General features: G+C 71.9%; 153 protein-coding genes, 3 tRNA genes and 2 pseudogenes. 56 read left to right on the plus strand and 102 right to left on the minus strand.

Going from position 1 to position 176192, the window contains the following annotated elements; all coding sequences use genetic code 11:
- Positions 1-109: 109 nt before the first annotated feature.
- The gene (locus tag AB0A90_RS20940; protein WP_357250312.1) at positions 110-4078 is read right to left on the minus strand and encodes a CARDB domain-containing protein; all 3969 of its coding nucleotides are present in this window, start codon (positions 4076-4078) and stop codon (positions 110-112) included.
- 447 nt (positions 4079-4525) lie between these two features.
- The gene (locus tag AB0A90_RS20945) at positions 4526-5077 is read right to left on the minus strand and encodes a GNAT family N-acetyltransferase (protein ID WP_357250315.1); all 552 of its coding nucleotides are present in this window, start codon (positions 5075-5077) and stop codon (positions 4526-4528) included.
- 51 nt (positions 5078-5128) lie between these two features.
- On the opposite strand from AB0A90_RS20945, the gene AB0A90_RS20950 reads away from it, so the two are divergent.
- Together AB0A90_RS20950 and AB0A90_RS20955 are read left to right on the plus strand one after the other, a co-directional pair.
- On the plus strand, positions 5129-5971 hold the full coding sequence (locus AB0A90_RS20950; RefSeq protein WP_357250318.1) for a YhjD/YihY/BrkB family envelope integrity protein: 843 nt from the start codon (positions 5129-5131) through the stop codon (positions 5969-5971).
- Positions 5972-6108: 137 nt separating this feature from the next.
- Positions 6109-7704, plus strand: coding sequence for an NAD(P)/FAD-dependent oxidoreductase (locus tag AB0A90_RS20955; RefSeq protein ID WP_357250321.1), 1596 nt, complete (start codon positions 6109-6111; stop codon positions 7702-7704).
- Positions 7705-7833: 129 nt separating this feature from the next.
- Here AB0A90_RS20955 and AB0A90_RS20960 read toward each other — a convergent pair whose 3' ends face one another.
- Entirely contained in the window at positions 7834-9414 is a 1581-nt protein-coding gene (locus AB0A90_RS20960; RefSeq protein ID WP_357250325.1) for a Rieske 2Fe-2S domain-containing protein, read from the minus strand.
- Between the two features lie 190 nt (positions 9415-9604).
- Between AB0A90_RS20960 and AB0A90_RS20965 the strand changes: the two genes are divergently transcribed.
- Positions 9605-9826, plus strand: a complete 222-nt coding sequence (locus AB0A90_RS20965; RefSeq protein WP_130408195.1) for a DUF2631 domain-containing protein — start codon at positions 9605-9607, stop codon at positions 9824-9826.
- A gap of 76 nt (positions 9827-9902) precedes the next feature.
- Here the strand turns inward: AB0A90_RS20965 and AB0A90_RS20970 are convergent, their stop codons facing one another.
- From AB0A90_RS20970 to AB0A90_RS20980, 3 genes are all read right to left on the minus strand, one after another.
- A complete protein-coding gene (locus AB0A90_RS20970; RefSeq protein ID WP_357250329.1) occupies positions 9903-11195 on the minus strand; it encodes a DivIVA domain-containing protein in 1293 nt (430 codons plus the stop codon).
- Positions 11196-11226: 31 nt separating this feature from the next.
- Positions 11227-12384, minus strand: coding sequence for a 23S rRNA (adenine(2503)-C(2))-methyltransferase RlmN (gene rlmN, locus AB0A90_RS20975; RefSeq protein WP_357250332.1), 1158 nt, complete (start codon positions 12382-12384; stop codon positions 11227-11229).
- Between the two features lie 104 nt (positions 12385-12488).
- Positions 12489-13931, minus strand: coding sequence for a phosphatidate cytidylyltransferase (locus tag AB0A90_RS20980; protein ID WP_357250335.1), 1443 nt, complete (start codon positions 13929-13931; stop codon positions 12489-12491).
- A gap of 369 nt (positions 13932-14300) precedes the next feature.
- Here AB0A90_RS20980 and AB0A90_RS20985 point away from each other — a divergent pair, with 369 nt between their 5' ends.
- Positions 14301-14744, plus strand: coding sequence for a hypothetical protein (locus tag AB0A90_RS20985; RefSeq protein ID WP_357250338.1), 444 nt, complete (start codon positions 14301-14303; stop codon positions 14742-14744).
- Between the two features lie 52 nt (positions 14745-14796).
- On the opposite strand, the gene frr is transcribed toward AB0A90_RS20985, so the two are convergent.
- The 5 genes from frr to AB0A90_RS21010 form a co-directional block, all read right to left on the minus strand.
- Positions 14797-15354 (minus strand): ribosome recycling factor, encoded by a 558-nt coding sequence (frr, locus tag AB0A90_RS20990; protein ID WP_357250340.1) that lies wholly within the window; start codon positions 15352-15354, stop codon positions 14797-14799.
- Between the two features lie 83 nt (positions 15355-15437).
- The gene (pyrH, locus tag AB0A90_RS20995) at positions 15438-16205 is read right to left on the minus strand and encodes a UMP kinase (protein ID WP_030487501.1); all 768 of its coding nucleotides are present in this window, start codon (positions 16203-16205) and stop codon (positions 15438-15440) included.
- A 161-nt stretch (positions 16206-16366) separates the two neighbouring features.
- Positions 16367-17194, minus strand: a complete 828-nt coding sequence (gene tsf / locus AB0A90_RS21000) for a translation elongation factor Ts (protein ID WP_357250343.1) — start codon at positions 17192-17194, stop codon at positions 16367-16369.
- A 130-nt stretch (positions 17195-17324) separates the two neighbouring features.
- Positions 17325-18257 (minus strand): 30S ribosomal protein S2, encoded by a 933-nt coding sequence (rpsB, locus tag AB0A90_RS21005; RefSeq protein ID WP_357250346.1) that lies wholly within the window; start codon positions 18255-18257, stop codon positions 17325-17327.
- Positions 18258-18656: 399 nt separating this feature from the next.
- A complete protein-coding gene (locus AB0A90_RS21010) occupies positions 18657-19868 on the minus strand; it encodes a hypothetical protein (RefSeq protein ID WP_357250349.1) in 1212 nt (403 codons plus the stop codon).
- 218 nt (positions 19869-20086) lie between these two features.
- Here AB0A90_RS21010 and AB0A90_RS21015 point away from each other — a divergent pair, with 218 nt between their 5' ends.
- The 3 genes from AB0A90_RS21015 to dprA are packed head-to-tail and all read left to right on the plus strand — an operon-like array spanning position 20087 to position 23193.
- Positions 20087-20446, plus strand: a complete 360-nt coding sequence (locus AB0A90_RS21015) for a YraN family protein (protein ID WP_357250352.1) — start codon at positions 20087-20089, stop codon at positions 20444-20446.
- A 30-nt stretch (positions 20447-20476) separates the two neighbouring features.
- The gene (locus AB0A90_RS21020; RefSeq protein WP_357250355.1) at positions 20477-21997 is read left to right on the plus strand and encodes a YifB family Mg chelatase-like AAA ATPase; all 1521 of its coding nucleotides are present in this window, start codon (positions 20477-20479) and stop codon (positions 21995-21997) included.
- Positions 21994-23193, plus strand: coding sequence for a DNA-processing protein DprA (gene dprA, locus AB0A90_RS21025; protein WP_357250358.1), 1200 nt, complete (start codon positions 21994-21996; stop codon positions 23191-23193). Before AB0A90_RS21020 ends, dprA begins: the two co-directional genes overlap by 4 nt.
- Here the strand turns inward: dprA and AB0A90_RS21030 are convergent.
- Both AB0A90_RS21030 and AB0A90_RS21035 read right to left on the minus strand, forming a co-directional pair.
- Positions 23168-23752: a hypothetical protein gene (locus AB0A90_RS21030; protein ID WP_357250360.1), complete on the minus strand. Its 585-nt coding sequence runs from the start codon at positions 23750-23752 to the stop codon at positions 23168-23170. The genes dprA and AB0A90_RS21030 overlap by 26 nt on opposite strands.
- Entirely contained in the window at positions 23749-23880 is a 132-nt protein-coding gene (locus tag AB0A90_RS21035; RefSeq protein ID WP_357250363.1) for a hypothetical protein, read from the minus strand. Before AB0A90_RS21035 ends, AB0A90_RS21030 begins: the two co-directional genes overlap by 4 nt.
- Before the next feature lie 241 nt (positions 23881-24121).
- Between AB0A90_RS21035 and AB0A90_RS21040 the strand changes: the two genes are divergently transcribed.
- Both AB0A90_RS21040 and AB0A90_RS21045 read left to right on the plus strand, forming a co-directional pair.
- Positions 24122-25159, plus strand: a complete 1038-nt coding sequence (locus AB0A90_RS21040) for a tyrosine recombinase XerC (RefSeq protein ID WP_357250366.1) — start codon at positions 24122-24124, stop codon at positions 25157-25159.
- Between the two features lie 92 nt (positions 25160-25251).
- Positions 25252-26433, plus strand: a complete 1182-nt coding sequence (locus tag AB0A90_RS21045; protein WP_357250369.1) for an aminotransferase class V-fold PLP-dependent enzyme — start codon at positions 25252-25254, stop codon at positions 26431-26433.
- Here AB0A90_RS21045 and AB0A90_RS21050 read toward each other — a convergent pair.
- Positions 26354-27058, minus strand: coding sequence for a M23 family metallopeptidase (locus AB0A90_RS21050; protein WP_357250372.1), 705 nt, complete (start codon positions 27056-27058; stop codon positions 26354-26356). The two genes, AB0A90_RS21045 and AB0A90_RS21050, sit on opposite strands and share 80 nt — an antisense overlap.
- 232 nt (positions 27059-27290) lie before the next feature.
- Here AB0A90_RS21050 and AB0A90_RS21055 point away from each other — a divergent pair, with 232 nt between their 5' ends.
- Positions 27291-28418 (plus strand): sulfite oxidase, encoded by a 1128-nt coding sequence (locus tag AB0A90_RS21055; RefSeq protein WP_357250375.1) that lies wholly within the window; start codon positions 27291-27293, stop codon positions 28416-28418.
- 60 nt (positions 28419-28478) lie between these two features.
- Here the strand turns inward: AB0A90_RS21055 and AB0A90_RS21060 are convergent, their stop codons facing one another.
- From AB0A90_RS21060 to ftsY, 27 genes are all read right to left on the minus strand, one after another.
- Positions 28479-28802, minus strand: a complete 324-nt coding sequence (locus AB0A90_RS21060) for a DUF2469 domain-containing protein (protein ID WP_007075222.1) — start codon at positions 28800-28802, stop codon at positions 28479-28481.
- Entirely contained in the window at positions 28799-29611 is an 813-nt protein-coding gene (locus AB0A90_RS21065) for a ribonuclease HII (RefSeq protein ID WP_357250378.1), read from the minus strand. The genes AB0A90_RS21060 and AB0A90_RS21065 overlap by 4 nt, the downstream gene beginning before the upstream one ends.
- Complete coding sequence (locus AB0A90_RS21070) at positions 29605-30090, minus strand: NUDIX domain-containing protein (protein ID WP_357250381.1); 486 nt, start codon at positions 30088-30090, stop codon at positions 29605-29607. Before AB0A90_RS21070 ends, AB0A90_RS21065 begins: the two co-directional genes overlap by 7 nt.
- Before the next feature lie 47 nt (positions 30091-30137).
- Positions 30138-30773 (minus strand): signal peptidase I, encoded by a 636-nt coding sequence (lepB, locus tag AB0A90_RS21075; RefSeq protein ID WP_357250384.1) that lies wholly within the window; start codon positions 30771-30773, stop codon positions 30138-30140.
- A 10-nt stretch (positions 30774-30783) separates the two neighbouring features.
- Positions 30784-31653 carry a signal peptidase I gene (gene lepB, locus AB0A90_RS21080; RefSeq protein WP_357250387.1) on the minus strand — a complete coding sequence of 290 codons (870 nt, stop codon included), beginning with the start codon at positions 31651-31653 and terminating at the stop codon, positions 30784-30786.
- A 183-nt stretch (positions 31654-31836) separates the two neighbouring features.
- Positions 31837-32193, minus strand: coding sequence for a 50S ribosomal protein L19 (gene rplS / locus AB0A90_RS21085; protein ID WP_030335223.1), 357 nt, complete (start codon positions 32191-32193; stop codon positions 31837-31839).
- A 143-nt stretch (positions 32194-32336) separates the two neighbouring features.
- Complete coding sequence (gene trmD, locus AB0A90_RS21090; RefSeq protein ID WP_357250391.1) at positions 32337-33110, minus strand: tRNA (guanosine(37)-N1)-methyltransferase TrmD; 774 nt, start codon at positions 33108-33110, stop codon at positions 32337-32339.
- A 10-nt stretch (positions 33111-33120) separates the two neighbouring features.
- Positions 33121-33681 (minus strand): ribosome maturation factor RimM, encoded by a 561-nt coding sequence (gene rimM / locus AB0A90_RS21095; protein ID WP_357250394.1) that lies wholly within the window; start codon positions 33679-33681, stop codon positions 33121-33123.
- Positions 33681-33941, minus strand: a complete 261-nt coding sequence (locus AB0A90_RS21100; RefSeq protein WP_172862164.1) for an RNA-binding protein — start codon at positions 33939-33941, stop codon at positions 33681-33683. Before AB0A90_RS21100 ends, rimM begins: the two co-directional genes overlap by 1 nt.
- A complete protein-coding gene (rpsP, locus tag AB0A90_RS21105) occupies positions 33916-34431 on the minus strand; it encodes a 30S ribosomal protein S16 (protein WP_357250397.1) in 516 nt (171 codons plus the stop codon). Before rpsP ends, AB0A90_RS21100 begins: the two co-directional genes overlap by 26 nt.
- A 219-nt stretch (positions 34432-34650) precedes the next feature.
- Positions 34651-36738, minus strand: coding sequence for a geranylgeranyl reductase family protein (locus tag AB0A90_RS21110; protein ID WP_357250400.1), 2088 nt, complete (start codon positions 36736-36738; stop codon positions 34651-34653).
- 1 nt (position 36739) lies between these two features.
- On the minus strand, positions 36740-37723 hold the full coding sequence (locus AB0A90_RS21115; RefSeq protein WP_357250403.1) for a polyprenyl synthetase family protein: 984 nt from the start codon (positions 37721-37723) through the stop codon (positions 36740-36742).
- Between the two features lie 2 nt (positions 37724-37725).
- Entirely contained in the window at positions 37726-39306 is a 1581-nt protein-coding gene (locus AB0A90_RS21120; protein WP_357250406.1) for a hypothetical protein, read from the minus strand.
- A gap of 33 nt (positions 39307-39339) precedes the next feature.
- On the minus strand, positions 39340-39576 hold the full coding sequence (locus AB0A90_RS21125; protein WP_357250408.1) for a hypothetical protein: 237 nt from the start codon (positions 39574-39576) through the stop codon (positions 39340-39342).
- A complete protein-coding gene (locus AB0A90_RS21130) occupies positions 39569-43330 on the minus strand; it encodes a PKD domain-containing protein (RefSeq protein WP_357250411.1) in 3762 nt (1253 codons plus the stop codon). Before AB0A90_RS21130 ends, AB0A90_RS21125 begins: the two co-directional genes overlap by 8 nt.
- 115 nt (positions 43331-43445) lie before the next feature.
- The gene (locus tag AB0A90_RS21135; RefSeq protein ID WP_357250413.1) at positions 43446-44024 is read right to left on the minus strand and encodes a hypothetical protein; all 579 of its coding nucleotides are present in this window, start codon (positions 44022-44024) and stop codon (positions 43446-43448) included.
- Between the two features lie 102 nt (positions 44025-44126).
- Positions 44127-44774 (minus strand): DUF402 domain-containing protein, encoded by a 648-nt coding sequence (locus tag AB0A90_RS21140; protein ID WP_357250416.1) that lies wholly within the window; start codon positions 44772-44774, stop codon positions 44127-44129.
- Between the two features lie 13 nt (positions 44775-44787).
- A complete protein-coding gene (gene proS / locus AB0A90_RS21145) occupies positions 44788-46194 on the minus strand; it encodes a proline--tRNA ligase (RefSeq protein ID WP_357250419.1) in 1407 nt (468 codons plus the stop codon).
- A gap of 410 nt (positions 46195-46604) precedes the next feature.
- Positions 46605-47684, minus strand: a complete 1080-nt coding sequence (locus AB0A90_RS21150) for an amidohydrolase family protein (RefSeq protein ID WP_357250422.1) — start codon at positions 47682-47684, stop codon at positions 46605-46607.
- 77 nt (positions 47685-47761) lie between these two features.
- Entirely contained in the window at positions 47762-49321 is a 1560-nt protein-coding gene (gene ffh / locus AB0A90_RS21155; RefSeq protein ID WP_357250424.1) for a signal recognition particle protein, read from the minus strand.
- Positions 49322-49435: 114 nt separating this feature from the next.
- Positions 49436-50092, minus strand: a complete 657-nt coding sequence (locus AB0A90_RS21160; protein WP_357250427.1) for a response regulator transcription factor — start codon at positions 50090-50092, stop codon at positions 49436-49438.
- Complete coding sequence (locus tag AB0A90_RS21165) at positions 50089-51237, minus strand: sensor histidine kinase (protein ID WP_357250430.1); 1149 nt, start codon at positions 51235-51237, stop codon at positions 50089-50091. The genes AB0A90_RS21160 and AB0A90_RS21165 overlap by 4 nt, the downstream gene beginning before the upstream one ends.
- 359 nt (positions 51238-51596) lie before the next feature.
- The gene (locus tag AB0A90_RS21170; protein ID WP_357250433.1) at positions 51597-53873 is read right to left on the minus strand and encodes a [protein-PII] uridylyltransferase; all 2277 of its coding nucleotides are present in this window, start codon (positions 53871-53873) and stop codon (positions 51597-51599) included.
- Positions 53874-53892: 19 nt separating this feature from the next.
- On the minus strand, positions 53893-54231 hold the full coding sequence (locus AB0A90_RS21175; RefSeq protein ID WP_172862163.1) for a P-II family nitrogen regulator: 339 nt from the start codon (positions 54229-54231) through the stop codon (positions 53893-53895).
- A gap of 25 nt (positions 54232-54256) precedes the next feature.
- Complete coding sequence (locus AB0A90_RS21180) at positions 54257-55669, minus strand: ammonium transporter (RefSeq protein ID WP_357250435.1); 1413 nt, start codon at positions 55667-55669, stop codon at positions 54257-54259.
- A gap of 276 nt (positions 55670-55945) precedes the next feature.
- A complete protein-coding gene (locus tag AB0A90_RS21185) occupies positions 55946-56809 on the minus strand; it encodes an aminoglycoside phosphotransferase family protein (RefSeq protein ID WP_357250439.1) in 864 nt (287 codons plus the stop codon).
- A gap of 6 nt (positions 56810-56815) precedes the next feature.
- Entirely contained in the window at positions 56816-58003 is a 1188-nt protein-coding gene (gene ftsY / locus AB0A90_RS21190; protein ID WP_357250442.1) for a signal recognition particle-docking protein FtsY, read from the minus strand.
- A gap of 150 nt (positions 58004-58153) precedes the next feature.
- Here ftsY and AB0A90_RS21195 point away from each other — a divergent pair, with 150 nt between their 5' ends.
- From AB0A90_RS21195 to AB0A90_RS21215, 5 genes are all read left to right on the plus strand, one after another.
- Complete coding sequence (locus AB0A90_RS21195) at positions 58154-59881, plus strand: alkaline phosphatase D family protein (protein WP_357250445.1); 1728 nt, start codon at positions 58154-58156, stop codon at positions 59879-59881.
- 10 nt (positions 59882-59891) lie between these two features.
- Positions 59892-60332, plus strand: coding sequence for a MarR family transcriptional regulator (locus AB0A90_RS21200; RefSeq protein WP_357250448.1), 441 nt, complete (start codon positions 59892-59894; stop codon positions 60330-60332).
- Positions 60333-60476: 144 nt separating this feature from the next.
- On the plus strand, positions 60477-62096 hold the full coding sequence (locus AB0A90_RS21205; RefSeq protein ID WP_357250451.1) for an MDR family MFS transporter: 1620 nt from the start codon (positions 60477-60479) through the stop codon (positions 62094-62096).
- 9 nt (positions 62097-62105) lie between these two features.
- Positions 62106-62600 (plus strand): universal stress protein, encoded by a 495-nt coding sequence (locus AB0A90_RS21210; RefSeq protein WP_357250454.1) that lies wholly within the window; start codon positions 62106-62108, stop codon positions 62598-62600.
- A gap of 42 nt (positions 62601-62642) precedes the next feature.
- Positions 62643-63173 carry a DinB family protein gene (locus AB0A90_RS21215; protein WP_357250456.1) on the plus strand — a complete coding sequence of 177 codons (531 nt, stop codon included), beginning with the start codon at positions 62643-62645 and terminating at the stop codon, positions 63171-63173.
- 12 nt (positions 63174-63185) lie between these two features.
- Here AB0A90_RS21215 and AB0A90_RS21220 read toward each other — a convergent pair whose 3' ends face one another.
- Positions 63186-64160 (minus strand): winged helix-turn-helix domain-containing protein, encoded by a 975-nt coding sequence (locus AB0A90_RS21220; protein WP_357250459.1) that lies wholly within the window; start codon positions 64158-64160, stop codon positions 63186-63188.
- A gap of 76 nt (positions 64161-64236) precedes the next feature.
- On the opposite strand from AB0A90_RS21220, the gene AB0A90_RS21225 reads away from it, so the two are divergent.
- Positions 64237-65187, plus strand: a complete 951-nt coding sequence (locus tag AB0A90_RS21225) for a superoxide dismutase (RefSeq protein ID WP_357250462.1) — start codon at positions 64237-64239, stop codon at positions 65185-65187.
- A 13-nt stretch (positions 65188-65200) separates the two neighbouring features.
- On the opposite strand, the gene AB0A90_RS21230 is transcribed toward AB0A90_RS21225, so the two are convergent.
- The 3 genes from AB0A90_RS21230 to AB0A90_RS21240 form a co-directional block, all read right to left on the minus strand.
- The gene (locus AB0A90_RS21230) at positions 65201-65821 is read right to left on the minus strand and encodes an HAD-IA family hydrolase (protein WP_357250465.1); all 621 of its coding nucleotides are present in this window, start codon (positions 65819-65821) and stop codon (positions 65201-65203) included.
- Positions 65821-69435 (minus strand): chromosome segregation protein SMC, encoded by a 3615-nt coding sequence (gene smc, locus AB0A90_RS21235; protein ID WP_357250468.1) that lies wholly within the window; start codon positions 69433-69435, stop codon positions 65821-65823. Before smc ends, AB0A90_RS21230 begins: the two co-directional genes overlap by 1 nt.
- A 356-nt stretch (positions 69436-69791) precedes the next feature.
- Positions 69792-69986: a hypothetical protein gene (locus tag AB0A90_RS21240; RefSeq protein WP_030487463.1), complete on the minus strand. Its 195-nt coding sequence runs from the start codon at positions 69984-69986 to the stop codon at positions 69792-69794.
- Positions 69987-70359: 373 nt separating this feature from the next.
- On the opposite strand from AB0A90_RS21240, the gene AB0A90_RS21245 reads away from it, so the two are divergent.
- Positions 70360-71697, plus strand: a complete 1338-nt coding sequence (locus AB0A90_RS21245) for a CAP domain-containing protein (protein WP_357250471.1) — start codon at positions 70360-70362, stop codon at positions 71695-71697.
- A gap of 117 nt (positions 71698-71814) precedes the next feature.
- Positions 71815-72657, plus strand: a complete 843-nt coding sequence (locus AB0A90_RS21250) for an endo alpha-1,4 polygalactosaminidase (protein WP_357250474.1) — start codon at positions 71815-71817, stop codon at positions 72655-72657.
- Positions 72658-72705: 48 nt separating this feature from the next.
- Here AB0A90_RS21250 and AB0A90_RS21255 read toward each other — a convergent pair whose 3' ends face one another.
- The 9 genes from AB0A90_RS21255 to rsmD all read right to left on the minus strand — a co-directional run bounded on the left by AB0A90_RS21255 (position 72706) and on the right by rsmD (position 80729).
- A complete protein-coding gene (locus AB0A90_RS21255; protein WP_357250477.1) occupies positions 72706-74925 on the minus strand; it encodes an MMPL family transporter in 2220 nt (739 codons plus the stop codon).
- A 222-nt stretch (positions 74926-75147) separates the two neighbouring features.
- Entirely contained in the window at positions 75148-76005 is an 858-nt protein-coding gene (mutM, locus tag AB0A90_RS21260) for a bifunctional DNA-formamidopyrimidine glycosylase/DNA-(apurinic or apyrimidinic site) lyase (RefSeq protein WP_357250480.1), read from the minus strand.
- Positions 75998-76930: a ribonuclease III gene (gene rnc, locus AB0A90_RS21265; RefSeq protein ID WP_357250482.1), complete on the minus strand. Its 933-nt coding sequence runs from the start codon at positions 76928-76930 to the stop codon at positions 75998-76000. The genes mutM and rnc overlap by 8 nt, the downstream gene beginning before the upstream one ends.
- Entirely contained in the window at positions 76927-77913 is a 987-nt protein-coding gene (locus AB0A90_RS21270; protein ID WP_357250484.1) for a phosphate acyltransferase PlsX, read from the minus strand. The genes rnc and AB0A90_RS21270 overlap by 4 nt, the downstream gene beginning before the upstream one ends.
- A 114-nt stretch (positions 77914-78027) precedes the next feature.
- Positions 78028-78201, minus strand: coding sequence for a 50S ribosomal protein L32 (gene rpmF / locus AB0A90_RS21275; RefSeq protein WP_252416735.1), 174 nt, complete (start codon positions 78199-78201; stop codon positions 78028-78030).
- 5 nt (positions 78202-78206) lie between these two features.
- Positions 78207-78770, minus strand: a complete 564-nt coding sequence (locus AB0A90_RS21280) for a YceD family protein (RefSeq protein WP_110562455.1) — start codon at positions 78768-78770, stop codon at positions 78207-78209.
- Between the two features lie 110 nt (positions 78771-78880).
- Positions 78881-79378, minus strand: a complete 498-nt coding sequence (locus tag AB0A90_RS21285) for a hypothetical protein (RefSeq protein WP_355391821.1) — start codon at positions 79376-79378, stop codon at positions 78881-78883.
- A 308-nt stretch (positions 79379-79686) separates the two neighbouring features.
- The gene (coaD, locus tag AB0A90_RS21290; RefSeq protein WP_357250488.1) at positions 79687-80169 is read right to left on the minus strand and encodes a pantetheine-phosphate adenylyltransferase; all 483 of its coding nucleotides are present in this window, start codon (positions 80167-80169) and stop codon (positions 79687-79689) included.
- Complete coding sequence (gene rsmD / locus AB0A90_RS21295; protein ID WP_357250491.1) at positions 80166-80729, minus strand: 16S rRNA (guanine(966)-N(2))-methyltransferase RsmD; 564 nt, start codon at positions 80727-80729, stop codon at positions 80166-80168. Before rsmD ends, coaD begins: the two co-directional genes overlap by 4 nt.
- Positions 80730-81183: 454 nt before the next feature.
- On the opposite strand from rsmD, the gene AB0A90_RS21300 reads away from it, so the two are divergent.
- Positions 81184-82221 (plus strand): LPXTG cell wall anchor domain-containing protein, encoded by a 1038-nt coding sequence (locus AB0A90_RS21300; RefSeq protein ID WP_357250494.1) that lies wholly within the window; start codon positions 81184-81186, stop codon positions 82219-82221.
- Between the two features lie 95 nt (positions 82222-82316).
- Here AB0A90_RS21300 and recG read toward each other — a convergent pair whose 3' ends face one another.
- The gene (recG, locus tag AB0A90_RS21305) at positions 82317-84566 is read right to left on the minus strand and encodes an ATP-dependent DNA helicase RecG (protein WP_357250496.1); all 2250 of its coding nucleotides are present in this window, start codon (positions 84564-84566) and stop codon (positions 82317-82319) included.
- Positions 84563-86176: a DAK2 domain-containing protein gene (locus tag AB0A90_RS21310; protein WP_357250499.1), complete on the minus strand. Its 1614-nt coding sequence runs from the start codon at positions 86174-86176 to the stop codon at positions 84563-84565. Before AB0A90_RS21310 ends, recG begins: the two co-directional genes overlap by 4 nt.
- A 301-nt stretch (positions 86177-86477) precedes the next feature.
- On the opposite strand from AB0A90_RS21310, the gene rpmB reads away from it, so the two are divergent.
- The gene (gene rpmB / locus AB0A90_RS21315; RefSeq protein WP_091671657.1) at positions 86478-86669 is read left to right on the plus strand and encodes a 50S ribosomal protein L28; all 192 of its coding nucleotides are present in this window, start codon (positions 86478-86480) and stop codon (positions 86667-86669) included.
- Positions 86670-86757: 88 nt separating this feature from the next.
- Here rpmB and AB0A90_RS21320 read toward each other — a convergent pair whose 3' ends face one another.
- Entirely contained in the window at positions 86758-87219 is a 462-nt protein-coding gene (locus tag AB0A90_RS21320; RefSeq protein WP_357250502.1) for a GNAT family N-acetyltransferase, read from the minus strand.
- A gap of 29 nt (positions 87220-87248) precedes the next feature.
- On the minus strand, positions 87249-88238 hold the full coding sequence (locus tag AB0A90_RS21325) for a thiamine-phosphate kinase (RefSeq protein ID WP_357250505.1): 990 nt from the start codon (positions 88236-88238) through the stop codon (positions 87249-87251).
- A 96-nt stretch (positions 88239-88334) separates the two neighbouring features.
- Between AB0A90_RS21325 and AB0A90_RS21330 the strand changes: the two genes are divergently transcribed.
- Together AB0A90_RS21330 and AB0A90_RS21335 are read left to right on the plus strand one after the other, a co-directional pair.
- Entirely contained in the window at positions 88335-88568 is a 234-nt protein-coding gene (locus AB0A90_RS21330; RefSeq protein ID WP_013284547.1) for an Lrp/AsnC ligand binding domain-containing protein, read from the plus strand.
- A gap of 9 nt (positions 88569-88577) precedes the next feature.
- A complete protein-coding gene (locus AB0A90_RS21335) occupies positions 88578-89261 on the plus strand; it encodes a DUF3515 family protein (RefSeq protein ID WP_357250507.1) in 684 nt (227 codons plus the stop codon).
- Between the two features lie 45 nt (positions 89262-89306).
- On the opposite strand, the gene AB0A90_RS21340 is transcribed toward AB0A90_RS21335, so the two are convergent.
- Complete coding sequence (locus AB0A90_RS21340; protein ID WP_357250510.1) at positions 89307-90407, minus strand: D-alanine--D-alanine ligase family protein; 1101 nt, start codon at positions 90405-90407, stop codon at positions 89307-89309.
- A gap of 195 nt (positions 90408-90602) precedes the next feature.
- Positions 90603-90821, minus strand: a complete 219-nt coding sequence (locus AB0A90_RS21345; protein ID WP_357250513.1) for a hypothetical protein — start codon at positions 90819-90821, stop codon at positions 90603-90605.
- A gap of 278 nt (positions 90822-91099) precedes the next feature.
- Between AB0A90_RS21345 and AB0A90_RS21350 the strand changes: the two genes are divergently transcribed.
- Positions 91100-91945, plus strand: coding sequence for a helix-turn-helix transcriptional regulator (locus AB0A90_RS21350; RefSeq protein ID WP_357250516.1), 846 nt, complete (start codon positions 91100-91102; stop codon positions 91943-91945).
- Between the two features lie 6 nt (positions 91946-91951).
- A complete protein-coding gene (locus AB0A90_RS21355; protein WP_357250519.1) occupies positions 91952-92152 on the plus strand; it encodes a DUF397 domain-containing protein in 201 nt (66 codons plus the stop codon).
- Between the two features lie 101 nt (positions 92153-92253).
- On the opposite strand, the gene AB0A90_RS21360 is transcribed toward AB0A90_RS21355, so the two are convergent.
- The 5 genes from AB0A90_RS21360 to AB0A90_RS21380 all read right to left on the minus strand — a co-directional run bounded on the left by AB0A90_RS21360 (position 92254) and on the right by AB0A90_RS21380 (position 97242).
- Positions 92254-93303 carry an ROK family protein gene (locus AB0A90_RS21360; RefSeq protein WP_357250521.1) on the minus strand — a complete coding sequence of 350 codons (1050 nt, stop codon included), beginning with the start codon at positions 93301-93303 and terminating at the stop codon, positions 92254-92256.
- Positions 93304-93524: 221 nt separating this feature from the next.
- Positions 93525-94304: a putative protein N(5)-glutamine methyltransferase gene (locus AB0A90_RS21365; protein ID WP_357250524.1), complete on the minus strand. Its 780-nt coding sequence runs from the start codon at positions 94302-94304 to the stop codon at positions 93525-93527.
- An 8-nt stretch (positions 94305-94312) separates the two neighbouring features.
- Complete coding sequence (locus AB0A90_RS21370; RefSeq protein ID WP_357250526.1) at positions 94313-95431, minus strand: cystathionine gamma-lyase; 1119 nt, start codon at positions 95429-95431, stop codon at positions 94313-94315.
- 7 nt (positions 95432-95438) lie between these two features.
- Complete coding sequence (locus AB0A90_RS21375; RefSeq protein ID WP_357250529.1) at positions 95439-96446, minus strand: NAD(P)H-dependent glycerol-3-phosphate dehydrogenase; 1008 nt, start codon at positions 96444-96446, stop codon at positions 95439-95441.
- A 58-nt stretch (positions 96447-96504) separates the two neighbouring features.
- Positions 96505-97242 (minus strand): lysophospholipid acyltransferase family protein, encoded by a 738-nt coding sequence (locus AB0A90_RS21380; RefSeq protein ID WP_357250532.1) that lies wholly within the window; start codon positions 97240-97242, stop codon positions 96505-96507.
- A gap of 127 nt (positions 97243-97369) precedes the next feature.
- On the opposite strand from AB0A90_RS21380, the gene cofC reads away from it, so the two are divergent.
- The 5 genes from cofC to AB0A90_RS21405 all read left to right on the plus strand — a co-directional run bounded on the left by cofC (position 97370) and on the right by AB0A90_RS21405 (position 103103).
- Positions 97370-98017 (plus strand): 2-phospho-L-lactate guanylyltransferase, encoded by a 648-nt coding sequence (cofC, locus tag AB0A90_RS21385; protein ID WP_357250535.1) that lies wholly within the window; start codon positions 97370-97372, stop codon positions 98015-98017.
- 62 nt (positions 98018-98079) lie between these two features.
- Positions 98080-98277 carry a cold-shock protein gene (locus AB0A90_RS21390; RefSeq protein ID WP_357250538.1) on the plus strand — a complete coding sequence of 66 codons (198 nt, stop codon included), beginning with the start codon at positions 98080-98082 and terminating at the stop codon, positions 98275-98277.
- Positions 98278-98331: 54 nt separating this feature from the next.
- Complete coding sequence (locus AB0A90_RS21395; protein ID WP_357250541.1) at positions 98332-100692, plus strand: RNA degradosome polyphosphate kinase; 2361 nt, start codon at positions 98332-98334, stop codon at positions 100690-100692.
- A 24-nt stretch (positions 100693-100716) separates the two neighbouring features.
- Complete coding sequence (locus AB0A90_RS21400) at positions 100717-102237, plus strand: CYTH and CHAD domain-containing protein (RefSeq protein WP_357250544.1); 1521 nt, start codon at positions 100717-100719, stop codon at positions 102235-102237.
- Entirely contained in the window at positions 102225-103103 is an 879-nt protein-coding gene (locus AB0A90_RS21405; protein WP_357250547.1) for an NUDIX hydrolase, read from the plus strand. The genes AB0A90_RS21400 and AB0A90_RS21405 overlap by 13 nt, the downstream gene beginning before the upstream one ends.
- Positions 103104-103120: 17 nt before the next feature.
- Here AB0A90_RS21405 and AB0A90_RS21410 read toward each other — a convergent pair whose 3' ends face one another.
- The 4 genes from AB0A90_RS21410 to leuC form a co-directional block, all read right to left on the minus strand.
- A complete protein-coding gene (locus AB0A90_RS21410; RefSeq protein WP_357250551.1) occupies positions 103121-105118 on the minus strand; it encodes an endonuclease/exonuclease/phosphatase family protein in 1998 nt (665 codons plus the stop codon).
- A gap of 141 nt (positions 105119-105259) precedes the next feature.
- Entirely contained in the window at positions 105260-105952 is a 693-nt protein-coding gene (locus AB0A90_RS21415; RefSeq protein WP_357250554.1) for an HU family DNA-binding protein, read from the minus strand.
- A gap of 172 nt (positions 105953-106124) precedes the next feature.
- The gene (leuD, locus tag AB0A90_RS21420) at positions 106125-106712 is read right to left on the minus strand and encodes a 3-isopropylmalate dehydratase small subunit (protein ID WP_357250557.1); all 588 of its coding nucleotides are present in this window, start codon (positions 106710-106712) and stop codon (positions 106125-106127) included.
- A 14-nt stretch (positions 106713-106726) separates the two neighbouring features.
- The gene (leuC, locus tag AB0A90_RS21425) at positions 106727-108172 is read right to left on the minus strand and encodes a 3-isopropylmalate dehydratase large subunit (protein ID WP_357250560.1); all 1446 of its coding nucleotides are present in this window, start codon (positions 108170-108172) and stop codon (positions 106727-106729) included.
- A 49-nt stretch (positions 108173-108221) separates the two neighbouring features.
- On the opposite strand from leuC, the gene AB0A90_RS21430 reads away from it, so the two are divergent.
- A complete protein-coding gene (locus AB0A90_RS21430) occupies positions 108222-108908 on the plus strand; it encodes an IclR family transcriptional regulator (protein ID WP_110562481.1) in 687 nt (228 codons plus the stop codon).
- 165 nt (positions 108909-109073) lie between these two features.
- Here the strand turns inward: AB0A90_RS21430 and AB0A90_RS21435 are convergent.
- From AB0A90_RS21435 to AB0A90_RS21450, 4 genes are all read right to left on the minus strand, one after another.
- Positions 109074-109146: transfer RNA gene (locus tag AB0A90_RS21435), tRNA-Glu, on the minus strand.
- 151 nt (positions 109147-109297) lie between these two features.
- Positions 109298-109370, minus strand: a tRNA-Glu gene (locus AB0A90_RS21440).
- 135 nt (positions 109371-109505) lie between these two features.
- Positions 109506-109577 (minus strand) — tRNA-Gln (locus tag AB0A90_RS21445).
- Positions 109578-109685: 108 nt separating this feature from the next.
- Complete coding sequence (locus AB0A90_RS21450) at positions 109686-110489, minus strand: fumarylacetoacetate hydrolase family protein (RefSeq protein ID WP_357250563.1); 804 nt, start codon at positions 110487-110489, stop codon at positions 109686-109688.
- A 174-nt stretch (positions 110490-110663) separates the two neighbouring features.
- Here AB0A90_RS21450 and AB0A90_RS21455 point away from each other — a divergent pair, with 174 nt between their 5' ends.
- The 4 genes and pseudogenes from AB0A90_RS21455 to AB0A90_RS21470 all read left to right on the plus strand — a co-directional run bounded on the left by AB0A90_RS21455 (position 110664) and on the right by AB0A90_RS21470 (position 114558).
- Positions 110664-112187: a hypothetical protein gene (locus AB0A90_RS21455; RefSeq protein ID WP_357250566.1), complete on the plus strand. Its 1524-nt coding sequence runs from the start codon at positions 110664-110666 to the stop codon at positions 112185-112187.
- Positions 112188-112221: 34 nt separating this feature from the next.
- Positions 112222-112848: pseudogene (locus tag AB0A90_RS21460) on the plus strand (3-methyladenine DNA glycosylase); the annotation flags it as partial.
- A 335-nt stretch (positions 112849-113183) separates the two neighbouring features.
- On the plus strand, positions 113184-113849 hold the full coding sequence (locus AB0A90_RS21465; RefSeq protein ID WP_357250569.1) for a hypothetical protein: 666 nt from the start codon (positions 113184-113186) through the stop codon (positions 113847-113849).
- Between the two features lie 337 nt (positions 113850-114186).
- Positions 114187-114558, plus strand: coding sequence for a hypothetical protein (locus AB0A90_RS21470; RefSeq protein ID WP_357250572.1), 372 nt, complete (start codon positions 114187-114189; stop codon positions 114556-114558).
- A 209-nt stretch (positions 114559-114767) separates the two neighbouring features.
- Here the strand turns inward: AB0A90_RS21470 and AB0A90_RS21475 are convergent, their stop codons facing one another.
- Positions 114768-116162, minus strand: coding sequence for a recombinase family protein (locus AB0A90_RS21475; protein WP_357250575.1), 1395 nt, complete (start codon positions 116160-116162; stop codon positions 114768-114770).
- Positions 116163-116208: 46 nt separating this feature from the next.
- Here AB0A90_RS21475 and AB0A90_RS21480 point away from each other — a divergent pair.
- Positions 116209-116460 (plus strand): annotated as a pseudogene (locus AB0A90_RS21480) (3-methyladenine DNA glycosylase); the annotation flags it as partial.
- A gap of 370 nt (positions 116461-116830) precedes the next feature.
- Positions 116831-117517, plus strand: coding sequence for an RICIN domain-containing protein (locus tag AB0A90_RS21485; RefSeq protein ID WP_357250578.1), 687 nt, complete (start codon positions 116831-116833; stop codon positions 117515-117517).
- A gap of 36 nt (positions 117518-117553) precedes the next feature.
- Here the strand turns inward: AB0A90_RS21485 and arfB are convergent, their stop codons facing one another.
- The 7 genes from arfB to AB0A90_RS21520 form a co-directional block, all read right to left on the minus strand.
- Positions 117554-117979, minus strand: a complete 426-nt coding sequence (gene arfB / locus AB0A90_RS21490; protein WP_357250581.1) for an alternative ribosome rescue aminoacyl-tRNA hydrolase ArfB — start codon at positions 117977-117979, stop codon at positions 117554-117556.
- Between the two features lie 34 nt (positions 117980-118013).
- On the minus strand, positions 118014-118310 hold the full coding sequence (locus tag AB0A90_RS21495) for a hypothetical protein (protein ID WP_357250584.1): 297 nt from the start codon (positions 118308-118310) through the stop codon (positions 118014-118016).
- Between the two features lie 96 nt (positions 118311-118406).
- Positions 118407-119261, minus strand: a complete 855-nt coding sequence (locus tag AB0A90_RS21500) for a trypsin-like peptidase domain-containing protein (RefSeq protein WP_357250587.1) — start codon at positions 119259-119261, stop codon at positions 118407-118409.
- A 38-nt stretch (positions 119262-119299) separates the two neighbouring features.
- Entirely contained in the window at positions 119300-120259 is a 960-nt protein-coding gene (locus tag AB0A90_RS21505; protein ID WP_357250590.1) for a VWA domain-containing protein, read from the minus strand.
- Positions 120256-121257 carry a DUF58 domain-containing protein gene (locus tag AB0A90_RS21510; RefSeq protein ID WP_357250593.1) on the minus strand — a complete coding sequence of 334 codons (1002 nt, stop codon included), beginning with the start codon at positions 121255-121257 and terminating at the stop codon, positions 120256-120258. The genes AB0A90_RS21505 and AB0A90_RS21510 overlap by 4 nt, the downstream gene beginning before the upstream one ends.
- A complete protein-coding gene (locus AB0A90_RS21515) occupies positions 121254-122303 on the minus strand; it encodes a MoxR family ATPase (protein WP_357250596.1) in 1050 nt (349 codons plus the stop codon). The genes AB0A90_RS21510 and AB0A90_RS21515 overlap by 4 nt, the downstream gene beginning before the upstream one ends.
- Positions 122304-122487: 184 nt before the next feature.
- Positions 122488-122997 carry a hypothetical protein gene (locus tag AB0A90_RS21520; protein WP_357250598.1) on the minus strand — a complete coding sequence of 170 codons (510 nt, stop codon included), beginning with the start codon at positions 122995-122997 and terminating at the stop codon, positions 122488-122490.
- Between the two features lie 406 nt (positions 122998-123403).
- Between AB0A90_RS21520 and AB0A90_RS21525 the strand changes: the two genes are divergently transcribed.
- Complete coding sequence (locus AB0A90_RS21525) at positions 123404-124339, plus strand: endonuclease/exonuclease/phosphatase family protein (protein WP_357250916.1); 936 nt, start codon at positions 123404-123406, stop codon at positions 124337-124339.
- 13 nt (positions 124340-124352) lie between these two features.
- Here the strand turns inward: AB0A90_RS21525 and cimA are convergent, their stop codons facing one another.
- Entirely contained in the window at positions 124353-125936 is a 1584-nt protein-coding gene (gene cimA / locus AB0A90_RS21530; protein WP_357250601.1) for a citramalate synthase, read from the minus strand.
- A 315-nt stretch (positions 125937-126251) separates the two neighbouring features.
- On the opposite strand from cimA, the gene AB0A90_RS21535 reads away from it, so the two are divergent.
- Genes AB0A90_RS21535 through AB0A90_RS21550 form a run of 4 tightly spaced genes read left to right on the plus strand, consistent with a single transcriptional unit; the run spans position 126252 to position 128295 of the window.
- Positions 126252-126425 carry a hypothetical protein gene (locus AB0A90_RS21535; RefSeq protein ID WP_357250603.1) on the plus strand — a complete coding sequence of 58 codons (174 nt, stop codon included), beginning with the start codon at positions 126252-126254 and terminating at the stop codon, positions 126423-126425.
- A 2-nt stretch (positions 126426-126427) separates the two neighbouring features.
- The gene (locus tag AB0A90_RS21540) at positions 126428-126997 is read left to right on the plus strand and encodes a carboxymuconolactone decarboxylase family protein (protein WP_357250606.1); all 570 of its coding nucleotides are present in this window, start codon (positions 126428-126430) and stop codon (positions 126995-126997) included.
- Positions 126998-127022: 25 nt separating this feature from the next.
- A complete protein-coding gene (locus AB0A90_RS21545) occupies positions 127023-127481 on the plus strand; it encodes a PRC-barrel domain containing protein (protein WP_357250609.1) in 459 nt (152 codons plus the stop codon).
- 55 nt (positions 127482-127536) lie between these two features.
- Positions 127537-128295, plus strand: a complete 759-nt coding sequence (locus tag AB0A90_RS21550) for a tyrosine-protein phosphatase (RefSeq protein WP_357250612.1) — start codon at positions 127537-127539, stop codon at positions 128293-128295.
- 78 nt (positions 128296-128373) lie between these two features.
- Here the strand turns inward: AB0A90_RS21550 and AB0A90_RS21555 are convergent, their stop codons facing one another.
- Both AB0A90_RS21555 and AB0A90_RS21560 read right to left on the minus strand, forming a co-directional pair.
- Positions 128374-129471 carry a branched-chain amino acid aminotransferase gene (locus AB0A90_RS21555; RefSeq protein ID WP_357250615.1) on the minus strand — a complete coding sequence of 366 codons (1098 nt, stop codon included), beginning with the start codon at positions 129469-129471 and terminating at the stop codon, positions 128374-128376.
- A gap of 163 nt (positions 129472-129634) precedes the next feature.
- Complete coding sequence (locus tag AB0A90_RS21560) at positions 129635-130666, minus strand: 3-isopropylmalate dehydrogenase (RefSeq protein WP_357250618.1); 1032 nt, start codon at positions 130664-130666, stop codon at positions 129635-129637.
- Between the two features lie 226 nt (positions 130667-130892).
- Between AB0A90_RS21560 and AB0A90_RS21565 the strand changes: the two genes are divergently transcribed.
- Positions 130893-131735: an FAD:protein FMN transferase gene (locus tag AB0A90_RS21565; RefSeq protein ID WP_357250621.1), complete on the plus strand. Its 843-nt coding sequence runs from the start codon at positions 130893-130895 to the stop codon at positions 131733-131735.
- Positions 131736-132035: 300 nt separating this feature from the next.
- Positions 132036-132392: a hypothetical protein gene (locus tag AB0A90_RS21570; RefSeq protein WP_357250624.1), complete on the plus strand. Its 357-nt coding sequence runs from the start codon at positions 132036-132038 to the stop codon at positions 132390-132392.
- Positions 132393-132468: 76 nt separating this feature from the next.
- Here AB0A90_RS21570 and serA read toward each other — a convergent pair whose 3' ends face one another.
- Positions 132469-134067 (minus strand): phosphoglycerate dehydrogenase, encoded by a 1599-nt coding sequence (serA, locus tag AB0A90_RS21575; RefSeq protein WP_357250626.1) that lies wholly within the window; start codon positions 134065-134067, stop codon positions 132469-132471.
- Between the two features lie 265 nt (positions 134068-134332).
- Between serA and AB0A90_RS21580 the strand changes: the two genes are divergently transcribed.
- The gene (locus tag AB0A90_RS21580; RefSeq protein ID WP_357250629.1) at positions 134333-135322 is read left to right on the plus strand and encodes a hypothetical protein; all 990 of its coding nucleotides are present in this window, start codon (positions 134333-134335) and stop codon (positions 135320-135322) included.
- 89 nt (positions 135323-135411) lie between these two features.
- Here the strand turns inward: AB0A90_RS21580 and ilvC are convergent, their stop codons facing one another.
- From ilvC to AB0A90_RS21600, 4 genes are all read right to left on the minus strand, one after another.
- On the minus strand, positions 135412-136425 hold the full coding sequence (gene ilvC / locus AB0A90_RS21585) for a ketol-acid reductoisomerase (RefSeq protein ID WP_357250632.1): 1014 nt from the start codon (positions 136423-136425) through the stop codon (positions 135412-135414).
- A 91-nt stretch (positions 136426-136516) separates the two neighbouring features.
- Positions 136517-137032 carry an acetolactate synthase small subunit gene (gene ilvN, locus AB0A90_RS21590; protein WP_196928030.1) on the minus strand — a complete coding sequence of 172 codons (516 nt, stop codon included), beginning with the start codon at positions 137030-137032 and terminating at the stop codon, positions 136517-136519.
- Entirely contained in the window at positions 137032-138924 is a 1893-nt protein-coding gene (locus AB0A90_RS21595; protein WP_357250635.1) for an acetolactate synthase large subunit, read from the minus strand. Before AB0A90_RS21595 ends, ilvN begins: the two co-directional genes overlap by 1 nt.
- Positions 138925-139111: 187 nt before the next feature.
- Positions 139112-141484 carry a bifunctional diguanylate cyclase/phosphodiesterase gene (locus tag AB0A90_RS21600; protein ID WP_357250638.1) on the minus strand — a complete coding sequence of 791 codons (2373 nt, stop codon included), beginning with the start codon at positions 141482-141484 and terminating at the stop codon, positions 139112-139114.
- Positions 141485-141595: 111 nt separating this feature from the next.
- Here AB0A90_RS21600 and ilvD point away from each other — a divergent pair, with 111 nt between their 5' ends.
- The 4 genes from ilvD to AB0A90_RS21620 all read left to right on the plus strand — a co-directional run bounded on the left by ilvD (position 141596) and on the right by AB0A90_RS21620 (position 148286).
- Complete coding sequence (ilvD, locus tag AB0A90_RS21605) at positions 141596-143443, plus strand: dihydroxy-acid dehydratase (protein WP_357250641.1); 1848 nt, start codon at positions 141596-141598, stop codon at positions 143441-143443.
- 278 nt (positions 143444-143721) lie between these two features.
- Positions 143722-146187, plus strand: a complete 2466-nt coding sequence (locus tag AB0A90_RS21610; protein ID WP_357250643.1) for a hypothetical protein — start codon at positions 143722-143724, stop codon at positions 146185-146187.
- Positions 146188-146189: 2 nt separating this feature from the next.
- Complete coding sequence (locus AB0A90_RS21615) at positions 146190-147233, plus strand: phosphotransferase (protein ID WP_357250646.1); 1044 nt, start codon at positions 146190-146192, stop codon at positions 147231-147233.
- Positions 147234-147443: 210 nt separating this feature from the next.
- On the plus strand, positions 147444-148286 hold the full coding sequence (locus tag AB0A90_RS21620) for a hypothetical protein (protein WP_357250648.1): 843 nt from the start codon (positions 147444-147446) through the stop codon (positions 148284-148286).
- An 84-nt stretch (positions 148287-148370) separates the two neighbouring features.
- Here the strand turns inward: AB0A90_RS21620 and AB0A90_RS21625 are convergent, their stop codons facing one another.
- The 3 genes from AB0A90_RS21625 to AB0A90_RS21635 all read right to left on the minus strand — a co-directional run bounded on the left by AB0A90_RS21625 (position 148371) and on the right by AB0A90_RS21635 (position 152040).
- Positions 148371-149189 (minus strand): DUF3152 domain-containing protein, encoded by an 819-nt coding sequence (locus AB0A90_RS21625; RefSeq protein ID WP_357250651.1) that lies wholly within the window; start codon positions 149187-149189, stop codon positions 148371-148373.
- Positions 149190-149318: 129 nt separating this feature from the next.
- Positions 149319-149447, minus strand: a complete 129-nt coding sequence (locus AB0A90_RS21630; RefSeq protein ID WP_357250654.1) for a hypothetical protein — start codon at positions 149445-149447, stop codon at positions 149319-149321.
- A 148-nt stretch (positions 149448-149595) separates the two neighbouring features.
- Positions 149596-152040 (minus strand): glycoside hydrolase family 2 protein, encoded by a 2445-nt coding sequence (locus tag AB0A90_RS21635; protein ID WP_357250656.1) that lies wholly within the window; start codon positions 152038-152040, stop codon positions 149596-149598.
- 112 nt (positions 152041-152152) lie between these two features.
- On the opposite strand from AB0A90_RS21635, the gene AB0A90_RS21640 reads away from it, so the two are divergent.
- Entirely contained in the window at positions 152153-153175 is a 1023-nt protein-coding gene (locus AB0A90_RS21640) for a LacI family DNA-binding transcriptional regulator (protein ID WP_357250659.1), read from the plus strand.
- 6 nt (positions 153176-153181) lie between these two features.
- Here the strand turns inward: AB0A90_RS21640 and AB0A90_RS21645 are convergent, their stop codons facing one another.
- Complete coding sequence (locus AB0A90_RS21645; protein WP_357250662.1) at positions 153182-155563, minus strand: EAL domain-containing protein; 2382 nt, start codon at positions 155561-155563, stop codon at positions 153182-153184.
- 215 nt (positions 155564-155778) lie between these two features.
- On the opposite strand from AB0A90_RS21645, the gene AB0A90_RS21650 reads away from it, so the two are divergent.
- The gene (locus AB0A90_RS21650) at positions 155779-156153 is read left to right on the plus strand and encodes a PH domain-containing protein (RefSeq protein WP_357250664.1); all 375 of its coding nucleotides are present in this window, start codon (positions 155779-155781) and stop codon (positions 156151-156153) included.
- Positions 156154-156162: 9 nt separating this feature from the next.
- On the opposite strand, the gene AB0A90_RS21655 is transcribed toward AB0A90_RS21650, so the two are convergent.
- The gene (locus tag AB0A90_RS21655) at positions 156163-157089 is read right to left on the minus strand and encodes a 2-hydroxyacid dehydrogenase (RefSeq protein WP_357250667.1); all 927 of its coding nucleotides are present in this window, start codon (positions 157087-157089) and stop codon (positions 156163-156165) included.
- A 186-nt stretch (positions 157090-157275) separates the two neighbouring features.
- Between AB0A90_RS21655 and AB0A90_RS21660 the strand changes: the two genes are divergently transcribed.
- The 3 genes from AB0A90_RS21660 to AB0A90_RS21670 all read left to right on the plus strand — a co-directional run bounded on the left by AB0A90_RS21660 (position 157276) and on the right by AB0A90_RS21670 (position 162022).
- A complete protein-coding gene (locus AB0A90_RS21660; protein ID WP_357250670.1) occupies positions 157276-159093 on the plus strand; it encodes a GAF domain-containing SpoIIE family protein phosphatase in 1818 nt (605 codons plus the stop codon).
- A 72-nt stretch (positions 159094-159165) separates the two neighbouring features.
- Positions 159166-160338 carry a PQQ-dependent sugar dehydrogenase gene (locus AB0A90_RS21665; RefSeq protein WP_357250672.1) on the plus strand — a complete coding sequence of 391 codons (1173 nt, stop codon included), beginning with the start codon at positions 159166-159168 and terminating at the stop codon, positions 160336-160338.
- Between the two features lie 61 nt (positions 160339-160399).
- Entirely contained in the window at positions 160400-162022 is a 1623-nt protein-coding gene (locus tag AB0A90_RS21670; RefSeq protein WP_357250675.1) for a metallophosphoesterase, read from the plus strand.
- On the opposite strand, the gene AB0A90_RS21675 is transcribed toward AB0A90_RS21670, so the two are convergent.
- The 3 genes from AB0A90_RS21675 to gatB all read right to left on the minus strand — a co-directional run bounded on the left by AB0A90_RS21675 (position 162006) and on the right by gatB (position 167050).
- Entirely contained in the window at positions 162006-162992 is a 987-nt protein-coding gene (locus AB0A90_RS21675) for an aminoglycoside phosphotransferase (protein WP_357250678.1), read from the minus strand. The genes AB0A90_RS21670 and AB0A90_RS21675 overlap by 17 nt on opposite strands.
- Positions 162993-163068: 76 nt before the next feature.
- A complete protein-coding gene (locus tag AB0A90_RS21680) occupies positions 163069-165426 on the minus strand; it encodes a pyruvate dehydrogenase (protein WP_357250681.1) in 2358 nt (785 codons plus the stop codon).
- Between the two features lie 124 nt (positions 165427-165550).
- Positions 165551-167050: an Asp-tRNA(Asn)/Glu-tRNA(Gln) amidotransferase subunit GatB gene (gene gatB, locus AB0A90_RS21685; protein ID WP_238670992.1), complete on the minus strand. Its 1500-nt coding sequence runs from the start codon at positions 167048-167050 to the stop codon at positions 165551-165553.
- Positions 167051-167190: 140 nt separating this feature from the next.
- On the opposite strand from gatB, the gene AB0A90_RS21690 reads away from it, so the two are divergent.
- Both AB0A90_RS21690 and AB0A90_RS21695 read left to right on the plus strand, forming a co-directional pair.
- Positions 167191-167463, plus strand: a complete 273-nt coding sequence (locus tag AB0A90_RS21690) for a hypothetical protein (RefSeq protein WP_357250685.1) — start codon at positions 167191-167193, stop codon at positions 167461-167463.
- Positions 167460-167975: a hypothetical protein gene (locus tag AB0A90_RS21695; protein ID WP_357250688.1), complete on the plus strand. Its 516-nt coding sequence runs from the start codon at positions 167460-167462 to the stop codon at positions 167973-167975. The genes AB0A90_RS21690 and AB0A90_RS21695 overlap by 4 nt, the downstream gene beginning before the upstream one ends.
- A gap of 61 nt (positions 167976-168036) precedes the next feature.
- Here AB0A90_RS21695 and gatA read toward each other — a convergent pair whose 3' ends face one another.
- The 4 genes from gatA to ligA all read right to left on the minus strand — a co-directional run bounded on the left by gatA (position 168037) and on the right by ligA (position 174893).
- Positions 168037-169512: an Asp-tRNA(Asn)/Glu-tRNA(Gln) amidotransferase subunit GatA gene (gatA, locus tag AB0A90_RS21700; RefSeq protein WP_357250691.1), complete on the minus strand. Its 1476-nt coding sequence runs from the start codon at positions 169510-169512 to the stop codon at positions 168037-168039.
- The gene (gatC, locus tag AB0A90_RS21705; protein WP_007456314.1) at positions 169509-169814 is read right to left on the minus strand and encodes an Asp-tRNA(Asn)/Glu-tRNA(Gln) amidotransferase subunit GatC; all 306 of its coding nucleotides are present in this window, start codon (positions 169812-169814) and stop codon (positions 169509-169511) included. The genes gatA and gatC overlap by 4 nt, the downstream gene beginning before the upstream one ends.
- A 146-nt stretch (positions 169815-169960) precedes the next feature.
- On the minus strand, positions 169961-172600 hold the full coding sequence (locus AB0A90_RS21710; RefSeq protein ID WP_357250694.1) for a bifunctional diguanylate cyclase/phosphodiesterase: 2640 nt from the start codon (positions 172598-172600) through the stop codon (positions 169961-169963).
- 157 nt (positions 172601-172757) lie between these two features.
- On the minus strand, positions 172758-174893 hold the full coding sequence (gene ligA / locus AB0A90_RS21715; protein WP_357250697.1) for an NAD-dependent DNA ligase LigA: 2136 nt from the start codon (positions 174891-174893) through the stop codon (positions 172758-172760).
- A gap of 450 nt (positions 174894-175343) precedes the next feature.
- Between ligA and AB0A90_RS21720 the strand changes: the two genes are divergently transcribed.
- Positions 175344-175886: a type II toxin-antitoxin system PemK/MazF family toxin gene (locus AB0A90_RS21720; RefSeq protein WP_357250700.1), complete on the plus strand. Its 543-nt coding sequence runs from the start codon at positions 175344-175346 to the stop codon at positions 175884-175886.
- A 48-nt stretch (positions 175887-175934) separates the two neighbouring features.
- On the opposite strand, the gene AB0A90_RS21725 is transcribed toward AB0A90_RS21720, so the two are convergent.
- The coding region (locus tag AB0A90_RS21725; protein ID WP_357250703.1) for a hypothetical protein at positions 175935-176192 on the minus strand (258 nt) is incomplete at its 5' end.

The following is a 176192-nucleotide window of genomic DNA, read 5'->3' on the forward strand; positions in this document are numbered from 1 at the left end:
CGGCGCCTGGGCCGGCCCCCCCCCCCCCCCGCGGATTTTCGCCGCGGTACTACACACGCGGGGGGGGCCCCTTCCGGCGCACCCCCCGACTTTATGCAAAACGTGTGGATCAGGGAGTGATGACGAACTGGGAGCCCGGCTGGATGACGATGTTGCCGTCGGCCGAGTTGGTGATCGTCACGTTCGTCAGGTTGGCGTTGCCGCGCGCCCCGCTCATCGCGAGGATGCCGGCACCGTTGTTCGACTTGTCGATCTTCACATTGGTGATGGCGACGTTCGGCATGTTGCCGCCGCCGTTCTTGAACTGGATGCCGTCGAAAGTGGAGTCGATGATGTCGGTGTCCCGGATGGTGACCCCGACGATGTCCCGGGTGGCCGGGAAGAGGGTGATGGCACCGAACTCCTGGTCCTCGTTCCAGAACGCGCCACCGGTGCGGTAGAGCCCGTTGTTGGCGATCAGCGTCGTGCCGGAGAACGGCAGCGGGTCGTGGTCGGTCGCCAGCATGATGCCCGGGTAGTTCGCGGTGTCGTAGATCAGGTTGTTCTCGATCGAGTTGTCGTAGCCGCCGTAGATGGCGATGCCGTTGGCCCGCCAGGGCAGCTGGATGGTGTTGTTGACGAAGTGGTTGTCGTGGGCGATGTCGACGTTGCGGTCCTTGACGTACGGGTTGGCCCAGACGGCGAGCGCGTCGTCACCGGTGGTCCGGAAGGACGAGTTGAACACCCGCGAGTTGCGCGTGCCGTTGCTGAAGTTGATGCCGTCGGCGTACGTGTTGCGGATCCGCATGCCGCTGAAGTCCAGCCCGTCGGCCGGCCCCCACAGGTCGGGGATGTTGTCGTAGTCGCGGCCCACCCAGGCACCCACGTTGGCGTGCTCGATCCACACGTTGCTGATCTTCGTGCCGGTGCCGAAGCGACCGTTCAGACCGACGCCACCCTCGGCGTTGCCGTCACCGCCCCGGATCCGGCCCGAGCCGAAGATGGCGATGTCGGAGATCTGGGTGTTCTTGTCGATGTCGAAGCCGAAGTTGCCCTCGTGCGGGTGGTTGATGCCGCCCACCACGTTCTGCGGCTCGGTGAGCGTGTAGAGCTGCGAGTGCCACATCCCGGCGCCCCGGATCGTGACGTTGCTGATGCCGACCTGGTTGTGCATGCCCCGGTTCAGCGGGTCGTCGGTCAGGATCTTCTGCTCCTGCCGCCACTGCCCGGCCGGGATCCAGACGCAGCCGATGACACCGTTCTGGTCGTCGGTCACCGCCCGCTGGATGGCGGCGGTGTCGTCGAGCCCGTCGTTCGGGACCGCACCGTACGAGGTGATCGAGGTGCAGCCGGCCGGTTGGCTGGCCGCCGGGGCGACCTGCTCCAGGTCGATCATGTCGATGACGTAGAAGGACGCGGTGTCACCCGAGTCGCGCTGCAACTTGAACCGGGTGCCGGCCGGGTACGACTGCGCCAGCAGGGCGTTCGACTCGTCGAAGAGCCGTCGGGCGTCGGCCTGCGGGGTGTTGGTCAGCGCCTCCGGCCCGTCGGTGTTGCCGTAGAGCCAGCTGTGCTTCGACGACAGGGTCAGCTTGCGGGAGAAGACGTCGTTGACGTACAGGCTGATGGTCGCCTCGATGCCACCGCCACCCGGCGCGTCCGGGATGGAGTTGCGCACCACGATGGAGTTGGCCTGGTTGGCCGAGGTGAACTCGACGAACTGGCCGGGGCCGGTGAGCCGTACCGACTTGCGGCCGGAGGACTCGCTGGCGAAGTTGGTGTGCCCGAAGGTACGCAGGGCGTCGGTCTCCAGCAGCGTGCCCTGGTAACGGCCGGCCTCCGCCTCGTAGGAGACGTACGGGACGGCAGCCCCGCGCCCGACCACGATCGACTGGCTGAACGCGTTGTTCGTCTCGTTGGTCTCGGCGACCGCGTTTGTGGCGTCCGCGGTGGCGGTGATGGTGGCGCCGCCGCTGGTGGCGGTCCAGCTACCCGTGACGGCCACGGTGACCGTCGCGCCGGGCGCGATCGAGGCGGTGTTGGTGTTGAGCGTGGTGCTGCCCGCCACCAGCCGGGTGACGGTGGTCGCGCCGGTCGCGGTGGTACCCCGGTTGCGCACCGCCACGGTGAAGGTGACGGACGCGCCGACGGCCGGGTTCGGCGGGTTCGAGGCGATGCTGAGCACCTGGAGGTCCGGGCCGGGGGCCTGCGCCACCACCAGCGGCGACGCCGCCGTGAAGCTGTTGTTGCCGTTGTTCTGCTCGACGATCGTGTTCGTCGGGTCGACCACCGCGGTGACGGCGTAGCTGCCCATCGGGCGGGTGCCCGCGTTGACCGAGACGGTGGTCGAGGCACCCGCGGCGAGCGCGCCCACCGTGGCGCTGCCGACGACCGCACCGGCCAGACTGACGTTGACGGTGGTCGCGCCGGCGGACGCCGACCCGATGTTCTGCACCACGGCCGAGAGGGTGACCGTGCTGACCTCGCTGGGCGAGGTCGGCGACCAGGTCACCGAGCTGACCACCAGGTCCGGGTTGGGCGCCGGGGTGCCGCACACCTCGAACTCGGCGACCTGGCCGGACGGGGCACCGGTGTTGCCGGTGAACCGCAACTGCACGTCCGCCGTGGTCGCGCTGACCGGGATGGTCACCGCGTTGGTGCCCTGCACGAACTGGTAGGCCGCCGCCGACACCAGACTGGTGTACGCCGACGACGACTGGTCGCGGCCGAGGACCTGGATGGTCTGGGTACGGGTGCCCCACGCCGAATCCGGGTTGAGCTTCACGGTGACGCCGGAGATCGAGTGGTTGGCACCCAGCGCAACGGTCAGGTTCTGCGGGTAGCTCGCCGCGCCCTCCCAGTAGGTGCCGAGCTGCCCGTCGTTCGCCTTGTCCGGGGTGAAGCTGAAGGTGGAGCCGCCCGCCGTCATGCTCTTGCCCTGCGCCACGTTGGTGCAGGCGGGCGGGTTGCTCCCGGTCCGGGTGACGGTGTTGCTGGTGCCGGAGAGGTTGCCGGCGCCGTCCCGGGCGCGGACGTAGTAGGACACCGTGGCCGTCGCCGGTTGGGTGTCCTGATAGGTGAGGACGGTGCCCAGCGTGGCGATCAGGCTGCCGCCCCGGTAGACGTTGTAGCCGGCCAGCCCGCTGCCGCCGGAGTCGGTGGAGGCCCCCCAGGTGAGCGTGATCGTGCTGCCCGACGTGCTCTGCGACAGCGTCCCCGGGGTGCTCGGCGCGGTGGTGTCACCACTGCCGGTCCGGGTGACCGTGTTGCTGTTGCCGGAGAGGTTGCCCGCGGCGTCGCGCGCCCGGACGTAGTACGAGACGGTCGCCGTGGCTGGCTGGGTGTCGTTGAACGTGGTGACGTTGCCGACGGACTGGAGGAACGCGCCGTTGCGGTAGACGTCGTAGCCGGCGATGCCGCTGCCGCCCGCGTTGTCGGTCGATGCCACCCAGTTGAGGCTGATGGTGGTGCCCGACTGGGTGTACGAGAGGTTGCCCGGCACGCTCGGCGCGGTGGTGTCCGGGGTGGTGCCGCCGCTGCCGTACACCTCCAGCTCGGAGAGCTGCCCGGCCGGCCAGCCGCTGTTGGCGGTGATGGTGATCCGGACGTAGCGGGTGGCGGTCTGGCTGACGTTGATCGTGACCGTGTTGCCGCTCGCCGGGTTGAAGGTGTACGTCTGCGACCCGACCAGGGTGCTGAACGACGAACCGTTGGTGCTGCCCTGCACGCTCAACGTCTGCGTCCGGGTCCCCCACCCGGAGGTCGGCAGCTTCAGCACGACCTGGTTGACGGACTGCGATGAGCCGAGATCGACCTGCACCCACTGCGGGAACGAGTTGTTGACGCTCTCCCAGTAGCTGCCCGCGTTGCCGTCGACGACCTTCGACGAGTCGTAGACGTCGGCGTGGCCACTGGACTGGGTGGGACGACCCTGGGCGAGGTTGGTGGCCGCCGCGGCGAAACCGCTGCTCGGTGCCGCTGCTGCCGGCTCGGCGGGGCGGGCGGCGGCCGGGTTCGCGACGGCTGTCGCTCCGACCGTGGCGATCAGCGCGGCGGCGGCCGTGGCCGCCACCATCCTGAACAGATTCGTTCGTCTCATCACTGTCCTTGTCGTCGGGGGACGGTTGCCCCGGTGGCGGGGACCACCGGGCGGGGGTGCGGCGGTGCGGCGCCGGCCGACGCGCGAGGGCCGGTGTCGAGAGAGACGGAGGTCCGGGCGGCGCGGGGGCGCCGCTCGTCCTGGAAACACCAGATGGGTACGACCATCAACGGGCCTCCCCAGGAGGCCCGTTGAATCTTCCGAGAGGGTGCACAGAACAGTGCACTTGTTTGTCAAAATCTTGCGTTACTTTGGCCAAAGGTTACTGACGTGCTACGGGAGCGTCAACACTTCGACCACCGTGACTATTGACGGACTTGCCTGCCCTGGCAGCCGTCACCAGCGCCAACCTGCCCACAAATTCGGGGAAGGGGCCACCTCCCGACGACTGGAGGCGACACCTTCCCCGAACTTGCGCGGATCTTACGTCAGGTCGTGCGAGAACGATCAGGCATCTGGTGCCCTCAGCACGAAGGTCTCCAGCAGCTCGCCGCCGTACCAGTCGCTGCGCTGGCCCACATGGGTCATGCCCAGCCGCCGCGCCACCGCCATCGACGGCTCGTTGCCCGACGACACGACGGCGTAGATCTCCCGGGTACCGGCGGCGAACTCCCGGACTACCGCCGCACGGGCCGCCTCGGTGGCGTAGCCGCGCCCCCACGCGTCCGGGTGCAGGTGCCAGCCCACCTCGATGTCGTCGGTCCGCACCGCCTCATCCCGGCCCGGCAGCGGCTTGAGCAACGCCGTGCCCACCACCTGACCCGTCTCGCGTACCTCGATCGCCCAGGTGCCGTACCGGCCGCCGTCGGCGGCGTGCCGCTCCTGCCAGCTCCGCAGTCGCTCGGCGGCCTGGGCCGGGTTGGTCATCGGCAGACCCGGCGCCGCGCCCAGATACCGGCTGATCTCGGGACGTGAGTAGATGTCGTAGATCCGAGCCAGATCGGTCGGATCGTCGGTCCAATCGCGCAGGATCAGGCGTTCGGTGGTGAGAACAGTCATGACCGGCGATCTTAAGGAGTGACGGCCCCGACGACAGGGAAGGAGGACCCGATGGGCAACGGATGGCAGCGCACGAAACGGATCACCAGTGCCGCGTTCCGTCCGGTGCGCGGTCGGGACCTGTCGCTGCACGCCGCCGCGATCACCTTCTACGGGGCGATCGCCGTGGTGCCGGTCGCCCTGCTGGCGATCTGGCTCACCGCACTGGTGGCCGGGGCCGACCGGGTACGCCGGCTCACCTCGTACGCCGTGGAAGCCCTGCCCACCGCGATCGGCGCACCCCGGGCGGTGGACGCGCTCGTCAACGCCGGGGTGGAACTGACCCCGCTGCTGGCACTGGCCTCCCTCCTGCCCGCGTCCCTCTACGGCGAGGGTCTGCGCCGGGCGTTCGTCTCGGTCGCCGCACCCCGCTCCGACGAGCACCTGATCGGCTGGCGGGGCCGGCTTCTGCTGCTGCCCCTGCTCGCGCCGGCCCCCGCCCTGCTGCTCTCGATCCTGCTGGCGCTCCCGCTCACCACCCGACTCGTCCGCCAGGGCGGCTGGCTCGGCGTGCTCGGCGTGGTGCTGTCGTTCCTCGCGGTCTGGCTGGTGCTCACGCCCGTGCTGGTGTGGGTGTTCCGGGTGGTCGGCCCGGCGTCACCGGACTGGCTCTCCACAATCGGGATCGGGTCGTTCACCGCGGCGAACCTCTCCGGTTTCCTGCACGGCTTCGTGCTCTTCGCCTCGCTCCCGCTGGACCTGGGCGTGCCGTTCGGCGGCTTCGACGACATCGGCGCCGGGGTGGCCGTACTCCTCTGGCTCTACCTGTTCCACGTGATCGTCCTGGCCGGCTACTCCGCCACCCTGGCCCTCTCCCGCTGGCGCACCACCCGCACCCCCACCCCGCCGAGTTGATCAAGAGCTTTGCGTCACCGGGAGGCCACTTCTTGACGCAAAGCTCTTGATCACCGGGGGCGGGGGCGGGGGTGGGGTGGGGTGGGTGGGGAGCGGAGGGGTGACCTGGGTGGTGGGGCGGACTAGGCTGCCGCGGCATGAGCAGTGAGATTCCCGCCCGCGCCGATGTCGTGATCGTCGGTGCCGGGCACAACGGTCTGGTCTCCGCCGTGCTGCTGGCCCGCGCCGGCCTGGATGTCCTGGTGCTGGAGGCCGCCGACGTGATCGGCGGTGCGGCCCGCACCGAGGCCCCGTTCCCGAAGGTGCCGGGGCTGCGGCACTCCACCGGCTCGTACCTGCTCGGGTTGATGCCCCCGGAACTGCTCGCCACGCTCGACGTACGGATCCCGGTGCTGCGCCGCGACCCGCACTACTTCCTGCCCACACCGGGCGGCCTCGGCTCGCCGTACCTGCTCTTCGGCAGTGACACCGCCGCCACCCGGGCGCAGCTCGCGGAGTTCTTCTCCCCCGCCGACGTGGCCGCCGACGACGCCATGCAGGCCGAACTGGCGGCGCTGCGCGAGGACCTCGCCCCGGCCTGGCTGGCGGAGCCGCTGACCGCCGAGGAGACCGCCGAGCGGTACGTCCGCCCAGCGCTGCGGCAGGTCTTCGTCGACCTCGTACGGGGCTCGGTCGCCGACTACCTGGCCCGGTTCGAGTTCCGCTCGGAGCTGCTGGTCAGCATGTACGCGGTCACCGACGGCCTGTCCGGGCTCAACGCCGGCCCGGACGACCCCGGCACCGGTCACAACTTCCTCGTGCACAACATGTGCAGACTGCCCGGCTCCGGCGGCACCTGGATGATCGCCGAGGGTGGGATGGGCACGGTCTCCCGGACGTTCGCCGAGGCCGCCCGCGCCGCCGGGGCGACCATCCTGACCGGTACGCCGGTGCACGCGGTGACCCTGGACGGCGGCGCGGCCAGCGGAGTCGTGCTGGCCGACGGACGGCAGGTCGCCGCCCGGGTGGTGCTCGGCGCGTGCGACCCGTACCGGCTGATGGACCTGTTGCCCGACGGCGCGCTCCCGGCGCCGCTCGGCCAACGGATGGCGGCGGTCCGCCGTCCCGGCACCACCCTCAAGCTCAACCTGGCGCTCAGCGGGCTGCCGCGGTTCTCCTGCCTGCCGGACGGTACGCCGAGCCCGTTCGGCTCGACCATCCACCTGCTGCCCGGGTCCGCGTCGCTGGTCGGCGGGGACGCCACCTCGCCGATGACCGCGCTGCGCGACATGTGGGCGGACGTGCGGGCCGGGCGGCTGCCGGCGGAGCCCACGATCGAGTGGTACCTGCACACCACCGTCGACCCGTCGCTCTCCGACGCGGCCGGGCACCACTCGTCGGCGCTGTTCGTCCAGTCGGTCCCGTACGAGTTGGCCGGCACCACCTGGGACGCGGAACTGCCCGGCTACGTCGACCGGCTGATCGAGATCGTCGAACGGTACGCGCCCGGCACCGGTGACCTGATCGCCGACGCGGTGCCGCTGCCCCCGCCCGGCATCGAGGCGCACTTCGGCATCACCGGCGGGCACATCCACCACGTCGACAACACCGTCTCGTTCACCGACCGGATGCCCTACGCCACCGGCATCGACGGTGTGTACGCCGGCAGCGCCGGCTGCCACCCGGCCGGCAGCGTCATCGGCGCAGCCGGCCACAACGCCGCCCGCCGAATCCTCACGGACCTGGCGAGCTGACCCCGGTCCCTCCCCGCGCGAGCCCCCTCACCGCGTCGATCATGGACTTGTGGTGCCTGCTTTGAGACCGTAAGCAACCTTTGTCACCCACCACAACTCCATGATCGACGCGCGCCTGGAGGCGCGGGGTCAGATCACCGCTTCGCCGGCGGGGGCCGGGGTTTCCGCGTCCACGCGGTGGGCTCGTACCTTGTGGCCCACGCTCGTCAGGCAGCGGCCGCTGGGCAGGTCGAACTTCCAGCCGTGCAGCTGGCAGGTGAGCTGGTCACCCTCGACGATGCCGAACCGGGTCAGGTCCGCCTTCAGGTGCGGGCAGCGCCGCTGCACCACCCAGTCGCCAAGCGTGATGTCCTCGGCGTCGGTGCTGCGCTCGTGCTCGTCGTACCAGCCCTCGGCGTACTGGAGTCGCTCCTCGGAGAGGCACTTGAAGAACGCGTAGACGAACTCGTTGTACTGGCCGATCCGGGCCGCCGAGAACCGGCAGGACAGGAAGAGCGAGTTGACCCAGTCCACCTCGTCGATGAAGAGCAGGTGCTCGATCAGCGACCGCTCGGTCCGGAACCGGTAGCGGACCTTCTCGTCCGCGTACGGCCGGACCTCCTTGCCGGGGAAGTCCACCACGATCGACTCGACACTCGCGCCGTCGTAGCCGACCAGATCGAAGCGGACCGGACCGCCCACGCCCTTGGCCAGGTAGATCGACTCGTCGAGCAGCGGCTCGATCCGACGCTTCATCTCGCCCAGCACGTCCACCTCGGGGTGCCGCCAGGACGCCTTCTCCGCCTCGATGATCGGGCGCTTGCGCTCCCGCATCTCCTCCAGGTGGGCGACCTTGTTCGCGAAGAACTCCTCGACCGGCACCGGGTGGGTGGTGCTCGCGCCCTCGGTGGTGACCTCGGCGACGCTGCCCGGCAGCAGCACGATCCCGTTGGTGCCACCGACCTTGGCGTACTCCGAGAGGAAGACCGACTGGTCGGGGAAGATGTTGCCCTCGTCGCCGTGGATGTCGTTGAACTGCCACAGGGCGTCGTCGAGGAAACACGGCGGGCCGGCGATCGGGAAGACGTGGTCGGCCTTCAGGTCGTCGATGTAGCGCCAGGTCCGGTCGAACTGCCGGTCCCGCTTCTGCTTGCCGAACGCGGTCTTCGCCGCCTGCGGCAACTCGTAGACCATCGGGTACCAGATCGCGCCGGAGAACTGGAGCAGGTGCGCGTGCACGTGCCCCAGCTCGGCGAAGACGCTCAGGTCGGTGGGGCGGGCGTCGTTCTGGTTGAGCAGCCGTACCCCGTCGTACTCGACCCAGAGCGAGGAGTCACCGATCGGCCCGTCGGTCGGGCTGGTCAACGCCTGAATCATGATCTTCAGGCCGCCGGGCAGCTCCACCACCTGCTCGTTGGGCGTCCTCAGGAACTTCGTGAAGCCCAGCGCCCGAAACTCGTCCTCCATCTCCGAGGTCGGGAACTCGGGGAGCAGGACCGTAGCGTCCTTCGAGACGAAATCCCGCAGGTGCTTCGCGTCGAAGTGGTCCCGGTGCAGGTGCGAGACGTACAGGTAGTCGACCTGGCCCAGGCTGTCCCAGTCGAGCAGGGAATTGTCCGGGAACGGGAACCACGACGCGAAGTAGGCCGGGTTGACCCACGGGTCGCACAGGATGCTGCCCGCGGCCGTGTCGATCCGCATGCTGGCGTGCCCGGTTCCGGTCACTCGCACCGCACAGTCCCCCTCAAACAGACAATCAGGTGTACGCCAAACGCTACCGGAGTGCGTCGGACCGCCGCCCCGCGACGCCGGTAGTGCCGTTCGACCAGCCGGGAAGGGCTCACTGGTCGGACCCTGCGCCGGGGCCGGTACGAGGCGTGCCAGACTAACCAAAGATCCGATCGCGAGGGAAGGACCGACAGTGGCAGGAAGCGAGCCGGTAACGTCGCCAGACCAGCACAAGCCCGGGCACCGCAAGGCCGGGCAGATCGGCGCCGTGCTCTCCGCACTGGCGCTGCTGGCGATGATCTGCGGCAACCACGAGGGCAGGGTCGAGGACATCTGGCTGATCGGCCTGGCCGCACTGCTGCTGATCATCGTGATCGGCGACATCGTGCTGCGGCGCAACGGTCTGCGCTCCTGACCCGACCCGCACCGGACGACAACGCCGAGGGCCCGCCCCCACCCGGGGAACGGGCCCTCGTCCGTACGTCTCGGGGTCAGCGCCCGAAGAGGATGTCCTGCACGTCCTTGAGCGCGGCGTCGACCTCAGCCTCGAAGTAGCCACCGGGCACCAGACCGAACCGGAGCGTGTCCAGGTCCTTCGGGTCGACAGGCATCGGGTTGCGGCGCTGCATGCCGCCGAGCAGGGTGTCGAAGAACCGGTCCACCTGGTCCGGGTCGTACCCGCTGCCGAACCGGCGCACCTGGAAGCTCCGGCGGATCTGGTCGACCCGGTAGAGATCGCTGCCGGGCGGGCCAGCCATCGGCGGGCCGACCATCGGCGGGCCACCCATCGGCGGACCGGCCACGGCGGGCGGGCCGGCCATCGGGGGCCCACCGATGCCCTGCTGGGCCAGCGGAGGCGGACCGGCGGGGCCCCGGCGCATGTCGCGCAGGTCCCGCTCCGGCATCCGGATCTCCGCGGTCATGTCGGTACGCCCGTGCCGCCCGGCCTCGAAGCCGTCGAAGCGCGGCTCCTCCGGGGGATAGCCGCCGGGCGAACGCTTGTCGTCCGGACCGTAGCCGCCGGGAGAGCGGTGATCGTCCGGGCCGTACCCACCGGGCGCGCGGTGATCGTCCGGGCCGTAGCCGCCGGGAGAGCGCTGGTCGTCCGCCGGGCCGTAGCCGCCGGGAGAGCGCTGGTCGTCCGGGCCATAACCACCGGGCGCGCGCTGGTCGTCGGGGGGGCCGTAACCACTGGGGCCGGCGGGCAGGCCGCGCGGCGGAACACCGTGGCCCGCCATCGGGCCGGGACCCATCGCAGCGCCGGGACCCATCGGGCCGCCAGGTCCCATCGGGCCGGGGCCGGCCGGGCCTCGCGGCGCGTCGTAGCCGCCGCGGGGGGCGTCGTACCCACCGGCGAAGGCACCGGTCGGCTCGTCGTAGCGGCCGTAGCGATCGGCGGGAGGACCGGCCTGCGCGGGCATCGGCCGGGGCGGCATCGGCTGCGGGACCATGCCGCGGTCATCGCGCATCGGTGGCCCCATCCGGTCCGGTGGACCCATCCGGTCACCCATCCGGGGGTCGCCACCGCGACCGGCGCTGGTGCGCTCCTCAAGCTCGGCCAACTGCCGCTCGACCCGGTCCAGGTGCAGGTCGACCTGCCACTCGTCGTAGCCGTTGAAGCGGACCCGGAAGACGACGTCGTGGACCTCCTGGGAGGCCACCGGCGCGCCGACCTGGCGGCCGTCGAGCGTCGCCTCGACCCGGTCGAGGAAGGCATCCACCTCGTCGACCTTGTATCCCCGGCGGAGCGCCTTGCGCCGGAAACGCTGACCCTGACTCGCCACTATGTCTCCTGGTCTCGTTCGCTACGCCCGGTCACGCCGGTGCCTCTCCGGCGCGGTCGGTGAAGGTGTCGTTGTCCTCGGCGGCGGCGAGTTGACCACACGCGCCGTCGATCTCGCGACCTCGGGTGTCCCGTACGGTGGTGGACACCCCGGCATCGCGCAACCGCCGGACGAACTCCCGCTCAACCGGCTTCGGGCTCGCGTCCCAGCGGCTGCCCGGCGTCGGATTGAGTGGAATGAGGTTCACGTGGGTCAATTTGCCGGCCAGCAGCCGCCCGAGGAGGTCGGCTCGCCACGGCTGGTCGTTCACGTCCCTGATCATCGCGTACTCGATCGACACGCGACGGCCCGTCCGGGCGGCGTAGTCCCACGCCGCGTCCAGCACCTCGGCTACCTTCCAGCGCTGGTTCACCGGCACGAGTTCGTCGCGCAGATCATCATCGGGCGCGTGCAACGACAGCGCAAGGGTCACTGAGAGGTCTTCGCTGGCCAGTCGGCGGATGGCCGGAACCAGGCCGACCGTGGAAACGGTGATGTGCCGCTGGGACAGGCCGAGCCCCTCCGGAGCTGGGCTGACCAGGCGGCGGATCGCCCCGATGACCCGGTTGTAGTTGGCCAGCGGCTCGCCCATGCCCATGAACACGACACGCGACAGCCGCGGCGGGGAGCCGACCACCGCGCCGGAGGCCGCCACGCCGGCCATGTACACGGCCTGGTCGACGATCTCGGCGGTGGACAGGTTGCGGGTCAGCCCGGCCTGGCCGGTCGCGCAGAAGGGGCAGGCCATCCCGCAGCCCGCCTGGCTGGAGATGCAGACGGTCACCCGGTCCGGATAACCCATCAGCACGCTCTCCACCAGAGCGCCGTCGTGCAGCCGCCAGAGCGCCTTACGGGTCGCGCCGTCGTCACAGGCCAGCTCGCGCACCGGGGTGAGCAGGGTCGGCATGAGCTGCTCGGACAGCCGCTCCCGGGTCGCCGCGGGCAGGTCGGTCATGGCCTGCGGGTCGCGGACCAGCCGCCCGAAGTAGTGATTCGAGATTTGCTTGGCGCGGAACGCGGGCTCACCCAGCTCGGTGACCAGCGCCTGGCGGCCGGCCAGGTCCAGGTCGGCGAGGTGCTTCGGCGGCATGGAGGCCCGGCGCGCGGCGGGGGCGTCCGAGATGGCGGGGATCAACGGCAGGCTCGTCATGGCTGGTCCAGTGTGTCACGCCCTCGGCGGCAGGTGCCGGTCCGGAGGTGTCGAACGGGCCGCCACCACCGGAGCCGGATGACCAGGACGCCGTGATTCATACCTCAGTTCACCGCCGGCACGAAGATCGCCAGGAGCAGGTACGCGGTCGGCACCGCGAACAGGATCGAGTCCAGTCGGTCCATCAGCCCGCCGTGGCCGGGCAGCAGGTTGCTCATGTCCTTGACGCCGAGATCCCGCTTGATCATCGACTCGGCCAGGTCGCCGAGGACCGCCGCACAGGAGATGGCCACCCCGAACAGGGCACCCCACCAGGGCTCCAGGTCGAACATCAGCCACAGCAGCAGCGCGCTGCCCACGGCCGCGGCGGTGACCGAACCGGCGAAACCCTCCCAGGACTTCTTCGGGCTGATCGACGGCGCCATCGGGTGGCGACCGAACGAGACGCCGGCCGCGTACCCGCCGGTGTCGGAGAGGACCACCGCGATCAGGGTGGCCAGGATCCGCATCCAACCGTCGTCGGGCGCCGCCGCCAGCAGCGCCGCGAAACCGGCGAGGAACGGCACGTAGACGGCGATCAGGGTGGTCGCGGTGACATCCCGCTGGAAGCCGGCCGGACCGTCACCCAGCCGCCAGATCATGGTGCCGAGCACGGTGACCAGCAGTCCGAGACTGAGCGCGTCCGGACCGGCGAACCAGGCCAGACCCACGGTCAGCACCCCGCCGGCGATCAACGGCACCAGCGGCGGGTGCGCGCCACTGCGGCGGACCGCCCGGGCCATCTCCCAGCTGCCGACGGCGACGGCGGCGGCGATCACCGGCAGGAACGCCAACGGGTAGAAGATCAGCGGCACCACGATCAGCGCGCCGAGACCGAGCCCCACGCCGATCGCCGCCGGCAGGTTGCGGCCGGCCCGCCCGTTGCCCACCTGCTGGGTGGCCGGTCGGTCGACGCTGGCCCGGCGTCGGCCCTTCGGCCGTCGGCCACCCGGCGGATCCGGCTCGGTCGCCGGCGGCAGGTCCGGTGCCACCTCGGCCCCGATGGGCGCGAGCTGCGCGGTCGGAAAACCGGCGTCGTCGTCGTAACGGACCGGCCCGTCGAAGGGCTGCGGGCCGTCGAACCGGCCGGGCTCGTCGAACCGGCCGGGCTCGTCGCGCCGCTCCGGGTCACCGGGGCGGGCCGGGGTGCCGTCCGGGCCGGCGGGTGGACGATCGCCGTACCGGCCGGCGCGACCCCGGTCGTCGTACCTGTCGGGTTGGTTCCGGTCGTCGTCGTACCGGTCGCGGCCGTCGAAACGGTCGCGCCGGTCGCGGTCGTCGAAACGGTCGTCCGGGCGGACCGCGCGGCCACGCTCGTCGTACGGGTCCGTCGGGTGCGGGTCGGCGGGTGGCCGGGTGCGCGGGTCGGCGTACAGCTCAGGACCGGCGGTGGGTCGACGTTGCCACTGGCCGGCGTCCAGGTCCTGCTCGGGCCAGGGCAGTGCCACTGGGTGCTCCGGGCGGTCCCAGCCGCGAGGCTCGCTGCCGTAGGGGTCGGGGTGGGACATCACGCACCGCGACGGGGCGCGAGAACCACCACATGACGCAAGACCACAAGCATCCCCTACACGTGCGATGTTCCTCCGATTGACCGCCCCGACGGTCGGTCGATCCCCGGTGTTCACCGCCCGGTGGCCGGGAATCCTGCCGAGCCTACTGCACCCGCCGGACCGGCACGGCGGACGAGGCACGGCGACGGGCGTCGCCCCTGGCCGGCAGGCCATCGCGACCGAAACGCACCCATCCGGTACGCAGATTCGCAGCCATCGATCCGACTCGTTCGCTGCACGATCAGGTACTGAGCCGTACCCGCCCGACGTGGTCCGCTGGGGCCGCGCCGGTCTCCGCCGACGTGACCACGGGGAAAGGGCACGCACATGTACAAGATCGGTCTGGCGGTGCTGGCGGCCGCGGCAATCGTCCTCGGAGCAGGGGCACCAGCCGCCGCCACCACCGCACCGACCAGGATCACCATCGATCGGCACGCCAGCGAACTGTTCCCGTTCGAGCCGCCCGTCGGTGAGCCGGGGGTGACGTACCCGGCGACCGCCGTCACCGCGACCGCCCGGCACTGCCCGGCCGGCATCGTCCTCATGTCGGCCTCGCTGGTGCAGGACGGCCTGCCGACCCTCTGGGCCACCGGCGGCCACGGCGCCGGCGAGATCCTCTGCGACGGTGGCACGGTCGAGCTCGCGATGGCCTTCGCCCGGATCACCCCGGCACTGCACCCCGGTCGCGCCACCGCCCACTTCTCGCTGCGCGACGCGACCACCAACGAGGAGTTCGCCGAGGGCACCAGGACCGTCTGGATCCCCTGCTGAGATACGACGCGAGGCCCGTTCCCGATGTCGGGAACGGGCCTCGAAGCATGGTTCAGACCTCGAGCAGCTCGGTTTCCTTGTGCTTCACCAGGTCGTCGATGGTGGCCACGTAGCGCTGGGTCAGGTCGTCGAGTTCCTTCTCGGCGCGGCGACCGTCGTCCTCGCCGGCCTCGCCGTCCTTGACGATCCGGTCCAGCTCTTCCTTGCCACGGCGGCGGACGTTGCGGATGGCCACCTTGGCCTCCTCGCCCTTGTTCTTGGCCACCTTGATCATGTCGCGGCGACGCTCCTCGGTCATCTGCGGGAGCAGGATGCGCAGCTGGTTGCCCTCGTTGTTCGGGTTCACCCCGAGGTCCGAGTCGCGGATCGCCTTCTCCATCGCATTGATCTGCGAGTTGTCGTACGGCTTGATGATGGCCATCCGCGGCTCGGGCACCGCGATCGACGCCATCTGGGTCAGCGGCGTGGGCGTGCCGTAGTAGTCGATGATGACCTTGGAGAACATGGCGGCGTTGGCGCGACCGGTACGGATGGCGCCGAACTCCTCCTTGGCGTGCTCAACCGCACGATCCATCTTTTCCTCGGCCTCGAGGAGGGTGTCGTCGATCACCGGTCTCCTCGCCTCCTTCTGTGCTCGTGGTGGGCTCTGCTGAAAGTCGTCAGGACCGCCGGTGCCGTCGCCTTCGGCGGGGCTCAGGCGGTGATCAGGGTGCCGATCTTGTCGCCACCCACCGCGCGGATGATGGTGTCGTCACCCTGCGCGCCGAACACCAGCATCGGCAGGCCGTTCTCCATGCAGAGGCTGAACGCCGCCGCGTCGGCCACCCGCAGGTTGCGGCGCAGCGCCTCGGAGAAGGTGATCGAGTCGAGCTTGCTGGCGGTGGGATCGATCCGCGGGTCGGCGGTGTAGACGCCGTCCACGCCGTTCTTGCTCATCAGCACCACGTCGGCCCGAATCTCCAGAGCCCGCTGGGCGGCCACCGTGTCGGTGGAGAAGTACGGCATGCCCGCGCCCGCACCGAAGATGACCACACGGCCCTTCTCCAGGTGCCGGATCGCCCGCAACGGGATGTACGGCTCGGCGACCTGGGCCATGGTGATGGCGCTCTGCACCCGGGTCTCGATGCCCTCCTTCTCCAGGAAGTCCTGGAGGGCGAGGCAGTTCATCACGGTGCCGAGCATGCCCATGTAGTCGGCGCGGGCCCGGTCCATCCCGCGCTTCTGCAGCTCCGCGCCGCGGAAGAAGTTGCCGCCGCCGACCACCACGGAGACCTGCACGCCGCGGCGGACCACGGTGGCGATCTGCCGGGCGATCGCCTGGACGACGTCCGGGTCGACGCCGATCGCGCCGCCACCGAACACCTCACCGGAGAGCTTCAGCACCACTCGGCGGGCGCGCCCCGGCGGCGGCGCCGTCGGATCGTCCAGCTCCAGCGTCCGGTCACTCACAACCTGCGTCATCCGCCCCGCCCTTCCCCACGCGCACGCCCCGTGCGGCGCGTACCGCGAACCTGCCGCTGCCGACCCTATGTGACGAGGAGGCCGCGGTGCCTGTCACGTACACCGGCGGCCTCCTCGTTGACGTCTTCTGCCCACGGGCGCACGTGGCGCCCGGTGGCGGCTCAGGCCTGGCCGACCTCGAACCGCACGAAGCGGGTGACCTCGATGCCGGCCTCGGCCAGCAGCTGCTTCACCGACTTCTTGTTGTCGGCGACGGACGCCTGCTCGATCAGGACGTAGTCCTTGAAGAAGGAGTTCACCCGACCCTCGATGATCTTCGGCAGGGCCGCCTCGGGCTTGTTCTCCTCGCGGGCGGTCTGCTCGGCGATGCGCCGCTCGGACTCGACGACCTCGGCCGGAACCTCGTCCCGGGTGAGGTACTTCGGCCGCATCGCGGCGATCTGCATGGCCACACCACGGGCGTCGGCGTCGCCCGCCTCGTCGCTCTTGCCGGTGTACGACACCAGCACACCAACGGCCGGCGGCAGGTCCTGGGCCTTGCGGTGCAGGTAGACGGCGGTGGTGCCCTCGACCCGGGCGAACCGGTTGAGCACCAGCTTCTCGCCGATCTTGGCGGACTGCTCCTGGATCAGGTCCGCGACGACCTTGCCGTCGAGCTCGGTGGCGAGCAGCTCCTCGGCGGTGTTCACGCCGGCGCGCTCGCCGTGCTCGACGAGCTGCTGGGCCAGCGCGATGAACGACTCGGTCTTGGCGACGAAGTCGGTCTCGCAGTTGAGCTCGAGCAGCGCCTTGCCGGAGTGGGCGACCAGGCCGTTGGCGGCCGTACGGCCGGCCCGCTTGCCGACGTCCTTGGCGCCCTTGACGCGCAGGATCTCGACGGCCTTGTCGAAGTCGCCCTCGGCCTCGGTCAGCGCCTTCTTGCTGTCCATCATGCCGGCGCCGGTGAGGTCGCGGAGCTTCTTGACGTCCGCGGCGGTGATTTGGGACATGGCTCTCTCTTCGGTGTTGAGACGGCGTGTGGATGGTCAGAGGTGCCGGTTACCCGGATCCGGGCAGATCGTGCCCGGCGTACCGCCGCTGCCCGCCGTCTGCGAAAACGGACGGGCAGCGGCGATGCGATCACTCCGCGGTGGCGGCCGCCGGCTGCTCGGTGGCGGCAGCGGCGGGCTGCTCGGCCGGGGCGGCGGCGGGCTGCTCGGTCGCCGTGGCGGCGGGCTGCTCGGCGGCGGCAGCGGCCGGCTGCTCGGCCGGGGCGGCCGACTCGTCGGCCTTCTTCGGCTCCAGCAGCTCGCGCTCCCACTCGGTCAGCGGCTCGTCGCTCGCGACACCCTCGGGCTTCTCGTCGTTGCCCCGGCGACGGCCGGAACGCGCGATCAGACCATCCGCGACGGCGGCGGCCACGACCTTGGTCAGCAGCTCGGCCGAGCGGATCGCGTCGTCGTTGCCCGGGATCGGGAAGTCGACCTCGTCCGGGTCACAGTTGGTGTCCAGCACCGCGATCACCGGGATGCCCAGCTTGCGGGCCTCGTCGACGGCGATGTGCTCCTTCTTGGTGTCGACGATCCAGACCGCGGCGGGAAGCTTCTGCATGTCCCGCAGACCACCGAGGGTGCGGGTCAGCTTGATCTTCTCGCGGGAGAGCTGCAGGGTCTCCTTCTTGGTGTAACCGGCGGCGGTGCCGCTGAGGTCACCCAGGCCCTCCAGCTCCTTCATCCGCTGGAGCCGCTTGTACACCGTCTGGAAGTTGGTCAGCATGCCACCGAGCCAGCGGTGGTTGACGTACGGCTGGCCGACCCGGGTCGCCTGCTCGGCGATCGCTTCCTGGGCCTGCTTCTTGGTGCCGACGAACAGGATGCTGCCACCCTCGGCGACGGTCCCACGCACGAACTCGTACGCCTTCTCGATGTACTCGAGGGTCTGGCGCAGGTCGATGATGTAGATGCCGTTGCGCTCGGTCATGATGAAGCGCTTCATCTTCGGGTTCCAGCGCCGGGTCTGGTGCCCGAAGTGGACACCGCTCTCCAGCAGCTGGCGCATGGTCACGACGGCCATGGTTGGGGTACTCCTCAAGATCCCTGGTTGTCACGCCCGGCCGGTGGCCGGGCGTCCTGGCGCCTGGTCGCCGACCCATGGTGGACCCGATCAAGATCGGGACCAGGGAGGCCGTCGCTCCACGACGATTCGTGAAGAGGGCGCGCGAGGTCGACCGCACGAGGCGGTCGCCAGTTGGCCAGTGTACGCCCCTCACCCGTCCACCCGCCCCGGGGTGCGCGGGGTGGGCCGCTCAGCCCGCTCAGCTCCATCGCGGAAGTTGCCGGGAAGATCGCACTGGTTCGCGAAAATAGTGCCCTCCGCGTCGCAGGAGGCCACTATTTCCTGGTTGTTGTCCCAACCCGGCGGCGCCGTGTCCCCCACGGAACTGCTGGACCCGAAGGCGCGAGGCCGGCCGGGTCAGCCGGCCGCGAGTGCGGCGGCGAGGAAGAGCACGAGGCCGACGGTCAGGTAGGCGGTGGGTGGGCGCAACCAGCCCCGACCACCGTCGGCGAGCGCCAGACCTCCGGTTCGCAGCCCGTAGAGCCCGGTCGCGAAGATCGGCAGCCCGGCAACCAGGGCGATACCCACCACCACGTTCCCGGCGTCCACCGGATCGCCGGTCACGCCCGCCAGCAGCACCCGCAGCGCGGGGATCTCAAAGATCAACACCAGCAGAGCGAAGAGTACGGCCAGCACCGGCCGTCGGGTCCGGTAGACGCCGTCGGCCACCGGGGCGTAGGTCGGCGGCTCCGCGGCGGGCAGGTCGGGCCGGGGGCCGATCCCCGGCATCGGACCGGTCGGCATCTCCAGGGGGTGCGGCGTGTCGCCGGCCCGGGTCGGCTCGACGATCGGGTAGCCACCGATCGGGGCGGGACGAGCCTGCTCGGCGAACACACCGCCCGGCGGGACGGCCGCCGACGGAGTGTCGCGGGCGGCCTCCGGAGCGGGACCACTCAGCGGGGGGCCACTCAGCGGGGGGCCGGTCAGCGGGGGCGTCGCGGCGGTGGCCTCCCGGGCCGCCCGACGACCGGGCAGCTCACCGGAGATCTCCGAGGGGTCCCGATCCGCCCGCCGCGAGCGGGTGGCCCGATAACCGTCCACCTCCGGTCGGGCGGCGCCCGGGTCGACCGCACCGAAACGCCCCGAATCTGCCTCACTCACCCCGAACCGACCGGCCTGACCGTCCAGGGCGCCGAAGCGACCCGAGTCCGACTCGGGCGTACCGAAGCGGGGTGCCTCCACCGCACTCAGTCGACCCGAGTCCGACTCCGGCGTACCGAAGCGGGATGCGTCGACGGCGCCGAAACGTCCCGAGTCCGACTCGGGCGTACCGAGGCGGCCCCCGTCCACCGCACTCAGCCGACCTGAGTCGGACTCAGGCGTACCGAAGCGGCTGGCGTCGACGGCGCCGAAACGTCCCGAGTCCGGCTCGCGGCGCCGGCGGACGCCGGTGTCCTCGACGGAGCGGCTGTCTTCCGCGCCACGCTGCTCGGGGATCTCACCGTCCCGGTATCGCGATTCGCCCGCGCCGCGCCACTCCGACTCGCCGTAACCGCGACCCCGCTCGTCGGGGTACCAGCGCGACTCCTGATCTTCCGGAAAACTCCGTCGTCCGTCCACGTCAGGCACCGTATGCGACCGGCCACGCCCGCGCCATCTCAGCCCGGTCGGCCACGCACCACCGGTCCCCGCGGCGCAGGCAGCGCGGCCGGCATCGGTCGGGGAGGCCCAACGCCATTAGCACACCGTGGGCATGATCGTCCGGCTGTCCACAGCGACCCCGTCGTCCACAGGTGAGCCACCGTCGAAGTAGCCGCGGTGGTACCCGGGCGGGCACGGTTCCGGCCATGACGAAGCGGAACCAGGCGGTCGGCGCGTACGGCGAGCGGTGCGCCGCCCGGCACCTGACCGAGGCGGGTCTGCGCCCCATCGCCCGAAACTGGCGCTGTCCGGCCGGGGAGATCGACATCATCGCGTGGGACGGGCCGGTGCTCGCCTTCTGTGAGGTGAAGACCCGCCGGGGCGAGGACTTCGGCACCCCGGCCGAGGCGGTCGTGCCGGCCAAGGCCCGTCGGCTGCGAGGGCTCGCCGCGCGCTGGCTCACCGAGACCGGCACGACCGCCGAGGAGGTGCGTTTCGACGTGCTGTCGGTGCGGCTGCCCGACGCCGGCCCGGCAGAGGTGGACCACCTCAAGGGTGCGTTCTGACATGCGCGCCCGGAGGATCGGTGACGCGCCGTGAGCTACGCGAAGGTGCTCTGCGTCGGGCTGGTCGGGGTCACCGGCCACCTGGTCGAGGTGGAGGCCGACCTGGCCGCCGGGCTGCCCGCCGTGGTGATCTCCGGCCTGCCGGACACCGCCCTGCACGAGGCCCGCGACCGCGTCCGCGCGGCCGTGGTCAACTCCGGCCAGCGCTGGCCCAACCGGCGGATCACCCTCAATCTGCTGCCCGCGACGCTGCCGAAATCCGGCTCGGCCTTCGATCTGGCCATCGCCGCGGCTCTCCTGGGCGGCTCGGGTGAGCTGCCGCTACTTCCCCTGGAGGGGGTGGTGGTCCTCGGCGAGTTGGGGTTGGACGGCACGGTCCGGCCGGTGCGCGGTGTGCTCCCGATGGTCGCCGCCGCGGCCCAGGCCGGCATCGCACGGGTGATCGTCCCGGTCGGCAACGCCGCCGAGGCCGCGGTCATCCCCGGAGTACGGGTGCGAGCGGTGGACTCCCTGCACCGACTGGTCGCCTTCGTTCGGGACGGCGCCCCGCTGATCGAGCCGCCGGAGGCCACCTCGACGCCGGCCGTCGAGGGGCCGGATCTCGCCGACGTCGCCGGGCAGCAGTTCGGTCGCCGCGCACTGGAGGTCGCCGCGGCCGGCGGGCATCACGTGGCGCTGCTCGGGCCGCCGGGTGCCGGCAAGACGATGCTCGCCGAGCGGCTGCCGTCGATCCTGCCCGAGTTGGACGACGACGCGGCACTGGAGGTCACCGCCCTGCATTCGGTCGCCGGGCTGCTACCGCCGGGCGGTCAATTGCTGCGTCGCCCGCCGTTCCAGGCGCCCCACCACACCGCGACCGTGCCGTCGCTCGTCGGTGGCGGCTCGGGGCTGGCCCGACCCGGCGCGGTGTCGCTGGCGCACCGCGGCGTGCTGTTCCTCGACGAGGCCCCCGAGTTCAGCAAGGGCGCGCTGGAGGCGCTGCGCCAACCGCTCGAAGACGGCCGCATCCGGCTCACCCGCAGCGGGGGCGGCACGGTCTATCCGGCCCGAACCCAGTTGGTGCTGGCCGCCAACCCTTGCCCGTGTGCCCAACCAGCAGGCGACGCCCGCTGTGAGTGCAGCCCGCTGGTCCGGCGCCGCTACCTGGGAAGGCTCTCCGGGCCACTGCTCGACCGGATCGACGTCCAGGTGCAGCTGATGCCGGTGCGGGCGGCCGAGCTGATGGCGACCGACGGCGGCGTCGAGCCCTCGGCGACGGTCGCCGCCCGGGTGGCGGCGGCCCGGCAGGCGGCGGCCACCCGCTGGGCCGGCCTCGGTCGGCGGCTCAACGCCGAGGTGGAAGGCCCACACCTGCGCCGACCGCCGTGGCGGCTGCCCGCCCGGGTCACCGCCGAGTTGCGGGGGCGGCTCGACTCCGGCTCGCTGTCCGCCCGCGGCTTCGACCGGGTGATCCGGATGGCGTGGACCATCGCCGACCTGGACGGTCGGGACCGACCAGACCTGAACGACGTCCGGGAGGCGCTGCAACTACGGACAGGAGAGGCGACGTGAGCGCCGATGACGAACGCAGGCTGGCCCGGGTCGCACTGACCTGGCTGGCCGAGCCGGGCACCCGCGTGGTCCACCAACTGGTCGAACGGCTCGGCCCGGTGGCGACTCTGGATCTGCTGCTCGACGGCGGCGGCCCGGACGGCCGGCTGCGTACCGCGGTGGCCGCCCGGTCGGTGGCCGGCGACGCCCGGGCGGTGGCGGCCGAGGCGCTGGACCGGGCGGACCGGCTCGGCGCCCGCCTGGTCACACCCGACGACGAGGAGTGGCCGGCACGGGTGGCCGGCCTGTCCACGCTGCGCCTGCCGGACGTCAGCCGCCGGGTGGACGGTGAGACCGCCCCACCGCTCTGCTTCTGGGTACGCGGGGCCTGGCCGCTGGGTGAGGCGCTGGACCGTTCGGTGGCGGTGGTCGGTGCGCGGGCGGCCACCGCCTACGGCCAGCACGTCGCGACCGAGCTGGGATACGGGCTGGCCGAACGGGACTGGACGGTCGTCTCCGGCGGCGCGTTCGGCATCGACGCCGCCGCGCACCGGGGTGCCCTCAACTCGGGCGGCCTGACCGTCGCGGTGCTCGCCTGTGGGGTGGACCGGCCATATCCGATGGGCAACACCGCGCTCTTCGACCGGATCGCCGACACCGGGCTGCTGGTCAGCGAGTGGCCACCCGGCGCGGAGCCGCTGCGGCCCCGGTTTCTGATCCGCAACCGGGTCATCGCCGGGGCCACTCTCGGCACCGTCGTGGTGGAGGCGTCGGCGCGCAGCGGCGCGACGCAGACCGCCCGGCGGGCCATCTACACCAATCGGGTCGCCATGGTGGTGCCTGGCCCGGTGACCTCGGCGATGTCCGTCGGCGCGCACGAACTCCTGCGCGAGTACCCCGACAAGGCTCGGTTGGTCACCGGGGTGGCGCACGTGCTCGAGGAGGTGGGGCGGATCGGGGCCGACCTGGCGCCGGTGGCGCGCGGACCGCAGCGGCCCACCGACGCGCTCGACGACGAAGCGCGGTCACTGCTGGAGGCGCTGCCCCGCCGCGGCGCGATGGGCGTGGACCGGCTCGCCGCCCGCGCCGGTGTCGACGTACGGACCTCGTTGCGCAAACTGTCCCTGCTCGAGGAGTTGTCCATGGTGGTTCGTCGAGACGACGGCTACGCCCTCGCCCCCCGACCCTCCGTCAGGAAGGGGGAAGCTCGGACCTGAGATGGACGAGCACGTCGCGCTCCCAGGCCGCCAGTTCCGCGGCGAAGGCTCTACTACCGGCGTCGGTTTCGTCGAGGTACGGCTTGAGCGCGCGGGCCGCGGTGACCAACCCGGCGGCCCGGACCAGCCGGCGCATGTCTTCGGGACCCAACAAACGCCACTGCGGCGCGACCCGAGCTGCCTCCGCCGTCCGCATCGGCAGCGCGGCGTTGAACGCGTCGATCGCGTGCCGGGGGTCCAGCAACGCGACCTCCCGGGTCGGGACGGTGTGGGTGAGAGCGACAGCGGTCAGGAGCAGCCGTCGGACGGCCGCTTCCCGGGCGTCGATGCCATCGGCACGTTGCGTCCGATCGAGCAGCACGTCGTAGGCGGCGGAGTAGGCCGGCCACTCGGCCGGGGCAACCTCGGCGCCCTCCTGGCTGAGGTGCCAGGTGAACAGTTGCAGTACGCCCAGCCATTCGTTGCCCGTCCACTGGACGTCGTGGGGCTCGGATGAGCGGAGCCAGGTGACGAGGCTCGACCGGTCGAGCCTTGTCACCTGCTTCCAGTCGGCGCTCACCGGACCAGCGCTCCGAGGGCGTCGATTGTGTTCATCGATCTCCAACTCCAGCAGCCGCGACGGGCGTTGCCGATGATGACCGCCTCGTCGCCGACGAACCTTGGCACCACCACGACGAGGGTGGCCATCGGTCAATACCGCGCAGGTGACCGTACCCCCGGATCGCGGGGGCACGCACCGCCCGCCTCAGCGTCGCGTTGCCCAGCTTTGCGGCGAGTCACGGCAACCAGCGAAACGTGGCCAGGTCCGACGAACACCGGCACCGTGGCGGCCGGTGACCCTCGTCGCTCGGCCGTAGGCTGGTGCCGTGCCAGCTGCCGGTAGAGGTGCCTGGGCCGCTGGACCGGTCCGCAAACCGGCGCGGCCACGATGAGTCGGCCCGATCGAGGCACCCGGGCCATGCACCAGGCGCTGCCGCCCGAGTTGCGCGACGCCGTCGACGACTTCGCCGCGCACCTGTCCCGGGTGCGTAACCGGTCGGCGCACACCGTCCGCGCATACGTCACCGATCTCGTCTCGTTGCTCGACCACGCCGTACGGATGGGTTGCGTCGACCTCGCCGACCTGGACCTGTCGGTGCTGCGCAGCTGGTTGGCGCGGCAACGCACCACCGGGGCGGCCCGTACATCGCTGGCCCGGCGGGCAGCGTCGGCGCGGGCCTTCAGCGCCTGGGCGCACCGGGCCGGGCTGCTCCCCGCCGACGTGGGGGCCGCGCTGGCCAGCCCTCGGGCGCACCGGGAGCTGCCCACCGTCCTGCGCGCCGACCAGGCCGCCGCCCTGGTCGAGGCACCGGCCCGGCAGGCCCCGCGCACGCCCGCGCCACGATCGGCCGAGACACCGGCCGAGCAGGCCCCGCTCGCGGCCGCACCGCCAGCAAGAGCAGCGGAGGACACCGCGACGGAGGCGGTGCCGTTGCGGGACCGGGTGTTGCTGGAGCTGCTCTACGCGACCGGGGTACGGGTCAGCGAGGCGTGCGGGTTGGACGTCGGCGACGTCGACCACAGCCGGCGGGTGATCCGGGTGTTCGGCAAGGGTGGGCGGGAGCGCGCGGTGCCGTACGGGGTGCCCGCGCAGCGAGCGTTGGACGACTGGTTGCGCCGAGGCCGTCCGGCGTTGGTGGGCGCCCGCTCCGGAGACGCGTTGCTGTTGGGTGCCAAGGGCGGTCGGCTCAACCCGACGACGGCGCGTCAGATCGTCGGCGCGTACGCCGAGGCCGTCGGCCTGCCCCGGACGAGCCCGCACGGTCTGCGCCACTCGGCGGCCACCCACCTGCTGGAGGGCGGTGCGGACCTACGGGCCGTCCAGGAGCTGCTGGGCCACTCGTCGCTGGCGAGCACGCAGATCTACACGCACGTGTCGGTGGAGCGGTTGCGTGCCGCCTACCGTCAGGCCCACCCGCGCGCCTGATGTCGAGCGGAAACGCGCCGCCCACCGGCAGGCCCACCCGCTCGCCCGATCAAGCACCGGAGGCGAACGAGCCCGACGGTTACGATCATCAGGTGAGCGTCCCGCAGCCCCCTGAGCCGATCCCGGGCGCCCGTCTGCTCTTCTCCCTGGACCCGGCGGTCAGCCATCTCAACCACGGCTCGTTCGGCGCGGTCCCGATCGCGGTGCAGCGAGCCCAGCAGCGGCTGCGCGACGAGATGGAGGCCAACCCGCTGCGCTTCTTCACCCAGGGCCTGGTCGACCGGATCGCGCACACCCGCCGGCACCTCGCCGGTTTCCTCGGCGCCGACCCCGACGGCAGCGCCCTGGTGGGCAACACCACCACAGGTGTCGCCGTGGTCCTCCAGTCGCTGGGCCTGCAACCCGGCGACGAGGTGCTCAGCACCGACCACGGGTACGGGGCGGTGAGCCTGGCCATCCAGCGCGAGTGTCGCCGCACGGGGGCGGTCAGCCGCGTCCTGCCCATCCCGCTGGACGCCACCGACGAACAGATCGTGCAGATCGTCCGCGCCGGGCTGCGCCCGGGGCGGACCCGGCTGCTCGTCGTCGACCAGCTCACCTCGGCCACCGCGAAGCTCTTCCCGGCCGCCGCCATCGTCGGGGCGTCCCACGAGCAGGGCGTGCCCGTCCTGGTGGACGCGGCACACGCCCCCGGAATGCTGGCCACCCCGGTGAGCGGCATCGGCGCCGACTTCTGGGCCGGCAACCTGCACAAATGGGCGTACGCCCCGCGCGGGACCGCGCTGCTGACGGTGGCACCGCGGTGGCGGGACCGGATCGAACCGCTTGTCGTCTCCTGGGAGCAGGAGTCGGGTTTCCCAGCCCGGATCGAGTGGCAGGCGACTCTCGACTACACGTCCTGGCTGGCCGCCCCGGCGGGGCTGTTCACGTTGCGAAGTCTCGGCCTGGACCGGGTGCGGGCGCACAACGCCGCGCTCGCCGCGTACGGCCAGCGGGTGGTGGGGGACTCGCTCGGGGTGGCACCCGCCGACCTGCCCGACCCCGGCGGGCCGGGGGTGTCGCTGCGTCTCATCCCGCTGCCGCCCGGCACGGGCACCACGATCGACGCGGCGCGGGCGTTGCAGGCGCGGATCGGCGAGCGGCTCGCCACCGAGGTGGCGGTGATGAGCTGGAACGGCCGTGGGTGGCTGCGGCTCACCGGTCAGGTCTACAACACCGCCGACGAGTACGAGCGGCTGGCCGTGCGCCTGCCGGCGCTGCTCGCCCAGCGCTGACCTCACCGCCGCCGGCTCCCCCGACCGGGAGTAGGCGCACCGGGCCGAGGCCGAGCAGGGCAAGCGGATCGAGATACTCCTCGTCCCGGCGGAGTCCCCAGTGCAGGCACGCCTCGGCCGGGCAACCCGGATGACCGGGCAGCAGCCCGCCCAGCGGTGTGCCGGCGGTGACCGGCTGGCCGGGTCGTACGGCCGGTTGGACCGGCTCGTGGGTGGTCCGCAGGCCACCGGCGTGGCCCACGGTGACCACCGGCCGGCCGGCCACCAGGCCGGCGAAGAGCACCGTGCCCGGCCCCGGGCTGCGGATCACCGCTCCGGCCGGGGCGGCCAGGTCGACGCCGCGGTGGCCCGGCAGCCATGGTCGCGGCGGCGGGTCGAACCGGCGCACCGGACGAGGCGGCCCGTCGACCGGCCAGCGAAACCGCCCGGCCGGTGCCGGGTCGGCCGGCGGTGGGTCGGCGAGCGGGACGGTCCGGGCGGCGACCGGCACGGTCGACGTCGGTGGTTGGCCGGGCACCGCCACGACCAGCACCGCCAGCCCGCCGAGCTGGACGGTCAGTGCGAGCGGGAGCGCGACGCGGGACAGCAGCGTGCGGCGGATCGAATGAACGGATCGTGGTCGCATGACGGCAGCCTCGGCCGAGGCTGGCTCGTCCGCCAGCCCGGCCGCCGGGGCTGTGGACAACCGGAGTGGCTGTGGACGACCACCCCACAGCTTCGGTGATCTGTTATGCGGACGCCGTCCACGGCCCAACCGGCCGACCGCACTCTGCCTCGGCTTGACCGCCCTTGTGAAACAGGCCCTAGGCTGGGCCGAGTACGGCGGGTGCCGCCGTGTGGACCGGGGAGGCCCAGGTATGACCACTGTCGATGACCGGACGCCGACGGTGGCCGACGTGAGCGGCCCGTCCCGGCTCGCGGGGCCGGACGAGGCGATCAGCGCCGAGGAGTTGCAGCTCGCCGCCCGCAACCACGGCATCCCGTTGGAGGCGCTGCGTTACGACGTCACCCCGGCCGGGCTGCACTACCTGCTCACCCACTACGACATCCCGGAGCTGGACGCGGCGACGCACACGCTGACCATCGGCGGCGCGGTGGACCGGCCGCTGACGGTCACGCTCGCCGAGCTACGCGAGCGACCGCGGGTCACCCACCAGGTGACGCTGGAGTGCGCCGGAAACGGCCGAGCCCTGCTGCACCCTCGGCCGGTCAGCCAGCCGTGGCTGGTCGAGGCGGTCGGCAACGCCGAGTGGACCGGCACTCCCCTTGCTCCGCTGCTGCGAGAGGCGGGCCTCGACCCGGCCGCGGTGGACGTGGTCTTCACCGGCGCGGACCACGGCGTCGAGCGCGGGATCGAGCAGGACTACCAGCGGGCACTTCCGGTCGCCGATGCGCTGCGCGAGGAGGTGCTGCTGGCGTACGAGATGAACGGCGCTCCCCTGCTGCCGCAGCACGGTGCGCCGCTGCGGCTGATCGTGCCGGGCTGGTACGGGATGGCGCACGTGAAGTGGGTCCACTCCGTCGACGTCCGGACCGAGCCGTTCGAGGGTTATCAGAACGCGGTCGCCTACCGGGTGCGCACCGACGCCGACGACCCGGGCGTGCCGGTGACCCGGATCGAGCCACGGGCGCTGGTCCGGCCGCCCGGCTTTCCGGACTTCATGTCCCGTCGCCGGGTCGTGCGGGCCGGCGCGTGCACGGTGGACGGTCGGGCGTGGTCGGGGCACGCGCCGGTGGTCGCCGTGGAGGTCACCACCGACGGTGGGCTGAGCTGGGCTCCGGCCGAGCTGGACCCGGCCGGCGGAGGCGACTTCGCCTGGCGGCGCTGGCGGTACGAGTGGACCGCCACCCCGGGCCGGTACGTGCTCGGCGCGCGGGCGACCGACGCGTCCGGGCGGACCCAGCCGGTCGAGCAGCCGTGGAACCGTGGCGGCTTCGCCAACAACCTGGTGCAGCGGGTCGAGGTCGTGGTGCCGGCCGAGTGACCGGCAGGTGCCACGTCACGGGTGGGGGACCCGCGGCGCGGCCGAGCGGTGCGGTTGCGGTCAGCCGCCGAAGCCGGAGTCGGCGGGCAACGAGATGTCGGGCTTCTCCAGCTCTTCGACGTTGACGTCCTTGAAGGTCATCACTCGGACGTTCTTCACGAAACGGGCCGGACGGTACATGTCCCACACCCAGGCGTCGTGCATCTCGACCTCGAAGTAGACCTCGCCGTCGGAGTTGCGCACGTGCAGGTCGACCTGGTTGGCCAGGTAGAACCGACGCTCCGTCTCCACCACGTACGAGAACTGGCGGACAATGTCGCGGTACTCCCGGTAGAGCTGCAGCTCCATCTCGGTCTCGTACTTCTCGAGATCTTCCGCGCTCATCGCACTCCGCCTTCCATGGCCACATCTTCCCCCACCGGCGTCGGAGGCCGAGGCTGCTCGCCCAACGCCACGCCGACGGTACCCCCTGACGCCCCGGAGCGCTCCATCGGCTCGTCCCGGCCGGGACCGCCGGGACGTCTGGCGCGCGGCGGCCGTCCGTCGCGGCCGGAGACCGTCGCGACATTGACGTACGAGAACCGGTGCTCCCGGCACGGTCCGTGCTCGCGCAGCGCCGCCGAGTGCTCCGGGGTGATGTAACCCTTGTGCTCGGCGAAGCCGTACGCCGGGAACACCCCGTCCAACTCCACCATCAACCGGTCCCGGGTGACCTTGGCGAGGACGCTCGCCGCCGCGACGCACGCCGCCACCCGGTCACCCTTCCACACCGCGAGCCCCGGCACCCCCAGGCCGTCCACGCCGAAGCCGTCGGTCAGCACGTACTCCGGCCGGGTGGTGAGCGAGGCGAGCGCCCGGCGCATCGCGGCGAGGTTGCACACGTGCAGGCCCCGGGCGTCGACCTCCTCGGCCGGGATGACCACCACGGCGTACGCGAGGGCGCGGTCCACCACCTCGGCGTACACCCGTTCCCGGCTGGCCGGGGTGAGCAGCTTCGAGTCGGCCAGCCCTTCGATCTCGCCGCGCCGACCTTCGGGCAACACCGCGGCGGCGGCGACCAGCGGACCGGCGCACGCGCCCCGGCCCGCCTCGTCGGCGCCGGCGACGTGTCGGAAGCCGCGGCGTTGCAGCGCCCGTTCCAGGGCGTACAGGCCGGCCTCACGGCGCACCACGGTGCGCGGCGGGGTCAGCACGGCGCCTCGCCCTGGCCTGCGGTGGTCGACATCCCCAGCCGGGTCAGCAGGGCGGGCAACTCCGGTGGGTAGAACCGGTCGCCGCTGGCCACCAACTCGGTGGGAAGCCACCAGCGGTGGTCGGCGATGCTGCGCCGCTCGATGTCGTTGAAGCCCGTGGTGTCCACCCGCCAGGATTCCACCCGGACGAGGAAGAAATCCTGCTCCTGGCGGTACCAGACACCGTCGAAGGAGAACTCGGTCGCGTCGGACCAGAGCGGCTCGCCCAACTCGACCGGGTCGAGTCGTAGGCCGGTCTCCTCGGCCAACTCCCGGGCGGCGCCCACTGCCGGCGCCTCCCCCGGGTCGAGCCCACCGCCGGGGGTGAACCAGTAGCGGTGCCCTGGTCGGGCCGGGTCGAAGCCCTCGAAGAGCAGGACCCGGTCGGCCGCGTCGACGAGCAGCACGCGGGCCGCGCGTCGAGGGGTGTAGACGGTCACCGCACCAGCCTGCCAGACCGACGGCGGATCGCCCACGCCCTGTCGGCCTACGGCTTGGGAATGCCGTCGAACCCGTCGGGCACCGTCAGCCAGGTGGCCCGGTTGACCGGCCAGAAGACGGTGAACGCCCGCCCGACCACGTCGTCCTCGGCGATGGTGGCCTCGGTGATGTTCTGCCCGGACTGCTGCCAGTGCTCCAGCGAGTCACCGGAGGCCGAGCGGTGGTCACCCATGACCCACAGCCGACCCTTCGGCACGGTGATGTCGAACTCCTGGTCGGCCGGCTTGTCGCGGACCCCGTCCATCGAGAAGATGTACGGCTCGTCCAACGACTTGCCGTTGATCATCAGCCGTTCCTGCGGGTCGCAGCAGACCACGTGGTCACCGGGAACGCCGATCACCCGCTTGATGAAGTCCTCGCCCTTGGGGTTGCCGCTCCACTCGATCGGAGCCTTGAAAACGATCACCTCACCGCGGTGCGGTGATCGGAAGTCGTAGACCAGCTTGTTGACCAGCACCCGGTCGTCGATCTTGAGAGTGTTCTCCATGGACGGGGAGGGGATGAAGAAGGTCTGCAGCACGAAGGCGCGGACCAGCACCGCGACCAGGATCGCCACACCCAGCAGGATCGGCAGCTCCTTCCAGAAGGAGCTGCGCGGCTTGTCGGTCTGCTCGTCAATCACGCCAAGGAGCCTACGTTGCCGAACTGGACGTCATCGACCGGAACGCGCGGGAACCGCGGAGAGCGGCCGCCAACGGGAGGATGAGCACCACACCGCCCTGCGGGGTCGGTCGCGCCGGGGGCACGCCCGAGGATGCCACGCTCGGCCCGGACACGTCGTCGAACGTCGGCGGCACCGGCAGCGAGTGCCACCGCGACGAGGGCCAGACCACCATGAAGGCCCGGCCGATCACGTTGTCGATCGGCACCGGGCCCTGGCAACGCGCGTCCTGGGAGACCTCCCGGTGGTCGCCCATCACGAAGATCTGACCTGGCGGTACGACGACCTCGTCGAAGCGCCGGGAGCGGCACTCCGAGGGGTTCGGCGGCAGGTCCAGCGGGGAGTCCCGCAGGACGTACGGCTCGTCGAGGGGCGTGCCGTTGACTGTCACCCGCCCCTGACTGTCGCAGCACCTGACCCGGTCGCCGGGGAGACCGATCACCCGCTTGATGAAGTCCTTCTCACCGGGACGACTCACCCCGATCAGGTCGCCGACGGTCCGGGTCACCTTGCCGACGAAGCCCGGCTTCGGCTGCTCGTCGACCTGTGGCGCCCACCGGTCGGTCCCCCGGAAGACCACCACCTCGCCGCGGACCGGGTCACGGACGTCGTAGACGACCTTGTTGACCAGCACCCGATCATCGACGAGAAGCGTGTCCTCCATCGAGCCGGACGGGATGTAGAACGCCTGGAGCAGGAAGGTGCGGATCAGCACCGCGAGGCAGAACGCCACCACCAGCAGCAGCGGAAGCTCCTGCCAGAGCGGCATCTGCCGGCGGGTGCGGCGAGCCCGTCGGCGCCACGGATCGACGGTGCCGTCCTCATCAAGCGTCTGCACCACGCCACTCCCCGGTCCGCAGAAACACCACCGCCCGGGAGCCTCGTCGAGGCTCCACGGGCGGCAGTGGACGGCTACCCGCCCACGTGGGCGGGTCCGCCGCCGTGCTGCGCCCGTGACGACCAGGGTAGTGCGGTCTGGTCGTTACGGCATACGCGCAGCTCGGACGGCGTGGCGAGCGGGAAGTCAGCTGGGCTGCTTCTCCCGCTTCTCCTTGATCTTGGCCTTCTTGCCGCGCAGCTCGCGCAGGTAGTACAGCTTGGCGCGACGCACGTCACCGCGGGTCACGACCTCGATCCGGTCGATGCCCGGGCCGTTGAGCGGGTAGGTCCGCTCGACACCGACACCGAAGCTGACCTTGCGGACCGAGAAGGTCTCGCGCAGACCGTCACCCTGGCGGCGGATCACGACGCCCTGGAAGATCTGGACACGGGAGCGGTTGCCCTCGACGACGCGGGCGTGCACCTTGACGGTGTCACCGGCCCGGAAGTCGGGAAGGTCGGTCCGCTTCGACTGGGCGTCAAGGGCGTCCAGGATGTTCATCGCTGCGTCCTCGTAAGGCTCACGGCGCACCGTCACTCGGTGCGCGGGTGGGTGATTCTGATCCCCGGGTGGTGGTCGGCGGGCCGACCCCGGTCGGTGATCCTCGCAGCCGCCCGCGGGAGCGGACGGATGCGGCAACCCCCCTACTTTGCCACATCCCCCGGTGGCGACTGAAATCCGGCCCGGTCCAGGGCCGCGATGTCCCGTTTGTCGAGCCGGTCGGCGGGCAGCGCGGCGATCAGGTCCGGCCGCCGGGCGGCGGTCCGCAGCAGACCCTCCTCGCGCCGCCAGCGGGCGATCTTGCCGTGGTCACCGGAGCGGAGCACCTCCGGGACGTCGTGCCCGCGCCAACTCGGCGGCTTGGTGTAGATCGGGGCCTCCAGCAGCCCGTGCGCGTGCGACTCCTCGTCCAGCGAGCCCGCGTTGCCCAGCACCCCCGGGAGCAGCCGCGTCACCGCCTCCAGCATCACCAGGACCGCGACCTCGCCGCCGAAGAGCACGTAGTCACCGAGCGACACCTCGGTGACCGGCATCCGGGTGGCGGCGTGCGCCAACACCCGCTGGTCGATGCCCTCGTACCGGCCACAGGCGAAGAGCAGATGCGACTCCGCCGCCAGCTCGTGAGCCATGGCCTGCGTGAACGGGGCACCGGCCGGGGACGGCACCAGCAGCCGTGGCGGTGGGGCGTCGACCGGCGCGAGGGCGTCCAGCGCCTCACCCCACGGCTCCGGGCGCATCACCATTCCCGGCCCGCCACCGTAGGGGGTGTCGTCGACCGTGCGGTGCACGTCGTGGGTCCAGGTCCGCAGATCGTGCACGGCAAGCTGGAGTACGCCGTTGGCCCGCGCCCGCCCGATCAGCGACAGATCGAGCGGGGCGAAGTACTCCGGAAAGATCGACACGACGTCGACGCGCATGGGGGTGTTCCTAAAGATCGAGCAGTCCGGCCGGCGGGTCGACGATCACACGTCCACCGGCCAGGTCGACCTCCGGAACGATCGCCCGGACGAACGGGATCAACGCGGTGCGCCCCTCGGGGCGTCGCAGCACCAGCAGGTCCGAGGAGGGCGCGTGGTCGATCCGGACCACGTCGCCCAGCCGTTCGCCGGCCGGGGTCACCACGGCCAACCCGACCAACTGGTGGTCGTGGAACTCCTCCGGGTCGTCCGGCGGGTCCACGTCGGCGCTGTCCACCACGAGCAGCGTCCCACGCAGCGCCTCGGCGGTGTTGCGGTCCAGGATGCCCTCGAACGCGATAAGCACCCGACCCTGGTGGAAGCGGGCTTCCTCGATGGTCAGCTCCGCCGGAAGCCGGAACGGCACCCCGGGTTCGTCCGCCGTGGCGGGAGCCGGGGGTGTCGCCCCGGGTTCGGTGCGCAGCACCGAACCCGGGGCGAACCGTGCCTCGGGCTCGTCGGTCCGCACTTCCACGGTGACCTCACCGCGGACGCCGTGCGGCTTGCCGATCCTTCCGATGACGAGCTGCATCAGTACGAGTCGACGATGTCGACGCGTACCCCGCGCCCGCCGATGGAGCCGATCACCTGGCGCAGCGCCTTGGCGGTCCGGCCGGACCGCCCGATCACCGTGCCGAGGTCCTCGGGGTGCACGCGGACTTCGAGCCGCTTGCCCCGACGGGAATCGACCATCCGCACCCGGACGTCGTCCGGGTGATCGACGATGCCCTTGACCAGGTGCTCCAACGCCGGACGCAGAGGCATGTCAGGCCTGCTCACCGGCGTCGGCAGTGGCGGCGGGAGCCTCGGCCGGGGCCTCGGTCTTCGGCGCCTCGGCCGCAGCCTCGGTCTTCGGCGCCTCGGCCGCAGCCTCGGTCTTCGGAGCCTCGGCGGCCTTGGCGGCCTTCTTGGCCGGCTTGGCCGGGGTCTCCGGGGCGAGCCCGGCGGCGGCCTTCGCCTCAGCCTCGTACGTCGCCTTGCGGTCGGCCCGCTCGGGGGCGACGAGCAGCGGCGGCGGGGCCGGCAGGCCCTTGTACTTCTGCCAGTCACCGGTCAGCTCCAGCAGGCGCTGCACCGCCTCGCTCGGCTGAGCGCCGACCGACAGCCAGTACTGGACCCGCTCCGACTTGACCTCGATGATCGAGGGGTCTTCCTTGGGCTGGTAAATCCCGACGAACTCGATCGCCCGGCCGTCGCGCTTGGTGCGCGAGTCGGCGATGACGATGCGGTACTGCGGGTTGCGGATCTTGCCCATCCGCAGGAGCCGGATCTTTACGGCCACAGTTGTTTCGCTCCTGTTGCGATCTCACCGGCCCGTGCGGGCGGTGTGCATGGGTGAGCGCCGACCGGACCCGTGGGGTTGGGCCGGAGACTACTCGGTGGACTAGCGACGTGCCCGGGTTAGAGGGCGCCGGACGCGCGCCGGATACCAGCGACCCATTCTGCCAGATGAAGCGCCGATCACTCACACCGGAGCCCCGGACCCGCCCGCCCGTCGCCGCTACGTGACCGACATCACCCTGCCGTCGGGATCCACGGTGCCCGGCAACCCGGGGGTGGCCAGCCGAGCCAGCAGTTCACGGGCCGGGCCGGCGGGCACGATCCGCAACGCCTCTCGCGCCCGTTGGGCGTGCTCGGCGATCAGGCCGAGCAGACCGGCGACCCGTGGGTCGTCGGGCGCGACCGCCCCGGGCTGCGCCGACCCACCCCACCGGGACGCCCCGGCCAGCTCCCGAAGCTGCTCGCCGAGGGCATAGGCCGCGCCGACCTCACGACCGTAGGTGGCCAGCGCGTTCACCACCGGAACCCGGGCGCCGCCGAGCCGGCCGCCGAGCCGACACGGCAACTCGAACGCGATGGCGGCGCGCCCGACCAGGACGGCACCGCCGGCCCCGCCGCCCGACGACGGGTCGTCGCGCAACTCCTGAGCCCGCCCCTCACAGGCCACGGTCAACGCCTCGGCGAACTCGGCGACCACCGGGCCGCCGCCCTGCGCGGCGAACTCGTACGCACGGGCCAACAGGAAGTCCGCGACCAGCACCGCGAACCGGTTGCCCCACGGCGTCGGTCGTGGCCCGGTCGACCGGGGCTCCTCCCGGGCGCTGTCCACCGCCAGCCCGGCGAGCAGACCCAGGTCGACCGCCGCGGCGAGGGCGTGCCGAAGCGGATGCTCACGGCCCCCGACCGCCGCGGCGACCAGCAGCAGCACCGCCGGACGCAGCGAGAGGGTCGACAGGTCCTCGTCCACCCCGCCGAGCCGGACGAACATCGGCCAGTCCTCACGAACGCAGCCGGCGAGCAGCTCGCCCACCGCCATCAGATCGCGCCGCAGGTCGCGGGCCAGCTCCGGCGCCGGCTGCGGCAGCGGGTCCAGCAGGACACCCGCCCGTGCCCCGTCCGGGAAGAGCGCCAGCCGGCGGCAGAGCGCGAACAGTGGCCGGTCGTCGTCGAAGGTGGCGTCGAGCACCCGCCAGGCGAGCAGGTAGCGGCGCACCGAGTACCGGCCGGTCTCGAAGTAGCCGGACTGCCGGGCGGCCAACTGCCGGGCGTACGGGGCTGGGTCCACCGGTCCCGTCTCGGCGCGGCGACGTGCCGTGTCGATCCGGTCGGCGGCGAGCAGGCCCGACTCCAGTGCGAAGCTGATGCCCTCGCCGGTGAACGGGCTCACCAGCCCCGCCGCGTCGCCGACCAGCAGCAGCCCTGGCACACCGCACCGGGAAGGGTCGAAGTCCAGCCGCAGCGGCGCACCGGTCATCGGTCCGGTCGCACGGGCCGCCCGGAACCGGTGGTCGGTCGCCATCAACTCGGCGACGAAACGCTCGTACAGCAGTCGGACGTTCTCCCGGTGGGCCGGGTCGAAGAGGCCCACGCCGACGTTGGCCGTCCCGTCGCCGACCGGGAACACCCAGCCGTAGGAGGGCAGCACCCGCCGGTCCGTGACGTCCGCCAGCGGAAGGTGGATCTCCAGCAACTCGTCGAGGTCCGCGATGTGCGTGAAGTAGCCCCGGGCGGCGAATCCGGTCCACTCCCGGTCCGGGCTGCGCAACCCGGCCTGGTGAGCCAGCCGCGAGGAGGCCCCGTCGGCGGCGACCACAGCCGGGGTACGCAGCGAGAAACGTCGGCCGGCGTACTCGACCTGCACGCCGTGGACCCCGGCGGCGCCGCCGAGCAGCCGGGTGGCTCGTGCCCCGGTCCAGAGGACCGCACCGGCGCGCACCGCCCGTCGGCACAGCACCGCGTCCAACTCCAGTCGGGGCACCACCATGCCGTACCCGGTGCCGTCGGGGTCCTCGTAGTGGAAGTCGCGACCGCCGCGCCCACGCATCCGAATCCGCACCCCGCCGACCCGCTGGGCACCCGTCAGCTCGTCGAGCACTCCCAGCTCCGCGAGCAGACGTACGGCGCTGCGGGTCAGGCCGTCGCCGCAGCACTTGTCGCGGGGGAACTCGCGCCGGTCCACCAGCAGAACCCGGCGGCCCAACGTCGCCAGCCGGTAGGCCGCGGCCGCGCCACCCGGGCCGGCGCCCACGACGACCGCGTCGAAGCCGTCGAGCCGGTCCGGGATCATCGGCGGGTCCGGCGTATCCATCTCAACCCGCCCTGGTGACGGCGTAGTCGGCGAGCCGGACCAGCGAGTCCCGGGCCGGGCCGGGAGGCAGCGGGTCCAGCCGTCGGGCGGCCTGGGCGGCCCGGCTCCGGGCCTCGGCGAGGACCTCGTCCACGGCTCCCGAGGCGACGACCAGCTCGGCCACCTCGGCCAGCTCCGCCGGGGTGGGCTCGCGTACCTCCAGAAGGTCGCGTAGCCGGCCGGCGGCCGGTGTGTCGCGGGCCAGCAGCCGCAGCACCGACAGGGTGTAGACCCCTTCCCGCACGTCCGTCAGCGGCCGCTTGCCGAGCGCCTCGTAGCTGCCGCGCACGTCGAGCGCGTCGTCGGCGAGCTGGAAGGCGACACCGAGGTCGTGGCCGTACCCGGCCAGCGCCTCGACGATCGCCGGCGGCGCCCCGGCGAGCAGCGCGCCCAACCGGCAGGGCAACTCGAACAGGGTCGCCGTCTTGCCGGCGATGATCTCCAGGTGCTCCGCCTCGGTCAGGCCGGTGTAGAACGCGTTCTCCGTCTCGCGGAGCTGCCCGGCGCAGAGCGCGACAAGCGCGGCGGCCGCCTCCCGGCCGTACCGGTCGTCGAAGGCGGCGAGCAGGGCGATCGCCCGGGCCACCAGGAAGGTCCCGGCGACCACGGCCGCCGGCTCGCCCCATTCGGCGTTGACGCTGGGGCCGTGCCGCCGGGTGACGGCCCGGTCCATCACGTCGTCGTGGTAGAGCGAGGCCAGGTGCAGCAGCTCCAACGCCGCGGCGGCGTCGAGCAGATGTGCCGGACGCACGGTGCCGAATTCCGCCGCGACCAGCAGCAGCGCGGGACGGATCCGCTTGCCGCCCCGGCGCTGCAGCGCCGTCGCCATCGCCCACAACGCCGGGTCCGACGCGGCGACGGCCTCCCGCATCCGCCGGTCCAGGCCGGCCAGCGCCTCTCGGGTAGGGGCGCTGGCCAGCCAGTCCGGATCGGGTGCGGCACCCATCGTCACCGCTTCCGCTTCGGCTTCGGCTTGGTGGGCTTCTCGGCCGCCGGTTGGCCGGCGTCACCGCTGCTCCCACCGCAGCCACAGCCACCGTCGCCGCGCCGCCCGCTGCCGGGAGCACACAGGGTGGGCACCCGCTCGACCAACTCCTGTGCCTTGTGCAGCAGTTGCTCGTCGTCGAGCATCCGCAGGATCTCCACGGGAGTACGACCGACGGCGTCGTTCGCCAGCGCCAGCACCTCCTCGGCGGCGGAGAGTTCCTCGGCGGTCAACCGGTCCGCGAAGCGGCGCAGCGTCTTGCGGGCCTCGTCGAGGTGCTCGCTGGTGAGCGTCGCCTCGGAACGCTGCGGCTGGAGCAGCACCGCGCGGGCCGTCTCGGCGTAGGTGTCGTAGAGCTTCTGCAGGTGCCGCCGGTCGGCGTCGGAGACCTTCGTCGCCCGGACCCGGGCCACCAGCCCGTCCTCGTTGGCGAAGTAGGTGTCGACAGCGAACCGGCCGACCCTGGTCTGCTGCAGGTAGCGCTGCCGGAACTCCTTCTCGACCGCCACGTCGAGGTCGACGTCCCGGTCCAGGACCCGGCGAGCGGTGCTGCTGGATGCGCAACCGCAGGCGCTCTCGTTGCCACCCTCGCCGCCCAGGTAGACCACCGACCCGGAGTCGCCACCCTCGGACAGGTGGGCGGTGGCGATCTGGCCCTCGAAGGTGGCCACGCCGACGCCGGGACCGTAGTCGATGCTCGCGCTGACATCCAGCTCGGTCACCGTGGAGGTGGTGTACTCGGTGGTCCGGCCGACCTTCTCCACGTTGCTGCCGATGTCGACGCCGGCGATGGCACCCGCACCGCTCAGGAACGTCACGTCGAGCTGGCGCAGCACCTCGTCGATGGGGTTGATCAGAGTCCGGTTGCAGGAGCCGGCGAAGAGCAGACCGATCGCCGGATGGTTGCCGTTGGCCACCGGGTAGATGTTGTCCTTGACCTGGTCGATCACGTCGTTGGGCTGGGAGACCTGGCCGATCGCGCAGTCCACCAGGTTGCCGGCCGGGTTGATCATCACGAATCGCTTCAGGGTGGCGATGGTGTCGGCGGGCGTGGTGCCGCCGTCGGCAGAGCCGGGCTGCGTGATCGCGTCGCCGATCGCCCCGGCGTTGGAATTCGCCAGCACGTGGTTGTTGCTCAGGATGCAGAGCGAACCGTCGGTGTTGTCGGTGACCAGCGCGCCAAGCGTGCCGGCCGTGACATTGAGGTGCGCGACGCTCACCCCGTTGGGCGCCGGACGTTCCCGGGCGGTGAACTCCTGGGCGAAGAACGGACCGGTCTCCACCACGTCGACCTCGACGAAGTCGGACCCGAAGTAGACCCGCCGCGGCAGCAGCCGGGTGGTCGGTAGGAACTGCCTCGGCACCTTGCGGACCACGTACACCACCAGGGCCGGCTCCTCCGTGCGGCGGCCGCTGACCTCCCGTCGGCCGTAGGCGAGCCCGCTGACGTTCGGGTCGCCGAGCAGCCCGGCCAGTGGTCCTTGACGGGCCGCCCGGGCCAACGCCCGGGCCTTGACGTAACTGTCGTCGAACGGATTGGACATGGCCGCCTCCTGCCGGTGGAACGGGGTGATGGATCAGGTTCGGCGGGCCTCGAACGGCCCGGTGAGCACGAAGCGCAGCGCGACACCGTCGACGCGCTCGCTGGTGACGGCCACCAACCCGGGGTCGGTGACGTAGACGGTGATGACGTACGGGCCCGCCGGGTCGGGTCGGCCGATGCCGGTGCCGACGGCGGCGAACCGCCGGGTGAGGTCGGCTCGGTGCGCGGCCAGCACGGCACGGACGGCGTCGAGCGAGCCAGGCTCAGCCACAGCAACCACCACGAAACGGCGGGTCGGATCGGCGCGTCGGGCCGGTGGCACCGGGGTCGATCGGAACCGGGTGCGACGTGGGGTCGCCGTGTTCGTCGTCCGGCCCCGTCTCGTCGCCGTACTCGGCGCAGAGCCGGACCAGCAGCCCTTCCGCCGACCGCCCGACGATCCGGACGGAGACGATGCCGGGACCGGTGAGAGTCACCGTCGCCGCACCCGGTGGTGAGTTCGCCGGCACGTCGACGCGGTCGAGTGACGCACCGTCGTCGTCGAGCGCGGTCAGCTCGACCGGTTTGCCGCCCTGGTTGACCAGGGTGACGATGACCCGGTCCGCCGGGTGGGTCAGTTCGACCTGGACGCCGGCGCCGAGTTGCAGGGCCGCACCTCCGGTGGGCGGCCCGACCGCGACGACCACCCGGCCGACGCCGTCCACGGAACGGATGAGGAACTCGTGGTCCGTCCACTCCGCCGGGAACTGCGTACCGGGCTGACGGCCGGCGAAGTCGAGGCAGTCGCGCGGCCGGGGCGGCGGCGGCTCCGCCGGGCAGTACGGCTGCACGGCCAGCAGGTCCACGTCGTCGAACCACACCCGCCCACCGCCCCTCCGGGGTTCACGCCCGTCGGCCGCCGCCTCCAGGAAGACGGTCAGCGCGGCAGCCTGGGCGGTGACGCGTACCGTCAGCGGGCTCCACCGCTGGGCGCTCGTACCGTCGCTCCAGACGACGGCGGCGGAGGTCGGGTCGGTGCCGCCGGTGGGATCGACGCCGAGTCGCGCGGTCGAGGGGTCGGCCTGGTCGAGGTCGTACCAGGCGGTGAGCTGATAGGCCCAGCCCGGGTTGGCCCCGATCTGCTGCCGGACGCCGATCCGCTGCTGCGGCCCGGGCACCAGCCCCTGTGCCCGGCGACCACCGTGCACCACGAAGTTGCTCGCGGCGTGCTGGCCGGTGCCGCCGGCCGCCGAGCCGGCCAGCACGTACGGCTCCCAGCCGTTGGCGACCTGTCCGGTGGTGCGCTGGGCGAACCCGTCCTCGAAGTGCCGGTTGACCACGTCGACGGCCCGGACCACCACCTCGTCGACACCTGTCCCGCCGTCGTCGTCGGTCACCGTGCACCGGGCCAGGAACGTTCCGCAGTCCGGGTAACGGTGGGACACGACGGCGGTCCCCCGGCCGGCCGGCGGCTCGTGCGTCTCGTCGATCACGGCTGGCAGCGGCGGGGTGCAGTCGCCGAAATCCCAGACCGCGGTGTGCGTGTCGCACCAGCCGGGATCGGTGAACCGGGCGGTGAGGGTCAGGACCGTGCAGGGGTAGGTGAACAGATCGGGGCCGGCGTCGACCACGGGCGGGACGTTGCGCACCGTCACGGTCCGGGTGTCGGTCGCCATGCCGCCGTTCTGGTCCCGGACCCGCAGGGTCACCTCGTACACACCGTTGTCGCACCAGGCGTGCCGGACCGTGCTGGTGCCCTCGGCCCGGGGTGGGGTGTTGGTCTCCACGACCGTTCCCGGCTCGGTGGGTTGGGCGTCGCCGAAGTTCCAGGTGGTCTCGTGGGTGTCGGCGTACTCGACGTCGCTGAACCGCCCCACGAGCGTCACCACCTCACCCTCGTCGACGGTGAGGTCCGGGCCGGCGTCGACCGTGGGCGGCACGTTGGCGACGTACACCAGCGCGAAGTGGCGGCTGGTGGCGCCGCCGGGCTGGTTGATCGTCAACGAGTGCGCCGCCAGGTAGGTGCCGCTGGCCGTGTAGACGTGGTTGACGTCCGCGGTGGCGGCCGGTGCCGCGCCGTCGCCGGTCAGCCAGGTGTAGCCGGCCGCGGCGCTGGTGTGCCCCGCGGCCAACAGCAGGGCCGACTGGGCCGTCCCGGTGTACGGCCCGCTGCTGCGCGCGGCGAGCACCTCGGTGCTCTCGCAGGAGCTGAGCACCTCCAGGTCACCGCCGAGGAGGATCCCGTCGGCGCTGATCACGACCGGGTCGAAGAAGACCGCCCGGACCCGCCCGATGCGGGCCAACTCGGGCGGCCAGCCGGTGATGCCGCTGACCGCTCCGGTGATCGGGTCGACGAGGCGCGCCCCGCCGATGTTGTTGACCACGGCCGTGATCACCGCGGCGACCACGATGATGATGATCCCGATCAGGATGCTTCCGGCGCCGAAGCTGATGATCGCCAAGATGATGGCGATGACCCAGAACAGGACCGACTCCTCGGGGTCGACGTCCGGCTCGCCGATCAGGTGGTTGTCCATTCGCTGGACACCGTCGGGATCGAGGTCGCCGCTCGGGGTCCAGTGCAGTCCCACGTCTGCTCGGAAGCTGGCATCGACGTCGATGCTGCCGAGGATCGCGTCGATGACGGTCAGCTCTCCGGTCATCCGGATCGACCCGTCGCGCAGGACGACGTCCAACTCACGGACGTCCGCCTTGTCGTCGCCCTGGTCGACGCGGCGCGGCAGGTCGCTGTCCGCCCAACCGTTGGTGACCCGGGCGGAGTCGATGTTCTCCTGCACGATCGTCCCGTCGAGCAGGATGGCGAAGTCCCGACCGGCCGGTACGACGTTGGTCATTGCCCCGATGTCGGCGCCCTCGCCGGCGTTGATCGCGATCACCAGCAGATCGGCGAAGACCCGGGTGGCGACGTTGTCGGCCTCGAACACCTCGCCCCCGACCTCCGGCGTCCACAGTGCCAGGAAGCCCCGCCCGGCCAGGTTGTCGAAGAGCAGGTCGCCGATGGCCGTCTCGATCTGCGCCACGGTCGGCACCACGATGCTCTGCGCCCCGAAGCCGTGCACCAGCGCCGCCCCCTGCTGGTTGAGCTGGGCTTGCAACGCGTTGTCGAGGAACCCGAAGAGGGTGGCGTTGTTGGTGGTGAAGTGGGTGCCCTCGATGCCGGGCGCCGGGCTGATCGGTCCCGCGACCACGGTCGCCGTGTCGAACCGCAACGTGTACGCCCCCGGCGGGGTCTCCAACGGCACCGTGATGGCGAGCCGGGTTTCCACAGCCATCGGGTCGGCCAGCGAAGGCGCCGCGCCACCACCCACGATGTGGAACATCCGCAGGTAGATAGGCATGCTGATGAGGACATGCCCCGGATCGGGCTGACTGACGTCGATCCGGTGGGCCGGGTCGGCCTGGTCGTCGTAGATCTCCAGGTGGGTGTCGAGGGTGTAACTGCCGACGCCCAGGCCCAGCACCAGCCCGGTGTCGTCCTGCTCGTGCGGGATCGCCGGGATACCGGGGTGCAGCACGCCCCCGAGGCCGCCGTTCTCGTAGGCGAAGTGGACGTACTCGCCGAGGATCTGGACGAGCTTCGGGGCGAGGGGGTCGCCGCTGGTCAGGGTCGCGGTGACCGCACTGCGGGGCAGGCCGTCGAAACGCAGCCCCACGTTCTTCGAACCGGGCAGCACCCCGATCGGCGCAACGGCATGCGCGGTGGCGGTGAGGTCCAGCAGGTGCGCGGATGGCACCGGCGGGTCGGCGACGATCACCTGGATGACCAGGCCGAAGGTGAGGTCGCACCCGTCGATGTCGGGTCGTGGAGTGGCGTCGAGCTGGTCCCGGGGGATCTCCACCTGGCCGCCGGCCGTGGTGAACCCCCCGATGCCGAGGCCGGCGGGGACCGGCAGGTACTGCGGGATACGTCCCTCGTCGGTGCTGGTGTCGCCGCACTCGGCCGACTTCCAGGCACCCTGGAGAGCCTTGCGGAGTACGGGTGGGGTCGCCTCGATGACGACCTCGAAGCCATGGGTGTCGGCCATTGGTCCCCCTTCGGGGCCGGTGTGGTGGAGGCCGGAGGGTGTGTGGACGGCCGGATGCCGGGCCGGACGTCAGGAACTGCTCGGGGCCGTCGCCGAGCGACGGGCCGCCCGATGGTCAGCGGGGGTGGGTGTCGGGTTCCGGATCCGGAGCTGGCGACTGGAGCCGGCCACGCACGGCGGTCAACGGCGTGGTCACCGCACCGCTGAGGATCGCGGCGAAGGCGTGCGGGGGCGCGAACCTCGGCCGGCGGGCGGAGATCCGCCGGTACTCCAGCAGCGGTTCCAGCACCGGGTGCCGGTCCCGGAGCGGTTCCAGCGGGTCGGGGCCGGCGCCGCCGGGCTGCCAGCGTGGCGGGTCGGTGTCCGGGTCAGTACCGTCGGGGCACGGGAGCACGCCCAGGTCGGTCAGGAGCCGGCGGACGGCGCGGCCATCGTCGGGGTCGACCTGGCGATCGACCAGCCGGGCGATCGCGGTACGCAGCTCGGCGAGCTTCTCGGCGGCGGACGGTCCGAGTCGGATGCGGTCGCCGATGCCGGTACGGGTGTCGGGGTTGAACTCGTAGCCGAGGTGTTCGACAGCCAGCAACGGATTCGTGGCTGCCGCGATCGCGACGGCGGGAGCGGCGTTCAGCCTGGCGAGGATCACGCCGGCTCGGGCCTGTAGGTCAGCGAAGGTGTTGATCTGGTCGGCCATCGGGCCTCCCATAACTGGTGGTGACGTTGCCTGAACCCTAGGCCGCCCAGCCGCGCACGCACGCCCGATGTCCGCAGGACGACACAGAGTAATCGCGGCAGGTCAACGAACTGGTGGACGATCCCAGCCGGCGGGCAACCCGTCCGGTACGCCCCAGCCCGACGGCGGGGCATAGTCACACCAGGTGCCGTCGAACGGGAACGCGCCGGTCTCGGCGAGCGCGATCACCCGCTCCCCCTCGGCACGGACCGCCTTCTCGTCGGTCACCCAGTAGTCGGCACCGAAGGCAAGCCGCTCGACGAACTCGTCCTCGTCCTTCCACTGCCAACTGAGGTCCGGGTGGACGACCACGTCCAGGTCCTGGTCCACCACGTCCACACCGGCCACCGTGCCGTCGTCCCAGCGGACGCCCGGCTCCTCCAGGTTGACGTACCAGTTCAGGAAGTGCCCCTGCGCGTCGCGGAACCACCAGACGGAGTGCGCCGCCCCGGTGGGCAGGAACTTCAGCAGCGGCGGCCCGTTCCAGCGGCCGTGCGCCAATCGGTACGACGACGAGACCCACTGGGCGAACGGCATCGCCCGCATCCCCAGCCCCGCCTCGGTCACCTCGTGGGCCACCGGCGAGTCCCGGGCGATCCACACCAGCAGACCACGCTCGTCGTCGCTGACCACGCGGCCCGGTCGGACCCATCCGATCCGACCGTGCCGCACGTTGCGGTGCATGATCAGCCGACCCGGCGCGAAGCGCACTGCCTTCCTACGCTCAGTAGGCGCGGGCGAGGATGGCGACCAGGTCGGGCTCGTCCTCCGAGTCCGGCACCGAACCGTCGGCGCGCAGCAGGCAGCGCACCGTGACGCCCTGCCCGTTCGCCTCGGCCTCGCCGGCCACGCCGACCGCCGACCACGGCACCCGGGCCCAGCCGGTCGCGGCGGCCTCGATCGCCTCGGCCAGCGTCGCCACCTCCACCGTGCGCGACTCGCGGTTGGCCAGAGCCTGGTCGTGCAGCACCTGCTGGTCGGTCTCCAGCGCGGCCAGCACCGCGGCGACCACGTCCGCCACCGGCGTCGGGGACTTCGAGCCGTCCGTACGACGCACCACCACCGCGTTGCCGGCGGCCAGGTCACGGGGGCCGACCTCGACGCGTACCGGATAACCACGCAGCTCGGCGTCGACGGCCCGGCGGCCGAACGGGGTGTCGGTCCGGTCGTCGAGCGCGACCCGGACACCGGCGTCGCGCAGGCCGTCGCGCAGCTTGGCCGCCGCCTCCGCGACGCCCTCGCCGTCCTTGACGATCATGACGTACGCCTGGATCGGGGCCAACCTCGGCGGCACGCGCAGACCGTTGTCGTCGCCGTGCGCCATGATCAGGCCGCCGAGCATCCGCGTGGACGTGCCCCAGGAGGTGGTCCAGGCGTGTTCCCGGCCACCCTCCTTGGAGGAGTAGCTGATGTCGAACGCCTTGGCGAAGTTCTGGCCCAGCTCGTGGCTGGTGCCCAACTGGAGCGCCTTGCCGTCGCCCATCATGCCTTCGCAGGTGTACGTGGCCGTCGCGCCGGCGAACCGCTCGCGCGTCGTCTTCAGGCCCACCACGACCGGAATGCCGATCACGTTGACCATCAGATCCTCGTACGCCTCGTGCAGGATCCGCCGCGCGTACGCCCGGGCGTCCTCGCGGGTGGCGTGCGCGGTGTGCCCCTCCTGCCAGAGGAACTCACTGGTCCGCAGGAAGATCCGCGGACGCAGCTCCCACCGGACCACGTTCGCCCACTGGTTGAGCAGCAGCGGCAGGTCCCGGTACGAGTCGATCCACTTGGCCATGAACTCGCCGATGACCGTCTCGCTGGTCGGACGCACCACCACCGGCTCGGCGAGCGGCTTGCCACCACCGTGGGTGACGACCGCCAGCTCCGGCGAGAAGCCCTCGACGTGCTGCGCCTCCCGCTTGAGGTAGCTCTCCGGGATGAACAGCGGGAAGTACGCGTTCTCCGCACCCGCCGCCTTGATCCGGGCGTCCATCTCGAGCTGCATGCGCTCCCAGATGGCGTAGCCGGCCGGTCGGATGACCATGGTGCCGCGAACCGGGCCGTTGTCGGCCAGCTTCGCCTTGGCGATCAGGTCCTGGTACCAGCGGGGGAAATCCTCCGCACGGGGAGTGAGCACGCGTGCCATGACCGCACATCCTATGCGCCAGGCGGGCCGCCACCGCGCCCGGGAGGCGTCCCACCCCCTCTTGCCCACGCCGAAGGGGTCGCCCAGACGAACCCGCACCGCGCCGGACGGGTCATGCGCCGGGGGCGGGCCACGCGTCCTGGGCCGGGCCACGCGGTGCGGGCCGGGCCACGCGGTGCGGGCCGGCCGCTCGGACGAGCTACTGCCGTAGGCCGCCGCCCGCCGAGGCCACCGCCTTCCGCCCGCCCGCCGCCGCTCGCCAGCTCGCTCGCCCCTCCATGATCGTGCTCGATCCAGGATGTAGTGGCCTCGACGTTGTCGGACACCACTAGATCCAGGATCGAGCACGATCATGCGGGGCGACACGCCCCAGGCGGCGAGCCACGGGAGCGCGGGGCGCGGGCGCCGGATCAGCGCAACACTCGGCCGCGCAGGATCGTGCGGGACGGGGCGCGGACCACCCGTAGGTCGCGGCGGGGGTCCTCGGGGTAGACGGTCAGGTCGGCGAGGCCACCCTCGACCAGGCCGGGGAAGCCGAGCCACTCCCGGGCGGCCCAGGAGGCGGCGGCCAGCACGTCGATCGGCGCCATGCCGGCTCGTTCGTGCAGCAGCATCATCTCCTCGGCGGCCAGCCCGTGGTCGATGCCGCCGCCGGCGTCGGTACCCACGTAGATCGGCACGCCCGCCTCGTACGCGGCGCGTACCACCTCGGGGAACCCGTCGCGCAGCGCGAGCATGTGGTCGGCGTACCCGGGGAACTTGCCCCGCGCCTGCTCGGCGATGCCGCCGAAGGTGGCAATGTTGATCATTGTGGGGATCAGCGCGGTGCCCTGTCGGGCCATCTCGTCGATCAGGTCGAGGCTGAGGCCGGTGCCGTGCTCCACCGAGTCCACCCCGGCACGCACCATGATCTCGACGGCCGACTCGGAGAAGGTGTGCACCGCGGCGCGTACCCCGGCGTCGTGCGCGGCCCGCACGGCGGCGGTGAGGGTGTCCGCGTCCCAGGCCGGCGCCAGGTCACCCACGCCCCGGTCGATCCAGTCACCGACCAGCTTGATCCAGCCGTTGCCGGCCTTCGCCTGCGCGGCCACCGTGGCGGCCACCTCGGTCGCGTCGACCTCCACGCCGATGTCGCGCAGGTAGCGCTTCGGCGGGGCGACATGCCGGCCCGCGCGGGCCAGCCGCGGCAGGTCGGGCTCGTCGTCGAGTTCGGGGTACGGGTACGGCGAGCCGGCGTCGCGGATCGCCAGCACACCGGCGTCCCGGTCGACGTGGGCCAGCTCGCGGGCCTGGTCGAGCGAGGTGATCGGGGCGCCACCGCGGGCGATGCCGATGTGGCAGTGCGCGTCGACAAGCCCCGGCAGGACGAACCCGCCGTCCACGACGGTTTCCGCGCCGGGCACCGGGGTGAAGGTCACCCGGTCGCCGACCAGCCAGAGATCCCGGACCTCGTCGTCGGGGAGCAGTACGCCGCGCACGTGAAGAGCCATGCGCACAGTCCTACCCGATCACTCCCCGTCGGGGGCGAGCAGGTCGTTCTTCCGTCGCCTGCCGTCACCGAGACGCGTCAGCGCGGGCCCTTGTCGCCGCCCTTGCCGAGCTTGTTGAAGTCGATCTTCGGAAGCTTGAAGCCGGGCGGAAGGCCCTGGCCACCGGCGAGGTCGTTCGGGTCCATCCCCGGCGGGAGCTGCGGCATGCCACCCGGGAAACCGCCCGGGAGGCCGGCACCGGCCCCGGTACGCGGACGACCGCCGCCCTTGGTGCCCTTGCGCTTGTTCTTCGGGGACTTGGTCGCCTTGCGGCGGCCACCACCGGGCAGGCCCATCATGCCGCCCATCTGCTTCATCATCTTCTGCGCGTCGGCGAAGCGGTTGAGCAGCTGGTTGACGTCCATCACGGTGACCCCGGAGCCGTTGGCGATGCGCGCCCGGCGGGAACCGTTGATGATCTTCGGGTTGGTGCGCTCGCCCGGCGTCATCGACCGGATGATCGCGGTGACCCGGTCGAAGTGGCTGTCGTCCAGCTCGGCGAGCTGGTCCTTCATCTGCCCCATGCCCGGCATCATGGCCAGCACGTTCGCGATCGGACCCATCCGCCGCACCGCGATGAGCTGGTCGAGGAAGTCGTCCAGGGTGAACTGCTCGCCGCCCATCAGCTTGGCGGTCATCTTCTCCTTCTGATCCGAGTCGAAGGCCTGCTCGGCCTGCTCGATCAGAGTGAGGACGTCGCCCATGCCGAGGATCCGGCTGGCCATCCGGTCGGGGTGGAAGACGTCGAAGTCCTCCAACTTCTCGCCGGTGGACGCGAACAGGATCGGTTGCCCGGTCACTTCGCGCACCGACAGGGCGGCGCCACCACGGGCGTCGCCGTCGAGCTTCGAGAGCACCACACCGGTGATGCCGACGCCGTCGCGGAACGCCTCGGCGGTACGGACGGCGTCCTGACCGACCATCGCGTCGATGACGAAGATGACCTCGTCCGGCGAGACGGCGTCGCGGATGTCGGCGGCCTGCTGCATCATCTCGGCGTCGATGCCGAGCCGGCCGGCGGTGTCGACGATGACGATGTCGCGGGCCGCGCGCTTCGCGTGCTCGATCGACGCGCGCGCCACCTGTACCGGGTCACCGGTGCCGTTGCCTGGCTCCGGGGCGTACACCTCGACGCCGGCCCGGCCACCGAGCACCTGGAGCTGCCCGACGGCGTTGGGGCGCTGGAGGTCGGCGGCGACGAGCAGCGGCTGGTGTCCCTGGCCCTTGAGCCAGCGGGCCAGCTTGCCGGCCAGGGTCGTCTTACCGGAACCCTGGAGGCCGGCCAGCATGATCACGGTCGGCGGCTGCTTGGCGAACTGGAGCCGCCGGCCCTCGCCGCCGAGCACGGTGATCAGCTCTTCGTTGACGATCTTGATGATCTGCTGGGCCGGGTTGAGCGCCTGGGAGACCTCGGAGCTGCGCGCCCGCTCCTTGACGGCCGCGATGAAGCCCTTGACCACCGGCAGCGCGACGTCCGCCTCCAGCAGCGCGAGGCGGATCTCGCGCGCGGTGGCGTCGATGTCGGCGTCGGTGAGCCGTCCCTTGCCGCGGAGCTTGGTGAAGATCCCGGACAGGCGGTCACTCAAGGTGTCAAACACGCGAACATCCCGTTTGTCAGTGTTCCGGCGGGCACAACGCGGCCGGCACTGCGGAGTCCGGCCACCGCTAGGGTAGCCGCCCCACCGCAAGGCCGCTGTCGCCCGGCCCGGGCCTCACCCCGACACCAACCCCGACTGGTACGCGAACACGACGAGCTGGGCCCGGTCCCGGGCTCCCAGCTTGCCCATCGCCCGGCTGACGTGGGTCCGCGCGGTCGCCGGACTGACCACCAGCCGGGCGGCGATCTCCTCGTTGTTCAATCCCTCACCGACCAGGCCGACCACCTGGCGCTCCCGGTCGGTGAGCGTGTCCAGTCGAGGGTGCGGGCGCGGCACCCGGGACGGTCGGGTGGCGAACTCCCGCACCACCCGGCGGGTCACCGACGGCGAGAGCAGCGCCTCCCCCTCGGCGACCAGCCGGATCGCGCGCAGCAGCTCGGCCGGTCGGGTGTCCTTGGTGAGGAACCCGCTCGCGCCGTGCCGCAGCGCGTCGAAGACGTATTCGTCCAGCTCGAAGGTGGTCAGCACCACCACCCGCGTACCTGCCAGTTCGGGGTCCGCGACGATTCGCCGGGTCGCCTCGATGCCGTCGATGCCGGGCATCCGGATGTCCATCAGCACCACGTCCGGTCGCTCCCGGCGCGCCAGCTCGACCGCCCGCAGCCCGTCGGCCGCCTCGCCGGCCAGCGCCAGGTCGTCCTCGCTCTCCACGAGCGCGCGGAGACCGAGCCGGACCAGGTCCTGGTCGTCGGCGATCAGCACCCGGATCACGGGGTCGGCTCCGCGGGCAGCCGGGCGTACACCCGGAAGCCGCCACCGGGGTGCGGCCCGGTGGTCAACCACCCGCCCAGCGCCGCGACCCGCTCCCGCATCCCGGCCAGACCGTGCCCGCGCTCGTCGGCGGCCGGCGCTGCCCCGGCACCCATCCCCCGGTCGGTGACCTCGACGGTCACCTCGTCGGCGCGGTAGTCCACCGTCACCTCCGCACTCGCCACCCCCGCATGGCGCAGCACGTTGGTCAACGCCTCCTGCACCACCCGGTACGCGGCCAGGTCCAGCGCGGCCGGCAGCTCCCGGGGGGCACCGACGACGCGTACGTCGACGGCGAGCCCGGCGCCGGCGAGCCGGTCGCGTAGTGCCGGCAGTCGGGCCAGGCCGGGTACCGGCTCGCGCTCTGCCCCCTGCCGCACCGCGCCCAGCGTGACCCGGAGCTCGTCCAGCGCCTCGCGGCTGGTCCGGCTGATCGCGGTCAGCGCGGTCTCGGCCTGCTCGGGTCGTTTCGGCAGCAGATGCAGGGCGATCTCCGCCTGCATGCTGATCGCGGCCAGTCCGTGCCCCACCACGTCGTGCACCTCCTGCGCGATCCGCAACCGCTCCTCGTCGGCCCGCCGCCGGGCCTCCTCGGCGCGACCGCGGGACTCCTCGGCCCGGCTGCGCGCCGCCACCTCGCGGTTGACCCGCACCACGACCCCCACCGCGAACGGTACGGCCACCCAGGCCGACGCCGGGAGCACTCCGGTCCAGCCCGGGGCCGGACCCCGGGACCAGAAGACGTGCGTCAGCAGCACCACGAACGCGCCTCCGGCGGCGAGCGCCGCCGGACGCACCGGCAGCCGCACCGCCACCGTGTACACCGCGACCAGGAAGGCGAGCAGGATCGGTCCGTACGGGTAGCCGAGCACCAGGTACGTCGCGGTGGCCGCGGTGACCAGGGCGAGGGTGGTGACCGGGGTGCGCCGACGGGCCAGCAGGGCGAGCGCGGCGAGCGCGATCAGCACCCGGCAGACCCCGTCCACCGGCCTCGACCCGGGTTGGTTGTCCCCGGCGAGATCGGTGGCGAGTTGCCCGAAGCCGAGCAACCCCAGGGCGAGCACGGCATCCGCCGCCTGTCGCCCCCACTGCCCGTCCCACCGCATGGCCGTCATTCTGCCCGCGCCAAGCCCTCCCGACGTGCGTCCACGAGCGGCACCGTCCCTACGCCCCCGGACGTACCCGCTTGCCCTCACCGCCGGACCACGCGGCGCTCACCCTGCGATGGGAGGTTGCGAGGCTCCGAGACCGCGCAGTCGGAGGCGGATACCGCCACGAGCGTGATGACTGTGCGGCATCAAGATGCCGCACAGTCATCACGCTCGTTTGGAGAGGGTTGGCGCAGGCTCCGGCCAAGCGGACTGCGCAGCACGCCGTCGGAGCTTCCGAAGAACAGCGACCGGACGGGACCGAAGCGGTACGAGCCGCCGCGGACCGCAACCGCAGCGCCGCGGCGACGGTGGGATCAGACGGCGGCGAGGACCGCGGCCTCCAGGGTCGCTCGGGCTTCGTCGTCCGGCCAACCGCCGACCAGGTAGAAGGCGTCCACCACGTCGGCGCCGAGAGTGGAGATGCGTGCCGCGCGGACCAGGGCACCCGCCTCGTCGAGCGCGCAGGTGACCCGGTAGAGCAGGCCGGCCGCGTCGGCCGCGCGGAGTTCCAGCAGCACGGCGTCGGTGGCCGCCTCGCGGTGCCAGACAACGCGGGGAGCGGCGCCGCTGCCCCGGGCGGCGAGCGCACGGCCGCGCAGTCGCTGGGTGACCGACACGTCACCGCCGACCGCCCGGCGCAGGTCGGCACGGAGCGGCACCGGGTCCGGCGCCAGGCCGTAGCGGGGCTGCACCCGGCACTCGACCAGAGCCCGGCCGTCGACCACTGACGCGTCCGCGGAGATCACTTCCAGCCGGTGCAGGGCCAGGCAGCCGGCAACCGTGGCGAGCAGGCCCCGCCGGTCGGCCGCGGCGACCGACACCCGGTCCCCGGTCAGGTGGACGACCGGCAGTGGCCCGGCCAGCAGCGCCGGATCGGGTGCCGGCGGCTCGGGCAGTACGCCGGTGTCGAGTGCGGTGCGGACCCGGGCGACCAGCTCGGCGACGAGTCGACCCTTCCAGTCCGACCAGGCCGCCGGCCCGGTCGCCGCCGCGTCGGCCCGGACCAGTGCGTGCAGCAGGTCGAGGGTGCCGGTGTTACCGACCGCCTCGGCCACCGAGGCGATGGTGACCGGGTCGGACAGGTCCCGGCGGGTGGCCACGTCGGGCAGCAGCAGGTGAAGACGGACCAGCGTGCCGATCAGCTCCACCTCGCTGGGGGGCAGACCGATCCGGGTCGCCACCGCCTGGGCCAGCGGCACCCCGACGGTGCTGTGGTCGCCGGGAAGGCCCTTGCCGATGTCGTGCAGGAGAGCACCGAGGAGCAGCAGGTCGGGGCGCTCCACGTCGCGGGCGTGCCGGCTGGCCTCGTGCGCGGCCTGCACGAGGTGCCGGTCGAGGGTGTAACGGTGCACCGGGTTGTGCTGGGGCAGGCTGCGCAGTCGGGTCCACTCGGGCAGCCAGCCGTCGACCAGGCCGTACCGGTCGCAGGTCTCCCAGGCGGGCACCAGGCCGGGACCGGCGCCGAGCAGGGTGGTCAGCGCGGCCCGGGCCTCGGCCGGCCAGGGCGCGGGCAGCGGCGGGCAGTACGCCGCCAGCCACTCGCAGGTGGCCCGTGCGATCGGCAGGCGGGTCGTGGCCGCCGCGGCGGCCACCCGCAACGAGAGGCTCGGGTCGGGGCGTGCGCCGATCGCCGTCCGGGCCAGCACCAGCTCGCCGTCGTGCTCGACCACGTCACGTGCCACCGGTCGACGCGCCGAGCGGCCGTTGCCGCCTCGGGACCGGTCGGAGCGCAACCGGTCGGCGGCGCGGAACGCGTCATCCAGAGCGTGGCTGACCGTGCGGGCGTCACCGGCGACCCGGCGCAGGAGGGCGTCGCCGTCGTCCAGACCGAGCAGGGCGGCCACGCCGTCGCGTTCCTGGGCGACCAACCGGTCGACCCGGCGGCCGACCTGCTGGTGCAGGGCGTCCCGGGTGTCCAGCAGGCGAAGGTGGGCGGCACGCACGGCGGGACGTAGCGCGTCGGTGATGCCGGCTGCGGAGATCGCCCGCAGCAGCCCCACGTCGCGCAGGCCCCCGGCGGCCTCCTTGAGGTCGCCCTCCAGCAGGAACGCCAGCTCACCGTGGGCCTGCCAGCGCGCGGTGGTGACCTCCCGCAGGCCGGGCAGGTGCCGTACGGCGGTGCGCCGCCAATGATCGGCGGCGGTGCGGCTCAGCGCGTCGGCCAGCGTCTGGTCACCCACCACCAGGCGGGCGTCGAGCAGCCCGAGGGCGACCTTGACGTCGTCCTGGGCGACCGAGAGCGCCTCGGCGACGGTGCGTACCGAATGGTCCAGGCGCAGACCCGCGTCCCAGATCGGGTACCAGATCGAGGCCGCCAACTCGTTCGTGCCGGGTACCCCGGCGTGCAGCAACACCAGGTCGAGGTCGCTGTACGGGGCGCACTGGCGCCGGCCCAGCCCCCCGACCGCCAGCAGTGCCACTCCGTCCTGCGCCGGCAGCAAGCCGCGCAGATAGGTGTCGTACGAGGCCGCCCGGGCCAGCCGGGCGGCCTCGCCGATCCCCCCGGGAACGCCGACGACCTCGTTGATCAAGGGGTTCGCGCCACCGTCACCGGTGTTGCCTGACGCGTCCTTCTTGATCAACGAGGTCATGTCGGTCGTGGTCTCCAGATCAGAGTGCGTCGAGGCCGCGTTCGCCGGTACGCACCCGGACGACCTCTTCGACACCGGTGACCCAGACCTTGCCGTCACCGATCTTGCCCGTGCGGGCCGCGCCGACGATGGCGTCCACCACCTTGTCCACGTCGATCTCGTCGGTGAGCACCTCTACCCGGATCTTGGGCAGGAACTCGACCGTGTACTCGGCACCCCGGTAGACCTCGGTGTGCCCCTTCTGCCGCCCGTACCCCTGAACCTCGCTGACGGTCAGCCCGGCCACCCCGAGGGCGTGCAGGGCCTCCTTCACCGCGTCCAGCTGGTACGGCTTGATGACCGCGGTCACCAGCTTCATGTCCAACCCCTCCATCCCAGGAACGTTAACCGGCGACCTTTTCGCTTACCGGCTCGGCGGGCTCCGCCTCCGGCTTGGCGCCACTCGTCGTGCCGCCACCGGGGGTGCCGATGCCGGCCATCGCGAACGCGCTGCCCGTGCCGCCACCGGCCGGGGACAGGTCGTAGCTGCTCTCGGCGTGCTCGCCGATGTCGATGCCCTCGACCTCGGCTTCGGCCTTCACCCGGAACCCGATCGTCTTCTCGATGACGAAGGCGAGCACCCAGGCGATGGCGAACGACCAGGCGGTGACGATCAGGCCGGCGAGGGCCTGCCGCCCGAGCTGGGTGACGCCGCCGCCGTAGAAGAGGCCGTCGGAGGCGCCCACCACGTCGGTGATCGCGGCGTTCACCGAGTTGGTGGCGAAGAGACCCAGCCAGAGCGAGCCGATCCAACCACCGACGAAGTGCACGCCGACCACGTCGAGGGAGTCGTCGTAGCCGAGCTTGTACTTGAGGCTGACGGCGAGCGCACACACGACCCCGGCGACGATGCCGAGCAGGACGGACGCCCACGGGGCGACGAAGCCACAGGCCGGGGTGATGGCGACCAGACCGGCGACGGCGCCGGACGAGGCACCGACCATGGTCGGCTTGCGGTCCTTGACCCACTCGACCGCGATCCAGCCGAGCACCGCCGCCGCCGTGGCGAGCTGGGTGTTGATGAAGGCGAGGCCGGCGACCGAGTCGACGGTCAACTCCGAACCGGCGTTGAACCCGAACCAGCCGAACCACAGCAGACCCGCACCGAGCGCGACAAGCGGGATGTTGTGCGGCTTCATGCCCTCGCGCGGCCAACCGAGCCGCTTACCGAGCACTAGCGCCACGGCCAGGGCCGCCGCACCGGCGTTGATGTGCACCGCGGTGCCACCGGCGAAGTCCAGCGCGTGGATGTCACCGCCGATGATGCCGCCGCCCCACACCCAGTGCGCGACCGGGAAGTAGACCAGGGTGGCCCACCCGAAGGCGAACAGCAGCCAGCCGGCGAACTTGGCCCGGTCGGCGATGGCACCACTGATCAGCGCGACGGTGATCACCGCGAAGACCATCTGGAAGGCCATGAACACGTAGAGCGGAACGCCGATGCCGCTGGGGTTCTCCGCCGTGGCACCCCACAGGTCGGTCTCGGCGAGGAAGGTCTTGGTGCCGAGGTACGCGCCCGGGTCACCCCAGAAGCCGTTCACGTCGGTCCCGAAGGCGACGCTGAAACCGTAGAACCACCACAGAATAGAGATGAGCCCGATGGCGGAGAAGCTCATCATCATCATGTTGAGTACGCCCTTGGCCCGGTTGAGGCCGCCGTAGAACAGCGCCAATCCGGGGGTCATGAGCAGCACGAGCGCGGTCGAAACCAGCAGCCACGTGGTATTGGCGCCGTCGATCGTCGGTGCTTCAGGCACGCTGGCCTCCTAAAAGGTGAAGTCCTCCTTCGCGGCTTTCCGGGGCAGCGTCGCCCGTAGGCCGGTTGCGCGGAAGCTTCGCGGCCGGCTGTTTCACCCATGGTCCCGTGCGGGTTTCCGGTTCGTGACGGGTTGTTTCGTACGTGTCACGAAGTCCGCACAGTCATCGACATGGACAATGGTGGATCGTTCGGACGGCGCGCGTCGATGGCTGACCGGCCAGGCGCATCGACCGGTCCGCTTGACGGGACCGGCCGAGCATCGACCGGTCCGCGCTCAGCGGAGGGCGTTCTCCAGGGCGTGCCGCTCGTAGTCGAGCAGCCGCAGATCCCGCATCGGCCGGCGCAGGTGGCCCTTGTGCACGATCCGGACGAACGCCGGCTCGCCGGCGGCAGCCATCCGGCGGATCCCCTCGACGTGGTCCACGATCCGTTTACGGATGGTCCGGATCAACCGGTGCCGGTCGCGCGGGATCAACCCGTACGCGTCGGCGAAGAGCCGCAGCCGGCGCGGCCGGTCCGGGTGCTTCCAGCCCAGCGTGATCGAGTCCCGGTCCGCGAAGATCGGCACCCAGGTCCAGGCCGCGTACGCCACGTCGTAGATCCGCGCCCCCGGCGAGGCGAGATCGAAGTCGATCAGCCCGAGGGTGCCGTCCGGCCGCCAGATCACGTTGTGCGGCGCGGCGTCGTGGTGGCAGATGACCTCGGTGTCCGGCGGTGGCGGGCCGAACGAGCGCCAGACCGCCTGCGGCGGCGGGATGAACCCGTACTGCGCGTCGTGGAACATCCGCAGCATGGTGGCGACGGTGACCAGCGCCTCGTCGGTCACCCAGTGCGGGGCGAGCGGATATTCGCCGCACTCCCCCTCCAGGTACGACAGCACCTCACGGTTGCGCTCGTCCATCCCGAGCGCCCGGGGGGCACCGGTGAAGCCCACGTACTCCAGGTGGCGCAGCAGGGCGTGCACGGACGGTGTCCACGGCCCGGCGTTGCGGCGGACCGTGTCACCGACGCGGACGACGGTGCTGACGTTGCCGCCGTGCAGCGGGATCTCCTGCGAAGTCACGTACGGTCTCCCGAGGCGCTGCGAGGGGTGGCCGGGCTCGCGCCAGCCCGCGTACGCGCGATCGTCGGTGGTCACCCGAGACTACGCGTCCCGTCCGGTGGCCTCGGTCCCCAGCAACGCGTCGACGAACTGCGCGGGGTCGAACGGGGCCAGGTCGTCCTTGCCTTCGCCGAGGCCGACCAGCTTCACGGGGATGCCGAGCTTGCGCTGCACGGCGATCACGATGCCACCCTTGGCGGTCCCGTCGAGCTTGGTGAGCACCACCCCGGTCACGTTCACCACGTCGGTGAAGACCCGGGCCTGCTCCAGGCCGTTCTGGCCGGTCGTGGCATCCAGGATGAGCAGTGTCTCGTCGATCGGGCCCTGCTTCTCCACCACGCGCTTGACCTTGCCCAGCTCGTCCATCAGGCCGACCTTGTTCTGCAGGCGGCCGGCGGTGTCGATGAGCACGGTGTCCACGCCGGTGTCGATGCCACGCTTGACCGCGTCGAAGGCGACGCTTGCCGGGTCGGCGGCCTCGGGCCCACGGACGGTCTCCGCGCCGACGCGCGAGCCCCAGGTCTCCAGTTGGTCGGCGGCGGCGGCCCGGAAGGTGTCCGCGGCGCCGAGCAGCACGGTCCGGCCGTCGGCCACCAGCACCCGGGCGATCTTGCCGCAGGTGGTGGTCTTGCCGGCGCCGTTGACGCCGACGACCAGGACCACAGCCGGTACGCCGTCCTTCGGGGCGGTCCGCAGCGACCGGTCCAGGCTCGGGTCGAGCGCGTTCACCAGTTCGGCGGCGAGCAACGCGCGCAGCTCGGAGGCCGAGCGGGTGCCGAGCACCCGGGTGCGCTCACGGAGCCGGTCGACGATGTCGCGGGTGGCGTCGACGCCGACGTCGGCGGTGATCAGGCTGTCCTCGATCTCCTCCCAGACGTCCTCGTCGAGGTGGTCGCGGGCGAGCAGGCCGAGCAGGCCCTTGCCGAAGACGTTCTGTGAGCGGGACAGCCGCGAGCGGAGCCGCACCAGCCGTCCGGCGGTCGGCTCGGGCACCTCCACCGGCGCGGGCGCCTCGATGACCGGCGGTGGCTCGACCAGGACGCCGGTGGACAGATCGGACTCCGGTGCCTCGACCGGCGGGCCGGCGAGATCCTCCTCGGCCCGGGTGTCGACCTCGGTGCGGGGAAGCGGGGGCTCGGGCCGCCGCCGCAGTCGCGGCACGACCAGCCCTACTGTGCCGGCGATCAGCACACCGAGCAGGACCAGAGCGAGGACGAGATATTCGGCCATGCCGGAATCCTGTCAGATGGCGACGACGGCGTCCCAGCCACCGCACCCCCGAGCGGGCCGGGAGTCTCCGCCACCGCACGGTTGAGCGGTGCTCGCGGTCTCCGCCACCGCATCCGGCCCGTGCCCGGAACCGGCGGTAGGCTCGGCCGCATGTCCGCCGCACACCTCCTCATCGGCCCCCTCCTGCGGCGAGTCGTGGACACCCGCGCCACCATCTGGGTGGAGACGGCGGGGCCCGCCGTGGTCACCGTCCGCACCGCCGACGGCGCCACCGGCACCCAGCCCACCTTCTCGGCGTACGAGCACCACTACGCGCTGGTGGTGGTGGAGGGGCTCACCCCGGACAGCGCGACCACCTACGAGGTGCTCGTCGACGACGAGCTGGTCTGGCCGGTGCCGAGCAGCGGCTTCCCGCCGAGCGTGATCCGCACCCGGGCCGCCGACGACCGGGACCAGCCGGTCAACCTGATCTTCGGCTCGTGCCGGGAGACCACCCAGCACGCCACCACCCGGAAGCTGCCGCCGGACGCGCTCGACGCGTACGCCCGGCGGTTGATGGCCGACCCGGAGTCGAACCCGCTGCCCGACCTGCTGGTGCTGCTCGGTGACCAGGTCTACGCCGACGTCACCTCGCCCACGGTGCGCCGGCTGCTGCGTCGGCGGCGGCGGCGGCCGAAGGGCGCCCCGGCCGACCAGGTGGTGAGCTTCGACGAGTACACCAAGCTCTACCTGGAGTCCTGGCGCGATCCGGAGATTCGGTGGCTGCTCTCCACCGTGCCGAGCGTGATGATCTTCGACGATCACGAGATCATCGACGACTGGAACACCTCGGCGGCCTGGCGTGCGGAGGTGCGCGAGCAGCCGTGGTGGCAGGAGCGGATCGGCAGCGGACTCGCCTCGTACTGGGTCTACCAGCACCTGGGCAACCTGTCCCCGGACGAGATCACCGCCGACCCGGTCTACGCCAAGGTCGTCGCCGCCGAGGACGCAACAGGTGTGTTGCGTGAGTTCGGGCACCGGGTCGACCAGGAGTCGGACCTGGCGCACGACACCGAGCGCTGGCGCGCGGTGCAGTACCAGTGGAGTTACGCACTGGACCTGGGCCGGACCCGGTTGGTCATGCTGGACAACAGGTGCAGCCGGGTGCTCGACCCGGGCAGCCGGGCCATGTTGCCCCCCGGCGAGTGGTCCTGGTTCCTCGACCAGGCGCACGGGATCTACGACCACCTGGTGGTCGGCGCGTCGCTGCCCTGGCTGCTTCCGCAGGGCATCCACCACATCGAGGCGTGGAACGAGAAGCTGGCGGACTCGCGTCGCCCCTGGGTGGCCCGCGGGGCGGAGAAGCTGCGCCGCGCCCTGGACCTGGAGCACTGGGCGGCGTTCCGGCGCTCCTTCGAGGCGCTCACGGAGACCTTCGCCCGGATCGGCACCGGCACCCCGAGGCAGTCCGGCGCACGGGTCGGTGCCGGCCCGGCGTACGCCCCCCCGGCGTCGATAAGCGTGCTCTCCGGGGACGTGCACCACTCGTACGTGGCTCGGGCCCGGTTCTTCGACCCCGCGGTGGTCACGCCCGTGCACCAGCTCACCTGCTCGCCGATCCACAACCAGGTGCCGGCCGGCATCCGCCCGCTGATGCGGTTGGGCTGGTCGGCCGGCCCGGCCGGTGCCACCCGGGCGTTGGCCCGCTCGGCGGGCGTACGGCGGCCTGGTGTGCGCTGGCGCAAGTTGGCCGGTCCCTACTTCGGCAACGCCGTCGCCACGCTCACCCATCAGGGGCGTGGCGCGGACGTGGTCATCGAGGGCACCACCAAGGACGGGCACCTACGCCCGGTGATGCGACGTCGACTCTCCGGTAGCGGCGAGCCGACCGCGCCGTAGTCTCTACGCCGTGGATGAGCACCTGCCGGAGCCGATCCGGGCGGTCGAGCACGAGTTGACCGCTCTGCTGCGTCGTGGGCGGGCGGTTTCCTGGGAGATCGCCCGGGAGGTGCACCCGAATCTGGAGCCGAACACCTACGGGCTGCTGCTCTGGTTGCGGCGCAGTGGGTCGATCCGGTTGACCGAGCTGGCGTCGCGGCTCGGCGTGGGCAAGGGCACACTCAGCCGGCAGATCAACGCGCTGGAGGCCCTCGGGCTGGTCCACCGCGACCCCGATCCGAGCGACCGGCGGGCCGCGCAGATCCGCCTCACCGAGGAGGGTCAGCGGCGGTTCGACGTCGCCCGTGCGGCCCGGTTGGGTGAGTTCCTGCGGGCGCTGGACGGCTGGCCGAGCCGGGACGTCGAGGAGTTCGCCCGGCTGCTCGGCCGGTTCAACGACTCCTGGCAGTAGCCCGCTCGGCGGGGAATATGGTGCCGGTCCACCAAGTTGTTGCTTCAGGCAACCAAGGCATACGGTTGCTTCAGGCAACTCTCAGGCGGCCCATGCGCACCACCCGCCGCCGCTCCACCTCGACTCCGTTCGGAGGCAACAACGATGAGCCAGGCGACAGCGCCGCCCCAGGCGACCGCCGTGACCATGACCCACCGGCAGATCCTGGAGGCACTCTCCGGCCTGCTGCTGGGCCTGTTCGTCGCGATCCTCTCCTCCACGGTCATCTCGAACGCGCTGCCGCGGATCATCACCGAACTGCACGGCGGCCAGTCCGCGTACACCTGGGTGGTGACCTCGGCCCTGCTGGCGACCACCGCGACCACCCCGATCTGGGGCAAGATGGCCGATCTGACCAGCAAGAAGACCCTCGTGCAACTGGCCCTGGGCATCTACGTGCTGGGTTCGGTGCTCGCTGGCCTCGCACAGGGCACCGGAGAGCTGATCGCCTGCCGGGTGCTCCAGGGCGTCGGCGCCGGCGGCCTCACCGCGCTGGCTCAGGTGATCATGGCCACGATGATCGCGCCGCGCGAGCGGGGCCGCTACAGCGGCTACCTCGGCGCCGTGATGGCCGTCGGCACCATCGGCGGTCCGCTGATCGGCGGCGTGATCGTGGACACCTCCTGGCTCGGCTGGCGCTGGTGCTTCTACGTCGGCGTGCCGTTCGCCATCGTCGCCCTGATCGTGCTCCAGAAGACCCTGCACCTGCCGGTGGTCAAGCGGAAGGCGCAGATCGACTGGTGGGGCGCCACCCTGATCACCGCGGCCGTCTCGGTCCTGCTGATCTGGGTCTCCCTCGCCGGTGACCAGTTCGCCTGGGCCTCCTGGCAGACCGCCGTCATGGTCGTCGGCGCGCTGGCCCTCGGTGCCCTCGCCGTCCGGGTGGAGACCCGGGCCGCCGAGCCGATGATCCCGCCGCGGCTGTTCCGCAACCGCACCATCACCCTCGCCGTCGTGGCCAGCATCGCGGTCGGTGTCGGCATGTTCGGCGCGTCGATCTTCCTGGGCCAGTACTTCCAGATCAGCCGCGGGCAGAGCCCGACCATGTCGGGTCTGATGACCCTGCCGATGATCCTCGGCCTGTTGGTGGCCTCCACCGTGGGCGGGCGGATCATCACCAAGACCGGCCGCTGGAAGCGGTTCCTGGTGGCCGGCTCGGCGCTGCTCACCATCGGCTTCGCGCTGATGGGCACCCTCCGCGCGGACACCAACTTCACCCTGCTCAGCGTCTACATGGCGCTCATCGGCGTCGGCCTGGGCCTGACCATGCAGAACCTGGTCCTCGCCGTGCAGAACACCGTCGGCCCGCACGAACTCGGCGCGGCCAGCTCGGTGGTGGCGTTCTTCCGCAGCCTCGGTGGCGCGATCGGCGTCTCCGCCCTCGGCGCGGTACTCGCCCACAAGGTCAAGGACTACACCGCCGACGGGCTGTCCCAGCTCGGCATCCCCGCGTCCAGCTCCGGTAGCGGCGGCACCCTGCCCGACGTGCACACCCTGCCCGGCCCGCTGCGTGCCGTGGTGGAGAGCGCGTACGGCCACGGCGCCGGTGACATCTTCCTGGCCGCCGCCCCCTTCGCGCTGATCGCGCTGATCGCGGTGGCCTTCATCAAGGAGGTGCCGCTGCGGCAGCACAACGGCAACCCGGTTTCCGACGAGGTCGAGCGGGAATCGACAGTCGCAGCCGGCGCTGGCGCCGCCGTGGTCCGCACCGGCGAGCAGAGGTGAGGTAGAGCCATGAGCGTGGGAGCACCGGACCGCGAGGAGTACGGCCCCCGGACCCGCCCGCTGCCGTTCGAACGCGGCACCGACGGCCCGCGGGTGATCATGGTGGGCGTGGACGGCACCCGTACCTCCGAGCGGGCCGGCGCCTACGCGGCCGGCCTGGCCCGCCGGCAGGGCGCCGCCCTGGTGGTGGTCTTCGTCAGCGCGGCGAGCGGGTTCACCTCCCTCGTGCCCGGGATGGACGCCAGCGCGATCCAGCGCTCCCAGGACGAGGTGGCCGACGAGCTGCGCCGCGAGTGCCGGCGAGCGGCCGAGCAGTGGGGTATCCCGGTGACCTTCCTGTCCCGGCGCGGCGACGCGTACGGCGAGTTGTGCGCGGCGGCCGACGAGTTCCAGGCCGACATGGTGGTGGTGGGGGCGTCCGAGCAGGCCGGTCACCGGCTGGTCGGCTCGGTCGCCACCCGTCTGGTCCGCGCCGGCCGCTGGCCCGTCGTCGTGGTGCCCTGAAAACCTGTCGCGACTGTCGTACCCGAGCCCCAGGATGGCCCGATGACGACATGGACGGCACCGGAGATCGACCGCACCCACGAGCCCCTCGTCGCTGACGAGCGCACCATGCTGGAAGGCTGGCTCGACTACCACCGCGACACCCTGCTGCACAAGTGCGCCGGCCTGACCGCCGAGCAGCTACGCACGGCGAGTGTCGAGCCGTCCGGCCTGAGCCTGCTCGGGTTGGTCCTGCACATGACCGAGGTCGAGCGGTCCTGGTTCCGCCAGCGCTTCGCCGGCCAGGACCTGCCCGACCTCTACGACTTCGACGCCGACAACGACGCCGAGTTCCACGCCGCGGCCGACGCCGACCCGGAGGCCGCCTTCGCCGCCTTCCGCGCCGAGGTCGACGCGGCCCGGGCGGCGACCGCCGGCCGGTCCCTGGACGAGACGTTCACGCTGACCCGCCACGACGGCACCCCCACCTTCAACCTGCGCTGGGCGTACGTGCACATGATCGAGGAGTACGCCCGGCACAACGGTCACGCCGACCTGATCCGGGAACGCATCGACGGCGTCACCGGCGACTGACCAGCGGTCCCGTCACCCGGGGTGCCCGGCGCGGAGCAGGTGCTCGCCCAGCGGGGTGAGCGTGTGCCGTACCGCCGGCCCCGCCCGGTGGGTGGTGACCAGCCCGGCCGACCGGAGGACGGAGGCGTGCTGGCTGGCCGAGGCGAGGGAGACGCCGACCGTCCGGGCCAGCTGTGAGGTGCTCGGGCCGTCGGCGATCGCGCCCAGCACCGCCGCCCGGGTCCGCCCGAGCAGGTCGGCCAGGGGTTTGCTGCTCACCAGCGCCCGCTGGGCGGTGGGACGGATCGGATAGGCCAGCACCAGCGGGCCGGTCGGGTCGTCCAGCACGCAGGGCCGGGGCAGCAGGTACGACGGCACCAGGGTGACGCCCCGGCCGGCCGGCGCCAGGGCGATGCCGTCGGCGAATCCACACTCGTACGACAACTCGTACCGCTCGCCGTACGGCTTCCAGAACAGGTACGGGCTCAGGTCGCGTAGGACGCGGTCGATCCCACTGTCCACCATGGCGTGTGCCCGCACGGTCCGGTCGCCGTGAACCGCCGCGGTGATCGTCTGCTGGTATGGCGCGACCGCGATCTGGTGGAACGCCCGCATCGCCACGCGGAGTCGCCGCCGGGCGGCTGTGTCACCAGAGGCGAGAGCACCGACCCGGGCCGGCAGGTCGCCGGCGACGATCCGGGGTCGTAGCTCCGCCGCCAGCGTCGCCGTCGGGGTGGCCAGCACCTCGTCCAGGGCGGCCGGCAGGTCGCCGCCGAGGCTTGGCGGGGTGAGGAAGTCCGGAAACCACCCGGGCCGCCGGCACAGGTCGAGGTACGGCCGCATCTCCGGACGCAGCGCCGCCCGGGTGCGTGCCCGCCAGGCCGTGAGGTGTTCCGGTGCGGCCTCGAACAGCCGCTGACCGGCCGCCCCGAGTTCCAGCAGCACCGCGGGGTCGGAGCGCAGAACGGTGCGGCTCAGGTCCGTCGCGGTGAGCTGCAACGTCAGCATGAGCCGACGCTAGCCACCCTTCGGCCCTGCCTGAAAGGGCATGGAGCAGGCTGCCACCGGATCGGATCCTCGTTCCATGCACACCTTCCTTGTCCTGGCCACCAGCGTGGTCGTGCTCGCCGGCACCTCAGGCACCCCGGCGCGCGCCGCTGACGCGCAACCCGACACGTACGTCGTCTCCCGCGAACCGGGCGTGTTGCCCGAGGGCATCGCCGTCACCCGCGCCGGCACCATGTACGTCACCAGCCTCGCCACCGGGGCCGTCTACCGCGGCGACGTCCGGCACCAGCGGCTGCGTCCGTTCCTCCCCGCGGGCTCGGACGGGCGGGCCCACGCCGCCGGGGTCCACGTCGATCGCGCCGGCCGGCTCTTCGTGGCCGGTTACGACACCGCGACCCTCTTCGTGTACGACCCGGACGGCCGCCTGCTGGCGAAGCGGAGCGCGGTGACCGGTGCGGCTCTCAACGACCTGGTGATCACCGACCACGCCGCGTACGTGACCGACTCGGCCGGCGGCACGATCTGGCGGGCCACGCTGGACGGTGAGCGCGTCGGTCCACTCGAACCGTGGCTGCGGCCGTCCGACTTCCCGACCGCCCCGGGCTTTCTCAACGGCATCGTCGCCGACGCCGACGATCGGGTCGCGCTCGTCGCCGACCAGGGCACCGGCGCGCCGGGCACCGAACGTCTCTGGCGCATCGACCTCGCCGACGCCACGGCCAGCGAGGTCGCCGTGTCGGGTGGACAGCTCGGTGCCGACGGGCTGCTGCTGGAGGGCAACCGCCTCTACGGTGTGGTCAACTTCCCGGACCCCGCTGACGGGTACCGCTTCGCGGTGAACCTGGCGGTGCTGGACGGTGACCTTCGGGCCGCCCGGGTGGTCCGCCAGTCCCGCACCGCCGGCCTGGAGCAGTCCCCGACCACCCTGGCCCGCGACCGCGACCGGCTGCTCTGGGTCAACAGCCAGCTCAACGCGACCGCGCCGGCACCACCGTTCACGGTGACCGAGGTCCCCGGCCTGGGCTGAGCGGCGGTCCGGCTCAGTAGTCCAGGGCCGCCCGCAGGTACCGCAGGTCGGCGTGGCCGCCCCAGCGGTGCGCCGACAGCCCGGCGGCGCGGGCGCCCCGCACGGCCCAGTCCTCGTCGTCGACGAAGAGGACCCGGGCCGGCGGGGTGGCCAGGGCCACGCAGGCGGCCTGGAAGTACTCCGGGGCCGGCTTGTGCACGCCGATCGTGGAGGAATTGACCACCACGTCCAGCTCCCCGACCAGGCCCAGCGCGGCCAGGTCGGCGTCGAGCAGGTCGGTGGCGTTGGTGCCCAGCCCGACCCGGACGCCCGCCGCGCGGACCTCCCGGACGAACGCCAGCACCTCCTGGTCGACCTCGCCCCGGTAGCCCTGCCACTGCTCGACAGCGGCGCGGGCCCGTTCCGGGCTGCCCACCGACTCGGCCAGGGCGTCCGCCACACTGCTCATCCACTCGGCGTGGCTGACCTGGCCGGTGAGCACCGGCTGGAGCCGCCCCCACTGCATGGCGATCTCACCGAGCACCCCCTCGGAGAGGCCGTACTCCCGCTCGACAACGGCGGCCACCGCCGGATCCCACCGGCGCAGTACGCCGTCGAAGTCCAGCAGGAGCGCCGTCGCGCGTTCCCGAGCCACTACCCGTTCTCCTCGCCGCGGCGGTGCCGCTGGTCGTCCTCGTCGGCCCGGTTGAGCCGTTGGCTGATCACCTGGGTGACCCCGCTGCGCATGGTCACTCCGTAGAGCGCGTCGGCGATCTCCATCGTCCGCTTCTGGTGCGTGATGACGATCAGCTGACTCTTCTCCCGCAACTGTGCCAGCAATGTGATCAACCGGCCCAGGTTCACGTCGTCCAGGGCCGCCTCCACCTCGTCCATGATGTAGAACGGGCTGGGCCGGGCGCGGAAGATCGCCACCAGCATGGCCACCGCGGTCAGCGACCGCTCGCCACCGGAGAGCAGGGACAGCCGCTTGATCTTCTTGCCCGGTGGGCGGGCCTCCACCTCGACACCGGTGGTGAGCAGGTCGTCGGGGTCGGTGAGGATCAGTCGGCCCTCGCCGCCGGGGAAGAGCACGGTGAACACCTGCTCGAACTCCCGGGCGGTGTCCTCGAAGGCACTGGCGAAGACCTCCAGGATCCGCTCGTCCACGTCCTTGACCACGGTGAGCAGGTCCCGCCGGGTTGCCTTGAGGTCCTCCAACTGCTCGGAGAGGAACTTGAAGCGCTCCTCCAGCGCGGCGAACTCCTCAAGCGCGAGCGGGTTGACCTTGCCGAGCAGGGCCAGTTCGCGTTCCGCCTTGGCGGCCCGCTTCTCCTGCACCGGCCGCTCGTAGCGCACCGGCTCGGGCACCGGCAGGCCGTCGCGCTCGGCAGCCGCCACGTCCACCTGGGTCGGCGGTACGGGCTGGGTGGGGCCGTACTCGGCGACGAGCGTCTCCACGTCCAACCCGAAGTCCTCGGCGGCCTTCGCCTCCAACTGCTCGATGCGCAGCCGCTGCTCCGCGCGGGCCACCTCGTCGCGGTGCACCTGGCTGGTCAGCCGCTCCAGCTCCGCGCCGAGCCGCTTGGCTGCCCCGCGTACCTCCTGCAGCTCCGCCTCCCGGGCGGCGCGTTCCCGGGCGACGGCGTCCCGGTGTTCCTCGGCCGTCGCGATCGAGGTGGTGAGGCGGGTGAGCGCCTCGCGGGCGCCGCCGGCGACGGCGCGGGCGATGCCCGCGCCCCGGGTGCGCGCGGCCCGCCGGGCCGCGGCGCGTTCGCGGGCGGCCCGCTCCGCGGTGGCCTGCCGGGTCAGCGAGTCGGCCCGGCCGGCGATCGAGGAGACCCGCTCCTCGGCGGTACGCACGGCGAGCCGGACCTCCATCTCGTTCTGCCGGGCCTGCGGCACCATGGCGGCGAGTTGGTCGCGTTCCTCGCTGGACGGCTCGGCGTCGACCGGGGTCTCCTCGGCCAGCCGCAGCCGTTCCTCCAGCTCGGCGAGCGCGGTGAGGTCCCGCTGCCGGGCCGCCTCGGCGCGGGAGTGGGACTCGCCGAGCCGGTCGGTCTCCGCCTTCGCCGAGCGGGCCGCCGCACCCAGCTCGGCCAACCGCCGGGCGGCGGCGTTGCGGTGGCTCTCGGCCTCGCGCTTCTCGGCGGCGGCGTGCTGTACGGCCTCCTTGGCGGCGGCCACCTCGGCGCGCGCCTCGACGAGTTGGTCACGCAGTTCCGCGCCACCGCGCTCGGCGGTGAGCCGGTTGCTGCGGGCCTCCTCGACGGCCGCCTGCACCTCGATGTAGCTGGGGGCCTTGGCCGACCCACCGGCCGCCGCGTACGCCCCGACCACGTCACCGTCCGGGGTGACCGCCCGCAGTTCGGGGTTGCTGGCGACCAGGTCGGCCGCGGCGGCGAGATCGTCGACGAGCGCCACGTCCCGCAGTGCCCGGTGCACCGCCGGGCGCAGCTCCTCGCCGCACTCCACCAGGTCCGGGGCCCACCTGGCCGCGTCGGGCAGCTTCGGGCGCAGTGTGTCGGCGGAGCCGGTCATGCCGGGTCCCGCCGGGCTGCCGACGAGCAGACCGGCCCGGCCGGCGTCGGAGATCTTCAGCAGCCGCATCGCCTCGACGGCCTCGTCCACCCCGCTGACGGCTACCGCGTCGGCGAGACCGCCGAGCGCCGCGGCCAGCGCCGCCTCGTGGCCGGGCGCGACGGTGAGCAGCCCGGCGAGGCTGCCGAGCAGGCCGGGCACGTCGTCGGCGCGGGCGAGCAACGCCCCGGCGCCGTCCTTGCGCCGCAGCCCCAGGGCGAGCGCCTCCTCCCGGGCCTTCCAGGTGGCGGCGTCCTTCTCCGCCGTCCGTTCGGCGTCGGCAAGCGATCGCACGGTGGCCTGCGCCCGCTCCTGCACGGCGACCGCCTCGGCGTGCCGGGCGTCCAGGTCCGCGTTGTCCCGGTCGGCCTCGGTGGACTGGGCGGCCACCGCGTCCAGGTCGGCCTGTGCCTGCTCGGCGCGCCCCAGAGCGTCGGCGTGCGCGACGGCGAGCCGTTCGATCTCCTCGCCGGCGCTTGTCGTGCGGGCGCGGGCCGAGTTGACCTGACCGGTGAGCCGGGCCATCCCCTCGCGCCGGTCGGCGATGGCCTTGGCCGCGGCGACCAGCTCCCGCTCGGCGGCGGCGAGCTGCCGTTCCAGCTCCTGGCGGTGCTCGACCGCCTCGGCCAGGCGGATCTGGTCGTCGGTGAGCGCCGCGCGCAGCTCCTCCTCCTGCTCGCGGACGCGTTCCGCCTCGGCCTCCAGCTGGTCCGGGTCGCGGCCGGGCCGTTCGTCGTCGCCGCTGGCGCTGAGGTGCCGCAGCCGCTCCCGGGCCAACTGCTCGATCGAGCGGAAGCGCTCCTGGAGGGCGGACAGCTTGTACCAGGTGTCCTGGGCGGCGGCGAGCAGCGGAGCGTCCTCCGCGAGGGCGGCCTCCAGCTCGCCGAGCCGGCCCTGCACCTCCACGTGCTCGCCCTCGATCTGCTCACGCCGCTCCCGCAGCGCCGTCTCGTCGGCGATCTCCCGGTCCAGGGTGTTCCGCAGGGTGGCCAGGTCGTCGGCGAGCAGGCGCAGCCGGGCGTCGCGCAGGTTGGCCTGGATGGCGGCCGCCCGGCGGGCCACCTCGGCCTGGCGGCCCAGCGGCTTGAGCTGGCGGCGCAGCTCGGCGGTGAGGTCGGTGAGGCGGTTGAGGTTGGTCTGCATCGCGTCGAGCTTGCGCAGCGCCTTTTCCTTGCGCTTGCGGTGCTTGAGGACGCCGGCCGCCTCCTCGATGAACGAGCGACGGTCCTCCGGCTTGGCGTGCAGCATGCCGTCGAGGCGGCCCTGCCCGACGATGATGTGCATCTCCCGGCCGATGCCGGAGTCGGACAGCAGCTCCTGGATGTCGAGCAACCGACAGGTGTTGCCGTTGATCTCGTACTCGCTCTCGCCGGAGCGGAACATCCGGCGGGTGATGGAGACCTCGGTGTACTCGATCGGCAGCGCGCCGTCGGTGTTGTCGATGGTGAGGGTGACCTCGGCACGGCCCAGCGGCGCGCGGCCGGCGGTGCCGGCGAAGATGACGTCCTCCATCTTGCCGCCCCGCAGCGCCTTGGCGCCCTGCTCGCCGAGCACCCAGGCGATGGCGTCGACGACGTTGGACTTGCCGGAGCCGTTCGGGCCCACCACGCAGGTGATCCCGGGCTCCAGCTTCAACGTCGTGGCGGAGGCGAAGGATTTGAAGCCCTTCACCGTCAGGCTCTTGAGATACACCTTCTCGATCCTCGTCCGGGGGCCGCCGTACCGTCGCCGGCTGTGGGGACCTGGGTGAACTCGCAGACTAACCCGGTGGTGGGAGCGGTCGGGCACGCGACCCGCCCCGGGCCGCGTGCGGCCCGGGCGCGAGACGTGGGTCCGCCGTTGTTGTGTCGATCACGACAGGGACGAGGACCGTTCATGATCGCTTATCGCTGGGCGTGCTATTCGGATACCGGGGACGCGGTAAGGGCGGAACCGGCCACAAGATCATAAATAGTTGGCGCCGAAAGGGGCCGGACAGTGTTGCGCGCCGGCACACAGGTGTCGGCGCGCATTTTGCGAGAGTGCGATTCAGTTTTGCGACGCAGAGATCAGGTCAGCGCCGGCTCGGCCAGACGGAGCAGATCGTCTGCCTCCGCCGCGGCCGCCGCGAGCCGATCATTGTCGGCACGCAACCGGGTGATCTCGAACTCCAGTGCCTGAACCCTGGAACGCAGTCGGGTGACCTCGTCGAGCAGACGCCGGTCGGGCGCTGCACCTACGTGGCCGTAGAGGGCCTTCGCCATGCTGACTCCTTGATATGCGCTGCCGGAAAGGCCGGACCAACGCGCGCCCATTTGTACGCGGCTGTCATTCCAGGCTGTATCTGGGCATGACCGGGCGCGACTGGCGACACCTATATATTGAGCCGCAAACCCCTCCTTCGTCAAGTTCTCGCAGGCCGTAGATCATCTCTACGTCGACCTGTCCACTTGTCGGGGGGCTGCCGCAATGGCACGGACACTCTCTGTCCGGACGCCTTTACTGTACGCCCGGATCCACGGAATTCCGCACCCTGGCGTCCGAGTTCCCCTTAACTCTTCCTTAGCCACGTTGCCGCAGGTCGCGGGCGCGCCGTAGCGTCACCCCGGCCCGCAACCGACCCGTGGAGGCATAGGCGTGTACGGCTGGACCGACCCGATGGACCCGAACGGCGCCTCCCGGCGCGCCGAGCGGCCGACCGACGAGCCGACCTGGCTGCACGACCGTCCGGAGCCCCGCTCGGCCTACCTGTTCGGTGACGACCCGAACCAGCCCGGCGACGGGTGGCACCGGGAGCAGCCCCCGACCGACTGGCAGGCGGACCCCGAGACCTCCGGTGGGCCGGCCGACGCTCAGACGGCCGCCTGGCCGGACCAGCGCCCGGAGCACGAGCCGGCCGAGGGCTGGCACGACACCCGCCCGGCTGGAGCGGCTTCCGAGGGCTGGCACGGCGGCGGGCCGGCCACCGACGCCTGGCGCGACGGCAGCCCGAGCGGACCGACCACCGACGCCTGGCGCGACGGCAGCCCGAGCGGGGCGACCGCCGACTCCTGGCACGGCGGCAGCCCCGCCGGACCGGCCAGCCATGGCTGGCACGGTGACGCCGGCCCGGAGACGACTGGTGGTTGGCGACCCGACCCCGGCCCGGAGACGACCGGTGACTGGCCCGCCGGCACCGACCGGCCCAGTGAGGGACGACACCGCTCCCGCCGCCGTTGGCGACGGCCGCTGATGATCGGTGGGGCCGCCGCGGCGGCCACCCTCGTGGTGAGTCTCGGCGTCGGCGCGGTCGGACTACCCGGCGGTGACGACGGGGCCAGCCGGCCGACGGCCGTCGACGACACCTTCGCCCCGTCGACGGCGCCGACCGAGGAGCCGACTCTCGACACCCTCGCGGCGCCGTCCCCGACCAGCACGCCCAGCCCGACCCCACCGAGCCCGACGCCGAGCAGAGTCGTCAAGCCCACCCCGGAGGCGTCGCGTACCACCGCCGCGTCACGGCGTGGCGCGCCGCGCACCAGCGCGCCGGCCACGAGCAACGGCTCCAACGGTTCGAGCGGCTCCGGCGGGCCGAGCGAGCCGAGCGGCACTGTCAGCGCCCAGGCCCGTGAGGTGGTGGACCTGGTCAACGCCGAGCGCGCCAAGGCCGGCTGCGGGGCACTGAGCATCGACGACAAGTTGATGACCGCCGCCCAGAAGCACAGCCAGGACCAGGCCGACCACAAGAACATGTCGCACACCGGCAGCGACGGCAGCAACGCCGGCACGCGGCTGGACCGGGTCGGCTACGCCTGGCGCACGTACGGCGAGAACGTGGCCTGGAACCAGCAGACCCCGGCTGCGGTGATGGACGCCTGGATGAACAGCTCCGGTCACCGGGCCAACATTCTGAACTGCGCGTTCACCGAGATCGGCGTCGGGATCGCCACCAGCAACGGGCCGTACTGGACCCAGGTCTTCGCGGCGCCGCGCTGACCGCGCGTCGTTCGCGCCCCCGCGCTCGTTTGACCCGGTGAGGTACGCCGGGCCGGAGCGTGGGGGCGGCGTACCGGTGCGGGCGGCGACGGGCCGTCCGGGACCCGGGAGCTGCCGATGCGGATCCGGCCGCGGCGACGCGTCGCCGTACGCCCACTGCGCCGCGTCCTGTCGGCCGGCGTCGCACTCGTCCTCGTGGTGCCGGCGTACGGATGCCGACCCGAGCTGACCCCGCCCGGCGCGCCCACCCCGTGGCCGGCCGCGTCGGCCCGCACCTGGCAGTGGCAGTGGCAACTCAGCGGCCCGCTCGACCCGGCTGTGGAATCGGACGTCTTCCTGCTCGACCCGGTGGTCACCACCGCCGCGCAGACCGCCGAACTGCGGTCCCGGGACCGCCGGCTGATCTGCCAGGTGCACGTCGGGTCGGTCGGCACCGCCGACCCGGACGCCAGCCGGTTCCCGGACATCGTCCAGGGCTCGACCGGGCGTCGGCCCGGCAGCCGGTGGCTGGACGTACGGAGCTGGGACGCGCTCGAGCCGGTGCTGGCCGACCGTTTTCGACTCTGCCGGGGCAAGGGCTTCGGCGCGGTGGCGCTCGCCGACGCCGACGGGTACGCGTCCCGCACCGGCTTCCCCCTCGACTTCGACGACCAGCTGCTGTTCAACCGCCGACTCGCCGAGCTGGCCCGCTCACTGAGCCTCTCCCCCGGGCTGGTCAACGACGTGCCCCAGCTCGCCGCACTGGCTCCGGACTTCGACTTCGTCGTCAACGAGGAGTGTGTCCGGCTGGGCCAGTGCGCCAAGCTGCTGCCGTTCGTCGACGCCGGCAAACCGGTCTTCCACGTGGAGTACGCCAGCTCGACCGACGAGTTCTGCGTCACCACCGTCGGCTACGGCTTCGCGTCGATCCGCAAGGACCGTCAGTTGGACGCCTGGCGGGAAGCCTGCCCCCTGCCCTGACACGGCGGTGGCCGGGCCGCCGACGCAGCCCGGCCACCAGCGCCTGGTTCAGGACACCGGCACCAGCTCCGGGGTGGCGGCCGGCGGGTCGGCCGGGGCGGCCGCCGGGCGGGGGCGCAGGAAACGCGGGGCCCACCAGTTGGCATCGCCGAGCATGGTCATCAACGCTGGCAGCACCACTCCCCGGATGATCGTGGCGTCCAGCAGGATCGCCGCCGCCAGACCGATCCCGAGCTGCTTCATGTCGATCGTGCTCAGCGTGGCGAAGATCGAGAACACGCCGACCATCACGATCGCCGCGCTGGTCACCACCCCGGCCGACGAGGTGATCCCGTACGACACGGCGTCGCGGTTGGGCATGCCGGCCCGGATCCCCTCGCGGATCCGACTGACCACGAACACGTGGTAGTCCATCGAGAGGCCGAAGAGCACCACGAAGAGGAACAGCGGCAGCCAGGACACGATCGCGCCCATCGAGGTGAAACCGAGCAGTCCCTCGGCCCACTCGCGCTGGAAGACCAGCACCAGCAGCCCGTACGCGGCGCCGACGGAGAGCAGGTTCAGCGCGATCGAACTGGCCGCGACCACCACCGATCGGAAGGTGAACACCAGCACCAGGAACGTCAACACCAGCACGAAGCCCATCACCAGCGGCAACTTGTCCCGGACGTGGGCCGCGTAGTCCACATTCTCGGCCACGCCGCCGCCGACCGCGTACTCGATTCCGGGGATGCCCCGCAGCTCAGCCGGGACCAGGTCCCCGCGCAGCTTGTCCAACGACTGCACCGACCGGTCGTCCCGACTGGTGTACGGGGTGGCGACGTCGAGCACCGACACCCGCCGGTCGGCCGACACCTCGATCTTCGGGCCGTCCGCATCGGCCGGCGCGAACAGCGGATCCCCGGCGGCCCGGGTGGCCAGGTCGGTGAGCGCGGCGTGGACCCGGTCGGCCTGCTCGGCCGGTGCCTTGACGGCCACCACGTGATTGGTGCCGTTGCTCGGGAACGCGGCGGTGAGCCGGTCGTACGCCTGCATGGCCGGGGTGGTGCGCGGCAGGTCCTCCGAGCCGGGGAACTTCAGCTTCATGCCGAGCGCCGGCGCGGCCAGTGCGAGCAGCAGACCGACCGAGATGACGAGCGTCACCACCGGAGCGCGTAGCGCCGGCCGAAGCAGCGCCGGCCAGAGCCGGGGCTTGCGGGGCTCGCCGTGCCGGTCGGTGCGCGGAGCGGTCAGCCGCCAGAGCAGCGGCACCCGAGGCCGGTCGACCCAGCGGCCGAGCCTGGCCAGCAGGGCGGGCAGCACGGTCAGCGAACCGATCACGGCGACGGCGACCACCAGGATCGAGCCGACGGCCAGGGACGAGAAGACCACGTCACCGGCGAGCAGCAGCCCGGCCATCGCGATGATCACGGCAATGCCGGAGACCACCACGGCGTGCCCGGAGGTCTCCGCGGCGATCTCCACCGCGTCCAGGCCGGAGCGGCCCTTGGCCCGTTCCTCCCGCTCCCGGCGGATGTAGAACAGTGAGTAGTCGACCCCCACCGCCATGCCGATCAGCAGGATCACCGGTGCCGTGGTGTCGGTGGCCGGGACCAGGTGCGAGGCGAGCGTGGACAGGCCCATCGCGGCGGCGACCGAGGAGAGCGCCAGCAGCACCGGCACGCTGGCCGCGATCAACGCGCCGAACGCGATGATCAGGATGGCCAGGGTGACCGGCAGGCTGAGCAGTTCGGCGCGCTTGAAGTCCTTGCCCAGGGTGTCGTCGAGCGCCTGCTCGATCGACGGCCCGCCGACCTGCTCGACACGCACCTGTGGGTGCGCGCCCTGCACGGCGGCGGTGGCGTCGCGCAGCGGCTGGACCCGATCCGAGGCGGTCTCCGGGTCGCCGGACATGGTGATCGGCAGCAGCAGCGCCGAACCGTCCCGGGCGGTGACCGGCTTCCCCACCTCGGCGACCCCGGTGACCGTACGCAGCCGGGCTGCCGCGTCGTCGGCCGCCGCCTTCGCCGCCGCCGGGTCCAGCGCGCCGTCCCGCGCGGTGATGAGCACGTTGTCCACTGCCGGATCGTCGAAGCTTCCGGCGTCCACGATCAGGCCGGCCCGCCCCACCTCGCCGATCCCCTCGTCGGCGCTGGTGGCCTCGTTGAGGCCGGCGGCGCTGCCACCCACGAAGCACACCGCCACGAACACGACCCACAGTGCGATCGCCCGCCACGGGTGCTCGGCGCTCCACCGCGCCAGCCGCACCGTCACCGGTCTTCTCCCCATCTCGGGTCCCCCTGTCACGTCAACCCCGTGTCAACGGTGCTGACGTTAGGTGCGTGACGAGGCGGTCACATCGGGGAACGGCCCTGGCCCGCCCCGGAGCCGTCACACTGAGGGCGATTGGCTCACCAGAGGGGCATCAGACGCCGATTCGGGCGTACACCGGGGTGCGGCCCGGGGGGTCCGACCGCGACCCGCCGGTGCCGACCCGGAGCCGACTCCGGGTCATCCCCGAAGGGATCCCCGGGGCCGCGGCTGGCAGCGCGGGCAACTGTACGAGGATCGGTTCATGAACGCCTCGCGGCGGATCGGCGCTCCGCACCGCCGGCACGGCTCGCCCTCGCGACCGTAGGCGTTGAGTTCGCGGTCGAAGTAGCCACTCTCACCGTTGACGTTGACGTAGAGGGCGTCGAAGCTGGTGCCGCCCACGTTGATCGCCTCGGCGAGCACGTCGCGGACGTGGCCGAGCAGGCGCTGCGCGGCCGGCCCGGTCAGCGCGTCGGTGGGTCGGCCGCCGTGCAGCCCGGCCCGCCACAGCGCCTCGTCGGCGTAGATGTTGCCCACCCCGGAGATCAGGGTCTGGTCGAGCAGTGCCCGCTTCACCTCGGTGTGCCGGCGGCGCAGCGCGGCGACGAACTCCGCGTCGGAGAACTCCGGGTCCATCGGGTCGCGGGCGATGTGCGCGATCTCGTCGGGCAACTCGGCGCCGCCCTCGCTCACCGAGAGCCCGCCGAACGTGCGCTGGTCGACGAAGCGCAACTCCGGCCCGTCGTCGGTGAACCGGAACCGGACCCGCAGATGGGTCTCGTCGGCGGTGCCGGGTGGCTGGAGCAACAGCTGACCGGACATCCCGAGGTGCCCGATGATCGCGTCGCCGCTGTCCAGTGGCAGCCACAGGTACTTGCCGCGACGGCGGACGTCCAGCACGGTCCGGCCGGCGAGCACGTCGGCGAAGTGCACGCCGCCGGGGACGTGCCGGCGCACGGCGCGCGGGTGACGGACCTCGACCGACGCGATCCGACGGCCGATGACCCACTGGGCCAACCCCTGCCGGACGGTCTCCACCTCGGGTAACTCAGGCACGCCGCAGGCCCGTCTCGTGGCCGTCGGCACCCCCGGCCGGCAGGGCCTGCGCCAGGTGGTCGGCCTGCTCGGCCTGGGCAGCCCGCCCGGCGCGTTCCAGCGGCCCGAACGGCTCATCCCGGTCGGCCGAACCGTCCGGGTCGATCAGCTGGCCCCGACCATCGTCGCCGGTCCGACCGTCGTCGCCGTCCTGGCCGTCGTCGCCGGCCTGGCCGTTCTGCTCGGCGAGCGTCCGCCACGCGGCCTCGGCGGCCCGCTGCTCGGCTTCCTTCTTGCTGCGCCCCTCGGCGCCGCCGTACCGGTTGCCGGCCACCACCACCCAGGCGGTGAACGTCTTGAGGTGATCCGGGCCGGTGCCCTCGATCCGATACTCCGGGACGCCGAGCCCGAGCGCCGCCGTCAGCTCCTGGAGGCTCGTCTTCCAGTCCAGTGCGGCGCCCCGACCGGCCGACTCGGCCATCAACGGGTCGAAGAGCCGGTGGATGACGATCCCGGTGGTGTCCAACCCGTACTGGAGGTAGATCGCCCCGAGCAGCGCTTCGAGCGTGTCGGCGAGGATGCTCGCCTTGTCCCGGCCACCTGTGGTCTCCTCGCCCTTGCCGAGCAGCAGGTACGCGCCGAGGCCGTCCGGGCCCAGGCCACGCGCCACGTCGGCGAGCGCCCGCATGTTGACCACGCTGGCCCGCAGCTTGGCCAACTGCCCCTCGGGCAGGTCCGGGTGGTTGTGGAAGAGCGCGGTGGTGATCACCACGCCGAGCACCGAGTCGCCGAGGAACTCCAGCCGCTCGTTGGTGGGCAGCCCGCCGTTCTCGTACGCGTACGAGCGGTGGGTCAGGGCGCGCTCCAGCAGCTCGGGTTCCAGGCTCACGCCGAACGCGGCTTCCAGATGACCGACGGACGCCCGCCGCCGCTTGTCGTTGCTCATGATGTGCGTACCTCGGTGTCGGTGGAGCGGTCGGTGCGGTTCATCGCGGCGTCGCCGTCGAGCAACGCCGAGACCAGATCGGTGGCGCGCCGCCGCCACAGGTGGGCGGCGAGGGCGATGCCGGAGGCGACATCGTCGGCGCGGGCGGAACCGTGGCAGACGACCACCGTCCCCGCGACGCCCAGCAGGGCGGCCGCGCGGGGCGCGCCGCCCTCCGCGGGCGGGCCACCGGCCATCGCGTACGCGCCTTCGATGGCTTTGAGCAGCACGTTACCGGTGAAGCCGTCGGTGACGACGACATCGACGCGCGCGCCGAGGGTCACGTCGTACCCCTCGACCAGGCCGACGTAGCGCGCCCCACCGGGCAGCGGCTCGACGGCGAGCAACGGGTCGGTGGCGCGACGGACCCGGTCGCCCTTGCCGGCCTCGGTGCCGACCGAGAGCAGCCCGACCCGCGGCGCGGCGATCGAGTGCGCCACGGCGGCGTACGCGGCGCCGAGCACGGCGTGGCGGGCCAGGGTGGCCGGACGGGGTTCCAGCGAGCCGCCGACGTCGAGGAGCACGACCGGGCCGGCCACGGTGGGCAGGGTCGCGGCGAGCGCGGGTTGGCGGATCTCCGGCCAGCGGCCGAGGCCGAGCACGGCGGCGGTGACGGTGGCACCGGTGGCACCGGCGGAGACCAGGGCGTCGGCGGTCCCGTCGCGCACGGCGGTGACCGCGGCGCGGACCGTGCTCTCGGCACGGGCGGCGCTGGGATGATCGGCCATGCCGACGACATCGCGGACGGGCCGCACCGTGATCCGCGTACGTTGCGGCGGATCGAGGGCAGCAATCAGCTCGTCGGCGACCTCGGCCGGGCCGACGAGGAGCAGGTGCAGGTCAGGGTCGGCGCGCATGGCCCGCAGAGCGCCGTCAACCACGACGGCGGGAGCGTCGTCCCCGCCGAGGAGGTCAACGGCGATCCGCGCGGTGCCCGGCTCCATCGGAACGCCGGCCGGAGTGGGCCGGCCAGCGTCGGAGGAAGCCGGGGCACCGGGCGAATGCCAGGGTGCGCGCGCCGCCCGACCTGAGGTCGGGGGCGTCACTCGGCGTCCAGGTCAGACCTCGAGAACCTGGCGGCCGTTGTAGGTGCCGCAGACGGAGCAGGCGGCGTGCGGCAGCTTCGGGGACTTGCACTGCGGGCACGCGATGGTCGCGACCACCGTCGCCTTCCAGTTCGCCCGGCGGGACCGGGTGTTGCTGCGCGACATCTTGCGCTTCGGGACGGCCACGGTTCTTACTCCTCTGTAACGGTCAGTTGCGACAGGCCCGCCCAACGCGGGTCGATCTGCTGGTGACTGTGGTCGGCCGGCAGATCGTCCCAGTGCGCCCCACATTCGGGGCACAACCCTGGGCAGTCCTCCCGGCAGAGCGGGTTGGTCGGCAGCGTGAGCACCAACGCGTCCCGCAGCGCCGGCTCCAGGTCGATCAGATCGCCCTGCATCCGGCCCACCTCGTCCTCGTCGGTCGTGGCGTCCGTGGTGCTGTCCTCGTACGCGTACAGCTCCTGGATCGTCACGCCCATCGAGTCGTTGATCTCGCGCAGGCAACGGCCGCACTCGCCCCGGACGGGACCGGTGATGGTCCCGGAGACGAGCACGCCCTCGGACACCGACTGCAACCTCAGATCGAGGTCGAGGTCCGCGCCCTCCGGCACGCCGATCAACTCCACACCGAGGTCCGCCGGTGCCGGCACGACCCGCTGGACCTCACGCAACGCACCAGGGCGGCGCGGCAGGTCTCTCGTGTCGAGGACCAGCGGCGACCTGGGGTTGAGTGTCGATGGCGAGTGCTTGGGCATAGTTAGACTCCGGCCGGTGAGAGGCCGACAAAAAAGGTTACCTGGGTGACCACCGGACCGTCGAACCGGGGGCGACACCCGGGTGAGAATGTCGGCTGGTGAGGTGCCGCTCAGAAGGGTAGCGGGCGATCCGCCTCATCCCCACCGAAGGTGCCGATCTCCCGTAGGGCGTGCATCTTGTCCCTACCTCGCTCGATCGAGGCCAGCGCCCGGGTGAGGAACTGCTCGAAGTTGGCAAGCGCGGTGTCGACGTAGTCGTCGACCTCCTCACGCAGGCGCTGGGCCTCGGCCCGGGCCTCGGCGATGATCCGGGCACCCTCGTGCTCGGCCGACACGGTGATCTCGTTCACCGAGACCAGGCGGGCGTGTTCTGCCTCACCCTCGCTGATGATCCGGTCCGCCTCACGCTTGCCGGCATCCATGATCTTGTCGCGCTCCTCCAGGAGCGCTGCGGCGCGACGCAGGTCGGCAGGGAGATCGGCGCGCATCTCGTCGAGGGCAGCGATCATCTCACCCCGGTCGACCATGCAGTTGTTGCGCGACATCGGGACGGAGCGGGCCTGCTCCACCATGGCGATCAGTTCGTCGATGCGATCGAGCGGGTCCACCGGTACCTCACTCCTGTCGTTCCTCGGCCGACCTCCATGATGCGGGCTACGGCCGTTCCCCGCGTCATCAATCATGTCGTGCCGGCCCCACACACGCCCCATCCGCCCCAATCCGGCGCGTCGCGACATCGCCACCCCCGCCAAGCCGCCCACGCCCGCGCCCGCCCGCGCCCGCCCACGCCCCGCCGATCTTGCACTTTCTGCCGCGACAATCGGCGCAAACAACCACGATCCGGCGACCGAAACTGCAAGATCGCCGCCCGCGTGGGGGTGGGGTGGGGCTGGGGGTGGGGGTGGGGGTGGGGTGGTTAGGGGTTCGGGCGTAGGCGGGCCTGCAGGGCCTCACGGACCAGGTCGGGTACGTGGGCGGAGATGTCGCCGCCCCACTTCGCCACGTCCTTCACCAGGCTGGAGGAGAGGAACGAGTAGAGCGGGTTGGTCGGCATGAAGAGGGTCTCGACGCCGGCCAGCCCGATGTTCATCTGCGCCATCTGCAACTCGTAGTCGAAGTCGCTGACCGCCCGGAGGCCCTTGATCAGCACACTCGCCTGCTGTGCCCGACAGAAGTCGACAAGCAACCCGCGGAACGACTCGACCCGCACGTTCCCGTACGACGAGGTCACCTCGCGGAGCATGTCGATCCGCTCCTCGACGGAGAACAGGCCACTCTTCGACTGGTTCACCAGGACGCCAACCACCACCTCGTCGAAGAGCCGACTGGCCCGCCCGACGATGTCGAGGTGTCCGTTGGTGACCGGGTCGAACGAACCGGGGCAGACCGCACGTCTCATGATCGGCGACCGTACCAAAGGGTGGTCTCGCCGTACCGGCGACTGCGCTCGGGGGTGATCCCCTCCACCCAGTCGAACTGCCTGGTACGGCTGGACCGCTCCACCACCACCAGCGCGTCGGGCACCAGCCAGCCACCATCGACGAGCGTCGTCAACAGCGAGGTGATCTCCGCGTCCGGCACCGCGTACGGCGGGTCGGCGAAGACCACGTCGTACGGCCCGCCGTCCGGACCGGCGGCCAGCACGGTCGCCACCTTCCCGGCGACCAGGCGAACGGCCGGGCCGGCGCGCAGGGTCGCCACGTTCTCGCGGATCACCCGGGCCGCCCGGGGGTCGGACTCGACGAGCAGGACGTGCCGGGCGCCCCGGGAGAGCGCCTCCAGCCCGACCGCGCCGGAGCCCGCGTACAGGTCGGCGAAGCGGGTGCCGTCGAGGTCGACCTCGGCCTGGACGGCGCTGAACAGCGCCTCGCGGACCCGGTCGGACGTTGGTCGGGTGCCGGCGCCGGGGGGTGCGGCGATCCGCCGCCCGCCGAGCGTCCCGGCGACGATCCGGGTCACCGTCTCCTCCTGTTCATGCCCGCGACGCTACGCGAGTCGACGCCGACCTCGTCCGACACCGCCAGTATCGCCGGGCCGGTGGCTGTCCCCCCGATCTGACCGCCCGACGCCTCGGTGGGGTCTTGACGTGGCCCGTCGGGCCGGAAAGGCCCGGTGACCTCCCTCCGCACCGTTCGGTCCACTGCGGAGCGGCCGATCGAACGACCACACCACTCGTCCTCAGTGATCAATCAACGACCTTCCGTTCATCAAAGATCACGAATCAATTACATTGCCCGATGGCAATGATGAGAACTCCCCTCATTCATGACTCGTCAGTACAGTCACCCTCTGTCCCCGCTTAGCGCGGGGAGCACCCCCGCGTCGCGCGACGTCCCGGTGAGCAGACGACCCACCGGTCGCCCCGTCTCCCGACCTCCCGCGCGCGATCCGTACCCCTCACCAGGAGCAGGCGTTGAACCTCCCCAAGTCTCCGATGCGGCGCGTCGCGGCCATCGCCGCAGGCGCGCTGATCGGCCTCACCGGCGCAGCGACGTTCGCCGGGCCGGCGTCCGCGCACCACACCACCATCAGCGGCACCGCCTGCCTCACCACCAACGGCGTGCACCGCGTTGAGTGGAAGGTCGTCAACAGCGAGCGCGACCTCGAAGCCAAGATCAGCGAGGTGTGGACCCCGTCCGGCACCACCATCAACGGCATCGCCAAGGGCACCAAGATTGCGGCCAACGGCAAGGTTTCCGGCACTCAGCTCACCACCAAGGGCTCCGCGCTCGAGCTGAAGGTCACCGCCAAGTGGATGCGCAACGGTCAGGAGATCACCCACATCGCCTCCGGCACCGCGAAGCTGAGCACGAACTGCACCACGCCGCCGACGGCCACCCCGACGCCGACGAAGCCCACGACCACGCCGACCGTGAAGCCGAGTGCGACGCCGTCGGTGACGCCGAGCGCGACGCCGAGCGCGACCGCGTCGGTGACGCCGAGCGCGACGCCGACCACCACGCCGAGCACTCCGGTCCCGACCAGCCCGGTGCCGACCACGCAGCCGAGCGAGCCCACCGGCCCGCTGGTGCCGGAGGAGCCCAACGCTCCGGTGTTCGAGATCGTCTTCGACTGTGACGAGCTCGTCATCACCGCCGACAACCCGGCCGACGGCATCACCGAGACCGTCGTGCTGACCTCGGAGAAGAACGTCGTCAAGAAGCTCGAGCTGGTCCCGGGCAAGAAGACCGAGGTCTCCTTCGAGGCGTACGAGGGGCTGACCGTCACCCCCAGCGTCGATGGTGAGCAGGCCGACCCGGCCGACGCCGTCAAGTGGGTCAAGCCGGCCAACTGCACCCCGGGCCAGGGTGGCGGCGACAACGACGGGCCGGCGCTGCCGCTGACCGGTGCCGCGACCGGCGGGATCATCGCCGGTGCCGCGGTGCTGCTCGCCGTTGGTGCTGGTCTGTTCGTGATGGCGCGTCGTCGTAAGGTTCGCTTCACCGCCTGAGACAACCCGCTCTGACTAGCAACCGAGGGCGCGTCGACCATCCGGTCGACGCGCCCTCGGTGTGTTCGCCAATCCCCTGCCGCGTGGCGGACGCGTCAGCCCTTCTCCAGGTATTCGGCACGTTCCTCGTCGACCAGAGCGGCGACCGAGGCGGCCAGCGCCGGGTTGCCGGTCAGGTCCGGATCCTCCTCGATCAGGGTGATCGCCTCGGCGCGGGCGTCGCGGATCAGGTCCGCGTCGCGGCGCAGCGACAGCAGCCGCAGGTGGGAACGGTGCCCGGACTGGGTGGCCCCCAGTACGTCGCCCTCGCGGCGCTGCTCCAGATCCAGCTCGGCGAGCGTGAAACCGTCGCTGGTGGACGCCACCGCGTCCAGGCGTTCCCGTGCCGACGAACCCTCGGCCGCCTCGCTGACCAGCAGACAGAGCCCGGCGGCGGCGCCCCGGCCGACCCGGCCCCGGAGCTGGTGCAGTTGGGAGACACCGAACCGGTCGGCGTCCAACACGATCATCACGGTCGCGTTCGGCACGTCCACGCCGACCTCGATCACGGTGGTCGCCACCAGCACGTCCAGGTCACCGGCGGCGAAGGAGCGCATCACCGCGTCCTTCTCGTCGGCCGGCAGGCGGCCGTGCAGCACCCCGATCTTCAGCCCGTGCAGCGGCCCCTCGGCCAGCAGCGGGGCCACCTCGGTCACCGCCAGCGGCGGCCGTCGGCCGTTGTCGTCCTCGGGTGGCGGTTCCTCGTCGCTGGTCGGCCCGAGTTCGAAGTCCGGCGCCTTCGCGTTGGCCGCTCCGGCCCCGGACCTCGAATCCCCGATTCGCGGGCACACCACGTACGCCTGGTGGCCGGCGGTCACCTCCTCGCGCAGCCGACGCCAGGCCCGGTCCAGGTAGGCCGGCTTCTCGGCGGCCGGCACCACGTGCGAGGCGATCGGCGACCGACCCCGGGGCAACTGGGAGAGGGTGGACACCTCCAGGTCGCCGTAGACGGTCATCGCCACCGTGCGCGGGATCGGGGTGGCCGTCATCACCAGCACGTGCGGCGGCTGGTCGGCCTTGGCTCGCAGCGCGTCGCGTTGCTCCACACCGAAGCGGTGCTGCTCGTCGACGACGACCAGGCCGAGGTCGGCGAAGTCGACCCCCTCGTAGAGCAGTGCGTGGGTGCCGAGCACGATGCCGGCGGCGCCACTGGCCACCTCGCCGAGCGCCCGCCGCCGCGCCGCCGCCCCGAGCGAGCCGGTGACCAGCTCGACCCGGGTGGCGTGCTCCGCGGACCCGAGTTCCCCGGCCCGCCCCAACGGCCCGAGCAGGTCGAGCATGCCGCGGTGGTGCTGGGCGGCCAGCACCTCGGTGGGCGCCAGCAGAGCCGCCTGCCCGCCCGCGTCGACCACCTGGAGCATCGCCCGCAACGCCACCACCGTCTTGCCCGAGCCCACCTCACCCTGCAACAACCGGTGCATCGGGTGCGGGTTGGCCAGATCCCCGGCGATCTCCACGCCGACGTCACGCTGACCGTCCGTCAGCTCGTACGGCAGTCGGGCGTCGAAGGCGTCCAGCAGCCCGCCCGGGCGGGCCTCGCGGGCCTTCGCCGGCCAGTCGGCCGCCCGGTGCTTGCGCTGCACAAGCGTCACCTGGACGGCGAACGCCTCGTCCCACTTGAGCCGCCGCCGCGCCCGGTGCAGAGCCTCCTTGCTGGACGGCCGGTGGATCTCCGTCAAGGCGGTGCCCAGCCCGACCAGCTTGCGGCTGGCCCGCACGCCGTCCGGCAGCGGATCGTCCGGCGGGGTGAACGTGTCCAGCACGACCCGCACACAACGCGCGATCACCCAGGTCGGCACGGCCGCGGCGGCCGGGTAGACGGGGATCAGCGCACCGGCGAACTCCTCGATCTCGTCGCTGGCCGCCACCTCGCCGTCTCCACCGTCACCGAGCAGGACGTACTCCGGGCCGTTGAGCTGCCGCTTGCCCCGGAACTCGGTGACCTTGCCGGCGAACAGCCCCCACCGGCCGGGGCGCAGCTCCCGCTCACGCCACGCCTGGTTGCCGAAGAAGGTCAACGTCAGCAGCCCACCGGAGCCGTCACCGACGGTCACCTCCAGTAGGTTGCCCCGTCGCTGCCGCATCGGGCGGACGGCGGTGCGCTGCACCTGGGCCAGCACGGTGACCTGCTCGCCGACGTCCAACGAGCGGATGTCGGTGTGCTCGCCCCGCTCGTCGTAGCGACGCGGGAAGTGGTAGACGAGGTCACCCGCCGTGTGCAGATCGAGGTGCGCGGCCAGCGCCTTGGCTGTCTTGTCCCCGACCAGCTTCTTCAGCGGAGTGTCGACGGTGGCTGGTTCGGTCATTCGATCCCTACCAGGAGCGGATAGAACGGCTGGCCGCCCGGGTACGCGTGCACCTCGACGAACGGCCAACGTCGCGCGACGTGCGCGCGGACGGCATCGGTGAGCCCGGCCGGGGCGTCCACCCCGGACAGCAGGGTGACCATCTCGCCACCGCCGCCGAGCATCCGGTCGACCACGGCGGCGCAGGTGTCGGTGAGGTCGGTGCCGATCAGGTGCACCTCCCCCTCGACCAGCGCCAGCACATCGCCCGGACGGCACGGGCCGGCCACGGTCAGCGCCTCGCGCCCGGCGTGGCAGACCTCGGCGTAACGGCAGGCCCCGGCGGCCTCGGCCATCGCGATCACGTCGTCCTCGAAGCGGCGGTCGCCGTCCCGGACGGCAAGGGCGGCCAGCGCCTGCACCGGCGAGCGGGTCGGCACCACGCTCACCGTGATGCCGTGCCGACGGGCCTCGCGGGCTGCCGCGTTCGCCACCGCTTCCGTGTCGGGGTCGTTGGGCAGGACCACCACCCGGGCCGCGCCGGTGCCGCGGATCGCGTCGAGCAGCTCGCCCGTGGAGGGGTTGCCCGGCACCACGCTGGCGCCCTCCGCGGCGAACAGCTCGGCGATGCCGCCGCCGGTGGCCACCACCACCGCGGCCCGGCCGTCCGAGACCGGGCCGCGGGGCGGCTCCGGTTGGTCGGCGAACCGGGTCACCGAGATCCGGTACGGGCGGCCGGCCGCGACGCCCGCCTCGACCGCCGCGCCCACGTCGTTGACGTGCACATGCACGTTCCAGGTGCTCTCCGGCTCACGCCCGTCGCCGACGACGACAAGCGAATCCCCCAGTGCGTCGAGCGCTCGCCGCATCCCGGCCACCGCCTCGGACCGGGCATCGAGCAGGAACTGCACCTCGTAGGCGTACTCGTCGGAACCGGTCTCCCGGGCGACGGTGGCCGCCGGACGGGCGGTGCGCGGCGATGGTGCCGGCTGGCCGGCGCTCTCCCCGGTCAGCACCTCGACCAGGGCGTCGAGCAGCACGCACAGCCCTCGCCCACCCGCGTCGACCACACCGGCCTGGGCCAGCGCCGGCAGCTGCTCCGGGGTCCGGGCGAGGGCCTCGGCCGCCGCCCGCGCGGCGACCTGGGCCACCGCCACCAGGTCGTCGCTGTCCGCCCGGTCGGCCGCGGCGGCGGCCGCCGCGACCACGGTGAGCAGGGTGCCCTCGACCGGCCGGGCAACCGCGGTGTACGCGGCGGCGGCGCCGGACCGCAGCGCGGCGGCCAACTCCCGGCCGCGCACCGCCGGGGCCACGGCGACCTCGTCGGCGAAACCTCGCAGGATCTGCGACAGGATCACCCCGGAGTTGCCCCGTGCGCCGAGCAACGCGCCCTGGGCCATCAGCCGCAGCGCGTGCCCGTGCGCCGTCGGGCCGCTGTCGGGGAGGGTGTCCAGATCCATCGCGAGGGCCTGCTGGGCGGAGGTGAGGGTGAGCACCAGGTTGGTGCCGGTGTCGCCGTCGGGCACCGGATAGACGTTGAGCTGGTCGATCTCGCCCTGGTGACGCTTCAGCGCGGCCAACCCACCCGCGCACCAACGGCGCACCGCGGCGGCGTCGAGGGTGTCCAGCACGGCCAGAAGCCTACTGGCGCGCACCGACACGCGCCGGGCTCGTCCGGCGTGTCCGGTTGCCCCCGCGCACGGCAGGCCCACCCCCGGCCCGGAGGGACGGGATCCGCCCTCCAGGTACAGTTGCCGCCGGAACCACCGCCGTCACCCGGCGGGCCGACCACCGCCCACTCGCGGAGGAGCGGCCGTTTCACCGGGCCAGGGCGGTTGGTCACCTCGGCGGGACATCGGGTAGGCTGACGCGGTTGCCCGTGCAGCACCTCTGCCGACAACCTCATGAACGTTTCAATCCCAGGAGTATCCCGTGGCTAGCGTGTGCGACGTCTGTGGCAAGGGGCCGGGCTTCGGCCACAACGTGCCCTGGTCCAAGAAGAAGACCAACCGCCGCTGGAACCCGAACATCCAGTCGGTGCGCACCCCGGCCGGTGGCGGCAACACCAAGAAGCTGCAGGTCTGCACCTCGTGCATCAAGGCCGGCAAGGTCACCCGCGCCTGACGCGGCGGCACCACACACTTCTCGTACGGCTCAGCCGGCGGACCCTGAGGTCCGCCGGCTCTGTCGTGTGCCCGCCACCCGCCGCCGGTCAGAGTGTGCGGCCGAACGAGACGCAGCCCTCCGAGTCCTTGTAGAAGCCGAAGTTCGGGATCCGCTCGTAACCGGCGGAGCCGTACATGGCGATCGCCTCGGGCTGCTTGTCGCCGCACTCCAGGACCACCCGCTTGCGGCCCTGGTCGCGGGCCGAACGTTCGACGGCAGCCAGCACCGCCCGAGCCACGCCCCGCCCCCGCGCCGCCGGGGCCGTGTACATCCGCTTCAGCTCCGCGGTGTCCGCCCCGTGGCTGCGCCAGCCACCGCAGCCGACCGGCTCGCCGGCCAGGTAGGCGACGAGGAACGCGCCGTCGGGCGGCTCGAACTCGGTCGCGTCGACCGGGGTGTCGTCACCGGAGCCCCCGTAGCGGACCGCGAGGTCGCCCAGCGCGGCGTTGATCAACTGCTGCGCCACCGGTGCGTCGAACCGCACGGTCCGAATCTCAATCTCACTCACGGTACCCAGAATACGACCGGCGCCGGGCGTCACCGGAAGTGGTCCCAGCCGGCCGGGCCCTCGTGGGGCGCGCCGTCGACCGTCACACCAACACCGTCCGTGACCATCCCGATCGGCCGCCAGTCCGACGGCAGCACCACCGCCGGCGGGAAGGTCGCGGCCAGCGCGTGGTCGTCGCCACCGGCGAGGATCCAGGTGTACGGGTCGACGCCGAGCGCCCGCGCCGCGTCGGCCATCTGCCGGGGCACCTCGAACGCGTCGCGGCGCACGTCGATCGCGACGCCGCTGGCCGCCGCCACGTGCCCGAGGTCGGCGAGCAGCCCGTCCGACACGTCGATCATCGCGGTGGCGCCGAGCCGGGCGGCCTGCGGGCCGGCCGGGTAGGGCACCTGCGGCCGCCGGTACGCCTCGACCAGCAGCCGGGGAGTGCGGAAGCCCCGGGTGAGCACGGTCAGCCCGGCTGCCGCGTACCCGGTGCGCCCGGCCAGGGCGAGCACGTCCCCGGGTCGGGCACCGGAGCGCAGCACGGGCGGGCGGCCCGCGAGGTCGCCCAGCGCCGTGACCGCGACGGTCAGGGTGGGGCTGGCCGACATGTCGCCGCCGACGACGCTCGCGCCGACGGTGGCCGCCTCGGCGGAGAGGCCGTCGGCCAACTCCTCCGCCCAGCCGGTGTCCAGGTCCGCAGGCATGCAGAGGGCGACCAGCAGGGCGGTCGGGGTGGCACCCATCGCCGCGATGTCGGCCAGGTTGGCCGCCGCCGCCCGGTGTCCGACGTCACGGGCGGAGGACCAGTCCCGCCGGAAGTGCCGTCCGTCGACCAGAACGTCGGTGGAGGCCGCCACCCGCCCGTCCGGCGCGGCCACCACCGCCGCGTCGTCGCCCGGGCCGAGCAGCGTCGTCGGTCCGTACGTCAGCCGGGCGGTGATCTTGCTAATCAGCCCGAACTCCCCGATCCCGGACACGCTGGCGCCGCCGCCGGCGTTCCGCCCGTTCCGCCCGGCCCCGCCGTGCTCGCTCACCGCTGCTCCTTGACGACCGATAGGGATCAGACCTGGTCCGTAAGGTAGTTTCACCCTTCGGGCCGCTCCCGGGCGGCGACGGACGGAGGTCTAGTCGTGGTACAGGCGTACATCCTCATCCAGACCGAGGTGGGCCGCGCACGTGACGTGGCGGGTCTCATCGCGGACCTCGCCGGCGTGGTGCGCGTCGACGCCGTCACCGGTCCGTACGACGTGGTCGTCCTCACCGAGGCGAACACCGTCGACGAACTCGGCAAACTCATTGTCAGCAAGGTGCAGATGGTGCCTGGCATCACCCGCACCCTCACGTGTTCGGTGGTGCGGCTGTAGGTGGACGAGATGACGAACTCCTCCGCTGCTCTGGACGACGACGGCGCGCGCGACGAGTCCGACGGGACACCCGAGCCGGCTGACGGTACCGGTGCGTCGGCCGACCCGGCCGCCGCCGCGCCGGCCGGGCGGGACCGGACCATCCGGGGCGCCGCTCTGCTGGCCACGTTGATCGCGCTGCCGATCACGCTGCTGGTGGCCGTGTTGGCCTTCACCAAGCTCACCCCGGACGCACCGGCCGCCACGCCGTCGCCGTCCGCGACCACCGCCCAAGTGCAGTCCACCGCACCGGTGGAGATGGCCGCCCCGGCGCTGGCCGCCCGCCCGGCGACGGTCTGCCGAGCTCTGCTCTCCCAGTTGCCGACGAGCATCCGCGACCTGGCCCAGCGGCCGGTCACCGCCGGCCCGGAGCAGAACGCGGCGTACGGCGACCCCGCGCTCACCGTGGCCTGCGGGGGCACCGAGCCGACCTTCCCCGCCACCGACGAGGTCTGGACGGTCAACCGGGTCTGCTGGCACCTGACCGAGCAGGGCGAGCAGACGGTGCTCACCACCGTCGACCGCGAGACGTCGATCGAGGTACGGGTCCCGCAGGCGTACGCGCAGCCGTTGCAGTGGGTGCCGTCGATCTCCAGCACGATCGTGGCGAGCGTGCCCTCCGGCGGCGCCATCCCGTCCGGCTGCCAACGCTGAGCTGGCCCCCCACGCCGACCGAGCCGCGTGGGGGGACCGGGTGGCTCAGTGCAGGCCGACGCCGCGCCGCTGGGCGGTACGGATCAGCCGGTTGACCAGCTTTGGGTACTCCAGGCCGGAAGCCGCCCACATCCGCGGGAACATCGACGTCGGGGTGAACCCGGGCATCGTGTTGATCTCGTTGAGATAGACGTCCAGCTCGGGGGTGACGAAGAAGTCGGCCCGGGCCAGGCCGGCGCAGTCCAGCGCGGTGAATGCGCGGACCGCGTACTCCTGCACCTGGCGGGTCACCCGCTCCGGCAGTTCGGCCGGGATGTCGTACTCGCAGGAGTCGTCGAGGTACTTCGCCTCGAAGTCGTAGAAGTCGTGGTCCGCGACGACCCGCACCTCGGCCAGCACGGACGCCTCGGGCGTGCCACCGGCCTCGCCCTCCAGCACGCCGCACTCGATCTCACGGCCGACGATCGCGGACTCGATGATGACCTTCGGGTCGAACTGCCGGGCGGCGGCGACCGCGGTGTCCAGATCCGCCCAGTCGGTGACCTTGCTGACTCCGAAGGACGATCCGGCCCGGGACGGCTTGACGAAGACCGGCAGGCCGAGCCGCTCCTTGTCCTGCTCGCTGAGTGTCATCCCGCTGCGCAGCACGGCGTACGTGCCGACCGGGATGCCCTCGACGGCGCAGAGCTTCTTGGTGAACTCCTTGTCCATGGCGGCGGCGGAGGCGAAGACGTTCGCCCCGACGTAGGGGATGCCGGCCATCTCCAGCATTCCCTGGATGGTGCCGTCCTCGCCGTACGCGCCGTGCAGCACCGGGAAGACCACGTCGACGTCGGCCAGCACCCGGGGGCCCTCGGTCGGGTCGAGCACCATCAGTCCGTTGCCGGTCGGGTCGGCACGCAACACGATGTCGTCCCCGGAGTCGGCGGTGATCTCCGGCAGCCGACGGGCGTCGATCGCGAGCTGGGCTGGGTCTCCGCTGGTCAGCACCCACTGGCCGGCTCGGGTGATGCCGACCGGCACCACCTCGAACTCGTCCGGGTCGAGCGCGCCGAACACGCTGCCGGCGCTGACGCAGGAGATGCCGTGCTCCGGGCTGCGGCCGCCGAAGACGATCGCCACGCGGGTTTTGCCTGGGGTGGTCACTCCGGTCACCTCTTCGTACGCGACTGGGGCTGGTCGTGCTCGCCGATGGCGCTCACCCGGTTGACCTTACTGTGCGTGGCGATGGGACGAGGCGATACCCGGCGAGCCACAGCGCGACACGGCGATCGGTCAGCAGAGCATATACGGTGCGTGATCGGACTATTGCCCTGCGCTGGACGGGTGGCCGGTACGTGGTCAGTCGCGGGAGTGCCGGCGGCCGACCGCGATCACCTTCACCCGCTGCCGACCGGCGCGCACCATCCCCAGCGCCATGAACGCTCCGGCGATCCGGTCGGCGGCCTCTCGGCTGCTGGCGCCGACCACCTGCCGCCGCCGCTCGGGCACGGTCCGCTCGTCGCGGTCGACACCCTCGACCGGACGTACGTCGGTGAGCACCACCAGGAAGCGGGTCATCGGCGGCCGACCGGGTGAACGGCACAGGACTCCGGAACGGTACGCACGTCGTCGTCTCCTTCCGGTGGGCCGGGATGGCGCGGCACGCGACGATCGGGCACGGGGGAGAAACCCGATCGCCGCGCGCCCCATCCCTCCGGTCGCTCACCACCACCGTCGCCACGACAACCGGCGGTGAGGACGCGCTAACAGATTGACACGTTCACGGCCATGAATGCAACTCTCGTCGAGGTTCCTCCCATGCAGACGTTCCCATCGATGTGTGCGACCATCGATGCATGGCCCCGAAGACAGCCCGCGCCCGCCGGCTCGGCATCGCCCTGCGCCACCACCGGGAAGCCGCCGGCCTGACGCTGGAAACCGCCGCAGATGAGATCAACAGCACCCGCAGCACGCTCTCCCGCTACGAGAACGCCCAGACCCTGATCACCCCGGCGACCGTGCGCGCGCTGCTCACGTCGTACGGGGTGGGTGCCGAGGAGGTGTCCGCGGCGGTGCAGCTCGCCAAGGACGCCCGCAAACCGGGCTGGTGGGTGTCGTACTCCTACCTGCTGGATCCCCGCACCATCGACTTCATCGCGCTGGAGGCCGAGGCGACCGCCATCGCCAACTTCGAGCCCTCCGTGGTGCCCGGTCTGCTCCAGACCGCGGACTACATCCGTGGCGTGATGCGCGGCGGGCCGCACACCCTCGGCGACGACCTGGTGGAGCAGCGGGTCAAGGTCCGGCTCGACCGGCAACAGCGGCTCACCGGCGACCAACCACCCATCCTCGACGCGATCATCGACGAGGGCGCGCTGCTACGCCCGGTCGGCGACCAGTCGGTGATGGACGGGCAACTCCGGCACCTGGTCAAGATGGCCGAGCTGCCGAACATCAGCGTCCAGGTGATCCCGCTCTCCGCCGGTTACCACCGGGGCACCCGGGGTTCCCTGCACATCCTCGAGTTCGCCGACCCGGAGGACCCGATCATCGCGTCGGTGGAGACCGTGGCGGGTCAGATGATCCTCGACCGCGCCGGCGAGACACGTACCTGCACCAAGATCATGGAGCATCTCCGCAGCGTGGCGCTCAGCCCGGCGGACAGCCGCGGAATGCTCCTGACAACCCTGAAGGGACGGTAAGGACCGATGACACCGACGATCACAGCGGCCATCGCCGCGGCGGCGTGGCGCAAGAGCAGCCGCAGCGGCGACCAGGGCGCCTGCGTGGAGGTGGCCGCCATCCCTCGGCTGGTGGCCGTCCGCGACTCCAAGGACCCGTCCGGGCCGGCGTTGCTGTTCCCGCCGGCCGCCTGGGCCGCCTTCGCCCAGGCGCCGCCCCTGGGCTGACCGGGAGGCCGAGCCGCCGATCCGACCGGCTGCGCCAGCACCCGCCGCCCCGGCCCCCGCGCCGCCGACCACTCGGCGCGGCGGCCGGGGCGGGGCCGGTCTCAGGCGACCAGTGGCCGGGGCTCCGGGACGGCACGCAGCGCCTCCAACGCGGCGATCGCCACGCCCCGGGCACCTGCCATGTCCCGCTCCGGCACCAGCGCGAAGGTCGCGACCGCCGCCTGCTCCTCGCGGAGCACGGTGTGCTCGCGGACGGTCGCCAGGAACCAGTCCCGGAACTCCACTGCCGCCTCCACCACCCCACCACCGACGAAGTACGCGTGCGGATCGGTGAAGTTCGCCGCGACGGTGAACAGCCGGCCCAACGCCATCGCCTGCTGGGTGAAGAGGTCCCGCGCGAGGGCGTCCCCCCGTTCGCCGTACCCCCGGACCAACTTCGCCGCCCGCGCCACCGGCTCGGCGGCGAGCGGGTGGTCGGGATAGCGGGTCAGCCAGTACGGCAGCAGGTTGCGTTCGATGCCGGTCAGCGAGGCGATGCTCTCCACGTCCCCGGTGAAGCCGCAGGCGCAGGTGGGCTCCGACTGCTCCGGGCCGAGCAGCCCGCCCAGGGGGATGTGCACGTGACCAAGCTCCCCGGCCATCCCGGCGGCGCCGGCGATCACCCGACCACTCTCGACCACACCGCCGCCGAGGCCGGTGCCGACGATCGCGGAGACCGACGAGCGGCTCATCGCGTCGTCGCCGAAGTGCACGTGGTGGGCGTAGAGCGCGGCCGCGTTGCCGTCGTTGTGGTAGACCACCGGCAGGCCGAGCCGTCGCTCCAACGCGCCCCGCACGTCGAAGCCCCGCCACGCCGGCTGGGAGAAGTTCGTGGAACCCCGCGACGAGATGACGCCGTCGGCGCTGGCCGGGCCGGGAGTGTCCAACCCGACCGCCCGGACCAACTCGCGCGGCACGCCGGTCTGCGCCAGTGCGCCGTCCAGCGCTCGGGCCAGCGCCTCGATCGCCGCCTCCGGCCCGGACCGCACCTCGCTGGGGATCTCCAACAGCCCGTCCACCAGGAAGCGGCCGTCCACCGTCAGCACGGTGGCGTTGTTGCTGGTGCCGCCGTTGTCCAGCCCGACGACCACCGGCACCCCTGCGCTGCCCACCGAAAACCGCCTCCCGCCCGTCATGAGTGTGAGCCGAGGCTAGTGCCAACCCCTCTTCCCCGCCACGCCCGGCCACCCGCTTGCGGGTGGAGGCACCGACAGGCGTCACCGCACGTCCCGATTGACCACAAAGTCAGGTTCCACGCGGGACGCGGTCAGTTCGACAACGCCGTGGCCTCCGCCGAGCGGCGGCCCAACGCGGTGCCACCCGCAACGCGGACTCAGTCGGGACGTCGGGCGGTCACCGCGGTGCCGTCCAGGTCCTCGTCGTGCCGCACGTCCGGCACCAGGCCGGCTGCCTCGAACGCCGCGCAGAGCGCGTCCACCTGCGTGACGCCCGCCTCGACCACCAGGTGCCCACCGGGGGCCAGCCAGTCGGCCGCCCCGACACCCACCCGGCGCAGCACGGTCAGCCCGTCCGGGCCGCCGTCGAGCGCCACCGGGGCCTCGTGCAGCCGCGCCTCCGGCGGCATCAGCGCCACCGCGTCGGTCGGCACGTACGGGGCGTTGGCGACCACCAGGTCCAGCCGACCCCGCCATTCCGATGGCAGGGGCACGAACAGGTCACCCTCGTACACCTCGGCGGGCAGGCCGGTGAGGTTGCGGCGCGCACACGCCACGGCCGCCGGGTCGATGTCGGCGGCGGCCAGCCAGCGCGGCGCGAGCCGATGCGCCAACGCGACGGTGGTGGCCCCGGAGCCGCAGCACAGGTCGACCACCGCCGGCGCCGGCCCGGTCAATCCGGCCGCCACCTCGACCAGCAGGGCCGTCCGACCGCGGGGCACGAAGACGCCCGCGTCGACGGCGATCCGCAGACCGCAGAACTCCGCCCAGCCGAGCAGGTACTCCAACGGCTCGCCGGCCACCCGACGGTCGGTCAGGTCGACCAACGTCGCCGGGGAGTCGGCGGCGGCCAGCAGCAGATCGGCCTCGTCCTCGGCGTAGACGCAGCCGGCGGCACGCAGCCGGCGTACCAGCGCAGGCCGATCGGTGACTGTCACACGCCCCCTCAAAGCGGTCCGGCCGCGTCCAGAGCGGCGGCGATGTCGGCCACCAGGTCGGGCGTGTCCTCGACACCGCAGGACAACCGGACGAAGCCGGGCGTGGTGTCGTCACCCCACTGCGCCCGCCGGTCGGCGGTGGTGTGCAGGCCACCGAAGGAGGTCGCCGCCGCCACCAGCCGGGCGGCCTCGACGAAGCGGCCCACCCGGTCGGCGGTACCCAGGTCGAAGGAGAGCACCCCGGGCATCCGGCGCATCTGCGCCGAGGCCACCGGGTACGCCGGGTCGTCCGGCCGCCCCGGCCAGCGCAGCCCGGTCACGTCCGACCGGCCGGCGAGCAGATCGGTGACGGCGGCGGCGTTCGCGCTCTGCCGGGCCAGGCGCAGGTCGAGGGTGGCCAGCGACCGGTGTGCCAACCAGGCGTCGAACGCGCCCGGTACCGCCCCGGTGCCGGTACGCCAGAGCGTCACCGCGTCGATCACCTCGGCGGACCGGCTGGCCAGGTAGCCCAGCAGCAGGTCGGAGTGACCGGTGAGCGCCTTGGTGCCGGACGCCACCACCAGGTCGGCGCCGAGGTCGAGCGGGCGCTGACCGAGCGGGGTGGCCGTGGTGTTGTCCACGGCCAGCAGGGCGCCGGCGGCGTGGGTCCGCTCGGCCAGGGCGGCCACGTCGACCACGTCCAGGCCAGGGTTCGCCGGGGTCTCCACCAGCACCAGCCGGACCCCCTCGAAGGACGGGTACGGCCCGACGGTCGGCACGAAGAGCACCCGCACGCCGATCGTCTCCAGCACGGAGGTGGCGAACGCCCGGACCGGGAAGTAACCGTCGGCGGGCAGCACCACGGTGTCCCCCGGGCGCAGCAGGGTGAGCAGCGCCCCGGTGATGGCGGCCTGGCCGCTGGCGAAGACCCGGCAGTCCCCGCCCTCCAACTCGCCCACGGCCGCCTCCAGCAGCCGCCGGGTCGGGTTGTCCGGGCGGCCGTAGCCGTTCGGCGACTCGCCCTGGCCCTGCCACGGGTCGAGGTGGTACGGCGCGGCGAAGACCGGGCCGGGCAGGAACGGGTCCCCCGGCGCCGGCTCGGGCAGGCCGGCGCGTACGCAGCGGGTGCCGTCACCCATTTCGCTCATCGGTTCCTCACTCGTACGACTCGGGCTTGGCGGTCCGGCTCATCAGCGTGTCCACGGCGAGCCGCGGGTCCATCCCCTCGTGGCAGATCCGCTCGACGTGCTCGGTGATCGGCATCTCCACACCGTGCGCCCGGGCCAGGTCTCGGATCGCCAGGCAACTCTTCACACCCTCGGCGGTCTGCCGGGTGGCGGCCTGGGCCTGTTCCAGCGTCTCCCCGCGGCCCAGATGCTCACCGAAGGTGCGGTTGCGGGCCAGCGGGGACGAGCAGGAGGCGACCAGGTCACCCATGCCGGCGAGGCCGGCGAAGGTGATCGGGTCCGCGCCGAGTGCCACGCCCAACCGGGCCGTCTCGGCCAGCCCCCGGGTCATCAGCATGGCCCGGGTGTTGTCGCCGAAACCCATCGCGGTGGCGATGCCGTACGACAGGGCGATCACGTTCTTGACGGCCCCGCCCAGCTCACAGCCGATCACGTCGTCGTTCGTGTAGGGGCGCAGGTAGGGCGTCCGGATCGACGACTGCACGAGCACGGTGCGGTGGCTGTTCGTTCCGGCGACAACCGTCGCGGCGGGTTGCTCGGCGGCGATCTCCGGAGCCAGGTTCGGGCCGGAGACCACGACCACCCGGTCGGCGGCGACCCCGGCGGTCTCCACGATGACCTCGCTCATCCGTTTGGTGGTGCCGAGTTCGATGCCCTTCATCAGCGACACCAGGGTCGAGTCGGGGTGCAGGTGACCGGCCCATTCGGCGAGGTTGCCGCGCAGGGTCTGCGACGGCACGGCCAGCACCACCACCTCGGCGCCGGTGATCGCCTCGGCGGCGTCGGCGGTGGCGGTGACCCGAGCCGGCAGCAGCACACCGGGCAGGTACTCCGGGTTGCGGCGCTCGGTGCGGATGCTCTCGGCGACCGGCGCGCGACGGGCCCACACGGTCACGTCCCGCCCCGCGTCCGCGAGGATCTTGGCGAACGCGGTGCCCCAGGAACCAGCACCGAGTACGGCGACGTGGCCGGTCACGCGACCGCTCCGGAGCGCGTCGGGGCGACCCCGGTGCCGGAGCTGACGCTTCGCCCGTTCACGCCGCCTCGCCCTGCTGCTCGCGCCCGCCGGAGGACCGGGCCGGTCGCTCCCACAGCGGCGGCGGGGTGCCGCCGCGGACCTCGCCGAGCATGTCCCGCAGCCGCAACATGATGGTGTCCGTCATCTCCTCGAGGGTGGCCCGGGTCGGCTGGGCATCCGCCCACCGGCTCAGGTCGATCGGTTCCCCGGCGACAACTGTCACCGGAATCCGGGGGCGCGGGTTGACGCGGCTGGTCCGGGGGTCGAAGAGCCGTTCCGGTCCCCACATCACCACCGGTACGACGGGAGCCCCGGTGGCCAGGGCCAGCCGAGCGGCACCGGTCTTGGCCCTCATCGGCCACAGCTCGGGCTGCCGGGTGGTGGTGCCCTCCGGGTAGATCACCACGGCGCCTCCCTGGTCGAGCGCGGCGACCAGGGAGTCCAGTGAGCGGACCGCGTCGACGCTGCCCCGCTCGACCGGGATCTGCCGGCACCGGTGCAGGATCCAGCCGACCACCGGCACCCGGAACACGCTGGCCTTGCCCAGGTACTGCGGCCAGCGCCCGGAGTCGTAGATGAAGTGCGCGGAGACCAGCGGGTCGGCGTGCGAGATGTGGTTCGCCACGATGATCATGCCGCCGTCGTGTCGAAGGTGCTCCTGGCCACGCCAGGTCCGCCGGGTCCACACGGTCATCACAGGCTTCACCAGCCCCACGGCGAACCGTTGCCAGAACCCCAGCCTCCGCCGTGCCACTCTGCCTCCTCGTCGCGCCCCAACCCGCCGCGAAACCCCGCCCGCGACACCCGCAGCGGAAATCATGCCTGCTCGCCCCCGGTACGGCCAGCGAGGGTCCCGCCGTCCCCCTGGCAGGATTGCGGGCGTGAGTCAGCCGAGGTGGGCCGTGGTGGTGCCGGTGAAGCATCTGGCGGCGGCCAAGAGCCGGCTGCGGGGCGCTCTGCCGGACGTACCCCACGAGGAGCTGGCGCTGGCCCTGGCGGCCGACACGCTCCGCGCGGTGCTGGCCTGCCCGGCGGTCGCCGAGGCCCTGGTGGTGACCGACGACGACCGGGTGGCGGCGGCGGCGCGGTCCGCCGGCGCGCGGGTGCTGCCCGACGAGCCGGCCGCCGGACTGAACGCCGCGTTCCGGCACGGCGCGGCAGGAACGACCACCGGGTGGGTGGCCGGGCTCACGGCGGACCTGCCGGCGCTGCGCCCGGCCGAGCTGGCCGGCGCGCTGCTCGCGGCGCAGAACGGGCGAGAAGTGGTACGCCGTTTCGTGCCCGACGCGCCGGGCACCGGCACCGTGTTGCTCACCGCGCCGCCGGCGGTACCGCTGGACCCCCGCTTCGGGGTGGGCTCGGCGGCCGCGCACGCGGCGAGCGGGGCGCTACCACTCAGCGGCGACTGGCCCAGCCTGCGCCGGGACGTGGACACCGCCGCGGACCTGACCGCCGCCGCCCGGCTCGGGCTGGGGCCGCGCACCGCCGCGCTGGTCACCGCCGCCCGCCCGGCCCGCTCGGCGGGCTGACCCGCCCGGCCCGCTCGGCGGGCTGACCCGCCCGGTCCGCCCGCCGGGTGTACGGTGCCAGCATGCAAGGCACGGTGGCCAGCTACGACGCGGCGACGCGCAGCGGTGTCCTGCTGCTCGACGACGGCACCGAGATGCGTTTCCCCGCCCAGGCCTTCGACGCCTCCGGGCTGCGGCTGCTCCGGCTCGGCCAGCGGGTTCGCATCGACACCGATCCCGACGGAGAGGTCGTCCGGGTGACATTGCCGACGATGATCTGAGCCGGCGGGCCCAAGTTCATTTTGCGTTAACCGTAATCGGGTGATTATGAGCGGGTGAGCACCCCTCGCGAGCACCCGGCCAACCCGCCCGCCACCGACCTCCGCAACGGCTCCCGTACGCGCGGCACCGACGGCCGCTTCCGCCCGACCCGTGCCGAACGGGCCGGCGCCGCCCGCGCCGACACCCTCGCCGACGATCCCGGCGGCGCCTCCTCCGGGCTGGACGAGGTCCTCGACCCCGGGCCGACCGTCGAGGCGACCGGCCCGACCGCCGGCGGCGTCCACCAGGTCCTGCCCGACGACCTGCCGACCGGCGCCGGCGACGAGGACGAGGACGCCCCGCCGCCGACGCCGCTGCCGGAGGACCGGTTCCTCAACCGGGAGCTGTCCTGGCTCGACTTCAACGCCCGGGTGCTCACCCTGGCCGAGGACCAGCGCACCCCGCTGCTGGAACGGGCCAAGTTCCTGGCGATCTTCGCCAGCAACCTGGACGAGTTCTACATGGTGCGGATCGCCGGGCTGAAGCGGCGGCTCTCCGCCGGCCTGCCGGTACGCGGCGGGGACCGGCTGCCGCTGCGGACCCAGTTGGAGCTGATCGCCGAGCGCACCGGGGCACTGGGTGCCCGCCACGCCGCCTGCTTCGTCGACGACGTCCTGCCCAGGCTGGCCGACGAGGGCATCCGCATCCTGCGCTGGGCTGAGCTGGGCGACCCGGAGCGGGAACGCCTGCGCACCTACTTCCGGGAGCACATCTTCCCGGTGCTGACCCCGCTCGCGGTGGACCCGGCGCACCCGTTCCCGTACATCTCGGGGCGCTCGCTGAACCTGGCGGTGGCGGTTCGCGACCCCGATGGCGGTTCGGAGCTGTTCGCCCGGGTGAAGGTGCCCAACAACGTCCCCCGCTTCGTCCGCGTGGACCGGGACCAGCCGGGCGTGCGGATGCTGCCGGTGGAGGACCTGATCTCGGTGCACCTGGGTCAGCTGTTCAGCGGCATGCAGGTGGTCGAGTGCCACCTGTTCCGGGTCACCCGCAACGCCGAGGTGGAGGTCGACGAGGACCGCGACGAGGACCTGTTGCAGGCCCTGGAACGGGAACTGGCCCGGCGGCGGTTCGGCCCGCCGGTGCGCCTGGAGGTGGCCGCGTCCATCTCCGACCACGTGCTGGAGCTGCTCGTCCGCGAGTTGGACATGGACGACCAGGACGTCCTGCGGGTGCCCGGCCTGCTGGACCTGTCCGCGCTGTGGCAGGTCTACGGCGAGGCCGACCGGCCGGACCTCAAGGACCCACCGTTCGTGCCCTCCACCCACCCCCGGCTCGCCGAGGGGGAGGTGCCGCGCAGCGTCTTCGCCACCCTGCGCGACGGGGACATCCTGGTGCACCACCCGTACCACTCGTTCGCCACCAGCGTGCAGCGCTTCATCGAGCAGGCGGCCGCCGACCCGAACGTGCTGGCCATCAAACAGACCCTCTACCGCACCAGCGGCGACTCCCCGATCGTCGACGCGTTGGTCGACGCGGCCGCCGCCGGCAAGCAGGTGGTGGTGCTGGTGGAGGTGAAGGCCCGCTTCGACGAGGTGGCCAACATCGGCTGGGCCCGCACGCTGGAACGCGCCGGATGCCACGTGGTGTACGGCCTGGTCGGCCTGAAGACGCACTGCAAGACCGCGCTGGTGGTCCGCCAGGAGGGCAACCAGATCCGCCGTTACTGCCACATCGGCACCGGCAACTACCACCCGAAGACCGCCCGACTGTACGAGGACTTCGGCATGCTCACCGCCGACCCGGAGATCGGCGCGGACCTCACCGACCTGTTCAACGTCCTCACCGGCTACAGCCGGCAGACCGCGTACCGGCGGTTGCTGGTCGCCCCGCAGGGCATTCGCAGCGGGCTCATCGAGCGGATCGAGCGGGAGATCTCGCACGTTCGACTGGGCATGCCCGGCCTGGTCCAGTTCAAGGTCAACTCGCTGGTCGACGAGGGGATCACCGACGCGCTGTACCGGGCCTCCCAGGCCGGCGTCCACGTCGACCTGCTCATCCGGGGCATGTGCACGCTGCGTCCCGGGGTGCCCGGGCTGTCGGAGAACATCCGCGTCCGCTCGATCCTCGGCCGTTTCCTGGAGCACTCGCGGGTCTTCCGGTTCGGCAACAACGGCGAGGCCGAGTTCTGGATGGGTTCGGCCGACCTGATGCACCGCAACCTGGACCGTCGGGTGGAGGCGCTGGTGCAGGTGACCGACCCGATCGCCCGAGCCGAGCTGGATCACGTGCTGACGGCCGCGATGAGCCCCGATGTGGACGCGTTCGAGCTGGCCGGCGACGGCAGCTGGACCCGGCGGACCAGCGCCGACGACAACGCCCGGGCGCACCTGCAGGAACTGCTGTTGCGCCGCGTCGGTGGCACGGCCGGCTGACCGATCACCGCATAGGCTTGGCTGATGGTTGAGGAGGAGCAGAAGTACGAGGTGGACGACGCCTACGTGCTGCCGGATCTGGCCGCCACGGCCCCGGCCGGCGGTCGGGTCCGGGCACTGCCAGCGGTGACGCTTGTCGCCCGTTATCTCGACACCGTCGACCTGCGGCTGGCCCGCGCCGGCGCCTCACTGCGTCACCGCAAGGGCGACGAGCTGCCCTGGACGGTGAAGTTGCCGACCGGGACGCCGGGCGTCCGGCACGAGATCTCCCGCCCGGGGCCGAAGGGGCAACCACCACCGGAGTTGGTGGAGCTGGTCACCGTCCTGCACCGAGGTGCGCCGCTGGCCCCGGTGACGGTGGTGCGGACGGTCCGGCACGCGTACGAGGTGTGCGACAAGGCCGGCACCGTGCTCGCCGAGGTGGTGGACGATCGGGTGACCGTGCTGGACGACTCCGGCGCCACCACCGACACGTTCCGCGAGCTGGAGGTGGAACGCAAGGCCGGCGACCGCGAGCTGCTCGACCGCATCGGGGCGGTGCTGCGGGAGGCGGGCGCCCAGGGCGGGTCGTTCACCCCGAAGCACGTACGGGCGCTGGGCGCGGCGGCGCAGGCCGATCCGGACCTGGTCGCGCCGGCCGGGCTGACCGCCGAGGCGAGCGCGGGCGACGTGGTGACCGAAGCGGTCCGCAAGGAGATCCGCCGGCTGCTGGCGCACGACCCCCTGGTCCGGCTGCGCGCCCCGGCCGGCGGTGGGGACACCGCCGTGCACCAGATGCGGGTGGCCTGTCGACGCCTGCGCAGTGATCTGCGTACCTTCAAGCCGCTCATCCGCAAGACCTGGTCCCGCCCGCTGCGCGACGAGCTGCGGTGGCTGGCCGGTGTCCTCGGCGCGGCCCGCGACGCCGAGGTGCTGCGCAAGCGGTTGCGGGACACCGCCAGCGCCGATCCGCTCAGCCCTCTCGACCAGGGCGCGGTGGACCGGCTGGACGAGGTGCTCGCCCAACGGCAGGGGCAGGCGCTCGCCGCCATCGACGAGGCGATGCGCTCCCCGCGCTACCTGGCCCTGGTGGACGCTCTGGTGCTGGCCGCCCGCGCGCCCCGACTCACCCGCGCGGCGGCTGCGCCCGCGGCGGAGGCGTTGCCCGCGCTGGTGGCCCGGCCCTGGCGGCGGCTGACCGGGCCGGACGGCGTCGACGGGCTCGACGCCCAGGCGCCGGACGAGCGCTGGCACGCCGTTCGCAAGGAGGGCAAACAGGCCCGGTACGCGGTGAACGCGGTGGCGACGACCGTCGGCAAGGGCGCGCGCCGGCTGTCCCGCGCCCTGGCCGGTGTGCAGGACGTGCTCGGCGAGCACCAGGATGCGGCCGTGGCGGCGGACACCTGGCTGGAGGTCGCCGCCGAGCGGCCGGACGATCACGAGCTGGCGGTCACCGCCGGGCGGCTGGCCGAGCGGGAACGCCTGTCGGTACGCCGGATGCGGGACCTCTTCCCGGCCGCCTGGCACCGGGCCACCCGACGGCGGCGGACCAGTTGGCTGCCGTGATCGGCATCCGGGCGGCGGGCGGGGTGGCCTGGCGGCCGACCCCCGAGGGCGTACGCGTCTGCGTGGTGCACCGCCCCCGCTACGGCGACTGGACGCTGCCGAAGGGCAAGTTGGAGCCGGGTGAGCACGCGCTGGCCGCCGCCGTACGCGAGGTCGCCGAGGAGGCCGACGTCCGGGGCGTACCGCAGGTGCGGCTGCCGTCGGTGCGGTACCGCAGCGAGGGGCAGGACAAGCTCGTCGACTACTGGTCGATGCTCGCGGTGGCCCGCGGCGGTTTCCAACCGAACACCGAGGTGGACGACATTCGGTGGCTCGCGGTGGACGACGCGATCCAGTTGGTCAGCTACCCGCACGATGCCGAGGTGCTGGCGGCGTTCGCCGCGCTGCCGGCGGTCACCGCGACTGTCGCGCTGGTCCGGCACGCGCACGCCGGTAAGCGGGCCACCTGGTCCGGCCCGGACGTCGGCCGCCCCCTGGACGCCAAGGGGTGGGCGCAGGCGGCCGCGCTGGCCGATCTGGTGGCCCTGATCCGACCGGCCCGGCTGGTGTCGGCGTCACCGCGACGCTGCGTGCAGACACTGGATCCGGCCGCCGCGCTGCTCGACCTGCCGATCGAGATCTGCGGCGACCTGGACGAGCCACAGCCCGGCCAGCAGGCCGACGAGCAGATCCTCGCCACCGCCGCGAGGCTGCTGGAGTTGGCCACCGCCGGTGGGCAGGTGGCGGTGTGCAGCCAGGGCAAGGTGCTGCCGGGTGCCCTGCAACGGTTGACCGGCCGCACCGACGAGGAGTTCAACACCCCCAAGGGCGGCGGTTGGCTGCTCGCCTTCGGCGGCGACCGGCTGCTCGCCGCCGACCGCCTCTAGTCCCCGCCCACGCGCGGTCAGCGGGGTGGCAGGGTCAGGGTCACCGCCACCGGCAGGTGGTCGCTGGCTGTGCCGCGCGGTGCGACCGGGTTCGTCGCGGTGAGATCGGGCGAGACGAAGACGTGGTCGATCTGCTCGCGCGGATCGTCGGCGGGGCTCGTCGCCAGCGGTCGGGCCGACGCCAACGCGTCGACCAGACCGGCCGCCGTGAACTGTCCGAACGCCTCGTCGCCCGGCTCCGTGTTCAGGTCACCCGCCACCACCAGGGGCCGGCCGGCCGCGTACCCGGTGGCGAAGTCGGCGACCGCGCGGGCCTGGACCACCGGACCCCGCCCGGGTGGAGGTTGCAGGTGGGTGCTCACCACAGCGGTGCGGACGCCGTCACCGAGGTCAAGCGTGACGGCGAGCGCCTGCGCGCCGGTGGGCGCCCCGACGGCCGGCAGGGCGAGGGTCCGCGGATCGGTGACCGGCCAACGGCTGAGCACCGCGTCGCCCCAGACCGGGTCGGCGGCCGGCCCGAAGACGTACGACATGCCGAGCCGGTCGGCCAGTAGGTCCAGGGTGTCGTGCCCACCGTTGAGCAGCCAGGCCCGGTCCACCTCGCTGAGCAACACCACGTCCGGTCGTTGTCCGTCGACGGCCTCGGTGAGCCCGGCCAGGTCCAACCGGCCGTCCAGCCCGAAACCCATCCGGATGTTGTACGCCACCACGGTCAGCCGCTCCGGTGGACCCTCCCGATTGCTGGCGACCGGCACCTCGTCGGCGAGCACCGGCGCCAGCAGGGCCAGCGCGGTGACCGCGCCAGCGGCCCGGAGCGGCGGAAACGGTCCGGGGGTCGGGTCGGCCACGGGACGGGCGGCGAACGCGACCACGGCGACCAGCAGGGCCACCAGCACGGGCACCGAGGCGTTGGGGTAGCCGAGGTCGTAGGCGGAGTAGTACCCGACGGCACCCAGCGCGAAGACGAGCATGCCGGCGGCGACCGCGTACCCCCGACGAGCCGCCGACCGCCTGTCGACTCCCTCGTCGCCGGCACCGTCAGCCGGGGCGGCAGCAGCGAGACCGGCACCGTCCGCGAGACCGGCGCTGTCCGCCGTACCGGCGGCGGGGTCGCTCGTCGGGAGGCTGGCGTCATCGGTGCGGGCGAGGCAGGCGCCGAGACCGACGGCGGCGAGGAGAATGGCGGGGAGGAGCAGGTCACCCTGGTCGAGGGCGAACAGCACGGCTCCAAACACCACCGCCACCGGTCCGTACACTCGGCTCCACCGCTGCGGTCGGGTCAACGCGGTGCACAGGAAGGCCGCCACCGCCACCGGCACCGGCGCCATGCCGAACAGCGGCGAGCGCGCCACCGCACCGCCGACCTGCAGGTACGACATTCCGGTCTCGGCCAGCGCCGGGGAGAGCGCCACCATTCCGGCCAGCAGCAGCGCCGGTCCGGCCAGCAGCCACGCCCGAACCCCACCGACGCCCGCCCGGCTGCCGGACCGCGCCGTACCGTCCCCGTTGCCGGACCGCGCCGCACCGAACAGGAACAGGGCCACCGCGACGGAGCTGAGCAGCCAGGCCACCCAGTCGCCCCGCCAGACCAGGTCGACGGTGTCCAGCACCGCGTGCAGGGCCGCGTTGACCGCGAACCCCAATGCCAGCCCCGGGACCGGGCGGTCGGTGTCGGCGGCGACGCCGACCAACCAGACGAGCCCGGCGAGCAGCCCGGCGGTGGCCAGCCAGAGCTGCGTACGCCCGCCGGGGGCGGCGGTGAGCGCGAGCCGGGCGACGGCGAGCGCGACGGCGGCGACGACCGTGACCGGGCGGGCGCCGACCCGGCGAACCACCGCGGGTGCGCCGAGCGCGAGCACGAACCAGCCGAGGGCGAACGCGCCCATCAGCTCGGCCGGGGTGGACGCCGCCTGACCGAAGATGGTGATGATGCCGGGCAGCCAGACGCGCAGCACGTCGATGAGGAGGATGACGCCCAGCGCGAGCGTCCCGGTGGTGACCTGGCGGTAGCGCACCGGCGCCCCATTTCGGTGTCGGCGAGGCCGGCGGAGGGGACCGGCACGGCGATTCTGCGTGAGCGCGCCGACCGGGTCAACGGCCCCCGTACGCCGAAAGGGCGTCCACCCGTGGGTGGACGCCCTTTCGGAGCTGGTCGGTCAGCGCTTGCTGGCCGCCTTCTTGGCCGGAGCCTTCTTCGCCGGCGCCTTCTTGGCCGCCGTGCTCTTGCTCGCCGTCGCGGTGGTCTTCTTCGCCGCGGTCGACTTGGTCGCCGCGGTGGTCTTCTTCGCCGCGGCGGTGGTCTTCTTGCTGGCGGCCGTCTTGGTCGCCGTGGTGGTCTTGCTCGCCTTGGCCGGGGCGGTCTTCTTGCTGGCGGCCGTCTTGGTCGCCGCGGTGGTCTTGCTCGCCTTGGCCGGGGCGGTCTTCTTGCTGGCGGCCGTCTTGGTCGCCGCGGTGGCCTTGGTGCCCGCCGCCTTGGTGCCTGTCGTCTTGGTGCCCGCCGCCTTGGTGCCGGCCGTCTTGGCCGTGGCGGTGGTGGTGGCGGCCTTCTTCGTCGCCACCGTGGCCTTCGGCACCTTGCCGCTGGCCACCATCTCCTTGAACCCGGCGCCGGGGCGGAAGGTCGGGACGGATGTCTTCTTGACCTTCACCGCCTCGCCGGTACGCGGGTTGCGCGCTGTTCGCGCACCACGCACACGCTTTTCGAACGCTCCGAATCCGGTGATCGCCACCTTCTCGCCCTTGGTGACCGCCGCCTGGACCTCGGTGAGGACCGCCTCTAGGGCGTTCGTCGCCGTCTTCCGGTCCCCCAGGCGAACGGCGAGCGCCTCGATGAGCTCGGCCTTGTTCACGACTTCCTCCCGATTGTGCAACTGACTCTTCGCGAGCCATTCTGCGCGCACGTTATGCCCTGTGCTGCCGGGACACAAACATTCGGTAGAAAAAAGCCCTTGTGTCGTAACGGATTCACCCCGACCGGTCGGACCGATGGGGGTGGAATCCGCTGTGCGGCCGGGCGTACGGCTATGCCACGGAGGGCAGGAACGGCAGTCGCCGGGCCTCGTACGAGTCGATGTCGGCGACGTTGCGGAGGGTGAGTCCAATGTCGTCGAGGCCTTCCAGCAGCCGCCAGCGGCTGAAGTCGTCAAGCGGGAACGACCAGTTGGCGTCCCCGGCGCGGAGCTGGCGGGCGGTGAGGTCGACGGTCACCGGGGTGGTCGGGTCCGACTCGATCAGGTCCCACAGCTCTTCGACGGCTTTCAATTCCAACTCGACCGGCAACAGACCTTCCTTGAGGGCGTTGCCGCGGAAGATGTCGCCGAAGCGCGGCGCCACCACCGCGCGGAAGCCCCAGTCCCGCAGGGCCCAGACGGCATGCTCCCGGGAGGAGCCGGTGCCGAACTCCGGGCCGGCGATCAGGATCGACGCGCCGGAATAGCGCTCATCGTTGAGAACGAATGTCGGATCTTCCCGCCACGCGCTGAACAACCCGTCGGCGAAGCCCGTTCGGGTCACCCGCTTGAGGTACACGGCAGGGATGATCTGATCGGTGTCCACGTTGGACCGCCGCAGCGGCACGGCCGTGCCGGTGTGGGTGGTGAACTTGTCCATCTCCTCGGTCCCTTCTACAGGTCGGCGGGGGCGGCCAGTCGGCCGGCCACGGCGGTGGCGGCGGCGACCGGCGGGGAGACCAGGTGGGTACGCCCACCCCGGCCCTGACGGCCCTCGAAGTTGCGGTTCGAGGTGGAGGCCGAGCGCTGGCCCGGCTTCAGCGTGTCGGGGTTCATGCCCAGGCACATGGAGCAGCCGGCGAACCGCCATTCGGCCCCGGCGTCCGCGAAGACCTTGTCCAGTCCCTCGGCCTCGGCGGCCTCCCGGACGGCTGCGGAACCGGGCACCACGAGCATCCGGACGCCGTCGGCGACCTGGTGGCCCCGCAGCACGTCGGCGGCGGCCCGCAGGTCCTCCAGGCGGCCGTTGGTGCAGGACCCCACGAAGACCACGTCGATGGGCAGCTCGCGCAGTGGGGTGCCGGGGCGCAGGTCCATGTATTCCAGGGCGCGGCGGGCTGCGGTGCGCTCCGAGTCGGTGAGGAAGTCCTCCGGGTCCGGCACCGGCGCGCTCAGCGGCGCCCCCTGCCCCGGGTTGGTGCCCCAGGTGACGAACGGGGTGATCCGGCTGGCGTCCAGGGTCACCTCGGCGTCGAAGCTCGCGCCCTCGTCGGTGGGCAGCGTCCGCCACCACGCCAGCGCCGCGTCCCAGTCCGCGCCCCGCGGCGCGTTCGGCCGACCCTTGAGGTACGCGAAGGTGGTCTCGTCCGGCGCGATCATGCCGGCCTTGGCGCCCCACTCGATGGACATGTTGGCGATGGTCATCCGCCCCTCCATGGAGAGGGCCTCGATCGCCTCGCCGCGGTACTCGACGATGTGCCCACGCCCGCCACCGGTACCGACCTGGGTGATCAGCGCGAGCACCAGGTCCTTGGCGGTGACGCCCGGGGCCAGCCGCCCGGTGACGTTCACGGCCATCGTCTTCGGCCGGCTCTGCGGCAGCGTCTGGGTGGCCAGCACGTGCTCCACCTCGCTGGTGCCGATGCCGAAGGCCAGCGCGCCGAACGCGCCGTGGGTGGCGGTGTGCGAGTCACCGCAGACGATCGTCATGCCCGGCTGGGTGACACCGAGCTGGGGGCCGATCACGTGCACGATGCCCTGGTTGTCGTCGCCGAGCGGGTGCAACCGCACCCCGAACTCGGCGCAGTTGCGCCGCAACGTCTCGATCTGCGTACGCGACGTGGGGTCCTCAATGGTGAGCAGGTCACCACGGCGCAGGCGGAACGCCGGGTCGGCGTACCCGGTTGGGGTGTTGTGGTCCTCGGTCGCGAGGGTCAGGTCGGTACGACGCACCCGGCGACCGGCGAGCCGCAGCCCGTCGAACGCCTGCGGGCTGGTCACCTCGTGCAGCAGGTGCAGGTCGATGAAGAGCAGATCCGGCTCACCAGCGGCGGACCGTACGACGTGCGCGTCCCAGACCTTCTCGGCCAGGGTCCTCGGCTCAGGAGTGACTCCCACCATCTGGACATCCTAAATTCTGGGAGGTAAGTTTCGGCTTGTGGGACACAGTATGAGCGGTGTCGGCGTTCTCGACAAGGCGGTGGTCATCCTGGCCGCCTGCGTCGACGGCGCCAGCCTGGCCGAACTCGTTGATCGCACCAAGCTGCCCCGAGCCACCGCACATCGGCTGGCCCAGGCCCTGGAGATACACCGGATGCTGGTGCGGGACACCCAGGGCAGATGGCGCCCCGGCCCCCGCCTCGGCGAGCTGGCCAACGCCGCACCGGACGTTCTGCTGACCGCCGCCGAGCCGTTGCTGGCCGCGCTGCGCGACGCCACCGGCGAGAGCGCACAGCTCTACCTGCGCCGTGCCGACGAGCGGATCTGCGTGGCCGCGGCGGAGCGCGCCAGTGGCCTGCGGGACACCGTTCCGGTCGGCTCGGTGCTGCCGATGACGGCCGGCTCCGCGGCGCAGATCCTGCTCGCCTGGGAGCCGCCGGAGGCGGTGATGCCGCTACTGCCGCGCAGCAAGTTCACCGGCCGCACGCTCGCCGAGGTGCGCCGCCGTGGCTGGGCACAGAGCGTCGCCGAGCGGGAGGCCGGTGTGGCGAGCGTCTCCGCCCCGATCCGCGACCGCACCGGGAGGGTGATCGCCTCGGTGAGCATCTCCGGCCCGATCGAGCGCCTGGGCCGCCGCCCCGGCGAACGCCACGCCATGGCCGTAGTAAGAGCCGGCCAACGCCTATCCGGCCTCTAACCCCACCCCCCCACCCCTCCCCACCCCACCCGCGGTGATCAAGAAGTTTGCGTCACGACACGCCGGAGCCGGTGACGCAAAGCTCTTGATCACCGAGGCATGGGGGGCGGGACAGGGTGGGTACGAGAAAGGCTCATCTCGCGGAGCGAGATGAGCCTTTGGTTGTAGCCCCGACCGGATTCGAACCGGCGCTACCGCCTTGAGAGGGCGGCGTCCTGGGCCACTAGACGACGGGGCCAGAACTTTTCCGTTCACCGCCCTCGCGGGCGGTACGGCTGTAGTCTAGCGGCACCGTCGCACCGGCATGATCGCGGGGTGCGGGGGCACAGCGGGCGGCGCGGAGAAACGAAACAGCCCGCCTCACCTGGTGAGACGGGCTGTGCACGATGTAGCCCCGACCGGATTCGAACCGGCGCTACCGCCTTGAGAGGGCGGCGTCCTGGGCCACTAGACGACGGGGCCAGAACTAACTCTTGCTCCCCCACCCTGACGGGCAGAGGAGCTGCACTCTACCGAAGACCACTCTCCGCCCCCGAAGGGACGGAGCCGAACTTCGTCAGAATCCAGCGTCTGGAACTCTCGCGAATTCCAGCAGCGCTGGGGTACCAGGACTCGAACCTAGACTAACTGAACCAGAATCAGTCGGGCTGCCAATTACCCCATACCCCATTGGCCCCTTGCGGTGCCGGGAGTGAACTTTACCCTCCCGGTGCCAGCAGGCCAAATCGGATCCCCCCGAAACGCGTGTGAGCTGCGAAAACGGGGGCATCCGACGGATCAGGCGACGGGGACCACCGGGTTGGTGAGCTCGCCGATGCCCTCGATCCGCACAGTGACCGTATCCCCCTCGACGAGCGGGCTAACCCCGGCCGGAGTGCCGGTGAGAACGACGTCGCCGGGCAACAGGGTCATCACGTGCGAGATGTACGACACCAGACCCACCACGTCGAAGACCATGTCCTTCGTGCGGCCGAGTTGGCGTACCTCCATCTCCTCCGGGTTGCGACCGACCTCACACCGGATCTCCACGTCGGAGACGTCCAGTCCGGTGGTGATCCACGGGCCGATCGGGCAGAAGGAGTCGAAGCCCTTGGCCCGGGTCCACTGCCCGTCCGAACGCTGGAGGTCCCGAGCGGTGACGTCGTTGGCGCAGGTGTAGCCGAAGATGGCGCGTTCGGCGGCAGCCCGGTCGGCGCGACGCGCGCCGGGCGCCCCGATGACGACCGCCAACTCCGCCTCGTGCTCGACCTGCTTGGAGAAGATCGGCAGTCGGATGGCGTCCCGGGGGCCGATCACCGAGGTCGAGGGCTTGAGGAAGAGCAGCGGCTCCTTGGGCACGTCGTTGCCGAGTTCGGCGGCGTGGTCGGCGTAGTTGCGGCCGACGCAGACGACCTTGCTGGGCAGGATCGGCGAGAGCAGTCGGACGTCGGAGAGGGCCCAGCGGGCCCCACTGAAGGAGAGGTTGCCGAACGGGTGGCCCTCGATCTCGGCGATGGTCAGGCCCTGCGGCCCGGCCTCCGGTTCGCCTTCGACGGCTCCGAACGACATTCCCTTGGCATGGGCGAAACGAGCGATACGCACCCCGCCAATCTAGCCCCGCCACCCCCTCGACCGGCCAGGACCGGCCGTCGGGTGTGCGCAACCCGTCAGCGCGCGGCACCCTACCGGGGCTGAAGGTGACCGGGGTGGGGTTCGCGGCTTCGTACCCGCACGGAGGCAGCGCGCCCCTAGCGTCGGCTCCGGAGGTTCGTTCGTATGCCTGCATCGACACGACACCACAGAGCCCTCGCAGTGTTCGTACACTGCCTCGGCATCCTCGCCGCCGTGCCGGCCCTGCCGGCAGTGGCGCCGGAGGCCGCGCCGCGACCACCGGCCGCGACAGCCCGACCGCCGGACGCCACGTCGCGACCACCGGCCGCCACCGCACGACCGTCGGAAGCCACAGCCCGACCGCCGGACGCCACCGCACGGCCACCGGGCGGCGCGACCCGACCGAGCGCCGCGCCGACCGGGGTGCCGACGGCCGCGCCGGGGCGGACCACGCGCCCACCGGTCGCGGTGGTCGCGCGGATGTCCGCCGAGCCCACCCCGCCGTCGGCGCCACCGGCGGTGGCGCCTCCGTCCCGGGCGCCCGCGTCGGCGCCGCCGCAGCAGGTCACGGTGGCGGTCGCGCCGGAGAGCAGCCCCGCACCGAAGTACCGGATCCAGGTGCGCAACGTGGGCAACGCGCCGGTGGACACCACCGTGCGGCAGGAGCTGCCGCCCGGGTCGTCGCCGACCGCGATCAGCGCCGGTGGCCGGTCCACCCAGGCGGGCGGGTCCAGCACCGAGGTGACCTGGCGGTTGAGACTGCCGGCACACAGCAGCGCCACGCTGGGCACCGCGCTCGCCACGACCGCGCCCGGCCGGCCACTGACCGCGCCGGCCTGCGCGTTCACGAGTGACGGCACCCGGCCGTACGACTGCGCCACGGCCACCTGGAACGCGGCGGCCGCCCCTGCGGCCGAGGTCACCGACGCGCCGCCGTGGCGCCGGTACCCGGTGCTGCTCGCCGGACTGGTGGTCCTGCTGCTGATCAGCGCCGCCCTGGTGTGGGTGTGGCGACGTCGGCGCGCGGGCCGGGTCACGGCCACCGCGCTCGCCAGCCGTAGCGGACCCGCCGACGGTGGTCGCGGAACGATCTACCCGCGACCGGCAGCTCCGAGTGCGACGCGGCGTCGGCGTACCCCGCCGGTCTGGTTGTTGGTGGGTGCGGCCGTGGCGGTGCTCGCCGGCGTCGTCGGCACCGCGGGCTGGACGGCGACCCGGCAGGTCTCGGCGATCGACACGCAGAAGCAGCCCACCAGCGGAGCGTGGACGGGGACCGGGGTCACCGGGCCGGTGGGGGTGCCCCTTCGCGAGTCGGCGTTCGAGTTCACCGTGTACCGGATGTCGTGCGGAGCGCCCGGCACCGCCGGGAAGGGCGACGGCGGAGGTGCCGCGCCGGCCAACGGCCGACGTTGCCAGGCCACCGTGGGTGTCCGCAACGTCACCGGGGACCACCAACCCTGGCACGGCCAACTGCAACGGGCGTACCTGCCCGGTGGGCGCTGGGTGAGCACCGACGAGTCGGCCACCCGGGCGGCGAACCTGGGTCGGGACATCTTCGCCGACCCGATGGCCGCGGGCAGTCGGACGGTGCTGCCGCTGGTCTTCACCGTCGACGGACGGGATCCGCCGCAGCAGCTGGAGCTGCGCAGTGGGGTGTTCTCCGCGGGTGTGCGGGTGCACATGCCCTGACCGGATGCGCGGCGGCGGTCGTACCCTGGGGTGCGTGACCGCCGCCCTCGCTCCCGCCGTGCTCGACGCGGCGCAGTGGCAGGCCCGCCGGCGCGCCCACGAGGAGCGGGCGGACGTCTGGCTGACCCCGCACCTGGCCCGCCGGCGGCGTGGTGAGCGGCATCCGGTGGCCGACTTCCTGTTCACCTACTACTCGCACCGCCCGGCCCAGCTCCGTCGCTGGCACCCGGGCGCCGGGGTCGAGCTGCGCGATGCCGATCCGGCCGAGTTCGGCCGGGACTACCGCGCCACCACCGCCGGGGTCATTCTCGACACCGAGGGGGTACGCGCGCGGCGCGGCGACTCGGTCGCCTGGATCCGCTCCCTGCTGGCGGCCACCGCCGGGCGGGCGCCGCACTTCGGCTGCTTCGGGATGCACGAGTGGGCGATGGTCTACCGGCAGACCCGCGAGGAGGTGCGGCACAACGCCTGGCCGCTGCGGCTGACCCCGGAGCGGACCGCCGCCGTCGTCGAGGAGCGGGGCGTGCGGTGCAGCCACTTCGACGCGTTCCGGTTCTTCACGCCGCCGGCCCGGCCGTTGAACCTGCTCACCCCGACCCGGGAGACGCAGCACGCGCACGAACAGCCGGGCTGCCTGCACGCCAACATGGACCTGCATAAGCGCAACTCAGGCACCCCTCAGAGGTCGGGGGTATGCAAGCGGCACGAAGCGGACAACAAGGGCCCGAACCGTTGACAAGCATCCCCGCCGCAAGCTGGCTTCCCCAATTGGAAGCTCACGAGAAGCGCACCGACTCCCTTACCGCAGGCCACCGCGCCCGCAAGGCCACGAGTGAACGCCACGCGATCGATGACTTCTTGTACGACTACTACGGCACCAGGCCCTCCGTGCTCCGACGCTGGCACCCGGGCGTCGGCATCTCCTTGGAGCCCGGACCGAACGGCTCTGCCCCACACCGACAGTGGCGTTGGTACGCCACGGACGCGGACGGAGTCGTGAGCTTCGACGTCACAGCGTTCCTCGCCGACCGGGTTGATTCGGTGCGCTTCATCCATCGGCTGTTGTCCGCGATCGCGTCGCGACCAGCCTTCACTGGCTGCTTCGGCCTGCATGAGTGGGCGATGGTGTACCGCCAACGCGAGCATCGGCATCCACTCCCCCTGCGACTTGGGCAAGAGGGCACTGACGCGGTAGTCGAGTCTCACCAGATCCGCTGTACGCACTTCGATGCGTTCCGGTTTTTCACCCCTGACGCGGTTAGCCTCAACCGGCTCCAACCAACGAGGGAGAGCCAGGTAGAGCTTGACCAGCCGGGCTGCTTGCATGCCTCGATGGACTGCCACAAGTGGGCAACCAAGCTGGGCCCTGCGGTTCCGGGGGATCTGGCGCTCGACTGCTTCGAGTTGGCGAGGGACATCCGACTACTCGACATGCAGGCGTCCCCGTACGACTTCTCCTCCTATGGGGAACCGGCGGTGGCCATCGAGACACCTGAGGGCAAGGCCGAGTACGTCGCTCGTCAACGCGAGTTCTCGCAGCGTGCGGGCCGGCTACGCTCCCGGTTGATCGATGTGTGTGCGGCGCTGCTTGAGGGAGCGGAGCCACCGGCAAGGGTGGGGCATGACCCTCTGAGACACCCTTCCCGCACCGCTATGTCATAGCATCCGCCATCTTGCCCCGGTTCCAAGGTCGCCCAGAAGCGGGGATCTGACTCTTGACCTGGGAAGACAACGCTGGCCCGCCAGCCATAACAGGCTCGAACGGCCAGTTCCTTGCCCAAGGAGAGACGACGGCAGTATGGTGAGGGATTGGATCATCACCCACGCACGCCCGCAGGCCGACCTGAGAGCCAGACTGACGGCCGAACGAGCCCGGAGAGTGTAGGGGTATACCCAACGTAAACTCGATGGCCCAGCGGCGCCCTGGGAGGGTTGAACATCTCAGGGAGTGATGGAGCCGGCCAAGAGCTAAGCCGACGGCATCGGGCAAGCTTGAGCAGTGGATGTCGAGGCGGTACGAGTCGAGGGCTATTACGAGGTCCTGGCGCTTCATCGCATGCTCATGGAGTGCAAGTCCGAGGATCTTGGCAGCGTCTACGCAGGCAGCCCGTTCATAGCCGCCATCCAGCATCGCCTGGTTGACGCCCTTGAGGCCGCCGACCCCGGCCAAGGGTGGCGCACCTGGCGGAACGCCGATGCGCACCCCCACCGCGTAGAGGCCATCCGCGCTCACCTGACTCAGGCGGGCGAGTGGTGGCAGGACGCCAACGACGAACAACGTGCGGCATACGTGCGAGACCTCCTCGCACCGTTGCGGCTCTCGCAGGAACTGCTGGCTGAGCTGTCAGGAGCGCCAGCGTCGGCAGGGTGATGCAGCGGCCGGAAGCCGGGGAGTATGTCCTCCTACGCGCGTAGGCGCGCGCCCCCGCGTGCGCGTACCTAAGGAACTACTCCGTAGGAGTAGTGCTGTTCTGCTGTAGATCCACAACCTGTACGCAGTAGATCTTAGATAGACCCCGAAGATCAGGAGCCCGAGATGGGCACTTCGGGGCCCTCTCCCCGGTTCGGTTCCTCCCTTGTTCAGATGCTCGCGACCTTCGCCGGATCTCCCGCCCTGAACAACACATCGACATGCCGCTCATCGGTGCGGCGGACGCCACGCCCCTTCTGGCGGAGACGGCAGCTCACGACAACCGCGAGGATCAGGGACCGCCTGCGGTCTACATCCAACCCATCCCAGTGACGCCGTACCTGCTCGTCCGTCATCCCGGTGACGCCCTTGACCGCGCTGTCACTCCCCAGTTGAGATAGCTGATCCTCCAACCCTTCCACCCGACTGCGCATGGTCTGGGATGCAGTCAGGAACTGCGATCGCGTAACGAGCCCGGCGGCGTAGTCGGTGGCCAGATCATCGAGCCGTGAACGCAGGCTCCCCAGCTCGTCCCTCATCTGCTGAACGGGCAGGTCATCCTCGCTCTGCTCGAACGCTTCCGCGAACTGAGGCGCGGTCAGGAACCGGATCACACGCTCGCTGACCATGGTGTCAGCTTCGTCCTGACGGTGAGATACGCAGTGCTTGAGCTTGCACTCGTACACGGCGTAGCTACCCTGCTCGCCCTTCCGTCCACGCCGTGCCGTGCGGATGGGGCCATCGCACTTGGCGCAGGTAGCGACACCCGTCAGCAGGCTGCGACGGGGACCGCCACCACCAGTCTTGCGGGCAGGGGAGTTGAGCACACGGACAGCGGAACGGTAGATCTCCTCGGGCACCAAGGCATCCCAGTTCCCAGGGCCGACCTCATCCCCTGCGTACGTACGGATAGCGCAGTTCCTGGCAGACATGAGGAGCTGACGAACAGTCGCGCCCGTCCAGCTCCTCCCCCTGGTGGTATGCATGCCCTGGCGGTTCCACTCGTCAGCGATCGACAACAGGGAGCGCCCCGCCAGCAAATCCTGGTACGCACGCTGAACGGCGTCGCCTTCGCCAGCACGAGGCGATCCGTCACGCTCGTATCCGAAGGGTCGAGCCGACCACCAGGGCCGGCCCTGGGAAGCGCGCTGCGTGGCTGCCAGGCGCTGACGAGCAGCCTTCTGCTGGCCCTCGAACTGAGAGAACGCGGTGACCACGTTCGCCATCAGGACGCCTGTCGGGTTGCTCAGGTCCAGCATCCCTGCGGTCACGGCGTGGACGGGTACGCCGTAGCTGATCACCCGGTCCAGCTCACGGGTTAGGCGGACGAGTCGGTCGAGATGCCAGACGATGATGGCGTCCGGCTTCGGGCTCAGGGTGAGCAGCTTCTCGAACGCCGGCCGGACACGGCCGGTCGTAGCGCTGATGCTGTTGTCGATCAGCTCCCGCGTCACCGTCCAGCCTTGACGAGCTGCCAGCTCCCGGCAGGCTTCGAGTTGCCGATCAACGCCCAGCTCGTTACCCAGCTTGTCCAGGCTGAGCCGTGCGTAGATGACGACGTCCATCCCCGCGTTCCCTCCCTTGAAGTTGCCTGTGATGAGGATACGCGCGGACCTGTACAAGTGGGCGTACAAGCTGTCGCCGCTGGTGCCCTCGGAGCTGGTCGCGGACTGTTTCGAGCTGGCCCGGGACATCCGCACGCTGGACATGCGGGCCAGCCCGTACGACCTGGCGGCGCTGGGTTACCCCGCGGTGCGGGTGGAGACTCCGGACGGTCGGGCGGAGTACGCGGCGGCGCAACGCGGGTTCGCCGAGCGGGCCGCCGTGCTGCGCGACCGGTTGCTCGTCGCCGTCCCGGGCTGATCGGGGCTCGGCTCACCCAGTCGCCGCCCGGTCGTCGACAATCAGTCACACACCATCCGGCGGACAGATTTCAGTTCCGTCAGCCGGGTCTGCCCCGAACGGATCATTGCGTTGTCCCATCGACCGCGCGGGGCATCGTGTTAGCTTGATTTTTATGATTACCGGTGCACGTAGACTGATGTTCCTTGCCGGTCTTCTGACGATCGGCATAACGGTGCCCGAAACGGCGTCCGCGAGTGCGGCGACCGGCGGCACAACGTTTGACAGAACCGCAGTTCGTGGCGCGGCGACCGCATTTGGGCCATTCGGCCCCTCCACCTGCGTCGCGGGGACCGTCTGGCGGGAAGCCAGACCAGACGACCACGTCTGCGTGGACCTGAAGACCCGACAATTCGTGAAATTGGACAACCGGAACCCCAACCAGTTCCGCAACCCGGCCGACCGGACCTACGGGCCCGACACCTGCCAGCAGGGGTTCGTGTGGCGCGAGGCGACGCCCAAGGACCACCTCTGCGTCGCGCCCCAGGTGCGCGAGGCACACAAGAAGCTCAACGAAAGCGCGGCCAACCGATGGGTGGCCACCGTTTCCAAGCGCGGCGAGACAACATCGGTGCCATTCGTCCTGTTCGACTACACCGAGCGACTGCACAGCGCCTACAGCGGCCGGGACAATCTGGCCGTCGACACGGCGGACATGAAAGTGCAACCGGATATGAATCGGTCGACGCAGCGGTTCCGTTTTCTGCGTCGAGGCGGACGGGTCGCCCACCAGAACGCCTTCCAGATAATGGACGCCGCGAGCAGACAATGCCTGAGCGTCCGCGACGCCTCGACAGGGAATGGGGCGGGACTGGTGCTGGGGAACTGCCGCTGGCAGCCGAACCAGACCTGGCACCTCCAGCGCCGCGCAGACGACAAGTGGGAGTTGCGGGCCGGGCACAGCGACAAGTGCCTCGACGCGGCCAACTCCGCCCTGACGGCACCGGCGCCCGGCGCCTTCGTGCAGCAGTGGGAGTGCATCGGCGGCCAGAACCAGGCCTGGTCCTTGACCGGCTGACTCCGCGCCGCCCGGGCATGCCGGGGGCGCGGCCGCTCAGTCGCCGTCGGCGCGGCGGTCCCGCTTGCGCTGGGACTGGCGCTTCTTCTCGGCCAGCCGGCGTTCCTTGGCCCCACGGGACGGGCGGGTCGCCCGGCGGGGTGGCGGCGGAGGTGCGGCGGCCTCCCGCAGCAGCGCGGTCATGCGTTCGCGGGCCGCCTCCCGATTGGCCAGCTGGGCCCGGTGCTCACTGGCGGCGATCGTCAGCACCCCGTCGACCAGGCGGTTGGCCAGCCGGGCGAGTGCCCGTGTCCGCAGCCAATCGGGCACGGCCGGGGAGTTGGCCAGGTCGTAGCTCAGCTCGACCCGGGAGTCCGCGGTGTTCACACCCTGCCCACCCGGCCCGGACGAGCGGGAGAAGCGCTCCCGCAGCTCCCCGGCGGGAACGATCCACCGATCGGTCACCCGCAGTCCGTCGTCCACGCCCCGAGGCTAACCCGCGGCGACCCGCCAGGGGTCATCGGTGCGGGGTCTTGCTCTGCGTGGGCGACTGGCTGGGCGCCGGCCCGGCGGCCTCCTCGTCGGAGCCGACCGCCGCGTACGCCACCGCGCCGAAGAGCAGGAGCGCGATCACCCCGGCCTTCACGGCGACCCCACGGATCAGCGACCAGGCGCCTCGACGGGCGCCCGGGACCGACTTCCGGACCGTCTGGTAGTCGTTCCACCCGCGTCGTGCCCGGGCGTACGCCGACCCCACCGCACATCCGATGACCAGGCCCACCAGCAGGAGGACCGCGAGAAGAGGACGCTCCACCTCCGCCAGTATCCATACCGACAGTGATATTTCCATAGCCCGATGCGGTCCGGCCGGATATCCGACACTGGCCGCGCGAGCGGCTGTCCGGGCAGGTCAGCCGCCCTTACCGATGATCGTGTCGGCGGTCTGCTGCACCTGGTCGATCGGGATGGCGAAGCCGATGCCGATCGAGCCGCTCCCGTCGATGGTGGCGATGGCGGTGTTCACTCCGACCACCTCCCCGCGGGCGTTGACGAGCGGCCCTCCCGAGTTGCCGGGGTTGATGGACGCGTCGGTCTGCACCGCGCGGTGCCGGTTGTTGCCCAGCCGTACCTCGCGGTCCAAGGCGCTGACGATTCCCGCAGTGACCGTTCCGGCCAGGCCGAGTGGCGAGCCCACCGCGAGCACCGATTCACCGACCCGGGTCGCACCCGGTTTGGCCATCGGCAACGGGGTGAGACCGGCCGCCGCCGGCACCTTCAGCACCGCCAGGTCGCTGCGCGGCTCCCGGCCCACCACCTCGGCGGCGAACCGGCGGCCGTCGGGCAGCTCGACAGTCACCGGCCCGCCACCACCCTTGGCCAGGATGTGGTCGTTGGTGATCAGGTGCTGCTGGTCGTCCACCGCGAAGCCCGAGCCGGTCGCGGATCCGGCCGACGTGCCGCCGGCCAGCACCGACACCACCCCGGGCACGGTCTTCTCGGCCGCGGTGACCAGCTCGGCGGGCACCGGGGCGGCGGACGCGGCAGCCGGGCCGGGCGCCCCGTCCCGGGCGGCCACCACGCCCCCGGCGACGGCCCCCGAGACGGCGGAGAGCGCCACCACGGCCAGTGCGGCGAGCAGCCGTCGCGGCCTCCGCTCGCCCGGGTCGCGCTCGGGCGGGTCCCACCACCCGCGCCCGTCCGGGTCGAGTTGGGGTGAGACGAACCAGGGACCGCGTGGTTCGCCCAGTCCGGTCTGTACTGCCATGCGTACTCCTCACGGTCGACGGCGGTGGTGCGCGGCGGTCAGGGCAGGCGGGAGAACCAGCGCATCGATCCGGCGGCGGCGCCCATCGCGAACACCAGTCCGAGGCCGATGAACCGAGCCGAGACGTCCTGCCGCTCCGTGCGGTAACCGACCGAGCTGCCGATGTCGTCGTAGACGGCCCGCAGCTCGTCGGTGGTGCTGGCCTCGTGGAACATCCCGCCGGTCTCCTCGGCGACCTCCTTGAGGGTTTGCCCGTCGACCGGCACCTGGATGGGCCGTCCGCCTCGGTCGACGAACCCGGACGGCGTCCCGAAGGAGATGGCGTGCACCGGCACCTCCGCCGTCACCGCCTCCGCGGCCGCTTCCATCGGGTCCATTCCGGAGGTGTTGGCACCGTCGGAGAGCAGGATGATCCGGGCTGGTGGTGTCTCCTTCGCGGCCTCGCTGTCCAGGCTCTTGACCGCGCCGAGGGACGTGTTGATGGCCTCGCCGATCGCGGTGCCCTGCACGCCGGTGATTCCCTCGGCGAGCCGGCCGATCCCCTCGTCGAGGGCGTCGCGGTCGGTGCCGGGCGGCACCAGCACGGCCGCGCTGCCGGCGAACGCGACGAGACCCACGTTGAACTCGTCGGGCAGGCCCTCGACGAACCGCCGGGCCGCCTGCTTCGCCGCGGCCAACCGGTCCGGTTCCACGTCGGTGGCGAGCATCGACGTGGACACGTCCACCGCCACCATCACCGTGGCACGTTCCCGGGGCACCTGGACCTCGGCGCTGGGGCGGGCGAACCCGACGACCAGCAGGGCCAGCATGGCCAGGAAGAGCCCGGCCGGTACGTGCCGACGCCAGGCGGGCCGCTCCGGCGCCACCCGGTCCAGCAGCCGCAGGTTGGTGAAGCGGACCGCGTACCGGCTGCGCCCGCGTTGCATCAGCAGGTACGCGCCGACGAGGGCGAGTACGCCGAGCAGCAGCCAGAGTCGCAGCGGCGACTGCCAGGTCACGCGACACCTCCCCGTGCCGGGGCGACCGGCGCGGTGGCCAGTCGACGCTGGGCGTGCACGTGCCGGACGATGTCCGCGCTCCAGTCCCCGTCGGTGCGCAGGGGCAGGTGGGTGGCGCCGCTGCGGCGCAACGAATGGTGGATCTGGTCGCGCTGGGCGGCGGCGGCCTCGGCGTACCGCTCGCGCAGCCGGCGGTCCGATGTGCACACCTCGCGGCGTCGGCCGGTCTCCGGGTCCATGAGCGTGATCAGGCCGACGTCCGGCAGCTCCAGCTCACGGGGGTCGGTGACCTCGATCGCCAGCACCTGGTGCCGGACGGCGAGCCGGCGCAGGGTGCGTTCCCAGGGCGCTGGCTGGCCGGGGTCGTCGGGCAGGCCGTCGAGGAAGTCGGAGACCACCACGACCAGACCGCGCCGGTTGGCGATCCGGTGCAGCGCGTCGAGCCCGTCGGCCAGGTCCGGCGGCCGCCACCCCGGCCGGTCGACGGGCGCGGTGGGTCGCGGGGCGGCGAGCAGCGTGCGCAGCAGGGTGAGCAGATGGGTACGTCCGCTGCGGGCCGGGAAGCGGCGTACCCCGTCGGCGCGCAGCACCTGGGCGCCGAGGCGGTTACCGATGCCGGCGGTGAGGAAACCGACCGCCGCGACCGCGGCCACCGCCAACTCCCGCTTGTCCAGCTCGGCGGTGCCGAACTCCATGCTGGCGCTGCCGTCGACGAGCAGCCAGGTGGTCAGTTCCCGGTCGGCGTCGATCTGGCGGACGTGCGGTACGCCGGTGCGGGCGGTCACCGCCCAGTCCATCCGGCGGACCTCGTCCTCGCCCGGTCGGTACTCGCGGCTGCCCGCGGGTTCACTGCCCGGCCCGGGCAGCAGGCCGCGGTACTGGCCGTGCAGCAGTCCGTTGAGCCGGCGCGTGACGGTCAGTTCCAGGCGACGGACCCGCTGGTCCGGGGCCAACTCGGCCAGGCCGGGGTCAGCCGGCGCGACGTTCGCTCGTCTCATGCCGCCGCCAGGTCCGGCGTCTGCTGTGGGTGACTGGTGGCCAGCCGGGGCGGTGGCACCGCCTCGACCAGCCGTCGCACCAGGCTCTCCGCCGACACCCCGTCGGCCACCGCGTCGAAGGAGAGCACCAGCCGGTGGGCGAGGACGTCGACAGCCAGCTCACGGACGTCCTCGGGCAGCACGTACTCCCGTCCCCGCAGCAGGGCCTGTGCCCGGGCGGCGGCGACCAGGCCCAGGGTGGCCCGCGGGCTGGCGCCGTACGCCAACAGCGGGGCGATCTCCGGTAGCCCGAAGCGGCCCGGGTCACGGGTGGCGAGGATCAGCCGTACCACGTACTCGGCGAGCGCGTGGTGGACGAAGACCCGCTCGGCGTGGGCCTGGAGGTCCCGCAGTCGTTGCGCGTCGAGCACCGGGCGCGGGACCGGCCGGTCGGTGCTCATCCGGTAGAGGATGGCCAGCTCGTCGGCGTCGCTGGGGTAGTCGACCACCACCTTCATCAGGAACCGGTCGCGCTGCGCCTCCGGGAGTTGGTAGACCCCCTCGGACTCGATCGGGTTCTGGGTGGCCAACACCAGGAACGGTTCCGGGACCGGCCAGCTGCGCCCGCCGATGGAGACCTGCCGTTCGGCCATGGCCTCGAGCAGCGCCGACTGCACCTTGGCCGGGGCACGGTTGATCTCGTCGGCCAGCACCAGGTTGGCCATGATCGGACCCAGTTCGATGTCGAAGGTCTCCTTGGAGGCCCGGTAGATCCGGGTGCCGACGATGTCGGAGGGGACCAGGTCCGGGGTGAACTGGATCCGGGAGAAGGTGCCGCCGACGACTGTGGCGAGGGTCTGCGCGGCCAGGGTCTTGGCCACCCCGGGTACGCCCTCCAGGAGGCAGTGCCCGTTGGCGATCAGTGCGGTGAGCAGGCGTTGGACGAGCCGATCCTGCCCGACGATCACGCGTTTGACCTCGAAGAGGGTCTGTTCCAGCTCGACGCCGGTCGGCTCGGGATCGACCGAGCTGGGCATGCTGGCCAGGGTGTCCGAGATGTCCGTCACGGTGCTTGCTTCCCGGGGCGGGGCCTCGGCAAACGTGGGATTGTGCGGCCCGGACCGGCCCGGAGTGGCCCGAACGGGGATGAGTCGCACGCAAGCGTGACGATCGGCGCGAGGCATCGCGAGAACGGCTGATCGAAGCGAACGGCCCCCGCGCACGAAGCGCGGGGGCCGGGTCTCGATTCGATCAGGGCGTGTGGGTGTGCAGGGTGAAGCCCCGGTCGGCCGGCACTCCCGCCGAGTCACGGGTCTGGATGAAGACCGCGTTGGGCGTGCCCAGCCGCCGAGCGACCGCGACCTCACCACCCGGCGGGATGCAGCAGGAGTCTTGCCGGGAGATGGTGGCCAGGAAGGCGCCGGGCGACACGTTGTAGCCGAACTGCACCTCGTACTCGCCGACGCCGTACTTGAGCACCGTGCCGGTGCCGCGCGCCTTGGTGCCGTTGGCGTTGACGACGGTGAACCAGCTGGCGGCCGCCATCGTGGTGACCCCGCCGGACTTCAGCGCGGCCTTCGCCGAGCGGGCGGATTCGGCGGTGACCGGCGGCTGGCTGTTCGTGTCCCGGGCCGTCGGCTTGGCGGCCGCCTGCGGCGCCTTCGCCGACGGCTGGGCGACGGCGATCCCCCCGCCGACCAGAGTGAGCGCCAGGACAGCGAACGTGACCGCTGCCGCCTTGCGTCGGAAGGATGTTTCCATGACAGGTCCCCCTTGTGTGACCGTGCGAATTCGGCCGACCCGCGGGGCGGGACGGATGACTGCCCATGAATAGGCGGACGACGACACTGGGGTGCGGGAAACCTAGCCCACCGGCAATTGGTGAGGTTGGTTTCTGAACAATCTACATCCCATCTGAGCTGCGATAACTACTCAGAGTTGCGTCGTATGAGCCAGATGGAACGTAGCACCGCAAAAAGCCGGACGTCAATAGTTGATCTCACTTTATCGAGTTGTCGATCAGCCGTCAGATAATTGTGAAAGGTGAACGTTTCGCCATTCACGAAATGGTTTCGGCACACCCATTAGGATCAGCGTCATGATCGTCGACGGGCCACCCACACCCATCCCCTCAGCGCGGTGGTACCGCAGCGCTCGGCTCGGCACGGTGCTCTGCTGGCTGACGGTCGCGCCGATCGCCCTCTGGGCCGCCGTCCGACTGCTCGGCCTGGACCGGGGTCCCCTGGTGCAGGCGCTCGCCTTCACGCCGTACGTCGCGGGGTTCAGCGTGCTGCCACTGGCCCTCGCACTCGCCCTGCGGCGCTGGTGGCCGGCGACGGTCGCGGCCCTGACCGCGGTGGCCTTGCTCGGCGTCGTCGCACCCCGGGCGCTGGCCTCCCCGCAACCCGCGGCGGCCGGGCCGACCGTGCGGCTGCTCACCGCCAACCTGCTCGCCGGGACCGGCGACGCCCGGACGCTTGTCGAGTTGGTCCGGCGGCACGGGGTGGACGTGCTCACCGTGCAGGAGTTCACGCCGGAGGCGCGGGCCGCCCTGGATCAGGCCGGCCTCGACCGGCTGCTGCCACACCGGCAGCTCAACCCGGAGATCGGCACGCCCGGCTCCGGGCTCTACTCGCGGTGGCCGCTGACCGACGTCGGCCTGCGGCGCAACCTCAACGGGTGGGGCTTCACCCAGGCGTACGGGACGGTGGCCGTCCCCGGCGCACCCCCGGTACGGGTCGAGTCGGCCCACCCCTCGGCCCCGTACGCGCTGGACCAGGTCGGCAACTGGCGGGCCGACCTGACCGCCCAACCCCCGGCCACCCCGGACGGTGGCCTGCGGATCCTCGCCGGGGACTTCAACGCCACTCTCGACCACGGTCCGCTGCGCGCCCTGCTGCGCACCGGCTACGTGGACGCCGCCGACGCCACCGGCGAGGGCCTGACCGGCACCTGGGGTCCGTACGACGGTGACCTCATCCCACCTGTCACCATCGACCACGTCCTCGTCGACCGCCGCATCGCGGTCCGGTCGGTGCGGGTGCTCACCCTCCCCGGCAGCGACCACCGCCCGGTCCTGGCCACGCTCACCCTCCCACAGTGATCCTGCCGCCGGGTCAGACCGAGGCGGGGGCCAGGCCGTAGGTGAGAGCGTCGATCAGGGCGTGCCAGCTGGCCTCGACCACGTTGGGGTGTACGCCCACCGTGGTCCAGTCGCGGCCGGTGCCGTCGGCGGTCTCCAGCAGCACCCGGGTCACCGCGCCGGTGCCGTGGCTGCCCTCCAGGATGCGCACCTTGTAGTCGGCCAGCTCGAAGCCGCGCAGCTGCGGGTAGTGCTTGGCCAGCCCCACCCGCAGCGCCTCGTCGAGCGCGTTGACCGGGCCGTTGCCCTCGGCGGTGGCGATCACCCGCTCCCCGCGTACCCGGATCTTGACGGTCGCCTCGGAGACCACCGAACCGTCCTCCCGATGTTCGACGAGCACCCGGTACGACTCCAGGGTGAACGGTCGCGCCGGACCCCCTTCCGGCAGCTCGGAACGGACCAGCAGCTCGAAGGAGGCGTCCGCGGCCTCGAAGGACCAGCCGCCGGCCTCCAACTCCTTGACCCGCTTGGTGACCCGGGTCAGCGCCTCCGGACTGCCGGCCAGGTCCAGACCGAGCTCACGACTCTTCAGCTCGACACTGGCCCGGCCGGCCATCTCGGTGATCAGGATCCGCATGTCGTTGCCCACCACCGACGGGTCCACGTGGTTGTAGAGCAACGGGTCGACCTTGATCGCGCTCGCGTGCAGCCCCGCCTTGTGGGCGAAGGCGGCGGCCCCGGCGTACGCCTGGTGGGTGTCGGGGGCGATGTTGGCGATCTCGGCGATGGCGTGCGAGACCCGCACCATCTGCGCCAGGCAGCCCTCCGGTAGGACCGGCATGCCCAGCTTGAGTTGGAGGTTGGCGACGACCGCGAAGATGTCGGCGTTGCCGGGGCGTTCGCCGTACCCGTTGGCGGTGCCCTGGACGTGGCGGACACCCGCCTCGACGGCGGCGATCGTGTTCGCCACCGCGCAGGAGGTGTCGTTCTGCGCGTGCATGCCGAGCAGACCGGCGTCGATCCCCAGCCGGTCGGTCAGGTCGCCGATCACGGCGGTCACCTGGGATGGCAGCATGCCGCCGTTGGTGTCGCAGAGCACCATCCGCTCGGCGCCGGCGGCCAACGCGGTCTGCACCACCGCCGCGCCGTACGCGGGGTCGTGCCGGTAGCCGTCGAAGAAGTGCTCGCCGTCGACGAAGACTCTCCGGCCCTCGCGGACGAGGTGGCTGACGGTGTCGTGGATCATCGCCAGGTTCTCCGCGCCGGTGGTGCGCAGCGCCCGCTCGACGTGCCGGCTGTCGGCCTTGGCGACGAGCGCCACCGCCGGGGTCTGCGCGTCCAGCAGGGCCCGCACCTGGGGGTCGTCGGCGACCGCGACACCGGCCTTGCGGGTGGCGCCGAACGCGACAAGCACGGCGTGCCGCAAATCCAACTCGGTGCGCGCCCGACGGAAGAACTCGGTGTCCTTGGGCACCGCGCCCGGCCAGCCACCTTCGATGAAGCCGACGCCGAACTCGTCGAGCAGCCGGGCCACGGCCAGCTTGTCGACCACCGAGTAGGTGAGCCCCTCGCGCTGGGCGCCGTCGCGCAAGGTCGTGTCGAAGACCTGGAACGTCATCAGGATCCTTTCTCGGAGCAACAAAAAGACCTCCCGCGGGTGCGGGAGGTCTGCGCGCTCGGCGGAGGGGAGAGCCGGCGCGCTAGGTCGCAATAATCAGGGCGGTGCTGGTCACGATGGCCACTCTGCCACTCCTCACCCCTTTTTGGGAGGATCAATCCACATGGCGGGACAGTGACTGAGCGTTCGTTCACCCCGAACGGTCGCTCGTGATCGGCTTCACAAGCCACCAGGCCCCTCATCGGCAGAAACAGCCGTGCGGAAGCATCTGCAACGGATCCAGTGGCGGCCACCGTGCCGTCGGCAAGGAGGGCTGTGCTCACCGTCAGTGACCGCTTACCTGAGCACGGACCCACCGCCTGCGTATCGCTGGACGCCACCAACGCGTCCACGACGATCAGCCACCCGTCCCACGAGGGCACGTGGCGTCTGGTCCTCGTCGGGCCGATGGAGTTCACCTCCATCGGCCCGACGGAGATCGGGGTCTGACCATGGGCCTGGACGCCATCAGGGCGGCCCTGCCGGAGTACGCCAGGGACATCGCGCTCAACCTGGGCGCCACCATCGGCACCTCGGCGTTGACCCCGGCGCAGAGCTGGGGCACCGCGCTGGCCTGCGCGGTGACCGCCCGCAACCCGGTGGTGCTGCGGGAGATCGCGGCCGAGGCGCTCGGCCACCTCGGACCGGAGGGTGTCGAGGCGGCCAAGGGCGCCGCGGCGATCATGGCGATGAACAACATCTACTACCGGGCCAAGCACCTGATCGGCGACGAGCAGTACGCCTCGATGCCGGCCCGCCTGCGCATGCGGATCATCGCGAGGCCAGGGGTGGACAAGGGCGACTTCGAGCTCTGGTGCCTCGCCGTGTCGGCCATCGCCGGCTGCGGGGTGTGCCTGGAGTTGCACGAGAAGAAGCTGCGCGGCAGCGGCTTCACCCGGGAGCAACTGCACGAGACCCTGCGGATCTCCGCCGTGGTGCACGCCGCGGCGGTCACCCTGGACGCCGAGGCCGCCGTTTCCGGCCCCCGACAGCCGGGTAGCTCCTGCCAAGACATGAGCTGATCGGTGACAGTCAGGAGTGAACGGCATGGACAGGATCGATCCGCACGCCACGCACGCCGGGCCGGACCCGCTGCACGGCGGCGACCAGGGCGTCGTGCCCGGTGGCGCGCCAGCCGGCACGTTCGACCCCTGGCGGTACCGGGACCAGGCCGGGGTGGCCGACGCCGACCTGGTCGGCTACAAGGTCGAGGCCAGCGACGGTGGCGTCGGCAAGATCGACAGTGCCAGCCACGAGGTGGGCGGCAGCTACCTGGTGGTCGACACCGGCCCCTGGATCTTCGGCAAGAAGGTGATGCTGCCGGCCGGCACCGTCAACCAGGTCGACCACGACCAGCGCACCGTCTCCGTCGACCGCACCCGGGACCAGATCAAGGCCGCCCCGGAGTACGACGAGAGCAGCCACAGCGACCCGAGCTACCGGGATCAGCTGGGCGGCTACTACGACGAGACGTACGGCGCCCTCCCGCCGGGCACGGCCCGCTGACTGTTCGACCCGACGGCCGGTGGGGTGTGGTCCCACCGGCCGTTACCGTGTGAGCGTGGACGCCATCGACGAAAATCGTCAGACCTCGCTGCTGCCCGCCACCTTCAACTTCCGCGACGTCGGTGGCCACCTCGGCCACGGCGACCGACCCGTACGCCGGGGCCGGCTCTTCCGTTCCGACTCGCTGCACCGCCTCACCGAGCAGGACGGGGACGCGTTCGCCGCGATCGGGATCCGCACCGTCATCGACCTGCGCCGCCCCAGCGAGGTGCAGCGGGACGGCCGGGTGCCGGCATACCAGGGGCTGACCTACCGCAACATCCACCCGGAGCACGCCGACTGGGCGAGCACACCGCACCAGGAGGGTGCCAGCCTGGCCCGTTACCTCGCGGACCGGTACGCCGACCTGGCCCAGACCGGCACCGCCGGGCTGGCCGAGGCGGTCGGGTTGATCGCCGACTCCGCCAATGCCCCGGCGGTGGTGCACTGTGTCGCCGGCAAGGACCGCACCGGCATCGTCTGTGCGCTGACGCTCTCCGTGCTCGGCGTCGACGACGCGGACATCACCGCGGACTACGCGCTCAGCTCCGAGGCGTCGGCCCGGTTCAGTGCCTGGCTGGCGACCACCAGCCCGACTGGCCCGGCCGTGCCGGCGCCGTTTCTGGCCTCGCCCGCCGAGGCGATGCAGCTCTTCCTCGACGAGCTACGCGAGGGGTACGGCTCGGTCGAGGCGTACCTGCGGCACGCCGGGGTGACCGACGAGCAGCTCGCCGCCCTCCGCGACCACCTGCTCGAGGAGCCGACCGAGGCGTAGCCCGCCGGGGCCGGGGCCGACCAGACCGCCGACTGCGCCGGCCCGTCTGATGGGGACGGGCCGGCACGGCCACGGAGGTCAGAGGACCCGCTGCACCCAGCCGTACTCGTCGGCCGCCTTGCCGCGCTGGATGTTCACCAACTGCTCGCGGATGCTCATGGTGACCCGGCCGGGCTCGCCGCCACCGACCAGGAACTCACCGTCGGGGAAGCGGACCCCGCCGATCGGGGTGACCACCGCGGCGGTGCCGCAGGCGAACACCTCCCGGAGGCGACCGCTGGCCGCGTCGGCCTGCCAGTCGGCGAAGCTGACCGGTCGCTCTTCGACCACGTGCCCGGCCGCGCCGGCCAGCGTGAGGATCGCGTCGCGGGTGATGCCCGGCAGGATCGTGCCGGTCAGCGGCGGGGTGACGATCGAGTTGTCGTCGTAGACGAAGAAGACGTTCATGCCGCCCAACTCGTCCACGAACCGGCGCTCCACCGCGTCCAGGAAGACGACCTGGTCGCAGCCGGCCTCGATCGCCTCGGCCTGGGCTGCCAGCGACGTCGCGTAGTTGCCGCCGCACTTGGCCGCGCCGGTGCCGCCGGGCGCGGCCCGGGTGTAGTCCGGCGAGACCCAGACGGTGACCGGCTTGACCCCACCGGTGAAGTACGCGCCGACAGGTGAGGCGATCACCAGGTAGAGGTATTCGTTGGCCGGGCGGACGCCGAGGAAGACCTCGCTGGCGAACATGAACGGCCGCAGGTAGAGGCTGCCGTCCTCGCCGGTGGGGATCCACTCCTGGTCGATCTCGATGAGCTTGTGCAGCGAGTCGACGAACACCTCGGGCGGCAGCTCCGGCATCGCCATCCGCTGTGCCGACGCGACGAACCGGGCCGCGTTGGCGTCCGGCCGGAACATCGTCACGCCGCCGTCGGCCGTCCGGTACGCCTTCAGTCCCTCGAAGATCTCCTGCGCGTAGTGCAGCACCGCGCTGGCCGGGTCCATCGGGATCGGGCCTCGCGCCTCCACCCGGGCGTCGTACCAGCCCTTGCCCTCGGCGTAGCGGACGGTGACCATGTGGTCGGTGAAGACGCGGCCGAACCCGGGGTTGGCCAGCAGGGCGGCCCGGTCGGCGGCGGATACCGGCGCGGGATTCGGACGGATCTCGAAGTCGAGCATGTCACCACCGCTCATCGGGCTGACCTCCCTGCGGGACAACGGCATGCGGGACCGCACACCGAATTGGCTGTGCCAGAAACTTACCCGAACGGCCGTTCAGCGGGTAGCGCCGCTCGGGCGGGACGGACGGTCCGGCCGAGCCGACGGCTGGGCCGGCCGCTGCTGGGGCCGGGGGCGGTCAGGCTACGGCGTGGGCCGCGAGCCGATCCCCGACCTCTTCGGTCCGCAGCGCGACGCCCGGAGTGCGGGCGGCCAGCTCGGCGGCGACCGCCGCGTTGACCCGGGCCGCGGACTCGGTGTGCCCGAGCTGCTCCAGCAGCAGTGCGGCGGAGAGCACGGCGGCGACCGGGTCGGCGATGCCCCGCCCGGCGATGTCCGGCGCCGAGCCGTGCACCGGCTCGAACATCGAGGGGTACGCCCCCTCGGGGTTGATGCAGCCGCTTGCCGCCAGCCCGATCCCACCGGTGACGGCGGCGGCGATGTCGGTGAGGATGTCACCGAAGAGGTTGTCGGTGACCACCACGTCGTAGCGCTGCGGCTGGGTGACCAGGAACATCGCGGCGGCGTCGACGTGCTGATATTCGGTGGCGATGTCCGGGTGCTCGGCGGCGACCAGGTCGAAGGTGCGCGACCAGAGCGACCCGGCGTGGGTGAGCACGTTGGTCTTGTGCACCAGGGTGACCTTGCGTCGCTCCCGGCGGGCGGCGCGGGCGAACGCGTCGCGGATCACCCGCTCCACGCCGTGCCGGGTGTTCAGGCTCTCCTCCGTGGCGACCTCGGCGGGAGTGTCCCGGTGCAGCGTTCCACCGGCCCCGGCGTAGAGGCCCTCGGTGCCCTCGCGGACCACCACGAGGTCGACCTCGCCCGGCTTGACGTTGCCGAGCGGGCCGGCGACTCCGGGCCAGAGCCGGGACGGGCGCAGGTTGACGTACTGGTCGAACGCGAACCGGAGCTTGAGCAGCAGCCCCCGCTCCAGGACACCGGGCGGGACCGTCGGGTCACCGACCGCGCCGAGCAGGATCGCGTCGTGCCCGGCCAACTCGGTCAGCACCGAGTCGGGCAGCACCTCTCCGGTACGGTGCCAGCGGGCCGCGCCGAGGTCGTACTCGGTGGCCTGCACGCCCGGCAGCACCGCGTCGAGGACCTTGCGGGCCTGCGCGACCACCTCGGGCCCGATGCCGTCTCCGGCCACCACCGCGATCCGCGCCACGACCGCACTCCTCTGCTCAACGGGTCCGTCCCGGCAACGGTACGTCGCTGTCCCGCCTCCCGGTACGCGGGGTCCAACATCTGAGAAATTGTGATGCACAGCAGCCTCTCAGCTGGGACTCATGAGGCGGTCATGTCCGCTGCCTACGGTGTGGTCAGCGGGTCACGGGGGCCTGCTGACCGCCGGGTCGCGACGACGCGGCACCGAGTGCGAGGGGACAGATGCGATGCGCATCGACGAACAGCCGCGGACCCGCTGGCCGGACCCGTCGGCATTCCGCAGTCGTCGACCGGACCTTCGCCTCGGCAGCCGCCGACAGCGGATCGACCCGGCCGGCGCCACCGAGGGCCGGATCGCCGTGCAGCACACCGTCCGCACCGCGACCGCCGAATACACCCTCCTCCTCAACGCGCCCGAGTGGCTCGGTCGCCGGGGCGTGGGCGAGGCTCTGCGGGACAGCGTCGCGGAGCTGCGCGCCATCGACCTCACCTACGGCCCCAACCGGCCGGAGAGCCTGGTCTCCCGGCTGCGCCGCGGTGAGATCAGCCCGGATTCGTACGCCCCGCTCGCCGACCTGGTGGACCGCTGCGCGGCCATGCGCGCGGCCACCGACGGGTGGTTCGACGCCTGGGCGGTGCCCGGCGGCTTCGACCCGGGCGGTCTGCTCGGTGGCTGGGCGGTGGAACGGGCCGCCGAGAGGCTTCGGGCCGCGGGAATCCACGACTACGCCGTACTGGCCGGAGCCGACCTCGTCGTCCGCGGCCACGCGCCGCACGGTGGGCCGTGGCGGGTCGCGGTGCACCACCCCACCGCACCCGAGCGCGCACCGCTGGTGTTGGAGATGACCGCCGGCGCGGTCGGCACCTCCGGGGTGACCGGGCGACAGGGGCACGTGGTGGACCCGCACACCGGCGAGCCGGCCGACCAGCTCGTCGCCGCCACGGTCGTGGGCCCCGACCTGACGATCGCCGACGCCTACGCCACCGCGCTGTACGCCGCCGGCCCCACCGGCCTGGCGTGGTTCCGGGGCAACTCCCACTATCGGGTGCTCTTCGCCCACCGACGCTGAGTGTTGCGATCGGCCCCCACGCTCTCGGCAACGATCGTGGGGGCCGATCAGCGACGAGTGCGCGTGGCTCGCACAATCGAGGGGTGCGGACCGGTCGCGCCGGATGCCGACCGCGCCACCCGAAGACGGGCCGGCGCCTCGAACTCGGCCAGTGACCGCAGTACGTACGCTAGCGAATCGACGCAACTCGACGCAAGAGTCTCTACACCGGACCGTCGGGACGGGAGACTCCGGACCCGATGGTTGACCGGCGGCGAGGCAGTTTCGACATGGTGAACGGCGGATGGCACGCTATCCGCCGTGAGTTTCGATCTGAGCGTGTGGGCCCTGGAGGCCGGGGCGACGCCCGAGGACGTGCGGACAGCGGTCAACGGTTGCCGGCAGGGGCGACACGTGGACCGTTACCCGGATCCGCGGGTGGTCAGCTTCTACCGGGCGATCACCGCGTCCTATCCGGACCGTCACCCCGGCGCGAACAGCCCGTGGGCGGTGGCACCACTGCACGCAGCCCACGATCATGTCGAGCTGAACCTGCACCCGACCTGCGCGGACCAGGTGCTGCTGGACATCGAGCGGCTGGCCGGCGAGCACGGGCTGATGCTCTTCGACCCGCAGGACGGCTCGGTCTACCCGCCCCCGGCGCGACTGCCCGGCTGACCTGACCGGCGGCACGGCCTGGGAAATGACGAGGGGCCCGGCGAATCGCCAGGCCCCCCACGGTGCGTGTCGGTTACTACTCGTCGCGCAGATCAGCGGCGCTGGCCGCGGTCGCGCCGATCGACTCGGCGGCCGAGGTGAGCAGGTCGGCGCCGAGCGCCTGGTCGACGGTGAGCGTCATCAGCGTCTCGCCGCCCGCCTCACGCCGGGCCACCTGCATGGCGGCGATGTTGATGCCCGACTCGCCGAGCAGGGTGCCGACCGTGCCGACGACACCGGGCCGGTCGGCGTAGCGCAGGAAGAGCAGGATGCCCTCCGCGCCGATCTCCACGTCGAAGCCGTCCACCTCGGTCAGCTTGAGCACGTCCCGAGCACCCGAGTGGGTGACCGTGCCGGAGACACTCACCGTCCGGCCGTCCGGCAGCGCGCCGCGTACGGTGACCAGGGTGGGCTGCTCGGCCGTCTCGGCCAGGGCCGCCAGGGTGACCTCGACGCCCCGCTCCGCGGCCAGGTGCGGCGCGTTGACGTAGGTGACCTGCTCCTCGACCACCGAGCTGAACAGGCCCTTCGTCGCGGCGAGCTTCAGCACCGACACGTCGTGCGCGACGATCTCGCCGCGAACCTCGACGGTGACGCTGGCCGCGATGCCGCCGGCGACAGCGGTGAACGCCCGGCCCAGCTTCTCGGCCAGCGGCAGCAGTGGCCGCACGTCCTCGGCGACCACGCCGCCGGCCTGCACGTTCACCGCGTCCGGCACGAACTCGCCCTGCAACGCGAGCTTGACGCTCTTCGCCACGGCGAGACCGGCCTTGTCCTGCGCCTCGTTGGTGGAGGCGCCCAGGTGCGGGGTGGCCACCACGTTGTCGAAGGCGAACAGCGGCGAGGAGGTGCACGGCTCCTTGCTGTACACGTCGACACCGGCGCCGGCGACCCGGCCCTCGGCGATGGCGTTGGCGAGCGCCTGCTCGTCGACGAGGCCACCACGGGCGGCGTTGACGATGCGAACGCCGGGCTTGACGATCGCCAGCTCCTTCTCACCGATCAGGCCGACCGTCTCCGGCGTCTTCGGCAGGTGGATGGAGATGAAGTCGCTCTCCCGCAGCAGCTCCTCCAGCCCGACCAGGCGGACGCCGAGCTGCGCCGCACGGGCCGGCTGGATGTACGGGTCGTACGCGATCAGCCGGGTGCCGAACGCGGCGATGCGCTGCGCGAAGAGCACGCCGATGCGACCGAGCCCCACCACGCCGACGGTCTTGCCCTGCACCTCGACGCCCGTGTACTTCGACCGCTTCCACTCCCCCGCCTTGAGCGCGGCACTGGCGCTGGCGGTGTTCCGGGCGACGGCGAGCAACAGCGCGACGGCCTGCTCGGCGGCGGAGACGATGTTGGAGGTGGGCGCGTTCACGACCATCACGCCCCGCGCGGTGGCGGCCGCCACCTCGACGTTGTCCAGCCCGACGCCGGCCCGGGCGACCACCTTGAGTCGCGGTGCGGCGGCGACCGCCTCCGCGTCGATCTGGGTGGCGCTGCGCACGATGACGGCGTCGGCCTCGGAGAGCGCCGAGAGCAGGGCCGGACGGTCGGTGCCGTCGACGTGCCGGACGTCGAAGTCGTGGGCGAGCACCTCGATGGCGGCGGGGGCGAGTTCTTCGGCGATCAGTACGACAGGATTCATCGGTCCTCGTAGAGGTCGTGTTTGCGATCGGCGCGGGCGGCCGGGCGCAGCACTGCGCCCTGCGCTGATCCGTGCCGTGGCCGTCAGGTGCCGGCTGCTGCACCTACAGGCGATCGTAGGGGCCGGGCTGGTCGACGTGTTCCGGTCTTCGGGGTGAGTGCCCTCACACGCCCGGTCGAGCGACGGACATCGGCCGTTCACCGCACCGACACGGTTGCCCGCGCCCGCTACAACCGGAGACACACCCCTGCGGGAGGAGCCACAATTGTTGCTCGCCGTGCGTCGCACGCTGCTGCGACAGCTGACCCGCATCGATCTCACGCGGTTCGGTCCGAAGCTGGCCGAGGCGTTGGTCACCCGGTCCCAACAGGTGAAAATCCGACGCAGCTTCGTGTCCCGGCGCACCGCCGCCGCGGACGAGGCGGTCGCGCTCTACCGGCGGCTGGTCCAGGACCGGCCGGGCCGGCACGAGGTGGGGCTCGCGCGGGCGCTCGTCGCGCAAGGATCCGTCCCCGACGACCGCACGGTCGAATCCGCGGTCGCGCAGGGCCGGGAGGCGATCGGGTACGTCGGGAACGCGACCGACCGAGACGGCCTCGTCGTCCTGGCCGCGGCGCAGCTGATGGTGGCCATGCAACTCCGCTCCGACGCACCCCGCGACGCGCTGCTGCTCGCCGACCAGGCCCGGGATACCTGGCTACGGTGCGCGCCGCTCGGCGCCCGTGAGCGGATGGCGTTGGCCCGGTCCCTCACCGAGCTCGGCTACTGCCGGGCGGTGCTGGGCGAGCCGGCCGCGGCGCTCGCCGCCCGGGAGGAGGCGGTCGAGTTGTTCCGGCGGCTTCCCCTCTGGATGCGGCTGAAGCACATGCCCGCCCGACTCGAGGCGATGACCGGGCTGGCGGAATCCCTCGTCTCGCATCGTCGGTGGGCCGAGGCGCTGACGCTGACCACGGGTGCCCGCGAGGACCTGACCTTCATGAGCCGTGTGGAGCCACTGCGGTTCCGGCCGATGCTCGGCAGACTGTTGTTCGTGATCGCCAAGTGCCACGTGGGGCTCGGCGAACCGGAGGCGGCTGTTGCGGCGGCCGAGGAGGCGGTCGGGCACTACCGCTGGTTGGCCGAACACGACCCCGTTCGATATCACAGTCGGTTGGTCGTCGCGCTACGCGCGTTGGCCGGCATCCTCAACGCCCTTGGGCGGTACGAGAGGGCAGCCTGGGCAGCCGCTGAGGCCGAGGCGACGGAAAGCCGCTGACGCGGGGCGTTACGGCCAGCGGCCGGCGACCCGCGCTGGGGAGAGCGCGGGATCGCCGGCCGCTGGTGGACCGTTTCGGGTCGTACGGGTCAGGCGGTCTCGGTGATCGGGCGGTCGACCCAGCTCATCATGCCGCGCAGCTTCTTGCCGGTCTCCTCGATCGGGTGCGCCGCACCCTCGGCCTGCCACTTGGTGAAGTTGGGCCGGCCGGCCTCGTCCTCGGCGACCCACTCGCGGGCGAACTCGCCGGACTGGATCTCGCCCAGGATCTTGCGCATCTCGTCCTTGACCCGGGAGTCGATGATGCGCGAGCCACGGGAGAGGTCGCCGTACTCGGCAGTGTCGGAGATGCTGTAGCGCATCTTCGCGATGCCGCCCTCGTACATCAGGTCGACGATCAGCTTCAGCTCGTGCAGGCACTCGAAGTAGGCGACCTCCGGGGCGTAGCCCGCCTCGGTGAGCACCTCGAAACCGGTCTGCACCAGCGCCGAGGCACCGCCGCAGAGCACCGCCTGCTCGCCGAAGAGGTCGGTCTCGGTCTCCTCGGTGAAGGTGGTCTTGATCGCGCCGGCGCGGGTGCCGCCGATCCCCTTGGCGTACGCGAGGGCGAGGGCGAAGGCGTTGCCGCTGGCGTCCTGCTCGACGGCGACGAGACAGGGCACACCCTTGCCGTCGGCGTACTGGCGGCGGACCAGGTGGCCGGGGCCCTTCGGCGCGACCATCGCCACGTCCACGTCGGCCGGCGGCTTGATCAGGTCGTACCGGATGTTGAAGCCGTGGCCGAAGAAGATGGCCTTGCCCGCGGCGAGGTTCGGGGCGATCGACTCCGAGTAGATCGAACGCTGGGCGGTGTCCGGCGCGAGCACCATGATCACGTCGGCCTCGGCGGAGGCCTGCGCCGGCGTGAGGACCCGGAAGCCCTGCTCCTCGGCCTTGGGCCGGCTCTTCGAGCCCTCCGGCAGACCGATCACCACGTCGACGCCGGAATCCCGCAGCGACAGCGCGTGGGCGTGGCCCTGACTGCCGTAGCCGATGACCGCGACCTTCTTGGCCTGGATCAGGCCGAGGTCGGCATCGTCGTCGTAGAACACCTCAACGCTCATGAGAACTTCCCTTTCGTACGACGGCCGGGGCGGCCCGTCGTGGCTGTGCGGATGGGTTCGGGTACGGCCCGGCCGGGCCGACCGGTGGCGGTCAGGCGGCCCGGAGCGCGGGCCCGGCGGTGATCGAACGCGAGCCGCGCCCGATCGCCACCAGCCCGGACTGGACCATCTCCTTGATCCCGAAGGATTCAAGATCACGGAGTAGCGCGTCGAGCTTGTCCGGGGTGCCGGTGGCCTCGATGGTCAGCGTGTCCGGGGCGACGTCGACCACCCGGGCGCGGAACAGGCTGACGGTCTCCAGCACCTGGGACCGGGCGGACCGGTCGGCGCGGACCTTCACCAGCAGCAACTCCCGGGCGACCGAGACCTGCGGATCCAGCTCAACGATCTTGAGCACGTTGACCAGCTTGTTGAGCTGCTTGGTGACCTGCTCCAGCGGAGACGACTCGGCGTTGACCACGATGGTGATCCGGGAGACGTCCGGGTTCTCGGTCTCACCGACGGCGAGACTGTCGATGTTGAACCCGCGCCGGGAGAACAGGCCGGAGACCCGGGCGAGCACACCGGGCTTGTTCTCCACGAGCACGGACAAAGTGTGCATGGTCATTAGATGTCATCCTCGTCGAAGACCGGGCGGACGCCGCGGGCGAACATGATCTCGTCGTTGCTGGTGCCGGCGGCGACCATCGGCCAGACCATCGCGTCCTTGCCGACCACGAAGTCGATCACGACCGGAGCGTCGTTGATCTCCATGGCCGCGGCGATGGTCTTGTCCACGTCGTCGGCGGTCTCGCACCGCAACCCGATGCAGCCCAGCGCCTCGGCGAGCTTGACGAAATCCGGAATGCGGTGCTTGTGGGTGCCGAGGTCGGTGTTGGAGTAGCGCTCGTTGTAGAACAGCGTCTGCCACTGCCGGACCATGCCGAGATTGCCGTTGTTGATCACGGCGATCTTGACCGGGATGCCCTCCAACGCGCAGGTGGCCAACTCCTGGTTGGTCATCTGGAAGCAGCCGTCACCGTCCACCGCCCAGACCACCGTGTCCGGCTTGCCGACCTTCGCGCCCATCGCCGCCGGCACCGCGTAGCCCATCGTGCCGAGGCCGCCGGAATTCAACCAGGTGTACGGCTTCTCGTAGGAGATGAACTGGGACGCCCACATCTGGTGCTGGCCCACCCCGGCCACGAAGATCGCGTCCGGGCCGACGATCTCGCCCAGGCGCTTGATCACGTACTGCGGGGAGAGCGTGCCGTCCGCCGGCTCGTCGTAGCCCAGCGGGTAGCGGTTGCGCAGGTCGTCCAGCTGAGTCCACCAGTCGCCCAGTTCGGTGCTGCGACCCGCCGCCCGCTCGACGGTCACCGCGGCGATCAGCTCGTCGATGACGTGCTTGGCGTCTCCGACGATCGGCACGTCCACGTGCCGGTTCTTGCCGATCTCCGCCGGGTCGATGTCCGCGTGCACCACTGTCGCGTCCGGGGCGAACGAGTCGAGCTTGCCGGTGACCCGGTCGTCGAACCGCGCGCCGAGCGCGACGATCAGATCCGCCTTCTGCAGGCCGTAGACCGCGGCGACGGTGCCGTGCATGCCGGGCATGCCCAGGTGTTGCTGATGCGAGTCGGGGAACGCGCCGAGCGCCATCAGCGTGGTGACCACCGGGATGCCGGTCAGCTCGGCCAGTCGGCGCAGCCCGTCCGTGGCGCCGGCCTTGAGGACACCGCCACCGACGTAGAGCACCGGCCGGCGGGCCGCGGCCATCAGCCTCGCCGCCTCCCGGATCTGCTTGCCGTGCGGGTGCAGGGTCGGCCGGTAGCCGGGCAGGTCCAGGGTGGGCGGCCAGGCGAAGGTGGTCTGCGCCTGGAGCACGTCCTTGGGGATGTCGACGAGCACCGGGCCGGGCCGGCCGCTGCTGGCCAGGTGGAACGCCTCGGCCAGCACCTGGGGGATCTCCTCGGCGTTCTGCACGAGGAAGTTGTGCTTGGTGATCGGCAGGGTGATGCCCTGGATGTCCGCCTCCTGGAAGGCGTCGGTGCCGATCGACGGGCGGGCCACCTGCCCGGTGATCGCCACCATCGCCACCGAATCCATGTACGCGTCGGCGATCGGGGTGACCAGGTTCGTCGCACCCGGGCCGGAGGTGGCGATGCACACGCCGACCTTGCCGGTGGCCTGCGCGTACCCGGTCGCCGCGTGCCCCGCGCCCTGCTCGTGGCGCACCAGGATGTGCCGGACGCTGGAGTCGTAGAGCGGGTCGTACGCCGGCAGGATCGCGCCGCCCGGGATGCCGAAGACGACGTCGACCTCGAGCGCCTCGAGGGACCGCACGAGCGAACCGGCCCCGGTGACCTGGGCCGGCGCGGAGGGCCGTACCGCCGGAACGGCCGGGGTGGCCGGGGTGGCCGCGGAACGCGCGGCGGCCGGGTCGACGTCGACGGTCGGGTCGACGGCCGCACGGGCCCGGCGGGCGGAGTGGGCGAGGGTCTCGGGCGTGGGTCTCGTCATGACGGTTCTGGCCTTCGGCTGGAGTGGCTGGTGGCTAGTCAAGCGATGCGACGCGGGCTGTGCCCGCCTCGCCAGGTTCCGATGGCAATAAAAACGGCCCTCGTGCAGATGCACGGGGCCAGCGCACTCTCAATGGGGAGAGTGCGCTCAGGTAAGTACTCGCAGCGACCGGTACGACGACATGCGGCTAAGCCTGACGCATCTCACGCGATGAGTCAACTGCTCCCACATGTTGGTCAACGGACGTCGGCGAGTCGCCCGGCGACTCGCCATCGGCAGCCGGGTTGACCTGCGCGTAACCGCCCGGAACCCGGCGTGGCGGGGGCACCGGCGTGGGCCGTGCACCCGGTGAGGTGGCCGCCTCCAGCATCGCCTCCAGGTGCTCGGCCGGCACCCCCCAGCCGAAGAGCGCGCCCTGGCCGAAGCGGCAGCCGGCGGCCACCACCGCGGCCAGCTCGGTAGGCGTGGTCACCCCCTCGGCGATCACCTCCAGGCCCAACTGGTGGCCCAGTCGCATGACGATGTCGACCATCGGGGCGAACGCCGGACCGTCCCGACCGACCGGCCGGACCGGCTCGTGCTCGGCCACCAGACTGTGGTCGATCTTCAGAATGTCGATCGGCAGCCGGCGCAGCTGCCCCAGCGACGAGTAGCCGGCCCCGAAGTCGTCGAGCGCGATCCGGACACCTGTCAACCGCAGGGCGGTCAGCCGCCGGATCAGCTCGTCCAGGTCGGTGGCGACCGCGTGCTCGGTGACCTCCAGCACCAACCGCTGCGGCGGCACGTGGTGGGCCCGCAGCGCCTCGGCGACCTGGACCACGTACTCCGGGGCGTGCAGCTCGCGCGGAGAGACGTTCACCGACACCCAGACGTCGTGGCCGTCCGCCAGCCAACGGGACAGTTGGTAGCAGGCCTGGTGCAGCACCCACGCACCCAGCGGGGCGATCATGCCGCACTCCTCGGCGAGCGGGATGAACTCGTCCGGGCCGACGTTGCCCAGCTCGGGGTGGTGCCACCGCAACAGCGCCTCGGCGCCCACCGGCCGCACCGACGGCAGCGACGCCACCGGCTGGAAGGCCAACCGCAGCTCGTCGCGATCGATGGCGCCGCGCAGCTCGTGCTCCACCGTCGTCCGCCGGCGCAGCAGCTTGTCGTACGTGGCGTCGTAGCGTTCGATCCGGTTCTTGCCGCGCTGCTTGGCGTAGCGCAACGCCAGGTCGGCGTGGCGCAGCAGCAGGTCCACGTCCGGCTCGCCGACCCAACCGGCCACCCCGATGCTCACCGAGAGGAAGACTGGCCCCTCCGGCTCGTCGTACGGCCGGTTGACCACCCCGAGCAACCGCTCGGCGACACGGTCCGCCTCGGCCGGGCGGCCCTGCATGAGGACGGCGAACTCGTCGCCACCCAACCGGGCGGCCACGTCGCCGGGGCGCAGGTTGCTCCGCAGCCGCCGCCCGACCTCGGCCAGCACGGCGTCACCCACGTCGTGGCCGCGCATGTCGTTGACGTTCTTGAAGCCGTCCAGGTCGAGACCGAGCAGCACGCACGGAGTGCCCGCCGCGGCGCTGTCGTGAAGTGCGCGCAGCAGTCCGCGCCGATTGGCCAACGACGTCAGCGGGTCGGTGTGCGCCAGCTCGCGGAAGTGGGCCTCCCGCTCGGCCAGGCGGCTCGCGTACCCCCGGACGTCGCGCAGGGTGAGGTACTGCCGCGCCACCAGGGCGAAGCCCTCCACGCTGCCGGCCACGATGCCCGCCGCGGTGAAGCGGCCGTTCTGGGCGAGGTGATACATCGCCGAGGCGGCCATCGCGACCATCGGGGCGATCGCGTACTCGCCGTCGCGACCGATCAGATCCACCTCGACCTGCCCCGGCCGGTCGGCCCGGTGCACGGCGAGCGCGACGGTCAGCAGTCCGGCGGCGAGCACTGCCGCGCCGGTGAACGCCATGGTCGGCCCGGTCTGGCAGAGCCCGGCACTGAGACCCATCCCGCCGCAGCTGACCGCACTGACGCCGACGCCCAGTGCGGCGAGCCGTCGACGTGGGGCGGCAGCCCGGAAGATGACGATCACGGCGAGCCCGGCACCGAGCGCGGCACTCACCGTGACCACCAGGATCGCCGGGCAGGCAGTCGGGGTGGCGGCGCCGAGCAACCGGGTGGGCTCGGAGAACAGCACCCAGCCGACGAACCACAGCGCCGCCGCCATCACCAGCCCGTCCAGGGCGAGCCGGGCCGTGCCCGCCGCGGTGGCCGCCACCCCCGGCAGCCGGAGCAGCCCGGCGGCGAAGGCCAGCCCACTCACCGCCGTGCCGATCGCCACCACGGTCGCCCAGCCCGTGCGCTGCCCCTGCTCGTGGGTCCAGTGGGGGTTGGCGTTGAGCGCGGCGACCACCCCGGCCAGCAGGCTGAGCAGGGCGACCCCGGCGGCCACCGCGAGCAGCACGTGTGCCGGTCGACGCGGCCCGGTGCGCCGCCGGGCGACCAGGGTCAGCAACACGGCGGCCGCAGCGGCGACGAGCCCGCTGAGCCCCGCGACAGCGACCATGCCCGGGGGGAGTTGCACGCCTTAAAGAGTGCCGGATCGACGCACGCCGTGGGGGGCTGGGTGTGCAACTGTTGGGACACGGCGCATACGCGGGAGGGTAAGCGCGGCGACGGTGGCATGCTGGTACGTATGCCTGAGCTGCGGTCGAGGACCTCCACACACGGTCGGACGATGGCCGGCGCCCGGGCCCTCTGGCGGGCCACCGGGATGACCGACGACGATTTCGGCAAGCCGATCGTCGCCATCGCCAACAGTTTCACCCAGTTCGTGCCTGGTCACGTCCATCTCAAGGACATGGGTGGCCTGGTCGCCGACGCGATCGCCGAGGCCGGCGGGGTGGGCCGGGAGTTCAACACCATCGCGGTCGACGACGGCATCGCGATGGGTCACGGCGGCATGCTCTACTCGCTGCCCAGCCGTGAGTTGATCGCCGACGCGGTGGAGTACATGGTCAACGCGCACTGCGCGGACGCCCTGGTCTGCATCTCCAACTGCGACAAGATCACCCCCGGGATGCTGCTGGCCGCGCTGCGGCTCAACATCCCGACCGTCTTCGTCTCCGGTGGCCCGATGGAGGCCGGCAAGACGATGGCGATCGAGGGCGTCGTGCACAGCAAGATCGACCTGATCGACGCGATGATCGCCTCCTCGAACGATTCGGTCACCGACGAGCAGCTCGGCGAGATCGAACGCTCCGCCTGCCCGACCTGCGGCTCGTGCTCCGGCATGTTCACCGCCAACTCGATGAACTGCCTCACCGAGGCGATCGGGTTGGCGCTGCCCGGCAACGGCTCGACGCTGGCCACCCACGCCGCGCGCCGGTCCCTCTTCGTCGAGGCCGGCCGCACCGTCGTGGAGATCTCCAAGCGGTGGTACGACGGCGACGACGACTCGGTGCTGCCCCGCACGGTCGCCTCCAAGGCCGCCTTCGAGAACGCGGTCGCCCTGGACGTGGCGATGGGCGGCTCCACCAACACGGTGCTGCACCTGCTCGCCGCGGCCCGCGAAGCCGAGCTCGACTTCGGCGTCACCGACATCGACGCCATCTCCCGGCGGGTGCCCTGCCTGGCGAAGGTCGCGCCCAACTCGCCGAATTACCACATGGAGGACGTGCACCGGGCCGGTGGCATCCCCGCGCTCCTCGGCGAGCTGGACCGGGCCGGGCAGCTCAACCGGGACGTGCACGCCGTGCACTCCCCCTCGTTGGCCCAGTGGCTGACCGACTGGGACGTGCGCGGCGGCTCCCCGACCCCGACGGCGGTCGAGCTGTTCCACGCGGCGCCCGGTGGTGTGCGTACCGTCGAGCCGTTCTCCACCACCAACAGGTGGTCGTCGCTGGACACCGACGCGGCCGGTGGCTGCATCCGGGACCGCGAGCACGCCTACTCCGCCGACGGCGGCCTGGCCATCCTGCACGGCAACCTGGCACCGGAGGGCTGCGTGGTGAAGACCGCCGGCGTGCCGGACGACTGCCTGACCTTCCGTGGCCCGGCGAAGGTCTACGAGTCGCAGGACGACGCGGTGACCGCGATCCTCGCGAAGGAGATCGTTGCGGGCGACGTCGTGGTGATCCGGTACGAAGGCCCCCGGGGCGGGCCGGGCATGCAGGAGATGCTCTACCCCACCTCGTTCCTGAAGGGCCGCGGGCTGGGCCGGTCCTGCGCGCTGCTCACCGACGGCCGCTTCTCCGGCGGCACCTCCGGGCTCTCCATCGGCCACGCCTCCCCCGAGGCGGCCTCCGGCGGGCTGATCGCCCTGGTCCGCGAGGGCGACGAGATCGTCATCGACATCCCGGCCCGGTCCATCGAGCTGAACGTGCCAGCCGACGAGCTGGAGGCGCGACGGGTGGCCGAGGAGAAGCGCGACAAGCCGTACACCCCGACCGATCGGCAGCGGCCGGTGTCGGCGGCCCTGCGCGCGTACGCCTCGATGGCCACCTCGGCCAGCGACGGTGCCTACCGCCGCGTCCCGGAGTAGGGACGCCGCGCGGCCACGTCTGCCCGATCGACACGAGTTCAGCGATATCGGGGTGTCCCCTGTAGGCGGACATCCCGATATCAGCAATCTCGTGTCGATCAGGCCGAACCCGTCCCGTATAGGTAGGGCGACATCAGTGCACCCAGGCGTGCCCTCCCCTGCTCAGCCGACAGAGGCACAGCTGTCGCTGACAGTAGCGGAAATGGGACTGCTCGCATTGCCATCGATCGCTACAGTCACGAGCGTCATCGGTTCGATGTGCGGTAGAAGGAGGATTGGTGACCCTCAAGCCGAGGTTTCGTCGGGTTGCCGCTCTCCGCCGCACATTCGTCAACCGCGAGTCGATCCTGGCCGACTATGCCGACGAACTGGCGGCTGCCGGGGCCGGCGTACGGATCCTCAACCTGGTCGGGGTTGGTGGCATCGGAAAGTCCCGCCTGCTCCGGGAACTTCGGGACCGGACACCGGCAAAAACCCACCGGACCGCTGTTCTGGATCTGCAAGTGCCGGCTCTGCGTCAGCAGGAAGATGCCCTGGCCGTGCTCCGCGTCGAGTTGGGTCGACAAGGCGTCAAGTTCGACCGGTTCGACATCGGCTACGCGGTCTTCTGGCAGCGACTTCACCCTCATTTGCGACTGAACCCGGCGGAACTGCCCTTCATCGACGAGAGCGAGGCGCTGACACAGATCCTCGACACGGCGTCGGGGATTCCCGTTTTCGGCACCGGCGTGAGCCTTCTCCGTCTAGCAGAGAAGGCCGCGTCCGGTGCGCGTCGGCGGCGGCGGATCAGAATCGACGAGACGTTGCGCTCGCTGGATGAGTTGTCCAGCGTCGACCTCGCCGACGCGGTCACCTACCTGTTCGCCGAGGATCTTCGGGAGGCCAGCGAGGATCACCCCTACGCGATTTTTATTGACGCCTACGAAGCGATCAGCCGCGCGGCACCGCAAGCAGGTCGCTCCGCGACCGCCGACGCCTGGCTGCGCGACCTGGTGGCTCAACTCGACCGCGGACTGGTGGTCGTAGCCAGCCGGGAGCCGCTCAGTTGGCAGGTGTACGACTCGACCTGGGCATCAGTGACGCGCGTGCGCCACGTGGGCGGCCTACCGATGAAGGCCCGGATCGACCTGCTGACCGAGTGTGGAGTCACCGAGACGACGGACCAGCTCGCGATCGCACACGCCAGCGCCGGCCTGCCATTCTACCTGCATCTGGCGATCGACACGCAGACCGCAGTCGGGCGTCCCCTCGCAGTCTCGCCCGAAGAGATCGTGCAGCGTTTCCTTCAGCACGTTGAGAGCAGCGAGGTGCGCACCCTCGAGCTCCTGAGCGTTCCACGGCTCTTCGACTTTGAGATCTTCCGGGCGCTCACCCGGGCCTTCGACCTACCGAAGCACCGGCCGGCCTGGGAATCCCTCACCGCCTACTCGTTCGTCTACCCGTCCGGCGCGCACGGCCGCAGACTGCACCAACTGATGCGAGCAGCCCTCAGCACGCACGTCTCCGCAGCTACCACCCGCGACGTGCATGCACTCCTGCGAGACATTTGGGACGTTCGCTCGGAGCAGGCCCAACGCACAGAGGATGGCGTTGCGACGCGGGCCCGCGCCATTCGGGAGGGCGCCTACTCGGCGCTGCATTCCGGTCTCGTTTCCGGTGCGGGACTGCTCGCCTACGCGGACAAAGCGCTGAACTGCGGTGGCAAGCAGGCCTTCGACGGTGTACGACAGGATCTGGCGGAGGTGGTCGATGCTCGGTCCGACGAGGATCTGACTGCGGCGTTGCGTTGCATGGACGCCGAGGCCGCCATCGTGCTGGGAGACGCAGCATCGGCCACGGCGATCACTCCCGAGGTGGACTGGCCGGTCGACGAAGTGGTTCAGGCCCGGTTGGCTATCGCTGCCGCCCACGGCAGGCGGATTGCGGGGGCAACGGAGGCTGCTCGCCTCCTTTACGCCCGGGTCTGGCAGGAGCACAGCGGACCCGTCCGGCACCGGGCTGGGATCTGCCTCGCCGATATCGAGATGTGGCAGGGCCGGTGCCGGGACGCGTTCACCATGGCCAACCAGATCCTCGCCGAGAACACCGCCGACGACCCGCTTTTGCATGGTGACGTGAGCCGGTTACTCCACCTCGGCTACCGCTTCGCGCTCGACTTCGACTCCTCCTGGCGCGAGTGGCACCGCGCCTGGGCGTTCTATGAGGAGGCGGACACGGTGGTCGGGTTGGCCAACCTGCGGACCAACCGGGTGGAATTGCTGGCCTGGACCGATCCTGCCGAGGCAGTGCGCGTGGCTGGCGAGGCAATCGAGCAGCAACGCAACATGGGTGCGCAACACGAGCTCGGCAAGGTGCTCACCGGGCTGGCGATAGCGCGGACGCGGCTCGGCCATTACGAGGCCGCAGGTCTCGCCTTCGGCGCAGCCGCCGCCGCACTGGACGCTGCCGGCTACCGGTCGGGTCGCGCCCGGGCCGAGCTGTTCCGGGCATTCCTCTACGCGCGACTCAACGACCTGGACTCCGCATTGGCCGCGGCCCGGTGGGCCGTTGCCGAACTCATCGAGGCCGAGGTCTATCCGACGCTCATCGTGCTGGCTGATCAGCTCCTCGCCGCCAGCGGCCTGCACGACGAGAGGATCACCACGGCAGCAACCGTCGCTCGTGAGCGGATCGATGCTCTGGACTCGCTGTCAGCGTTAGAGGGCCGTAGCCGCCGGATCGTGACAGCACTCCTGGAGGAATGACCATGACATGGTCCGACATCTACGAGCGGGCACGCACTCGCCTCGATGCCGCAGCCGGGTACTACAACCACAACGTCCGCGTCGACCTCAGCACGGAGTCAGTCATCGTACGGATTCCGATCGAGGGCGCCGATGTCATGGATCTACGGCTGTGGCACGAGCAGGAGCTCTTACCCGCAATAGCCCCCTACGTGGCCCGGGCGCCCCGGCTGGTCTACCTTTCCACCGCACCTCCGTTCCAGATTCACGAGTTCATCGAGGGCGCGGTGCTCAACGACATCGCACCGCGTGGCGTGCCGTGTCCGCGACACGTGCTGAGTGACGTTGCCGACTTGTTCCTGCAACTTGTTGACGTACCCCGTGCTGCCCTTCCCCCGATACCGGATGAGTGGCCGGCAGACGCCGACAGCGCCGCGTTCGCCCGACGGCTGACCTCGCTCACCCAATGGGTCTATGACACCTTCGCCGAGCAGTACCGGCCGTTGTTCGCCCGCTTCGACATACCCGACCAGCCCTTGGCCTGCCTGACGGAGATTTGGTCAACGCTGACCGCACGGCCTTCGGTCTGCGTGCACGCCGACGTTCATCGGAAGAACATCATCGTCAACGAGGGCGGCAGCGTTTTTCTCGACTGGGAGCTGGCGCTCTGGGGCGATCCCGTCTACGACATGGCCGTACACCTGCACAAAATGGACTATGTGGACGACGAGCGGGAAGAGCTGCTCCTTCGCTGGTCGGCGAGGATGCCTCCGCAGCACGTTGCGGGCTGGCAGCCCGACCTCCGTGCCTACCTCAGCCATGAGCAGATCAAGTCGGCGATCGTCGACACGGTGCGGTACTCGCAACTGTTCGTCGCGAACGGCCCCTGGCCCTACGCGAAGGTGACAATGCTGGAATCCCTGGCGGCCAAGCTCAACGCCGCACGCCCGCACTGGGGAATCTCCACCCGCATCACCATCGACGAGGTGGAGAGTGCTCTGAACGACTGGGGCCACGATGCCGACACCCGACTGGGTTCCGGCGTTTCCCGCGACCGGCAGCAGTAGCGGACTGGGTGACGAGCTGGCCATGGCCCGAGACATCAGCCGGCACCGTCGCAGTGCGGCGGCCACCGACGGTCCAGCCGGCGACGGCGCCGATGAGTGCCCGGGTAGAGCGGACGGGCCGGCGAAAGGCGGTACCTTCGGATCGACCGCATGGGTTAGCGTGGCGTCGATCTATCTGGGAGGACCCAGATTCCTACGGGGGGAAACAGCGTGCACGTGGCATTGTGGAAGAAGACCGCCGGGGTGGCGGTCGCGGCGCTCACGGCGCTGACTGGCGTCGCCTGTGGCCCGCAGGGTGGGTCGACCGAGACGCCGGACAAGCAGCCCGGCGTCCTGGAGTTGCTTGCCAGTGATCTCAAGGGGTCGCTGCAGAAGACGGTCGACACCACGACCAAGACCGACTCGGTGACCGTGAAGATGACGGGCACCATGAGCGGTCAGCAGATCTCGATGCAGGGTGTCCTGGACCTGGGTGGCGCTCCCAAGGCCGAGATGACGGTGACCGACCCGGAGGGCACCACGGTCGCCGTCCGGATGATCGGCACGGTGTTCTTCGTCGAGATTCCCGCGGAGGACCGCGCGAACACGGGCGGCAAGCGCTGGGTGAAGATGGATCTGACCGCGGTGGCCGGCAGCAAGGCGGGCGCGGACTTCAGCAAGCAGTTCGAAGAGATGGACCCGATCAAGCAGGTCAAGACGCTGCTCGCCATCGAGGGCACGACGGTGGTGGGGCAGGAGACGGTGAACGGGGCGCCGACCGTCCACTACACCGTCACCACGCCGGTGGCGACGTACCTCGCGCAGATCGACTCCAAGCGGCGGGAGAGCACCGAAGAGATGTTTGCCCAGCAGGGCGTCAAGGACATCAAGGTCGACCTGTGGGTCGACGAGCAGTACCGGCCGCGTCGGGCGGCCCTGGGCATGGGCAAGATGGGCGACATGGTCATCGACTACACCGACTACGGCAAGGCGGTGACCATCGAGGCGCCGCCGGCAGCGGAGACCGCCGACCTGGCCGAGATGCTGAAGGGCATGACCACCACCGGCACCTGACCAGCACCGGATTGCTGCCCGGTCGGCGAGGAGACTCACCGGCCGGGCAGCGCCGTCTCTGTGGTCGCCTTGGGGGTCGCCCGATCAGGACGGTGCCCAGGGGCCGCTGATGAACGTGCCGTTCGCACTGAACGGACTGACGTTGGGCAGGCACCCGCCCAGGTCGATCGTCTGGGTCATCATGACCGGCCCCGGCTTGCCCGGCCCGCCGCACTTCATGTGCGCGAAGCCGAGGAAGTGGCCGAACTCGTGGTTGATGACGCCGGCGTGATAATCCTCGATGCTGACCGGGTATCCCGGTGAGCCCTGGAGCCAACGCCGTAGATTGATCATGATGGTCTTGCCGTACTTGCAGGAGTAGACCCCCTCGGTGTCGACGCCGCTCGCACCGCACAGCCGGTCCACCGTCCTCGGCGTGGCGAGCCGGACATCGACGTCGACACGTCCACCGCCCACCCGCTGGAAGGACCACGACGCCCGGGTCAGATTCACCGCCTCGTTGGTGACCGGGTGCTGCGCCGAATCGGCCCACCCGTTCGGCGCCGCCAACACCTGCTCGATGCTCTCGGCGAACCGGTCCGGCTTCCAGGCAGGGATGCCACCCCAGGCGATCCCCTTCTCCACCGAGACGCTGTAGCGCACCCGCTTCTTACCCGTACCGATCACGCGACCGTTGCCGGTGGCGGTGGTGAAGGTGCCGGCAGCCCTGGTGGGAATCTCCGCGTCGGTCGGGATCTCCGGACTCGGGCTGGAGGTCGGCGGATCGCTGGGGCGCGACTCACTCGGACCTGGACGCGGGGCGTCGGCGCCCCCGGAAGCCGGCGTCGACGCCAGACCACAGGCGGCGGTCGCCAGCACCAACGCCAACGCGACCGGCGCGAGCAGCCGTCCGTTGATCCGCACGTTGCAACCTCCAGGATCGATCACGGTCAGGTGAGGAACACCGGAAGGCTAGGTGACCACGAGTAAGGAAAACATCAGGACGATAAGTGTCAATACTCCGGCAAAGGTTGCCGGAGCGGACAGGCCGCCTTACGGTCCGTCATCCTTGGTGGATGTGGACCCTTTGCCGGCTCCCGCGACGGCGGCGGCCAGGTAGTCCCGACGCCAGGCCAGGGCGGCGGCCACGCTCGGCGGGTACGGCAGGTCGTCGGGCCGCATGGGAACGCCTCGCGGTAGTTGTTCGAGCACGGCGGTACCGCACGTTGATCGTGCTCGAACATGGTTGTAGTGGCCTCCCTGTCGAACGAGGCCACTACAACATGGATCGAGCGCGATCAAGCGCGAACGCAGCGCTGCGACGCGGGCATCAGCCGATGTCGTTGACGCAGCGCAGCACCGGTCGGGTGGTGAGGACCGCGTCGTCCAACAGACCGTCGGCCCGCACGGTGAAGGTGACAGACTCGCCGGGCAGCAGCGTGACCAGCGCATCGTCCACAGTGGCCGACCCGTCCAGCCGGTCCGGGAAGAGCGTCAGGTCGCGCAGCACCGTCCCGGCCGTGACCCGGACCCGCTGACCGCCGTCGAAACGCTCGACCGCCGCCTCCCAGGCCGCCACAGGCCACTCCACGTCCCGATCCTCGGCGAAGAACCACAGCGCCCGCTCGGCGGTCTCCCCCGCCTCGGCGAGCAGCAGCTCCCGCCGGGCGTCGTCCGGCCGGACCAGGTCCGTCGGCAGCGCCAGCACCACCGAGGAGTACGCCGGGACGTCGAGGTCGACGGAGATCTTCGCCCGGGGCTCCCCGTCGAGGGTCAGCCGGGTCACCGAGGCCGACGCCCGCCAGGTCGTGCCGCCGTCGTTGACCGCGACGAGGACCAGCCCACCGTCGCGGGGTTGGACGGTCAACAGCCGGTCGGCGTACGCGTGGCGCAGCGCGTACCACAGGGGTTTGCGGCGGCCGTCGCCGTCGACGGCCGACCAGGAGGTCACCGGCCAGCAGTCGTTGAGCTGCCAGACGATGGTGCCCGCGCAGATGCCCCGGTGGGAGCGGAAGTGTTCGACCCCGAGTTGGATGGCCCGGGCCTGGTTGAGCTGCGTCAGGTAGTGCCAGTCGTCGAAGTCCGCCGGGGCGGGCAGGTGCGCGTCCAGGCCACGCTGCAACTTCACGTCACCGCCGGCCGCCTTCTGGTGGTGGGCCATGCCGGGTGAGTCGTGCGCCAGGGGTTCGTCGCTCAGTGCCCGGCGCAGGGTCGCGTACGTCGGTGGGGCCTGGTAGCCGAACTCGGCGACGAAGCGCGGCACGTACTCCCGGTATTTGGTGTAGTCGTCGGTGTTCCACACGTCCCAGATGTGGGTGGTGCCGTGTGCCGGGTCGTTGGGGTGGATCGCCTCGGTGCCCGACCAGGGGCTGCCCGGCCAGTACGGGCGGGTGGGGTCCAGGTTGCCAACGATCCGGGGCAGCACGTCGAGGTAGTAGCCGCGCCCCCAGGTGCGGCCGGCGAGGGCCGACTGCCAGTCCCAGTCGTGCCAGGCCCAGATGTTCTCGTTGTTGCCGGTCCACAGCACCAGCGACGGGTGGGGCGTCAACCGGGTCACCTGTTCGGCGGCCTCGGCGGCCACCTCACTGGCGAAGGGCTCCTCCTCCGGGTACGCGGCGCAGGCGAAGAGGAAGTCCTGCTGGACGAGGAGTCCACGCTCGTCGGCGAGGTCGTAGAAGTCCGCCGACTCGTACCGGCCGCCGCCCCAGACGCGCAGCAGGTTGACGTTGGCTTCGGCGGCCTGGTCGAACCGTTCGGCGAGCCGGTCCCGGGTGATCCGGGTGGGGAACGTGTCGTCGGGGATCCAGTTGACCCCGCGGACGAAGACCGGGACGTCGTTCACCGACAGCGTGAACGGGGTGCCGTGGTCGTCGGGAGTGGTGTCCAGTCGTACCGAGCGGAAGCCGATCCGGTGCGACCAGGTGTCCAGGGTGTCGCCGTCCGGCGCGTGCAGCGTCACCTCGATCGGGTGGCGGGCCTGTTCGCCGTACCCCCGGGGCCACCAGAGCGCGGGCTCGCGGACGGCGAGGATCAGCACGGCCGTGCGCTGCCCGGCCGGGACGACCGTCTCGGCGTGGGCGCCGGCGACGACGGCCCGGACGGTGAGTGGCACGTCCGCGACCCGCTCGATGTCGACGTGCAGCTCGACCCGGCCGTCGCGGCCGTCCATGGTGACAAGTGGACGGACGGTGGCCAGCCGGGCGGTGGACCAGGCGTGCAGGCTGATGTCCTGCCAGATGCCGGCGGTGACCAGGGTCGGCCCCCAGTCCCAGCCGAAGTTGCAGGCCATCTTGCGGATGAAGTGGAACGGCTCCGGGTACGCGTTGGGCCGGTCGCCGAGCCGCTCGCGCTGCGCCTCGGCGTAGCGGTACGCGGAGTCGAACGCCACGGACAGGTCGTTGTCGCCGTCGCGCAGCAGCGCGCGGACGTCGAACCGGTAGCCGCGGTGCATGTTCGCGGTGCGGCCGATCTCGACGCCGTTGACGGTGAGCGTGGCGACGGTGTCCAGGCCGGCGCAGACCAGGTCCACTCGGTCGTGGTCGCCGGTCGGGCGTCGGAAGCTCGTCCGGTAGTGCCAGTCGGTGCGCCCGATCCAGGCCACGGCCAGCTCGTTGTCGTCGAGGTAGGGATCGGGAATCAACCCCGCGTCGAGCAGGTCGGTGTGCACGCAACCGGGTACGGTCGCCGGCACGGCCCGCCCGGCGATGTCGGCGGGCACCTCCGCTTCGGATGCCGCCCGCAGGGTCCAACCGTCGTAGAGTGCCTGTCGGCTCAACTCCGCACCGCACCTTCTGCATCGAAAGACGCCTACTGAACCGGATAAGCTGAGCCACCGTACGGTTCGGTAATTCGGACTGTCAACGGCCCGAGAGCGAAGGAGTACGCCGGTGAAGCGGCCGACCATCGCCGACGTCGCCCGGCACGCCGGGGTGTCCAAGGGCGCCGTGTCGTACGCGCTGAACGGGCAGCCCGGAGTCTCCGAGGCCACCCGGCAGCGCATCCTGGCCATCGCCACGGAGATCGGTTTCAGCCGCAGCAGCGCCGCCCGCGCCCTCTCCGCCGCCACCGCCGGGGCGGTCGGCCTGGCCCTGTGCCGGCCGGCCCGGATCCTCGGCATCGAGCCGTTCTTCATGGCGCTGATCAGTGGCGTCGAGGCCGAACTGTCCGCCCGCTCGTACGCGCTGACCCTCCAGGTGGTGGCCGACCCGGACGCCGAGATCGCGGTCTACCGGCGCTGGTGGGGCGAACGTCGGGTGGACGGGGTGCTGATCTGCGACCTGCGCACCGACGACCGCCGCATCCCCGCCCTGGAGCAGCTTCAACTGCCCGCGGTGGTGATCGGCGGCCCCGGTGGCACAGGTGCGCTGGCCAGCGTGTGGTCCGACGACGCGGCAGCGCTGACCGAGACGGTGGAATACCTGGTCGCGCTCGGGCACCGGCGGATCGCCCGGGTCGCCGGCCTGCCCGACCTGCGGCACACCGAGATCCGTACCGACGCGTTCGCGGCGGTGTGTCGACGGCTCGGCCTGGTCGACGCGGTCACCGTCTGGTCCGACTACAGCGGCGAGGAGGGCGGGCGGGCCACCCGCCGGCTGCTCAGCGCCGCCCAGCGGCCCACGGCGGTCATCTACGACAACGACGTGATGGCCATCGCGGGGCTCTCCGTGGCCCAGGAGATGGGGCTCACCGTGCCCGGTGATCTGTCCATCGTGGCCTGGGACGACTCGCCACTGTGCCGGCTGGTGCACCCACCGCTGACCGCGCTGGGCCGGGACATTTCGGCGTACGGCGCGCACGCCGCCCGGCAGCTGCTCGCCGTCATTGGCGGGGAGCCGGTGAGCCGGGTGCAGGACGAGACACCGCGCCTGACCCCGCGGGGCAGCACCGCACCACCGCCCCGAGGGAGATGAACCGGTTCAGCGGGAGGCGGAGGGAAACTCCTCGAAGTACGCCTCCACCCGCTCGGCCGTCGCCGGGCGGGCCAGCGCGAACCCCTGCCCGTACCGGCAGCCGCCCCGGCGGGCCACCTCGACCTGCGTCGACGACTCCAACTCCTCGGCGACGATCTCGACGCCCAGCCGCTCACCGACGTTGACCACCACGTCGATCAGCGGTGGCTGCCCGTCCGGCCGGGCGCCCACCACCTCCGGGCCCACCTTGAGCAGGTCGATCGGCAGCCGGCGGAGCTGGGCCAACGAGGCGTGCTCGGCCCGGAAGTCGTCCAACGCGGTGCGGACGCCCAACGACCGCAGCCCGGCCAACCGGGCCACCACTGTCGGCAGGTCACCCGCCACCCTCGGCTCGCTCACCTCCACCACCAGCCGCTCCGGTGGCACCCCGTACGCGGCCAGCACGGCCGCCGTCCGCTGCACGAAGTCGGGTGTCGTCAGCTCCCGGGTCGTGACGTTCACCGCCATCCACAACTCCCGGACGCCCACCGACCAGTCGGACAACTGCCGGCAGGCCCGGTCCAGCACCCACCACTCCAACTCGCCGACCAGGTCCAGGTCCTCGGCGACCGGCAACAGCTCCGCCGGGAGCACCGTGCCGAGCACCGGGCTGCGCCAGCGCAGCAGCGCCTCCGCACCCACCGGTTGCCCGTCGGCCAGGTCGACCACCGGCTGGTAGACGAGATCCAACTCGCCACGGGCCACCGCACCCGGCAACTCGCGTTCCAGGTCGAGCCGACGTACCAGCTGTTCCTCCAGGAACGCGTCATACCATTCGACCCGGTCCCGGCCCAGTTGCACGGCCCGCCGTCGGGCCAGCTCGGCCTGCCGGAGCACGTCCGCCGGCCGGTCACCGCTCACCTCGGCCAGCCCGATGCTGGTCTGCACCCGCACCTCCGCACCGGCCATCGGGTAGGGCGGGGCGAGCGCGGCCAGCAGCCGGGTGCCCAGCGCGTACGCCAGTACCGGGCCGGCTGCGGTGACCACGGCGAAGCCGGCACCCGTGCAGCCGGTGACCAGATCGTCGGCAGCGATGACGGCGCGGACCCGGTGCACCGCCTCGGCCAGCACGTCCTCCCGGACGGTCGGGCTGATCCCGTCGGTGACGTGCAGGTCCACCAGCAGCAGCGCACCTGACGGTGCCGGCACGTCGCCGATCGCGGCGAGGGCGTCCAGCAGGGCTGCCCGGTCACCGGGCGCGCCACCTCCCGCCGGAGCGGGCCGCCGGTTCAGCGCCGACCAGCCGGCGTCCTCCTCCGCCGGCCAGGCCGAGCCGGTGCCGTGCGCGGTCACCGGGTCAGCCGGGTCGCGCCTGTCGTGTGCGGGATCGGCCAGCGGGAGATGACCCAGCCAGCGTGGTGGGACCGCGTGGCGGTGCCGCACCGCGCTGCCGGCGGGTCGGCGATGGGCGGCGGGACGCGCGGAGGTGGGGGCGTCACCCGCTCGCAGCAGCTCGCGCAGCACCAGGGGCGGCACCGCCGCCAGCGCCAGCAACACGCTCGTCCGATCCGGCGCGCGGCCGGCGGCCAGATGCACAGCCGTCGCCAGCAGAAGCACCGCGGCGGGGAGCACCGACCGCGGCCACGCCGAACCGATCGGCTCCACCGGCTCGCCGTCGCCCGCGTCCGCCGCGTCGACCGCACCGACCGCGACCAGCAACATTCCGAGCACCAGCGGGGGTACGGCCAGCAGGGTCACCCGCCCGCTCGGCGTGGACGGCAGCGTGGCCAGCAGCACCAGCCCACCCAGGGTGAGCAGGACACCGCCCCGGCAGACCGCCGTGCCCGTACGTCGCCGCGGCCCGGCGAACGCGGTGAGCGCGGCCATGCCCAGCCCACCGAGCGCCAACGCGGCCACCAGCCGGAGCGGAACCGGCGGACCGGCACGGGGTAGCAGCAGCCAACCGGCGAGAGCCAACCCGACGGCCGGGCCGCTCGACTCGACCAGCCCGCGCAGCCGGACCCCGGCGGACGGGCGCGTCCGGCCGGGAAGCCGGCACAGCCCCGCCCCGGCGAGAGCTGCCACGACCAGAGACCCGACCAGCACAGTGACGGTGTGCCCGCCAGCGACCAGCGGCAGTGCGACAGCGGTCAGACCGGCCGTCACCACCGCCGCGTCGAGCAGCACGCCCGCTCGCCGCAGTGGGCTGTCGACGCGACGCGAGACGGCCAGCCGGGAGAGCCGCACCCCGGCGAGCGTGGCACCGGCGCCAGCCGCCAGCGCGATCACCACCGGAGTCGGCACCAGGTCGAGGGCACCGGCGACGAGAAGCAGCGCCACCGCCGCGGACGTGGCGGTCTCCAGTGCCCGGCGGGGGGCGAGGACGCGGAACGGGTACGCGAGGAGCACGGCGGTCGCCTTCGTGAGGGGGCACGGGGCGGTACGACGGTGCGGGACATCGACCATTCCTGGTCCGCTGTCCAACAATTGTGAACGATCGGCGGCCACATCGGTTACGTGCCGGTCACCCAGAGGAGGCAATGACCTGTGTCACTGTACGACGTACCACCCCCTCGGCACCGCCCGCCGCGAGCCGGACCGGTCCGGGGTGGGATCATCGGAGGGTGAGTAAGCCCGACACGGTCCGCTTCCGCTACAACCAAGCCATCCTGGTCGCCTCGGTCATCGCCTTCATCGGCGCCCTGCCCCTGGCGAACGCCCGGACCTACCTGCTGCCGGTGCTGCTCGTCCCGCTCGCCGTCGGGGTGTGGGCCTGGCGGGCCGGCACCGACGCCGACGCGCGGGAACTACGCATACGCGCGTTGGTCGGGCAACGCCGCGTCACCTGGGACCGGGTCGTCGAGCTGACCGCCGACCAGCGCGGGAGGGCCGTCGCCCGGCTCGACGACGGCCAGCAAATCACCCTGCCGGCCGTCCGTGGCGCGGACCTGCCCCGGCTGATCTCGGCCACCGGTCAGACGCTGCCCCACGCCAACTGAGGTGTCCGGTCAGTAGCCGTCCACGACCGCGTTGATCAGCGGCTGTCCGGCGGCGAACCGGCGAACCTGGTCACCGACCAGGCGGTAGGCCCGCGGCAGCAGGCCGCGCACCGAGCCCGCCACGTGCGGCGTGAGCAGCACGTTCGGCATCAGCCAGAGCGGAGAGTCGGCGGGTAGCGGCTCCGGGTCGGTGACGTCCAGCGCGGCCGAGATCCGGCCGGTGCCCAACTCGGCGACGAGCGCCTCGGTGTGTGCCACCGGCCCACGGGCGGCGTTGACCAGCAGCGCCCCGTCCGGCATCGCGGCCAGGAAGTCCTTGTCGATCAGGCCACGCGTCTGGTCGGTGAGCGGCACCAGCACCACCACCACGTCCGCCTCGGGCAGCAGCCGGGGCAACTCCTCGACCGCGTGCACCCCCTGTTCCGGGCGGGCCGTCCTGGCGACCAGGGTGAAGGTCACCTCGAAGGGGGCGAGCCGGTCGCGCACCGCGGTGCCGATCGAACCGGCGCCGACGATGAGCACCCGCTTGCCGGTCAGCTCGTCGGTCGGGGTGTTCCCCTGGTTCGCCCAGCGCCGGTCGGCCTGGGCCCGGACGAACGCCGGGAACGCCCGCAGTTGGGCGAGGATCGCGGTGACGACCCACTCGGCGGTGGACGGGTCGTGCACGCCCCGGGCATCACAGAGGGTGACACCCGGAGGTGTCCGGCCGGCCCAGGCGTCCGCCCCGGCGGAGAGCAACTGCACCACCGCCAGGTCGGGCAGCTCACGCAGCAGCGCCGTCGCGTCGGTGCCGGTCAGGAACGGTGGCACCCAGACGCGGACGTCCGCCACCTCCGAGGGCAACCGGTCGGCGTGCTCCAGAACCTCGACCGTCACATCCGGGGGCAGCTCACCCATCAGCTTCAGGCCGGCCTGGTTCGGAATCCATACCTTCACGTCAGCCGACGATAGTCCCCTCCGCCGCGGCCGGAGTGGGCGCGGGCACGAACCGGCGTCCCGGGGGATGGCGCGCCGGGCCGGGGCGGGCGAGACTCAGCACACCGATGTTCGACCCGGGCCTGGACGAGGTATAACGAAGGGTCGGAGGGCCGGTCGGCCTCCGCCCCAGCAGACAGGTGCTCGATGACCGACGGCTCCCCCGGCACCGCCCGGCGTCCAATCGCCTCACCTGCGGCGCTCGGCGACCCGGGGCGGCTGCGCGCGCTCGCCGACACCGGGCTCGACGCCGTCCCGGACGAGGCGTTCGACAGGTTCGCGCGGCTGGTCAGCGACCTGCTGGACGTGCCGGTCGCGCTGGTCTCCCTGGTCTCCGCCGACCGGCAGTTCTTCCCGGGCGCGGTCGGGTTGCCGGAGCCCTGGTCGGAGCACCGGCAGACCCCGCTGAGCCACTCGTTCTGCCAGCACGTCGTGGACATCGAGGTGCCGATGGTGCTGCCGGACGCCCGGCTCTACCCCCGCGTTCGGGACAACCTGGCCATCGACGACCTCGGCGTGGTCGCGTACGCCGGGATGCCGCTGACCGACCTCTCCGGCCGGGTGCTCGGCTCGCTCTGCGCCATCGACAACAAGCCCCGCGCCTGGACGGCCGCGCAGCTGCGGACCCTGGCCGACCTGGCTGCCGCCTGCTCGTCGGAGCTGCGGCTGCGCATCGCCCTGGACGGCGCGCAGGAGGCACGGCGGCGAGTCGTGCAGGCGCACGAGCGGCTGGAGTTGCTGGCCGGGGTGAGCGAGACACTGGCCGGCACCCTGGACGTGGGCACCGCGCTGCGCCGGCTCGCCGCCGCCATGGTGCCGCTGCTCGCCGACTGGTGCCTGCTCACCCTGATCGGCCCGACCGGCCTGCCGCGCGAGGTGGTCTCGGTGCACCGTGACCCGGCCCGAGCAGCGGACATCGACCGCTTCGGTGAGTTGCTGCGCACCGGGCTGAGCCCGGACTCGTCCATCCGGGCGGTGCTGCGGACCGGCCAGCCCCGGCTCGGCAGCATCGCGTCGCTGGCCGACGTGACGAGGGGCACCACCCACCCGGAGATGGCGCCGATCGCCGCCCGCCTGGGCATCGCGTCCTACCTGAGTGTGCCGGTGCCAGGTGTCGGCGGCACCGTGCTAGGCGCGATCACCCTGGTCAACGGCACCGGGCGGCAGCAGTTCGACGACCGCGACCTGCTCACCGCGGTCGAGATCGGGCGCCGGGCCGGCCAGGCCGTCGGCAACAGTTCGATGTACGGCGAGCAGCGACACGTCGCCGAGGTCCTGCAACACAGCATGCTGCCGCGGCTCCCGGTCGTGCCGGAGCTGGAGTTGGCGGCCCGCTACCAGCCGGCGGCCGACCGGGTGGAGGTGGGCGGCGACTGGTACGACGCGTTCGTCCAGCCCAACGGCGATCTGATCGCGGCGATCGGAGACGTGGCCGGGCACGACATCGAGGCGGCGGCGACCATGGGCCAGCTGCGCAACCTGGTGCGGGGCAACGCCTACGGCCGGCCGGACACGGTCGGGGCGCTGCTGAGCAACCTGGACGGCGCGATCCGCGGCCTGCGGCTGCCGATCGCCGCCACCGCGACGCTGGTCCGGATCTGTCCGCAGGATGCCGGCGGCCACGAGGTGACCTGGTCCAACGCCGGGCATCCGCCGGCCCTGGTGGTCCGTGTCGGTGGGACTGTCGAGATTCTCGTGGCGACACCGGAACCACTGCTCGGTCTGGCCCGGCCGTCGTCGCGGACCAGCCAGTCGACGAGCCTGACCACCGGCGACACCCTGCTGCTCTACACCGACGGGCTGATCGAGCGGCGGGACCGGTCCATCGACGAGGGACTGGCCGAGCTGGTGGTCCGCCTGAACGGCACCGACACGCTGCCCCTCGACAAGCTGTGCGACCTGCTGCTCGCCTCGATCCGCCACCGCGAGGACGACACCGCGCTGCTGGCCGTGCGGGCACGGTGAACGATGCAGCGTCCGGGTTGGCCGACACCCATCGGGCTCGACCGAGCCGTCCGGCGGGCTACCCTGGGCCGGGTGAGAGCCCGTCCCCCGTACCCTCGCGTTCGTAACCTCCGGCTGGCCCTCGCGGCGTCCTGCGCGGCGCTGCTGCTCAGCGCGGGTTGCAGCTTCGGCGAACCGGATCCCGACCCGGCCGGCGAGCCGCCCAACCTCCCGACCCCGTCCGTGTCGGCGAGCCCCGGCGGCGCCGGCCAGCAGGCGGTGGCGACGGTCCTCGCGAAGGGTCTGCGGGTGCCCTGGGCCATCGCCTTCCTGCCGGACGGGGCCGCGCTCGTCACCGAACGGGACAGCGGTCGGATCCTGCAGGTCGGCCCCGAGTCCGGGCCGGACGGGCTGCGGGTCCGCCCGGTGCAGACGATCACCGACGTGGCCGCGGCCGGCGAGGGCGGCCTGCTCGGCATCGCCGTCTCCCCCGACTACGCCAAGGACCGGACGGTCTTCGTCTACTACACGGCCGAGCGGGACAACCGGGTCGCCCGGCTGCAACTCGGTGGGCAGCCCACCCCGATCCTCACCGGCATCCCCAAGGCCAACGTGCACAACGGCGGCGGGTTGGGGTTCGGCCCGGACGGGCAGCTCTACGTCAGCACCGGTGACGCCGGTCAACGTCCCCTCTCGCAGGACGTGAAGAGCCTCGGCGGCAAGGTCCTCCGGATCACCCGGGAGGGCAAGCCCGCCCCGGGCAACCCGTACCCCGGTTCGCCGGTCTGGTCCCAGGGTCACCGCAACGTCCAGGGTTTCGCCTGGGACGCCGCCAAGCGGATGTTCGCCGTCGAGTTCGGCCAGAACACCTGGGACGAGATCAACCAGATCACCAAGGGCGGCAACTACGGCTGGCCGGAGGTCGAGGGGCGGGCCGGCGACAAGCGGTTCACCGACCCGATCACGCAGTGGGCGACCGAGGACGCGTCCTGCTCGGGTCTGGCCGCCACGGACCGGCTGCTGGTCACCGGCTGCCTGCGCGGCAAACGCCTCTGGGTGATGGAGCTGACCGACACCGGCACGCTGCTCGGCCAGCCCAGTGAGCTGCTCACCAACCGCTACGGCCGACTGCGCGCGGTGGCCGCCGCGCCGGACGGTTCGCTCTGGGTGAGCACCTCCAACCACGACGGGCGGGGCAACCCCGGGGGCGACGACGACCGGCTCCTGCGGGTGGTCTTCGCGGGCGGCGACGGCGGCCGGAGCTGACCTTCGTCACCATCCGTTCAGGTTTACCAAGATCTTCCGACGGGCAGGTCAGAATTTCAGCATGGACGGGCAGCGCGACGAGCAGCACGACGACGCCAGTGATCGGGACGTCCCGGTGACCGACGGCGATTCGCCACGTTCGACGCGCTCGCTGGTCGGCCCCGGCGGGCCGCTGCGCCGCATCGGGCTGATCGTCGCCGTCCTCGCCGTGGCCCTGTCCGGGGCGGTGCTCGGGGTGCTGGCCGGTGGTCAGGTCGACACCGACATCGGGCCGTTCCGGGCCAACCTCAGCATCTCCCCCGCCCGCGACGGTGGCACCACCGTCGACATTCCGCCGCTCGGCGCGTTGCTGCTCGACAGCCACGACGGGCCGACCCACCTCACCGTGCGGCTGGGCGCACTCGACCAGGGACGCACCGAGGCGCTGATCGACGACCCGGCCAGCATCAGCCGGGCCAGCCAGAGCGCCGTGGAGGACGTCCGCTCCGGTGTGATGCGGCTCGGCCTGCGCACCCTCGGCGCGTCGGTGCTGGTCACCCTGATCCTGGCCGGGCTGATCTTCCGCAACGTCCGACGGACCGCCTGGGCGGGTGGGCTCGCGCTGCTGGTCACCGCCGGGAGCCTCGGCACGGCGGCGGCCACCGTACGTCCCCAGGCGATCGAGGAGCCACGTTACGAGGGTTTGCTGGTCAACGCGCCAGCCATCGTCGGTGACGCCCGCCGGATCGCCAACGACTACACCAAGTACGCCGAGCAGTTGCAACGCCTGGTCGGCAACGTCAGCCAGCTCTACACCACCGTGTCGGCGCTTCCGCTGTTGGAGCCGACCCCGGGCACCACGCGGGTGCTGCACGTCTCCGACATGCACCTCAACCCGACCGGCTGGCAACTCATCCGGACGGTGGTGGAGCAGTTCGGCATCGACGTGGTGATCGACACCGGCGACATCACCGACTGGGGCAGCGAACCGGAGGCGTCCTTCGTCGGCTCGATCAGCCTGCTCAAGAAGCCGTACGTCTTCATCCGCGGCAACCACGACTCCGGCAAGACCGCCGCCGCCGTCGCCCGTCAGCCGAACGCGATCGTGTTGAACAACTCGACGACGACGGTCGCCGGCCTGACCATCGCCGGCATCGGCGACCCCCGCTTCACCCCGGACAAGAACACCTCACCCGCCGGCAGTGGCCTGACCCAGCAGGTCGCCGACCAGGTGATCGACGCGGGCGAGCAGCTCGCGACCACGGTGCGCCGTTCACCCCAGCCGGTGAACATCGCGCTGGTGCACGACCCGGCGTCGGCCGGGCCACTCGCCGGCACCTGCCCGCTGGTGCTGGCCGGGCACACCCACGCGCGGCAGGTGTCCCGGTTGCCCCAGGCGCCCGGCCAGCAGCCCACCGCGCTGATGGTCGAGGGCTCCACCGGCGGCGCGGGCCTGCGCGGCCTGGAGGGCGAGAAGCCCACCCCGCTGACGATGACGGTCCTCTACTTCGACCAGCAGAAGATGCTCCAGGCGTACGACGACATCACCGTGGGCGGCACCGGTCAGTCCCAGGTCAACCTGGAGCGGCACGTGGTGGCCGATCCGGCGCAGGGCGCCCCCGCGTCGGTCACCCCGACGCCGACCGGGGGCGCGCCGGAGTCACCCCAACCCCTGGAAAGCCCGACCCCTACCCCGACCGGCTGATCCGGAGTGCTTTGGTGATGTTCCACTCGGCCAGATCGAGCATCCACTGCCTGTTGGGGAAGTCGGTGTCGGCGATGCGAAGGGGGCCGTCGATCAGGGACAACACCTGCGCATACCGGTAGAGGTCAAGTCTGTGGGGATCGAGGTCTACTGGGCGCAGGGCCGGATAGGCGTCGCCGAAGCGCATCTGGAGCCAGGCGTGTTCCCACTCGACGTCGAAGTAGGCGAGCCCTTCAATGTCGATCATGGCGGGTTCGCCGGTGGGTGTGACAAGCACGTGATCTGGTCCGAGTTCGCCGTGGACCAAGCCGTATGCGTGGCGGGCGGTAACCGCGCCGTGCAGGTGCCGCACATGATCAGCGATCTGGTCGTGCGCGGCGGAGAGCCGGGTGTCGCGAGCCGCCGCTGCGGCGAGGTGGCCGAGGGCCCGGTCGGCGATGATGTCCTCGGTACGTCGAGTCTGGGGCGCCTCGCCGCGCGCGACAGCGGCGAGCTTGCCGTATTGCGGGCTCAGCGTGGTGTGCATGCGGCGCAAGGCTTCACCCAGGGTGGACAGCGGGGTGGCGGCAGCGGCCGGGTCACCTTCGAGCAAGGCTTCAAGCGTCCTCGTGCCGACGTCCTCCACCAGCGCGATGTCGGCGTCCAGATAACCGCCGTCGCGGTCGAGCATCAGAAGCCGGGGGGTCCGCACGCCTGCGGCGGCGAGTGCCGCGTGGTTGACGGCGAACAGTTCCGCGCCCGACGCGTCAGTGAACGGGTCGTCCGGAACAGTGGGTGACGGCGGCCAGTAGTTCTCGCCGGCCGCCCACAGGTAGAGGATCACCGTGGTCTGGTCATCCAACTGAAGCCGGTAGACACCTTTCTTGCTGCCGCCGGTCAGTCGGTCCAGGGCGGCGAGCTTGCGGTCAGCGCCGAACTGGTGCGCCACCAGGTCGCGTACATCGTCCGGCTGGAGGAACGCCCGGGTCATGGTCGCCTTTCCGTTGGCGGGCTGTACTTTGGCTGCCCACCAGGTCGGTGTGCCCACCAACCCAGCCCCGGCCGGGTCAGCGTAGGGCGATGGCGGCCAAGGCGGCGTTGACGATGCTGCCGGGCAGCAGGTCGTGCAGGTCGTACAGCTCGGCGACGGTGCCGGACTGGCCGAACTCGTCCACGCCGAGCGGCACCGCCGGAGCGCCGACCGCCGACCCGAGCCAGGCCATCGCGTGCGACGCGGCGTCGTGCACGGTGACCACCGGCACCCGATCGGCGAACGCGGACCGCAGCGCGCCCGGCACGCTGGGCACGGTGGCCGTCCGTACGCCCTGGCGCAGGGTGCGCTGCCAGGCCCGGTAGAGCCGGTCGAGGCTCGTCACGTCCACCACGTGCGCGGCGATGCCCTCGTCGGCCAACTCCGCCGCGGCGGCCAGCACCTCGGGCAGCACCGCGCCGGAGGCGGCCAGCTGCACCACCGGGGCGTCGACCAGGTGCGGGTACGCCTGGTGGGCGTCGACCAGCCGGTACGCCCCGGCGACGACCTGCCGGCGCAGGACCGCGTCACCGAGGCGCGCCCGGGCCGCCTCGAACGGCGCCTGGTCCAGCGGGCGGGTGCTCAACCGGAAGTAGTACGCGCCGTCCTCGGCAGGCGCGGCGGTCGCGGCCGGGGTCGACCCGCCGGCGATCTGCCCGAGCGCGTCGCAGAGCAGCCAGTCCAGGGTGGTGGCGTACGCCGGCTCGACGAAGGTCACCCCGGGCAGCTCCAGGCCGACCGACGCGGTGATGGTGGACTGGTGGGCGCCACCCTCCGGGGCGAGGGTGATGCCGGACGGAGTGCCGGCCACCACGAACCGGGAGCCGGAGTAGGTGCCGTACAGGAACGCGTCGAGGCCGCGCAGCACGAACGGGTCGTAGACCGTGCCCACCGGCAGCAGCGGCTGCCCGGACAGGTCCCAGGACAACCCGAGCTGGCCGAGCAGCAGGAACAGGTTCATCTCCGAGATGCCCAGCTCGATGTGCTGCCCAGCGGGGCTCTCCGTCCAGCGCAGCATCCGGTCCTCGGTCCAGGAGCGCTGCTCGGTGGGGGCGAACACCCCGGTCTTGTTGATGAACCCGGCGAGGTTGGTGGAGGTGGCCACGTCCGGGGCGGTGGTGACCAGGTAGCGGCCCACCTCCCGGTCCCGCGCCAGGTCCACCAGCACCCGACCGAAGACCTCCTGGGTGGAGATCGGCTTGTTGGCGCGTACTCCCGTGCTCTCCGGGACGGTGACCCCCAGCGCGCGCTCGCGCGGCGCGCGGGACAGCGCCTCCCGGCGGGCGCCGGCCCGGATGCCGGCGGGTGACGCCGGGTCGAGACGGTCCCACTCGGTCTCGGCGGTCAACCCCTGCGCGGCGCGCAACGTGTCGACCTGCTCCGGGCTGAGCAGCGCGGAATGGTTGCGCGGGTTGCCGGCGATGGGCAACCCCCAACCCTTCACGGTGTACGCGAAGACGACGCTGGGCCGGTCGGTGACCGCGTCGCACTGGGCGTACGCGTCGAGCATCGCCTGAAGGTCGTGCCCGCCCAGGTCGGTGACCAGCGGACCGAGCTCCTCGTCGTCGACGTGGGCGATCAGCTCGTCGATGCCGGCCGGCGCGCCGTCCAGGAACTGCTTGCGCAGCAGCGGGCCGGTCAACCCGAACAGCGACTGGTACTGCTCGTTGGGCATCGCGTCGATCCAGTCGCGCAGCGCCTCGCCACCCGGCCGGGCGTACGCCTCGGCGAGCCGGCGGCCGTACTTGACCTCCACGACGTGCCAGCCGGCCGCCTCGAACTGGCCCCGCCACTGGTTGATCCGGATGCCCGGCACCACCCGGTCCAGCGACTGCCGGTTGAAGTCGACGAGCCACATGACGTTGCCCAGCCCGGTGGTCGCCGGGTCGGCCACCGCCTCCCAGATGTTGCCCTCGTCCAGCTCGGCGTCACCGATCAGCGCCACGAACCGGGAGTGCGGGCGGGCACCGAAGTGCGCGTCGACGTACCGCCGGGTGGCCGCGGCGAAGAGCGGCGCGGCGGCGCCCAGGCCGACGGAGCCGGTGGAGAAGTCCACCTCGTCCGGGTCCTTGGTGCGCGACGGGTACGACTGGAGGCCGCCACGGGCGCGCAGCCGGGGCAGGTAGGAGCGGTCGAGGTTGCCGAGCAGGTACTGGATGGCGTGGAACACCGGGGAGGCGTGCGGCTTCACGGCGACCCGGTCCTCGGCGTCCAGGTGCGCGAACCACAGCGCGGTCATCGCCGTGACCAGCGAGGCGCTGGACGCCTGGTGGCCGCCGACCTTCACCCCGTCGCCGGTGGCCCGGTCGTGGTTGGCGGCGTCCACGATCCGGATCGCGAGCCAGAGCACCCGCCGCTGGATCTCGTCGAGGACATCGAGGTCGTGCTGGGTCACGGTGGCTCCATCCGGGCGTCGCCGTTGACGCCCTCGCGAGGGGTGTGCGGGGTGGCCGCATAGTCGACAGGGTTGCGGAAGGCCGCCGCCGGGTCACGGCGACGGCCTGCTCCGGGTGGGTCTCTCAGCCCTGGACGCCGAGGCGCTCCAGGATCAGCTCACGCAGGGTCTTGGCGTCGGCCTGACCCCGGGTGGTCTTCATGACCGCGCCGACCAGCGCGCCGACCGCCGCGACCTTGCCACTGCGGATCTTGTCGGCGATGCCGGGGTTCGCGGCGATGGCCTCGTCCACGGCGGCGGTGAGCGCGCCGGTGTCCGACACGACCTCCAGGCCCCTGCTGGTCATGATCTCGGTGGGCGAGCCCTCACCGTCGACCACGCCCTCCAGCACCGTGCGGGCCATCTTGTCGTTGAGCTTGCCGGCGTCGACAAGCCCCTGCAGCTCGGCGACCTGGGCGGGGGTCGCGCCGATCTCGGCCAGCTCCACGCCGCTCTCGTTGGCCCGGCGGGACAGCTCACCCAGCCACCACTTGCGCGCCGCGGCCGGGGTGGTGCCCGCCGCCACGGTGGCCTCGATCAGCTCGACCGCGCCGGCGTTCAGCACCGACTGCATGTCCAGGTCCGACAGGCCCCACTGCTCCTGGAGCCGACGCCGGTGCACCCGGGGCAGCTCCGGCAGGGCGGCCTTCAGCTCGGCGACCCAGGCCGGGTCCGGAGCGATCGGCACCAGATCCGGCTCGGGGAAGTACCGGTAGTCGGTGGCCGTCTCCTTCGAGCGCCCCGGGGTGGTGTCACCGGTGTCCTCGTGGAAGTGGCGCGTCTCCTGGGTGATCCGGCCGCCCGCGTCGAGCACCGACGCCTGGCGCAGCATCTCCGAGCGGACCGCCCGTTCCACCGACCGCAGCGAGTTGACGTTCTTCGTCTCGGTACGGGTGCCCCACTCCGCGCCCGGCAGGTTGAGCGAGGTGTTCACGTCGCAACGCAGCGAACCCTCCTCCATCCGCACGTCCGAGACGCCGAGGGTACGGATCACGTCGCGCAGCTCGGCGACGTACGCCTTGGCCACGTCGGGGGCGAGCGCACCGGTGCCGGTGATCGGCTTGGTGACGATCTCGACCAGCGGGATGCCGGCCCGGTTGTAGTCGACGAGCGACTCCGTCGCGCCGTGGATGCGGCCGGTGGCGCCGCCGACGTGCAGCGTCTTGCCGGTGTCCTCCTCCAGGTGCACCCGCTCGATCTCGATCCGCACCGTCTCGCCGCCCACCTCGACGTCCAGGTAACCGTCGACGCAGATCGGCTCGTCGTACTGGCTGATCTGGAAGTTCTTCGGCATGTCCGGGTAGAAGTAGTTCTTCCGGGCGAAGCGGCACCACTCGGCGATCGAGCAGTTCAGCGCCAGGCCGATCCGGATGATCGCCTCGATGGCCGCCTTGTTGGCCACCGGCAGCGAACCGGGCAGGCCCAGGCACACCGGGCAGACCCGGGTGTTCGGCTCGCCACCGAAGTCGGTCGGGCAACCGCAGAACATCTTGGTGTTCGTGCCCAGCTCGACGTGGGTCTCCAGGCCGATCACCGGTTCGAAGCGCGCGACGACCTCGTCGTACGCGGGCAGTGTCGTGGTCATGAGACGCTCCAGGCGCGATCCGGACAGAACCGGTCCAGCCTAGTGGGGTTGTCGGGCCGCCCGTCGCCCGGGTTTCCCGAGACACCTGGCAATGGCCGTGACGGGGTGTGTCCGCGCCGACACGTGGGTATCTGTCGACCATGACGAATACGGGGAATGATCGATCTATTCGCCGGGCCGGGCCGGGGCGGCGCCACGACAACAGGCGGGTCCTGCTGGTGGTGCTGGCCGCATGGGCGGTGGGGGCGGTGGTCGCCCTGATCGGCTGGACTGTCGCCGGCGGCGAGCGGCAGCCGGACGACCTCCGGCTCCTGGTGGTGCTGCTCATCATCCCGGGCCTGATCGGGCTGGCCGTCGCCTGGGGGACGGGCAGGTTGACGGCCTGGCGCCAGCGTGACCGGACCGGGTCGTGACCTCGCCGCCTCCCCCGCGGCGACAGCCGATCGGCCGCCGCGCCGTGCTGGTCGCCGCGGGTCTGGCGGTGGGGCTCCCGGCGGTGGCGGTGGCGGTGATCGCCCTCGACGGGCGGGACACCTCGCCGGGCGGCCTACTCAAGATTTTCCTGATCGCGCTCGTCTTCGGGGTGCTCGGCGCGGCAGTGGCCCTCCTGGCCAGCCACCGGCTACCCGCACCCCGAACCACCAGCCCGGCGGCCCGCCAGGCCCTGCGCGCCGGGCACACCGACGACCCGCGCGTCGACGCCCTCGCCCGTCAGGAGGCCGAACGCCGCCGGGGCAGACGCTGGGTGCTGTGGGTCCTCGGCGTCGCCGTGCTGGCCGAGGCGCTGCTGGTCGTCGGCGCGTCCCGCCCCTCCACCCGGGTGATCGCGGTGGTGCTCGGCGTCTTCTGGGCGGCCCAGGGCTGGCTGCGCTGGCGTGACCTGCGGGAGGCCGACCGCTACCTCGCCAACCACCGCACCACCTGAGCGCCCCCGGACAGACCACCGGCCCCGACGGACGGATCCGTCGGGGCCGGTCGCGGCGGCGCTACAGCGTCGGCGGGGTGAACGTGCCGACCGCGGACTCCAACGCGGCGGCGACCCGGTACATCCGGTCGTCGGCCATCGTCGGGGCCATCACCTGCAGGCCGACCGGCAGCCCCTCGGAGAGCCCGCACGGCACCGAGATGCCCGGCCCGCCGTACAGGTTGGTCGGGATCGTGTACAGGTCGGCGAGGTACATCTGGTACGGGTCGGCGGTGCGCGCGCCGATCGGGAACGCCACCGACGGGGTGGTCGGCGAGATCAACGCGTCGACCCGCTCGAACGCGGCGGTGAAGTCCCGGGTGATCAGCGTCCGGACCTTCTGCGCCTGCCCGTAGTACGCGTCGTAGTAACCCGACGACAGCGCGTACGTGCCGATCATGATGCGGCGCTTGACCTCCGGGCCGAAGCCGGTCTCGCGGGTCAGCGACATGACCTCCTCCAGCGACCGGTTGCCGTCGTCGCCGACCCGCAGGCCGAACCGGACGCCGTCGAACCGGGCCAGGTTGGAGGAGCACTCACTCGGGGCGATCAGGTAGTACGCCGGGAGCGCGTACGCGAACGTCGGGCAGGAGATCTCCACGACCTCGGCGCCCATCTTGGTCAGCGCGTCCACCGACTCACGGAACGCGGCCATCACACCCGGCTCGGCACCCTCGCCGACGAACTCGCTCACGATGCCGAGCCGTACGCCGGTCAGGTCACCTGTCGCGCCGAGCTTCGCCGCCGCCACCACGTCCGGCACCGGCTGCGGGATCGAGGTGGAGTCCCGCGGGTCGTGCCCACCGATCACCTGGTGCAGCAGGGCCGCGTCGAGCACCGTACGGGCACACGGGCCGGGGGTGTCCAGCGACGAGGAGAAGGCGACCAGCCCGTACCGGGAGGTGCCGCCGTAGGTGGGCTTCGCACCCACGGTGCCGGTGACCGCGCCGGGCTGGCGGATCGAGCCGCCGGTGTCCGAGCCGATCGCCAACGGCGCCTCGTACGCGGCCAGCGCGGCGGCGCTGCCGCCACCCGAGCCACCCGGGATCCGGGTCAGGTCCCACGGGTTGTGCGTCGGCCCGTACGCCGAGTATTCGGTGGAGGAGCCCATCGCGAACTCGTCCATGTTGGTCTTGCCGAGCATCACCGTGCCGGCGTCCCGCAGGCGCTGCACGATCGTCGCGTCGTACGGCGGACGCCAACCCTCCAGGATCTTCGATCCCACGGTGGTCGGCACACCCCGCGTGGCGAGCACGTCCTTCACCGCGACCGGCACACCCGCGAGGGGACCCAACTCCTCACCGGCGGCCCGGCGCTCGTCCACCGCGCGAGCCGCGGCGAGCGCGCCGTCGCTGTCGACGTGCAGGAAGGCGTGCACCCGGTCGTCGACCGCGGCGATCCGGTCCAGGTGCGCCTGGGTCACCTCGACGGCGGAGGTCTCGCCGCCGGCGACCAGGCTCGCGATCTCCGTCGCGGTCATTCGCGTCAGATCGGTCATGAAGCCACATCCTCGGTCAGGATCCGCGGCACGCGGAACCGCTGGTCCTCGGCGTCGGGCGCGCCCGACAGCGCCTCCTGCGGGGTCAGGCACGGCGTGACGACGTCCTCGCGGAAGATGTTGGTCAACGGCACCGAGTGCGAGGTCGGCGGAATGTCCGCGGCGGCGACCTCGCCGACCTGGGCGACCGCCTGGAGGATCACGTCGAGCTGGCCGGCGAACGTGTCCAGCTCCTCCTCGGTGACGGCGAGCCGCGACAGGCGCGCCAGGTGCGCGACCTCCTCGCGGGAGATGGCGGCCATCCGTGCCCCCTTCTGATGTCCTGCTGGTCGGGCGGTGTGCCGGCCGCACGACGACGGAAGCGTGACGCGCGGTGACCGGAGCGAGTCTATTGTTCCGCTCCGGTGCCGCGTCCCCGGACTCCCCCTCCGACGGCCCCCGTGCCGGGTCAGCGGGTGGGGCGGCGCGTGACGTCGGCCTGCGGGTGCCCGCCCGTGGGGCGCACCGGCCGATACCGGGCCAGCCAGGTGACCAGCTCCGCGGCGGGCATGGGTCGGGCGTAGAACCAGCCCTGCGCCGCGTCGCAACCGGCGGCGTGCAGCATCCGCCAGGTCCGCTCGTCCTCGACGCCCTCGGCCACCACCCGCAACCCCAGCGCGCCGGCCAACTCGATCATCGACCGGACGATCGCCGCGTCGTCGGCGTCGTCGGCCATGCCGAGGACGAACGACCGGTCCACCTTCACCTCGGACAGCGGCAGCCGACGCAGGTGCTGCAATGACGAGTAGCCGGTGCCGAAGTCGTCGAGCGCGATGCCCACCCCGATCCGGTGCAACTGGGAGATGGTCGCCAGCACCCGGCGCGGGTCGGCCATCAACGCACCCTCGGTGATCTCCACCTGAAGCCGCTCGGCGGGCACCCCGTAGCGGGCCAGCCGGTCGGCGATCTGGTCGGCGATCTCGCCGGTGTGCAGGTCGCGCACGCTGACGTTCAGCGCCGCGCGCAGGCCGATACCGGCCGCCGACCACGTGGCGAGTTGCTCCACCACGTCGTCGACCACCCGCCGGGTGAGCAGCCGCATCACGGCGCTCTGCTCGGCGACCCGGATGAGCTCCTCCGGGTCGACCATGCCCCGCCGTGGGTGTCGCCACCGCAGCAGGGCCTCGACACCGACCACCTCGCCGGTCGCGATGGCGATCTGCGGCTGGTAGTACATCGTGATCTCCCCGGCGTCGTCGGCCGGTCCGTCGTCCGCGTGCGCCCACCCCGTCGGTTCGAGTGGTCGCCCCGGTGCGTCCGGTCCGACGTCCCGCCGTGGCCCGAGCCCGCCGGCGCCCAGCGCGGCGACCGCGCTCCCGTTCGGCGACCGCCTGCCGTGGCCGAGCCCGGCGCGCCGCTCCCGACCTCGACCCGGCCGGTTGCCGCCGACCGCGCCGCGGGTGTTGCGGCCCCGGATCGGGTCGGCACCTGTCGCGATCTGGTTGATCAGCTCGTCGGCGTGCACCAGGTCGGCGTCGTCGCGCCGCCGGCGTCCCCACCACCGGCCACCGGACGGGGGTGCCGTCGCGGTCGCCGGCGCCGGGTCCGTGTGCGGCGCGGCCTCGGCCGGCGTCCCGGTGGGCAGCGCCGCCCCATCGCCGCCGCGCACCTCGGCCGTCACATCGAGGGGTACGCCGACCACCTCACCCGGCACGCCGTTCCGGCCGCGCCCGGCCTGGTCCGGCGCCCCTCCGAGGCGACTGTGGCCGGCCGGATCGGCGTCGAACGGCCCGTCGACCGGCGGCCCGGACTCCAGTACGCGGCGCAGGTCGGCGAGGAGGCCGAGACGCTCGGCGGAGTTGTGGTCGGACTCGGGGGCGTAGACGGCCACCGTGTCGTTGCGGTGCTTGGCGTCGTACATCGCCACGTCGGCGTGGCGCATCAGAGTGGCGAAGTCCTCGCCATGCTCGGGGAAGAGGGCGATCCCGATCGACCCGCCCACGTCCAACGGAAGCCCGTCGAGTGGCACGGGCTCGGCCAGCGCCTCGACCACCTCGTCGGCCAACTCCCGCGCCTGACCGACGTCGGTCAGCCCGGTCATCACGATGGCGAACTCGTCGCCGCCGAGCCGGGCGATCATCTGGGGTCGAGGCCGCACGTCGGTGAGCCGCGCGCTCACCTCGACCAGCAGTCGGTCGCCCACGGCATGCCCGAGGGCGTCGTTCACGTTCTTGAAGCGGTCCAGGTCGATCAACAGCAGTGCCAACTGACCGTCGGGTTCGCCGCGGGCCGTCCGCTCGGCATGCACGTGCACCTGCTCGGCCACCTCGGTCAACAGCGCCTTGCGGTTGGGCAGACCGGTGAGCGGGTCAGCGGCGGCGAGGTGCTGCTGTTCGACGGTCAGCCGCGCCATCCGGTAGACGGCGAACAGCGGCACCAGCACCAGCGGGATCAGCGCCGCGCTGACCCGCGCCGCCGCGACGAGTACCGGGGCGAGCAGCAGCAGGGAGCCGGTGGAGAGCAACTCGAAGCCGAGCCCCTGCCGCAGGGTGGGCCACCACCGGTCTCCGAAGCGCAGCCGTACCGCCCCGCTGACCAGCCCGTAGTTGACGACGAACCAGGCCAGCGTCGCCCCGCCGACGGCTGCCACGTCGGTCCAGTGCAACCGCCCGCCGGAGAAGATGGCGCCCGGCCCGAGCAGGATCACGCCGTACGCGGCGGCGAGGGCGCACGCGTACTGCCCGACGTTGAACGCCGTCCGCCACGCCGCGTGCCGCATCCGCCAGCCCGACACGACCACCCCCACCGCCTGCACCAGCACCGCCGGACCGAGGCCCCAGCCGAGCAGGATCGCGAAGGTGAAGCAGGTGGAGGGGAACACCGCCGAGGTCTGCCGGCGCCCCGGCGGGACGAACGGGCGGGCGTCGCAGACCACGGCGAGCGCGGCCATCGTCCAGAACGCCACCGGCAGCCGGGACACCTCGTCGGGAAGGGTCGCGAGTGGAACGGCGGCGGTCACCGCGGCCACCACCAGGATGCCGACGACGAAGGTGGCGAACGGCGCCACCCGTCCCGGGGGCAGCGAGTTGCGTGGGTCGGCGACCTCCACGACACCTCCCGACCGACGGTCGGCGTGCGGGTGCGCACGCCGTGACCCAATGAAACGCCCTCGGCCCCCGGTTTCCCGGTATGACAGTCACGAATCGGTCGTAGTCGTAATTAAGTTGGTATACGCGACCAGTCGCCGCGCATCGCCGCCCGCGCGGTCAGCCGCCCGGTTGAGCGACCTCCCGTGCGGCGTCCGGGCCGGCGTCCAGCAGGAGCTGGAACCCGGCCTCGTCGAGCACCGGCACCTTCAGGCTGGCCGCCTTGTCGGCCTTGGACCCCGGGTTGTCCCCCACCACGACGAAGCTCGTCTTCTTGGAGACCGACCCGCTGACCTTGCCGCCCCGGCTCTGGATGGCCTCGGCGGCCTGATCCCGGGAGAAACCGGCGAGCGTGCCGGTCACCACGACGGTCAACCCCTCCAGCGGGCGCGGCCCCTCGTCACCCGCCTCCTCCACCATCCGTACGCCGGCCTCGGCCCACTTGCGGACGACCTCGCGATGCCAGTCCACCGCGAACCACTCGCGGAGGCTCGCCGCGATCGTCGGCCCGACCCCGTCGACCGAGGACAGCTCCTCCTCGGTGGCCGCGTCGATGGCGTCCATCGAGCGGAAGTGCCGGGCGAGCGCCTGGGCGGCGGTCGGGCCGACGTGCCGGATGGAGAGCGCCACCAGCACCCGCCACAGGTCCCGTTCCCGGGCGACGGCCAGATTGTCCAGCAACTTGCTGGCGTTGCTGCCCAGGCTGCCGTCCTTGTTGACGAAGAACGGGGATCGGGACAGCTGCTCGGCATCGAGCTGGAAGAGGTCGCCCTCGTCCGCGATGACCTCCGCGTCCAGCAGGGCCGCCGCGCCCTTGTAGCCGAGCGCCTCGATGTCGAAGGCACCGCGACCGGCAAGGTGGAACACCCGCTCGCGCAACTGGGCCGGGCAGCTGCGGGTGTTGGGGCAACGGATGTCGACGTCGCCCTCCTTCGACGGCGCGAGCGGGGTGCCGCAGGCCGGGCAGGTGGTCGGCATGACGAACGGGCGGGCGTCGGCGGGACGCAGGTCGACCACCGGGCCGAGGACCTCGGGAATCACGTCGCCGGCCTTGCGCAGCACCACCGTGTCACCGATGAGCACGCCCTTGCGCTCGACCTCACGGGCGTTGTGCAGGGTCGCGAGCGCGACGGTCGAGCCGGCGACCCGCACCGGCTCCAGCACGGCGAACGGGGTGACCCGGCCGGTGCGCCCCACGTTGACGTCGATGTCGAGCAGCTTGGTGGTGACCTCCTCCGGCGGGTACTTGAAGGCGATCGCCCACCGGGGCGCGCGGCTGGTCGAGCCCAGCCGGCCCTGGATGGAGACCGGGTCGACCTTGACCACCACCCCGTCGATCTCGTGCTCGACGTCGTGCCGGTGCTCGGCGTAGTAGGCGATGTATTCGGCGACGCCGGCCAGGTCGGGGACGACCCGCCAACGGTCGCTTGTCGGCAACCCCCACGACTTGAGCGCCGCGTACGACTCGGACTGCGCGGTGGGCTGGAACCCGCGACGCGCGCCGATGCCGTGCACCACCAGGCGCAGCGGCCGGGAGGCGGTGACCCGCGGATCCTTCTGCCGAAGGCTGCCCGCTGCGGCGTTACGGGGGTTGGCGAAGGGCGCCCGGCCCTGCTCCACCAGCCCGGCGTTGAGATCGGCGAACGCGGCGACCGGGAAGTAGATCTCGCCCCGAACCTCCACCAGCTCGGGAATGTCCGGGAATTCGGCGGACGGGGTGAGCTGACCGGGCACGTCCTGGATGCTGCGCACGTTGGCGGTGACGTCCTCACCGGTGCGGCCGTCGCCCCGGGTGGCGGCCCGGACCAGCCTGCCCTTCTCGTAGGTCAGGTTGATGGCCAGCCCGTCGACCTTCAGCTCGCACAGGTAGGGCGCCGGGCCGCCCGCGTCGCGCTCGACCCGCTCGGCCCAGGCCGCCAACTCCTCGTCGGCGAAGGCGTTGTCGAGCGACATCATCCGTTCGGCGTGGGTGACCGGGGTGAAGTCGGTGGAGAACGTGCCGCCGACGCGTTGGGTCGGCGAGTCGGGTGTCCGCAGGGCGGGGAACTCCGCCTCCAACGCCTCCAGCTCACGCAGCTGCTTGTCGAACTCGGCGTCGGGAATGGTCGGCGAGTCCAGCACGTAGTAGCGGTACTGATGCTCGGTCAGCTCCTGACTGAGCGTGGCATGCCGCTCCCGGGCCTGCGGCGTCGGCTCGGCCCCGGCGGCCGCCTCCTGCGCCGGGCTGACCTGCTGACCGATCTGCTCCTCGGACACACCGCCACCTTCGGACACGCCTGCGACCTCCCTGATCACGCTACTCCGGCACGGTATCGGGCCGGTGAGACAATCCGTTGCCCGCCCGCACTCGCAGCGACGTTCCTCTCCGCCGCGTTCCGTGGTCACTCGATGCTCGGTAGTCGTCGACGCCCGATCCGGCTGCTCACCCTCAAGTGATCAAGGGGGTGTCCCCAGGGTGCCGCGGGGCGTCGGGGCAGCCGCGGTGTGGTTGGCGGGCGGCACGGGCGACGGCGTGCGAGGATCGCCGGACGGTGCGGCCCGCGAGCCGCCACGAGGCGGGGGTACGCCCGCCGTCAGGCACGAGGCGGCGACACATCCGCCGTCACGCACGAGGCGGAGGCACATCCGCCGGTACGCACGAGGCGGGGTACCCGCCGGTGGGCAGAGCGGCGGGGATTCGTCCGTCGGTGGGCAGGAGGTTGTGCGATGCGCGAGGCACTGCTCTGGGCGGTGGCGATCCTGCTGGCCGTGGGTGCGGGTTGGGCCTGGAACAGCTGGCGGCACCGGGTTTCCACCCGACCGTCGGGCGCCCGACCGGATCGCCGTGCCACGGCCGGCACCGGCGGTCGTCGGCCCACCCCACCTCGACCGCGCGGCACCGACCGGCCGGGCGCAAAGCCCCGCTCACGCGACACCGAGCGGCGGGATGCCCCGGCGCCGGGCGAGATCTGGTGGGCCGACGTGCCGTACGCCGACGGCACTGGCTCGAAGGTCCGCCCCTGTCTGGTGCTGCGCGCCGACTCCCGGGGCGCCGACGTCCTCAAGATCACCAGCCAGGACAAGAGCGACCGCGACGACCACGTGCGAATCCCCACCCGGGACTGGGACCCCGGCGCGGAGCACGACAGCTACCTCAGCCTGACCGAGCCGGTCCGACTCAGCTCGGCCGCCTTCGCCGACCACGCCGGGCGCTGCGACGCCGACCTGTGGAAGAAGGTCCGCAACCTGCGCCACCTGCCCACTCCCTGACCACCGCACCGCCGCACCGCCGCGTCACCGCGTCACCGCGTCACCGCGTCACCGCGTCACCGCGTCGCGGCGTCGCGGCCCGACCAAAGACGGCGTGATCGACTCGGTTTCCTGCACACCGCGGCATCCGACACCACGGGACACCCCGACTTCCAGAAACCCGAGTGGATCACGCCCGCGGACCAGCGCCGGGCGGACCAGCGCCGGGCAGACCAGCGCCGGGCAGACCAGCGCCGGGCAGACCAGCGCCGGGCAGACCAGCGCCGGGCAGACCAGCGCCGGGCAGACCAGCGCCGGGCAGACCAG

The sequence above is a fragment of the Micromonospora sp. NPDC049204 genome, assembly GCF_040647935.1.
Taxonomy (GTDB): Bacteria; Actinomycetota; Actinomycetes; order Mycobacteriales; family Micromonosporaceae; genus Micromonospora.

Bases quoted from the DNA above. Each gene is read 5' to 3' on its own strand.
- AB0A90_RS20940 (WP_357250312.1), bottom strand. From the start codon at position 4,078: ATGAGACGAACGAATCTGTTCAGGATGGTGGCGGCCACGGCCGCCGCC.
- AB0A90_RS20945 (WP_357250315.1), bottom strand. From the start codon at position 5,077: ATGACTGTTCTCACCACCGAACGCCTGATCCTGCGCGATTGGACCGAC.
- AB0A90_RS20950 (WP_357250318.1), top strand. From the start codon at position 5,129: ATGGGCAACGGATGGCAGCGCACGAAACGGATCACCAGTGCCGCGTTC.
- AB0A90_RS20955 (WP_357250321.1), top strand. From the start codon at position 6,109: ATGAGCAGTGAGATTCCCGCCCGCGCCGATGTCGTGATCGTCGGTGCC.
- rlmN (WP_357250332.1), bottom strand. From the start codon at position 12,384: ATGACGAGCCTGCCGTTGATCCCCGCCATCTCGGACGCCCCCGCCGCG.
- AB0A90_RS20980 (WP_357250335.1), bottom strand. From the start codon at position 13,931: ATGTCCCACCCCGACCCCTACGGCAGCGAGCCTCGCGGCTGGGACCGC.
- AB0A90_RS20985 (WP_357250338.1), top strand. From the start codon at position 14,301: ATGTACAAGATCGGTCTGGCGGTGCTGGCGGCCGCGGCAATCGTCCTC.
- pyrH (WP_030487501.1), bottom strand. From the start codon at position 16,205: ATGACGCAGGTTGTGAGTGACCGGACGCTGGAGCTGGACGATCCGACG.
- tsf (WP_357250343.1), bottom strand. From the start codon at position 17,194: ATGTCCCAAATCACCGCCGCGGACGTCAAGAAGCTCCGCGACCTCACC.
- rpsB (WP_357250346.1), bottom strand. From the start codon at position 18,257: ATGGCCGTCGTGACCATGCGCCAGCTGCTGGAGAGCGGTGTCCACTTC.
- AB0A90_RS21015 (WP_357250352.1), top strand. From the start codon at position 20,087: ATGACGAAGCGGAACCAGGCGGTCGGCGCGTACGGCGAGCGGTGCGCC.
- AB0A90_RS21035 (WP_357250363.1), bottom strand. From the start codon at position 23,880: ATGGCCACCCTCGTCGTGGTGGTGCCAAGGTTCGTCGGCGACGAGGCG.
- AB0A90_RS21040 (WP_357250366.1), top strand. From the start codon at position 24,122: ATGAGTCGGCCCGATCGAGGCACCCGGGCCATGCACCAGGCGCTGCCG.
- AB0A90_RS21050 (WP_357250372.1), bottom strand. From the start codon at position 27,058: ATGCGACCACGATCCGTTCATTCGATCCGCCGCACGCTGCTGTCCCGC.
- AB0A90_RS21055 (WP_357250375.1), top strand. From the start codon at position 27,291: ATGACCACTGTCGATGACCGGACGCCGACGGTGGCCGACGTGAGCGGC.
- AB0A90_RS21060 (WP_007075222.1), bottom strand. From the start codon at position 28,802: ATGAGCGCGGAAGATCTCGAGAAGTACGAGACCGAGATGGAGCTGCAG.
- rplS (WP_030335223.1), bottom strand. From the start codon at position 32,193: ATGAACATCCTGGACGCCCTTGACGCCCAGTCGAAGCGGACCGACCTT.
- trmD (WP_357250391.1), bottom strand. From the start codon at position 33,110: ATGCGCGTCGACGTCGTGTCGATCTTTCCGGAGTACTTCGCCCCGCTC.
- rimM (WP_357250394.1), bottom strand. From the start codon at position 33,681: ATGCAGCTCGTCATCGGAAGGATCGGCAAGCCGCACGGCGTCCGCGGT.
- AB0A90_RS21110 (WP_357250400.1), bottom strand. From the start codon at position 36,738: ATGGATACGCCGGACCCGCCGATGATCCCGGACCGGCTCGACGGCTTC.
- AB0A90_RS21115 (WP_357250403.1), bottom strand. From the start codon at position 37,723: ATGGGTGCCGCACCCGATCCGGACTGGCTGGCCAGCGCCCCTACCCGA.
- AB0A90_RS21120 (WP_357250406.1), bottom strand. From the start codon at position 39,306: ATGTCCAATCCGTTCGACGACAGTTACGTCAAGGCCCGGGCGTTGGCC.
- AB0A90_RS21130 (WP_357250411.1), bottom strand. From the start codon at position 43,330: ATGGCCGACACCCATGGCTTCGAGGTCGTCATCGAGGCGACCCCACCC.
- AB0A90_RS21135 (WP_357250413.1), bottom strand. From the start codon at position 44,024: ATGGCCGACCAGATCAACACCTTCGCTGACCTACAGGCCCGAGCCGGC.
- proS (WP_357250419.1), bottom strand. From the start codon at position 46,194: ATGGCACGCGTGCTCACTCCCCGTGCGGAGGATTTCCCCCGCTGGTAC.
- AB0A90_RS21150 (WP_357250422.1), bottom strand. From the start codon at position 47,684: ATGGCTCTTCACGTGCGCGGCGTACTGCTCCCCGACGACGAGGTCCGG.
- AB0A90_RS21165 (WP_357250430.1), bottom strand. From the start codon at position 51,237: ATGCGGTGGGACGGGCAGTGGGGGCGACAGGCGGCGGATGCCGTGCTC.
- AB0A90_RS21170 (WP_357250433.1), bottom strand. From the start codon at position 53,873: ATGACCTCGTTGATCAAGAAGGACGCGTCAGGCAACACCGGTGACGGT.
- AB0A90_RS21175 (WP_172862163.1), bottom strand. From the start codon at position 54,231: ATGAAGCTGGTGACCGCGGTCATCAAGCCGTACCAGCTGGACGCGGTG.
- ftsY (WP_357250442.1), bottom strand. From the start codon at position 58,003: ATGGCCGAATATCTCGTCCTCGCTCTGGTCCTGCTCGGTGTGCTGATC.
- AB0A90_RS21195 (WP_357250445.1), top strand. From the start codon at position 58,154: ATGTCCGCCGCACACCTCCTCATCGGCCCCCTCCTGCGGCGAGTCGTG.
- AB0A90_RS21205 (WP_357250451.1), top strand. From the start codon at position 60,477: ATGAGCCAGGCGACAGCGCCGCCCCAGGCGACCGCCGTGACCATGACC.
- AB0A90_RS21210 (WP_357250454.1), top strand. From the start codon at position 62,106: ATGAGCGTGGGAGCACCGGACCGCGAGGAGTACGGCCCCCGGACCCGC.
- AB0A90_RS21215 (WP_357250456.1), top strand. From the start codon at position 62,643: ATGACGACATGGACGGCACCGGAGATCGACCGCACCCACGAGCCCCTC.
- AB0A90_RS21220 (WP_357250459.1), bottom strand. From the start codon at position 64,160: ATGCTGACGTTGCAGCTCACCGCGACGGACCTGAGCCGCACCGTTCTG.
- AB0A90_RS21225 (WP_357250462.1), top strand. From the start codon at position 64,237: ATGCACACCTTCCTTGTCCTGGCCACCAGCGTGGTCGTGCTCGCCGGC.
- AB0A90_RS21240 (WP_030487463.1), bottom strand. From the start codon at position 69,986: ATGGCGAAGGCCCTCTACGGCCACGTAGGTGCAGCGCCCGACCGGCGT.
- AB0A90_RS21250 (WP_357250474.1), top strand. From the start codon at position 71,815: ATGCGGATCCGGCCGCGGCGACGCGTCGCCGTACGCCCACTGCGCCGC.
- AB0A90_RS21255 (WP_357250477.1), bottom strand. From the start codon at position 74,925: ATGGGGAGAAGACCGGTGACGGTGCGGCTGGCGCGGTGGAGCGCCGAG.
- rnc (WP_357250482.1), bottom strand. From the start codon at position 76,930: ATGAGCAACGACAAGCGGCGGCGGGCGTCCGTCGGTCATCTGGAAGCC.
- AB0A90_RS21270 (WP_357250484.1), bottom strand. From the start codon at position 77,913: ATGGAGCCGGGCACCGCGCGGATCGCCGTTGACCTCCTCGGCGGGGAC.
- AB0A90_RS21280 (WP_110562455.1), bottom strand. From the start codon at position 78,770: ATGCCCAAGCACTCGCCATCGACACTCAACCCCAGGTCGCCGCTGGTC.
- coaD (WP_357250488.1), bottom strand. From the start codon at position 80,169: ATGAGACGTGCGGTCTGCCCCGGTTCGTTCGACCCGGTCACCAACGGA.
- recG (WP_357250496.1), bottom strand. From the start codon at position 84,566: ATGACCGAACCAGCCACCGTCGACACTCCGCTGAAGAAGCTGGTCGGG.
- AB0A90_RS21335 (WP_357250507.1), top strand. From the start codon at position 88,578: ATGACGAACTCCTCCGCTGCTCTGGACGACGACGGCGCGCGCGACGAG.
- AB0A90_RS21345 (WP_357250513.1), bottom strand. From the start codon at position 90,821: ATGACCCGCTTCCTGGTGGTGCTCACCGACGTACGTCCGGTCGAGGGT.
- AB0A90_RS21350 (WP_357250516.1), top strand. From the start codon at position 91,100: ATGGCCCCGAAGACAGCCCGCGCCCGCCGGCTCGGCATCGCCCTGCGC.
- AB0A90_RS21355 (WP_357250519.1), top strand. From the start codon at position 91,952: ATGACACCGACGATCACAGCGGCCATCGCCGCGGCGGCGTGGCGCAAG.
- AB0A90_RS21370 (WP_357250526.1), bottom strand. From the start codon at position 95,431: ATGAGCGAAATGGGTGACGGCACCCGCTGCGTACGCGCCGGCCTGCCC.
- AB0A90_RS21390 (WP_357250538.1), top strand. From the start codon at position 98,080: ATGCAAGGCACGGTGGCCAGCTACGACGCGGCGACGCGCAGCGGTGTC.
- AB0A90_RS21400 (WP_357250544.1), top strand. From the start codon at position 100,717: ATGGTTGAGGAGGAGCAGAAGTACGAGGTGGACGACGCCTACGTGCTG.
- leuD (WP_357250557.1), bottom strand. From the start codon at position 106,712: ATGGACAAGTTCACCACCCACACCGGCACGGCCGTGCCGCTGCGGCGG.
- leuC (WP_357250560.1), bottom strand. From the start codon at position 108,172: ATGGTGGGAGTCACTCCTGAGCCGAGGACCCTGGCCGAGAAGGTCTGG.
- AB0A90_RS21430 (WP_110562481.1), top strand. From the start codon at position 108,222: ATGAGCGGTGTCGGCGTTCTCGACAAGGCGGTGGTCATCCTGGCCGCC.
- AB0A90_RS21455 (WP_357250566.1), top strand. From the start codon at position 110,664: ATGCCTGCATCGACACGACACCACAGAGCCCTCGCAGTGTTCGTACAC.
- AB0A90_RS21475 (WP_357250575.1), bottom strand. From the start codon at position 116,162: ATGGACGTCGTCATCTACGCACGGCTCAGCCTGGACAAGCTGGGTAAC.
- AB0A90_RS21500 (WP_357250587.1), bottom strand. From the start codon at position 119,261: ATGGCAGTACAGACCGGACTGGGCGAACCACGCGGTCCCTGGTTCGTC.
- AB0A90_RS21510 (WP_357250593.1), bottom strand. From the start codon at position 121,257: ATGAGACGAGCGAACGTCGCGCCGGCTGACCCCGGCCTGGCCGAGTTG.
- AB0A90_RS21520 (WP_357250598.1), bottom strand. From the start codon at position 122,997: ATGGAAACATCCTTCCGACGCAAGGCGGCAGCGGTCACGTTCGCTGTC.
- cimA (WP_357250601.1), bottom strand. From the start codon at position 125,936: ATGACGTTCCAGGTCTTCGACACGACCTTGCGCGACGGCGCCCAGCGC.
- AB0A90_RS21540 (WP_357250606.1), top strand. From the start codon at position 126,428: ATGGGCCTGGACGCCATCAGGGCGGCCCTGCCGGAGTACGCCAGGGAC.
- AB0A90_RS21545 (WP_357250609.1), top strand. From the start codon at position 127,023: ATGGACAGGATCGATCCGCACGCCACGCACGCCGGGCCGGACCCGCTG.
- AB0A90_RS21555 (WP_357250615.1), bottom strand. From the start codon at position 129,471: ATGAGCGGTGGTGACATGCTCGACTTCGAGATCCGTCCGAATCCCGCG.
- AB0A90_RS21565 (WP_357250621.1), top strand. From the start codon at position 130,893: ATGCGCATCGACGAACAGCCGCGGACCCGCTGGCCGGACCCGTCGGCA.
- serA (WP_357250626.1), bottom strand. From the start codon at position 134,067: ATGAATCCTGTCGTACTGATCGCCGAAGAACTCGCCCCCGCCGCCATC.
- ilvC (WP_357250632.1), bottom strand. From the start codon at position 136,425: ATGAGCGTTGAGGTGTTCTACGACGACGATGCCGACCTCGGCCTGATC.
- ilvN (WP_196928030.1), bottom strand. From the start codon at position 137,032: ATGACCATGCACACTTTGTCCGTGCTCGTGGAGAACAAGCCCGGTGTG.
- AB0A90_RS21595 (WP_357250635.1), bottom strand. From the start codon at position 138,924: ATGACGAGACCCACGCCCGAGACCCTCGCCCACTCCGCCCGCCGGGCC.
- ilvD (WP_357250641.1), top strand. From the start codon at position 141,596: ATGCCTGAGCTGCGGTCGAGGACCTCCACACACGGTCGGACGATGGCC.
- AB0A90_RS21615 (WP_357250646.1), top strand. From the start codon at position 146,190: ATGACATGGTCCGACATCTACGAGCGGGCACGCACTCGCCTCGATGCC.
- AB0A90_RS21630 (WP_357250654.1), bottom strand. From the start codon at position 149,447: ATGCGGCCCGACGACCTGCCGTACCCGCCGAGCGTGGCCGCCGCCCTG.
- AB0A90_RS21660 (WP_357250670.1), top strand. From the start codon at position 157,276: ATGACCGACGGCTCCCCCGGCACCGCCCGGCGTCCAATCGCCTCACCT.
- AB0A90_RS21670 (WP_357250675.1), top strand. From the start codon at position 160,400: ATGGACGGGCAGCGCGACGAGCAGCACGACGACGCCAGTGATCGGGAC.
- AB0A90_RS21675 (WP_357250678.1), bottom strand. From the start codon at position 162,992: ATGACCCGGGCGTTCCTCCAGCCGGACGATGTACGCGACCTGGTGGCG.
- gatB (WP_238670992.1), bottom strand. From the start codon at position 167,050: ATGACCACGACACTGCCCGCGTACGACGAGGTCGTCGCGCGCTTCGAA.
- AB0A90_RS21690 (WP_357250685.1), top strand. From the start codon at position 167,191: ATGACGAATACGGGGAATGATCGATCTATTCGCCGGGCCGGGCCGGGG.
- gatA (WP_357250691.1), bottom strand. From the start codon at position 169,512: ATGACCGATCTGACGCGAATGACCGCGACGGAGATCGCGAGCCTGGTC.
- gatC (WP_007456314.1), bottom strand. From the start codon at position 169,814: ATGGCCGCCATCTCCCGCGAGGAGGTCGCGCACCTGGCGCGCCTGTCG.
- AB0A90_RS21720 (WP_357250700.1), top strand. From the start codon at position 175,344: ATGCGCGAGGCACTGCTCTGGGCGGTGGCGATCCTGCTGGCCGTGGGT.